The sequence below is a fragment of the Stenotrophomonas sp. K-6 genome (assembly GCF_056861555.1).
The window spans coordinates 287471-512873 of sequence record NZ_JBSPUC010000002.1 but is presented as its reverse complement, the minus strand read 5'-3'; the positions used below and the strand labels follow the sequence as shown (position 1 = coordinate 512873).

Here is a 225403-nt window from a genome sequence, read left to right as displayed (position 1 = left end):
AGCTGCGCTTCTTTTCATTGTGCTCCTGGGGGGAGCTACTACTGTCGTCTTCAGACATCTCTGGAAAAAAAGGCACCCGGCGTGCCGGGCGTTGGATTTAGTCTATCAGGATGCGGACGCCTGTCAGCGCCCAGCCGAGGATGGATTCACGCCCGGCACGGGGGCCGGAGCGGCGCCCGGCGGTGCGGGGTCTTCCTCCGGTGGCAGGTCCAGGCTGTAGGTACAGCCGGCCAGGGTCTTGCCGGGGTGGGTCTTGACCGTGGACACGCTCAGGATCACCGATTCGATCAGGGCTTCGCCGGTGCGCGGGTCGTTGACATCGCGGCTGACCAGCTCGCGCCCGGCCATGAACTTTTCGGGGGTATCCACGCCGTCCTCCAGCGCCAGGCGCTTGGCCAGCGGGCGCGGGTCGGCCAGATCCAGGATCGCCATGATGCTGGCCCCGGCCACCGCGATGTACTCGGCGCGCTCGCCGAACACCGTGATCGGGGCGGCCAGGCGGAATTCGGTCATGAATTGGTTGGTCTGCGGCAGCGGCTGCAGGCCGTTGGCGACCGCCTTGAGCGGGTCGGCCACCACCGGGGCGACCGCATCGTAATCGCCAACGCTCTGGCGGCATTCGATCAGGGCGGTCAGATCCAAGGGCCGTGCAGGGGCGTCGGCAAACGCAGGGGCGGGCAGCAGGCCCAGCAGGCCAAGGCAGGCAAGTCGCAACGGGGTCATCGAAGCAGATCCATCAACGGAGGCGTGCAGCGCACGGACGCGGCGACGATCATAGCGGGGGAGGCCCCGCGTGGCACGGCCTCACCGGCGGCGCAGCAGCCAGCGCAGCGTGGGGAGGAAGGTGACCACGGCGATCCCCGCCGCGCACAGCACCAGCGCGGCGGTGCCCAGATGGATCGCCCCCGGGCCGCTGATGGTCGCCGCCAGCAATGTGCGCCCGAAGACAAAAGCGAACGCAGCGGCAAGGACGAACAGCAGGGCGACCTGTACCGGCCGGGCGTGGAAGGTCGGTGACTGACCCGGTGCGACGCCATCGCGACGGAGGCTGCGATACAACGTCCGCCAGCCCAGTGGCGCGGCCAGTGCGGCCGCCAGCCCCGACCATCCGATCACGCTCACGCTGGTCTCGCTCAGCGCAGGACCGCCCGGGCCCGCCAGCAGGCGGGGCAGCACCAGGCCCGAGGCCAGGCAGATGAGGGTACCGCCGATGAGCACCACCGCCGACAGGATCGCCAAACGCCGGGTCCAGGCCACGGACAACGGTGCGCGTTGCTGGCGCGCTGTCCACCAACTACGCGCCGGGGTCAGCGACAGGCGTGCAATCACCACCGACAGCGCCAGCATGCCCCATCGCAGCGCGGCGGGATCGCGGCCGGCCGGGGTCAATGCGGCAAGGCCCGGCGCACCGCTAAGGGTGTACAGCAGGCCCGCCAATGACAGTGCAAGCAGTACCGGACCCAGTGCGGAACGACGATCAGGAATTGGCATGGCGGCATACGTCCTTGTATGGCAAAGGGATCAACACACATTGCGAGGGGCCGCTCAGCGCTCGCCGGCGTACGGATCGGCAATGCCGAGTTCGGCCAGGATGTCACGCTCGAGCTGTTCCATGGCATCGGCTTCCTTCTCGTCCTCATGGTCCCAGCCGAGCAGGTGCAGCACCCCGTGCACGGTGAGGTGCGCGTAGTGGGCGTTGAGCGCCTTGCCCTGCTCGTCGGCCTCGCGGGCGACCACCGGGGCGCAGATCACCAGATCCCCCAGCAGCGGGAACTTCACGCCCTTGGGCAGGCCCTCCGGCAGTTCGGCCGGGAAGCTGAGCACGTTGGTCGCGTAATCCTTGCCGCGGTAATGCCGGTTCAACGACTGGCCTTCCTTGGCATCGACCAGCCGGATCGCCAGGTCGGCCTCGCGGATGCGGCCCTTCAGGGCGGCGGCCACCCACTTGCGGAAGCTCACCGCCGAGGGCAGCCCGGCGCGGGGCAGGGCATAGTTGATCGCGACGTCCAGTCGCACGGGACCACGGGTCATGGGGTCGCTCCGGGTTGAACCTGCTGCAGATCGCGGCGGTCGTAGGCACTGACGATGCGGGCCACCAGCGGATGGCGGACCACGTCGCGTGCTTCGAAGAAGGTGAAGCTCACGCCCTCGACATCGCGCAGCACATCGATCGCATCGCGCAGGCCGGACTTCACATGCTTGGGCAGATCGGTCTGGGTGAGGTCGCCGGTGACCACGGCCGTGGAACCGAAGCCCAGGCGGGTCAGGAACATCTTCATCTGCTCGACCGTGGTGTTCTGCGCTTCGTCGAGAATCACGTAGGCATCGTTGAGCGTGCGCCCGCGCATATAGGCCAGCGGCGCGATCTCGATGACGTTCTTCTCCAGCAGCTTGAGCACCTTTTCCACGCCGAGCATTTCATACAGCGCGTCGTACAGCGGGCGCAGGTACGGGTCCACCTTCTGGCTCAGATCGCCGGGCAGGAAGCCCAGCTTCTCACCGGCTTCCACCGCCGGGCGCACCAGGATCAGGCGCTGCACGCGCGCCTCATTGAGTGCTTCCACCGCGCTGGCCACGGCCAGGAAGGTCTTGCCGGTGCCGGCCGGGCCGATGCCGAAGTTGATGTCGTGGGTGGTGATCTGGTGCAGGTAGCGGGCCTGGTTGGCCCCACGGCCGCGCACGGTGCCGCGCTTGACCTTGATCGCCACTTCCTGCGCCTCGTAGGCGCGCTCGACCACATGCTCCACGTTGGCCTGGTTCAGCCGCAGGTGGATGGCATGGCTGTCGAACACCACATCGCCGGCTTCGGCATACAGCGCTTCGATCAGGGCCTGCGCATCGGCGACCACGGCCTTGGGGCCGGTCACGCGGAACACATGCCCACGGTTGGCGATTTCCACGCCGAGTTTGAGTTCCACCTGGCGGAGATGCTCGTCGAACGGACCGGCCATGTTGGCCAGGCGCTCGTTGTCTTCCGGGGTGAGGGTGAAGTCGCGTTGTGCGAGTGCGGTCATTGCGTCCGGCGGCCGCCGGTCCAGCCGACCGGGCCGCAAGCAGGGAAAGGGAGAACAGGGTAGCGCGGGTGTGGGGCGGCCGCTACAGCACGGGCGGAAAGCGGTTTTCCACAGGGGCTGTGCAATGCCGGTGCAGCAACCTGTGGATAGGTGACGCCAGCCTTACTGCGGCAAAGGATTCGATTGCGTGGTCAAAAAAGCGTCAACGATGACCGGGCCGTGGTCCGGTCATCCCGCTCATTCCGCCGTCACCATCCGCGCGCGCAGCGAGTTGCTGTACGCCTCGGTGATCACCACATCCACGAACTGGCCGACCAGGCGCGGGTGCCCCGGGAAGTTCACCGAGCGCATGTTCTCGCTCTTGCCGGTCAGCTCGTTCGGGTTGCGCTTGGACGGGCCCTCCACCAGCACGGTCTGCACGGTGCCGACCATCTTTTCCGAGATGGCCGCGGCCTGCTCGTTGATCCGGGCCTGCAGGCGCGACAGGCGCGCGTGCTTTTCCGCATCGGTGGTGGTGTCTTCCAGATCGGCGGCGGGCGTGCCCGGGCGGCGCGAGTAGATGAAGGAGAAGCTCTGGTCGAAGCCCACGTCCTCGATCAGTTTCATGGTCTTCTCGAACTCGGCGTCGGTCTCGCCGGGGAAACCGACGATGAAATCCGAGCTGATCGAGATGTCCGGGCGCACTGCGCGCAGCTTGCGGATCTTGGATTTGAATTCCAGCGCGGTGTAGCCACGCTTCATCGCCGAGAGCACGCGGTCGCTGCCCGCCTGCACGGGCAGGTGCAGGAAGTTGGCCAGCTGCGGCACATCGCGGTAGGCATCGATCAGCGAATCGCTGAACTCCAGCGGGTGCGAGGTGGTGAAGCGGATCCGGCCGACGCCGTCGATCTCGGCGATGGTGCGGATCAGCAGGCCCAGGTCGGCAAACTCGCCGTCGCCATACGGGCCGCGGTAGGCGTTGACGTTCTGGCCGAGCAGGTTGATCTCCAGCACGCCCTGGGCCGCCAGCTGCGCCACTTCCACCACCACGTCCTCGAACGGGCGGCTGACCTCGGTGCCGCGGGTGTAGGGCACCACGCAGAACGAGCAGTACTTCGAGCAGCCTTCCATGATGGAGACGAACGCGGAGGCACCCTCGGCGCGCGGCTCGGGCAGGGCGTCGAACTTCTCGATTTCCGGGAAGCTGATGTCCACCTGTGACTTGCCTGATTCACGGCGCTGGCGGATCAGTTCGGGCAGGCGGTGTAGGGTCTGTGGGCCGAACACAAGGTCCACATGCGGCGCGCGCTTGATGATCGCCTCGCCTTCCTGCGAGGCCACGCAGCCTCCGACGCCGATGATCACGCCGCGTCCGTTGTTCTTCAGCGCCTTCCAGTAGCCGAGTTGGCTGAACACCTTCTCCTGGGCCTTCTCGCGGATCGAACAGGTGTTCATCAACAACACATCGGCCTCGGCCGGGTCGTCGGTAAGCTCAAGCCCTTCCGAGGCGGCGAGCACGTCGGCCATCTTGGTCGAGTCGTACTCGTTCATCTGGCAACCGTGGGTCTTGATGTACAGCTTGCCGCGCACCGGTCCGGTCACCTGCGGCTTGGCGCCGGGCAGGGGGAGCAGGTCGGGACGCGGGGCGGAGCTGGGCGGAGCGGAGGCAGGCAGGGTAGAACCGGCCGAAGTGGGCGCGGTCGAAGCTGGCGTCCCGGTCATGGCGCTTATTCCAGTCGGGTGGGCGGGCAAGCAGCCGGATGGCTGCGGTGAGCAGGCCATTGTAGCCAGGTCGGGCGCCCCCCTTGGCAATCTCCGGCGAATTGGGGACACTCCCGCTCATGAAGGGGATGTTGGGGATCGCTGCGCTGGCCTTGGCTGCGCTGACCGCTATGCCGGCCAGTGCGGGCACGCTGTACAAGTGTGTCGGCGCCGACGGCATTCCCAGCTATGTGAGCAAGCGCGTGGGCGGGGCCAGCTGCAGCGTGATCAGCAGCTACCGGCCCGACCGCAGCGCGCCTCGCCGGGCCTTGCCGCCGCCCGCGCCGACTCCGGCCGCCCAGATCGCCAGCGCTACACCTGCAGCAGGGGTCACCGCCGTGCCGGCCCGGGCCGATACCGCCACGGCCGCCACCGCGATCACCCCCGCCCCGGCTCCGGCCCCGGCCACCGTGTTGACCGCGCCGCCCACCCGGGCCCCCGCAGCGGGAAAGGCAGGGCAGGTCCGCAGCGGGCAGCTCTATTCGTATATGAAGGACGGCGTGCGCCATTACACCAGCGCACGGCCGGCCCAGATGGCCAGCCTCGGGCAGGTCCGCACCATCCATTACACCTTCATCGAGCGCTGCTACGCCTGTGGCGCGAACCCCTCGGTCAACTTCGGCTCGGTCCGCCTCAACACCACGGCCTACCAGAGCGAGATTGCCGCGGCCGCCCGGGAGTTCGGGGTGGAAGAAGCCGTCGTGCGCGCGATCATCCACGCCGAGTCCGCCTACAACCCGCTGGCGCTGAGCCGGGCCGGGGCGCAGGGCCTGATGCAGCTGATGCCGCCCACCGCGCGCCGCTTCGGGGTCAGCGATTCCTATGATGCCTCGCAGAACATCCGCGGCGGCGTGCAATACCTGTCCTGGCTGCTCAAGCGCTTCAATGGCGATCTGACCCTCGCCGCCGCAGGCTACAACGCGGGCGAGGGTGCGGTAGCCCGCCATGGCGGCGTGCCCCCTTACAGCGAGACCCAGTATTACGTGAAGCGGGTGGCCGTGTTGGCCGACCGCTATCGGAGTGCGGTCGCCACCCAGCAATAACCGATGGCGCCGGGAGTACCTGATGCCGTACTGTCGGGGTAATGTCGTTCCGTAGTACCGCGTTGTGTGGCCGACTTCGGTTCAGCTACACTCGCGGCTGATTCAATGTGGACTGGCCCCCACCGGTCTGCTGGCAGCCTCAAGCTACCTAAATCAATATCGGAGTGCCGGATGGCCAACGATGGGGTAAACGATCCAGTCAATACTGGACGTCGACGGTTTCTCTCAGCAACCACTGCGGTGGTCGGAGCGGTCGGCGTCGGATTTGCAGCGGTACCGTTCATCAAGTCCTGGAATCCCAGCGCCCGCGCCAAACTGGCCGGTGCCCCGGTGATTGCCGACATCAGTGCGCTCCAGGAAGGCCAGCGTCTGGTCATGGAGTGGCGTGGACAGCCGATCTGGATCGTCAAGCGCTCCAAGGCCATCCTCGAAGCGCTGCACGGGCTGGACGGCCGCCTCAAGGACCCCGGCTCGGGCGAGAAAGAACAGCAGCCCGAGTACGTGCTCAAGCAGAATCCCGAATTCCGTTCGATCAAGGCCGAGGTCTCGGTGCTGGTCGGGCTGTGCACCCATCTGGGCTGTTCGCCGGAAATGGTCGCCGAGATCCGCCCCGAGCCCTACGACCCGCAGTGGAAGGGCGGCTATTTCTGCCCCTGCCACAAGTCGCGCTTTGATATGTCCGGTCGCGTGTTCAAGGATGTTCCGGCACCGATCAACCTGCTGGTGCCGCCGCACCATTACCAGGACGACAACACCATCATCATCGGCGTTGATCCGCAGGGGGCGGCTTGATCATGGCCAATATCCTTTCCCGCACCGCCACCGGCGTCGCCGACTGGGTCAATGCACGCGCGCCCGGGCTGATGCCGGTCTACCGCAAGCACGTCAGCGAGTATTACGCGCCGAAGAACTTCAACATCTGGTACTACTTCGGCTCGCTGGCGCTGCTGATCCTGGTCAACCAGATCGTCACCGGCATCTTCCTGACGATGCACTACAAGACGAACGCGGCCGAAGCGTTCGCCTCCATCGAATACATCATGCGGGACGTGGAGTGGGGTTGGCTGATCCGCTACATGCACTCCACCGGTGCCTCGCTGTTCTTCATCGTGGTCTACCTGCACATGTTCCGCGGCCTGCTCTACGGCAGTTATCAGAAGCCGCGCGAGCTGGTCTGGATCCTCGGCATGCTGATCTACCTGGTGCTGATGGCCGAAGCCTTCATGGGCTACGTGCTGCCGTGGGGCCAGATGTCGTTCTGGGGCGCCAAGGTGATCATCTCGCTGTTCGGCGCGATCCCGGTGATCGGCACCGGCCTGACCGAATGGATCATGGGTGATTACCTGCCCAGCGACGCCACCCTCAACCGCTTCTTCGCGCTGCATGTGATCGCGCTGCCGCTGGTGCTGTTGCTGCTGGTGGTGCTGCACCTGGGCGCTCTGCATGAAGTGGGCTCCAACAACCCGGACGGCGTGGAGATCAAAAAGGGCCCGAAGGGCAACCGCTGGTCGGCCACCGCGCCTACCGACGGCATTCCCTTCCATCCGTACTACACGCTCAAGGATGCGGTAGGCGCCGGCTTCCTGCTGATCATCGCCGCCTTCATCATCTTCTTCGCCCCGGCCTTCGGCGGGTTGTTCCTGGAGCACGACAACTTCACCGAGGCCAACCGTCTGGTGACGCCCGAGCACATCAAGCCGGTCTGGTACTACACCCCGTATTACGCGATGTTGCGCGTGGTGCCCAACAAGCTCGGTGGCGTGATCGTGATGTTCTCGGCGATCGCCATCCTGTTCCTGGTGCCGTGGCTGGACCGCGCGCGGGTGAAGTCCTACCGCTACCGTGGGCTGCTCTCGCGCGGCCTGCTGGGCATGTTCGCGGTGTGCTTCGTCTGGCTGGGCGTGATCGGCTCCGGACCGGGTACGGATGCGCACGAGACCTACATCGGGCGCGTGCTGACCTTCCTGTATTTCGCCTTCTTCATCACCATGCCGCTATGGACCAAGCTGGACAGGACCAAGCCGGTACCGGACCGGGTGACCACGCATGACTGACCACTGGATTGTCCGGCTGGCCTGCGCAGCGGCCCTGATGTTTGGCGTAGCGGTGGCCGATGCCGCCGAAGGTGCCAAGACCCTGCAGGCCGGCAATGATCTGAGCGATCGTGCTTCGCTGCAGCGTGGCGCACAGCTCTACATGAACTACTGCTCGGGCTGCCACGCGCTGAAATACCTGCGCTACTCGCGCATGGCCGCCGATCTCGGGCTGAGCGAAGAAGAGGTCATGAACAACCTCAACTTCACCGGCACGCCGGTCGGCGAGCCGATCCCGGTGACGATGCCCAAGGCGCAGGCCGAGAAGTGGTTCGGCAAGATGCCGCCGGATCTGAGCCTGATTTCGCGCGTGCGGGGCAGCGACTGGGTCTACACCTACCTCAAGTCGTTCTACCTGGATCCCACGCGGCCGCTGGGCTGGAACAACACCGTGTTCCCGAATGCCTCCATGCCCAACCCCCTGTGGGAAATGCAGGGGTTGCAGCACGCGGTGCATGGCAAGCCGGAGAACCCGGGTGAAGATCCGCCGGTGGTCGGCCTGAAGATCGAGCAGCCGGGCAACATGGATCCCGGCCAGTACGATCAGGCGGTGCGCGACATCACCAATTTCCTGGAGTACGCCGGCGAGCCGGCCGCGCTCAAGCGGCAGAAGCTGGGTGTCTGGGTGATCCTGTTCCTGGCGCTGCTGACCTTCCTGGCCTATCTGCTCAAGAAGGAATACTGGAAGGACGTCCACTGAGCCGTCGGGCGCCGTCCTGTGTCGATCGTTCCTCCCGTGGGACGATCGACCTATTGGCTTTTGTGATGTGCGGTTGCACACTCGGGTACTGTGACGACCGTCGGCAATGGGCTGGCGGCGCCGATACGACCGGCGGTTACCGGACGTTGGAGAGCCTTTGATGGCGGCGAGCGTACGCATGCGGAACACCCTGACGCTGTTTTCCTCGAACGACGATGTCCTGTGCCATCGCGTGCGGCTGGTACTGGCGGCCAAGGGCGTCACTTATGACTCCGTACCGGTCGATCCGCAGAACCCGCCCGAAGATCTCATCGATCTCAATCCGTACCACTCCGTGCCTACCCTGGTGGAGCGCGAGCTGGTGCTGTACGCGGCGTCGGTGGTCAGTGAGTACCTGGACGAGCGCTATCCGCACCCGCCGCTGATGCCGGTCGATCCGCTCTCGCGGGCCCGCATCCGCTTGGCGATGCTGCGCATCGAACATGACTGGGTGCCGCAGGTGCAGGCCATCCAGTTGGGCAACAAGACCCAGGCCGAGGCCGGGCGCAAGCGGCTCAGGGAACTGCTGACCAGCGCGGTGCCGTTGTTCAAGGCCAGCAAGTTCTTCCTCAATCCGGAAATGAGCCTGGCCGACTGCGCGATGGCGCCGATCATCTGGCGCCTGCAGGCCTTGGATGTTGCCCTGCCCAAGGATGGCAAGTCGATCGAAGACTATGGCAACCGTATTTTCCGGCACCCTGGCTTCATCCGCAGCCTGACCGATCAGGAAAAGAAACTGCGCGACCTGCCGGCCTGACCCACGGGCGCGCGTGCCGGTGCGGCACCGGTGGACTGAACGAAATCGCGGTGCCGGGACGCGCCATGGCTGACCTGCGGGCAGGCGGGCGCGTACACTTGCACCAGGCAATCCGGATCAAGACCAGTCGAGCACGGCTCGGCGCTACCACATGACTGAAGACACTTTTCGCATGACCAGCCACCGTCCGTACCTGTTGCGGGCCTTGGTGGAATGGATCAATGACAACGACCTGACGCCGCATATCCTGGTCGACGCCGGCATGCCGGGCGTGCAGGTGCCGCAGAGCGCGGTCAAGGACGGCCGCGTCGTCCTGAACATCGCCGAGCGCGCCGTGGTGCGCCTGCATATCGACAATGACAGTGTGAGCTTCTCGGCCCGCTTCTCCGGCACCAGCTACCCGGTGCAGGTGCCGATCTCGGCCGTGCTGGCGGTGTATGCCCGCGAGACGGGGCAGGGCATGGCGCTGCCGGATGACATCCCGGGCCACGAGCCGGGTCCGGACGATGAGCTCCCGCCGGATGATTCACCGACGCCGCCGGATGACGCACCGCCCAAGCCCAGCGGTCGCCCGCATCTGCGGGTGGTCAAATAAGCTACACCATGGCCGCCGCAAGGCGGCCATTTCATTGGGAGTGCCGACCGCTGGTCGGCTGCTCACACGTCCTCGGCATCGCGCGTATCCATATCGCGCCGGATCTCGCTGATCCTCGCCGCCGATGGCCCGACGAACGTGATCAGCTGATCACCGCGCAGCACCATGCGGCCGCTGTGGCGGTCCACGCCGTCGTGCGAATACTCGAACTTGAAGGTGCGCTCCCAGCCCAGCCACCCGTTGTCCTTGCGGCACACGCGCAGGCCGGTGGCGTGCACGCTCTGGTCCAGCCACTGCACATCGGCAGCGCGGCAGGCATTGCGGCCAAGCACGCCGGCACGCTCGGCGGCGGCACGCGAGGAATTCCAGAAGGCGTAGGCGAACGCGCCGGCAATCATCAACAGGATCAAACTGGGCATCGGTGACTCGGCGCGGTCAGGGAGGTCGGTCCCCCCAAGATGGCGACGAATGCGGCGCGGATCAAGCCATCCGCGCGTTTGCCATTACTGCGTGCGCGATGGCGGTGGCGATGGTGTCACCGGGCCGGGCACCGGCATACCGGTCGGAGCGGGCGCGTCCATAGGCACCGCTGCCGGCGCGGTGGCCACCAGTTTCAGCAGTGCGGCCCAGTCCTGGCGATTGAAGCTGCATTCGTCTTCGCGTCCCGGTGTGCAGCCCAGGTCCACCCCGTCGCCTGCACTGGCTTTCGCGGGGGGCAGCTCGATCCGGCCGCTGCGGTCCAGCGACAGTTTGCGCAACGCCACGGTGTTCATGACATTGCCGCCGATCAGATACAGCGTGCGATCGCCGCCCATGTTGGCCGCGATCACCACTTCGCAATGCGACTTCCAATGCGTCACCGAACCACTGCCCAGCGACTGCACCAGCCCGCTGTAACTCAGGGTCTCGCGCCGGTCGCGCAGGTAGCACAGCAGGTCGCCGGGCGCGGGTTTCTCCTGCGCAGGATCGGTCATCCGGTACGGTCCGCTGTTTTGGTACGCGGCGCGGATGTAGTCGATGTGCCGGGGCGACCGGGTGAAGCCGGGCACCGAGGCCCGGGTCATCACCCAGGAAATGAAGGCGGCTGACCACGGGTTGTCGACCAGGAACGCGCGGCAGTCGGTGTCGGTATAGCGCGTGCCCGGCGGGGCCATGCAGCTCGATGCGCCGGGCTGGCTGCCCATCGGGGACAACGTGCCGCTCTGCCGCCAGTAGCCGACCACCCGCTGCCAGGCGACCAGACCGTTGTCGGCCAGGTGGACGTCCTCGGCTTCGGTGACACTCAGGCTGGCTGCGCGGCCATCACGGTCGATGAAGGGCCGATACCAGAGGCGGTGTTCGTTGCAGGCGGTCTGCACGATGGACACGGCCAACGGGCTCAACCCGAAGCGCGGGGGCACATCACAGACCTCGGCGGCGGACGCTTGGAGCGGCAGCAGCGCGAGCAGGGGAGACAGGCAGGCGAGAAGCGGCAGGCAGCGCATGCGTGCATTCCAGGTGGGGGCAGACGCAGCCTCGCAGACCGCATCTGCCCATACCGTGAAAGTGCGGCTGGCCGTCGATCAGGGATCGACGCGCGCGTCAGCCCGGGGGCGGCCCCAGTTTCAATGACAGATCGATCGCCTGCACGTGCTTGGTCAGCCCGCCAATGGAGATGCAGTCCACACCGTCCTCGGCGATTGCACGCAGCCCGTCCAGGCTGACGCTGCCGGACACTTCCAGCGGGATACGCCCGGCCGCGATGCGCACGGCCTCACGCCGCGTGGCAGCGTCGAAGTCGTCGATCAGGATACGGGTGCAGCCGACCGCCAGCGCCTCGCGCAACTGGTCCAGGTCTTCGACCTCGACTACCAGCGGCAACGCCGGCCACTGCGCACATGCCGCGAGGACCGCTGCGGTCAGCGAGCCGGCCGCGCGGATGTGGTTTTCCTTGAGCATCACCGTGTCGAACAAGCCCAGGCGATGGTTGTCGCCGCCGCCGCAGCGCACCGCGTATTTCTGCGCGACACGCAGCCCGGGCAGGGTCTTGCGGGTGTCCAGGATCCGCGCGCCGGTACCGGCCACCGCCGCGACGTACTGCGCGGTGGTGGTGGCCGTGCCGGACAGCGTCTGCAGGAAGTTCAACGAGGTCCGTTCCGCGCTCACCAGGCTGCGGTTGCGGCCCTGCAGCAGCGCCAGCACGGTGCCGGCGGCGACGCGGTCGCCCTCGGCCACGCGCCACTCGATCCTGACGTCCGGATCGAGCGCCCGGTGGGTCGCATCGAACCAGGGGCGGCCGGCGATCACGGCGTCCTGCTTGCACAGCAGGTACGCGCTGTCGGGGCGGTCCGGGAGCAGGGCGGCGGTGACATCACCGCTGCCGATGTCCTCGGCCAGTGCACGGGCCACATCGGCGGCCACCAGGGCGGCCTCGGGGGCCGGCACGGGGAGGTGGCTCATTTTTCCGGGAAATCGGCGATCTGGGCGGTGGCGATGGCCTCTTCGGCCAGCAGCACCGGGATGCCGTCGTCCACGCGGAACACCTGCTTGCGGTCGCGGGTCAGCAGGGCCTCGCGCAGCGTCTGCGCCTGCGGGCTGCCATCGGCCTTGAGCACGGCACCGCTGCCGATCGCGCGGTTGAGCGCGTCCAGGCCGGTGGCGTCGAGCAGGGACAGGGGCTGGCGCGTATCGGGCGAGCACAGGAGGTCGAGCAGCTTGCGATCCATGGATTCTTCGTCTTGCGTGGAAGACGGCTAGAATACGTCTTTAAGGCAGGTGACGGCCAATGACCCTCAACCAAACCGCGCCGCTCGTCGGCATCGTCATGGGATCCCGCTCGGATTGGGAAACCATGCAGCACGCCGCCCAGAAGCTGGATTCGCTGGGTGTTCCCTATGAAGTGAAAGTGGTCTCGGCGCACCGCACGCCGGACGTGCTGTTCACCTACGCCGAGCAGGCGGGCCAGCGTGGCCTGCGCGCGATCATCGCCGGTGCCGGCGGGGCCGCGCACCTGCCGGGCATGATCGCCGCCAAGACCGCCGTGCCGGTGCTGGGCGTGCCGGTGCAGTCCAAGGCCCTCAATGGCATGGATTCGCTGCTCTCGATCGTGCAGATGCCGGCCGGTATCCCGGTGGCCACCTTCGCCATCGGCAACGCCGGCGCCTCCAACGCCGCCCTGTTCGCGGCCGCCATGCTGGCGTCGGATCAGCCGGCGATCGGTGAAGCGCTGGACGCCTTCCGTGCCCGCCAGACCGAAGATGTCATGGCCCACGACGACCCGCGTCAATGACCAGGACCGTTGGCATTCTGGGCGGCGGTCAGCTCGCCCGCATGATGGTTCTGGCCGGTGCGCCGATGGGGCTGCGCTTCGAGCTGTTCGATCCGGCCGCCGATGCCTGTGGTGCCCAGGTGGCACCGCTGCAGGTGGCCGCGTTCGAGGATGAGGCGGCCTTGGCGGCCTTCGCCGCGCGTGTGGACGTGGTGACCTTCGACTTCGAGAACGTGCCGGCACGCAGCGCGAAGTTCCTGGCCGAGCGCGTGCCGGTGTATCCCAATCCGGATGCGCTGGCCGTGGCCCAGGATCGGCTCAGTGAGAAGACCCTGTTCCAGTCGCTGGGCATTCCGCTGCCCGCCTTCGCCGATATCCGCAGCCGCGACGAACTGGCGGCCAAGGTGGGCGAGTTCGGCATGCCCTGTATCGTCAAGACCCGTCGGCTGGGGTACGACGGCAAGGGCCAGTTCCGGATCCGCAGCGCGGCCGACATCGACGCAGCCTGGGACACCCTCGGCAGTCATGTCGAGAAGACCGGGTTGATTCTGGAGGGCTTCGTCGCCTTTGATCGCGAGGTCAGTGTGGTGGCGGTGCGTGGGCAGGAGGGCGAGTTCCGCGCGTGGCCGATCACCGGCAACTGGCACGTCAACGGTGTGCTTTCGGCCAGCCTGGCCCCCGCACAGCTGTCGGCGGCGCAGCACGAGGCGGCCATCGGCTACGCCCGTGCCTTGGCCGAGCGCCTGGACTACGTGGGCGTGTTCGCGCTGGAGTTGTTCTGCCGCGGCGAAGAGCTGCTGGCCAACGAGATGGCACCGCGCGTGCACAACTCCGGCCACTGGACCATCGAAGGCAGCGAGACCTCGCAGTTCGAAAACCATCTGCGTGCCGTGCTTGGCCTGCCGCTGGGCGACACGCGCATGCGCGGCCATGCCTGCATGCTCAACTGGATCGGGCAGATGCCCGATGCTGCGGCGGTGCTCGCCCAGGCCAGCGGCCATTGGCATGATTACGGCAAGCAGGCGCGGGACGGCCGCAAGGTCGGCCATGCCACGCTGCGCGATGATGATGCGGCGGCGTTGGCCGGTGCATTGGAAAGCGTCGGTGGGCAGCTGGATCGCGCCGACCAGGTCGCGCCGGTGATCAAGGTCCTGCGCGGTTGACGGACCGGTAGTGCCGGCCGTTGGCCGGCACCGCCTCAATCGCGCAGTTGCGCGGTCACGAAGTCCCAGTTCACCAACTTCCAGAACGCCTCCAGATATCGCGCGCGCTCATTCTGGTAGTCGATGTAATAGGCGTGTTCCCACACATCGCAGGCCAGCAACGGGGTGCTCTCCCCGGTCAGTGGCGTGCCTGCGTTGCGCGTCACCTGGATCGCGAGCGCACCATTGGGGTGCTGCACCAGCCACACCCAGCCCGACCCGAACAGGCTCAACGCCGCACGGTCGAATGTTTCGCGCAAGCGTCTGGCATCCCCGAAGTGGCGGGTGACCAGTTCACCCAACCGGCCCTGCGGATCGCCCCCGGCGCGCGGGTGCAGGCACTGGAAATAGAACTGGTGGTTCCAGGCCTGCGCGGCCGCGTCGAACAGGCTGCCCTGGCTCTGGCGGACGATTTCCTCCAGGGGCAGCTCGGCCAGCTCCGTGCCTTCGATACGTGCATTCACCGTGTCCAGATAGCCACGGAAGTGCCGCCCGTGGTGAAGGTCCAGTGTCTCCGCGGACAGGTGGGGCTGAAGGGCGGCGCGGTCGTAGGGAAGGCGAGGCAGTTCGAGGGGCATGGGCACGGCAGATTGGGAAGGGAGAGCGCCGATCCATGGCGGATCGTCATGAGTGTGGTCGATGGCAGGCTGCCCACCACGCGAAGGTAGGGCATACAATGGCGGTCAGGGAAGTCTATCCGACCGGTGAGGCCGGGTTGTCCCATTGGAGGGAGAGTCGTTGTGGCGGTGATGCAGCAGATCCAGTCCGAAGTCGAACGTTACCCCCTCGTGTTGTTCATGAAGGGCACCCCGCAATACCCCATGTGCGGCTTTTCCAGCCGTGCCATCCAGGCATTGATGGCCGCCGGCGCGATCGCGCTGCGCACGGTCAACGTGCTGGAAGAGCCCGAGATCCGCGCCAACCTGCCGCGCTTCTCCAACCTGCCGACGTTCCCGCAGCTGTTCATCCACGGTGAGCTGATCGGCGGCTGCGACATCGTGCTGGAGCTGTTCGAGTCCGGCGAGCTCAAGCGCATCGTCGAAGAGGCGTCCCAGCCGTGAGTGCGGTCCCGTCCGTGGTGGTCGGGACCGGATCGCTCGCCGATCGCGTCATTCTCATCGCCGGAGCCGGGGGAGGCTTTGGCAGCGCGGCGGCCGTCGCGTGCGCGCAGGCCGGGGCAACCGTGGTCCTGCTGGGGCGCAAGCCACGGCGGCTGGATCGGGTTTACGCCGCGGTCGAAGCCGCTGGCCCGGAGCCGCTGCTGTATCCGCTGGATCTGGAAGGGGCCAGCCCCGACGACTACGCCACCTTGGCCGAGCGGCTGCACTCCGAGCTTGGCCATCTCGATGGCGTGCTCTATTGCGCGGCCGATTTCGCCGGGCTGACCCCATTTGAACTGGCCGACCCGGCCGCCTTCGCCCGGGCGGTCCATGTGAACCTGACCGCCCCGGCCTGGCTCGCCCAGGCGTGCCTGCCACTGCTGCGCCAGAGCGACGATGCTGCCCTGGTGTTCACCGTGGATGACCCGGCGCGGGTAGGGCAGGCCTACTGGGGCGGCTACGGCGCAGCCCAGCATGGCCTTCGCGGCCTGATCGCCTCCCTGCACGACGAACTCGCCCGCAGCCCGGTCCGGGTCAGCGGCCTGCAGCCGGGCCCGATGCGCACCGCGTTGCGCGCCCGTGCCTTTTCGCTGGATGAAGACCGCAGCGCCCGTGACCCGGCCGAGTGCGCCGCGGCGGCGGTCCTGTTGCTGTCCGCCGCCGGCGCTGCCTACCGCGGCCAGATCCTCGAGGCCTGAGAGCGGCAAGGGCGTCACCGCGTCTTTCACGGTAGTGCCGGCCGCTGGCCGGCTCCCCAGTGAGCCTTGAAGACCCCCGCGGGGGTCCCTCCCGAAACCGCTGGCGGCGCCAAATGGCCCGAATTCAGCCAGTCACAATCAGATGTGAAGATAGCGTCACGATCCCGTTGTGATGGCGTGTGTTTTGTCGCCAAACCGTCACAATCCGAGGTTACCGTGTTAATCTAGTGTTAACCGTTGCGGCTGAAACCAGCTCGCGGCTAGGGAACCCAGATAAAAGTCCAGTCAGCCGCCAGCAAGGCTGCTTGGGCGCGTTTTTTTCTCCGCCATCGCCAATCTCGCATCGAGGCTACTCCCCAATGACCCACTCACGCTGTCTCCGGATGTCCAAGCTCACCCTTGGTCTCGTGGCCGCACTTGCTGCCGCTCCCGCCTTCGCCCAGAGCACCTCTGCCGGTGTCGGCGGCCAGGTCACGTCTGCCGCAGGCGCGCCTGTGGCCGGTGCCGAAGTCACGATCACGCACACCGAGTCGGGCACGATCAGCCGTGCGACCACCGATGCCGCGGGTCGTTACAACGCGCGCGGCCTGCGCGTGGGTGGTCCGTACACCATCACCATCACCAAGTCCGGTGAAGGCACCAAGACCGAAGAAGGCGTGTACCTGGGCGTGAACCAGACCGGTACCGTCAACGCCGCCCTGACCGGCGACCTGGCCGCGACCAACCTGGAGGCGGTGCAGGTTGTTGCCGTCGCTGCAGGCTCGGAAGTGTTCAGCGCGACCAAGATGGGTTCGGGCACCAACATCAGCCAGCAGCAGATCGAAGTTGCCCCGTCCATCGGCGGCAACATCCAGGATCTGATGCGTCTGGATCCGCGCGTGACTTTCATCGATCGCGCCTCCGGCTCGATCTCGGCCGGTGGCCAGAATCCGCGCTTCAACTCGATCAGCATCGACGGTGTGTCCGCCAGCGACACCTTCGGCCTGGAAGGCAACAACATGCCGACCCGCCGCCAGCCGGTGGCGATGGAAGCCATCGAAGCGCTGGACATCAACCTGTCCAACTACGACGTCAGCATCGCTGCTGCCGCCGGTGCCACCGTCAACGCGGTGACCAAGTCTGGTACCAACGAATTCCATGGTTCCGTGTACGGCACCTACCGTGACGGCGACTGGTTCGGCGACAACCCGGAAGGCAAGGCGTTCAACGGCTTCACCAAGGAAGAGACCTACGGCATGACCGTGGGCGGCCCGATCGTGAAAGACAAGCTGTTCTTCTTCGCCAACTACGAAAAGTTCAAGCAGGCCGCCCCGGGCGCCGACATCAGCGGCACCGCACTGGGCAAGGCCAATCCGCAGTTCACCCTGGCCGACGTTACCCGTGCGCAGCAGATCGCGCAGGGCTATGGCATCCCGGCCGGTGGCCTGGAAAGCAACGGCGATACGGAGATGGAAGAGTACGCGCTGAAGCTGGACTGGAACATCAGCGACAACCACCGTGCCAACATCCGTTACAGCAAGATCGACCAGAGCAAGCTGCGCATCAACGGCATGTCCACAAGCACGGCCTCGCTGAGCTCTTACTGGTACCAGCACGACAAGACCAACGAGAGTTACGTCGCCCAGCTGTTCAGCGACTGGTCGGACAACTTCTCCACCGAACTGAAGGCCTCGTACCGCGAGTATTCTGCGATCCGTAACGTGTCGACCGACGCGCCGAGCATCCGCATCTTCTTCCAGGGTACACAGGCTTCGCCGACCGGCGATTCGCTGTACCTCGGTACCGAAGTCAACTCGCAGGACAACATCCTGCAGACCAAGGCGTGGAACTACTACGCTGCCGGCACCTGGACCCTGGGTGACCATGACGTCAAGTTCGGTGCGTCGTACGACACCAACGACATCTACAACTACTTCGGCGCCAACTCGTGGGGCGCTTACACCTTCTACGGCCTGGACAATTTTGCCGCCGGCCGCTGGAGCAGCTACAACTACAACCCGGAGCGCAGCCCGGGTTCGATTCCGGCTGACTACAAGTTCAGCAACCTGGCCCTGTTCGTGCAGGACACCTGGTATGTCAACAATAACCTGACCCTGACCCTGGGTCTGCGTGCGGACCGTGCCGATACCTCCCCGGCGCCGACGTACAACGCGACGGCGTCGCAGTTCTTCGGCCTCGACAACAGCGATGTGCTGAGCAATAAGTTCCTGATCCAGCCGCGCGCCGGTTTCAACTACACCTTCGACACCGATCGCCCGACCCAGCTGCGCGGCGGCGTGGGCCTGTTCCAGGGTGATGCCCCGCAGGTGTGGCTGAGCAACAGCTACTCGACGACCGGCTTCAACAACTCGGTCTACACCTACACCGCCTACAACGCCGCACTGCCGTTCAACCCGAACAAGGATAGCCAGCCGGTTCCGAACACCGCAGGCTCCAACCGGCAGAACGTGAACTTCGTCAGCAGCGACTTCAACATGCCGTCGGTGTACAAGGCCAACCTGGCCCTGGATCACGAGACCCCGTGGTACGGCATCGTGGCCTCGGCCGAGCTGCTGGTCACCAAGGTCAAGGACGCCCTGTACTACAAGAACCTGAATCTGGGCCCGGTGCAGTATCAGGGTCCGGACGGCCGTGACATGTACTACTCCACTGGCAGCACCGGTTCGGCCTGGGCCACGGGCAATGCCCGCGCTGGGCGCAACCAGGCTTACGACGCCGTGTATGAGATTGCGAACACCGACAAGGGTCGCACCTCGCAGTTCACGGTCTCGCTGACCAAGCCGTGGGATGTCGCCAGCGACTGGTCGTGGAACATCGGCTACACCTACACGGACGCGACCGAAGTGGGCTCGCTAACCAGCTCCACCGCCAGCTCGGGCTGGGGTTACCAGTACGCCTTCAACGCAAATGACAACATCGAAAACACCTCGCGCTACCAGATCCGCGACCGCCTGTCGGGTGGTCTGAACTGGAAGCACAAGTTCTTCGGTGACTACGAAACCAAGATCGGTCTGGTGTACGAAGGCCGCAGCGGCCGTCCGTACAGCTACGTCTACGTGAACGATGCGAACGGCGACAACCGTTCCGCGAACGACCTGTTCTACGTGCCGACCGGCCCGGGCGATGTGCTGTTCGGCAACCTGGTGGGCAGCAACTTCACCCCGGATGCGGCGATGGAGAAGTCGTTCTACGAATGGCTGGCCAACAACCCGCAGCTGGCCAAGTACGCAGGCAGCTATGCTCCGGCCAACCAGTTCCGTACCGGCTGGATCAATACCTTCGACATCCGTGTCAGCCAGCAGCTGCCGGGGTTCATGAAGGGGCACAAGTCGGAGATCTGGCTGGATATCCAGAACGTCGGCAACATGATCAACAAGGACTGGGGCAACATCTACGACTACGGCTTCTTCGCCGATGCGCGTGTGGCCAGCCTGCAGGGCATCAAGGACGGCAAGTACGTGTATAACTTCCGCGGCGCGGACCTGCCGGCAGTGGCCAACAATGACGCAGACGGCTTCGACGTCGGTGTCTCGCAGTGGTCGGTGCAGCTGGGCTTCCGTTACCAGTTCTGATGAACTGAGGTAACGACCCTCGTTAGACCCGGAACGGCCAGGGCAACCTGGCCGTTCTGCTGTCCGGGCGACGGCCGCGCCAACGCGGGACCTGTGACGCGGCGCTTGCCCGACCCGGGGAATACGCCTATGATCCGCCGGTTGCGCGAAAAACATGCAACTGCGGCAGCCCCAGCGTGGCGCCGGGGGCACCACATATCCAAACGGTCGGGTTTCCCGGCCGTTTTGCTTTTTGAGGGGGCAGCGGTACAGTCGGTAACCTTGAGGAAAGCGAACAAGATGGACATGACGATCAACGAAAAACCGGCGCGGACGCTGCCGGTGCAGGACGCGCGGATCTACCCGCGCGGTGGGCTGGATGTGTTGTCGCGCGCGGAAGTAGCGCGCCTGCGCGATGCGTCCGGTGGTGGCATGCACGAGCTGCTGCGCCGTTGCGCGCTGGCCGTGCTGACCAGCGGCAGCGCCTCGGACGATCCGCGCGCCGCGCGCGATCTGTATCCGGATTTCGATATCCAGGTGGCCCAGCAGGACCGCGGTGTGCGCATCGATCTGGTCAACGCCCCGGCAATGGCCTTCGTGGATGGCGAGATCATCCGCGGCGTGGCCGAGCTGCTGTTCGCCGTGGTCCGCGACCTGGCCTACATGGCCATCGAGATGGGCCCGGCGTACGCGGCGGAGCTGGAGTCCTCCGAGGGCATCACCAACGCGGTGTTCGGGCTGCTGCGCAACGCGCGCATCCTCAACCCGGGCGACCCGAACCTGGTCGTCTGCTGGGGCGGCCACTCGATCGGTCGTGACGAGTATCTGTACACCAAGCAGGTCGGCTACGAGCTGGGCCTGCGTGGCCTGGACATCTGCACCGGCTGCGGCCCGGGCGCGATGAAGGGGCCGATGAAGGGCGCCACCATCGCCCATGCCAAGCAGCGCAAGACCACCACGCGCTACATCGGTCTGACCGAGCCGGGCATCATTGCCGCGGAGTCGCCGAACCCGATCGTGAACCACCTGGTGATCATGCCGGACATCGAGAAGCGTCTCGAAGCGTTCGTGCGCATCGGCCACGGCATCATCGTGTTCGCCGGCGGTGTCGGCACGGCCGAGGAAATCCTGTATCTGCTGGGCATCCTGCTGCGCGAGGAGAACAAGGATCTGCCGTTCCCGCTGATCCTGACCGGCCCGACCGTGGCCGCGCCGTACTTCGAGCAGATCGACCGCTTCATCCGGCTCACCTTGGGCGAAGCGGCGGCCAGCCGCTACGAGATCATCATCGGCGACCCGGTCAACGTCGCCCGCAAGATGGCCCAGGGCATCAAGCGCGTGCGTGAGCACCGCCTGGCGCAGAAGGACTCGTTCTTCTTCAACTGGTCGATCGAGATTCCGTGGGAGTACCAGCAGCCGTTCGTGCCGACCCACGAGGCGATGGCCTCGTTGGATCTGCACCACGGCCGTCCGCCGCATGCCCTGGCCGCCGACCTGCGTCGCGCGTTCTCCGGCATCGTGGCCGGCAACGTGAAGGAAGACGGCATGCGCCGCATCGAGCAGTTCGGTCCGTTCGAGATCCATGGCGATGCGGACATGATGCAGGCCCTGGACGAGCTGCTGCGCGCCTTCGTCGAACAGCGCCGCATGAAGATCTCGGGCGAGTACCAGCCCTGCTACAAGGTCATGGCCTGAGGCCCTGACCGGGCCGGCGGCGGGCAGGGGGCCGGCCGCCCGGCCTGTTCTGCGTCAACGGATTGACGCCCGTCGCCTCCGGGCGACCGTTCGTCCTGCCGCCGCTTGCTGACCGGCGGCAAGACGTTCATCGTCTGTGTCATCAACGCTGGGGAGCGTTTCATGTCTTTGCGCCGGTCCAACGGCTTCACACTGATCGAGTTGATGGTCACCATCGCCGTGCTCGCCATCCTGATCACGCTTGGCATGCCGAGCTTCCAGGGGGTGCTGCGCTCGAATCGGGCTGCGACCACCACCAACGAAATGATGGCCTCGCTGGCGCTGGCGCGCAGTGAGGCGCTGAAGAACACCCGCGGTGCCGGCGTGTGTGCCTCCACTGACGGTGCCGCCTGCAACGGCGACAGTTGGGGTGATGGCTGGATGGTCTGGTCCGATGCCGATGGCAGCGGCACTTTCGACACCGAGGAGCCGGTCCTGCGTTACTCCGCCGGGTCGCCCAAGATGCTCGGCAGCAAGGACAATCTGATCGTGGCCTTCGATGGCCGTGGTCGCAATCGCGCTGCGGCGGCGCTGGACATCACCCTCAAACCCGATGAATGCGGCGACCAGCCCCTGCAGCGAACGCTGCGGCTGTCGGCTGTTGGGCAGGTGCGTGTGGAACGGGAGAGCTGCAAGTGACGGGAAGACTTCTTCGTGCGCCGCGTGCGGGGCAGGGCGGTTTCACCATGATCGAGGTGTTGATCGCGATCGTGGTGATGAGTATCGGCCTGCTCGGGTTCGCACTGCTGCAGACCATGAACGTGCGGTTCGTGCAGAGTGCGAACTTCCGCACCCAGGCGACCAACCTCAGTTACGAGCTGCTGGATCAGATCCGCATCAACCGGATCACCGCTGACGGCTTCGTGGGTACCTACGCGGCCACAACCAAGGCCGCCGATTGCGTTTCGCCCACCGGTGCGGACATCACCAAGGACATGTACATGACCGATTGGCGTTGCCGGCTGGGGAAGGCGCTCGGCGATGCGGCCAGCGCCAGTGTGACCCGCGATGGCGACGAGATCACGGTCAACGTGAGCTGGGGTGACGAGCGTTGGCTCGATGCAGCCGATACCACCTTCTCGGCGAGGACCCAGCTGTGATGCGCCCACCTTCCATCCAGCGCACCAGCATGGGTCTGTCGCTGGTTGAGCTGATGATCGCCATGGTCATCGGCCTGGTGTTGTTGCTGGGCCTGATGCAGGTATTTGCCGCGTCACGCACGGCCTCGCGCCTGTCCGAAGGTCTGGCGCGCGTGCAGGAGAACGGGCGCTTCGCCATGGATTTCCTGCAGCGCGATCTGCGCATGGCCGGCCACTTTGGCTGCGTGAACGACCAGAGTCACAACATCCGTAATCCCGGCTCGTTGCACACGACATTCGCTGCCGCAGGGCACCCGGCGCTGGATTTCACGCAGTCCATCCAGGGATTCGAGGCCATCGACACCAAACCGGGCGACCCGCTGACGCTGACTGCAACGCCGACGACCGGCGGGGTGGATTACAGCCCCGCACTTCCGTCCGAATATGCCGAGGCCCTCACTAATCGGGTCGACGGCAGCGACATCGTTGCGTTGCGCTTCCTCGTTCCCGATGGCGTGCCGGTTACTGCGATCACCGGGACCGATGACAAGCCCGGGTTCTCGTTCGACAGCGCGAGGTGGGCCGTTCTGCAGAGCGGGGTAAAGGAGCCGGGGCTGTTCGGTGTAGCCGATTGCACGACGGCCACGTTGTTTCAAGCCAGTGCCGCGAGCGGCACCAGCGGTTCGGTCACCTTCAACACAGCACCGAACAATACCACCAGCTTCACCTCGATCTATACGGCCGGCCAGGCCGTCCTGTACCGGGCCGAGAGCGTGGTCTATTACATTGGATACGACGCGACGACGCGGCAGAGTTCGCTGTATCGGGTGCGCTTCAGTGCCAAGCCGGGTGCTGCACTGGTCGCAGAGGCGCCGGAGCCGTTGGTTGAAGGCGTGCGCAACATGCAGCTGCTCTATGGTCAGGATCACTCGCTGAGTGCCACGGCGGCGCCCAGCGGTTTCATCGACCGTCAGGGCACGGCAGCGGACGTGCAGGATTCGCTTGCGCCAGCGGATGCAGCCTGGCGCCGCGTCGGTGCGGTGCAGCTGGGGCTGTTGCTGGAAAGCCCGGACCCGTCGGCGGCTGCGCAGGCCACGGCCGATGCGGCGCTCACCGCCTTGGGCGTGACGTTCACCACGCCCAAGGACGGCAGGTTCCGCACGGTCTACCAGACCACGATCGCGGTACGCAACCGCCTCTATGGCAACTGAGGTCATCATGGCATCGAGTCGCAAGCCTTTCACCGCACCTCGTCGTCAGGATGGCGCTGTGCTGTATGTGGCCCTGATCATCCTGATCCTGCTGGCACTTCTCGGGATCGCCGGGATGCAGGTGACCGGCATGCAGGAGCGCATGGCCGCCAACTATCTGCGTACCAACCTGGCCTTCCAGAGTGCCGAAGCGGACGCCCGCTCGATGGAAAGCACGATCGAGGCGCAACTGGCGGCAGGAGGAACCTACAGTGCCGATCAGGAAGAGTGCAGCCCGATTTTTGATCCACTGACCTGGGCCGATGGCACTACCGATGCGCAGGCCACCTACACCCGGCGCATGGACAAGTGCGTAACCGCAGGCAGTGGCGGCGGTCTTGGCGGTCGCGAGAACGAAGACACTGGCAACATCTATCAGATCACGGCGCTAGCCAGTGATGATCCGGACAATCCCTCGGCCAGTGCGGTCGTCGATACGATCTATATCCCATGACTTCTGATCGCTTCCCTCTCAGCAAGCGCGCCATCAACGCATTGCGCATCGGGTTTGTTGTCCTCGCGGTGGGCTTCCTGCTCAGCCGCGTGGTGCCTCTGCGCGCTGCGCTCGGCGACTACGACATTGCCCAGGAGCCGCTGTACACCAAGCAGAGCCAGCCGCCGTTGATGATGATGGTGATGTCCCGCGACGAGCAGCTGTTCAACAAGGCCTACAGCGATTACAGCGATCTGGACGATGACAAGATCATCGATACCACCTACCAGGACAAGTTCTCCTATTCCGGTTACTTCGACTCGAACCTTTGCTACGGCTACGCAAGCAACGTGTTCAAGGCATCGGGTGAGGCGACCGGCATCAACAAGCACGAGTGCGGTGGGGCGTGGTCGGGGAACTTCCTCAACTGGGTCACGATGAGCCGGCTGGACGTCATGCGCTACGTGCTTTATGGCGGTCAGCGTTCCACCGACGACGCCAACAAGACCGTGATCGAGCGTGCGCAGATTCCCAACGACCTGCACGCGTGGGTCAAGGTCTACACCGGTTCGGACATCGGCAAGTTCACACCACTGACCGCCAGCGCCTCGTTCTGCAACGCCAGCATCAGTGCCAATGGCCGTCCGTTGATGCGCGTGGCCGGTGGCAACTGGTCCGAGTGGGCATCGACTGCGTCGTATCAGTGCGGTGTCAATCGCAGTGGCGAGGGTAGCGCGGACACGCCCAAGGCGGTGGTGGATTACACCGTGCGCGTCGAAGTCTGCGATCCCGGGCAGAACAGCCATCGTGAGAGCTTCTGCCGGAAATACAATGATGGCACCACCGATCACTACAAGCCCAGTGGATTGCTGCAGACGTATGGTGAGAGTGGTCGCCTGCGCTTTGGTCTGGTAAGCGGCACCTACTCCAGCCCGCGCGATGGTGGCGTCCTGCGCCGGAACATCGGTAAGATCGCCGGCAATGGCGCGAAGCTTTGTGATACCGGCGACGAAATCAATCTCGCCACGGGTCAGTTGTGCCTGGCGCGCGACAGCGGCACCGAGGGCATCATCAATACGATGTCCAATTTCCGCATTGATCAGTGGAACTGGAGCAATAACTGGAACGACTGCAACGACTACAGCATTCTCAATCGCCAGGGCTTCGGCGACCGCGGCAATCTGCTGGATCCCGGCGCATCGGGTGACAAGGCTAAGAAGTGCAGCGCCTGGGGTAACCCGCTGGCCGAGATGTACGCCGAGGCTCTTCGCTACGTGGGGGCCGGCACCAAGGTTTACGGCGACACCGGCGATCTGTCCGGGCTGCCGGTGGGCGTGACGTGGAAGGATCCGTACCGCAGCCCTGCCCAGGGTGGCAACTCGTACTGTGCTACCTGCAACATTCTGGTGATGTCGTCGGGTCTGCCGTCCTTCGACAGCGACAACGTAGGTGCCGTGCCCCACCTTGCTACGGCGGAGTCGGCCACCGATGCGCTTGGCGCGGCGGAGGGCATCAGTGGGAAAAGCTATCTGGCCGGTCGCGTCGGCGCCACCGCCCGCTATGCCTCCATCAATACCCACGAAGACATCTGCCAGGCGCTGACCGTCAACCAGCTCAGCCTGGTCCGCGGCATCTGCCCGGACATTCCGTCCACGGAGGGCAGCTACCTCCTCGCCGGCCTGTCCAAGGCGGCGGCAGAAACTGATCTGCGTCCGGGCCTGGCCGGCAAGCCGGCGGACTACAAAGTCACTGCGACCACGTACACCGTGGCCATGGCCGAGAATCTGCCCAAGTTCGACATCAGCGTTGCCGGTGGCACCATCTCGCTGTCGCCGCTTTGCCAGGCCAACAACACGGGGGGCGCCAAGGCGGCCGATGCCGGCTGGCGAAGCTGTTTCCTTGGCTCGGTCGGCATCGGCACCAAAGAAGCGTCGGTGGCGCCCAAACACATCTATGGACGCCCATATCGTGCCGACGGCAAGTCTGGCAGTTTCTCGCTGGTCTGGGAGGATTCGTTGTGGGGCAACGATCATGACAATGACGTCGTGACGATGATGAGCTACTGCGTCGGCGCGGCGTGTGGCGACAAGGCCGGCATCGCCGACATGTGCTGGCGTTCACCCAACAATGCGGTCTGCTCCAACCAGTTGTTGAATGCGACCATCGGTGAGGACGAGGTACTCGTCCGCCTTGAGAATCTGTCGGCGTATGCGGGCAATGCGATGCTGACCGGCTACACCATCGTCGGCTCCAACGCGGCCAGCAACGTGCAGCGCCTGCTGCTGCGTCCCGGCAACAGCAACGGCTCTGTGATCAGCTCCACCGAGAATCCCCCCAATGACTGGACCAAGCCTTCGGTGGTCCGCTACAAGCTCAGCGGCGCCCAGGCCAATCAGTTGCAGAGTCCGTTGTGGTACGCGGCCAAGTACGGCGTTCCCAGTGGCAAGTGGGACACCCGGGAAGCCGGTGTGCCTGACAATTACTTCCTGGCCCGCAACCCGGCCAAGCTGAAGGCCGCGTTGGAGGCAATCTTCGAAAGTGCCGCCGAGGGCGACGCACCGGTGGGTGGCGGTGGTACCGGTGCGCGCATCAGCACCGGTTCGTTCACGGTATCGGCCAGCTACAAGGTTCCCTCGGGAACCAATGACTGGACCGGCGATGTAGTGGCCACCAAGGTGGGGGCGCTGGGCGCCAATGGTGATGTGCTGTGGCGCGCGTCGACCAAGATGAGCTCCAGTGGCCGCAACATCGTCATGGCTACCGCGCCGACCACGGTCAATGGCAGTGGCACCCTGGTGCCGGTGGCGGCGGCTCCGTTCGAGGCCAACAATATTCCCGGCGCTGATCGTGCGGCGCAGCTGGGCAACATGGGGTTCAGCAGTTCCGTGCCGAACTGGTTCGGCTCGCACACGGTGGCCGATCTGGTGAACTACCTGAAGGGCTCGGCCATCAGTGGCTTCCGTTCGCGAAGCGCCATCTTGGGCGACATCGTCAATTCCACGACGGAGATCGTCTCCACGGCCGATAATTTCGGTTACGGATCCTGGACCACCACGCCGGCGTGGAAGGCCACGCTGGGCACTCGCTATCGCGCCTACCTGACCGCCAAGAAAGCGGCGGGCGGTCCGCCGACGATGCTGTACGTGGGCGCCAATGACGGCATGCTGCACGGCTTCGATGCGTCCACCGGTGCCAGTGCGGGCAACGAGCTGTTGGCATTCATTCCGTCATCGTCGCTGCAGCACATGGCAGAACTGGCCAACCCCGGCTACTCGCATCGGTATTACGTGGATGGTGCGCTGGCCTCGTCCGACGTCTATTACGGTGATGCCTGGCACACCGTGCTGGTCGGCTCGACCGGTGCCGGCGGTGCCAACCGCGCGCCCAATGCGGCTGCGGCGGGCAACGGGTCGATGTTCGCACTGAACGTGAGCAACCCCACCAGATTCACCAAGGACCATGTGCTGTGGGAGCTGTCAGGCAAAACTGATTCTGATATGGGCTTCGCGCTAGGCAAGCCGATCATCGTTCCAGTCAGCGGGGCGAATGCCAATGCTGCACCGCGCTTCGTGGCGATCTTCGGTAACGGCGTCAACTCGTCCAGTGGCAAGCCGGTACTGTTCGTGGTCGACATCCAGACCGGCGAGGTGCTCAACCGTCTCTCGCCAAGCGGTGGGGGCTACGCGCTGCGCAACGGCCTGATGAACGTCGTGGCGGTGGCGGCGAGCAACAACAACCGCATCGCCGATACGGTCTACGGTGGTGACATGCAGGGCAACCTGTGGAAGTTCGACCTGCGCGATCCCAACCCCGCCAACTGGGGGGTTTCCTACAGTGGCGCACCGTTGTTTACCGCCACGCGTAATGGCGTGGCCCAGCCGATCACCGGCGGATTTGAGATCTCCCGGGCAGCCGGTCGGGGCTACAACATTGTGTTCGGGACCGGGCAGTACTTCGCCAGCGACGACAACGCCGTCAGTTCGAGTTCGCCGATCCAGTCGATTTACAGTGTCTGGGACAACCTGGTTGCCCCCGTGGGAGGGCGGGATGATCTGGTCGGCCAGCAGATATCCGAGGCGGATGACGGGTTCCGCTATGTCAGCGCCAACGCGGTCAGCTATGTGAGCAGGCGCGGCTGGTATTTCGATCTGATCGTCGGTGGGGCAGTGGATGGGGAGCGCTTCGTTGGCAACCCGCGCATTCAGAGCGGCTCGGTGATCTTCAATACTTACGTGCCCGGCCAAGCAATCTGCGGCGGCGGTGGCGGCATCAACTGGCGATATTCGGTGGATCTGCTAACCGGCGCCGGCGCGTTGGGTGGGCTGAGCGATACGCCCGGTGGCGATCCTCTCTGCACGGGCAATTGCGCTGGTGCGAAGTTGACCAGTGGCGGCACCGTCACCAATGGGGCCCCAATGGATGACAACGCAGTCTTCGTGCCGAACAACAAGCTGCAGAAGTGCGACCCGGCCGATGCAGACTGTAGTCTGGATGACCTTCTCAAAAGCGACATCTGCACTTACGTGGTGCGCACGGGCAATGCCGATCCGCTGTACATGCCACGCCCCTGCGGACGCCAGTCCTGGCGGCAGGTGCGCTGATGACCTTCATGACGAGAGCCCCCATGCAGACAGCCTACCGCCGCCGTGTTGCCGGCTTCACCCTGATCGAACTGATGATCACGGTGGCCGTGGTCGCCATCCTGGCGACCGTGGCGCTACCGGCGTACCAGGAATCCGTGCGGAAATCCCGACGCGCTCAGGCGAAGGCGGACCTGGTCGAACTGGCCCAGAACCTGGAGCGCTATCACACGGTGCAGAACACCTATGCGGCCTCCACCCTGGCCTTTGCCCAGTCGCCGCGCGAAGGCACCGCGCATTACACGCTGTCATTCAACGAGGACCCAACGGGTAGCACCTTCGACATTCAGGCCATCCCGGTCGAGGGTGGCAGCCAGGCCAAGGACAAATGCGGCACGCTGACGCTGGACCAGGCCGGGCGCAAGACGCCCACCGAAAAGACCGTCTCCGGCTGCTGGTAAGGGCATGGTGTTACGGGGTGTGTCGCAATGCTTGCATCACACCGCCGTTGCTGGCTAGAATGCGCACCCCGCCCGAATAGCTCAGCCGGTTAGAGCACTTGACTGTTAATCAGGGGGTCGTTGGTTCGAGTCCAACTTCGGGCGCCAGATCTGCAAAAGCCGCGAGCAATCGCGGCTTTTGTCTTTTTCGGGATGGGGCTCCGGCTCGGCAACGTCTGTTCAACAGGCCGTGGGCCGCCGCGGACGCTCGCTCCGCACCCGCCCCGTCCGACTGACGACGACCTTGCCCTGGGAGAAGCCTTCCAGGCAGAAGATGACCGACTGGTTGCTTCCGTTCAATTGACCATCCGGTCGGAACTGGATCGTGGGTTTGTGCGCGCTGCCATGCGCGCTCAGCCGTGAACGTGCCTGCTGCTGGACCAGAAGCGGCGCGGGTAGCGGGGTCTGCCCCGTGGCGCCCTCGACATGCCGATACAGCATCCAGCCCCGGCTCCAGTCGCGTCCGCAACGGACACCGTCCTCGGTCGGGCAGGCCGCGATCCGGCGCCGCTCGGTGATCGCCGTGTTGCGTGCCGTGGCCAGTGCCGAGGCCAGTTGCATGCGCAGGCTGTCAGCCTGGAGGCGGTCCCGGGTCTGCTGCAAGGCCGGCAGCGCCATGCCGGTCAGGATGGCCAGAACGGCCATCGCGATCAGTGCCTGGATCAGTGTCACGCCGGCGCAGCTGGCCGGGCGGGGCAGGGGGCGGGGGTGGTCCACGAAGAGGATCCGTCATGCGGGCGAGCTTCACTGTGGCCGCCTGACGACCCCAAGGCTGCCGGTTCATGCCGCGTTTTGGTGTCGGCTCCTCCCTCAACCGGCCGTCACCAACCTGGCCGTTATACTGAAGGCTTCCCGGCAGTGGCGGCACCATGAGCGATCGTTTCCAACTTGAATCCCCGTATTCGCCGGCAGGCGACCAACCGGCGGCCATCGAGAAACTGACCGCCAATTTCGAGGCGGGCATCGCCAAGCAGACCCTGCTCGGCGTGACGGGCTCCGGCAAGACCTATACGGTCGCCAACGTGATCCAGCGGGTGCAGAAACCGACGCTGGTGATGGCGCCGAACAAGACCCTGGCGGCGCAGCTGTACGGTGAGTTCAAAGCGTTCTTCCCGCACAACGCGGTCGAGTATTTCGTCAGCTACTACGATTACTACCAGCCCGAGGCCTACGTGCCTTCGTCGGACACCTTCATCGAGAAGGACAGTTCGATCAACGAGCACATCGAGCAGATGCGCCTGGCGGCGACAAAGACGCTGTTGTCGCGCCCGGATGCGATCGTGGTGGCCACGGTGTCGGCGATCTACGGCCTCGGCGCGCCCGAGGACTATCTGTCGATGCGCCTGATCCTCTCCACCGGCGAGCGGATCGACCAGCGTGATCTGATCAAGCACCTGACCCAGCTGCAGTACACGCGCAATGAGTTCGAGCTGCACCGCGGCACCTTCCGCGTGCGCGGCGAAGTGATCGACGTGTTTCCCGCCGAATCGGACAGTGAAGCGGTGCGCATCGAGCTCTTCGAAGGCGAGGTCGAGCAGATCAGCATGTTCGATCCGCTCACCGGCGAAAGCCTGCGCAGGATGATGCGCTACACCATCTATCCCAAGACCCATTACGCGACCACCCGTGAGCGCGTGCTGTCGGCGGTGGATACGATCAAGGCGGAATTGAAGGTCCGCCTTGAGCAGTTGTACGAGCAGAACAAGCTGGTGGAAGCGCAGCGCCTGGCGCAGCGTACCCAGTTCGATCTGGAAATGATGGCCGAGGTCGGCTACTGCAACGGCATCGAGAACTACTCGCGGCACCTCACTGGCAAGAACGCCGGCGATCCGCCGCCAACGCTGTTCGACTACCTGCCGCCGGATGCGCTGCTGGTGATCGACGAATCGCACGTGACCATTCCGCAGATCGGCGCGATGTTCAAAGGCGACCGCTCGCGCAAGGAAACCCTGGTCGAGTTCGGTTTCCGCCTGCCGTCGGCATTGGACAACCGTCCACTGCGTTTCGAGGAGTGGGAAGAGCGTTGCCCGCGCAGCATCTATGTCTCTGCCACGCCGGGGCCGTATGAGCTGCGCGAGACTGAAGGCGAGATCACCGAACTGGTGGTGCGTCCGACCGGCCTGATTGATCCGGTGGTCGAGATCCGTCCGGTCGGCACCCAGGTCGACGATCTGATGAGCGAGGTCAACGAGCGCATCAAACTCGGCGATCGTGTGCTGGTCACGACGTTGACCAAGCGCATGGCCGAGAACCTGACCGAATACCTGACCGAACACGGCATCCGCGTGCGTTACCTGCACTCGGATATCGACACGGTGGAACGTGTGGAGATCATCCGCGATCTGCGTCTGGGCAAATTTGATGTGCTGGTCGGCATCAACCTGCTGCGCGAAGGCCTGGACATGCCGGAAGTGTCGCTGGTGGCGATCCTCGATGCCGACAAGGAAGGCTTCCTGCGTTCGACCGGCTCGCTGATCCAGACCATCGGCCGTGCCGCGCGCAACCTGCGTGGCAAAGCGATCCTCTATGCGGACAAGATCACGCGCTCGATGCAGGCTGCGATCGACGAGACCGACCGCCGCCGCGCCAAGCAGGTCGAGTACAACGAACTGCACGGCATCGTGCCCAAGTCGGTGCTGCGCCCGATCACCGATGTGCTTGAAGGGGCGCGTTCGGAAGCGGCTGAGAAAGAATCGCGTGGCAAAGGGAAGGGCAAAGGCAAGGCAGGGCGCGTGGCCGAAGAATCCACCGACTACCGCACGATGGAGCCGGCCCAGATCGCCAAGCGGCTGCAGGCGCTGGAGCAGCAGATGTACCAGCACGCCCGCGATCTGGAGTTCGAAGATGCCGCCCGCGTGCGCGACCAGATCCGTCAGTTGAAGGAGGCCAGTCTGGGCTGAACAACGCGTTGTGAAATATCTTCACAAAAGTGTTGCGCTTTCCAGGGGGCGTCCGTAATATACGCGGCCTGCACCGACGCATTCGCAGCGGGGCAGGGAAGCAAAACGGGCGGTTAGCTCAGCGGTAGAGCACTACCTTGACATGGTAGGGGTCACAGGTTCGAACCCTGTACCGCCCACCACTTCAGTCCCGGAGACTGCAGTGGCACAACAGAAAAGCCAGCCCTCGGGTTGGCTTTTTTGCTATGTGCATTTCCTGACAGCGCACTGCATGCCGCACTGATACCGCGTGCCGCCTCCGCCGTGGACACTCAGGGTTTGCCGGGTGCTGCCCATGCGACGAGTGCTACACACCGGCACCCTGGCTGCACGCGCGCCTCTCCCGATCTTCGGCAAGGCGTGTGTCGTCGCGCTGTTGGCAGGCATCTGCGTGATCGTCTTCTCGCCCCGGCTGCTGCCGCTGGGGTGGGGCCTTGCCGCGGCGGCTGTCGGCATCCTGCTCTGGATGCTGCCCTGCCGCTTCCGCCTCCTCGGCGCTGTCCTCTTCGGTATCGGCTGGGCCGCCGTGCACGGTCACGCCGGGCTGGCGCAGCAGCTGCCCCCTGGCGCCCCGCCGATGGACCACACGCTGCACGGGCGCGTGATCAGCCTGCCTCACCACGGCCCCGGCGGTACCCGTTTCCGCTTCCGGGTGGATGATGGTCCGACGATGCCAGCTGAACTTCGCGGCCGTGACCTGGCACTGGGCTGGTATGACGGGTTCCGTGGCGCAGCCGATGACCGGCGGCGCACTCTCCAGGCCGGCGAACGCTGGTCGCTCACGGTCCGTGCCCGTCCACCGCGCGGGCGGGTGAACCCGGGCGGGTTCGACGCCGAGGGCTATGCGTTGCGGCAGCGGGTGGCTGGCAACGGGTACGTACGGGAGCCTGCCCAGGCGCATCCGCTGGGGGAGCCGACCGGACTGCCCGCCTGGCGGGAGCGGATGGCCGAGGCGATCGCCAGGGCGATCCAGGGCGACGGCCGTCGCTTCGTCCAGGCATTGGCACTCGGCGATACGCGCGGTCTCAGCCAAGGGGACTGGGACGACCTGCGTGCGCTGGGGGTGACCCACCTGGTGGCGATCTCCGGCTTTCATGTCGGTGTGGTGGCAGGCGTTGCCGCGCTGCTGGCCAGCGGGCTCTGGCGCTGCGTGCCGCTGATCGGCCTGTACGTGCCGCGTCCGATGGGGGCCGCGGCTGCGGCCGTCGCAGGCGCGGCGCTGTACGCCGCCGCAGCCGGTTTCGCGCTGCCGACGGTGCGTACCGTGCTGATGATCGCGGTAGTGGCCACTGCGCGCTGCAGCCGGCGGCGCGCAACCGTGGCGCAGTCGCTCTCTCTGGCGGCGCTGGCAATGCTGCTGTTCGACCCGCTCGCCGTGCTTGCGCCCGGGTTCTGGCTGAGCTTTGCCGGCGTGCTGTGGCTGATCTGGTGCCTGCCGGGGCGTGAGCAGGGCTGGTTGCGGGGGTTCCTGAGCGCGCAGGGCGTGGCGACCGTGGCGCTGCTGCCGTTGACCGTGGCGCTGTTCGGGCAGGCCTCGCGTGCGGGGCCGCTGGTGAACCTGGTGGCGATTCCGTGGTGGACGATGGTAGTGGTGCCGCTGGCGTTGCTCGGCACTGCCCTGGAGGCCCTGATCGACGGAGCGGGGCGCTGGCCCTGGCAGTTGGCGGCGTGGTGTTTCGAGGCGAGCTGGTGGCTGTTCGGGTACGCCGCGCGCAGCGAGCTGTCGTTGTGGTGGCTGCCGCAGGCGAACCGTTGGGCACTCATCGCCGCGGTGTTCGGGGTGTTCTGGCTGCTGCTGCCGCGCGGCAGCGGTGGCCGGGTTCCCGCGCTGCTGCTGTGCCTGCCGCTGCTGTGGCCGGCGCGTCATGGGCCGGCCGAGGGCGAAGTGGAACTGTTGGTGATGGATGTGGGGCAGGGCCTGGCGGTAGCAGTGCGCACGCGCCGCCACACGCTGCTGTACGACACCGGCCCGGGGGCCGACGATGGCTTCGACGCGGGCGAGCGGATCGTGGTGCCCACCCTGCGCGCGCTGGGGCAGGGGCGGCTGGACCGGATCATGATCAGCCATGACCACCGCGACCATACCGGGGGGCTGCGCGGTGTGCGCCGCAGCTTTCCGGACGCGATGCTGCAGGCGCCACCCGATGCCCTGCGCGGCCGCGCGTCGGCCTACCATGCGGGGCAAGCCTGGCAGTGGGACGGGGTGACGTTCCGGGTGCTGCATCCGCCGCGCGACGAGCCGCAGTCCATCAATGACAGCAGTTGCGTGCTGCGGCTGGAAACCAGCCAGGGGGCGATCCTGCTGGCCGGTGACATCGAAAAGCGCAGCGAGGCCCTGCTGGTCCAGCACCATGCGGCTCTCCTGGCGGCCGAAGCGGTGGTCGTCCCACACCACGGCAGCGCGAGCTCATCCACGCCTGCGTGGGTCGCAGCGGTCGCGCCCCGGTTGGCGATCGTCTCGTCCGGCCACCGCAACCGGTTCGGGCACCCGCGTGCGGAGGTGGTCGCGCGCTGGCAGGCGGTCGGGGCTGAGGTACTCAACACCGCCGACAGCGGCGCGGTCCGTGTCTGGCTCGGGCGTGAAGGCCTGCAGGTGCGTGAACAGCGGGTTTTCGAGCGGCGTTGGTGGGATGCCGCGGAGCGGAGCCGGTCGGCTGCTATCCTATCGTCGATCAAACAGGCGGCCGCTGGGCCGGAGGATTGAAACGTGTGGGAACTGGTCAAGGCCGGTGGCTGGCCGATGCTGCCGCTGCTGCTGTTGGGCGTACTGGCTTTGGCAATCGTCCTGGAGCGTTTCTGGACCCTGCGGCGCAATGAGGTCCTGCCTCCCGGGCTGGGTCAGGAAGTGCGCAACTGGGCCGCGCGCGGCAAGCTCGACCCGAGTCACATCCAGTCGCTGCGCGGCAACTCGCCGCTGGGCGCACTGCTGGCGACCGCGCTGGAAGCGCGCAACCGTCCGCGCGATCAGATCCGTGAGCGCATCGAAGATGCCGGCCGGCATCTGGTTCACCGCATGGAGCGGTTCCTGAATGCCTTGGGCACGATCGCCTCGGCGGGCCCGCTGCTGGGCCTGCTCGGCACGGTCGTCGGCATGATCCAGATGTTCATGGGCATCCTCGACCACGGCGTAGGTGATGTGAACCAGCTCGCCGGCGGCATCGGCAAGGCGCTGGTCTGCACCGCCACCGGCATGATCGTGGCGATTCCGGCGTTGATGTTCCATCGCTACTTCAAGGGTCGCATTGCCGGTTACGTGATCGAGATGGAGCAGGAGGCCTCGGCCCTGCTGGATGCGCTTGATGGCCGCCCCGGCGTGATGAACAACGCACCACGCGGTGCGGGCGCGCAGGCGGGTGCGGCACCGGTCACGGTCAAGGGCTGACGGATGCGCATCCGCAATGACCGGATCCAGGACGAGCCGCATATCGATCTGGTTCCCCTGATCGATGTGATCCTCGTCCTGATCATCTTCTTCGTGGTCACCACCACCTTCGATGCGCGCTCCACACTGCAGCTGCAGTTGCCGACCGCCAGCCAGCAGGACACCACCGAGCCGCCGCGCTCGCTGAGCGTTTTGGTCAATGCCGAGGGGCGTTACTTCATCAACGACCAGGAAGTGCTGCGCACCGACGTCGAGTCGGTCAAGCAGACCATTGCCGCCGTCGCCGGCAGCGATCGGGAACAGACCGTGCTGTTGCGCGCCGACGCGCGCACGCCTTACCAGGCTGTCGTCACGGCCCAGGATGCTCTGGGCCAGCTGGGCTTCCGCCGCATCGCCATCGCTACCGCGCCGGAGGTGCGTCCATGAGCAAGAAACATTCCCCCGTCTGGCCGATCTACAAGCGCCTGCTCGGGTATACCGGCGCCTACTGGGTGTTCATGGTCGCGGCCGTGGTCGCGATGGTGGTCGAGGCCCTGGCCGGGTACAGCTTCACCAAGTTGATGGAGCCGCTGGTCAACCGGGGCTTCGTCAACCCGGAGCCGCGCATGGCGGTGATCCTGCCGCTGACCATCCTCGGGTTGTTCATGATGCGCAGCCTGGCCACCCTGGTCAGCGATTACGCGCTGGCCCGCACCGGCCGCAGCGTCGTACGCGATCTGCGTGAGCAGGTACTGGAGAAGTACCTGCACCTGCCGTCCTCGCATTTCGATGCCGAGGCCACGCCGGTGATGGTCAGCCGCCTGAACTTCGACACCGAGCAGGTCACCCAGGCCAGCGCCGATGCGCTCAAGACCCTGGTGGCCGATACCCTCACCATCATCGCGATGCTGGTGGTGATGCTGCAGATGAGCGTCAAGGTCACCATGGCGATGCTGGTGGTGGTGCCGCTGATCGGCGTGATCGTCTCCATCGTCGGCAAGCGCTACCGCCGTATCAGCCGTGGCATCCAGGACGGCATGGGCGGCATGGCGCAGACCGCCGAACAGTCCCTGGCCGCGCAGCAGGAAGTGAAGGTGCATGGCACCCAGGCGCACGAAATCTCGCGCTATTCCCGGCTTGCCAACCGCATGCTCGGCCTGAACATGAAGGTGGAAACCACCCGCGCGCTGGCGTCCAGTACGGTGCAGTTCCTGGCCGCGTTGGCGCTGGCGGTGATCGTGTGGGTGTCGACCCGCGAGGCGCTGGCCGGCAAGCTCAACGCGGGCCAGTTCATGGGCCTGATGACCTCGATGATGGCGATCATTCCGTCGCTGCGTCGCCTGACCAGCGTGCAGACCTCGATCTCGCGCGGTGTGGCCGCAGCCGAGCGCCTGTTCGGGATTCTGGACATGCCGGTCGAGCGCGACGAAGGCATCCAGCGGATCGGCCGCGCCCGTGGCGAGCTCGCGTTCGAGCACGTGATGCTGCGCTATCGCGAAGACACCGGCATCGCGCTGGACGACATCAGTTTCGTGGCCAAGCCCGGCACGGTCACGGCGATTGTCGGCCGCTCGGGCAGCGGCAAGACCAGCCTGATCCGGCTGGTGCCGCGCTTCTACGAACCCAGCGGCGGCCGCATCACGCTGGATGGCGTGGCGCTGGACGATTACCCGCTGGCCGACCTGCGTCGCCAGGTGGCGATGGTCGGGCAGAAGGTCATGCTGTTCGATGACACCGTGGGCGCCAACATCGCCTACGGCATGGACGCGACCGAAGCGCAGATCCGCGCCGCGGCCGAAGCGGCCAATGCGTGGGAGTTCATCGCGCGCATGCCGCAGCAGCTGCAGACCCCGGTCGGCGAGAACGGTGCGCTGCTCTCCGGCGGCCAGCGTCAGCGCCTGGCGATCGCCCGCGCGATTCTGCGCGACGCGCCGATCCTGATCCTGGATGAAGCCACCGCCGCGCTCGACAACGAATCCGAGCGCCTGGTGCAGGACGCCCTGCAGCGCCTGATGCCCGAGCGCACCACGCTTGTGATCGCGCACCGTCTGTCCACCATCGAACATGCCGATCAGGTGCTGGTGATGGACCATGGCCGCATCGTCGAGCGCGGTACGCACAACGAACTGCTGGCGCTGGGTGGCCTGTACGAGCATCTGCACAAGATGCAGTTCCGCGAAAGGCAGTCTTGATGGCCGGCAAGGGTACGCACACGCCGTCGTACTGGTATGACGGCACCGCGATTCCGTTCCTGGCACGCGTGGCGTCGCCGCTGTACGGCGCGGCGATCGCGCTGCGTCGGATGGCGTATCGCCGTCGCTGGCTCAAGCGGCATTCGCTGCCGGTGCCCGTCGTGGTGGTTGGCAATGTCACCGCCGGTGGCACCGGCAAGACCCCGCTGACGATCGCGCTGGTCAACCGCCTGCGCGAAGCCGGCTGGAAGCCGGGCGTCGCCAGCCGTGGTTATGGTCGCGCAGACGCAGGGACGCCGCGCTGGGTGCTGGCCAGCACCGATACCGCCGTCGGCGGCGACGAGCCGGTGCTGATCGCCTGGAAAACCGGCGTGCCGGTGCGGGTGGATGCGGACCGTGTGGCGGCCGGCAAGGCGCTGGTCGAGGCGGGCTGCGACATCATCGTCTGCGACGACGGCCTGCAGCACTACCGGCTGGCGCGCGACATCGAAATCGAAGTCGTCGATGCCCAGCGTCGCTACGGCAATGGACGGCTGATTCCCGCCGGGCCGCTGCGCGAGCCGGCCAGTCGTGCGCGCGACTGCGATTTCCGGGTGGTCAACATGGGCCAGGCCAGCGATGGCACCGAAGCGCAGACCGCCTGCGGCTTCGGGGAATGGCCGATGCAGCTGCGCATCGACAGCGCGCAGCCATTGCAGGGCGGCCGCGCGCGGCGCCTGTCGCATTTCCAGGGCCAGCGCGTGCATGCGGTGGCCGGTATCGCCAATCCGCAGCGCTTTTTCGACATGCTGCGTGCGCAGCGTATCGGCGTGGTGCCGCATGCCTTCGCCGATCACCATGCCTACCAGCCCGCGGATCTGCGTTTTGGCAGCGAACTGCCGGTGCTGATGACCGAGAAGGACGCGGTCAAGTGCAAGGCCTTCGCCACCGAATGGCACTTTGCCGTGCCGTTGTCGGCCGAGTTGCCTGCCGCGTTCTGGATCAGCCTGCTGGACCGCGTCGAGAAGCTCGGCAAGCGTTGACGGGCCCGGTGCCGCGTGCGGCACACTCAGGCCCTGACTGCATTCCCTTCGTACAGGTCATTCTCCATGAGCGCTTCCGCCGAGTTCGTCGTCGCCATTCCCGCCCGCTACGCCGCCTCGCGGCTGCCGGGCAAGCCGCTTCGCCTGCTCGGCGGCGAGCCGCTGGTGCTGCGCGTGGCGCAGCGCGCCCTGCTGGCCGGTGCGCGCGAGGTGTGGGTCGCCACCGACGATGAACGCATCGCCGACGCGCTGCAGGGCTTGGCCGAGGTACGGGTGGCGATGACCTCGACCGCGCATGCCTCCGGCACCGATCGTCTGGCCGAGTGCGCCGCACAGGCAGGCTGGTCCGATGACACCCTGGTGGTGAACCTGCAGGGCGATGAGCCGTTCGCCCCCGCCGAAGGCATCCGCGCGGTGGCCGAAGCCCTGGTCTACAGCGGTGCGGAGATGTCCACGCTGGCCACCCCGGTGGAAGATGCCGACACCCTGTTCGACCCGAACGTGGTCAAAGTGGTGCGCAAGCAGAACCTGGACGCGCTGTACTTCAGCCGCGCGCCGATCCCGTGGCACCGCGATGCCTTCGCGCGCTCGCGCGACACGCTGTCCGGCCCGCACTGGCTGCGCCATATCGGCATCTACGGCTACCGGGCCGGCTTCCTGCGCCAGTTCGCCGCGTTGCCGGCCGGCACGCTGGAGCAGCTGGAATCGCTGGAGCAGCTGCGTGTGCTCGAAGCGGGGCACCGCATCAGCGTTGCGCTGACCCCGGCCGAGTTCCCGCCCGGCATCGACACCCCGGAGGATCTGGCACGCGCCGAGGCCTGGTGGGCAGCGCATCCGTGACCGTGGCACGACGGTTGCATGACGCCGAGTCCGGCATAATCGGGGCATGAACGTCCAGCCCGTCCAGGATCTTCCTGAATTCGCCACCTGGCTCAACGCCAAGCCGACCACCCTGGCCGAGCTTCAGGGCCGGCCCGTCGTGCTGGCCTTCGTCAACGCCGCCTCGGTGTGGTGCGCTCAGCGGCTGGCCGAGCTCGCGCAATGGCAATCGCGCAACCCGGGCAAGCTGCAGGTGCTGGTGCTGCAGGTGCCGCGTTTCGATGGCGAGCGGGATCCCGAGCAGTCCCTCAAGCTGTTGCGTCGCCAGGGCCTGAGCGCCCCGGCGTTGCTGGATGCGGAGTGGGATGGGTGGCGACGCTTCGGCGTGACCGCATGGCCGACCCTGGTCCTGCTGGATGCCCAAGGGCGCGAGCGCGAACGTCTGGTCGGTCTTGGCGGGGAGCTGGAGCGTAACCTCGCTGCACTGTGCGAGGGCAGCTCCCGGCCGTCCGATGAGGACCTGCACGGCGCCCGCGAACTGAGCCCCGAGCCGCGCCTGGCGCTGCGCTTTCCGACCGGCCTGGCAGTCACCCCCGAGCGGCTGTACATCGCCGATACCGGTCACCACCGCGTGCTGGAGTGCAGTCACGGCGGCCGCGTGCTGCGGCAGTTCGGGATGGGCACGGCCGATTTCATGGATGGGGATCAGGCTCAGGCCGCCTTCCACCATCCGCAGGGTCTCGCGCTGGAGCGCGAATGGCTCTACGTCGCCGATACTGGCAATCATGCGCTGCGCCGGATCAATCTGCTCTCCGGCCAGGTCGACACGCTGTGCGGCACCGGCCGCCCCGGTGAGCCGATCGAAGGGCCGGTCGCCGATCCCCACCGCACCGCACTCAACCACCCGCAGGGGCTGGCCGTCGCCGACAACCAGATCCACATCGCGATGGCCGGCGACAACCGCATCTGGAGCTATCACCTGGGCCAGCGCAGCCTGCAGTGGCGCGCCGGCAGCGGCGCCATCGACGAGCGTGACGGCAGTGGTCACCTGGCCGCCTTCGCACAGCCGTGCTCGGTCGCCGCGGTCCAGCAGGTGCTGTACGTCTGCGATGCGCTCGGCTCGTCGATCCGCGCCATGCAGCTGCGGGGCGATCTCGTGCAGACGCTGGTCGGGCAGGGCCCGTGGACCTTTGGCGAGCAGGACGGCGCACGCGCCTCGGCGCTGCTGCAGTATCCGCAGGCGATCGCGCTGAGTCCGGATGCGCCGCTGCTGTGGATCGCTGATGCCGGCAACGGCCGTCTGCGCACGCTGCGCCTGGGCGGTGGTGAGCTGAGCACGCTGGAGTTGCCGCGGCGCCTGCATGGCCCGGCTGGCCTGGCGTTGGGCGGTGGCGCGGTCTGGATCGCCGAGACCGATGCGCACGCCGTGCTGCGATTCGACCCCGTCAGTGGTGTCCTGAGCGACGTGCCGATCAACGAATGACTGTTTCTTCCGCCCCCGCCTTCGATGGCAAGGCATTTGCGGCCCACCTGAGCACCGCCCCCGGCGTGTACCGCATGTACGCCGCCGACGACACGCTGTTGTACGTCGGCAAGGCGCGCGCGCTGCGCAATCGCGTGGGCAGCTACTTCAACGGCACGCCAAAGACCACGCGGATCATGTCGATGCTCTCGCAGGTCGCGCGCATGGACGTGACCGTGACCCGCTCGGAGGCCGAGGCGCTGCTGCTGGAAAACCAGCTGATCAAGTCGCTCTCGCCGCGCTACAACGTCTCCCTGCGCGACGACAAGACCTATCCGCACGTGCTGCTGACCCGCGAGCAATGGCCGCGCATCGCGCTGCACCGTGGCCCGCGTGCGGTGCCCGGGCGCTACTTTGGTCCGTACCCGGGCGTCACCGCCGTGCGCGAAACGCTCAACCTGATGCACAAGCTGTTCAAGCTGCGCAGCTGCGAAGACAGCGTGTTCCGCAACCGCTCGCGGCCCTGCCTGCAGTACCAGATCGGCCGCTGCAGCGCGCCCTGCGTTGAGCTGGTGGCTCCGGAGGATTACGCCGAATCCGTGCGCCGCGCCTCGATGTTCCTGGAAGGCAAGAGCGATCAGCTGGCGCGCGAGCTCGGCACTCAGATGCAGACCGCCAGCGAAGCACTGGAGTTCGAGCAGGCGGCGCGCCTGCGCGATCTGATCGCCTCGCTGCGCAGCATGCAGACCCGCCAGTACGTGGATGGCCGCGCGGCCGATCTGGACGTGCTCGCCTGCGCCACCCAGGGCGCCAGCGCCTGCGTGCTGCTGCTGGCCTTCCGTGATGGCCGCAACATGGGCACGCGGCCGTTCTTTCCGCGCACCAATGGCGAGGAGAGTGCCGACGAAGTGCTGGGCGCGTTCGTCTCCCAGTACTACGCCGAGCATGCGCCGCCGCGCGAGATCCTGCTCGACCGTGAGATTCCCGATGCCAGCCTGATCGAATCGGCCTTGAGTGCTTCGGCCGAGCACAAGGTGCAGCTGCGATGGAACGTGCGTGGTGAGCGCGCCGGTTATGTGGAACTGGCCGCACGCAATGCGCAGATCACCCTGGTGACCGAGCTGGGCAGCCGCACCGCCCAGCACGCGCGCAGCGAAGACCTGCGGCAGATGCTCGGCCTGACCGAGCAGGTCAAGCGCGTGGAGTGTTTCGATATCAGCCACACCATGGGCGAGGCCACCGTGGCCTCGTGCGTGGTGTTCGATGCGGCGGGCCCGGTCCGCAGCCAGTACCGCCGCTTCAACATCAGCGGCATCGAGCCTGGCGATGACTACGCGGCGATGCACCAGGCGATCGAACGGCGGTTCCGCCGCGCGGTCGAAGAAGACGGCGTGCTGCCCGACCTGCTGCTGATCGACGGCGGCGCCGGCCAGCTGGCCCAGGCGCAGTCCGCGCTGGCCGATCTGGGCGTGGAGGGGGTGATGCTGGTCGGCGTGGCCAAGGGCGTGGAGCGCAGGGCAGGGCATGAAGCCCTGGTCATGCCGGACGGCCGCGAGCTGCGCCCGGGCGCAGCCTCACCGGCACTGCAGTTCATCCAGCAGGTGCGTGACGAGGCGCACCGCTTCGCCATCACCGGGCACCGCGGGCGCCGCCAGAAGGCCCGCATGACCAGCAAACTTGAAGATATTCCCGGCATCGGCCCGCGCCGGCGCGCCAGCCTGCTCAAACATTTCGGCGGCCTGGTCGGCCTGAAAGCCGCCGGCGAAGCGGAAATCGCGAAAGTGGACGGCATCAATGACGCCCTCGCTGCGCGTATCTACGCTAACCTTCATGGACTGCCCACGCCCGACGCGGCGGGCGAGTAGAGAGACGCAATGAAGTTGACCCTCCCCACCTGGCTGACCCTGCTGCGGATCGTGATGATCCCCGTCCTGGTGCTGGTGTTCTATCTCCCCTACAAGTGGACCAATTTCGCGTCCGCGGCGATCTTCGGCCTGGCTGCGCTCACCGATTGGCTCGACGGCTGGATCGCCCGCCGCTACGACCTGCAGTCCGCGTTCGGGGCCTTCCTCGACCCGGTCGCGGACAAGCTGATGGTGGCCGTGGCGCTGTTCCTGATCGTGCAGGGCCATCCCACCGCGTGGATGGCGGTCTGGGCGGCGGTGATCGTCGGTCGTGAAATCGCCGTCTCGGCACTGCGTGAATGGATGGCTGAAATCGGTCAGCGCGCCAAGGTGCGTGTGGCGGTGATTGGCAAGGTGAAAACCACCGCGCAGATGGTCGCGCTGCTGTGCCTGCTGTACTCGGTCGCACCGCACACCCCGATGCAGGACATCTGGATGGGCACGCAGGTCTTCCACATCGGTGACTGGACCCTTGCGATCGCCTCGATCCTGACGCTGTGGTCGGGCCTGCAATACCTGCACGCCGCGTGGCCAAGCCTTCGCGAAGACGAACGCCTCGCGCGTGAGAACGCCAGAGCAAAAAAGAATGCGTAAGGGCTGTTGACAGAGAGGCATTTGGCTGTAGAATTTCGCCTCCCAAGCGGGAATAGCTCAGTTGGTAGAGCGCAACCTTGCCAAGGTTGAGGTCGCGAGTTCGAGTCTCGTTTCCCGCTCCAGATACCGTATTTCATCGTGATCCGTCCCGATGCGATGCAACGAAAAAAGCGACCTTCCGGGTCGCTTTTTTCGTTTGTGGGCTTCGACGGTCAGTGACGCTTCCCGATGCGGACGTTGCACCAGGTGTGGATGTTCCGCTGATCGAACCGGGGGCATGTGTTGCTGACCGGCACGTACACGTAGAGCGCCTGCTCCGTATGTGCGAAGTGGTAGTAGTTCGTGCGGTCTTTGCCGTACAACCAGTAGTTCGATGAGCCCTGGTTGATGACGTAGGGTTCGAACGACACGATCGACGATTCAGCAGGAAGGATGTTGCTTCTGTCGGTCAGCATCAGCCAGGCGTTGGATAAGGCAGGGGTGGTCGTGCCGACGACAGCGAAGGCTGCGATCGCGAAGAGCGCTCCGGCGATGGCAAAGCGGGCGATGCGGAAATGGTGTGGCATGGCGGCGATTTCACAGGGGGCGAGGGGCTGAGCTGGTGCCGCCGCGGGCCGTTGGGCGTGATGCGGCAGCGCACTGACAGGGTGCGAAAAGGATGTTGACGACGTGAAGGAATTCCGACAGAATAGCGCTCCTTCGACGCAGGTCGAGGGGCCGACAGCCTCCAGCGCCCCAGGGTGCGGTGCGGTCGGGGCAAGCGAAAGTCTGCGGGAATAGCTCAGTTGGTAGAGCGCAACCTTGCCAAGGTTGAGGTCGCGAGTTCGAGTCTCGTTTCCCGCTCCAGATTTCGACAGGGCCCCCTTGGGGCCTTGTTTTTCTCCGCGGTGGCACGCGGGCATCCGGTCCGGACGCATCGGCCGGGATGTGAAAAAAAGTGTGAAAAAGCTGGTGTGTTTCGAGTGGTTTCGGTAACATACACGCTTGATTTTGCGGGAATAGCTCAGTTGGTAGAGCGCAACCTTGCCAAGGTTGAGGTCGCGAGTTCGAGTCTCGTTTCCCGCTCCAAATCCTGACCAGGCCCCGTTCTCGGGGTCTTGTTTTATCGGGGCACGCAACACGCCTTCGATGATCGTAGGGTCACCGGCCTGGTGGCAGAGTGGTCATGCAGCGGACTGCAAATCCGCGTACGCCGGTTCAATTCCGACCCAGGCCTCCAATTAGAAAGTAGCCAGAGCCCGCGAAAGCGGGCTTTGTGCGTTGTGGGCCTCATTCAGGTTCGCGGACCTGAACCAACGAGGCCTACACAACCGGCTTCGTATGCTGCGGCCGTCCACTTTGGCAGCCTTATGCAGACACAAAAAGCGCGCGTAGCAACCGGGATCGACGGGCTCGACAGCATTCTCGGCGGAGGGTTTCCCCAAGGGCGGCTGTACCTGCTCGAAGGCCCGCCCGGGTCCGGCAAAACCACGCTGTCCCTGCAGTTTCTGCTGCATGGGCTGAGCAAGGGCGAACGCTGTCTCTACATCACCCTCTCCGAAACGGCCGACGAACTGCGCGAAGTCGCACATGCGCATGGTTGGTCTCTGGATGGGCTGGACCTGTTCGAGCTGGCCTCGGCCGAAGAGGCGCTGGGCGATGGCCGGATGCAGTCCGTGCTGCACTCCTGGGAGGTGGAGCTGGATGAGACGGTGAAGCTGATCCTGGGCGAGGTGGAACGGATCAAGCCGCATCGGGTGGTGTTCGATTCGCTGTCCGAACTGCGGCTGCTGTCGCAGGATCCGCTGCGCTACCGTCGCCAGATTCTGTCGCTCAAGCAGTTCTTCGCGCCCAAGAGCGCCACGGTCGTGCTGGTCGATGACATGACCGCCACCGGTGAAGAGCGCGATGGCCAGTTGCACAGCCTCTGCCACGGCGTGGTCTCGCTCGAACGCCTGACACTGGATTTCGGCCCTGCGCGGCGGCGCATGCATGTACAGAAACTGCGCGGCGTGAACTTCACCGCCGGCTATCACGACATGACCATCCGCGAAGGCGGCCTGGAGGTTTTCCCGCGGTTGATCGCCTCTGACCACCACGCAAAATTCGTCGGTACGCCCATCAGCAGCGGGGTGGCCGAGATCGACAGCCTGCTCGGCGGCGGGCCGCTGCGGGGCACCAGCACCTTGATCACCGGCCCCGCCGGCAGCGGCAAGACCAACGTGGCGCTTCAATATGTCTGGGCCGCCTGCGAGCGCGGTGAACACTGCTGCATCTTCGAATTCGATGAGCGCATCGGTACCCTGCTGGCCCGTGCGGAATCGCTGGACATCGATCTCAGCAAGCACCTGGCGTCGGGCCTGCTGGAGATCCAGCAGGTGGACCCGGCCGAGATTTCGCCGGGGGAGTTTGCCTGGAACATGCGGCGTGCGGTCGAGGAGCGCCAGTGCAGGCTGCTGGTGATCGACAGCCTCAACGGCTACGTCACCGCGATGCCGCAGGAGAAGCAGTTGATGCTCCAGCTGCACGAGATGCTGTCCTATCTCAACCAGAAGGGCGTGGCGACGATCCTGATCAATCCGCAGCATGGCCTGGTCGGCACGATGTCGACCGGCAATCTCAACGTCTCCTATATCGCCGATTCGGTCGTGCTGTTCCGCTTCTTCGAATCGCAGGGGCGCATCCGCAAGGCGATCTCGGTCATCAAGAATCGCGGCGGTGCGCACGAGAACACGATCCGTGAGCTGAAGATCGATGGCAAGGGCATTTCGCTCAGTGCGCCACTCAATGAGTTCAAGGGAATCCTGACGGGTACGCCAGAGTTCGTCGGCAATACGGCGCATCTGCTGGGCCATACCAGTGGAGAATGACGACACTTCCGGCGTGGTGCACATCGTTGCGCCGTTTGGCCGCGATGCGCACAGCATCGCCTCCGTGCTCAATGCCGCTGGGCTGAGGACCACGATCCACGACAGCCTATCGGGGCTGGTCGACGCGCTCGACGGTGACGTGGGCGCGGTGGTGGTGACCGAGGAAGCTGTCACCAAGGGTGCCGGTGTGCTGCTGGAGCCGCTGTCCCGGCAGCCGTCATGGTCGGATATTCCGTTCATCCTGTTGCGCTCGCCCCGCTCGAAAAAGCGTCCGTTGGCCGATCCCGACCTGCAGCTGGCACTCAACATCGTCGAGCTGGATCGGCCGCTTGGCAGCAGCTCGCTGCTCAGTTCAGTGCGCAGTGCGCTGCGCGCCCGTGACAAGCAGTTCCTGGTCCGTGATCAGATGCGCGCGCTGGCCGACAGCCGTGCGGCGCTGGAGCGCAGCGAGGCCGAGCTGCGCCTGGTCGCCGATGCCATGCCGGTCCTGATTGCCTTCATCGACCGCGATCTTCAGTATCGTTTTGCAAACAAGGCGTATGAATCCTGGTTCGAGCGCCCCGTCTCGGAGGTGATCGGCAAGCGCGTGCCCGAGGTGTTCGGCGAGGAGATATGGGCGACGCGTCGGCCGATGATCGAGCGCGCGATGGCGGGTGAGCACATCATGTTCGAAGTCAATTGGCCCTTCAGTGACGGCCGCCGCCGCGACAGCGAAATCCGCTACTCGCCGCGCTTCAACGCAGACGGCGAGCCGGACGGATTCCATGTATTCGTCACCGATGTCACGGCGTCCAAGCTGGCACTGGAAACCAGTCAGCAGCACGCTTCCGATCTGGAGGCGATGGTGGCAGAACGCACCGCCGAACTGGAGCGTCAGATGGCCGCGCGAGAAGCCAGCGAAGCTGCGCTGCGCCAGTCGCAGAAGATGGACGCGATCGGGCAGTTGACCGGCGGTATCGCCCACGACTTCAACAACATGTTGACCGGCATCCTGTCGTCGCTGGATATCGTGCGCATGCGTCTGGAGATGGGGCGGATGGATGGCCTGGAACGTTTTCTGGACGCGGCCACCGCCTCCAGCCAGCGGGCAGCGGCCTTGACGCAGCGGCTGCTGGCGTTCTCCCGCCGGCAGTCGCTGGATTCCAGAACGGTCGATCTCAACGAATTGGTCGGCTCGACACAGCATCTGCTGCGCAGCACGCTGGGCGAGACGATCCGCATCCGCACCGCGCTCAGCGACACGCCGTTGCGCGCCAACCTGGACAGCAACCAGTTCGAGAGCGCGCTGCTCAATCTGGCCATCAACGCCCGCGACGCGATGCCCGATGGCGGCGAGCTGACCCTGCGGACCGCGCACGTGGACGTGGAAGAAGGCCAGATGCTTGCCGTGCCGGCCGGTGAATATGCTCTCGTTGCCGTGTCTGACTCCGGCACCGGCATGCCGCCGGAAGTGGTGGAACGTATTTTCGAGCCGTTCTTCACCACCAAGCCGATCGGCAAGGGAACGGGGTTGGGCATGTCCATGATCTATGGGTTCATGCAGCAGTCCGGTGGCCACATCACCGTGGATTCCACGCCGGGGCAGGGCACCACGGTCTCGCTGTTCATGCCGGTGGTGCATGACGCCGCCACCGAAAAAGAGGCGGCCAGTGCGCAGCCGGTCTCGTTGGGCGCCGGTCAGTCGATCCTGGTGGTGGAAGACGATGCGCAGGTGCGCATGCTGGTGACGGTGGTGCTGGAAGAGCTCGGCTACACCGCCGAAGTCGTGGAGGATGCCGACGGCGCGATTCCGATCCTTGCTTCGTCGAAGAAGATCGATCTGTTGATCACCGACGTCGGGCTGCCGGGCCTCAACGGCCGCCAGTTGGCCGAGATCGCGCGTCAATCCCGCCCGGCGCTGCCGGTGTTGTTCATGACCGGCTATGCGGAGAAGGCGCAGGAACGGTCCGCGTTTCTCGACAACGGCATGGCCATGATCGCCAAACCCTTCCTGCTGGATGCATTCAGTGAGGCGGTACGTCGTTCGATGTCCGCCCCGGCGCAATGACGGTGGCAGGAGGGCAGACAGCGAAAGATCGGTTGGTAGTTCCCTGCGATTGTCCGCCATGTTCTGAACGCTTCAGACAGCCGGTTTATTTACCTACCTGAAAGTGCCAGCATATTCACTTTGAAGCCGTTGGAGTTTGTCCCATGCCCCTGTGTGCAGTCGCGTATGTCAGCGACGTTGCGGGTCCGTTGTCCGCCGAGCATCTCGACGCACTGGTCGATGATGCGGTGCGCTTCAACAGCCTGGCCGGGGTTACTGGAGTGCTGCTCTACGATGGTGACCGGTTCCTGCAGTACTTCGAAGGCCCGGATGACGGGGTATCAGCGGTGCACGAGCGGGTGCTGCAGGCGCGCAGTCACCGGGGCATCATCGAGTTGGGCCGGGCGCGTGTGCCGAAGCGGTACTTTCCGTATTGGAGCATGCGCTGGCTGGGTGTGGAGCCCGCGCTGATCAAGCAGTTGGCATCGGCAGACTGGCAGGCATTCGCCGATGCGGTCCGCGGCGGCCCCCCCCCGCAAAGCGCCATGGAGTGCCTGTTGCGCTTTGTCGCTCCGCATCTTCCCACCAGCAGTGCGCCCGATTCCGCGCCGTTGCGCTGACGCCGGGCGGGCAACGCTGAAACGCTGGCGCTGGCACGCACCGCAGTACGGGGCGGTGACATACTCCTGTCACCACCCTGGTTTCATGATGAAACCCCGGGGGACGCAGATTCTGAATTGTTCAGCATGTAGGGAATGCGGGCAGTCCCGGTAATTGACTTACTGCGAAGACCGTGCAAATTTTAAGTGAACCCGAAGTGAATCAATCTCGCCCGGGTGTCTGTCGTCCCTGAAGCAGAGCAAGTCCCACGGAGGTCGTATGGATTACGGCGTACATGACTTGGCTGACGGAGTGCGATCCGAGCTGGAAGCCAGCTATGTGAAACATGGCTGCGGCCCGGAATTCTGGTCCACCTACCAGCGTGTGCTCGAGCGGTTGGTACCGCCCGCCCAAGGCACCGCGCGAACACGTGTCACCAATGAGTTGGCCTTGGTCATCGAACAGCTCGGCATCGTGCGCCGTGCGCAACTGGTGCCGCCCAGGAGTGCACGCGCCCGCGTACGCTGAGACCGGTCGGGGGACCGGGGTTGCTTCCGGATGCCGTTGGGGAACACCGGCATTACACGAGGTGATGAACACCGATAGCCAGCAGCGCCAGCAGCGTGCCGGCGGCTGCGAGCGTGCGCGGACGCAGCCAGCGGCGAGAGCGCTGCTGCAGGGCGTTGTCGCTGGCGTAGCGCAGCAGCCCTGAAGGGAATTGCCAGGCCTGCAGGCGCGCATCGCACGCCTCCACGCAGGCACCGCAGCCGATGCAGTCCGGGAATGGGCCTGCGCGCACATCCAGGCCCATCGGGCACGCGCTGGTGCAGGCGCCGCAGTCCAGGCAATCGCCGAGACGATCAGCGCTGAAGTGCGGCATCGGCCCGGCGATTGCTTCGTGCGCGGCCCGGAAGGCGTAGTCGCTGGCACTGGTCGGATCGAGCAGGCCGCGCCCCCGCGCGTCGATCCCGCCGAGGCCGGCCACGCGGGGTCCGCGCGGCTCGCCGCGCCGTGCGTGGTACTGTATGCGCGGCGTATCGCTGTCACAGAACGCGCCGTGGATGCGCGCGTACGGGCACAGATCGCGGCATACCTGCTCGCGCAGGAAGCCGGCATTGCCCCAGGTGGCCGCGGCGTAGAACACGATCCAGAAGGTCTCCCATCCGTTCCAGGCCAGCGGCCAGAGGTTGCCGACCAGGCCGTGCATCGGGCTGAAGAAGCCGACGAACGTGATGCCGGTCCAGCCCGCCACGAGTGCCCACAGCGCGTGCCGGGCGATCCGGGCGGCACCAGGCGAGGGCAGCCAGCGCGTGGTGCCTTGGTCAATCCAGCGGAACAGCCGGCTCCACAGCGTCTGGGGGCAGGCATACCCGCACCACACCCGGCCGGCGAGGTTGGTCAACAGCACCAGCGCGGTGGCCAGCACGGCGATCAAGCCCAGCAGCACACCCACATCCTGCGGCCACAGTGTCCAGTCGAACAGATCGAAGCGGCGCGCGGACAGATCGAACAGCACTGCCTGGCGGCCGTCCCAGCGCAGCCACGGCAGCGCATAGAAGCTGGCCAGCAGCAGCGCGGACAGCCACGGACGCCAACGCAGCACGCCGCGATGCCGGGCAGGCTGCGGGGGCGGTGGTTGGATCAGGTGCAGTGACAGGTGCTCAGGCATGCTCACCCCAATGGCACATCGTCATCATCGCTGGGCATCGGGCGCAGCAGATACCAGGTGATGGTGCAGGCGGCGGCGGTGACGCCCCAGAACATGAAGAAGCCGAGCGTATAGCCCAGCTCGCGACTGATCGCATGCTGCGGGAAGCTGATGTCGCGCAGGCGCAGCGGGTCGACGAACGCGAAGAACACCACGCTGGCCAGGCCGGCCGCGACGAAGCTGGGCCACAGAATGGCGCCCCATTGCTGGATCAGCCGTCGGCGGCTGCCGTCGGGCGGGTCGTGCAGGTCGTTCATTGCGGCCACGGTCAGGAGGGAGGGGCAGGGCGCGGCTATACTTCGCGCCGACCGGGGGCCGGAATCGCGGGTGCGCACGTCCTGTCGAGCGCCCAGACTAGAAGGCTTCGCCACCGGCTTCATTGATCCTGATCAAGGCAGCGGCAGGCGCTGCCGCCGATGCTGGGCATTGCTGCCCGAGGATGTTCATGCCCGATCCCACCGACAACGCGCTGCCGACCCCTTCGCCCGAGCTGTGCAGCGAAGACGAGGTCACGCGGCTGGTGCACGACTTCTACGCGCGCGTCCGCGAGGAGCCGCGCCTGGGCCCGGTGTTCACGGCGCGGATCCACGACTGGGAGGCGCATCTGGCCCAACTGGTCGACTTCTGGTCGGCGATGCTGCGCGGCACTCGCCGCTTCAACGGCGCGCCGATGCCCAAGCACATGGCCATGGACGAACTGGACCGCGATCTCTTCGATCGTTGGCTGGCGTTGTTCCGGCAGACCACGGACGAGTGCGGCAACCTGCCGATGCAGCGGCTGGCCGATGATGTCGCCGAGCGCATTGCCGATACCTTCTGGCGCCGCTTCCAGATGCTGCGCTGGCCCGGCCTGCCGATGGCCGGCCGCCCGGGCCTGAATTGATCTGACGCAATGCGCGTGCGCCCATGCACGCGCAAGCTGGCGGCATGGATACCTTCTCGCCTGCCGCCGCCGGGCTCGCCTGGCACTTCGATCCCGAGCTGCTGCGTCGCCATGACCGGCCCGGCCCGCGCTACACCTCCTATCCCACCGCGCCGCACTTCCATGACGGCTACGGTGAGCCTGCGCTGCGCCAGGCGATTGCGGAGAGCAACTGCGTGGGCCGGCCGCTCTCGCTGTATGTGCATGTGCCCTACTGCAGCAGCCCGTGTTTCTACTGCGGTTGCAACCGGGTCATCACCCGCGACCACAGCAAGGGCATCGGTTACGTGGCGCGCGTGCTGAGCGAGGCCGACCTGATGGCCCCGCAGTTTGATCCGACGCGTGAGGTGATCCAGCTGCACCTGGGCGGCGGCACACCGAACTTTCTCGCCCCGGCGCAGATGCGTGAGCTGATCGATGGGCTGCGCCAGCGATTCAATTTCAGCACGGCCGCCTCGCGTGATTTCTCGATCGAGCTGGATCCGCGCTTTGTCACGCGCGCGGACATCGCCGTACTCGCCGAGCTTGGCTTCAACCGCGCCAGCCTCGGCGTGCAGGACTTTGATCCGGATGTCCAGAAGGCGATCAACCGCGAGCAGGGCGTGGAAGCGACGCTGGACATCCTGCGTGCGTGCCGCGAGTACGGGCTGCGTTCGGTCAATGTGGATCTGATCTATGGCCTGCCCAGGCAGACCCTTGTCGGCTTCGCGCAGACGCTGGAAACGGTGCTGCGCGAGCGGCCGGATCGCCTGGCGGTGTATGGGTACGCGCATCTGCCGCATCTGTTCCGTGCGCAGCGCCAGATCGCCGATGCGGACCTGCCCAGCCCGGAGCAGAAACTCGCGCTGCTGGGCCTGGCAGTGCGGCGTTTGTCCGATGCGGGGTATCAGTACATCGGCATGGACCATTTCGCCCTGCCCGAAGAAGACCTGTCGCGGGCGCAGCGTGCTGGGCAGCTGCACCGCAATTTCATGGGGTACACCACACATGCCGACACCGATCTGGTTGGCCTGGGGGCCAGTGCGATCAGTCACATCGGCACGACCTACAGCCAGAACCCGCGCGACCTGCCGGCGTGGGAAGCGGCGGTCGATGCTGGCCGGTTGCCGGTCTGGCGCGGCCTGCAGCTGGACGGGGACGATGTGCTGCGCGCTGAACTGATCGGCCAGTTGATGTGCCAGGGCGAAGTGGACGGCGCCGCAGTGGCCGCGCGCCACGGTGTGGACTTCGAGCACTACTTCGCCGACGCGTTGCCGGCCCTGGCGGCCCTGCAGGCCGATGGCCTGGCCGAATACGAACACGGCGTGGTGCGCGCGAGTGCGCACGGACGGCCGCTGCTGCGGCTGCTGGCAATGTGCTTTGATCGCTATCTGGCGCGTCCTGACCAGCCGGTGCGCTACTCCCGCGCGATCTGAGCGGCGCGCGCGGACCACGTGCGCATTCCAAAATCGGGCGCGATCAGGCACCCTATGCCCGCCGTTGCCCGGGTGGCGAAACTGGTAGACGCATCGGACTTAAAATCCGCCGGGGGCAACCCCATGCCGGTTCGATTCCGGCCCCGGGCACCAAGGTTTTCAGCCTGTCATCCACAACTGCACACGCGTTGTCCTGTGCAGTTTCTGTGCGAATGTGCCCCAGTACCTCGGAAGCGGTGAGTCCTGCCTGGACGAGCCAGGACGCGCACGCGCGCGCTGCGGCCACGCGTGCGCTCCGTCCGGTGATGCAACCGCAGGCGCCTACGCAGATCACGATTATCGACACCATCAGAGTGGCGTTGCCGTCACGGGGTGACGTACGCAGGCGGATGGATGCGTGGCCCCGATTTCGGTACTCGGTCACAGAAACGAGATGTCGGCGGCGATTTTGTCTCAGATAATCGCCGCGACGGGCGTCACAGCGACGGTCCATTGGCGCGTCGTGCGGATCGACAACAGGTTGTTGCTGTGCAGCAAAACGTCGCCCATCACGCGCACTGCCGGAACTTTGGCGGGGTGCTCGCGAACAGCGCAGAAAATAAGAAAACTCATCGGTATTCGATCACGGAATGGGCTGTTCGCCACGGTAAATCATTGACTCAAGCTATTAATCGTGACGCCGTCATTGGGTTCCGGTGTCACTACGTGACGATATAGCGGATGCAACGAAATGGACTACTTCAAACACATGCGTGTCGGCAGCAAGCTCGCCGTGGGCTTCGGGATTCTTCTGATTCTGCTGATTTCCTCATCCTCGCTGGCGCTTTACCAGGCCGCCCGGATCGGCCAACAAGTGAGCGAGATTGAAACGAACGGCAAAAAGATGTCGCTGCTCACCACCATGCGCGGCAGCAATTACCAGAACGAGCGCAACCTGCGCGATCTGATTCTGGACGGCGAAGCGAACGGCCCGGCGATCCTGGAGCGGATCCAGCAGACCCGCGCTGCCTACGCCAAAGCGCGTGAGGACCTGGACGCGATCCCCCACAATGCCGAAGGCATGCAGGCCAAGCAGGCGATCCGGGACGCGCAGGATGCGGCAGTGGCAGCGCACAACCAGATCATCGAGCGGGCCACCGCCAATGATGATGTGGCGGCGATCAGCCTGCTCTACGGCGAGGCCGAGCCGTTGATGGCGGCCCGCTCTGCAGCCATCCAGGCGGCGGTGGAGCTGCAGGAGCGTCGCAACGCCGAAAGCGCGGCGATCGTCAACGCATCCATCCAGACCTCACGCAGCCTGTTGATCACCTTCGCCTTGGTGGCCCTGGTAGCGGGTGGGTTGCTGGCCTGGTTGATCACGCGCAGCCTGGTGGGGCCGTTGCGGCGCGCGATGGATGTCTCCCGGTCGATTGCCGACGGTCGTTTCGATACCACGGTCGGCAACACCAGCCGGGATGAAACCGGGCAGCTGCTTGCCAGCATGGATGCGATGACCCAGCGCCTGCGCGCCTTCTCCGCCGCACAGCAGGAGATGGCGCATCGTCATGATCTGGGTGAACTGGCCTACCGTATCGATGCCTCGGCCTTCCCGGGTGATTTCGGTCGAATCGCCAGCGGCACGAACGCACTGGTAGGCAGCAGCATCGAGCTGACCCAGAAGATCATTGATGTGGTGCGCAACTATGCGGTCGGCGATCTGGCCGAGGATCTGGAAGCGCTGCCGGGTGACAAGGCGCGCTTCACCGAAGCGATGTCCATCACCAAGCAGAATCTGGCGGCGATCAACGGCCAGATCCACCGGTTGGCCTCTGCGGCTGCGGCGGGTGATTTCAGCCAGCGTGGCGATGCCGCCGCCTTCGATCACGAGTTCAAGGTGATGATCGAGCGCCTGAACACGATGATGCAGATCAGCGACGAGAATCTTCGCCAGCTTTCGGAACTGCTCAAGGCGATTGCGGCGGGTGACCTCACTGTGCGCATGGAAGGCCAGTTCCAGGGGGTGTTTGCCCGGATGCGCGACGATGCCAATACCACGGTCGGCCAGCTGACCGGCATCATCGGCAGCATCCAGGTGGCGGCGGGCAGCATCAATACCGCCGCGGTGGAAATCGCCAGCGGCAACAACGACCTGTCCCGTCGCACCGAGCAGCAGGCTGCCAACCTGGAGGAGACGGCGGCTTCGATGGAGGAGCTGACCTCGACCGTGCGCCAGAACGCCGAGCATGCCCGCCAGGCCAATCAGCTGGCGATCGGCGCCGGTGCGGTGGCCTCCGAAGGGGGCCAGGTGGTGCAGGACGTGGTGGTCACGATGCGCGGCATTGAGGCCTCGTCCAAGAAGATCGCCGACATCATCACGGTGATCGACGGCATCGCGTTCCAGACCAATATCCTGGCCTTGAATGCTGCGGTGGAAGCGGCACGCGCCGGGGAGCAGGGCAGGGGCTTTGCGGTGGTCGCCAGTGAAGTGCGCACGCTGGCGCAGCGCTCGGCCGGTGCGGCCAAGGAGATCAAGGAGCTGATCGAGGACTCGGTGGACAAGGTGGCCATCGGTGCGGGCCTGGTCGACAAGGCCGGCGTGACCATGACCGAGATCGTCACCTCGGTGCAAAAGGTCACCGACATCATGGCCGAGATTTCGGCCGCGTCGCAGGAGCAGTCGGCCGGCATCGAGCAGGTCAGCCAGACGGTGGTGCAGCTGGACGAAACCACCCAGCAGAACGCGGCGCTGGTGGAAGAGGCAACGGCTGCAGCGCGCTCGATGGAGGAGCAGGCCATTGCCCTGACCGGCGCGGTAGCGCGCTTCCGCCTGGCGACCCAGGGCGGCGTACAGACGCAGCCGATGGCCGCGCGTGGCGCTGCCTCGTCACTGAAGGCATCGGTGCCGGCGTCCGCCCAGCCGCGTCCCGGCCGCGCTACGGTGACCCCGCTGCGGCAGGTGCCGGCGGCGACGGTCGACGGCGATTGGCGCGAGTTCTGACCGGGCCGCTCGCCTGGTCAAGGTGAGCGCCGATGACGCGGGGGCAGCCATGGGGCTGCCCTCGTTCGTTCCCGCTGCGGGGAGACATGGTCCGGGCAACGCAAACTTTACGCATTTCCTTTCGCGCCGCCCTACGCTGCGCACCATCCCGGACAAGGACACGTGATATGGCGAACTCGGTACGTGCACGGACAGCACTGATGTTGAGCATGGGGCTGCTGCTGAGCGGCGCGGTACGGGCGCAGACGACGGTGCCCCCGGCGGGGGACGTGATCGATATGGCCCCGGTGGTGGTCTCCGGTGAACAGCCTGGCCCGGGCATGTGGCAGGTCCGCAACAGCGCCGGCCACACGCTGTGGATTCTTGGCACGGTGTCACCGCTGCCGGCCAAGCTGGAGTGGCGGGCCGACGAGGTGCAGGCCGTGATCGGCAGTGCGCAGGAAGTGCTCGGCTCGCCTGGCTGGGGATTGGATGCCGATGTCGGCTTCTTCGGTCGGCTGACGCTGGTGCCTTCGGCGTTGAAGGCCGCCCGCGATCCGGACGGGCGCACGTTGCGCGAGGTGCTGCCGCCGGATCTGTACGCGCGCTGGGCACAGCTCAAACAGCGCCATATCGGTCGCGATGGTGGCATCGAAAAGGATCGTCCGCTGGTGGCGGCCACCCAGCTCTACGCCGCTGCGCTGAAGGATGTCGGCCTGGGCCGTTCCTCGCCGGTGTCCAAGGTGGTGGAGAAGGCCGCCAAAGCGCACGGTCTGAAACCGGTGCAGACCCGGGTCGAAATCAAGATCGCCGATCCCCGGCAAGCGCTCAAGGAAGTGCGCGGTACGGCACTGCAGGACCTGGAGTGCTTCCGCCGCACGCTGGATGTGGTCGAACACGGGCTGCCGCTGCTGGCCGAACGCGCCAATGCCTGGTCGGTGGGGGATGTCGAGGCGTTGCAGCGGCTGGCCGTGGAAGGGCAGTACGCCGCCTGTGTGGATGCGGTCGCCAACAGCGCGTTCGGTCGCCGCCGCGGCCTGAGCGACGTGGACGCCCAGGCGCAGCGCAAGTGGCTGGGCATCGCGAGCGATGCGCTGGGGCGCAATGCAGTGACCTTTGCCACCGTCCCGGTGTCATCGCTGGTTTCCCCGGGGGGGTATCTGGAGCAGCTGCGCGCGCGGGGATTCGAGGTAAAGGCGCCGGAGTAACGGTGTCTACACTCTGCGTTGGCTTCATGGCATAGTCAGGTTGGGTTCACCAAGGAAAGCCTTCATGCCGCTGCATGCGGTCGCTTACGTCAGCGACGCTATCGAAGGAATCGAGACGTCTGACATTGATCAGATTCTGCGTGCGGCAACGGGGTTCAACAAAGTGGCGGGGGTGACCGGCGTGCTCATGTTCGACGGCCGTCGGTTCCTGCAGTACTTCGAAGGCCCGGAAGACGGCGTGGATTCGGTGTTCCAGCGCGTGCTCAACGCGCGCATCCATCAAGGACTTCGTGAGCTGGCCCGCGGCGAGGTAGGTGCGCGGCATTTCGCACGCTGGACGATGGCGTCCGCGGCGGTAGAACCGGACGCACTGGTGCGGTTGATCGACCTGCCATGGGAAGGCTTTGCGTTGCGGTCCTCGGTGGACGCGGCGGCGCCTACTGGATTCGCAGCGCTGCTTGATGCATGGACCGGCGTCTCCGGTGAACTGGAACCGGCGGCGGTAACGTTGGGTTCGTAACGCAAATCAACGTTGTCCGTAACACAACGATCACGGTTGCCGACCTATTCTGTATCTACCAGCTGTGACCAGTCTTGCGGGGTTTGCCCTTGGAGGCTGTCTGAAAGGGTAGTAACCGCAGCTGGACCATTATTTCTTTGGCCGTCGTCCGTACTCTCCGCGGGCGGCGGCTTTGTTCTTTGTGGGGCAGGGGCCGGCGCGTTAGGCTTGCATCACCTGTACCCCGGCGCCTGTATCGCATGAAGCCCTCCCTGATGACGCCCCGCCTGATCGCCGGCCCGGTTCCGCTGCATGGAGCGCGGCGATGACGCGCGCCATTTCCGCATCGGCAACGCCGCACATCGGTGTGATCGGGCTTGGGTACGTCGGGCTGCCATTGACGGTGACCTTTGGCCAGCAGCAGCCGATCCTGGGCTATGACATCGACCAGGCGCGCGTCGCCGAGCTGCAGCGTGGGCATGACCACACGCTCGAGCTGGATGCCGACGAACTCGCTGCCGCCGTGCATGCGCGCTACAGCGCCGACCCCTCGGATCTGGCCGGGTGCAACGTCTACATCGTGACCGTGCCGACGCCGATCGATGCGCATGAGCAGCCCGATCTGGGGCCCCTGCGCAGTGCCAGCACGCTGATCGCCGGGCTGCTGGCGCCGGGCGATCTGGTGATCTACGAATCCACCGTGTACCCCGGCACCACCGAGGAAGTCTGCGTGCCCTTGCTGGAGGCTGGATCGGGGCTGCGCTTCAACGAAGATTTCTACTGCGGTTACAGCCCGGAGCGGATCAACCCGGGCGACCGCGAGCGCCGGCTGCCGGACATCCGCAAGATCACCTCCGGCTCAACGCCCGAGGCGGCGGCCGTGGTGGATGCGCTGTACCAACGCATCATCACCGCCGGGACCTGGCCGGCGCCCTCGATCCGCGTGGCCGAAGCGGCCAAGGTGATCGAAAACATCCAGCGCGACGTCAACATTGCCTTGGTCAACGAACTCGCGCTGATCTTCGATCGGCTCGGCATCGATACCCAGGACGTGTTGGCTGCGGCGGGCAGCAAGTGGAACTTCCTGCCGTTCCGCCCCGGCCTCGTCGGCGGCCACTGCATCGGGGTGGATCCGTACTATCTGCTGCACAAGTCCGAGAGCATGGGGTATCACCCTGATCTCATCCACACTGCGCGCCAGGTCAACAACCGCGTCGGCGAGCACGTCGCACAACGCGTGCTGGCGCTGCTGGCATCGCGCAACATCGCCATCGCCCAGGCACGCGTCCTGGTGCTGGGCGTGACCTTCAAGGAGAACTGCCCGGACCTGCGTAACAGCCGCGCGCTGGAGCTGGCGCAGCGCCTGCAGGCCACCGGAGCGCAGGTAGACGTGCAGGATCCGTGGGTCGGACCGGCGGCGCTTGCCGATGCCGACGTACGGTGGGTCGCCGCGCCCGATGCCGGCGGCTATGACGCGGTGGTGCTGGCGGTGGCGCATGACAGTTTCCGTGCCTTCGATGCGGCGCAGGTGCGCGCGCTGCTCAAGCCGCAGGGCGTGGTGTACGACGTCAAATCCGTATGGCCCCGGGAAGTGGTGGACGACCGCCTGTAGACTCCGGGGCAGCTATTGATTGAGGAAAGCCATGCATCGCTATCTCGCGTATCTGCTCGCCATCCTGTTGTTGCCGGTCTGCGTGTGGTTGGCCACGATCTGGCCCGCCTGGTATTGGGGCGTCGGCGTGACCGCGTTGCTGGCAGTGCTGGGCACCTGGGATATGCTGCAGAAGCGCAGCACACTGCGGCGCAACTACCCGGTGATGGCCCACTTCCGTTACGGGCTGGAATCGATCGGGCCGGAAATCCGCCAGTATTTCGTGCAGAGCGATCTGGAGGACGTGCCGTTCTCGCGCCAGCAACGCGCCCTGATCTACCAGCGCTCCAAGAACGAGATGGACGTGGTGCCGTTCGGCACGCTGCGCAGCACGTATGCGGTGGACTACGAGTGGATCAACCATTCGCTGGCGCCGACCGAGATCGGCCACCACGATTTCCGCATCCAGATCGGCCCGAACTGTGCCAAGCCGTATTCGGCCAGTGTGTTCAACATCTCGGCGATGAGCTTTGGTTCGCTGTCGGCCAACGCGATCCGCGCCCTCAACGAAGGCGCGCGCCGCGGCAGCTTCTATCACGACACCGGCGAAGGCTCGATCTCGCCCTATCACCGTGAGATGGGCGGCGACCTGGTCTGGGAAATCGGCTCGGGTTACTTCGGGTGCCGCGACGACAAGGGCGGTTTCAGCGAAGCGAAGTTCGTCGCCAACGCCACCCATGATCAGGTCAAGATGATCGAGATCAAGCTCTCGCAGGGCGCCAAGCCAGGCCACGGCGGCGTGCTGCCGGCGGCGAAAGTAAGCGAAGAGATTTCGATCACCCGGGGCGTGCCGATGGGGGTGGATTGCGTATCGCCCTCCAAGCACAGTGCGTTCAACACGCCGGTGGAACTTCTGCAGTTCGTCGCGCGGCTGCGGGAGCTGTCCGGCGGCAAGCCGGTCGGGTTCAAGCTGGCCATCGGCCATCCCTGGGAGTGGTTCGGTATCGCCAAGGCGATGCAGGAAACCGGGCTGCTGCCGGATTTCATCGTGGTCGATGGCGCCGAGGGCGGCACCGGTGCGGCGCCGGCCGAGTTCATCGACCACGTGGGTGTGCCGATGCACGAAGCGCTGTTGCTGGTGCACAACACTCTGGTCGGGCTGGACCTGCGCGATCGCATCCGTGTGGGTGCGGCGGGCAAGGTCACCAGTGCCTTCGAGATCGCACGCACCATCGCACTGGGCGCGGACTGGTGCAATGCCGGACGTGGCTTCATGTTCGCGCTGGGCTGCATCCAGTCGCTGAGCTGTCACAGCGATAAATGCCCGACCGGCATCGCCACGCAGAACCCGCATCGCTGGCGTCACCTGGACGCGGCCGACAAGGCCACGCGCGTGCACAGCTACCACGAGAACACCCTGCGCGCGCTGCGCGACCTGCTGTGTGCGGCCGGCTTGAACGATCCCGCCGAGCTGGGCCCGGAGCACATCCTGCGCCGCGTCTCGCCGGTGGAGATCCGCTCACTGGCCTCGCTGTACCGCTATCTGTCGCCGGGCGAGCTGCTGCGCAAAGTGCCGGACCACGCGGTCTTCCACGATTACTGGGCGGATGCGCGAAGTGATTCGTTCCAGCCACCGGCGCGCATCCAGGCGCTGCGGACGAGCAAGTCGCGATGAGTAGAGAGCGTACCGTTCAACTGCGTGTGGGACGTGCCGATGAGGCCGACGCGCTGTGGGTGCTGCGCACGCGCTGTGTGCGTGAACTGTGCAGCGCGGCCTATCCCCCGGAGGTGATCGCGCCGTGGTCGGCCTCACCGCCGCCGCAACACTATCGCGCGCTGTTGGCGGCCGGTGGCTGTGTGATCGCCGAAGACACTGACGGCGTGCTGCTGGGCTATGGCGTGATCGATCTGGCCGGCAACGAGATCGATGCGCTGTTCGTCGATCCCGACTGCGGTGGCCGTGGCATCGGCCTGACCGTGATGCAGGCCATGGAGGCGCTGGCGGATCCGGCGCGGCCGCTGGTGCTGTCGGCCTCGCTCAATGCGGTCCCGTTCTATCGTCGCTGTGGCTTTGAGGCGTTGCGCGAGGAAAGCTACCCACACCCCAGCGGCGTGTCGCTCGCCTCGGTGCGGATGCAGCGCAGGCGTTGATGCCGGCCAGCGGCCGGCACTACCTCGATGCTGCGCGCGGCACGCGCCGAGCGCCCGTCAGGGCGCGTTACTGATAGTGCCGGCCGCTGGCCGGCATCTCGCTGTCTACGCCTGCGTCAACCACGCCACCACGCCACGCCCGGCGCGCAGCCCACTGGCGTAGCACGCGGTCAGCAGATAGCCGCCGGTCGGCGCTTCCCAGTCCAGCATCTCGCCGGCGCAGAACGTGCCTGGGCATCCGCGCAGCATCAACTGTGCATCCAGCGCTTCCAGGCGTACGCCACCTGCCGTGCTGATCACTTCATCGATGGGACGCGGTCGCTGCAGAGCCAGAGGCAGCCGCTTGAGCGCATGCGCGATCTGGTCCAGCGGCAATTGCCCGGCCTCGCGGCCCAGCACCTCGAACAGCAGGGCCGACTTCACGCCGCTCAACCCGAGCTGGCGGCGAAGGACTTCGCCGAAACTGCGGCCCTGTCGCGGCTTCTGCAGCTTCTCAAGTACCTGCGCTTCGGTCTGGCCCGGCAACAGGTCCAGCTGCAGCGTCACTTGGCCGTCGCGGGCCAGGCTGTCGCGCAGATCCGCCGACAGCGCATAGATCAGACTGCCCTCGATACCGGTCGCGGTGATCACGCACTCGCCCTGCAGCGAGCGCGGCTGACCCTGCAGATCGGTCCAGTGCGCCACCACCGGCTTGAGCGGGGCACCGGCCTGGCGCTCGCTGAAATAGGCCGTCCAGCCGATGTCGAAGCCGCAGTTGGCCGGCTTCAGCGGGGCGATGTCGATGCCGGTGGCGGTCATCGGCGCGACCCACGCACCGTCCGAGCCCAGCTCCGGCCAGCTGCCACCGCCGAGCGCGAACACCACCGCATCGGCCGTGATCGTGGTCGTGCCCTCGGGCGTCTCAAAGCGCAGCGCGCCCGCGTCATCCCAGCCGGTCCAGCGGTGCTGAACGTGGAAACGCACCCCCTGTTCCTTCAGCCGGCGCACCCAGCCGCGCAGCAGGGGCGCGGCCTTGCGGTCGACCGGGAACACACGTCCCGAACTGCCCACATAGGTTTCCACGCCGAACGCCAGCGCCCAGGAACGCAGCGCCTCACCATCGAAATCGGCCAGCCAGCCGCCCACCGCGTCCGCGCGCTCGCGGTAGCGCGAAACGAACACGTCGCGCGCATCGGAGTGGGTCAGGTTGAGGCCGCCTTTGCCGGCGATCAGGAACTTGCGGCCGGGCGAACCCTTGGCCTCGTACAGATCGACGGCGTGGCCGGCGGCGCGCACGGTTTCGGCGGCCATCAGGCCGGCGGGGCCGCCGCCGATGATCGCGACCCGGCGTGGTGGGGTGTCCAGGGCAATGCTCATGCAGGCAGGATCAACGCGGCTTGACGTCGAGCAGTTCGACATCGAACACCAGCGAGGAATTCGGTGCGATCGGCCCGGCGCCACGCGCGCCGTAGCCGTACTCGGCCGGAATCATCAGTGTGCGCTTGCCGCCCACCTTCATCCCGGCGAAGCCTTCGTCCCAGCCCTTGATGACCTGGCCCTGGCCGAGGTTGAAGGTGAAGGGCTCGCCGCGGTCGACCGAGCTGTCGAACTTGTCGCCATGCTTGTCGGCGGTGCGCTCGTCGTAGATCCACCCGGTGTAGTGCACGGTCACTTTGCTGCCGGGCGTGGCCTCGGCGCCGGTGCCCGGCTGGGTATCGATTTTCTCGAACTGCGCGATGCTGCCACCGGGCGGCGGGCCGGGCGGGGTGCAGGCGGCCAGCAGCGACAACATCAGGGGGGCGAGCAGGTAACGCGGCAGACGGCGCATGGGCGGGCTCCGGATCCAGAAAACGGGGGACGCAAGGGTAGCGCATCGCCGGGCGCTATCATGGGCGCATGTCGAAACTGCTGCTCAACCTGCGCAATGTCGCGGACGATGAAATCCAGGATGTCACCGCCCTGCTGGACAAGGCGGGCATCGCCCACTACCGCACCGAGCCCAGCCCCTGGGGGATTTCCTTTGGCGGGATCTGGGTCCGCGATGACGCTGATCACCCTCGGGCCAAGGACCTGATGGGCGAGTACCAGCAGGCACGCGGCGAACGCGTCCGCGGTGAGCGTGAGGCCGCGCTGCGCGACGGCACCGCCGAGACCTTCGGCAGCCTGATCCGGCGTCGCCCGGTGTTCGTGGTGGCGGTGCTGCTCGGCATGGCCGTCGCGACCGCACTGGTGCTGCTGCCGTTCGTGCTGCTGCGCGGCTGATTCCAGCGCCGCTCAGGCGTAGCGCCTGCCCAGCGGCTAAAATGGCGGGATGATCGCCAATACCGCCGCCTACCACTTCACCCCCGTCGCCGACCCGGACGCGCTGTGTGCGCTCCTGCTGGAGCGGGCAACCGCCGCGCAGTTGCGTGGCACGATCCTGGTGGCGGGCGAGGGCATCAACCTGTTCCTGGCCGGCGCCGAGCCGGCGATCGACGGCTTCTACGCCGCCCTGCGCGCGGATGCGCGGTTTGCCGGGCTGCGCGTGAAGACCAGCTACAGCCACATGCAGCCGTTCGCCCGGCTCAAGGCCAAGGTCAAGCCGGAGATCATCAGTTTCCGCATCGACGACGGCCAGCCGCTGGCCTACCCACGCGCGCCGTCGATCGACCCGGTCACGGTGCAGCGCTGGCTGCGCCAGGGGCACGACGACGCCGGCAAGCCGGTGGTGATGCTGGATACGCGCAATACCCAGGAGATCGAGTACGGCACCTTCCAGGACGCACTGGTGCTGCCGATCACCAAGTTTACCGATCTGCCCGAAGCCCTGGCCCCGCACCGCGAGGCGCTCAAGGACAGCACGGTGGTCAGCTTCTGCACCGGCGGCATCCGCTGCGAGAAGGCGGCGCTGTGGATGCGCAACGACGGCATGGACAACGTCCTGCAGCTGGACGGCGGCATTCTGGGCTATTTCGAGGCCGTGGGTGGTGAGGGCTATGACGGCCGCTGCTTCGTCTTCGACGAGCGCGTGGCGCTGGATCCGGCCCTGCAGCCGCTGGTCGACCAGGACGCCGGCGCCGCCTGAGCCGTCTTCACGGCGCTGATTGTCCTGAATCGTCGCGAGACAGAAATCAGCGTCTTGCCATCTGCGCCTTGTGGACGGTGGCAAACCGGCCGGACAGCCCCATCTCAGTGGGATATCTCCTGGTTGGAACGAGCATTCATGATGCAGCTGTCGATTCTTGATCTGGCGCCGGTCTGCGAAGGCAGCGACACCACGCAGGCCTTCGCCAACATGCTGGACCTGGCCCAGCACGCCGAAGGTTGGGGCTTCCACCGCTATTGGCTGGCCGAGCACCACAACACGCCCGGCATCGCCAGCGCCGCCACCGCGGTACTGATCGGCCATGTGGCCGGGGGCACGAAGCGCATCCGCGTCGGTGCCGGCGGCATCATGCTGCCCAACCACTCGCCGCTGCAGGTCGCCGAGCAGTTCGGCACGCTGGCCTCGCTGTATCCGGATCGCATCGATCTTGGCCTGGGCCGCGCGCCCGGCACCGATCAGCCCACCGCCCGCGCACTGCGTCGTTACTTCGACAGTGCTGATCAGTTCCCGCAGGACGTGCGCGAGCTGCTGCATTACTTCGAGCCGGCCCAGAAGGGCCAGGCGGTTCGCGCCGTGCCCGGCGCGGGCATTCCGGTGCCGGTGTGGTTGCTGGGTTCGAGTCTGTTCAGTGCGCGGCTGTCGGCGGCGATGGGGCTGCCGTTCGCGTTCGCCTCGCACTTTGCGCCGGACGCGATGGATGAAGCGCTGGCGGTCTACCGTCGCGAATTCCGCGCCTCGCAATATCTTGATGCGCCTTATGCGGTGCTGGGCCTGAACGTGGTCGCCAGCGATTCCGAAGCCCAGGCCAAGCGTCTGTTCACCACCCAGCAGCAGAGTTTCGTCAATCTGCGTCGTGGCCTGCCGGGTCTGATTCCGCCGCCGATCGACAACATCGAAGCCTTCTGGCAGCCGCACGAAAAGGCCGGTGTGCAGAGCGCACTGGCCTGTGCGGTGGTCGGCGACGTGCAGCAGGTGCAGGAAGGCCTTGCCGCGTTCGTGGCTCGGCACAAGCCGGATGAAGTGCTGGTCACGGCCAACATCTACGACCACGCCGCGCGCAAGCGCTCGTTCGGGCTGGCGATGCAGGCTTGGCGCGCGCTGCAGGTGTGACATCGGCGCGCCGTGCGAAGAAGGCGTGACCGCGCGGTTCACGTCGCCGTAGCCGCCGATCGGCTGTGATGGGGGCTCCCCTTACAGGAGCCACCTCATGGCCGAACATGATCGCCAGCAGCACATCAAACAACTGGCCGAACTGATCCGCGATGTGGACATCGCGATGTTCACCACGGTCGGTGCGGACGGGCGCTTGTTCAGCCGTCCGCTGGGCACCCAGGAAGTCGAATTCGATGGCGACCTGTGGTTCGCCACCGGGGCTGACAGCCCGAAGATCGCGGAAATCACCGCCAACCCGCGCGTCAACGTGGCCTACGCTTCGCCGTCGGGCAACACCTATGTGTCGGTCTCGGGCACCGCGCGCGTGGTCCATGACCGGGCCAAGATCGACGAACTCTGGTCGCCGGCGATGAAGGTCTTCTTCCCCGGCGGCAAGGACGACCCGAACCTGCGCCTGATCCACGTCAGCGCCGAATCGGCCGAGTACTGGGATGGCCCCGGCGGCCTGCTCGGCAAGGCACTGTATTTCGTGCTGTCGGCGGTGACCGATAATCCGGGCGCGATGTCCGACACTGGCACGGTGGATCTCAAGCCCGGCGTTTAAGCAGGTTCAACGCATCGGCCACGCGCCCGATGCTGTTCGCTCCGCAAGAACGACGCTTGCCCCGACATGGGGCAGCGCCGTTTTTGTTGACGTCGTCTCTTGCCTTGCTTCGCTCCGTCAGCCGTTCCCCGCGCTCGACGCGGCCCCGCTTGCTCAGCCAAACCAGCGCTGGAACAGATCCACCGTATAGCCCACCAGCTGCCCCGAACTGAAGCCGAAGAACAACACGGCAGCCACCGCGCCGATCCAGTTGAGCAGCATCAGCACGCCATCTCGCTCAAGCAGCGCCAACGCGAACAGCAGCAACTGGAAGCCGAACAGATAGTTGGTGAGCGGGATCGGCAGCGACAACAGCACGCCGATCAGGATCAGCAGCAGGCCGCTGAAGGCGTGCGCCGGCAGCGGTACCAGCAGCGCCGGCATCCGCGGCTTGAGCAGGCGGTCCAGCCGCCGCAACGGTCCGTTGATCCGTTCAAGGAACCGATGCATTGTCCCGCGCTTGGGCCCGCGGTTGCTGATGAAGCCGGGCAGCCAGGGCCGGCGCATGCCGCACAGCATCTGCGCGCCGATCAGCACCACCAGCGGTCCACTGACCGCACCGCCGAGGCCCGGGATCGGGATGAAGGCCGGCAGGATCGCCACGAACAGGAACACACCGAACGCGCTCTGCTGCAGGTTCTGCAGGATCTGACCGAGCAGCAGCCGTTCCTCCGGATCCCCGTGGTCGAACATCGCCAGCAGGGTACGGATACCCTCGTTGCGGTACTGCGGCCGCGTCGGGTCCGGCGGGGTCGGCTCAGCCGGTGATGTCATCGGTTTCGTCTTCGCTCAGGGTGCGCAGCAGCAGCTTGTCGACACGGGCGCCGTCGAGATCCACGATCTCGATGCGCCAGCCGGCCCAGTCGAAGTACTCACCCGCATGCGGGATGCGGCCGAAATAGTGGATGCACATGCCGGCCAGCGTGTAGTAGTCGCCATCGTCGGCATCGGGCAACTCGGCGTTGCCCATCAGTTCGCGCAGGTCCTCGATCGAGAGCGAGCCATCGACCAGGAACGAGCCGTCCTCGCGGGTGACGACCAGCGCGTCCTCGTCCACGTTCTCCACCGACTGCAGGCGGCCGACCACCGCGCCCATCAGGTCGCTGATGGTAACCAGGCCCTGGATCTCGCCGTATTCGTCCACCACCAAGGCCATCGACTGCTGTTCCTCGCGGAAGATCTCCAGCAGCTTCATCGCGTGGGTGGACTCTGAAACGTACAGCGGCTCGCGCAGGTTCTGGAACAGCGAATGGTCATCGCGTACCAGGCGGGTCACCAGGCTCTTGACCTCCAGTACGCCGACGATGTCCTGGTCATTGTCGCGGAACACCGGGTAACGCGAGAACTCGTTCTCGCGCATGGTGGCCAGGTTCTTTTCCGGGTCGGCCGCGGTATCCAGCCACGCAATCCGGTTGCGCGGGGTCATCAGGCTGTCGGCAGTACGGTCGCCCAGGCGCATGACGCGATTCATCATGTCGCGCTCATGGGCATCGATCACGCCGGCCTCGTGGCTCTCGGCCACCAGCATGCGGATCTCTTCTTCGGTCACCGAGGCCGCCTCGTCCTTGCCCAGGCCAAGCACGCGCAACACCAGCCGGGTGCTGTGCGAGAGCAGCCACACCGCCGGGAACGCGATCCGGGAGAGCCAGCCCATCGGCCATGCAACCAGCCCGGCGATGTCCTCCGAGCGGGTGATCGCCAACCGCTTGGGGACCAGTTCGCCGAAGATCAGCGTCAGGAAGGTGATCAGGGCGACCGCCAGCGCCTTGCCGACCTCGCTGGAGTACGCAAAGGCCGGGACGATGCCATGCAGCCACTCGGCGATGGCCAGGCCGATCGCCTCACCGCCGAACACGCCGGTCAGGATGCCGATCAGGGTGATGCCGATCTGGACCGTGGACAGGAAGCTCTCCGGCTTCTCGGACAGGGCCAGCGCACGCTCGGCGCGCTTGCTGGAGCCCGCCATCTGCTTGAGGCGGCTCTTGCGCGAGGTCATGACCGACATCTCGGACATGGCGAAGAAGCCGTTGAGCAGGATCAGGGCGAGGACAATAATCAGTTCAAACACGGGCGACTTCCCCGGTTGGTGGCAGGGAGGGCGTGTTCAAGCGATGTCGGCTACCGGAGGGCGCGTAAGCGCGGCGGTGCGGCGGGGGGTAAGGGTCGTCGTCCATAGAGTGCACCCGAAGGTGCCCGCGCATCTTAACAAAAGGCCGGGGCAGGGGGGTAAACAGAGTCGTTCAGACGGGGCGGTCCCAGCGTGAAGAAGGGGGGGAGTACCCGGAACAGACATCAAACCGTCATAATTCCGCCCGGTGCCGTCCTTCCTCGACGGCGAATAGGTTTCTCAATGTTCTCTCTGCAGACCATTTTTGGCTCCGGCAAACAGTTCTACACCCTGCTGGACGAGGCTGCCCAAGCCGCCCAGGACAGTTCCAAGGCGCTGCACTCCATGCTGCGCGAAGCGGACCGCCAGCCGGCGCTGGACGCCTTCAAGCTGGCCCGCCTGCGCGAGCGCGCGGCCTCGGACAAGATCAGCCAGGCGCTGGTCGACAGCTTCATGACCCCGATCGAGCGCGAAGACATCGAAGCGCTGGGCTCGGCGCTGTACAAGATTCCCAAGCAGATCGAGAAGTTCGCTGATCGCTATTCGCTGGCCACCCAGCACCTGGAGCACATCGATTTCGCGCCGCGCGCGGCGATGCTGGAACAGGCGGCCAGCGTGGTGGTGGAGATGGTCAACGACCTGCGCCACATGAACCTGGACCGGATGACCGCGCTCAATGAGAAGCTGCGCTCGCTGGAAAACGAAGCCGACCGGCTGATGCTCGAGCTGTACCGCGACATCTACTCCGGCCGCCTGGACAGCCTGCAGATGTTCCTGCTCAAGGAATTCTTCGAGATCCTGGAAAAGGCCATCGATCGTTGCCGCGAGGCCGGCGTGGTGGCCTACCAGATCGTCTTGAAGAACAGCTGACGGACGCCACAGCATGCTGACCCTTGTCCTGGTGGTGATCCTGGCCGCGCTCGTTTTCGAGTTCATCAACGGCTTCCACGACACCGCCAACTCCATCGCCACCGTGGTGGCGACCAAAGTGCTCTCGCCCGGCTGGGCGGTGATGCTCGCCGCGTTCATGAACTTGATCGGCGCGCTGACCGGCACCGCCGTCGCGCTGACCATCGCCTCGGGCCTGCTCAACACCAATGTGGTCGATGTGACCCCGCAGGTGATCCTGTGTGCGCTGCTGGGCGGCATCATCTGGAACCTGATCACGTGGTGGAAAGGGCTGCCGTCCTCGTCCTCGCACGCCCTGATCGGCGGCCTGTGCGGCGCCGGCCTGGCCGCCGCCCACAACAACTGGGATGCCCTGATCTGGTCCGAGCGCATCGGCACCTGGGCCCAGAACAAGGGCCTGCTGTGGAAGGTGTTCCTGCCGATGATCACCTCGCCGATCGCCGGCTTCCTGCTCGGCATCGCGGTGATGCTGCTGCTGTGGGGCCTGATCGCGGGCATGGCCAAGATCGGTGGCTTCCTGGGCCGTCTGGCCCGCCCGCGCATCGTCAATGCGTTCTTCGGCAAGGCGCAGATCGTGTCGGCGGCCTACATGGGCTTCGCCCACGGCCACAACGATGCGCAGAAGACCATGGGCATCATCGCCATGACCCTGATCGGTGCCGAGGCGACCGGTGCGCTGAACGACCTGCCGTCCTGGCTGGCCTTCATGCACCCGGATGCAAGCGCCGGTGATGGCATCGCGATGTGGATCGTGCTGACCTGCGCCGTGGTGATGGCGGCCGGTACCGCGTCGGGTGGCTGGAAGATCATCAAGACGCTGGGCCACAAGATGGTCAAGCTGCACCCGATCCATGGCTTCGCGGCGGAAACCAGCTCGGCCACGATCCTGACCGTGGCGGCGCACTTCGGCATGCCGGTCTCGACCACCCACAGCATCTCTACCGCGATCATGGGCGTGGGCTTCGCCAAGAACCCGCGTTCGCTGCGCTTCGGCGTGATCGAGCGGATCGTGTGGGCGTGGATCCTGACCATCCCGGCTGCCGGCGGGTGTGCGTACCTGATCCTGCGTCTGTTTGAAATGTTCGGCTGGGCCTGATCGGTCTGCACGGTTGAACATCGAAAAGCCCGCCGGAAGGCGGGCTTTTTCGTGGGAGCGAGTGTGCCCGACAGGGCGGGGCCAGGCCGGTACACGCAGAATTGCGTCGCCCCGGTTCTAACGCGGCGCTGGGTCGGCCCGATCCTGCCACTCGCGTACCAGCAGGCCGTAGAGGGCTGAATCGGAGACCTCGCCGGCGACCCGCCAGCGTTCCCGCAGCAGCCCCTCGCGCTGGAAGCCGAGTCGCTCCAGCACCGTCGCCGAGGGCACATTGCGTGGATCGATCTCCGCTTCCAGCCGACGCAGGCGCAGGGTGTCGAACAGGTACGTCACGAACCGTGACAACGCCTCGCGCATGTAGCCCTTGCCCTGCGCGTGTACAGCGAGGTGATACCCGATTTCCGCGCGCCTGGACGTCTCGTCGATGGCAAAGACCACCACGATGCCCAGCAGCGGCCCGTCCGCCTGCTCACGGATCGCCAGCTTGAGCTGCGTGCCCGCGTCCAGGGCGGCGAGATCGTCGAGGATCTGCACGTAAGCCTGCTTGAGGTCGGTCCAGGGCGCGTGGTTCCAGTAGCGCATGCCCGCCGGGTCGGACTGGATCGCGAACAACGCCTGGGCGTCTGCCGCGCGGATCGGGCTTAGTACCAGGCGCGCGCTGTCCAGCTGCAGGGTCGGGTCGAACGGCATGTGGGTTCCTGTGATCGAGCTGCGGCCACGGTAGCGGCTCGCGCGCCGTGTCGCACGCCTTGCGTGCCATCACGCACCACGCAACCCAAGAAAAAACCCGCCCGAAGGCGGGTTTTTCAATGGCACAACCGACCGGAATGTCACGACCGGCCGATCAGACTTCCAGCGAAGCCAGATCGCCCTTCTTTTCCAGCCAGCCCTTGCGGTCACTGGCGCGCTTCTTGGCCAGCAGCATGTCCATCAGCGAATGGGTCTGCTCGCCGTCATCGATGGTCAGCTGCACCAGGCGGCGCGTATCGGGATGGATGGTGGACTCGCGCAACTGCTGCGGGTTCATTTCACCCAGGCCCTTGAAGCGGGTCACGCTGATCTGGCCCTTGATCTTCTCCCGCTCGATCTTGTCCAGCATCGTGCGCTTCTCTTCCTCGTCCAGGGCGTAAAACACCTGCTTGCCCACGTCGACACGGAACAGCGGCGGCATTGCCACGAACACGTGGCCGGCATCGACCAGCGCCGGGAAGTGTTTGAGGAACAGCGCGGTCAGCAGGGTTGCGATGTGCAGGCCGTCCGAGTCGGCGTCGGCCAGGATGACGACCTTGCCGTAGCGCAGCCCGGCGATGTCTTCCTTGCCCGGGTCGCAGCCGATCGCGATGGCCAGGTTATGCACTTCCTCAGAGGCCAGCACGCTGCCCGAGGACACTTCCCAGGTGTTGAGGATCTTGCCGCGCAGGGGCAGGATGGCCTGGAAGTCCTTGTCACGCGCCTGCTTGGCGCTGCCGCCGGCGGAGTCGCCTTCGACCAGGAACAGCTCGGTGCGCGACAGGTCCTGGCTGATGCAGTCGGCCAGCTTGCCGGGCAGGGCAGGGCCCTGGGTGACCTTCTTGCGGGTCACCAGCTTTTCTGTCTTCAGGCGCGCACTGGCGCGTTCGATGGCCAGCTGCGCGATCTGCTCGCCCAATGCGACGTTCTGGTTGAGCAGCAGGCTGAAGGCATCGTGCGCGGCGCCTTCAACGAACCCGGCCGCCTGACGCGAGGACAGGCGTTCCTTGGTCTGGCCGCTGAACTGCGGGTCGGTCATCTTCAGCGACAGCACGAACGACACGCGGTCCCAGACATCTTCCGGGGCCAGCTTGACGCCACGCGGCAGCAGGTTGCGGAAGTCGCAGAACTCGCGCAGCGCCTCGGTCAGGCCGGTACGCAGGCCGTTGGCGTGGGTGCCGTGCTGGGCGGTCGGGATCAGGTTGACGTAGCTTTCCTGGACCAGTTCGCCCTCGGGGATCCAGGCCAGGGCCCAGTCCACGATCTCGTTTTCTTTTTTCAGGTGACCCACGAACAGGTCGGCCGGCAGCATCTCGCGCTCGCCCAGTTCTGCCTTGAGGTAATCGCTCAGGCCGTCTTCGTAGTACCAGGTGTCCTGCTCGCCGGTGGCTTCATCGAGAAGCTTCACGGTCAGGCCCGGGCACAGCACGGCCTTGGCGCGCAGCAGGTGACGCAGCCCACGCAGGTTGTACTTGGGCGTGTCGAAGTACTTCGGATCGGCCCAGAAGCGCACGCGGGTACCGGTGTTTTTCTTGCCGACGCTGCCGACCACTTCCAGCGGGGTGGCGCGGTCGCCGTTGCGGAAGGTGATGCGGTGTTCGCTGCCGTCGCGCTTGATATGCACTTCGACCAGGGTGGACAACGCGTTGACCACGCTGACACCAACGCCATGCAGGCCGCCGGAGAAGGTGTAGTTCTTGTTGTTGAACTTGCCGCCCGCGTGCAGGCGGGTCAGGATCAGTTCGACGCCGGGGATCTTCTCCTCGGGGTGGATGTCCACGGGCATGCCACGGCCGTCATCGCTGACTTCGCAGCTGCCGTCCTTGAACAGCGTGACTTCGACCGTGTGGGCGTGTCCGGCCAAGGCTTCGTCGACGGCATTGTCGATGACTTCCTGCGCCAGATGGTTCGGGCGCGCGGTGTCGGTGTACATGCCGGGGCGGCGCTTGACCGGGTCCAGGCCGGACAGGACTTCAATATCGGCGGCGTTATAGCGGGCGTTCATCTGTCTTCATAAAGCGCAATGCGACGGCGAAGTTTGCGGTCTGGACGGCTTTTTTGCACGCCACACGTTCAGGGGGCGGCCGACCGGGGCGCGATAGACTGTCTGCGATGGGAAACCGGACCCTCCGGCGCCCCATTCCATGCCATACCGCGAGGAGCACCCCATGAAGAAGTTGCTGACCATCGTTGCCATCGCCGCCGCCGTGGTGGCCGTGCCCATGGCACTGGCGCAGAACGCCGGACAGGGCCAGCCCACGCCGCAGCAGGGCGAACAGGCCGACAAGGCGCAGGCTGAGGCGGATGCCAAGGCCAAGCGCCGGGCCGCCGCCACGGCCGAAATGAAGGCCAAGGGCGAGCAGGCCCCGCAGAAGGAAGAGGAAGAAGAAGCGCGGAAGAAGCGATAAGCGCTTCGCGCTGACGCTTCCCCACGGTTTGCGCGGCAAACCGTGGGCCCCGCTCACCCTCTCCTCCACATCCCCGCGCCTGTCGGCGCGCCCCCTTGAACTCCAAGGGGGCTCTCCACCAGAGAGACCTGGGGATCTGAAAAAGTATCCAACATGAGCCCCGGTATCGCGCCGGGGCTCTTCTTTTTATGTGAAGACCGTCATCCGCCCCTTGGGCTGGAGGCCGTCAATCTGTAAACTATGGCTTTCCGGGAGTAGTGCGTGTCATCCATCAGCGAATGGACTGGCCTGATCGTGCGCGATCGCCAGCAGGGTAGGCAGGAGGTGACGGTCCAGACAGCGGCCGGCACGGCTGACCCGACGTCGCTGACCCACTCCCGCACCGTATCCCCCCTGATCCAGCCCTTGGCGCGTGAAGATGCCGCGGCCAGCCGGATCGTCCCGATTTCCCCCTTTACGTCGTCCGTCGCCCCGCGCGCCGGCGCCGTTTCCCCCTTCCTGACAGGACACCCCCAGCCATGACTCCCTTGATCTTCGTAACCGGCGGCGTAGTGTCCTCGCTCGGCAAAGGCATTGCCGCCGCGTCGCTTGCCGCCATCCTCGAGGCCCGCGGCCTGCGGGTGACGATGATGAAGCTCGATCCGTACATCAACGTCGACCCGGGCACCATGAGCCCGTTCCAGCACGGTGAGGTCTACGTCACCGATGACGGCGCCGAGACCGACCTGGACCTGGGCCATTACGAGCGCTTCGTGCGCACCCGCCTGAGCCGCAAGAACTCGGTCACCACCGGCCGCATCTACGAGAACGTGATCCGCAAGGAGCGTCGCGGCGACTACCTCGGCGCCACCGTGCAGGTCATCCCGCACATCACCGATGAAATCCGCCGCTGCATGGACGAGGCCACCGAAGGCTTCGACGTGGCGCTGGTGGAGATCGGCGGTACCGTGGGCGACATCGAGTCGCTGCCATTCCTAGAGGCGATCCGCCAGGTGCGCACCGAGCGCGGCCCGGAGAAGGCGCTGTTCATGCATCTGACCCTGGTGCCGTACATCGCCGCCGCCGGTGAGCTGAAGACCAAGCCCACCCAGCACTCGGTCAAGGAACTGCGCTCGATCGGCATCCAGCCGGACGTGCTGCTGTGCCGTTCCGAGCAGGTCGTGCCGGATTCGGAGCGCCGCAAGATCGCCCAGTTCACCAACGTCTCCGAACGTGCCGTGATCAGCGTGCCGGACGTGGACGTGCTGTACCGCATCCCGATGGGCCTGCACGCGCAGGGGCTGGATGACATCGTCATCAATCAGCTCAAGCTCGGCGACAAGGCCGGCCCGGCCGACCTGGCCGAGTGGGAAGCGGCGGTGGATGCCACCCTGCACCCGCTGGACGAGGTCACCATCGCGGTGGTCGGTAAGTACGTCGATCACCAGGACGCTTACAAGTCGGTCGGCGAGGCCCTCAAGCACGGCGGCCTGCGCCAGCGCACCAAGGTCAACCTGAAGTGGCTGGAAGCACAGGAGCTGGAAGACAGCGACCTGGCCGCGCTCAAGGATGTCGACGGCATCCTGGTGCCGGGCGGCTTCGGCGACCGTGGCTTCGAAGGGAAGGTGCTGAGCTCGCAGTTCGCCCGCGAGCAGAGCGTGCCGTACTTCGGCATCTGCTACGGCATGCAGGCCGCAGTGGTCGATTTCGCCCGCCACGTGGCCGGTCTGGACGGTGCCAACAGCACCGAGAACGACCGCCAGTCGCCGAACCCGGTGATCGGCCTGATCACCGAATGGCGCACCGCCACCGGCGATGTCGAGAAGCGCGACGACAAGAGCGATCTGGGCGGCACCATGCGCCTGGGCCTGCAGGAGCAGCGCCTGAAGCCGGGCACCCTGGCCCGCGAGCTGTACGGCAAGGACGTGGTGTCCGAGCGTCACCGCCACCGTTACGAGTTCAACAACCGTTACCGCACCCAGCTGGAAGATGCGGGTCTGGTGATCGCCGGCAAGTCGATGGATGACACCCTGGTGGAAGTCATCGAGCTGCCGCGCGACCAGCACCCGTGGTTCCTGGCCTGCCAGGCGCACCCGGAGTTCCTGTCCACGCCGCGCGAGGGCCACCCGCTGTTCATCGGCTTCATCCGCGCCGCGCGCGAACGCAAGGCCGGTGGCAAGCTTGCCCAGGACGCCGCCGCCTGATCGCGGCCACGCACTTGCAGTGGGGGCCGCATGCCCCCATTGCAGAGCGCTAATCACCCACGGCGGCTGGCCTGGCCAGCGTTTGCCGGACAACAAGGAAATGCCATGAAACTGTGTGGATTCGACGTCGGGCTGGACCAGCCCCTGTTCCTGATCGCCGGCCCGTGTGTGATCGAGTCGATGCAGCTGCAGCTGGACGTGGCGGGCAAGTTGAAGGAAATCACCGATCGCCTCGGCATCAACTTCATCTTCAAGTCGAGCTTCGACAAGGCCAACCGCACCTCGGGCACCGCCTTCCGCGGTCCGGGCATGGAAGAAGGCCTGAAGGTCCTGGCCGAAGTGAAGAAGCAGATCGGCGTGCCGGTGCTGACGGACGTGCACGAATACACCCCGATGGACGAAGTGGCCTCGGTGGTGGACGTGCTGCAGACGCCGGCCTTCCTGGTGCGCCAGACCGATTTCATCACCAAGGTGTGTGCCACCGGCAAGCCGGTCAACATCAAGAAGGGCCAGTTCCTGTCCCCGTGGGACATGAAGCCTGTCGTGGAGAAGGCCAAGGCGACCGGCAACCAGGACATCATGGTCTGCGAGCGCGGCGCCAGCTTCGGTTACAACAACCTGGTCAGTGACATGCGTTCGCTGTCGGTGATGCGCGATACCGGTTGCCCGGTCGTGTTCGATGCCACCCATTCGGTACAGCTGCCGGGCGGGCAGGGCAACAGCTCCGGTGGCCAGCGCGAGTTCGTGCCGGTGCTGGCGCGTGCGGCGGTCGCTGTGGGGGTGTCGGGCCTGTTCGCCGAGACCCACCCGGATCCGTCCAAGGCGCTGTCCGATGGCCCCAACGCGTGGCCGCTGGACCGCATGGAAGAACTGCTCGAAACCCTGATGGAACTCGACGCGGTCACCAAGAAGCATGGGTTCTCGCGCTTCGCATGATGGGTGACGTTCAGGCGTCACCCGCGGTGCGCCGCGGCTGGCGTGGGTGGGCCTGGGGCTGGATCGCGCTGGGTGCGGCGATCGCGGTCTGGTGCGGCGTGTTCCTGCAGGTGGTGCTGATGTTCGCCAGCGTCGGCTCGCCCGGCGATGGCGACAACGCCTTGCGCTCGGTGATGCCGATGCTGCTGGTGACGTTGTCGCTGACCGGCACCGCCGCGCTGGCCTGCGTGATCGCCAGCGTGCTGGCAGTCCGGCTGCGCCGGCAGCCCGCCGGTGGTGGCGTCGCGCTCGCGTTGCTGGCGCTGTTGCTGGTGGTGCTGTTGATCCCGTCGCTGGTCTCGCGCCAGGCCATCGTGGCCGACGTACTGCCGGCCGCCACGCCGATTTGGCAAGTGACGGGTGTGCAGGGATAATCACGTGGCATGTTTTTTTCGGCGCTGCATTGGCGGCGCCTCCCCTCTCTGACTGGTAACCGGCCCGCTATGACCACGATCCGCAGCATCCACGCCCGTGAAATCCTCGACAGCCGTGGCAACCCCACGCTGGAAGCCGAAGTCATCCTCGAGGACGGCTCGTTCGGTCGTGCCGCCGTGCCTTCGGGCGCCTCGACCGGCACCAAGGAAGCCGTGGAACTGCGTGACGGCGACAAGACCCGTTACCTGGGCAAGGGCGTGCGCAACGCCGTGTCCAACGTCAACACCACGATTGCCACCGCGCTGAAGGGCTTCGATGCCGCCGACCAGGAAGGCCTCGACCGCCGCCTGATCGATCTGGACGGCACCGAGAACAAGGGCCGCCTGGGCGCGAACGCGCTGCTGGGGGTTTCGCTGGCCAATGCTCACGCCGTAGCCGCCTCGAAGAAGCAGGCGCTGTGGCAGCACCTGGCCAACGGCCGCGACGTGACCCTGCCGGTGCCGATGATGAACATCATCAACGGCGGCGCGCATGCCGACAACAACGTCGATTTCCAGGAATTCATGGTGCTGCCGGTCGGCTTCACCTCGTTCTCCGAGTCGCTGCGTGCCGGTACCGAAATCTTCCATTCGCTCAAGTCGGTGCTCAAGGGCCATGGCTTGAGCACGGCGGTGGGCGACGAAGGCGGCTTCGCGCCGGACTTCCGCAGCAACGTCGAGGCACTGGACACCATCTTGGAAGCCATCGGCAAGGCCGGCTACACCGCCGGTGAAGACGTGCTGCTGGGCCTGGACGTGGCCTCCAGCGAGTTCTACGAGAACGGCAAGTACAACCTGGTGGGCGAGAACAAGCGCCTGACCTCCGAGCAGTTCGTCGACTTCCTTGCCGACTGGGCCGCGCAGTACCCGATCGTGACCATCGAAGACGGCCTGGCCGAGAACGACTGGGCCGGCTGGAAGCTGCTGACCGACCGCATCGGCAACAAGGTGCAGCTGGTGGGCGATGATCTGTTCGTCACCAACCCGAAGATCTTCAAGGAAGGCATCGAGTCCGGTACCGCCAACGCGATCCTGATCAAGGTCAACCAGATCGGCACCCTGACCGAGACCCTGGAAGCGATCGCCATGGCGCACGCGGCCAACTACGCCTCGATCGTCTCGCACCGTTCGGGCGAAACCGAAGACACCACCATCGCCGACATCGCCGTGGCCACCACCGCCACCCAGATCAAGACCGGCTCGCTGTGCCGCAGCGATCGCGTGGCCAAGTACAACCAGCTGCTGCGTATCGAGGAAGCCCTCGGTGCCGGCGCGCGTTACGCCGGTCGTGACGCGTTCGTGTCGCTGAAGCGCTGATCCCATGCGCAACTGGCGCTGGCTGCTGCTGGTGCTCGCGCTGCTGCTCGCATGGCTGCAGTACCGCTTCTGGTTTGGACCGGGCAACTCGGGCGAAGTGATGATGCTCGAGGCCCAGGTCGAGAACCAGAAGCGGGACAACGCCGGCCTGCAGCAGCGCAACGATGCACTCGCTGCCGAGGTCAAGGACCTCAAGGAAGGCGAGGCGGCCATCGAAGAACGCGCGCGCAGCGAGCTGGGCATGATCAAGCCCGGCGAGAAGTTCTACCGCGTGGTCGAAGATGCGCCGGTGCCGCCGCCGCGCGCGCCGACGGCCGTCACCGATCCGGATGCGCCGCACCAGGATGTGCCCTGATGGCGGGCATCTGGGCGGTGGTGCCTGCTGCCGGCCGTGGCACCCGCTTCGGCGGGCCCACGCCGAAACAGTATCTGCTGGCTGGTGACCGCGTGTTGCTGGCCCATACCCTCGAGGCACTGCTCTCGCACCCGGTCGTTGCCGGGGTGATGGTGGTGGTCGCCGAGAACGATGCCGATTGGCCGGGCTGGCAGTCACTGGCGGACAAACCCATTCTGACCTGCATCGGCGGTGCGACCCGCGCCGGTTCGGTGCTGGCCGGCCTGCGTGCGTTGCCCGATGACGTGCGCGCCGATGATTTCGTACTGGTGCACGACGCCGCGCGTCCGAACCTGGCTGCGGCCGATCTCGGTCGCCTGCTGGAAGTCGGCCGTGCCGACCCGGTCGGCGCGATCCTGGCCGCACCGGTTCGCGACACGCTCAAGCGTGCCGGCGATGACGGTGGTATCGATGCCACCGAGCCGCGTGAACGCCTGTGGCGTGCGCTGACCCCGCAGCTGTTCCGCCGCCACCAGTTGGCGCGCGCGCTGCAGGAAGCGGCCGACGCCGGCGTGGAGGTCACCGACGAGGCCATGGCCATGGAGCGCCAGGGGCTGCGCCCGCTGCTGGTGGAAGGCAGCGAAGACAACTTCAAGGTCACCACCCCGGCTGATCTGTCCCGTTTCGAATTCGTGTTGTCGCGTCGCGACCCCTGACGTCCGCACGCGCCGCACCCAACCGCAGGTTTTTCGCAATGACCACGCCCCAGTTTCCTCCCTTCCGCATCGGACAGGGCTACGACGTCCATGCCTTCGGCGAGGGCGACCACGTCATGCTCGGCGGTATCCGCGTCGCGCACAGCTGCGGCGTGCTCGCGCACAGCGACGGCGATGTGATCCTGCATGCGCTGTGCGATGCGATGCTCGGTGCGCTGGCACTGGGCGACATCGGCGTGCATTTCCCGCCGACCGACATGCGCTGGAAGGGCGCCGACAGCGCCCACCTGCTGGATCATTGCAACGGGCTGTTGCGTGAGCGCGGCTGGCAGGTTGGCAACACCGACATCACCGTGATCTGCGAGCGGCCCAAGGTCGGCCCGCACGCGCTGGCCATGCGTGAGCGCATCGCTGGCGTGCTCGGCATCGCGTTGGACTGTGTGAGCGTGAAGGCCACCACCTCGGAAAAGCTGGGCTTCACCGGCCGCAGCGAGGGTATCGCTGCCCAGGCCAGCGTGCTGTTGGTGGCCCTGTGATCCCGTTGCCGCTGGCGTTCGGTGCGCCGCTGCTCAGCGCGAAGATCCGCAGCACGCCCGAGGATTTCCAGGTGGACGAACTGCCGGCGTTCGAGCCGAGCGGCGAGGGCGAGCACCTGCTGTTGACGATCCGCAAGCGCGGCGCCAATACCGTGCACGTCGCCAAGGTGCTGGCCAAGTGGGCCGGGCTGCCGGACATGGGGGTCAGCTACGCCGGCATGAAGGATCGCCACGCGGTCACCACGCAGCGCTTCAGCGTGCACCTGCCCAAGCGCGTGGCGCCGGATCCGGCGCTGCTGGCCTCCGATGAGATCGACGTGATCGAGTCGACCTGGCACAACCGCAAACTGCAGCGCGGTGCTCTGGCTGGCAACCGCTTCAAGCTGGTGCTGCGCGATGTGCGCGGCGATGCCGCGGCCATCGAAGAGCGCCTGTCCCATATCGCCTCGCGCGGCCTGCCGAACTGGTTCGGTGAGCAGCGCTTCGGTCGCGATGGTGGCAACGTACCGGCCGCGCTGGCGATGTTCGGTGGCCGCCGCATGCGGCCCGATCAGCGCTCGCTGCTGCTCTCGGCCGCGCGCTCTGCACTGTTCAACCAGGTGCTGGCGGCGCGCGTGGAGCAGGGCAACTGGGACACCCCGCTGGACGGCGAGGTCTGGATGCTCGATGGCAGCCGCAGTGTGTTCGGCCCGGAGCCGTGGACGGATCTGCTGGCTGATCGCCTCGGACGCTTCGATATTCATCCCAGCGGCCCGTTGTGGGGCGAAGGTGAGCTGCGCAGCACCGGTGCCGCCGCGGAGCTGGAGCTGGGCGCTGTCGCCGATGAACAGTCGCTTGCACTGCGCGCCGGCCTGGAAAGCGCCCGCCTGAAGCAGGAACGTCGCGCGCTGCGCCTGCGTCCGGCCATGCTGCAGCATCAGTGGCTGGCGGCGGACGTGCTGGAACTCAGCTTCGCGTTGCCGCCGGGCTGCTATGCCACGGCGGTGCTGCACGAGCTGGGGCCGGTGGAAGACGCCAGCCAGGCCGACACCTGAGCTGCCTAGCGCCGACCGCTGGTCGGCGGCCTTCCCTCCCGGCACCGATAATTGCGTAGAGCCGATCGTTGGTCGGCTCTACCGCGCGCGGTGCGTGGCGTTGATCCCGGCTCCGTCGTTACCGGTTGCTCAGCAGCACCAGCACAGCGCCCGTCCCGCCTTGGCCGGCAGGCGCGGAATGGAACGCCAGCACGTCATTGCGCAGCCGCAGCAGGCGATCCACCAGGTTCTTCAGCACCGGTGCGCCGCCGTCGGACTGCAGCCCCTTGCCATGGATGATGCGCACGCAGCCATAGTCGTGCGCGTGCGCTTCCACCAGGAACTGCCGGACCAGCGCCTCGGCCTGGGCCACGGTCGCACCATGCAGGTCCAGTTCGTCCTGCACGGAATACTGGCCTCGCTTGAGCCGCTGGAACATCCGTGGCGGCAGATTCTCGCGCCGGTAGCTTGCGGTATCACCGGCTTCCAGCGGCGCGCTGTCACGCAGCAGCCGGGCAAACTCCCCCCGCGCCTCCTGTTCATCCTGCTCGGCCATCCGCGCGCGGGGCTTCGGCCGCGGCGTGGCCGGCGGGGGCGTGACCACCTTGCGCAGCGGCGTGACCTCGCCGATGGCGGCGCGGAACAGCGCCGCAGGATCTTCGTCTTCAGGATGTGACATGCGTACAGCCTAATGGGCAGGAGGGGCGATGCCTACCGTTATCGGGGTAGGACGATCTGTCTGCTTGCGGCACAATAGCGGACGCACTTGCGCGGTCGTCCCGCTCCGGAAGGGGCAGGGCCACCGCCGCCAACAGTGGGAAGTGATGGAATCGAAGTCTTGAAAAATCAAGCGGTTAAATCGCAGATGCGGATTCTGGTCAGCAACGACGACGGTGTCGATGCACCGGGCATCAAGATGCTCGCCACGGGTTTGCGTGACGCCGGGCATGAAGTGACCGTGGTCGCGCCGGATCGTGATCGTTCCGGGGCCAGCAATTCGCTGACCCTGGACCTGCCGATCCGCATGAAGCGTATCGACCACTACACCTGCTCGGTGGCCGGCACCCCCACCGACTGCGTGCACCTGGCCCTGACCGGCATGCTCGAGTACGAGCCGGACATGGTGGTGTCGGGCATCAACAACGCGGCCAATCTCGGCGACGACGTCATCTACTCCGGCACCGTCTCGGCGGCGATGGAAGGGCGTTTCCTGGGGCTGCCAGCGGTGGCGATGTCGCTGGTCACGCACAATCACGAGCCGCGCCATTTCGAGACCGCCGCGCGCGCCGCGGTCGAGATCGTGACCCGCCTCAAGGCCGATCCGCTGCCCGCTGACACCATCCTCAACGTCAACGTGCCGGACCTGCCGTGGAGCGAGGTGCGAGGGTTTGAAGTGACCCGCCTGGGCAACCGGCACCGCGCTGAAGGCTGCATCGCCCAGCGCGACCCGCGCGGCAACCAGGTGTTCTGGATCGGCCCGGCCGGGCGCGAGCAGGATTCCGGCCCCGGCACGGACTTCCATGCGGTGCGCAACGGGTATATCTCCATCACCCCGATCCAGGTCGATCTCACGCGCTACCAGGCGCTGGAGAAGGTGGCCAGCTGGGTGGGTGGGCTGACCGCCGCACTGGATCGGCCGGCATGAGCCCGCGCCTGCGCCTGCAGCCCGAAGCCGTCGGCATCGGCATGACCTCCCAGCGTGTCCGCGATCGTCTGGTCGACCGCCTGCGCGACGCCGGCATCACCGACGAAGCCACCCTCAATGCGATCCGTGTGGTGCCGCGTCATCTGTTCATCGATGAAGCGCTGGCCTCGCGCGCCTATGAAGACACCGCGCTGCCAATCGGCCATGGCCAGACCATTTCGCAACCGTGGGTGGTGGCGCGCATGACCGAAGCGGTGCTGGAGTCCGCGCCGAAGACGGTGCTGGAAGTGGGTACCGGCTCGGGCTATCAGGCTGCCGTGCTGGGCGCGATCGGGCTGGAGGTCTACACGGTCGAGCGCATCGGCGACCTGCTGCGCCAGGCACGCAAGCGCTTCCGGGCGTTGGGCATGAACATCCGCAGCAAACATGACGACGGCCGCGTCGGCTGGGCCGAGCATGGCCCGTACGATGCGATCGTGGTGACCGCGGCCGCATCGGCGCTGGTCGATGCGCTGGTCGAGCAGCTTGCCGTCGGTGGCCGCCTGGTTGCCCCGGTCGGTGGCCCCGGCGCGCAGTCGCTGATCCAGTTGACCCGTCGCGATGACGGCAGTGTTGAACAGCAGGTACTGGCACCGGTCACGTTCGTACCGCTGCTGTCTGGCATGCTGGACTGATTCCAAGGAGCGTTGCGTCATGAAGATTTTTGGTCCGCTGTACGAGCGGGCAATGAAGTGGGCCGCACACGAGCGCGCCCCGACCTATCTGACGGTATTGAGTTTCATCGAGGCCATCATCTTCCCGGTGATGCCCGAGGTGATGCTCGCGCCGATGTGCGTCGCGCAGCCCAAACGCGGCTGGTGGTTCGCCACGCTCAGTCTGATCGGCTCCATGGCCGGCGCGCTGGTCGGTTACGCCCTGGGTCACTTCGCCTTCGAAGCCCTCAAGCCGGTGTTTGCCGCGCTGGGCATGCTCAGCAGCATCGAAGGTGGCATCGCCATCGTGCAGGCCAAGATGGCCGAGTCGCCGTGGGCAGTGTTCACCTTCCTGGTGCTGGGCGGCTTCATGCCGATCCCGATGAAGGTCTTCACATGGGCATCGGGTATCGTCGGCGTGCCGTTGCCGCAGTATTTCCTGAGCATGTTGATCGGCCGTGGCAAGCGCGTGTACGTGCTGGCGGCGGTCATTCGTATTGGCGGGCCGCGCGCGGAAGCTGCGCTGCGCCGTTGGATTGAACCGCTGGGCTGGATCGCGACCGCGCTGGTGGTCGTGCTGGTGGCCTGGCTTGTATGGAGAGCGAAGTTCGCATGAGTGCTGATCGTTTGAGCAAGGGAGTGCGCACCGGCGCGCTGCTGCTGGTGGTGTCGGCGCTGAGCGCCTGTGGCACCGCCACCGTGGTGCGGCCTTCGGGTTCGGGCGGCCGTGTGGCCCACACCACCCCGCAGACCTCGGTGGCCAAGCCCGGCCAGACCGCTGTCGTCCGCCGTGGCGACACGCTGTATGCACTTGCGCGCATCCACAACATCACCCCGCGCGATCTGGCCGCCTGGAACGGGCTGGCCGAGCCGTACACGATCTATCCCGGCCAGTCGCTGCGGCTGTATCCGGGCGGCACGGGTGGCAGTCCCGCCCGCGCGCCGACCACCGTGGTCACCGCGCCGCGCCCGGGCACCGGTGCACCGGCTGCGACCCCGGCACCGACCACCGCGATCAAGAGCAACATCAGCTGGCGCTGGCCGGCCGATGGCGCGATCGTCGGTCGTTTCGTCGCCGGTGAAGCGACCAAGCAGGGCGTGGACATTGCCGGCACCAGTGGCCAGCCGGTCCGTGCGACGGCTGCCGGCGTGGTGGTGTACTCCGGTGCCGGTCTGGTCGGTTTCGGCGAGCTGATCATCATCAAGCACAGCGATCAGTGGTTGTCAGCCTATGGCCACAACCGCAAGCGACTGGTCAACGAAGGCCAGAGCGTGAAGGCGGGCGAGCAGATCGCGGAGATGGGCCGCACCGGCGCGGCGCGCGACATGCTGCACTTCGAGATCCGCTACAACGGCAAGCCGGTCGATCCGTTGATGTATCTGCCGCCGAAGTAAGAACGAAAAAGGCCGCCTCACAGGGCGGCCTTTTCTGAACGAAACGCGCGGTCTCACCCCTTCAGGATGAAGGCCGCGGCCACCTTGCGACCCTCGCTGGCGAGGATGTTGAACGTCCGCGCGGCGGCGGGGTTGTTCATCACTTCCAGGCCGATTCCGCGGGTCAGGCAGGCCGCCATGACCGCAGCGGGCGGGAACACCTGGGTGTCGCCCGTGCCCAGTACCACCAGCGCCGGATTCAATGCCAGCACCGGCTGCAGGTGCTCGGGCGTGAGCTGGGCGATGTCGGTCACCGGCCAGGCTTCGATCAGCGTATCCGGGGCCAGGATGAAACTGGCGGCCAGGGTCCGGTCATTCACCTTCGCGCTGCGGCCATCGGCGGCGCGCAGGGCGTAGGCGTAATCGGGGATTTCGTGGCTCAGCTGCATGGGCGTTCCGGGATCAGCCGCGCGGCAGGACGATCTGGCGCTGTTCCTTGCTCGGACGGTACAGCACGGCCACATGACCGATCCGCTGCACCAGCGCGCTCTCGCTGGCACCGACCAGCTCGGCGATGATGGCGTCACGGGCCTCGCGGTCTTCGGCGGCGACCTTGACCTTGATCAGCTCGTGGCGCTCCAGCACCTCTTCCAGCTCAGCCAGGAAGGCCGGTGTCACCCCTTTGCCGCCGATCTGCAGCAGGGCTTTCAGATCATGCGCGTGGCCGCGGAGGAAACGGGTTTGGGAAGACGTCAGGGCGATAGCCATTCAGGAACAAGCGGTTAACTGGGGCGATCAGGGTATCATGACCTCCCCATCCGACCCGCATCTCAATGGCAACCCGTAGCAAAAGCAGTCAACGCTGGTTGAAAGAGCACTTCGCCGACCCCTTCGTGAAGAAGGCCCAGGCCGAGGGCATGCGCTCGCGCGCGGCCTACAAGCTGGAGGAGCTGCTGCAGCGCGATCGGCTGCTGAAGCCGCACATGGTGGTGGTCGACCTGGGCGCCGCCCCGGGCGGCTGGTCCCAGCAGGTCCGCCGTCAGATCGGGGACACCGGCCGGGTGCTGGCCCTGGACATCCTTGAGATGCCGCCGCTGGCGGGTGTGGAGTTCCTTCACGGTGACTTCAGGGAGCAAGCCGTTCTATCGGAGTTCGAAGCCCTGCTGGGGGATCAGCCGGTAGACCTTGTGCTCTCGGATATGGCCCCCAATAAGAGTGGAATGGACGCGGTGGACCAACCGCGGATGATGCACCTGGCGGAGTTGGCGTTGGATTTTGCCGACAACCATCTCAAGCCCGGTGGCGCGTTCCTGATCAAGCTGTTCCAGGGCGTGGGCTTTGACGACTACGTGCGCGAGATGCGCCGCCGGTACGACAAAGTGGTGATCCGCAAGCCTGAAGCGTCCCGTAAGCGCTCGCCCGAGGTGTACGCCTTGGGGCAGGGAAAACGCGCGCAGATCAAGTAAGCTCAACCATACGAATCGCGTCAGGAATTAGAGGAACACCGGAGCCAATGAGGATGAACGACTTGACCAAGAACCTCCTGCTATGGGTGGTCGTCGCCGTCGTGCTGATGGTGGTCTTCCAGAGCTTCTCGCCAAAGAGCAGCGGAGCCGGCGCGCAGGGGGCGACGTACTCGCAGTTCCTGGACCAGGTGGACAGCGGCAACATCCAGAAAGTAGTGCTGGGCGAAATGCGCGGCGGTGCCAATGATGTGACCTACACCACCCGCAGCGGCCAGACCAGCACCATCACCGCGCCCTACGATCGCGACCTGATCAACGTGCTGCGCGGCAAGAAAGTGGAATTCGAGCAGGCGCCGCCCTCCAGCGGCATCTCGCTGGGCGCGATCCTGATGAATTTCCTCCCGGTGATCCTGATCATCGGCTTCTGGATCTTCATCATGCGCCAGATGCAGGGCGGTGGTGGCGGTGCCAAGGGCGCGATGTCCTTCGGCAAGTCGCGCGCCAAGCTGCAGGGCGAGGACCAGATCAAGGTCACCTTCGCCGACGTCGCCGGGTGCGATGAAGCCAAGGAAGAAGTGGGCGAGCTGGTCGACTTCCTGCGCGACCCGACCAAGTTCACCAAGCTGGGCGGCAAGATCCCGCGCGGCGTGCTGATGGTCGGCCCGCCGGGTACCGGCAAGACCCTGCTGGCCCGTGCGATTGCCGGCGAGGCCAAGGTCCCGTTCTTCTCGATCTCCGGTTCGGACTTCGTGGAAATGTTCGTCGGCGTCGGCGCCAGCCGCGTGCGCGACATGTTCGAGCAGGCCAAGAAGCAGGCGCCGTGCATCATCTTCATCGATGAAATCGACGCCGTCGGTCGTCACCGTGGCGCCGGTCTCGGCGGCGGTCATGACGAGCGCGAGCAGACCCTGAACCAGCTGCTGGTCGAAATGGACGGCTTCGAGGGGGGCGAGGGCGTGATCGTCATCGCCGCCACCAACCGTCCGGACGTGCTGGATCCGGCGCTGCTGCGCCCGGGCCGTTTCGACCGCCAGGTCGTGGTCGGCCTGCCGGACGTCAAGGGCCGCGAGCAGATCCTCAAGGTACACATGCGCAAGCTGCCGCTGGCCGACGATGTCGAGCCGATGGTGATCGCGCGCGGTACGCCGGGGTTCTCGGGTGCGGACCTGGCCAACCTGGCCAACGAAGCGGCGCTGTTCGCGGCGCGTGGCGGTGAGAAGGAAGTCCGCATGGATCACTTCGATCGTGCCCGCGACAAGATCCTGATGGGTGCCGAGCGCCGTTCGATGGCGATGAGCGAAGAAGAAAAGACGCTCACCGCGTATCACGAAGCCGGCCACGCCATCGTCGGCCGTCTGGTGCCCGAGCACGATCCGGTCTACAAGGTCACCATCATTCCGCGCGGTCGTGCGCTGGGCGTGACGATGTACCTGCCGGAAGGCGACAAGTACTCGATGAACCGCGTGGCGATCGAATCGCAGCTGTGCTCGTTGTACGGTGGCCGTGTCGCCGAAGAATTGATCTTCGGTACCGACAAGGTCACCACGGGTGCCTCCAACGACATCGAGCGCGCCACCAAGATGGCCCGCAACATGGTCACCAAGTGGGGCCTGTCCGACGAGCTCGGCCCGATCGCCTACGGCGAAGAGGACGATGAAGTGTTCCTCGGCCGTTCGGTGACGCAGCACAAGAGCGTGTCGGACGACACCGCGCGCCGTATCGATGAAGTGGTCCGCAGCATCCTGGACAAGGCTTACGCCCGTACCACCGAGCTGCTGACCGCCAACCTCGACAAGCTGCACACGATGTCCCAGCTGCTGCTGCAGTACGAGACCATCGATGCGCCGCAGATCAACGCCGTGATGGAAGGCCGCGATCCGCCGCCGCCGGCAGGCTGGGACAAGTCCCCCAGCAACAAGGATGGTGGCAACAACAACGACAAGGGCGGCGATGCCCGTCCCGTGTCGCCGATCGCCGGTCCCGCCGAGCAGATCTGAGTGGTGCCCACGTAAGTGAAGAAGGCCGGGGAAACCCGGCCTTCGTCGTTTCCGGCGGGTCATAATGTCGCTCTGTTTTCGTTCCCGTTCTGGAGTCGCCATGTCCGCACCCCCACCGCAGCCGATCTCGCACACCACCGAAATGGTGATCGCCACGATGATCGGCGTGGCCATCGGCCTGACCCGCGACAACTTCCTGCTCGGCGCCGGCATCGGCATCGCGGTAGGGGTGCTGATGAGCATCGCCAAGACCGTCTACGTGGAGCGCAAGCGCCGCCAGCGCTGAGTGCTTGCGCGCGCGGCCGTCAGTGGGCACGATGCGCATGCCCGCGTCGCATGCCGCGGTCGGGCATGGCCGGGGGATCGGCCGACACACTTTCCAGGGGGACTTTCATGCGTCATTCGATGCGCGCAGCCGTTGCTGCGCTGCTGTGCTGTGCCACGCCGGTCATGGCGGCCGAGATCCACGTGCAGGATCCGGTGCCGTTCAACGACGCGGCGATCATCGCCGAGAACATCAAGGCCGAGTGCCGGATGGGCGCTCAGCTGGCGACCGCGCTGGGCAAGAATGCCCCGGCGCATGGCAATACCATCGTCTTCGGCAGTGATCCGGTGAACACCGGCAGCGGACATGTATTGAAGCTGGAACTGGTGGAGGCGCAGAGCGCCGGCAATGCGTTCATCGGCCACTTCAAGTCCGCCGCCGCGCGCGGCGTGCTGTTCGAGAACGGTCAGCAGGTGGCCACGGTCACCGCACGCCGCGTGTCGCGCGGTGGCGCGTTTGCCGGCTTCAAGGGTTCGTGCGATGTGCTCGAGCGCACGGTCAATGCGATCGGCAACGATCTGGCGATCTGGCTGGCCAAGCCGGTCGATGGGGCCCGCCTCGGCGACCTCTGACGGCCGGTCCGGTGCGCCAGCGTAAACTACGCGCTGGCGTACTTCGTGGATCTGCCCATGTTCGACATTTCTCCCCAGCTTGATTGCGGCGGCCGCCTGCTGCGGCTGGATCGCCCGCGGGTCATGGGCATCGTCAATGTCACCCCGGATTCGTTTTCCGACGGCGGTGAGCACGACAGTGTCGATGCCGCGGTCGCGCACGGCCTGCAGCTGGTGGCCGAAGGCGCGGACCTGCTCGACATCGGCGGCGAGTCGACGCGGCCTGGAAGTGCGCCGGTGCCGCTGGACGAAGAGCTGCGCCGGGTCATCCCGGTAATTGAGCGTCTGGTACGCGAAACCGCCGTGCCGATCAGCATCGACACCTTCAAGCCTGAGGTGATGCGTGCCGCCGTGGCGGTGGGTGCCGGTCTGATCAATGACATTCATGCGCTGCGCCAGCCCGGTGCGCTGGAGGCCGCCGCCGAACTCGGCGTGCCGGTGGTGCTGATGCACATGCAGGGCGAGCCCGGCAGCATGCAGGACACCCCGCATTACGACGACGTGGTCGCCGAGGTGCATCGCTTCCTGACCGAGCGCATGTTCCAGGCCGAGATGGCCGGCGTCGCCAAGAAGCACCTGATCATCGATCTGGGCTTCGGCTTCGGCAAGACCACCGAACACAACATGATCCTGCTGGCGCGCTCGGACCGCTTTCTCGAGCTGGGTGTGCCGATGCTGGCCGGCCTGTCGCGCAAGCGCAGCATCGGAGAGCTGACCGGTCGTGAGCAGCCGCGTGACCGCGTGGCCGGTTCCGTCGCCGCGCACCTGATCGCGGCCCAGCGTGGCGCGATGCTGCTGCGGGTGCACGATGTCGTGGCCACGGTCGACGCCTTGAAGGTATGGGCGGCGGTCGATGCCGTGCCAATGCCGAGGGTGTCGGCGGCCCCGACGATGCCGCGCTGGCCGGACGAGGACTGATGGCCGTCGATCAGCGCCCGCTGGCCATCGCGGTGATGGGCCCGACCGCGTCGGGCAAGACCGCCACCGCGATCGCGCTGGCCCAGCAGCTGGACGGTGAGATCGTCAGCGTCGATTCGGCGCTGGTCTACCGCGGGCTGGATATCGGCTCGGCCAAGCCCGACGCGGCCGAGCGCGCGCAGGCGCCGCACCACCTGCTCGATGTGCGCGACCCGTGGCAGACCTATTCGGCGGCGGAGTTCGCCAGCGACGCCGCGCAGGCCGTCCGCGACATCATTGCGCGCGGGCGGATGCCGATTCTGGCCGGTGGCACCGGGCTGTACTTCCGCGCCCTGCTGCAGGGTCTGTCGCCGATGCCTGAAGCCGATCCGGCGGTGCGCGCGCAGATCGCCGCCGAGGCGGCCGAGCAGGGCTGGGCGGCGATGCATGCCCAGCTCGCCGGCATCGATCCGGCAGCGGCAAAGCGTATTCATGCCACCGACCCGCAGCGTATCCAGCGCGCGCTGGAAGTCCATCGCCTGACCGGCACCCCGATCAGCGAGTGGCAGAAGCTGCCCGGTGTGGACCGGCTGCCGGTGCGGGCGCTCAAACTGATCCTCGCCCCGCGCGAGCGCACGGTGCTGCACCAGCGCATCGAAACGCGTTTCGACGCGATGCTGGGCCACGGGTTCCTGGACGAAGTCCGGGCGCTGCGGGCCCTGCCGGCCATGGCGGAGGTGGCGGCGCCGCTGGATCTGCCGGCCGTGCGGGCGGTGGGCTACCGGCAGGCCTGGGAGTATCTGGACGGGCAGGGGACGGCCGAGCTGTTCCGTGAACGCGGCATCCAGGCCACCCGCCAGCTGGCCAAGCGCCAGCTGACCTGGCTGCGCGGGGAGCTTGATGCGCGCTGGTTCGATCCCCATCTAGACAGGGCTTCCCTGGCGGATGCGGTGTCGGCCTTCGTCGACCGCTGAGTCCACGCGCTCACCCACCCACCCCGTGTACCATCAAGGGTTCCGGCGGGCGGCGGGGGCCGTGGCAACTGCCGGAAAACCATAAAAACAATAATCAGGAGTGTGCAATGTCCAAGGGGCAATCGCTGCAGGATCCGTTTCTGAATGCACTTCGGCGCGAACGTGTGCCGGTGTCGGTGTATCTGGTCAATGGCATCAAGCTGCAGGGAACGATTGAATCGTTCGACCAGTTCGTGGTGCTGCTGCGCAATACGGTGAGCCAGATGGTGTACAAGCACGCCATCTCGACCGTGGTGCCGGCACGCAACGTGAAGGTTGGGCCCGGGGGTGGCTATGTGCAATCCAACGATGGCGCCGATGGCGTCCAAGGTGATGACGACGTTGAGTGATAGCGTGAAGAATTCTGGAGAACTGCGTGTTTGACCGTTCCAAGCGAGGCGAACACGCACTCCTGATCCAGCCGCATGCCGGCCGGCTCGAAGACGACGTGCTGGAAGAGTTCACCGATCTGGCCCGCTCCGCCGGGGCCAGCATCGCGGCTACGCTGACCGCGCGCATCGATCGGCCCAATCCGTCGATCCTGATCGGCAGCGGCAAGCTGGATGAGGTCAAGGCCGCGGCCGACGCCACCGGCGCCGACCTGATCCTGGTCAATCATGCGCTGTCGCCGGGGCAGGAGCGCAACCTGGAGCGGTTCCTGGAGCGGCGCGTGATCGACCGTACCGGGCTGATCCTGGACATCTTCGCCCAGCGCGCGCGCAGCCACGAAGGCAAGCTGCAGGTCGAGCTGGCGCAGCTGCGCCACATGTCCACGCGGCTGATCCGCGGCTGGACCCATCTGGAGCGCCAGCGCGGCGGTTCGATCGGCCTGCGAGGCCCGGGTGAAACCCAGCTGGAAACCGATCGCCGCCTGCTGCAGAAGCGGGTGGAGCAGCTGCAGAAGAAGCTGGAAAAGGTGGAAGTGCAGCGCACCCAGATGCGCCGTGCCCGCCTGCGCAGCGAGCTGCCGCGCGTGGCGCTGGTGGGCTATACCAATGCCGGCAAGTCGACCCTGTTCAACGCACTGACCGGCGCCGAGGCGTATGCCGCGGACCAGTTGTTTGCCACGTTGGACCCGACCGTGCGCCGCATCGCACTGCCGGGCGGCAGCGTTGTGCTGGCTGACACCGTCGGCTTCGTGCGCGACCTGCCGCATGATCTGGTGGCCGCGTTCCGGTCCACCTTGTCCGAAGCCCGCGAAGCGGACTTCCTGCTGCATCTGGTCGATGCTGCCGATCCGCACCGTGAGGAGCGCATCGCACAGGTCGATGAAGTGCTGACCGCCATCGGCGCGGGCGATCTGCCGCAGTTGCTGGTGTTCAACAAGATCGACCGCATCGACGGGGCCGACGTGCGTCACGACGGCCAGGACGGCATCCCCGACAACGCGCGCCGCGAGCGGGTCTGGATTTCCGCCCGCGACAACGTCGGCCTGCCGCTGCTGCAGTCCGTCCTGGGCAAGCGGCTGGGCCTGCAGCACGTCAGTGGCGAGCTGCGGCTGCCGCCGAGTGCCGGTCGCCTGCGTTCGCGCCTGCACCAGCTGGAAGTGGTGCGCAGTGAAGCCACCGACGAAGATGGCTGGCTGCTCCAGGTGGAAATCCCGATCGCCGAGGCCGAGAAGCTGGCAGCCGGCGAGGGCGGCGAACCGATCCGCGCGATGCTTCCGGAAAAGCTCCCGGAGTGGTGAGGAGTGAGCCGGCCGCTGGCCGGCGCCCATGATCCTGAGGGTGAGCGACCCCTTGTCGCACCCGGCAACACAGGACATCACCCACGATTTCGGCTAAAACAGGGGGGGCGTTCGTCCCCCCGTTGATCCAGGATTCCCCATGACCGTTCCTTCCGACGCCGAGCTGGGCGCCCTCGCCAGTGACGTGGGCCAGCGCCTGCAGCAGGCCTCGTTGCAGCTGGTCACCGCTGAGAGCTGCAGTGGCGGCTGGATCGCCAAAGCGATGACCGATATCGCTGGCTCCTCGGCATTCTTCGATTGCGGCATGGTGGTCTACAGCTACGAAGCCAAGCAACGCCTGCTGGGCGTGCGCGCGCAGACGCTGGAACAGTTCGGCGCAGTCAGCCGCGAGACCGTGCTGGAAATGGTCTCTGGTGCATTGATCAATTCCGGCGCCGGCATCGCCGTGGCGGTGACCGGCATTGCCGGGCCCGGCGGCGGCAGCGAGGACAAACCGGTCGGCAGCGTGTGGATCGGCTGGAAAGGCCGTGGCGGCTATGCCCGTGCGCAATTGTTCCAGTTTGATGGCGACCGCGAAGCCATACGGCGGCAGACCGTGCAGCAGGCGCTGACGGGAATCTTCCCGCTGTTGTGACATCCTGACCGGGTGTGCTGACAGGAGAGTGGGCCGATGTGGGAGACGCTGGGTACCGTGCGTGACCTGGGGCGATTGCAGGAAATCGCGTCGGTCCTGATCCGCTATGGCTTCGGCGATCTGGTACGCCGGATCGGCCTGGCCGATGTGCTCGAGCGTGCCGGTCGGCTGCTGCACTGGAACGACACCCAGCAGATGCTGCGGATGACCGCGCCGGTGCGCGTGCGCCGGGCGATGGAAGACCTGGGCCCCACCTTCGTCAAACTCGGCCAGGTGCTGGCCACCCGCGTGGATCTGTTCCCGCCGGATTGGATCGCTGAATTCTCCGAACTCCAGAATGCCGTGCCGGCGCTGCCGTACGCACAGGTGCGTGATCAGCTGGAGCGCGATCTGGGCGCACCGGCGACCGAGGTCTTCGCCTGGCTCGATGAAACGCCGATGGCGGCCGCCTCGCTGGCGCAGGCGCATCGCGCAACGCTGCATGACGGCACCGCCGTGGTGCTGAAGATCCGCCGCCCCGGCATCCGCGAGGTGATCGAAGCCGACCTGCGTCTCCTGGCGCGGCTGGCCGAAATCGTCGAAGCGCGACTGCCGGACATGCAGCGCTACCGCCCGGCCGAGGTGGTGCAGCAGTTCCAGGTCTCGCTTCGCCGCGAGCTGGATTTTGCCGCCGAATGCCGCAACGCCGAGCGTATCGCCCGCAACTTCCAGGGCCGCGCGGACATCCTGATCCCCAACGTGCACTGGCAGTGGACCTGCGAAAGCCTCAACGTGCAGGACTTCGTCGACGGCATTCCCGGCCGCGATCTGGCCGGTGTCGATGCGGCCGGTCTGGACCGCGTGCAGTTGGCCCGTACCGGCGCGCGCATCGTGCTGAAGATGGTGCTGGAGGACGGCTGTTTCCACGCTGATCCGCATCCGGGCAATATCATCTACCTGCGTGACGGCCGCATCGGCGTGATCGATTTCGGCATGGTCGGCGCGATCTCCGAGCAGCGCCGCTTCCAGGTCGCCCAGCTCCTGCACGGTCTGGTCACCCAGGAGCCGGAGCAGGTGGCCGATGTGCTGCTGGACTGGGCCGGGGGCGTGGAGGTGGACGAATCCCGGCTGCAGCAGGACATCAGCACCTTCGTGGACCAGTATCGCGGGGTGCCGCTGAAAGACCTGCACATGGGCCTGATGCTGGGCAACATCACTCAGTTGCTGCGCCAGTACGCGCTGACCCTGCCGGCCGATCTGGCGCTGATGATCAAGACCTTCCTCACCCTGGAAGGCATGGGCCGCCAGCTCGACCCGCAGTTCGACATGGCCAGTGCCGCGCGTCCGTATCTGGAGCGGGTGATGTGGCAGCGCTACTCGCCCGGCGCGATGCTCAAGCGCGGCAAGCGCAGCCTGGTCGGGGTGATGGACCTGGTCGGCGATCTGCCGCGCGATGTGCGCCGCCTGCTGCAGATGGCGCGTCGCGGGCGGCTTCAGCTCAAGATCGAAACCACCGCGCTGCAGGGCTTCGGCGACCAGGTGAACCGCGCCGCCAACCGGCTGGTGATGGGCATCGTGACCGCCGCGCTGATCATCGGCTCCTCGATCGTCATGCACAGCGTCGGTGGCATCTCCAGCCGCTGGCTGCTCGCGCTTGGCGTGGCCGGCTTCATCGGCGCCGGCTTCTGTGGCGTGTGGATCCTGTTTTCGATCTGGCGCAGCGGCAAGAACCCGTAGGGTTCTTACCGCTGGGATCCGAAGGCTCCCCGGAATCTCCCGCGTAAGCGGGGGATTCCGTGCAGGTCCGACCGTTGGTCGGACGCTCCTGCCTGACCGACCCGTCACCGCTGCCCGTATGTTGCGCCACGCCGCGCGTGGCTGCTCCTCATCCGGCCCACGAATGCCTGACCCTCACCGACCAACGGTCGGTGGCTACAGGGATCGCTTGAGGCTTCGGCCGCGGCGGGACAGCCCTTCCTTTATGGCCTCTTTCTCTTCGGGCACTTGCGTGCCCGCATCGTTAGTAGTAATACTACTAACCATGGACCTGACCGATACCCAGCAGGCGATCCTGCAGTTGATCGCCGAGCGTATAGAGACCGATGGCGCACCGCCGTCGCAGACGGAAATCGCCCGTGCGTTCGGCTTCAAGGGCGTCCGCGCTGCCCAGTACCATCTGGAAGCGCTGGAGCAGGCCGGGGCGATCCGTCGCATCCCCGGCCAGGCCCGCGGCATCCGGCTGGTCCAGGCACCGGCGCTGCAGAACGGCCTGCCCGAATCGCTGCCCGCCTCGGCGCTGCCGGACCACGTCCTGCGCCTGCCGGTGCTGGGCCGGGTCGCGGCCGGCCTGCCGATCGGCGCGGATATCGGCTCGGACGACTTCGTGGTGCTCGACCGGGTGTTCTTCTCGCCCGCGCCGGACTACCTGCTGAAAGTGCAGGGCGACTCGATGATCGACGAAGGCATCTTCGACGGCGACCTGATCGGTGTGCACCGCACCCGTGACGCCCGCTCCGGCCAGATCGTCGTGGCCCGCATCGATGACGAGATCACGGTCAAGCTGCTGAAGATGGGCAAGGACCGGATCCGCCTGCTGCCACGCAACCCCGATTACAAGCCGATCGAAGTGCTGCCCGACCAGGACTTCGCCATCGAAGGCCTCTATTGCGGGTTGCTGCGGCCCAACCGCTGACCCTGTTCTACCTTGAATCACGCGCGGTCTTTTGTGGCACATCTCTGGTTTTGCTGAGGTTGGTACGGATGTCCGATAATTTTTTTCCGAACGCCGGGCAGAATCTCAGCCCGTGCGATACGCCAGCCTTAAAGTGAACCCATGGCCAAGAAGACTTCCAAAGACAGCACCTCCACCGATACGACCTCTGCAAGGACCACTCCGATGGACGAAAACAAAAAGCGCGCCCTCACCGCCGCGCTGAGCCAGATCGAAAAGCAGTTCGGCAAGGGCGCCGTGATGCGCATGGGCGACCGCGTCGTCGAAGCGGTCGAGGTCATCCCCACCGGTTCGCTGATGCTGGATATCGCCCTCGGTATCGGTGGCCTGCCCAAGGGCCGTGTGGTGGAGATCTACGGTCCGGAATCCTCGGGCAAGACCACACTGACCCTGCAGGCGATCGCCGAATGCCAGAAGAAGGGCGGCACTGCGGCCTTCATCGATGCCGAGCACGCACTGGATCCGATCTACGCCGCCAAGCTGGGCGTCAACGTGGACGACCTGCTGCTCTCGCAGCCCGATACCGGTGAGCAGGCGCTGGAAATCGCCGACATGCTGGTGCGCTCCAGCTCGGTGGACATCGTGGTGGTCGACTCGGTCGCCGCGCTGACGCCGAAGGCAGAAATCGAAGGCGAAATGGGCGACCAGCTGCCGGGCCTGCAGGCCCGTCTGATGAGCCAGGCGCTGCGTAAGCTGACCGGCAACATCAAGCGGTCCAACACCCTGGTGGTCTTCATCAACCAGCTGCGCCACAAGATCGGCGTGATGATGCCGGGCCAGAGCCCGGAAGTGACCACCGGCGGCAACGCGCTGAAGTTCTACGCCTCCGTCCGCCTGGACATCCGCCGTATCGGCGCGATCAAGAAGGGCGACGAGATCATCGGCAACCAGACCAAGATCAAGGTCGTCAAGAACAAGCTGGCGCCCCCGTTCAAGCAGGTCATCACTGAGATCCTGTACGGCGAAGGCATCAGCCGCGAAGGCGAACTGATCGACATGGGCGTGGAAGCCAAGCTGGTCGAGAAGGCCGGCGCCTGGTACAGCTACGGTGAAGAACGCATCGGCCAGGGCAAGGACAACGCCCGCGGCTATCTGCGCGACAACCCGCAGATCGCCGAGCGCCTGGAAGCCGAGCTGCGCGAGAAGTTCCAGCCGGAAGAAGCCGTGCGTGAAGGCGGCGACGAGGCGGAAGACGACGCCGAGTGAGTTTCCTGCGGGGCAGGGCAGCGCCGTCAGTGACGCTCGCCCTGTCCTGCAGTTTCACCAATCCCCGACGGGATGGCGCCAAGGACGGCGCACTGTAATGGACCGCTGCCATGCAAGACTCCGAAGCCCCCGCACCCCGGCGCAAGCGCCGTGTCCAGGAACAGACGCCGGTCCAGCGTGCGTTGGGGCTGCTGGTGCGCCGGGAGCATTCGCGTAAAGAGCTGACCCGCAAACTGCAGGCCCGCGGCATCGAGAACGAGGCCGCCGAAGCCGCGGTCAGCAAGCTGGCCGAGGCCGGCTGGCAGGATGACACGCGCTTTGCCGAGAATCTGGTCCGGATCCGGGCCAACACCGGCTATGGGCCGATCCACATCCGCGCCGAACTGGGCACGCATGGCCTGGACAGCGACCAGATCGCGGCGGCCATGGATACCTTTGAAGGCGATTGGACCGAGAACGCCCGCGACCTGGTCTGCCGCCGTTTTGGCGAAGCCGGCCCGCAGGAACTGCCTGCGCGGCGCAAAGCCGCCGATCTTCTGGCCCGCCGGGGGTTCCCCGGCGACAGCATCCGCCAGGCCACCCGTTACGACCCTGAGGACTGAGCGGCCCGGGCCTGATACCCTTTGTGGTTTCGGCGGTCCTGCAATTGACACCCGGCCATTGGGGCTGCGTGCCAGGGACTGACCGGCCCGCACAAAGCCAGCCCCCCATGAACGCATCCGTCAAATTCACTACCTCCCAGATCCGCAGCGATTTCCTTGAGTTCTTCAAGGGCAAAGGCCACACGATCGTGCCGTCGGCGCCCCTGGTGCCGGGCAATGATCCGACCCTGCTGTTCACCAACTCCGGCATGGTGCAGTTCAAGGACGTGTTCCTTGGCGCCGAGAAGCGCAGCTACGTGCGCGCGGCCGACGTCCAGCGCTGCCTGCGCGCCGGTGGCAAGCACAACGATCTGGACCAGGTCGGTTACACCGCGCGCCACCACACCTTCTTCGAGATGCTGGGCAACTGGTCGTTCGGCGATTACTTCAAGAAGGACGCCATCGCCTGGGCCTGGGAGCTGCTGACCCAGGTCTGGAAGCTGCCGGCCGAGCGTCTGCTGGTCACCGTGTACCAGACCGATGACGAAGCCTACGCGCTGTGGCGCGACATGATCGGCATTCCGGAAGAGCGGATCGTGCGCATCGGCGACAACAAGGGTGCGCCGTTCGCGTCGGACAACTTCTGGCAGATGGCCGAGACGGGTCCGTGCGGCCCGTGTACCGAGATCTTCTATGACCATGGCGACCATATCGCCGGTGGTCCGCCGGGCTCGCCGGATGAAGACGGTGATCGCTTCATCGAAATCTGGAACCTGGTCTTCATGCAGTTCGACCGCCAGCCCGATGGCACGCTGGTGCCGCTGCCGGCGCCGTGTGTGGATACCGGCATGGGCCTGGAGCGTCTGGCCGCGATCCTGCAGCACGTCCACACCAATTACGAAATCGATCTGTTCCAGGCGCTGATCCGCAAGGCCAGCGAGCTGACCGGCATGGCCGACTTGGAAAACAAGTCGCTGCGCGTGATCGCCGATCACATCCGCGCCTGCTCGTTCCTGATCGTCGATGGTGTGCTGCCGTCCAACGAGGGCCGCGGCTACGTGCTGCGCCGGATCATCCGCCGCGCACTGCGTCATGGCTGGATGCTGGGCGTGCGCCAGCCGTTCTTCAGCAAGCTGGTGCCGACCCTGGTCGAGCAGATGGGCGTGGCCTATCCGGAACTGCCGGCGCAGGTCGACACGGTGGTGCGCGCGCTGCAGGCTGAAGAAGAGCGTTTCGCGGAAACGCTGGATTCGGGCATGAAGATCTTCGACGACGTGGCGGCCAAGGTCAGCAACGGTGTGATCCCGGGCGTGGATGCGTTCCGCCTGTACGACACCTACGGCTTCCCGGTCGATCTGACGGCCGATATCGCCCGTGAGCGCGATATGACGGTGGACATGGTCGGCTTCAACGCCGCGATGGACACCCAGCGCGAGACCGCGCGCGCGGCCGGCAAGTTCGGCGGTGGCGTGACCCTGTCGGCCGATCTGGTCGCCACGCTCAAGCCGACCGTGTTCCTCGGGTATGACCGCCTGCAGGCCGACGACCTCACCGTGGTCGCCATCCTCAAGGACGGCCGCCCGGTGGAGAGCGCGCAGGCTGGCGATGACGTCATCGTGCTGACCAACCAGACCCCGTTCTACGCCGAGTCCGGTGGCCAGGTCGGTGACAACGGCATCCTGTCCGGCGCGGGCGTGCAGGTAGACGTCGGCGACACCCAGAAGTTCGCGGGCCAGTTCCACGGCCACGTGGGCAAGATCATCGCAGGCAACCTGAAGGTCGGTGATGTGCTGTCCGGCCAGGTCGATGGCCAGCGCCGTGGCGCGACCATTCTCAACCACTCGGCCACCCACCTGCTGCATGCCGCCCTGCGCGAAGTGCTGGGCACCCACGTGCAGCAGAAGGGCTCGCTGGTCGCGCCCGATCGCTTGCGCTTCGACTTCTCGCACTTCGCGCCGATCAGCGCCGAGGACCTGGCGATCATCGAACGCAAGGTCAACGAGCAGGTGCGTGCCAACAACGCCGCTGAAGTCCACAACATGGGCATGCAGGAAGCGCTCGACTTCGGCGCGATGGCACTGTTCGGCGAGAAGTACGGCGAGCACGTGCGCGTGCTGAAGATGGGCGACTACTCCACCGAACTGTGTGGCGGTACGCATGTCACGCGGACGGGCGATATCGGCCTGTTCAAGATCACCTCCGAAGGCGGTGTGTCCTCGGGCGTGCGTCGTATCGAAGCGGTGACCGGGCAGGGTGCGTTGGATTACGTGGCCCACGAAGAAGCACAGCTGAGCGAAGCCGCTGCACTGCTGGGCGGCAATCCCGGCGATGTGGTCGACAAGATCCGCCAGCTGGGCGAGCGTCAGAAGAAGCTCGAGCGTGAGCTGGAATCGCTGAAGGCCAAGCAGGCTGCCGGTGCGACTGCCGATCTCGGCGGCGCCGCCGTCGAGGTCAACGGCATCAAGATCCTGGCCGCGCGCCTGGAAGGCTTCGATGCGAAGGCGCTGCGTGAAGCGATCGACCGCCTCAAGCAGCAGCTGGGCGATGCGGTGATCGTGCTGGCCGGTACCCAGGACGGCAAGGCGGCCCTGGTCGCGGGCGTGAACGGCAGCGCAATGGGCAAGGTCAAGGCCGGGGAACTGTTGGCCCATATCGCCAGTCAGATCGGGGGCAAGGGCGGCGGCCGCCCGGATCTCGCCCAGGGTGGTGGTGAGGACGGGCCCGCCCTTGCTTCTGCGCTGGCCGCGGTCGTCGACTGGGTCACCCCCCGTATCTGAACAGCCTGAGGCCTTCTGCTCCTTGAAGGGGCGGGAGGCCTGACGGTACTATGGCGAATCTTTTCCCGTTGTCGTGGGGCGCTCTTGCCGGGGCGCCAAGCCGGTGGGGAAATGCCACCACCGGTTCCCCTGGAGACTTGAACAAATGTTGATCCTGACTCGCCGTGTAGGCGAAACCCTGATGATCGGTGACTCGGTCAGCGTGACCGTGCTCGGCGTCAAGGGCAACCAGGTGCGTATCGGTATAACCGCTCCGAAGGACGTGGCCGTGCACCGCGAAGAGATTTACCAGCGCATCCAGCGCGGTGATGAGCCGAATGCATCCGGAAGTGAAAATTCTTCGGATTAAGGCTTTACCTGAGGGCGCGGAAAACGTTATTATTCGCGCCCCCGCTGAGATGATTCATCACAGCGGCGGACCAAGAACACTGGAGCGGTGCCCGAGTGGCTGAAGGGGCTCCCCTGCTAAGGGAGTATAGGGCTTAAAACTCTATCGAGGGTTCGAATCCCTCCCGCTCCGCCAGTTGTAGAAGAGGCCTTCGTACGCAAGTACGGAGGCCTTTTTCTTTGTGCGATCCGGTTGCGCGATCCGGTTCAAACCACTGACTTGCAGACCGCCTCGATGCGATGCCCATCCGGATCGATCAGGAAGGCGGCGTAGTAGTGATCGCCATACTCCTCGCGCAGCCCCGGCGGCCCGTTGCAGGTGCCGCCAACCGCCAGTGAATCACGGTGGAACGCATCCACGGCCTGGCGCGAGGGCGCCCCGAAGGCCAGGTGGAATCCGGCGCCCGGGGGCGAGGCATCGGCCCGCAGCTTCAGGCACAGCAGATCCTCATCCTCGGCATACCCATACCCGATGGCCTCGTCGTCTTCAAAAACACGGCGCATGCCCAGCGCGCCGAGCGCGGCATCGTGGAAGGCGGCTGCACGAGCGAGATCGCGCACGCCCAGTGAAAGGTGATGCAGCATGGTGGTGCGCTTCCGTGTGGGATATGGCGCGCAGCGTCGCATGAAACAGGCGGACGGCGCGCCGGCTGACGCATTCGGATGGCGCATGCCGTCGATCCCCAATCTTCATTGGTGCCGGCGTGGCCGCTCGGCTACGGTCGTTGTCCAGCGGCGTCCCTCCGGGCGCCACCCGTGTAAGGAGCAGGAACATGTCGATGGGACGGAGGTCGATCCGTGGTTGGGTGGTCATGAGCATGCTGATGGGCATGGTCATGCCGCTCAGTGCGGCGTCGTTGGATGAGCGCCTGCATCGTGCGGCGGAAAAGGGCGATGCCAGCGCGGTGCGCACGCTGCTGGGGCAAGGTGCACAGGTGGATGCGTGCGGCGCGGCGAAGGCGACCCCGTTGCTGGTCGCGACCCACCGCAACCACGTAGAGGCCGCGCTTACGCTGATCCAGGCCGGTGCCGACGTCAACGCCAAGGATGCGATCCAGGACAGCCCCTACCTCTACGCCGGTGCCCGCGGGCATCTCGAGATCCTGCGCGCAACGCTGGCGGCGGGTGCCGACCTGAAAAGCACCAACCGCTACGGTGGCACCGCCCTCATTCCGGCGGCCGAACGCGGGCATGTGGAGACCGTGGCGACGCTCATCGCAGCCGGTGTCGAGGTGGATCACGTCAACAACCTGCAATGGACCGCGCTGCTGGAGGCGATCATCCTCGCCGATGGCGGCCCACGGCATGTCGAGATCGTCCGTCAGCTCATCGCGGCAGGTGCGGACGTGAACCTGCCCGACGGTGAAGGCGTGAGCCCACTGCAGCATGCACGCCAGCGCGGCTACCGCGAGATCGAGACGCTGCTTCTCAACGCAGGCGCTGGGCAGGGCTGAGCATCCGCAGGGCGGGAAAGGGCACTGTTGCCGCTGCCTTGACGCGGCACAGGCATGCTCTGCACCGCCACTCTGCGAAGGTGTTTGCTTCCCCCACAGAAACAGGAGTCGCCGTGAACACACGTCGCCACTTCCTCTCCGTTGCCGCCGCCGGTACCGCCGCGTTCGCCGCCTCGCCGTTGATGGCGCAGTCGGCTGGGCCGGGCAGTGTCCTGCCCACCCGCGGCCAGGCCTCGGCGAAGCCCTTGCCGGGCAACCCCGCACAGCAGGGCAGGCGCTATCGTCCGCAGACCCGTCTGGGCCTGGGCGGTGTCGCGATCGGCAATGGTTTCGCGGCCGCGACCGATGCGCAGAGCGAAGCCACCCTCGCCGCCGCCTATGCGGCCGGGGTGCGCTGTTTCGATACGTCGCCGTGGTACGGGCTTGGCCTGAGCGAGCGCCGTTACGGCCACCATCTGCACAACCATCCCGCGCGTGAGTACACGTTGTCGACCAAGGTCGGGCGCCTGCTGACGGCCACCGCCGGTGAGCTGCAGGAGGTGATGTGGAAGGACCCGTCGCCGTTCCGTTACCGCTACGACTACTCTGCCGACGGCACGCGGCGCTCGGTGGAGGACAGCCTCAACCGGCTCGGGGTGTCGCAGCTGGACGTGGTGTTCATCCATGATCTGTCGCCGGACAACGAGAACGACCTCGGCATGCCATGGGAGCAGCGTTTCGCAGAGGCCGCGAAAGGCGCGATGCCGGCGCTGACGCGCATGCGTGAGGAGGGGCTTATCAAAGCCTGGGGGTTTGGCGTCAATCGACCCGAGCCGGCGCTGCGTGCGGTGGCCGAGTCCGACCCGGACATCTTCCTGCTGGCCTGCCAGTACTCGCTGCTGGATCACGAGCAGGCCTTGCATGACACCTTCCCGAAGATCGCCGCGCATGGCGCGTCGGTGGTGGTCGGGTCGCCGCTGTTGGCGGGCTACCTGGCCGGGCGGGACCGGTATCTCTATGACGGCAAGGTGCCGTCCTGGGCGCCGGAAAAGCGCGCCAGGGTGCAGGCCATCTGCGATCGCCATGGTGTGGACCTGCGCACGGCGGCGCTGCAGTTCGCCGATGCACCCGAGGTGGTATCGGCGGTCATTCCGGGCGCGCGCACGCCCGAACAGGTCCTGGCCAACGTCGCGTCGATGTCGGTGGCGGTGCCGGGGGCCTTCTGGGCCGAGCTCAAGCAGGAGAAGCTGATTGCCTCGGATGCGCCGGTGCCGCGTGGCTGATCCGGTCAGCGGACCGGCGGATCACCTGACCTGATCGCCACCGGCCAATGACCTGCGGCGCCCCGGCTGCAGCCGGAGCGTCGCCTGTCTGCAGGGCTCTCCACCCGGTTGCCTGCAGCGATAGCCTTTCGCTATAGCCCCGGATGCGGCATCATGCCGCCCATTCGTTCCCTCCAGCCGCCGCCAGAGGAGTCCCTTCCTGCCTGGAGGCATTGCCGTGTCCGTCGTTCCGTTCCGTGTTGCCCTGATCCACTCGGGTCGCCGTCGTGCTGTTCCCGCGTTCTCCCCGTTGATGCAGGCGATGGCCTGCGTGCTGGGCTTGGCCCTGTCCGCCTCGTCCGTGCAGGCCGAAGAGGCGCTGGCGGATGACACACCTGTTAAGGACGGCGCACAGACCCTGCAGACCGTGCAGGTCACCGCCAACCAGCTCGGCACCGTGACCGAAGGCAGTAATTCCTATACGCCCGGCACGATCGCCACGGCCACCCGCCTGGTGCTCAGCCCGCGGCAGACCCCGCAGTCGATCAGCGTGATCACCCGGCAGGAAATGAACGACTTCGGGCTCAACGGTATCGATGACGTCATGAAGGTCACGCCCGGCGTGAGCATCGTCACTTACGACAGCGAGCGCACCGAGTACTACGCGCGCGGCTTCGCGGTGCAGAACTTCCAGTACGACGGCATCCCGATGGCGCGCGATTCGGCGTACTCGGCCGGCAATACGCTCAGTGACATGGCCATCTACGATCGCGTGGAAGTGCTCAAGGGGGCCACCGGGCTGCTGACGGGCATGGGCGACCCGGGCGCGACCATCAACCTGGTGCGCAAGAAGCCTACCCGGGAGCTGGCCGGCAGCGCCACGCTGGGTGTCGGTTCGTGGGACAGCTACCGCGCCGAAGTCGATGTCGCTGGCCCGCTCACCGAGAGCGGTCGCGTGCGCGGCCGCGTGGTCGGCGCTTACCAGGACAAGCATTCCAATGTCGACCACTACCAGCGCAGCAATAAGGTGTTCTACGGCATTCTGGAAGCCGACCTCGGCGAGAGCACGCTGCTGACCGTCGGTGCCGATTACCAGGACAGCGATCCCGAAGGCTCCAGCTGGGGCGGCATTCCGCTGCTGGACAGTGCCGGCAACTTCAACGACATGACGCGCTCGTTCAACAACGGGGCGCGCTGGAGCCGCTGGGGCCAGTACGCGCGTACCGGCTTCGCCACGCTGGAGCACACCTTCGCCAATGACTGGGTCGCCAAGCTGCAGCTCAACCACCAGGTCAACGGCTATGACGCCTCGCTGGGCGCGGCGGCCGGTGGCAATCCGGATCCGGTGACCGGCGAGGGCGTGAGCATGTGGCTGGGCCAGTACATCGGCAAGACCACCAGCAACGCGGCCGATCTGTACGTCAGCGGCAAGTTCGAGTGGTTCGGCCGGCAGCATGAGCTGGTCGTCGGTGGCAGCGTGTCGCGCAAGCGCTGGGTCAACAACGGCTATTCGCCGCAGCCGGGCTACGTGAGCAGCGTCGCCGACTACTACGCGTGGACGGGTGATGTGCCCGAGCCGGACTGGCAGTGGGGCTACGGTGACAACCAGGTTACCCGCGAGAGTGGGGCCTACGTGGTGGGCCGTTTCGACCTGGCCGATCCGCTCAAGCTGATCGTCGGCAGCCGCATCGCCAACTATAAATCCCCGGACACCGACGAGAGCGGCGTGGTCGTGCCGTACGCCGGCCTGGTGTACGACCTCAACCGCAATTTTTCGGTGTTTGCCAGCTACAGCACCATCTTCAAGCCGCAGGGCAACCAGGACGAACAGGGTCGGGTGCTGGATCCGTTGGAAGGGCGCAGCTACGAAGCGGGCCTGAAGGCGGAGTTCTACGACGGTCGCCTCAACGCCAGCGCGGCGGTGTTCCAGCTGGAGCAGGACAACTACGCGCAGCCGACCGGCGGCAGGACGCCGAGCGGCGGGATCGCCTATGAAGGCCTGATGGGGGTGCGCACCAAGGGCTATGAGCTGGAGGTATCCGGTCAGCTTGCGCCGGGCTGGCAGATCCAGGGTGGCTACGCGCACAAGATCGCGCGGCAGCAGTCCACCAAGGTCTCCACGCTGGAACCGGAAGATCAGTTCAGCGTGCACACCAGCTACCGCCTCACCGGTGCGGCTGACGGCTGGAGCATCGGCGGCGGCGCGCGCTGGCAGGGCAGCACGTTCGGCACCATCACCAACCCGGCCACTGGCGGAAGCCAGATCCATCGTACCGAACCGTACTGGCTGCTCGATGCCATGGCGCGTTACCAGTTCAACGACCAGCTGTCGGCAACGCTCAACGTCAACAACCTGCTGGACAAGCATTACTACACGATCTTCAGCTGGTACAGCACCTACACCTGGGGCGAGCCGCGCAACGTGCGGCTGACCCTGAACTACCGGTTCTGAGGTGACTGCTGTTTCCCTCGGCCGAACATGGGACGGGGGAGCCCAATGGGGGCTGATGTGCCGATCAGCGCGACGCCCAACGAAGGCGGCGATACGGATGCTCGACATTGATGGAACGGAGTCGGGCTCAGCGGGGTCGGAAGCGGACTTGATGTTCACCAAGAAAACGTGCGTGGAGTCGCAGAAACATTATCCCTTGATAGGGCATTACCTACTGTTCGACAAGTAGGAGTGTTGTATTTTTATTCCGTATCTTAGTGGCGTCATTGCTGCGCATCCAGTTTCTCTGAATACTAAGTCAAGGATGTTTAAATGAAGGAATCAAGGGCATTGAGGATGTTGATCGGAAGCCTACTAGCGGCGGGCGCATTCAGTGTAAGTGAGAAGGCAGATGCTGGTGGCTACTGCAACTTGCAATCAGGTTGCCAAGTAATTGGTTACCGCCCTCCGGGCGGTGGTTTCGGTGGGGGAGGCTCGTGGGGGTCTGGCGACGGTTCGTCAGATCCCAGGCACGATCATGAGCAGATTTCGTGGTGTGCGAATTTTCCCGCAATGGTCTGGGAGGGTGCGAACTGTGATGTCTATCGTGCCCCCCCGCTGGAAGTAAACGGTTGTGGGGCGGCTGGCGGTCCTGGTGTGCCCGACTACATCATTGCACCCGGGGCGCTGCAGGCTGGCGCGGCTTCGTACGGGGCGGTGTTCCGTCAGGCATGCAATCTTCATGACATGTGCTATGGCACGGCTGGGGCGGATAAGCATCAGTGCGACGAAAAGCTGCGTGACGACATGGTCGCGCATGCCCAACAAAGCATGGGTGATTCTGCATTTGTGGTCTTTGGAGCTCTCGTAATTGGACAAGCTACTGCCTACGCCAGATTCTTGAAGTGGGAGTGGATTGAGCCGTGGACCTCCCTGCCTGCATTCATAAGGGCACAGGAAGAGGCATTCTGCCGAAAGGATAGCGAGATGTTCAGGGGACTCTGTGGATGAGAGGCGAGATAGGTAACTTGAAACGAAAGATGGTTGCAGCGATCGTTGCAATATTGATTGTAGCCTTGGCGGGCATTGGATACCTGCTCTGGCCGTCGGATAGGCGTGAGGTTGATACTGCTGAGACGAAACAGGCTCCGACCTTGAAGGACTACGCCGAAGCGGACCGGCATTTCCGCGAGGAAAACGCTGGTTCCGCAGAGGGTAAGGTGATTAGTAAGGTTACGTCGAGGCAGATTTTTGTGCGGGACCTTTTCGCAACCGATCCCCGTTTGATCGCGCTGTCTGCAGCCGAGGCGGCGTGGTTGGATCGCCACTATTATCCGACTCCGAAAGACCTCGAAGGATTGGCTTCGCTGGACACCAATGCAATCAGGGGAACTCGTGATCCGAAGCTGGCTACCCTCCAAGGATTGGCATTGGTTGAGCAGAAGCAGATTTCTGCTGCGACGGCAGTTCTGATGGGCGCCGCGGCAATGGGATCGATCTACGCAAGTGAGGAAGGTGCTGTCGCCGAGCGCCAGCTAGTGCGGGAGCGACTGGGTTCGGGAAACGCTCAGCTTGATGCGGTGTATCGCGCCCGGCTGGAGGTGGCCAGGGTACTTGGGGACCACACTGTGCAGTATCTTATCGATCGTGACATGCCTGATTTCGACATGTCGGCCCATGGCGCGGATGTGCAGCGACATACCACGGAGTTTCTCAGGCAGCTAGGAGACGATGCCAAACTTCGAGGACTTGCTGCGCCAGGCATCGATCCTCGGCCGAACGGCGCACAGTGGATGGATCTTTATACGCTGAATCAGGCAGGCGGTGGTGGAGACTCCGTCACCATCTACGAACGAAACTAGTATGGATTCAGGTTTTATTTGTTCGGATCGCTGGATAGATAGCACTTTCGAGCAGTTGCGCAATTGGCAGCCCAAAAAGACAATCAGGAGATTCGATGCGACGGCGCAGTCATGGATGACTGCATTCCTCGTTCACGACAGTTTTAACTCGCTGGATACGTACTTAAGTAATGTAGCTCGATTTCGCCGATTGGACGATAGCGGGCGATTGATTCAAAGATTCAGGGCAGCGCACGACGCTGTCAGATTTAGGGAGTTGAAGAAGGCGCTTGAGGCGCTTACCGGCTTTTCGACTGTCGCGCATCATGGCGGCATGCGGATCAATACAGTGAACGCGTTCAGCCGAGAGTTCAAACCCCCTCATCCTTGCGAGGCAGAGCGAGCGGTGAGGAGGTTGATGCTGCGGCGACGTGAATTAGTCGCTGTTGGCCAGCTTTCGCTAGGAGGGGCTTTAGCTTCTTACATCGTTTTTTTGACCATCCACCTGTTAAGTGACGGCAATGGGCGTTCGGCGCGCATGTTGTTTGCGTCAGATTGCTTGGTAACCGCGCCAGGGGATTTTGCGCACAACATTATGGCGTTAATGATGTTGCACCAGATGAGAGGAACATCGTTCCACCTTGCAGCTGCATGCGCAAGGGCCGGAGATTTGTCCATGTTGGCGGAGTGTTTTGAAGGGGCGATAATTGATTCGTGGCCGTTGCTCGATAGGCTTGAGGCGTTCCTCGCACGTGAAGATGAAACCACTCAACCGAAAGTGGACTCGCATCCCATAGGGATTCTCTACCACATGCTTGATACTAGGCTTTGTTACTCACCAAGGGCGGAGTAAGGTCGCTCTAGTGTGATTGCCCAGTCCCGGGTGGTTGTCCTATGCCCGGTGCTCACCGCCGGAGTCACGCCGCCCGACGCGCCTTTCCCATTCCGCATGTACCGCAATGGCGTTTCTGTTTACAGCGCCAGTTCGAACACGATGACTTCCGCCTCGTTGGCGTTTTCCAGCGTCAGCTGCGCCTCGTCGCTGACCTGCAGCGCATCGCCGGTTTCCAGGGTGATGCCGTTGACCTGCAGCTGCCCGCGGGCCACCTGCACATAGGCGCCGCGACGCGGGGCCAGCGGCAGGTGGACGCGGTCGTCACCGTCCAGGATCGTGGCGTAGATGTTCGCGTCCTGGTGGATCAACAGCGAGCCGTCCCGGCCATCGCGCGAGGCGATCAGGCGCAGCTGCCCACGCTTGGTTTCCGGCGCGAAATGCGTTTCCTGGTAGCTCGGGGTGATGTTCTCCTGATCGGGGAACAGCCAGATCTGCAGGAAGTGCACCGGCTCACTGGCCGAGTGGTTGAACTCGCTGTGGCTGACGCCGCTGCCGGCGCTCATGCGCTGCACATCGCCGTAGCGCAGCACCGAACCGGTGCCCATCGAGTCCTTGTGTTCCAGCGCGCCGCCGAGCACATAGGAGACGATCTCCATGTTGCTGTGGCTGTGCGTGCCAAAGCCCTGGCCGCCCTCGACGCGGTCTTCGTTGATCACCCGCAGCGGACCGAAGCTGGTGTACCGCGGGTCGTAGTAGTTGGCGAAGGAGAAGGTGTGCATGGAGTTCAGCCAGCCATGGTCGGCCTTGCCACGGGTGTTGCTCTTGCGGATCTGCAGCATGGTGAATCTCCTCGGTGTTCGATGGTTTCGATGGCGGTTCGGGGCGGCGTTCGCTGCCCCTTTCCTGTTGCGGCCAGTATCCGCTTGCTCCGGCGGGTTGAAAAACGGATAGTTTTGCAAGCCATCATCGAAAAATTCGAATGCTCAAGCTCAGCCTCGACGCCCTGCAGATCCTGGATGCCATCGACCGCCGTGGCTCGTTCGCTGCGGCCGGCAAGGCGCTGCACAAGGTTCCTTCGACCATTTCCTACACCGTCTCCAAGCTGGAAGAGGACCTGGGCGTGCAGCTGTTCGATCGGGTCGGCCCGCGCGCTCACCTCACCCCGGCCGGCGAAGAGCTGCTTGAGGAGGGCCGCCATCTGCTGCGGGCGGCGCGGGAGCTGGAGATGCGGGTGCGGCGGGTGGCCTCCGGCTGGGAAGCGGAGCTGACCGTGGCGGTCGATTCGATGTTCGTGCCGGCGCTGCTGGCCGAGGATGTGCGCGCCTTCAATGCAGTGGCCGAACAGACCCGGATGCGGCTGATCAGTGAATCGCTGTCGGGCACCTGGGAGGCGCTGCTGGACCGGCGCGCGGACCTGCTGGTCGGCGCGGCGGGCGAAGGCCCCAGCGGCGGGGGCTATGTGGTCGAGCCGATGGGCGTGGTGCGTTTCGTGTTCGCGGTGGCGCCCTCGCATCCGCTGGCGGCTGCGTCCGAACCGCTGGGTCGTGAGCAGCTGGCCACCCACTGCGCGATCGCCGTGGCCGATTCGGCCCGGCGACTGCTGCCGCGCACGGTCGGCCTTCTGATGGGGCAGGAGACCGTCACGGTGCCGGACATGGTCAGCAAGTTCCGCCTGCAGTGCGCCGGGCTGGGCTTCGGCTTCCTGCCCGAGCCGTATGTGCAGCAGGCGGTCCGGGATGGCAGGCTGGTGATCAGGCAGGTCGAGGAGCCCAAGCCGGACGAGACGTTCTGGCTGGCCTGGCGCACCGGCGAGGAGGGCGCGGCACTGCGCTGGTGGCGCGAGCGCATGCAGCGGCCGGCGGTGCTGGCGGGCTGGTGGCCGACGATGGAAGGCTGGCTGGGGTAGTCAACCTGAATCCTGGCCTCGCTGTCATCGGATGGTCATACGGATGCGATAGAGCGGTGCGGAGCGGATCGGTAACCTGCCCGACTCGATTGGTTTTTCCGACTCTGCCCATGAAGCGCTTGCTGCTGTTGCTGCTGGCCGGGGCTGGCCTGTGGCTGGCTGCCTGCTCCTCCTTGACCTCCACCGCTGCCTCGACCTCGTTGAGCGATCGGCTGATCGCGCCTGGTGGCGTGTCCACCCTGCTGGACATGCCGCGCATCGCCGAAGCAGTGGACAGCGTCCCCAACCGCCATGGTCGGGTCACCGGCCGCGCAGGTGTGCCGATCTTCTGGCGTGCGTTCGATCCCGGCCAGTACGGGGTGCGCTACGAATACCTGCCCCAGCAGCACGACAACGGCGAGCCGCTGCGCACCGGCATGGCCCTGGACCTGCCGCATCCGTTCCAGCCGCAGGCGCCGCGCGGCACGGTGGTGGTGCTGCACGGCTGGATGATGAACGGTGATGCGATGCTGCCGTGGTCGCTGCAGCTGGCGCAGTCCGGCTATCGCGTGGTCACCATCGATCTGCGAAATCACGGCCATTCCGGTGCCGGCCCATCCGGTTACGGCACCTTTGAATCGGATGACGTGGTCGATGTCATCGCCGCGCTGAAGGCACGCGGGGAGGTGGTCGGGCCGTTGTATCTGTTCGGTGTTTCCTACGGTGCGGCCACCGCGCTCTTCACCGCCGACAAGCTCGGCGACGAGGTTACCGGCGTGGTGGCGATGGAGTCCTTCGCCAATGCCGGCGATGCGATCCGCAGCATGATCCCGCACCTGATGTCGCTGCAGCCGACCGCCTGGAAGGCGCAGGCCATGGCCGCCTACGGGCGCTGGCGCTACGGCGGGCAGGATATCGACCAGGTGATCGCCGCCGCCAGCCAGCGTCTGGATCTGGATTTGGACCGCGTCGATGTCACCCGCGCGCTGGCCGACAGCCGTACCTGCGTACTGCTGCTGCATGGCCAGGATGATCAGCATGTGCCGGTCGGGCAGGGCCGTCGTCTGGCTGCCGCCAGCCCGCGTGTGCATTACATCGAGCTGCGTGGCGAAGACCACATCACCCTGCCACTGCGCGTGGATCTGCTGGGCGGCGTGGTCGATGACTGGCTGGCGCACGACGACCATGCCGGCGGTGCGTGCCCCGCGCCGGAACTGCCGGGCGAAGCCGATCTGTTGGCGATGCAGGCGGCGCAGGCGCACGTCTCTCCGCAGGGCTGACGCAAAAAAAAACAGCAACCGAGGGTTGCTGTCTTCGTCGATGCAATGGTGCGCCCGGAGAGATTCGAACTCCCGACCGCCTGGTTCGTAGCCAGGTACTCTATCCAACTGAGCTACGGGCGCATTTGCATTGTCTGGTTGTGTGTCCTGCCGCGCGTGTTGCCACGTTCGACGGGAAGGCAAGCAGGCTTGCCGTTCGATGTAATGGTGCGCCCGGAGAGATTCGAACTCCCGACCGCCTGGTTCGTAGCCAGGTACTCTATCCAACTGAGCTACGGGCGCATTTACATCGAATTTTCATTGCTGATACCGACTGCGAAATCGATACCCTGTTGATGGTGCGCCCGGAGAGATTCGAACTCCCGACCGCCTGGTTCGTAGCCAGGTACTCTATCCAACTGAGCTACGGGCGCGTCAACAGGAGCGGAATTATGCGGATCGGCGTCGCATTCGTCAACGGTTTTTGTGAAGGTCTTCATTCAAATGAATGAAAAAGCCGCTGTACCACGGCTTCCGGCGTTTTCATCCAGGCGAAGTGATCGGCACGCGCGCCCAGCATCTGCGCATTGACCACACTGAGCTGCGCACGCATGCCCGGCATCTTGGCCAGCAGGCCCTGCATCGAGCTCGTCGGTGCCAACCAGTCATGGTCCATCACCACGGCGGTCGCTTGGCCGCGTAGTTCGCGCATCCCGGCCTCCAGATCGGTCGCCATGCCAGCGGCCGCGTAGTGGTTGTTGAGGCCCACGCGCGACCAGTCGCGGATCAATCCGCGCGCCTCGGTGCCGCCGAAACCGAGTTTCCTGCCGTGCAGTACCCCTTGGTGCTGGGCCAGCCAGGGCAGGAAGCGGTACACCAGCGGCAGCGTCCAGCCGCGCGGGGCCGGGAAGGTGCGCCAGTACGGCGTGCCGCTGGCGACCAGCCACACCCGCGCGAACCGCTGTGGATGCAGCCCGGCGAAGCAGCAGGCCAGCTGACCGCCAAGACTGTGGCCGCCGATGATCAGTGGCATCAGCCCCTCGTCGGGCAACCGCGCCAGGCTGGCCGGCAGGTCCTGCTCAAGGATTTCACGATAGCCCCAGTCCTGCGTGCGCGACGGGCGCAGGCTGCTGCTACCGTTGCCGCGCCACTCGTGCAGGTACACCGCGATGCCGCGCGCAGCGAGCGCCTCGGCGAAGGGCAGGTAATGGCGCGCGGCCACGCCCAGCGCCGGCAGCCACAGCAGACGTGCGCGCGGGCGTGTCGGTACACGCGCCAGCAGCTCGACGCGATGGCCATCGGCGGTCTGCACGGGCAGGGGCGAGGCGTCGATCATGCCGGGCGTGCCGCGCCGAAGTGGTCGATCACCAGTACTTCGCTGTGGCCCGGGTAATAGCCGCTCTGCAGGCCGCGCGCGACGTAGTCGATGGCCGCTTCGCAGGCATTGGGCAATGACAGGCCCTGGCACAGCTGCGCGGCGATCGCCGAGGCCAGCGTGCAACCGGTGCCGTGCGCATCCACCGGCAGGCGGGTATGGATGAATTCTTCGCGGGTCACGCCGTCGAAGTAGCGATCGATCACGCGGTTGCCTTCGTCCATATGCCCGCCCTTGAGCAGGACCGCGCCGGCGCCCAGTTCAAGCAACGCGTCGGCGGCATCTTCGGCATCCTCGGCGGTGATGATGCGGCGGCCGAGCAGCAGTTCGGCTTCGGGTGTGTTGGGCGTCAGCAGCGTGGCCAGCGGGATCAGGCGCGTGCGCATCGCCTCCAGTGCGCTGGCTTCCAGCAGCCTGGCGCCGCTGGTGGCGACCATCACCGGATCCAGCACCACGTGCGGTGGGCGGTGCTTTTCCAGCGCGTCGGCGACCAGACCGATGACGTCGGCATTGGCCAGCATGCCCAGCTTCACCGCATGGATGTCGAAATCGGCGAAACAGGCATCGATCTGCGCCTGCAGGAAGTCCAGGGGCGGCACGTGCACGGCGGTAACGCCGCGGGTGTTCTGCGCGGTCAGCGCGGCAATTGCGGACAGGCCATGCACGCGATGGGCGGCGAAGGCCTTCAGATCGGCCTGGATGCCGGCGCCACCGCCGGAATCGGAGCCGGCGATGGTCAGGGCGGAAACGGGGCTGGAGGGCGTCATAGCCCGATTGTGCAATGTTTGTCGCGGCAGTGCTGCCGCGCTGTCAGCGCGCCCGCAACAGTGCCCACTGCCGGTACAGCACGTAGCCCAGCCCGGTGCCGCCGGTCAGCAGCGCGGGGGCGAGCAGGGCGTCGTAGCCGAAGCGCAGGAACAACAGCGCGCCGATCACGCCGCCGGCCAGGAAGCCGCTGACGATCAAGCCGCTCAGGGTCAGCCGTCGGATCGGCAGTGGCAGCCCGCGCAGCAGGTGGCCCAGCCCGATCCCCAGGTCGGTGAACATGCCGCTGAGGTGGGTGGTGCGCACCACGGCGCCACTGAAGGTAGTGGCCATTGCGTTCTGCAGGCCGCAGGCCATCGCCGCGGCCAGTGCGCCCCAGATCTGCTGCTGTTTGAACAGCGGAATCGCGACCAGCAGCAACAGCGATTCCAGTGCCAGCACCACACCATACCGTCGGCCCAGCTGCAGGCCGCTGTCCTGGATGATCATGCCGCTGAGTGTGGCGCCCACGCAGAAGGCGATCAGCAGCCCCCACAGGTGCCCGACCACGCGCCAGTCGCGCTGGGCCAGCGCCATCCCCAGCTGGCTGGTGGTGCCGGTCATGTGGCTGACCGCTTGGTGTTCGAAGCCGAGGAAGCCGACCACGTTGACCATCCCGGCCACGCAGGACAGGGCGATTGCCCCGATCCAGACCCAGGTGGGCAGCCGGATGCTCATCCGGCGTGCGTAGCGGTGGTCACGGCCCGATCAACGACCCGCGGGCGGGCCGTTGAACTGCACATCCGAGAAACTGCCGCTGCCCGGATCAAACACCGCGCCCCAGAACTGCGCGCCCCCATCGCAGACCCGGATCGCATCGCGCGCTGGATCGATGTCGGCATCGTCAGGCAGATGGAAGGCGTTGAGGTAGATCAGCTTGCGCGCGTTCATCTCGATGCCGACGTATTGGCGATCGAAATCGGCGGCCTTGGGCACCTGCGCTTCCAGCGTCGGCAATGCGGCTTCGAGCTGCTCGACATCCTTGCGGCTGGGGGCCCAGTAACCGGTGACCCGGCCGGTCTCGCGGCCGGGACTGTCGCGCGAGCAGGTATCGAGCACCTGGGCGGCGACGATCGGTCGCGTCACCACCCAGGACTGGCCAGTCTTGATCGCGGTCGGGACGCTGGCGCCCGGCCGCGTATTGGCAGGCGTGCAGGCTGCCGCCAGCGCAGCAAGCGCCAGCGGCAGGACGGCACGGGACAGGGAACGGCTCACAACACCTCCGAAGCGTAATCGGCCAGGCGCGAACGCTCGCCTCGACGCAGCGTGATGTGCGCGCTGTGCGGCCAGTTCTTGAAGCGGTCCACCGCGTAGGTCAGGCCCGAGGTGGTCTCGGTCAGGTAGGGCGTATCGATCTGTTCGACGTTGCCCAGGCAGACGATCTTGGTGCCCGGGCCGGCACGGGTGATCAGGGTCTTCATCTGCTTGGGGGTGAGGTTCTGCGCTTCATCCAGGATCAGATAACGCGACAGGAAGGTGCGGCCGCGCATGAAGTTCAGCGAGCGGATCTTGATCCGGCTGGCGATCAGGTCGTTGGTGGCCGCACGCCCCCACGCGCCGCCTTCCTGGGTATGCGTGAGCACCTCCAGGTTGTCGGTCAGCGCGCCCATCCACGGGGTCATCTTTTCTTCTTCGGTGCCGGGCAGGAAGCCGATGTCCTCGCCGACGCTGACCGTCGCACGGGTCATGATGATCTCGCGGTAGCGCTGCTGGTCCATGGTCTGGGCCAAGCCGGCGGCCAGCGCGAGCAGCGTCTTGCCGGTGCCGGCGGTGCCGAGCAGGGTGACGAAATCGATCTCCGGGTCCATCAACGCATTGAGCGCGAAGTTCTGCTCGCGGTTGCGTGCGCTGATGCCCCACACCGCGTGGCTGCCGTGGCGGAAATCGTTGACCAGTGACAGGGTGATCTTGTCGCCGTCCACCTTGGCCACGCGCAGTTCGACTTCATCGTCACCCGGCAGGTAGGCGTACTGGTTGGGGTGCCAGTTCTCGTCTTCGCTGGCGATGATTTCGTAACTGGTGCGGCCCTTGTCGCTCCAGCTGCGCAGGTTGTCGGTGTGCTTTTTCCAGAAGTCTTCCGGCAGCTCGGTGGCGCCGGTGTAGAGCAGGCTGAAATCGTCCAGCGCGCGGTCGTTTTCGTAGTCCTCGGAGACGATGCCCGCGATCGCCGCCTTGATCCGCAGGTTGATGTCCTTGGACACGAACACCACCGGAATCTCCGGTACCTGTTCCTTCAGCGCCAGGATCGCGCCGAGGATGGCGTTGTCCGGAATCACCGCGCCAAAGCTCTTGCCGGCATCGAAATGACTGGTCTGGAAACGCAGCAGGCCCACGCTCTGCTTGCCGCGCAGCTGCAGCCCGTTGGGACGCTGCAGCGGGATGCCGTCGGCCAGGTTGTCCAGGCCCGAAGCCTGCACCAGCTCATTGAGGAAGCGGCTGACCTGGCGCGCATTGCGGCTCGCCTCGGTGGTGCCCTTCTTGCCGTTGTCCAGCTCTTCGATCACCTGCATCGGCAGGTAGACATCATGCTCCTCGAACTTGAACAGCGCGGTCGGATCGTGCATCAGCACGTTGGTATCCAGTACGTAGATGCGCTTGCCTCGGGTCATCGTCAATTCCTGGTGGCAGAACAGGGACAAGCCATCACGACCTGCGGGGCAGGGTGATGGCCAGTGGGGGTGCCGGGTTGATCACTGGGTTTTCGCGGCCTTCAGGGCTTCAAGGACAGTGTCTGCGTGGCCGGCCACTTTGACCTTGCGCCACACCTGCACGATACGACTGTCCGGCGAAATGAGGAAGGTGCTGCGCTCGATACCACGCACCTGCTTGCCGTACATGTTCTTCAGCTTGATCACGTCGAACGCGGTGCACAGCGCTTCGTCGCCATCGCTGATCAGCGGGAAGGCGAAGCCCTGCTTGGCGCAGAAATTGTCGTGGGATTTGACCGAATCGCGGGAGACGCCAAAGACGCGGGCGCCGGCCTGGGTGAACTGCGGGAGCAGTGCGTTGAAATCGATGCCCTCGGTGGTGCAGCCCGGGGTGCTGTCCTTGGGGTAGAAGTACAGCACCACCCACTGACCGGCCAGGGCGCCGAGGGTGGTGGTCTCGCCGCCGGACAACGCCAGCGGCAGTGCGAGGGTGGTGCTGTCCAGGGTGTCGCCGTCGTTCATGGGTTCCTTTCCGGATCCTGGGGTGGATCTACTACACCTGCATGAAACCCCGCGCGCCCGTGACGAACGCGCGAAGCATCAGAACTTCATCGGGTCCATGATCGCATCGAGGTTGAGGTGATCGCAGAACTCGAGGAAATCATCGCGCAGCGCGGCAATGTGCATGTTGGCCGGCACGCCGATGGTCACCTGCGCGGAGAACATTTCCGCGCCGGTCTGCATCGCGCGGTAGCGCGTGCTCTGCAGGTTCTCGATGGTGATGCCCTGGCGGTCGAAGAAATCGGCCAGCTGGAACAGGATCCCCGGCTTGTCGGCCGCGATCACTTCCACGATGTAGGGCAGCAGGTTGGACTGGGCCTGCTTGGCACCGGTGCGGTACCAGACCAGCTTCAGGCCTTCCTCACGCTCCAGCCGGGTCAGCATCGCTTCCAGCTTGGCCACCGAGTCCCACGAGCCGGTGGCCAGGGCGGTGACGGACACGTCGCGCCCGACCGTGGCCAGGCGGGCATCGACCAGATTGCAGCCACTGTCGGCGATACGCCGGGTCACAGGCAGCAGGGGGGACTCCGGATGCGTCGTATAGGCGTTGATCAGGAGGTGGTTTTCGGTCGGCGCAGGCCGCGGCGTGGTGTCGGTCAAGATGGTTCCGGGTGATGCAAGGTGAGTCTGAACGGCCGGACGACGGCACGTTCGCCGGAGTCCAGCATACTTGCCCGCGCTTTCGACCCGCAAGTAACATGCAACGTACATCTGGCCGGCGTTTACGCAGGCGGGGTGCCCCCTTTCTTCCGAGCACGATGTCCTTGTCCCTTTCCGGTCTCATCACCGCGCTGGCGACGCCCTTCCAGGCGAACGGCGCATTGGATCCCGACGGTTGGCAGCGCCTGCTGCACCTGCAACTGGAGGGTGGTGTTCACGGTGTCGTGGTGGCCGGTTCGACCGGTGAAGCGGCGGCCCTTTCCGACGACGAATACGATCAGCTGCTGCGCAGTGCAGTCAAAACCGTCGCCGGGCGCATCCCGGTGCTGGCCGGGACCGGGCTGTCGGGGACGGCCAAAACCATCGAGCAGACCCGCCGGGCGGCCGCCAATGGCGCCACCCATGCGCTGGTGGTGACCCCGCCGTACGTGCGCCCCACCCAGGCTGGCCTGATCGCGCATTACCGCGCCGTGGCCGACCAGGGCGGCCTGCCGGTCATCCTGTACAACGTGCCTGGCCGCACCGGCTGCGACATGCTGCCCGAGACCGTGGCCGAACTGGCCCGGCACCCGAACATCGTGGGCATCAAGGAGGCGGTCGGCGATGTGGGCCGCGTCAACGCCCTGCTGGCGCTGCGTGCGCCGGATTTCGCCATCCTCAGCGGTGACGACGGTACCGCCGCGCGCTCGATCCTGTCCGGCGTGGATGGCTTGATCTCAGTGGGCTCCAACGCCCTGCCGGGCGCGTATCGCCGGATGTGCGACCTGGCGGCGGCCGGTGAGCGCGAGGCGACCGAGGCGTGGGATGCGCGTCTGGAACCGTTCCATGAATTCTGCGGCGTGGAGTCCAATCCGATTCCGGTGAAGGACCTGCTGCGCCGGATCGGCATTGGTGACGGCCTGCGCCTGCCGCTGCTGCCCCTGTCCGCGGCCCATCACGCCGCTGCCGAACACCTGGCCACCGATATCGGTGCGCTGGAAGCACTATCCAACCACTGATCACAGTGGTCACTCAGGAGATTCCCATGCGTCAATCCGTTTCCGCCTTCCGCGTGCTGTCCTTCGCGATCCTGGCCACCGCCACCCTGGTCGGCACCACCGGTTGCTTCAAGCGTGGCGCCAAGGGCGACTATGCCCTGGCCCCGGAAGTGCGTCCGCTGGAAGTGCCGCCGGATCTGAACGTTCCGGCTGGCCAGGCCGCTGCCACCGCCGCCGTCGCCAGTTCGACGCTGGCCTCGCAGGCCGCACGTCCGGCCCCGACCGCGAATCCGGCCGCCGCCAACAATGCTGGCTTCACCGTGCCGGGCACCAAGGAAGAGGTGTTCGCCAAGGTCGGCACCGCCCTGGAGTCCGTTGAAGGCGTGAAGATCGCCAGCAAGGCGCAGCTGCTGGGTTCCTACGACGTCGCCTTCGAAGGCAGCGACTTCCTGGTCCGCGTCGTTGCGGTCGATGCCGGTGCGTATGTCTCCGCCGTGGATCCGCGTGGCATGCCGGCCACCGCCGCCGCCCCGACCAAGCTGCTGGGCGAGCTGAAGGCGAAGCTCGCCCCGTAATTGGGACGGGTCATGGAAACGAAAAAGGGCGCCCTCGGCGCCCTTTTTCGTTGCCGCCAGAACCGGGAGGCTCAGCGTTCCAGAAGCTTCAGCTTGTCCGGCTTGCCGTCCCATTCGCCGGCATCGGCGGGCGGGTCCTTGCGCACGGTCAGCACTGGCCAGGCCTGGGCCAGCTCGGCGTTCAGGGCGACGAACGCTTCCTGCCCGGCGGGCACGTCGTCTTCGGGGAAGATCGCGTTGACCGGGCACTCCGGTTCGCACAGGGTGCAGTCGATGCACTCATCCGGGTCGATCACCAGGAAGTTGGGGCCTTCGTGGAAGCAATCCACGGGGCACACTTCCACGCAATCGGTGTGTTTGCACTTGATGCAGTTTTCGGTGACGACGAAAGGCATGGGGAAATCCGGCGTTAAGCCGCGTAATTCTAGAACAGGTTGTGCCTGAATGCTGGGGCGGTGCGCTCAGCCAAGCAGACCGCGCTGCTGCGCAAGGCGGTACAGGCCCCGTGCGGCAAGGCTTTCAGGGGCATTCGCCGCGCTCATGCCAAGCAGCTGCAGGGCATGGGCATAGCGCGCTGTCAGCGCGGCGCTGCCCACAAGGTGGACCTGCGCGCTGGCATCGGCGAGCGCACGGATTTCATGGCCGAGCAGTACACCGGAGAGATAGGAAGGCGCTGCGCTGGCAGACAACAGGTCGAACAGGCCCAGCGCACGCACGCCGAACAGGTGGTGCAGCAGGCCGCCCGCCTCGCCGCTGCGCTGCACGCCCTGCGCGAAGGCGGTGGCGTCGGAGGTGTCGCCGTCGTCCATCAGGCGGCCAAGCAGGCTGTGCTGGCGCAGGAGGGCGAACAGTTCGCCGGTCATGGCGGTCGCAAAACCGGTGATCGCTCCATCGTGCAGCATTGCCCACTTGCTGTGGGTACCGGGCAGGCAGACCTGCGCCATGCTGGCGCCGGCATCCAGACCGACCAACTGCGTCTCTTCGCCGCGCATCACATCCGGCGTTTCGCCAGCACCCTGGACGGCCACGCCCGGCACGAACCAGATATCGCGGCCGGGCAGCCGTTCGTCGTGATGCAGGTGCAGGGCCGCAGCGAGATCGGCGAGTCTGGCCGGGCAGGGCAGGTAGGCCTGCTCGATCCAGCCGCTGCGGCTGCCGATCATGCCGCTGAGCAGGATCGTACGGTCCGGCCAGCCATCCATCAGCTCGGCCAGCACGTCGGCGAAGTTGCCCTGGCAGTGCAGGATGCCGCGTCCGCTGGCGCGTTGCGCGATGATCGCGCCGGCATCATCCAGCCGATAGCCGCGCAGGCTGCTGCTGCCCCAGTCGACCGCGATCATCCGCGGATCCGGCTCTCGGGCAGGCCCGGCTGCGCTTGGCGTGCGCTGAACAGACTACCGGCGTGTGTGCTGGCGGCCAGTTCTTCCGGCGTGTGGTCCAGCCGTGAGCTGATCACATACAGCGTGCGCAGATCGCCGCCGCCAAATGCGACGCAGGTGGGGTGTTTGACCGGCACCGGCTGCACCTGCAGCAGCGTGCCATCGGGTGCGTAACAGCTCACCTGACGTGCGCGCCATTGCGCGTTCCAGACCCGTCCGGCGGCATCCACGGCCGAGCCGTCGGGTTCGGCGGCGGTATTGGCCAGCGCGGTGAATTCGCGTACGTTGGTGGTGCTGGCCTGCTCGGGGTCGTAATCGCAGGCCATGATCCGCGGCGATACCGAGTCGCACCAGTACATCGTGCGCCCATCGAGGCTGAAGCTGATCGCATTGGAAATCACGATGCCCGGCAGCGGCAGTTCGCGCAGGCCGTGACGGGTGGAGTACTGGTAGAAGCGGCCATCGGCAGCGCGTCCGGGGTGCTCGTTCATCGTGCCGAACACGAAGTTGCCGTCGCGGTCGGCGCGGCCATCGTTGCTGCGCGTGTAAGCGTTGAGTGGGTCCACGTCGGCCAGCCACTGCAGCGGCAGCGCTTCGTCGGTGGCCGTGGCCAAATCGGCGCGGTGCAGTGAACTCACCAGCGCCACCAGCAGCGTGCCGTCCTCGAACAGGCCGATGCAGCCGGGCCGGTCCGGCAGCGTCCAATGCCGGGTGGTGCCACGCTCGGGGTGGTGTTCCCACAGCCGGCGTTCGGCGATATCGACCCACAGCACGCTCTGCCGCTGTTCGCACCAGAGCACGCCTTCGCCATGGGTGCAGCGGCTGTCCACCACCAGCGTGGCCGGAGCCAGTTCAACGCTCATCGCGGCTCACCACTCGGCAACGGAGCCGTCGGCGTGGCGCCAGACAGGGTTGCGCCAGTCAGGCGGATTCTCATGGGCATGGCGCAGGCGCTCCTCATCGATTTCCACGCCCAGCCCGGGTTTGGGCAGGGCGGCGATGCTGCCATGGTCGCAGTGGAAGTCGTCCTTGTTCAACACGTAATCGAGCAGATCGGCGCCCTGGTTGTAGTGGATGCCGATGCTCTGTTCCTGCAGCACCGCGTTGTGCGAGACGAAATCCAGCTGCAGGCAGGCCGCCAGTGCCACCGGGCCGAGCGGGCAGTGCGGTGCGAGCGCGACATCGTAGGCCTCGGCCATCGCGGCGATCTTCAGGCACTCGGTGAGGCCGCCGGCATGCGACAGATCCGGCTGCAGCAGCGACAGCCCACCGTTGGCGAGTACCTGCTTGAATTCGAAGCGCGAGTACATGCGCTCACCGGCCGCCAGCGGAATCGAGGTGGCCGCGGCCAGGCGCGGGTAGTACTCGGCCTGTTCGGGCAGCACCGGTTCTTCCACGAACAACGGGCGGTACGGCTCCAGTTCCTTGAGCAGCACGCGCGCCATCGGGGCGCCGACCCGGCCGTGGAAGTCCACGCCGAAATCGATGCTGTCGCCGAATGCATCGCGCAGCGCGGCCACCTTGGCGATGGCGGCATCCACGCGGCGCGGGCTGTCCAGCAGCTGCATCTCTTCGGTGCCGTTGAACTTGAACGTATCAAAGCCGAGTTCGCGGTAGCGATGCACCTGCTCGACCAGATCGGCCGGACGGTCACCGCCGACCCAGCGGTAGGTCTTCATGCGGTCGCGCACCAGACCGCCGAGCAACTGGTACACCGGCACGCCGAGCGCTTTGCCCTTGATGTCCCACAGCGCCTGGTCGATCCCGGCGATGGCACTCATCAGGATCGCGCCTCCGCGGTAGAAGCTGCCGCGATACATCGTCTGCCACAGGTCGTTGATCCGGGTCGGGTCCTGCCCGATCAGATACTCCGACAGTTCATGCACGGCCGCATCCACGGTGCGCGCGCGGCCCTCGATCACCGGCTCGCCCCAGCCGGTGATGCCCTCGTCGGTCTCGATCTTCAGGAACAGCCAGCGCGGTGCGGCATGATAGGTAACCAGTCGGGTGATCTTCATCCGTGCGTAGTCCGGTAGGCCTGGAGGAACGCCTGGGCCTGCTCGCGGGTACGCTGCAGCGGCTGGGCGGGTTGATAGAGATCACCCCCGATACCGGCACCGACCGCACCGGCGGCGAGGTAGCTGGCGAGGGAATCCGGGGTCACGCCGCCGACCACGTACAACGGCAGCTCGCGCGGCAGCACCGAGCGCAGGGCGCGCACGTGGCCAGGACCGTAAGTGGCGGCGGGGAACAGCTTGAGCATCTGCGCGCCGGCGTCGATCGCATCGAACGCCTCGCTGGCGGTGGCGAACCCGGCCATCACCTGCAGGCCGCGATCCACCGCGTGGCGGATCAGTGCGGGCCGGGTGTTGGGGGTGACGATGAAGCGCGCACCGATCTGCACCAGCGCATCCACCTGCTGCTCGCGCAACACCGTGCCGCCGCCGATCCAGGCCTGCGCACCAAAGGCCTGCTGCGCGCGGGCGATGCTGTCTTCCCAGCGCGGCGAATTCAGCGGCACTTCGATCGCATCGAAGCCGGCCTCCACCAGCGCGCCGACATGGGCAAGGGTGTCATCCGGGGTGATGCCGCGCAGGATCGCGACGAGAGGCAGTTGGAAGATCGGGGCGCTCATGATTACTCGTGGTAAAGCTGGGAACGGCCACCGTCGATCAGGATGTCGGTGGCATTGATGAAGCGGGCTTCGTCGCTGGCGAGGAACAGCGCGGTGTACGCCACTTCGCCGGGCTCACCGATGCGCTTGCAGGGCAGCAGCTGCTCCTGTGCATGGCGCGTGGCGGCCGGATCGGCGCTGTTGGCGAACCAGGCCTCGATCCGGGGCACCAGGATCAGCCCCGGCGAAATCGAGTTGACCCGGATGCCCTGCGCTGCGTACTCGATGCCGAGTGCTTTGCTCAGCCCGATCAGGCCGTGCTTGGCGACCGGGTAGGGGAAGGCATGCGGGATGATCCGGTGGCCATGCACCGAGGCGATGTTGACGATGGAACCGGCCTGCTGCGCCAGCATCGCCGGCAGCACCGCCCGGCACACGTTCCAGGCGCCCTTGAGGTTGAGATCCAGGCAGCGTTCCCACTGCGCGTCTTCCAGCTGCAGCGGGTCGGTGAAGACATCGGCGCCGGCGTTGTTGACCAGCACATCCACGCGGCCATGCTTGGCGCGAACGTGCTCCACCAGGGCGCGCACCGCGGCCGCATCGGTGATGTCGGCCAGGCGATGGTCGATCCGTGCATCCGGGGCGAGCGGTGGGTTCAAATCCAGCCCGATCACCCGGGCGCCATGCTCGGCGAACAGCGCGGCGGTGGCCGCGCCGATGCCGCTGGCCGCGCCGGTGACCAGCGCGATCTTGTCCTGCAGTCGTTTACTCATCGAACAGTGTGTCCAGGGATGGAGCCAACGGCAGACGGTACGACAAAGCGGGTGCGGACAAAGCAGGCTCCATGACTCGGCGGGCGCGGGGGGCGCTGGCGGGCTGGCAGCCGGGGGCGGCGCAGCCATACGGTCAGGGTTGCGTGCGAAGGTATTCTTATCAAATGAAATTTTTCGGGATATCTATTCCCCCGGCGAATACCGTGATTCAATGCGGCGATCAACGCAGAACGGATGTGTGATGACGACCGCACCTGGCCCTTGGACAACTGCCTCCCGGCTCAAGACCCGGCATTTGATGTTGCTGTTGCACCTGCACGAACACGGCTCGGTGCTGCGTGCCGCCGAAGCCGCCGCCATGACCCAGCCGGCTGCGTCCAAGCTGCTGGCGGAGATGGAGGACATGCTCGGGGTGAAGCTGTTCGAGCGGCACGCCCGCGGCGTGGAGCCGACCTGGTACGGGCAGGTGCTGATCCGGCGCGCGCGCTCGGCGATGTCGGAGATCGGCCGGGCGACCGAAGAAATCGCCGCGCTGCGCAGCGGGCATATGGGGCAGGTCTCGATCGGTACCGTGGTCAACCCGGGCACCAACCTGGTGCCGCAGGCGATCGCCGAGGTGAAGCGCGAGTTTCCGGACATCCTGATCCGGGTCGAGATGGACTACAGCCGGCCGCTGGTGGCGCGACTGCTGGATGGCCAGCTGGATCTGGTGATCGGCCGCATCCTGGGACCCGAGGGCGCTGCGGACCTCACCTTCGAAGCGCTGGCGGACGAGCCGCATTCGGTGATCGCCCGCGCCGGTCATCCGCTGGCCAGCCGCGACGATCTGCACTATGCCGATCTGGCCCGGCATGGCTGGATCCTGCCGCCGGCTGACAGCGTGCTGCGCGCGCGGCTGGATGCGCTGTTCCTGGAGCAGGGCCTGCCGATTCCGCAGAACATCATCGAGACCAGCTCGCTGCCGGTGATGACCAGCCTGCTGCGCGGCAGCGATCTGCTGGCCGCGTTGCCGGTGGAATCGGTAGCGCCCTACATCCAGGCCAAGCTGCTGACCGTGCTGCCGATCGATGTGGGCGTGCGCATGGAGTCGTTCGGGATCATCTACCGGCGCGGCCACGTCTTGCCGCCGGCCGCCGAGCGCATGCTGCTGGCCCTTCGAACGACCGCGCGCTGGCTGTATCCGGGGCTGCGCGGCAGCGGCTGAAGCGGGCCGGGCCACGGCTGGTATGGGCGGCGTGAATGGTATTCTCCGAAGGAATACATCCTGCCCAATATTTTATTGGCATGGAATGGCTGCCGCTGCCTAAGCTGCCCGCCAGCCGACCGGAAACGACCGGCCGCGTTGTACCCCGCCCCGGCATCCCGGTGGTGGGCATGACCTTACAACCTGATTGTTACAGGCGGCGCCGAACGGCGTCGTCCACCGTCAGCACATGTGTCCTGGGAGGGAAACATCATGTCAGTACGTTGTTGCCGTGGGGCGACAGGCGCATCCGTGCCTGCACGTACCCCCACCGCGTTGCGCCGCCGTGCGCTGGCGGTCTGTGTTTCGATGCTGGTCGCCGGGCAGGTGATGGCCCAGCAGAGCAACATCCAGGACACCACTGCCGCGACCCAGCTGGACACCGTCCAGGTGACGGGTACCCGCAGCAGCGTGACCCGTGCCCAGCAGATCAAACAGAATGCCGAGCAGATCGTCGATTCGATCGTGGCCGAGGACATCGGCAAGCTGCCCGACAACAACGTCGCCGAAGCGCTGCAGCGCATCTCCGGCATCCAGATCACGCGCAACTATGGCGAAGGCAGCACCATCGCCATCCGTGGCCTGACCCAGGTGCGCACCGAGCTCAATGGCCGTGACATCTTCACCGCCAATGACGGCCGCGGCCTGAGCTTCGAAGACGTCTCGGCCGAGCTGCTCGGCGGCGTCAACGTCTACAAGAACCCCTCGGCGGAAATGATCGAAGGTGGCCTGGGCGGCACGGTCGACCTGCGCACGCGCCTGCCGTTCGATTATGAAGGCCGCAAGATCGCCGGCAGCCTGCAGTACAACCATTACGATCTGGCCGATGACAGCAAGCCGGCGTTCTCGGGCATGTTCAGCGACCGCTGGCAGACCGGTATCGGCGAGGTGGGCCTGCTGGTGAACTACTCGCAGCAGACCAGCCCGTTCCGCCAGGACACGATTTCGCTGGAGCCGTGGTATTCGCAGACCGATCTGCCCGGTTTTGAAGGCACTGAGGTGTTCGTGCCGCACGGCGCCGGCATCAATACCACCGTCGGTGAGCGCAAGCGCCGCACCGGGGCGGTGGCGCTGCAGTGGCGCCCACGCGACGACATTGAAGTGCAGGCGCAGGTGCTGCGCTCGGACTACGATTTCCGCTGGCAGGATTACTCGTTCTTCGCCTACAGCGGCGGCGACGCCATGCAGGGCGCGCGCGACATCGTGGTCAACGACCGCAACGAACTGGTCAGCGGCGTGTTCCAGAACACCCCGGCTGATTCCAACACCAGCCTGACCCAGCGCAAGTCGATCACCACCGACTACTCGTTGGGCGCCAAGTGGACGGTGACCCCGAACCTGACCTTGAGCACCGATTTACAGTACGTGGATGCCACCACCAAGGGCACGCGCTACATCGTGGGCACCGGCATGAACGCCACGCCGTTCTATACGATCGACCTGAGCGGCGACCTGCCGTACCTGGCCGTGACCGATGCCGCCGGCAACCAGGGGTATCTGACCGATCCGGCCAATTACGTCGGCTGGAAATTCCATCTGGACAACAAGGACGACAACAAGGGCACCGAGTTCGCCTGGCGTTCGGACATGGATCTGGCGTTCGACGATGGTTTCGCCCGCAGCTTCAAGGCCGGCGTGCGTTACACCGATCGCAAGGCCGAGAACCAGGGCAACGTGTGGCGCTTCATGTGGCTCGGCGCGCCGTTCGCCGACTTCCCGAACGTGGGCCTGGTGCCGAACCCGATCACCGATTTCTTCCGCGGCAAGAGCTATACCTTCGGTCCCACCCTGAGTGCGGCCGACGCGGCGGTGGAGAACTATGAGCAGACCCTGGCGGCGTTCGGCGCTGATCCGCTGGAATTCTCACCGAACAACATCAACAACCAGCGCGAGAAGACCTACGCAGCGTATGGCGTGCTGCGCTTCGGCACGGACGACTGGGGCGTGCCGTTCGATGGCAACGTCGGCGTGCGCGTGGTGCGCACGGAGGTCACCTCCGACGGCGTGCGCACCGGCACCGACATCGAAGGTGGCGGCCTGCTGCCGGTGAATGTTGAGCAGTCCTACACCGACGTACTGCCCAGCCTCAACCTGCGCTGGATGTTCACCGATCAGCTGCAGCTGCGCTTCGCCGCGTCCAAGGGGATTTCGCGCCCGGGCTTCGACAAGCTCAACCCGAACCTGAGCCTGAGCGCGGCCGATGCCGGTGGCGGTGTGACCCGGCGGACCGGTTCGGCGGGCAACCCCAACCTCAAGCCGATGGAAGCCACCCAGTTCGATACCTCGCTGGAGTGGTACTTCGGCCAGGGCTCGATGATGTACGGCACCGCCTTCTACAAGAAGGTCGACGGCTTCATCGCCAACGCCGTGTTCAACGAGGTCTACGCCGGCGAGAACTGGGAAATCACCCGCCCGGTCAATGGCGATGACGGCAAGATCAAGGGCGTGGAAGTGGGCTACACCCAGTTCTTCGATTTCCTGCCGGGTTGGATGAGCCATTTCGGCCTGCAGACCAACTACACCTACGTCGATTCCAAGGCGCCCAGCCCGAATGCCACCGACACCAACGGCAGCCAGCTGGTGGTGCCGCTGGAGGGGCTGTCCAAGAACAGTTACAACGTCATCCTCAGCTACGAAGTGCCGCGGTTCCAGGCGCGTGTGGCCTACAACTGGCGCAGTGACTGGTTGATCACCACGGCCGGCAACGGGACCGGCAACCTGCCGGTCTACAACAAGGGCTTCGGCCAGCTGGATGCCTCGCTGCGGTTCAACATCAACGACGTCTGGTCGGTGTCGCTGGATGGCATGAACCTGCTCGATACCCGCAACGAAAGCTACCTGGGCTACACCACGCGCTACCGCGATTTCGTGATCAACGACCGTCGCTACGGCATCACCCTGCGCGCGAGCCTGTAACGCGCGTGATCGTCTGTCGGCCTTCCTGCTTCGTGGACCGTCCTCTCCACCACGAAGCGGGCAGGGCCGCAGTTCCTGCTCCAGGTGTGCGGCTGCTGTGCCGCACGCCGCTCCACCGGGAGGCCCGTGCATGACCCCCGCCGATTGCCTGATCTGGACGTTGCGTGCATCGGCCCGTCCTGGCCGCTGCCGGGCAGGGTGGCTGGTGGTGTTGCTGGCCGTGCTTCCGGTCCTCGCCGTGGCGGCCCCTTACCAGTGGCGGAACGTGGCGATCGGTGGCGGCGGCTTCGTGACCGGGCTGGTGTTCCATCCGACCGAGCCGAACCTGCTGTACGCACGCACCGATGTTGGCGGTGCCTACCGGTGGGATCAGACCACTGGCCGGTGGATTGCGTTGACCGACTGGCTCGGTCGCGACGATGCCAACCTGACCGGCATTGAGAGCCTGGCTGTGGACGCCAGCGACCCGCAGCGCGTCTATCTGGCCGCAGGCACCTATACCAACCCCCGGGTGGGCAACGGCGCGATCCTGCGCTCGTCCGACCGCGGGGCGACCTTCACCCGCACCGATCTTCCGTTCAAGCTCGGTGGCAACGAGCTTTCGCGCGGCAATGGCGAGCGCTTGGCGGTGGATCCGCATCAAGGCCGCACTCTGTTGCTGGGCACGCGCAGCGATGGGCTGTGGCGCAGCGATGACCACGGCGCACACTGGCAGGAAGTGACCAGCTTTCCGGCGATCGCGCGCAGTGCGCAGGCCGGTGCGCCGGCCTGGAACGGCACGCAGCAGATCGGCATCGTGTTCGTACAGTTCGATGCGCGCAGCGGCCGTGCCGGACGTGCCACGCCGGTGATCCATGCCGGCGTGTCGACCACCACCGGCCCCGCGCTGTACCGCTCCGACGATGCGGGACAGACCTGGCAGGCACTGCCCGGGCAACCGCGTGGCCTGCGACCCACGCGCATGGCGCAGGGCAGCGACGGGCGCCTGTATATCGCCTATGCGGATCTGCCGGGTCCGGACAGCATGGGCAACGGCGCGCTGTGGCGGTTCGATCCCGCGCAGGGGCGCTGGCAGGACATCAGTCCGGTGGCACAGTCCAGTGACACCCAGGGCGATGGCTTCGGCTGGGGCGGCGTCAGCGTGGAGGCCGGCAATCCGCAGGTGGTGATGGCCAGCACCTTCAATCGCTTTGGCCCGCACGACGACATCTTCCGCAGTACCGATGGCGGCCGCAGCTGGACCCCGGTCATCGTGGGCGCGACGTTCGACCACGGCAACGCGCCCTGGACCGCGCACGCCTCCCCGCACTGGATCGCCGATGTGCAGATCGATCCGTCCGACCCGCGCCGGGTGCTGTTCGTCACCGGCTACGGGCTGTGGGCGAGCCGGGATATCCGCGCCGTCGACGATGGCCAGCCGGTGCAGTGGTGGTTCCAGAATGATGGGCTGGAGGAAACGGTGCCGTTGGATCTGGTCAGCCCGGTACAGGGCGCGCACCTGCTCAGCGCACTGGGCGACATTGATGGCTTCCGCCACGATGACCTGGCGGTATCGCCGTTGCAGTACGCCGGTCCGCGCCTGACCAACAGCGAGAGCATCGACGCTGCCGCGCAGTCACCTTCCCACGTGGTGCGCAGCGGCACCGTGCGCCATCGCCTGCATGACGAGGTCCGTGCGGCCTGGTCGGACGATGGTGGCCGAACGTGGCAGGCGTTCGTCAGCGAACCGCCGGACGGCGAGGGCGCGGGCCGCATCCGCATCGGCAGCGATGGCGGCCGGGTGCTGTGGCACACGCTGCGCGGCAGCCATTGGTACACCGATGACCACGGCCGGCAATGGCAGGCCGTGCGCGGCCTGCCCAACACGGCCGTGGTGGTCGCGGACGCCCGCTCGCCTGCGCGCTGGTATGCGTACGACGCCGCCAGCGGCGCGTTGCTGCGCAGCGACGATGGGGGTGCCTCGTTCGTGGCCGACCGCGTACACCTGGCGCCGGCCCCGGCACTGACGGCCGAGCTGCGCGCCGATCCACAGCAGCGTGGGCTGGTGTATGTCGGTGCCGGTCCGCAGGGGCTGCTGCGCTGGCGCGCGGGTGATCTGCAGCGCGTGGCGGGGGTGGAAGCGGTTCACAGCTTCGGCGTCGGCAAGGGTGCCCCGGGTCGTGACGTTGCCAGCGTGTTCGTTGCGGGCACCGTCGAGGGCGTCCAGGGGCTCTTCCGTTCCGATGACGGTGGTGCCCGGTGGCTGCGCATCGATGACGCCGCGCACCAGTTCGGTCAGATTCAACGCGTCACCGGGGATCCGCGCCTGCATGGGCGCGTCTACTTCGCTACCGGCGGACGCGGCATCGTCTACGGAGATCCACAATGAAACGAGCGTGTGCGCTGGCGGTATCGCTGTCGATGTTCTCCGCAGCCGTGCAGGCCGAGCCGGTCCTGCCACGAATGTTCGCCGACGGCATGGTGCTGCAGCGTGACCAGCCGCTGCCGGTGTGGGGCACGGCCACGCCCGGCGCACGCCTGCAGGTCGGCATCGACGGCCAGCGCGTCAGTACCACGGTGGGTAAGGATGGCGCCTGGAAGGTCGTATTGCCGCCGCACGCGGCCGGTGGCCCATTCCAGCTGGAGATCACGGGCGACGGGCGCGCGCTGCAGGTGCGCGATGTCCTGTTTGGCGATGTCTGGCTGGCCAGCGGCCAGTCCAATATGGAATGGCCGCTGCACGATACGCAGGACGCCGCGGCGGTCATCGCCGCGGCGAGCGACGCGCAGCTGCGTCATTTCAAGATTCCCAAATCCTGGTCCGGGCAGCCGGAGACGGCCCTGGCCGGTGGCCACTGGCTGCCGGCAACCCCCGCCAACGCGGGCAGCTTCTCTGCAGTCGCGTACTACTTCGCGCGCGCGCTGCGGCAGCACGCAGGGGTGCCGATCGGCATCATCGACAGCACCTGGGGCGGCAGCACCATCGAAGCGTGGATGCCTGCGGCGCTCCAGGGCATCGATGCGGCCACGCTGGCCACGCGCATGCAGGCGCAGCGTGAGCGCGATGCCCGTACGCTGGCACAGGTGCGGCAGCGGCTTGCCCATTGGGCCACGTTCGATGAGCAGCCGCAGTGGTCGGCGGTGCAGTTCGACGACACGGGCTGGGAGGGCGCCACGCTCCCCGGCCTGTGGGAAACCGGGGGCTATGCTGGCATGGACGGCATCGGCTGGTACCGGGCCGAGTTCACCCTGAGCGCTGCGCAGGCAGCGCAGTCCGGCAGCCTCGGGGTCGGGCGGATCGATGATTCGGACCGCACCTTCGTCAATGGTGTGCAGGTCGGCGCGACCACGATGGCCTGGAACACGCCGCGGGTGTATCCGCTGGTGGCCGGCCAGCTGCACGCCGGCCGCAATGTGGTCGCGGTGCGGGTCGAGGACCTGGGCGGTGGCGGTGGTATCCACGGTGAGGCGGCCGAGCTGTTCGTCCGCCTGGCCGATGGCAGCCAGGTGCCGCTGCAGCGCTGGCGGTTCCGCCCTGCTGCGGTCACGGTCGCGCTGGACGATGACAAGAACCAGACCCCGACGCTGCTGTACAACCGCATGATCCACCCGCTGCCGCCATTCCCGCTCAAGGGGGTGATCTGGTATCAGGGTGAGAGCAATACGACCGACACCGGGGCGTTGGCGTACCGCGATCAGTTCAAGGCCTTGATCCAACAGTGGCGTCAGGACTGGAACGCACCGGCGCTGCCGTTCGTCTGGGTGCAGTTGGCCAGCTTCGGCGCGGGCGCCGATCACGGTGATCAAAGCCCGTGGGCGTTGCTGCGCGAGTCGCAGTCGGCGGCGCTGTCGCTGCCGCACACCGCGCAGGTGGTGAGCATCGACCTCGGCAACGCGACGGATATCCATCCGCGCAACAAGCGCGATGTCGGCGCACGGCTGGCGCTGGCCGCCCGGCATACAGCGTATGGCGAAACGCTCACGTTCAGCGGCCCGGTGCAGCGCGCCGTCCGCTTCGATCGCGGCCAGGCCGTCATCACCTTCGACCCGATGGGCAGCGCGCTGGCGGTACGTGGCGGTGGCCCCCAGGTACAAGGCTTCAGCGTGTCCGGTGCCGACCGCCGCTTCCACCCGGCACAGGCGCGGATCAACGGTGATCGCGTGATCGTCCACAGCGATGCGGTCGCCACGCCGGTCGCGGTGCGTTATGCCTGGCGCGAGAACCCGGCCGACGCCAACCTGATCAATTCGCAACAGCTGCCGGCCTCGCCGTTCCGCAGCGATACCTGGTGACCACAAGGACCCCGTGCATGTCTCCGATCACATACCCGCTTCCGCTGTTCCCACGCCGCCTGCTGCTGCCGGCCGCCTTGCTTTGCCTGCTTGCCGCCTGTGAGCAGGCACCGACACCGGCCGATGGCGCCATGGCTGCACAGCCTTCCGCGGCAGGCAAGCCGGCGACGAACGATGACGCCAGGCAGGCGCCGATCCCGCAGTTCACCAGCAAGGACGGCAAGCACGCGCTGCTGGTGGATGGCGAGCCGTTCCTGGTGCTGGGCGCGCAGGTCAACAACTCCAGCAACTACGCGGCGGCGCTGGAGGCAGTGTGGCCGGCGGTGAAGATCATCGGCGCCAACACGGTGCAGGTGCCGATCGCCTGGGAGCAGATCGAGCCGGAGGAGGGAAAGTTTGATTTTTCCTTCGTCGATACGCTGCTCCAGCAGGCGCGCGAGCATGACGTGCGGCTGGTGCTGTTGTGGTTCGCGACCTGGAAGAACAATGGCCCGGCCTACGCGCCGCGCTGGGTGAAGACCGACAACACCCGCTTCCCGCGGGTGGTGACCCGCGATGGACGCAGCATCGGCTCGCTGTCGCCGCATGCCCCGGCCACGCTGGAGGCGGATCGCAAGGCCTTCGTTGCCTTCATGCAGCACCTCAAAGCGGCTGACCCCCAGCGCACGGTGATCATGGTGCAGCCGGAGAACGAACCGGGCACCTATGGCAGCGTCCGCGATTTCTCGCCGATGGCGCAGCAACTGTTCGACGGGCCGGTGCCGACCGAACTGCTGCAGAAACTCGGCAAGTCACCCGGCACCTGGGCACAGGTGTTCGGTGCCGATGCCGATGAGTTCTTCCACGCCTGGTCGATCGGGCGCTTCATCGACCAGGTCACTGAAGCAGGCAAGGCGGTGTACCCGCTGCCGATGTACGTCAACGGCGCGCTGCGCGGGCCGTTCAATCCCGGGCAACCGGGCCAGTACGCCAGTGGTGGCCCGACCGACAATGTGCTGGATGTGTGGAAGGCCGCCGGCCCGCACATCGATTTCCTGGCGCCGGACATCTACATGCCCGAGTACCGCATGTACACCACGGTGCTGGAGCGCTATGCGCGGCCGGACAACGCGCTGTTCGTCGCCGAAACCGGCAACGCACCGCCGTATGCGCGGTACCTGTTCCCGACGCTGGGGCACGACGGCATTGGCTGGTCCACATTCGGCATCGATTTCAGCCATTACAGCAACTACCCGCTGGGCGCGAAAAAGGTGGACGCGGAAACGCTGGCGCCGTTCGCCACCGGTTTCCAGCTGGTCAGCCTGGGCATGCGCCCGTTTGCCAAGGCCTCGGCCGAAGGCAAACTGCATGGCGTGGCCGAAGAAGCCGGCCAGGCCGTGCAGGACGTGCCGCTCAACGCGCGCTGGCGGGCCACGGTCACCTATGGCGTGCCGCAGTTCTGGTTTCAGGGCCAGCCGCCGGGCAACCCCGAGCCGATCGGCAGCGCGCTGATCGCCGAACTCGGCCCGGACGAATTCCTGATCACCGCCCAGCACGCACGGGTCACCCTGCACCCGGCCGGCGAGGCCACCGCGAACATGGTGCTCGATCGTGTCGAAGAGGGGTTCTACAAGGACGGCCAGTGGCAGTTCCAGCGCAACTGGAACGGCGACCAGACCGACTACGGCTTGAACTTCACCACTGCGCCGCAGCTGCTCAAGGTCACGCTGGCGACGTATTGAACCGGGGGTGTCCGCACCCGCGCAACGAATGAGAAGGGAGCACTGAATGCGTTACATGAGCGTACTGAGCGTGCCGCTGCTGGCATTGCTGGCGTCACCGGCGATGGCCCAGAGCCACCGCGTGCTGGACAACGGTGTGGTGGTGGTGCCGGCCCAGGCCGGCGCGGCCCAGGTCCGGCTGGAGCTGGTGGACGACAACATCGTGCGGGTCAGCGCCGACCCCGACGGCGACTTCACGCGCACGCCGAGCCTGATGCGCGTCCCCGTGCAGGGCAAACCGCGCTTCACGGTGGAGCAGGGCGGTGGCAGCGTGCGCCTGGTCGCGGCCGGCATCAGCGCCGATGTTTCCGAAGCCGATGGACACGTGAGCTTCCGTGACGCGCAAGGCAAGCCGCTGCTGGCCGAGCGCGCCGGTGGCCGCAGCTTCAGCCCGCTCACCGTGGAGGGCAAGGCGTACTACAGCGTGCGCCAGCGCTTCGAGTCGCCCAGCGATGAGGCGATCTACGGGTTCGGGCAGCATCAGCAGGGCTGGATGAACCAGAAGGGCCGCGACGTCGAGCTGCTCCAGGGCAACATCGACATGGCGGTGCCGTTCATCGTCTCCAGCCGCAATTACGGTCTGCTCTGGGACAACAACGCGATCACCCGCCTGGGCGACCCGCGCGGGCTGCAGCCGCTGCAGGCCTCGCTGCAGGTGTTCGACGCCAAGGGCAAGGCCGGCGCGTTGACCGCCCGCTACATCGTCGATGGCAAGACCCGCGTCGAGCGCCGCGAGCCGGAGGTGAACTACCAGTACATCAAGGATCTCACCGCATTCCCGGCCAAGGGCAAAAACGGCGCTGAGGGTGGGCGCTCGCAGGTGGTCTGGGAAGGCGCGATCGAGGCGAAGACCGCCGGTCGCCATACCTTCTCCCTGTACGGCAGCGAATACATCAAGCTGTACGTGGACGGCAAGCTGGTGATCGACCGCTGGCGCCAGAACTGGAACCCGTGGCATCACGAATTCGCGCTGGAGCTGACGCCCGGTAGCCGCCACCAGATCAAGGTCGAGTGGGACCTGATCGACCCCAGCTACATCGCGCTGCTGCACCGTGATCCGCTGCCGCAGGCCGAAGCCGCCGATCTCTCGCTGTGGTCCGAAGCCGGGCAGATGGTGGACTACTACGTGGTCGCCGGGGGCAATGCCGATCAGGTGATCGCCGGCTATCGCGAACTGACCGGCAAGGCGGTGATGCTGCCCAAGTGGGCCTACGGTTTCTGGCAGAGCCGCGAGCGTTACAAGAGCCAGGATGAACTGCTCGGCGTACTGGACGAGTACCGTCGCCGCAAGCTGCCGATCGACAACATCGTGCTGGACTGGTCCTACTGGCCCGAAGATGCGTGGGGCTCGCATGACTTCGATCCCACCCACTTCCCCGATCCGGATGGCATGGTCAAGCACATCCATGACCAGCACGCGCAGGTCATGATTTCGGTATGGCCGAAGTTCTACCCGACCACGGCCAACTACAAGGAACTGGACGCGGCCGGCTTCATGTACCAGCGCAACGTCGAGGTGGGCGAGCTGGACTGGATCGGCAAGGGCTACAAGAACTCGTTCTACGATCCCTACGCGGCAAAAGCGCAGCAGATCTACTGGCGCCAGATCAACGAGAAGTTGAACAGCAAGGGCTTCGATGCCTGGTGGATGGACGCCGACGAGCCGGACGTGCACTCCAACCTGGACATCGGCGAGCGCAAGGCACGTACCACGCCGACCGCGCTGGGCCCGTCCACCGAGTTCTTCAATTCCTATCCGCTGCCGCACACCCAGGGGGTGTACGAGGGGGATCGCGCGGCCGATGGCCAGCGTGTCTTCATCCTCTCGCGCAAAGGCTATGCCGGCACGCAGCGTAATGCGGTGGCGGTGTGGAGCGGCGACATCGTGTCGCGTTGGGATGACATGCTCGAGCAGATCTCGGCCGGTGTGAACACGGCCATGTCCGGTCTGCCGAACTGGACCTTCGACATCGGCGGCTTCTCCACCGAGAAGCGCTACTCGGAAGAAGATCCGGCGCACCTGCCGGAGTGGCGTGAACTCAACACCCGCTGGTTCCAGTTCGGTGCGTTCGTGCCGCTGTTCCGCTCGCACGGCCAGTACCCGTTCCGCGAGATCTGGAACATCGCCCCGGAAGGCACGCCGTACTACGACAGCATGGTGTACTACAGCCGCCTGCGTTACACGCTGCTGCCCTACATCTACACCCTGGCCGCCGACACCTGGCACCACGACGGCAGCATCATGCGCGGCCTGCCGATGGATTTCCCGTCCGATCCGGCGGTCCGTGACATCAACGACCAGTACCTGTTCGGGCCCTCGCTGCTGGTCGCCCCGGTCACCACCTTTGGCGCCACCACGCGCAAGGTCTACCTGCCGGCCGGGACCACCTGGCTGGATTACTACACCGGCCAGCGCCTGCAGGGCGGCCAGACCATCGATGCCGCCGCGCCACTGGAACGCATCCCGCTGTACGTGCGTGCCGGCGCGATCCTTCCGACCGGGCCGGTCCAGCAGTACGTGGACGAACAGCCGGATGCGCCGCTGACCGTGGTGGTCTACACCGGCGCGGACGGTGCGTTCTCGCTGTACGAGGACGACGGCCGCAGCTATGGCTATGAGAAGGGGCAGTTCAGCCGCATCCCGCTGCAGTGGAACCAGGCCACGCGGGAACTGCGCATTGGCAAGCGCGAAGGCCAGTGGAAAGGCATGCAGGCGCAGCGCACGATCCAGGTCCGCTTCGTGGAAGGACCGCGTGCCGATGCCGGCGCGCTGGCCCCGGCCATCGACCAGACCGTGCGCTACGACGGCAAGGCGGTAGTCGTGCCGCAGCGCAAGATGGCAGCCGCGCGCTGATCGCCTAGGATGAAGATGACTACCGGTGGACATTTCGCCTTGGAGGGCGTTGACGTGGCAGCAGGCAGCACAGGCAGGCCAATGCAGCGCAGGGGATTGCCGTGGAGCTGAGCCGTCGCGGGCTGTTCAAGGCACTTGGGGCGGGGCTGACCCTGTCCGCCACCGGGTGGTCGTCGCAGGCCGGTGCCGTGCCAGCGGCTGCAGGGCGGAGCGACGCCGCCGCGGCGCCGGGGGACGCCCTGCAGCTCTGGTACCGTGCGCCGGCCACCGAGTGGGTACAGGCCCTGCCGACCGGCAACGGCCGGTTGGGCGCGATGGTCTGGGGCGGGGTCGCGCATGAGCGGATCGGCCTCAACGAAGACACGCTTTATGCCGGTGGTCCTTACGATGCGACCAGCCCGGACGCGCTGGCGGCGCTGCCACAGGTGCGCGCGCTGATCTTCGCCGGACGCTACGCCGAGGCCGAAGCACTGGCCGACGCCAAGCTGCTGTCGCGGCCGGCCAAGCAGATGCCGTACCAGCCGCTGGCTGATCTGCTGCTGGATTTCGACCGTGCCGATCACATCGACGGGTATCGCCGGTCATTGGATCTGGACACGGCGGTGGCGACCACGCAATTCCGCAGCGGCGGCGCCTGGCACCGCCGCGAGGTGTTCGTGTCCGAACCGGACCAGTGCATCGTGGTGCGGCTCAGTGCCGACCTGCCGGGGCGGATTTCGCTGCGGCTGGGCGTGGACAGCCCGCAGGCAGGCGACGTGCAGGTGGATGAGGCAGGGCTGTTGTTCCAGGGGCGCAACGCGGGCTTTGCCGGTATCGAAGGCAAGCTCCGCTTCGCGCTGCGGGTGCAGCCGCGTCTGCGCGGCGGCACGCTGCGGGTGGCGCGTGATCGCCTGCATGTGGAAGGTGCCGATGAGCTGGTGCTGGTGTTGACGGCCGCCACCAGTTTCCGCCGCTTCGATGATGTCAGTGGTGATCCGCAGGCGCTTACCGCTGCGTACCAGCTGCAGGCCGGTGCCCACGATTATCCGGCGCTGCTGGCGCGCCATCTGGGCGCGCACCAGGCGCTCTTCCGTCGTGTGTCGATCGATCTGGGCAGCACGCCAGCCGCGCAGCTGCCCACCGATCAACGCGTGCAGGCGTTCGCCAGCGGCAACGATCCGGCGCTGGCGGCCCTGTATCACCAGTACGGGCGCTACCTGTTGATCTGCAGTTCGCGGCCCGGCTCGCAGCCGGCCAACCTGCAGGGCGTGTGGAACGACCTCATGGCCCCGCCGTGGGAGAGCAAGTACACGATCAACATCAATACCGAGATGAACTACTGGCCCAGCGAGGCCAATGCGCTGCACGAATGCGTGCAGCCGCTGGAAGACATGCTGTTCGATCTGGCCCGTACGGGCGCGGTCACCGCACGGCGGATCTACGATGCACCGGGTTGGGTGGTGCACAACAACACGGATCTGTGGCGTCAGGCCGGCCCGATCGACGGCGCGCAGTGGAGCCTGTGGCCGATGGGCGGTGTCTGGCTGCTGCAGCAGCTGTGGGACCGCTGGGACTATGGCCGCGATCCGGCGTATCTGCGCCGTATCCATCCGCTGTTCAAGGGTGCGGCCGAGTTTTTCGTGGCCACCCTGCAGCGCGACCCGAGCACCGGCGCGATGGTCACCAACCCCTCGATCTCGCCGGAGAACCAGCACCCGTTCGGTGCGGCGGTGTGCGCCGGGCCGGCGATGGACGCGCAGCTGCTGCGCGATCTGTTCGCGCAGTGCATCCAGATCAGCGCGGCGCTTGGCGTCGATACGGCCTTCGCCGCGCAGCTGAAGACGCTGCGCGGGCAACTGCCACCGGACCGGATCGGCAAGGCCGGGCAGTTGCAGGAGTGGCAGCAGGACTGGGACATGGAGGCGCCGGAAATGCACCACCGGCACGTCTCCCATCTGTATGCGCTGCACCCCTCCAGCCAGATCAACCTCCGAGATACTCCCGCACTGGCGGCAGCCGCCAAACGTTCGCTGCAGATACGCGGTGATGACGCCACCGGCTGGGGTATCGGCTGGCGCCTGAACCTGTGGGCACGGCTGGGCGATGGTGAGCACGCGCTGCAGATCCTGAAGATGCTGCTCTCGCCCGAGCGCACGTATCCGAACCTGTTCGACGCGCATCCGCCGTTCCAGATCGATGGCAACTTCGGCGGCACCGCCGGCATCACCGAGATGCTGCTGCAGAGCTGGGGCGGGTCGATCTTCCTGTTGCCGGCGTTGCCATCGGCCTGGCCTGACGGCGAGGTACGCGGCCTGCGCGTACGCAATGCCGCCGGCGTGGACCTGCAATGGCGCGATGGCCAGCTGCACTCGGCCCTGCTGCGCAGTGAGCGCGGGGGCACCTATCAACTCGTGCATGGCGAGAGCACGCTGACCGTGGCGCTGCGCGCCGGTGGTCAGCAGCGCATCGGCCTGCGCGGCAATCAACTGGTGAAGCAATGAGTCTGTACGTAGGGCTGGATGTCGGGACGCAAAGCGTCAAGCTGCTGGCCTATGACCCGTCGCTCGGCGAGGTAGTGGCCACGATCGCCCGGCCGATGCAGTTGGTCAGCCACGACGATGGCACCCGGGAGCAGGAGGCGCAGTGGTGGATCGATGGCATCGTCGCCTGCTTCGCCGAACTGGGCCCGGCGCTGCGCGGCCGCATCCGTGCGATCGGCGTCTCCGGCCAGCAGCACGGTTTCGTGCCGATCAACGCGCGCGGGGAGGTGATCGCACCGGTGAAACTGTGGTGCGATACCAGCACCGCCGCCGACTGTGCGCCGATCATGGCCGCGGTGGGGGGCGCTGCCGCCTGCATCGCACTGGCCGGCAATCCGATCCTTGCCGGCTACACCGCCTCCAAACTGCCGTGGACGCGCCGCCATCGCGCGCAGGCGTATGCAGAACTGGACGGCATCCTGCTGCCGCATGACTACATCAACTTCTGGCTGACCGGGCAGCGCTACGCCGAGTACGGCGATGCCTCCGGCACCGGCTGGCTGGACGTGCGCAACCGCTGTTGGTCGCGCGAGCTGCTGCAGGCGATCGACCCGGAGCGCGATCTGTCCGCGCTGCTGCCGCCGCTGGTGCCGCTGGAATCCACCTTCACGCTGCATCCGCGGATCGCCGCGCTGCTGGACCTGCCGGCCGACGTACAGGTCTCCACCGGCGGCGGCGACAACATGATGGCCGCGCTGGGCACCGGCAACGTGGCCGCGGGGCGGTTGACCATGAGCCTGGGTACGTCCGGCACGCTGTTCGCGTATGCCGATCACCCGGTGGTGGACGACGACGGCCGCTGGGCCGCGTTCTGTTCCTCCAGTGGCGGCTGGCTGCCGCTGATCTGCACGATGAACTGCACCGTCGCCACCGAGCGCATGGCCGCACTGTTCAACATCCCGCGCGGCGGTGGCGAGGCGCTGATGGCGCAGACCGGGCCAGGCGCGGGCGGCCTGGTGATGCTGCCGTACTTCAATGGCGAACGGACCCCGGACCTGCCCGACGCGCGTGCCTGCCTGCATGGCATGGACCTGCACAACACCACCCCGGCGCACTTCTATCGGGCCGCGATGGAAGGCGCCACGTACAGCCTGCGCAACGGCTACGACGCCTTCACCAGCGCCGGCCTGTCGTTCGACACCGTGCTGCTCACCGGCGGCGGAAGCAACAGTGCCGCGTGGCGGCAATTGATCGCCGACGTCTTCGATCTGCCGGTCAAGGTGCCCACCCAGGCCGAAGGCGCGGCATTCGGCGCGGCCCTGCAGGCGCTTTGGGCTGCGCAGCGCGGGCAGGGCGGCGAACCGAGCCTGGCGGCGACGGTCGATGCGCACGTGCGCTTCGACGACGCGCTGTCGGCCACACCCGATCCCCGCACTGTGCCGCGCTACGCAGAACAGTACCGGCGTTTCCTCCACCATCTTTCCGAGGTCGGTCCGCTGCTGCGTACCGACCCGTCACCACCGCAAGGATCCGAGCAATGAGCACCTCCGTCTACATCGGCGCACAGGAATACTTCCCCGGCATCGGCCGCATCCCGTTCGAGGGACGCGACTCGGACAATCCGCTGGCCTACAAGGTCTATGACGCGGACAAGCGCGTCGGCGGCAAGACCATGGCCGAGCACCTGCGCTTCGCCGTGGCTTACTGGCACAGTTTCTGCGCGACCGGCCACGATCCGTTCGGCCCGGGCACCCGGGTGTACCCGTGGGATGCCGGCGACACGCCGCTGGCGCGTGCCGAGGCCAAGGCCGATGCCGCGTTCGAGTTCATCACCAAGCTGGGCGTGCCGTACTACTGCTTCCATGACATCGATCTCGCGCCGGACGCCGACGACATCGCCGAGTACGAGGCCAATCTGCAGCACATGGTCGGCATCGCTGGCGAGCGCCAGAAGGCCACCGGGGTCAAGCTGCTGTGGGGTACCGCCAACCTGTTCTCGCACCCGCGCTACATGAACGGTGCTTCGACCAACCCGGACTTCGCCGTGGTCGCCCGCGCCGCGGTGCAGGTCAAGGCCGCGCTGGAGGCCACCGTGGCCCTGGGCGGCGAAAACTACGTGTTCTGGGGTGGCCGCGAGGGCTATGCCTGCCTGTACAACACCGACATGAAGCGCGAGAAGGACAACATGGCGCGCTTCCTCACACTGGCCCGCGATCATGGGCGCAGCATCGGCTTCAAGGGCAACTTCCTGATCGAGCCCAAGCCGATGGAGCCGATGAACCACCAGTACGATTTCGACAGCGCCACCGTGGTCGGCTTCCTGCGTGAGCACGGCCTGGACAAGGACTTCAAGCTCAACATCGAAGCCAACCACGCCACGCTGTCCGGGCACACCTTTGCCCATGACCTGCAGGTGGCGTCCGATGCCGGCCTGCTCGGCAGCATCGATGCCAACCGCGGCAACCCGCAGAACGGCTGGGATACCGATCAGTTCCCGACCGATCTGTACGACACGGTCGGGGCGATGCTGGTCGTGCTGCGCCAGGGCGGCCTGGCCCCGGGCGGCTTCAACTTCGATGCCAAGGTGCGCCGCGAGTCGTCCGCGCCGGAAGACCTGTTCGAGGCCCATATCGGTGGCATGGATGCGTTCGCGCGCGGCCTGGAAGTGGCCCACGCCCTGATCGAGTCCTCGCCGCTGGAAGGCTGGCGCCAGGAGCGCTATGCCAGCTTCAGCAGTGGCGCCGGTGCCGAGTTCGCCGCCGGCCGCAGCAGCCTGGATGCCCTGCGCAGCCTGGCCCTTGCCCAGGGCGAGCCGCAGCAGCGCAGCGGCCGCCAGGAAAGGTATGAGAACCTGATCAACCAGTACCTGCTGCGCTGATCCGCAGCTTCCCTTCAACCCAGGGGTTCCCATGTCCAGTGCTTCGCTCAGCAGTACCCGCGCCGGCAGCGGCGAGAACACCGGCTTCATCGTCCTGATCAGCTGTGTGGCCACCATCGGTGGCTTCCTGTTCGGCTTCGACAGCGGCGTGATCAACGGCACCGTCGACGGCTTGAAGGACACCTTCCAGTCCAGTTCGGCCGGGATCGGCTTCGAGGTCGCCTCGATGCTGCTTGGCTGCGCGATCGGTGCGTTCTTCGCCGGCCGCCTCGGCGACCGGCTCGGCCGTCGCGGCGTGCTGATCATCGCCGCGGTGATGTTCCTGTTCTCCGCGTTGGGGGCAGGGGCGGCACACAGCTCCACGGTGTTCATCATCGCCCGGGTGATCGGTGGCTTCGCGGTCGGTGCGGCCAGCGTGATGTCGCCGGCCTACATCGCCGAGGTGGCCTCGGCCCGCTACCGCGGCCGGCTGGCGACGGTGCAGCAGATCGCGATCATCAGCGGCCTGTTCTGCGCCTTCCTCAGCAACTATCTGCTGGCCAAGGCGGCCGGTGCCTCCACCCAGGAGCTGTGGCTGGGGCAGGCGGCATGGCGCTGGATGTTCTGGATGCAGGCCATTCCCTCGCTGCTGTTCCTGTGCCTGCTGCTGGTGATTCCGGAGAGCCCGCGCTTCCTGGTGGTCAAAGGGCGCCGTGACCAGGCCCTGGCGGTACTGACCCGTCTGTACGGACCGGCCGAGGCGCAGGCCAAGATCACCGAGATCGAAGGCTCGCTGTCCCAGGACCAGCACCGCCCGACCTTCTCGGACCTGATCAGCAAGACCACCGGCAAGCTGCGCCCGATCGTCTGGATCGGCATCGGCCTGGCGGTGTTCCAGCAGCTGGTCGGCATCAACGTCGTCTTCTACTACGGCGCGGTGCTGTGGCAGGCGGTCGGCTTCTCGGAGAACGATGCGCTGCTGATCAATGTGCTGTCCGGTGCGCTGAGCATCGGTGCGTGCCTGATCACGGTGGTGCTGATCGACCGCATCGGCCGCAAGCCACTGCTGTGGGTCGGCTCGGTCGGCATGGCGGTCTCGCTGGCCCTGGTCACCATCGCCTTTGCCAGCGGCTCGCTGGATACCGCAGGCAAGCTTCAGCTCACCGACAACATGGGCGTGCTGGCGCTGGTGGCGGCCAACGTATACGTGATCTTCTTCAACATGTCCTGGGGCCCGGTGATGTGGGTGATGCTGGGCGAGATGTTCCCCAACCAGATCCGCGGCTCGGGGCTGGCGGTGGCCGGCGCGGCGCAGTGGACCTCCAACTTCGCCATCACCGTGTCCTTCCCGATCCTGCTGGGCAGCATCGGCCTGGCCGGGGCGTATGGCATCTATACGGTCGCGGCAGTGATCTCGGTGTTCTTCGTGCTGCGCTTCGTCAAGGAGACCAAGGGCAAGGAACTGGAGCAGATGGAGGGCTGAGCCGCTTCCGACGGCCCTCCACGCAGGGCAGGGGCCGGGTCGGGGAGCTGTGCTCTCCGGTCCGGGCCTGGCAGGGCAGGCGCCGCACGCCTGGGCCCTGAACGCAAAAACCCCGCCGTGGCGGGGTTTTTGGCTTTCTGCGCCGCGACTGGTGCTCCCTAGGGGACTCGAACCCCTGTTTTAGCCTTGAGAGGGCCACGTCCTAACCTCTAGACGAAGGGAGCAGACTTTGTCGCGAACTGCGCAGCGCGCTAGTATATGGACCTAGATGCCATTGGGCAATCCCGAAAACTCAACCGGAAGCGCCAACATCAATTCCTCTGCTACATCACCGTTCAGCCTGCGCGTGATCCCGCGCGATCAGCACAACATCTCCCGCAAGGACATCAGCCCCAACGCCCTGCGCGTTCTGTACCGGCTGCGTGATTCCGGGTTTGCCGGTTACCTGGTCGGCGGCGCCGTCCGCGATCTGCTGGTGAACGGGCACCCCAAGGATTTCGACGTCGCCACCGACGCGACGCCCGAGCAGGTCAAGCAGTTGTTCCGCAACTGCCGGCTGATCGGCCGCCGCTTCCGCCTGGCGCACGTGGTGTTCGGCCGCGAGATCATCGAGGTCGCCACCTTCCGCGCCAACATCGACGATGGCAGCGGCGACCGTGAGATGGAAAACGGCATGCTCGTGCGCGACAACGTGTACGGCAGCATCGAAGACGACGCGATCCGCCGCGACTTCACCTGCAACGCCCTGTACTACGCGATCGAGGATTTCTCGGTCCGCGATTACACCGGTGGCTTTGAGGATGTGCAGGCGCGCCTGATGAAGCTGATCGGTGAACCCGAGCAGCGCTACCGCGAAGACCCGGTGCGCATGCTGCGCGCGGTCCGCCTGGCGGCCAAGCTGGGCTTCCAGATCGAAGAGGCCACCGCCGAACCGCTGCCGCGCCTGGCCAATCTGCTGGCCGAGGCTGCCCCGGCGCGCCTGTTCGAGGAAGTGCTCAAGCTGTTCCTGTCCGGGCACGGCGTGGCCAGCTTCGAGGGCCTGGAGCGCTATGGCCTGCTCGACGTCATGTTCCCGGAAAGCGCCGCCGCCCTGCGCAGCAACCGCAGTGGCGCGTTGCGCCGCATGGTCATCGAAGGCCTGCACAACACCGATCTGCGCGTGGCCAATGACGAGCCGGTGTCGCCGTCGTTCCTGTTCGCGCTGCTGCTGTGGCCGGCCTTCTGCCGCGCCCTGGCCAGCCTGCAGAAGCAGGGCGTGGCACTGGAAGAGGCGCAGCGCCGCGCCGCGGACCGCGTGACCCTGCACCAGTTGAGCACGATCGCCCTGCCGCGCCGCTTCTCGCTGCCGATGCAGGAAATCTGGCTGTTGCAGGGCCGCTTCAGCTCGCGCCAGCGCAAGCGCGTGATCCGGACCCTGACCCATCCGCGCTTCCGCGCTGCCTACGACTTCCTGGTCCTGCGCCAGGTCGCCTCCAGCGAGCATGAAGCCGACGTGGCGTTCTGGCGCGAGGCCCAGCTGCAGTCCGGCACGGAGCTGGATTCGGCGCTGGATGCCGCCCAGGCCGACGGTGAGGGCGAAGACGGTGCACCGCGCAAGCGTCGCCGCCGCCGCCGTCGTCCCGGTGGAGTGGCAGGCGAGTAAGCCGTGACCCTGGCCTGTATCGGATTGGGCGCCAATCTCGGGGACGCCGCGCAGACCCTGCGTGAGGCGTTCCAGGCACTGGGGTCCCTGCCGCAGACCACGCTGCGGGCGCGCTCGCAGCTGTACAGCACGCCGGCCTGGGGCAACGAAGACCAGCCGGCGTTCGTCAACGCCGCCGCCGTGCTGGATACCGCGCTGCCGGGGCCGGTGCTGTTGGACGCCTTGCTGGAGATCGAGCGCCGCTTCGGCCGCGTACGCGATCCGGCCGTGCATTGGGGCCCGCGTGCACTGGATCTGGACGTGCTGCTGTATGGCGAAGACGTCATTGACCTGCCGCAGCTGCAGGTGCCGCACCCGTATCTGCACGCGCGCGCGTTCGCCTTGCTGCCGCTGGCCGAGGTCGCGCCGGACGCCGTCATTCCCGGGCATGGCCGCGTGCGGGATGCTGTGATGCGGGTCGAGGCCTGCGGGATTTCCTCAATAGGAGGATAATGCCGGGCTTATCGCTACCGGTTATCAGTTCATGAGCACCCACGCAGACAGCAAGCCCTGGACCGTCCCCGCACTGGCGGAGGCCAAGCGCAACGGGCAGAAGCTGGTGATGTTGACCGCCTACGATGCCGGCTTTGCCCGCAGCTTCGATGCCAACGGCGTGGACCTGATCCTGATCGGCGACTCGCTGGGCATGGTGGTGCAGGGGCACGATTCGACCCTGCCGGTGACCACCGACGACATGGTCTATCACACCCGCGCCGTGGCCCGCGTGCTGGAGCGCGCGCTGCTGGTGGCCGACCTGCCGTTCGGCGCCGATGCCACCCCCGAGCGCGCGCTGGATGCCTCGCTGCGCCTGCTGCAGGCCGGCGCGGAGATGGTCAAGATCGAAGGTGCCGGCTTCAAGCTGGACATCATCCGTTATCTGGTCGAGCGCGAGATTCCGGTCTGCTCGCACCTGGGCCTGACCCCGCAGTCGGTGCTTCGCCTGGGCGGTTATCGCGTGCAGGGCCGTGGCGATGCAGCCCAGCAGCTGCGCGATGACGCCAAGGCCGTGGTGGCCGCTGGTGCCAGCCTGATCGTCCTGGAATGCGTGCCGACGCCCGTTGCCGGGCAGGTCACCGCAGAAGTGAGCGTGCCCACCATCGGTATCGGCGCCGGCCCGCAGTGCGATGGCCAGGTGCTGGTGCTGCATGATTTCCTCGGTCTGGACAGCGGCCATCGCCGTCCCAAGTTCGTCAAGGATTTCCTTGCCGAAGGCGGGTCGGTTGCCGGTGCGGTCCGTGCCTACGCCGACGCCGTGCGCGACGGCTCCTTCCCCGACGCAGAACACGCCTACGCCTCATGATCGATACCGTCACCGAACTGTCCCGCCTGCGCACTGTGGTCAACGGCTGGAAGCGGGAGGGGCTGCGCGTTGCGCTGGTCCCCACCATGGGCAACCTGCACGCCGGGCACTACTCGCTGGTCACGCTGGCGCGGCAGTACGCCGACCGCGTGGTCTCCAGCGTCTTCGTCAACCCGACCCAGTTCGGTCCGAACGAAGATTTCACCCGTTACCCGCGCACGCCCGAAGCCGACACCACCGGGCTGGAGCAGGCCGGCTGTGATGTGCTGTGGCTGCCCACCGTTGAATCGATGTACCCGTTCGGCGTGGAACTGGCGGCCAGCGTCAACGTGCCTGGCATCAGCGGGCTGCTCGAAGGCGCGCACCGCCCCGGCCATTTCGATGGCGTCTGCACCGTGGTCTCTCGCCTGTTCAACCAGGTCCAGCCGGACGTGGCGGCCTTCGGCAAGAAGGACTTCCAGCAGCTGGCGGTGATCCGCCAGATGGTGGAAGACCTGGCCTTCCCGATCCAGATCGTCGGCGGCGACATCGTGCGCGAAGACGACGGCCTGGCGATGAGCTCGCGCAACCAGTACCTCAACGCCGAGCAGCGCAGCGTCTCGACCACCATCCACCAGGTGCTGCTGGGCATGCGCGAAGGCTTCATCGCCGGCAAGACCCGCAGCCTGATCGAGGCCGAAGCGGCCGCCGCGCTGCAGGCCGCCGGCTTCCAGGTGGACTACGCCGTGGTTCGCCTGCCGGACCTGTCCGAGCCGGCCGATGCCAATGACGGCACCCGCGTGGCGCTGATCGCCGCGCGGATCGGCAACACCCGGTTGATCGACAACCTGGAGTTCTGAGGGCTGCGCCCCGCCGGGTAGCCACCCCATGGGTGGCTGCTGGGCGATGCCGGACATGCAGCCACCCATGGAGTGGCTCTATGCCGGGCCGGGCCGGACCAGGCCGTGACGATGCTGAACCGCTGGCAGTCCCCGGCGTGGGCGCGGGCGCCAGCCGCTGTCGTCCGCCCCCCGGGTGCTAGAATTTCCCTTTCCTTTACCGTTGTCCCGCTGCCATGCATCTGTCCCTGCTGAAGACCAAGATCCACCGCGCCACCGTCACGCATTCCGAGCTGAACTACGAAGGGTCCATCGCCATCGATGACAACCTGCTGGCCGCGACCGGCATCCGTGAGTTCGAACAGGTGCACATCTGGGACGTCACCAACGGTGCGCGCTTCTCGACCTATGCCATCCGCGCCGAAGCCGGCAGCGGCGTGGTCTCGCTCAACGGTGGCGCCGCCCGTCACGTGCAGGTCGGCGACATCATCATCATCGCCGCCTTCGCCAGCATGAGCGAAGAAGAAGCTGACAGCTTCAAGCCGAAGTTGGTATATGTGGACGGCAACAACCAGATTTCCCACACCAACGACACGATCCCGACCCAGGCCGCATGACACAGCACAACGGATTCGACCCGCTTCATTCCCATGCCCAGCGCCTGCGTGGCGCGAGCATCCCTTCGTTGATCGCCGCCGAACCAGGCCGCGCACAATCGCTGGGGCTGCGGGTCGGTCCGTTGTACGTCAATTTCGCGCGGCAGAAGTACGACCGCGCGGCCTTGGACGCACTGCTGGAACTGGCTGCCGAGCGCGATGTCGCCGGTGGTTTCCAGCGTCTGTTCCGTGGCGAAACGGTCAACGTGACCGAAGGCCGTGCGGCGCTGCACACCGCGCTGCGCGGTGACGCCAGCGGCGCGCCGGTGGCCGGTGAGGCCTTCGCCACCGCCGCGCAGGTGCGCCAGCAGATGGGCGAGCTGATCGCCGCGCTGGAAGCCACCCACATCACCGATATCGTCAGCGTCGGCATCGGCGGCTCGGACCTGGGGCCGCGTCTGGTGGCCGATGCGCTGCGTCCGGTCACCGGGGCGCGCTTCCGCGTGCATTTCGTGTCGAACGTGGACGGCGCCGCGATGCAGCGCACGCTCGCCACGCTGGACCCGGCCACCACGGCCGGCATCCTGATCTCCAAGACCTTCGGCACCCAGGAGACCCTGCTCAACGGGCAGATCCTGCACGACTGGCTGGGTGGCAGCGAGCGCCTGTATGCAGTCAGCGCCAACCCGGAGCGTGCGGCAAAAGCCTTCTCGATCGCCGCCGGCCGCGTGCTGCCGATGTGGGACTGGGTGGGCGGGCGCTACTCGCTGTGGTCGGCGGTCGGTTTCCCGATCGCGCTGGCGATCGGCTTCACGCGTTTCGAGCAGCTGCTCGAGGGCGCGGCGCAGATGGACGAACACGCCCTGACCGCACCCCTGGCGCAGAACCTGCCGGTCCTGCATGCACTGACCGATATCTGGAACCGCAACCTGCTCGGCCATGCCACGCATGCGGTGATGACCTATGACCAGCGGCTGGCGCTGCTGCCGGCCTACCTGCAGCAGCTGGTGATGGAAAGCCTGGGCAAGCGCGTGCAGCTCGATGGCAGCCCGGTCGCCAGCGACACCGTGCCGGTGTGGTGGGGCGGGGCGGGCACCGATGTGCAGCACAGTTTCTTCCAGGCGCTGCACCAGGGCACCAGCGTGATTCCGGCCGACTTCATCGGCTGCGTGCATAACGATGATCCCTACGTGGTCAACCACCAGGCGCTGATGGCCAACCTGCTGGCGCAGACCGAGGCGCTGGCCAATGGCCAGGGCAGCGAGGATCCCCATCGCGAGTATCCCGGTGGCCGCCCGAGCACCCTGATCCTGCTCGACGCGCTGACCCCGCAGTCGCTCGGTGCGCTGATCGCCATGTACGAACACGCCGTGTACGTGCAGTCGCTGATCTGGAACATCAACGCCTTCGACCAGTTTGGCGTGGAGCTGGGCAAGCAGCTGGCCAGCCAGTTGCTGCCCGCGCTGCAGGGCCAGGCGCATGCCATCACCGATCCGGTGACGCTGGAGCTGCTGGGCCGGCTCAAGGGCTGAGCATCGGCGCATGCTGTGCCATCACGAACCGCCGGCCTGTCCGGCGGTTCTGCGTTGTGGGGTCCGGGCCGCATCGCGTTCTGCGCAGTGCGCGCGGCCCGGGATACTGCGATGCAACACGGATCGCCGCGCCACTCGGCCCAGGTATGCCGTAAACCGCCGTGATTGCAGGGTGGGCCAGCAGTTTGGCTATAGCCCAATCCCATACCAGCCTGCGGCGACGGCATAGCCGCGCGGTGGATTGACAGCGTGACGCGCAACGCCAAAGGTAGGCCGTCATGGCGCGGGGAGTCGCGTCATCCGTCTGCTGCCTGTGCAATACCTGGGAGGGTACATGCCGTCGCTTTCGCTTCGTTCCAACCGGCGGTCGATCCGCCACGTCCTTGCGCTGGCCACCACGGCCACGGTGTTGCTGCTGGCCGGCTGCGGCGGTACGACACCTGCCACGACCGCGCAGGCACCGGCGCCGGCCGACAAGGCCGATGCCAACGCCATCCACCCGCAGGATTGGCCGGAAGTGACCTGGCCGCTGGCCGACGACCCGGCGCTGGAGAAGCGCATCGATGCGCTGATGGCGGGCATGAGCGTGGAGCAGAAAGTCGGGCAGACCGTGCAGGGCGATATCGCCAGCATGACCCCCGATGACGTGCGTCGGTATCACATCGGCTCGGTGCTGGCCGGTGGCAATTCCGATCCGGGCGGCAAGTACGATGCGCCGCCTTCGGCGTGGCTCGCGCTGGCCGATGCCTACTACGCGGCCTCGATGGATCCGGCCAGCGGCGGCCCCGGCATCCCGATCATCTTCGGCATCGATGCGGTGCACGGCCAGAGCAACATCGTCGGTGCCACGCTGTTCCCGCACAACATCGGCCTGGGCGCGACCCGCAATCCCGATCTGATGCGCCAGATCGGCCAGGTCACCGCCGTGGAAACGCGCACCACTGGCATGGAGTGGACCTTCGCGCCCACCGTGGCCGTGCCGCAGGACGATCGCTGGGGCCGCACGTATGAGGGCTATTCCGAATCACCCGAGGTGGTGGCCAGCTTCTCCGGCAAGGTGGTGGAAGGCCTGCAGGGTGTGCCTGGCCAGCCGGGCTTTCTCGACGGCCACCACGTGATCGCCTCGGTCAAGCATTACGCCGGCGACGGTGGCACCACGCACGGCAAGGACCAGGGCGACACCCAGGTCAGCGAAGCGGTCATGCGTGATGTGCACGCGGCTGGTTACCCGCCTGCGATCCAGGCCGGTGCGCAGACCGTGATGGCCTCGTTCAACAGCTTCAACGGTGTGTCCATGCACGGCCACAAGCCGATGCTGACCGATGTCCTGAAGGGGCGCATGCACTTCGGGGGCTTCGTGGTCGGCGACTGGAACGGCCACGGCAAGGTCGCTGGCTGCACCAACGACAACTGCCCGGCCTCGTTCAACGCCGGTGTGGACATGCTGATGGCGCCCGACAGCTGGAAGGGTATCTATGAAAGCAATGTCGCAGCGGTGAAGTCCGGTGTGATCAGCATGGAACGCCTGGATGAAGCGGTGCGCCGCATCCTGCGGGTCAAGCTGCGGCTGGGTCTGTTCGAGGCCGGCAAGCCGTCCACGCGCCCGCTCGGTGGCAAATTCGAGCTGCTCGGCGCGCCCGAACATCGCGCGATCGCGCGCCAGGCCGTACGCGAATCGCTGGTGCTGCTGAAGAACCAGGACGGCGTCCTGCCGCTGGCGCCGAAGCAGCGCGTGCTGGTCGCCGGTGACGGTGCCGATGATCTGGGCAAGCAGTCCGGTGGCTGGACCCTCAATTGGCAGGGCACCGGCACCAAGCGTGCGGACTACCCGAATGCGGACAGCATCTGGGACGGGGTCAAGCAGCAGGTCACCGCCGCCGGTGGTAGCGCCGAGCTGGCGATCGACGGCAAATACCGCACCAAGCCGGATGTGGCGGTGGTGGTGGTCGGCGAGAACCCGTATGCCGAGTTCCAGGGCGACATCGCCACACTGGCCTACAAGCCGGGCGATGACAGCGATCTGCAGCTGATCAAACGGCTCAAGAGTGAGGGCATCAAGGTCGTCACCGTGTTCCTCAGCGGCCGCCCCCTGTGGGTGAACCGCGAGATCAATGCGTCCGACGCGTTCGTGGCCGCCTGGCTGCCGGGCTCGGAAGGGGCCGGCATCGCCGATGTGCTGCTGCGCAAGCCAGACGGCAGTGTGCAGCACGACTTCAAGGGCACGCTCAGCTTCTCCTGGCCGCGCACCGCCGTGCAGTACCAGAACAATGTCGGCCAGAAAGACTACGACCCGCAGTTCGCCTTCGGCTTCGGCCTGCACTATGCCGACAACGGCAACCTCGCCGCGTTGCCGGAGGTCTCGGGCATCACCGGTGAGCAGGGCGATGCCGGTGTGTACTTCAACAAGGGCAAGCCGACCGCCGGGCTGGCGATGCGCCTGAGCGGGGTCAAGCAGTCGGAACTGCCGGCGGTGACGTTCCCGGCCGTGCTCAGCGATGCCAGCCTGAAAGTGTCCGCGGTCGATCACAAGGCGCAGGAAGATGCGCGTCGCCTGCAGTGGTCTGGCAGTGGCAAGGCGAACATGGCGCTGCTGTCCACGCGTCCGCTGGACCTCACCCGCGAGAGCAATGGCGATGTGCAGCTGCTGCTGACCGTGCGCCGCGCTGGCGCGATTGCCGGACCGGTGGGGCTGGCGATCGGCTGCGGCCAGGGCTGCGAGGGCAGGGTCGATCTGGCCCCCACGCTGGGCGGCATCGCCGAGGGCGAATGGCAGACGATCGGCGTGCCGTTGAAGTGCTTCGCGGCGGCCGGTGCGGACCTGTCGAAGATCGAGCGCCTGCCGGTGCTGGAGTCTTCCAATGCGCTGGACCTGTCGGTGTCGCGGATCGCGCTGGGCACCGGCAATGACGCCAAGACCGTGGTTGCCTGCGCGACCCGATGAAGCCACACGGGCCCTGCCGACGCGGCAGGGGCTGATCACCACCGCGCGCCGCGTTTGCCGGCGCGCGGGACGGTGCACTGTTGCATAAGGAGCATGACGTGGGATTGGCAACACTCGATGTGGCAATCGTGCTGGTGTACCTGGCCGGCATCTTCGTGCTGGCGCAATGGGTTTCGCGCGAGAAGGCCGGGCACAGCAAGAGTGCCGAAGACTATTTCCTGGCCGGGCGTTCGCTGCCGTGGTGGGCCATCGGTGCCTCACTGATCGCGGCCAACATCTCGGCCGAGCAGATCATCGGCATGTCCGGCTCCGGCTATGCGATCGGCCTGGCCATTGCCTCCTACGAATGGATGGCCGCGCTTACCCTCCTGATCGTCGGCAAGTACTTCCTGCCGATCTTCCTGCGCAACGGCATCTACACGATGCCGCAGTTCCTGCAGCAGCGGTACGGCAACCGGATCCGCACGCTGATGGCGGTGTTCTGGCTGGGGCTGTACGTCTTCGTCAACCTGACCTCGATCCTGTGGCTGGGCTCGATCGCGGTGACCGAGGTCACCGGCATGGACCAGATGCTGGCGCTGGTGCTGATCGGCGTGTTCGCGCTGCTCTACCAGCTTTACGGCGGGCTGAAGGCCGTGGCGCTGACCGACATCGTGCAGGTCTCGCTGCTGATCCTGGGCGGCCTGCTGGTGACCGCGCTCACCCTCAACGCGGTGGGAGGCGACGCTGGCATTCCCGGGGGCTTCCAGAAACTGTGGGATCAGCATCCGGAGCACTTCCAGATGATCCTGCACCCGGACAACCCGTTCTACAAAGACCTGCCGGGCCTGAGCGTGCTGATCGGCGGGCTGTGGATCATGAATCTGAGCTACTGGGGCTTCAACCAGTACATCATCCAGCGCGCGCTGGCGGCCAAGGACATCGGCGAAGCGCAGAAGGGCGTGCTGTTCGCGGCCTTCCTGAAACTGCTGGTGCCGCTGGTGGTCGTGGTGCCGGGCATCGCGGCGGTGGTGCTGGCGCCGGATCTGGGCAAGCCGGACCGTGCCTACCCGGCCATGATGAGCCTGCTGCCCAGCGGCATCCTCGGCCTCGTCTTCGCCGCGCTGGTGGCCGCGATCGTGGCGTCGCTGGCGTCGAAGATCAATTCGGTGGCGACCATTTTCACCCTGGATTTCTACGCCAAGGCGCGTCCGCAGAGCAGTCAGACCACGCTGGTGCGCGTGGGCCGCATCGCGGCGACGGTGGCGGTGCTGGTGGCGATCGCCACGGCGCGTCCCTTGCTGGGCAGCTTCGACCAGGGCTTCCAGTACATCCAGGAATTCACCGGCTTCTTCACCCCGGGCATCACCGTGATCTTCCTGCTCGGCCTGTTCTGGAAGAAGGCCAGCGAAGCCGGTGCACTGGCGGCGGCGATTGGCTCGTTCGCCTTGTCGATCGTGCTGAAACTGGCATGGCCGTCGCTGCCCTTCATCGACCGTGTCGGCCTGGTGTTCCTGCTGGCGCTGGTGCTGGCCGTGCTGATCTCGCTGTGGAAGCCGGCGCGTACCGGGCAGGATCTGATCCGTACCGATGACGTGCGCTACGCCACGCCGATGAGTTTCAACATCGGCGGTGCGGCGGTGATCGCGATTCTGATCGCGTTGTACACGGTGTTCTGGTAACCGCGGTCACCCACCTGTGGCAAACGAAAACGGCGACCTTCGGGTCGCCGTTCCTGTCTCATGCCGCGTGGTGCGAATGATGCTTCACCGGCTTGGATCACGCTCCGGGCTGGGCCGCTTGGCCAGCTTGCGCTGCAGCGAGCGGCGGTGCATGCCGAGCAGCCGCGCCGCGGCGGACACGTTGCCGCCGGTCTCATGCATCGCCTGCTGGATGTGTTCCCACTGCAGCCTGCTGATCGGAGTCATCGCATCCGGTGGCTCCATGTCACCATCATCGGCCGGGCCATCGTCTTCCTCGCCGAGCGCGCGCAGGATCATCGGCACCGTGGCCGGCTTGGGCAGGTAGTCATCGGCGCCAAGCTTGATCGCTTCCACCGCGGTGGCGATGCTGGCATAGCCGGTCACCAGCAGGATTCGCATGTCTTCGCGCAGGGCGCGCAGCGGCTGGATCAGTGCAAGGCCGGATTCCGTACCGAGCTTGAGGTCGATCAGCGCGTAGGCCGGCGGCTGCTGCCGGGCCAGCAACAGGGCCGAGGCGGTGTCGCTGGCGGTGACCGTTTCCAACCCTTTGCGGGCCAGGCTGCGCTGCAGCGTGCGCAGGTACAGTTCGTCGTCATCGACCAGCAGGCCATGGCTGGCCTGGCCGGGCGCGGGGATGAAAGCGGTCATGCGGAAGTCTCCCGTGGGGACAAGGGCAGGCGGAAGCCGACGCGCGTGCCGGCGCCATTGGCCGGGCGCATCCACAGCTCGCCGTCCAGGCGTTCGATGGTGGCGTGGGACAGTGCCAGGCCGACGCCCATGCCGTCGGTCTTGCCGCTGTTGAACAAGGTGCCGGGCAGGACCGCCTGGCGCGCGTCGAAGCCATGACCGTAATCGCGGACTTCCCCGATCAGGTCATCGCCTTCGATGCGCAGCGACAGATCCACCTGCGGGCGATCGGCTTTCTCGCCGGCGTCGGCGGCATTGTTGAGCAGCACCATCAGCAGGTGCCCGATACCCGGGTCCAGCGGCAGGGTGAGCGGGGCGTCCTCATTGCGCTTCAGCGCGATGGTCGGACGCACCAGTCGCCACTGTTCCAGCACCTGCGGCAGGGTCACCGCGTCGCGGCCCGGGGCATCGCCGGCGGCCGGGCGGGCGAGGGCAAGCACGCGCTCCCGGCACTGCACCAGCAGCTCGCGCAGGGTTTCCACATCATCGCGGACCTCGCTGCTTTCGGTCTGGTCGGCGATATCGTCGGCAAGCAGGGTCATGGTCGCCAGCGGGGTATTGAGTTCATGCGCCACCGAGGCGGCGTGGGTCGCCAGCGCCACGATGCCCTCGTTGCGGACGAAGCGCTCGCGCAGCATCGCCAGCTCGTGTTCGCGGTGGCGCAGGGCGATGGCAAGCCGGGTCGCGAACACCAGCACCACCGTGGCCGACAGCAGGAAGTTGCAGACCACGCCCCACTGCTGCATCTGCGCACCGGTGAAATAGCCGCTCGGCAGCGGCAGGCCGAACACCCCGCTCACCGCATAGCCGATCAGGCAGGCTGCGGCGACGGCCAGGGTCCAGCGCAGGGGCAGGGCAAGCGCGGCCAGTGCGATCAGGATCAGGAACAGCGAGCCGAAGGGATTGGCGATGCCGCCGCTCCAGCCCACCATCCAGGTCAGCACGGTGACATCCACCAGGATGTGGCCGAAGGCAGTGACCGGTGCGGTATCCGGATCCTGCACGCGCAGCTGCGCGTACAGGTTGAACAGGGTCAGCGCGGCGACGCCGGCCCAGAGCGGCAGCTGCGGCAACTCCAGGCCCAGCACCCAGGTGGCGACCAGGATCGTGGCGGCCTGGCCAGCCACGGCCAGCCAGCGCAGGCTGCACAGGGTGCGGAGAAAGGGGGCGTCGGTACCGGTCATGTCCGCACATCGTATGCGCTCCGGACCGGACCTGCCTGCGACAATCGGCCGCATCGGGCGCGCGCGGGGCGCAGGTGGTACGGAACATGAGTACCAAGCAACAGCGGGCACCTACCCGCGCGCTGGGCGCGCTAAAATAGGCCGATGCATGACGCCGTGACCCGACCGACCCAACCCGCCGACTCCGCCGTGTGGGCCCGCCGCCAGACCCAGCCCGTCCGTATCGGCGGCGTGGTCGTGGGTGGGGGCCATCCCGTGGTGGTGCAGTCCATGACCAACACCGACACCGCCGATGTCGCCTCCAGCGTGAAGCAGGTGGCCGAACTGTGGCGTGCGGGCTCGGAGATGGTGCGGTTGACCGTCAACAATCCCGAGTCGGCCGCGGCCATTCCGCGGATCGTGGAGAAGCTGCAGATGATGGGGATCGATGTCCCCCTGATCGGCGACTTCCATTACAACGGCCATCAGCTGCTGACCCAGGAGCCGGCCTGCGCCGAGGCGCTGGCCAAGTACCGGATCAATCCGGGCAACGTGGGCTTCGGCAAGAAGAAGGACACCCAGTTCGCGCAGCTGATCGAGTTTGCGATCCGCTACAACAAGCCGGTCCGCATCGGCGCCAACTGGGGCTCGCTGGATCAATCCCTGGCCGCGCGCCTGATGGACGAGAACAGCCAGCGCGCGCAGCCCTGGGATGCTGGCCGGGTGCTGCGTGAAGCGCTGATCCGCTCGGCCCTGGATTCGGCTCAGACCGCCGTGGAGCTGGGCCTGCCGCGCGATCGCATCGTGCTGTCGGCCAAGGTCAGCGGCGTGCAGGAGCTGATCGCGGTGTACCGCGATCTGGCCCAGCGCTCGGATTTCGCGCTGCATCTGGGCCTGACCGAAGCGGGTATCGGCAGCAAGGGCATTGTCGCCTCTTCGGCGGCGCTGGCCGTACTGCTGCAGGAAGGCATCGGCGACACCATCCGCATCTCGCTGACGCCCGAACCGGGTCAGTCGCGCACGGCCGAAGTGATCGTTGCCCAGGAGCTGTTGCAGACCACCGGGCAGCGGGCCTTCACGCCGCTGGTCACGGCCTGCCCCGGCTGCGGCCGGACCACCTCGGAGTTCTTCCAGGAGCTGGCCAAGGTCGTGCAGAACCACGTGCGCGAGAAAATGCCGGTCTGGAAGGTGAGCCACCCGGGTGCGGAGAACATGACCCTGGCGGTCATGGGCTGCATCGTCAACGGGCCGGGCGAATCGCGCCACGCCAACATCGGCATCTCGCTGCCGGGCACCGGTGAAACGCCGGCCGCGCCGGTGTTCGTGGATGGCGAAAAGACGGTCACCCTGCGTGGCGAGAACATCGCCCAGGACTTCGTCACGCTGATCGATGAGTACGTCGAACGCACCTATGTCCGACGCGTTGGATAAGCCGGCGGTGCTGGCCGCAGCGGAGCCGGCCGCCGGCGTCCGCCACTGGATGGGCCGTAACGCCTGGCGCTTCGTGCTGCTGTTCGTCGGCGTGCTGCTGCCATTGGCGGGCTTCGTGGCCTTGGCCGATGAAGTGCACGAGCTGGAGGCGATCTACTTCGACGACCTGCTGCTGTGGAAGCTGCACGCCTTGCATTCGCCGGGCCTGGACCGGTTCTTCGTGCTGCTCTCCAAGCTGGGCTACGAGTGGTTCCTGATTCCGGCCGACGTACTGATCGTGGGACTGCTGGCCTGGCGCAAACGCTGGCGCGAGGCCAGTTTCGTGGCGATCTGCTTTGCCGGCTCGGCCCTGCTGAACCTGGGCAGCAAACGCTTCTTCCAGCGCGATCGCCCCAGCCTGTGGGAGTCCATCGCCCCGGAGAGCACCTTCAGCTTCCCCAGCGGCCATGCCATGGGCTCGATGACCTTGGCCGTCACCCTGGTGCTGCTGTCCTGGAACACCCGCTGGCGCTGGCCGGTGGCGCTGTCCGCACTCACTTTTGCGGTCCTGGTGAGCGTCTCGCGCATGTACCTGGGGGTGCATTACCCGTCCGACATCCTGGCTGGCTGGTGTGCCGCCCTGGTGTGGGTGGTAGGGTGCTTCCTGGTCATGTTCCGCCGCCGTCACCCGTGGCGGCACCGCCACTGAGGGCATTACGGCGGTAAACTGGCCGAAAACGGCATGAAGGCGGGCCGCATCGATAGGCTGTACCTTTGGAACAGGCTAGGATGAGAGGCGCAGGGGGAGGGGCAGGACAGCACGTCTGTGATGCGCGGACCAGAACGCGATGATGGGGAACCCGGTTCCTTGTGATCGACACATCCCGCGGCTAGGCTTGCCCCCGTTCACAGTGTTTGACGAGGTTGGCGGATGACGATTCGAGTGTATCTGGTGGACGATCATGCTCTGGTGCGTACGGGCATGAAGATGATCCTCTCCAACGAGACCGACATCGAGGTCGTCGGTGAGGCGGAGAGCGGTGAAGATGCGCTGCCGGATATCCGCCGCCTGCGGCCCGACGTCGTGCTGTGCGATCTGCACCTGCCGGGCGTGAGTGGCATGGAAGTCACCGAGCGCGTGGTCCGTGGCGATCACGGTACCCGCGTAGTGATCGTCTCCGTGCTCGAAGACGGCCCGATGCCCAAGCGCCTGCTCGAAGCCGGCGCGTCCGGTTACATCGGCAAGGCCTGCGATGCACAGGAACTGCTGCGCGCGGTGCGTGATGCCGCACTCGGCCGCCGCTACCTGGGCAACAGCATCGCGCAGAACCTGGCGCTGTCGAACGTGGAAGGCAACCACTCGCCGTTCGACACCCTGTCCCCGCGCGAACTGGAAGTCGCCCTGCTGCTCACCCAGGGCCTGCGCCAGGAAGACATCGCCAAGCGCCTGAGCCTGAGCGCGAAGACCGTCAACACGCACAAGGCACGTCTGTTCGAGAAGATGGGCATCAACGACAACATCGCGCTGGCACGCATGGCCAGCCAGTACGGCCTGGTGGATCCGGCACGCCCGATGTAACCGCGCGCTGGCGGCAGATAAAAAAACGCCCGGGCATGCCCGGGCGTTTTGGTTCAGTGCGCGCGGACCCGCGCGACGATCTTCGCGGCCTGGGCCGCACTCTCGCGCACCTTGTCCCACTCGCCGCGCTCGATCCAACCGCCCGGCACCATCCACGAACCGCCGATGCAGACCACGTTCTTCTGCTCCAGGTACTCGGCTGCCGTGTCTTCGGTGATGCCACCGGTCGGGCACAGCTTCAGATCCGGGATCGGACCGGCCAGCCCCTTGATCATCGCCAGCCCACCCACGGCCGAGGCCGGGAACAACTTGCACACCCGGAAGCCGCGCGCATACAGCGCCAGCATTTCCGTCGGCGAGGCCGCGCCCGGAACCACCGGCAACGGCGCCTGCGCCAACGCGTCGGCCATGTGCGCCGGCGTACCCGGCGTGACCAGGAAATCCGCACCCGCATCGATCGACTGCTGCATCTGCTCCACGGTCAACACGGTGCCCGCACCCACCACCACATCCGGCAGCTCGCGCTTGAGCATGGCAAGCGCTTCCATCGCCACCGGCGTACGCAGCGTCAGCTCGATCGCCGGCAGCCCGCCCTCCAACAACGCCGCACTGACCGCACGGGCCTGATCCAGCGTATGCACGGTCACCACCGGCAGAATGCCGGCAGCCTTCAACAGGGTTTCAGCGCGTTTCTGATGTTCGGCGATGCTCATGCGTTTCCAATCCTTCTTTTCATCAATGTCTGCAGCGCGAACGACGCGCCGGAGTGTGTCGGGAGGCAGCGGGATGGCCCCAACCAGGACCGTTACAGCGCCATGGATGGCGCTGACGAGCCCCCATGGATGGGTTCACGGCGCGTCCTGGTTGGGGCCATCCCGCTGCCTCAACCAGGAAACTCACCGCCGCGTCAGCTCAGGCGTCCTTCGCCTCATGCGGCGCTTCCGCAGCGGCCGCATCATGCCCAAGCTCATATTCCGCATCGTAATTCCAGATGCTGCCGTCATCGGCCGCCGGCCCACACGAAATCGACATCGCGCCCTGATCGGCCGGACCCACCAGACGGCGGCTCATCGCGAACAGATTGCGACCCAGATCGTGCCCGGCCGGCGCAGTGTTCGGCGCCGGCTCGCGTGCCGCGAACTCGGCCGCATCCACCAGCAATTCCAGCGTGCCGGCCTCACCATCCAGACGGATGATGTCGCCCTCGCGCACGCGCGCCAGCGGACCACCACGCGAGGCTTCCGGCGTCATATGGATTGCCGCCGGGAACTTGCCCGAGGCACCGGACAGACGACCATCGGTGACCAGCGCCACCCGGCGCCCCTGGTTCTGCAACAGACCCAGCAACGGCGCCAGCGAATGCAGCTCCGGCATGCCGTTGGAGCGCGGGCCCTGGTAACGCACCACCGCCACGAAATCGTGTGGCAGCACACCCGCCGCGTGCAGCTTGTTCAGCACCTGCGGTGCATCGACGACCACCGCCGGCGCCTCGATCGTGCGGAACTCCGGCTTCACTGCCGACAGTTTGATCAGCGAACGGCCGAGGTTGCCGCGCAGCAGGCGCAGGCCACCCTGTGACTCGAACGGATTGGCCACGCCGCGCACCACATCCGGATCGGCACTCTCGCGCACGCCATCGATGTAGGTCAGCTTGCCGTCGCGCAGTGCCGGCTCCTGGCCGTACTGGTGCATGCCGCCTTCGGCCACGGTCTGCAGGTCGGCATGCATCAGGCCGGCCTCCATCAGCTCGCGGAACACGAACGCGGTGCCGCCGGCGGCAGCGAAGCGGTTCACGTCGGCTTCGCCGTTCGGATAGACGCGGGCCAGCAACGGGATCAGCTGCGACAGCTGGTCCATGTCGTCCCAGGTCAGCACGATGCCGGCCGCACGCGCCACGGCGATCCAGTGGATGGTGTGGTTGGTCGAACCGCCGGTGGCCATCAGCGTGACCACGGCGTTGACGATCGCGCGTTCGTCGATCAGCCGGCCGAGCGGACGGAAGTCGTCGCCCAGTGCACTGATCTCCAGCGCACGCACGGCGGCGTGGCGGGTCAGTGCGTCGCGCAGCGGCGTATCCGGATTGACGAACGAAGCGCCCGGCATCTGCACGCCCATCGCCTCGAGCAGGGTCTGGTTGGAGTTGGCGGTGCCGTAGAAGGTGCAGGTACCGGCGCCGTGGTAGGAGGCCGCTTCGGCTTCCAGCAGTTCCTCGCGGGTGGCCTGACCGGCCGCATAGCGCTCGCGCACTTCGGCCTTCTGCTTGTTCGGGATGCCCGGGGTCATCGGGCCGGCCGGCAGGAAGATCGCCGGCAGATGCCCGAAGGCCAGTGCACCGATCAGCAGGCCGGGCACGATCTTGTCGCAGACGCCGAGGTAGACGCTGGCGTCGAACATGTCATGGCTCAGGCCGATCGCGGTGGACTGGGCGATCACATCGCGCGAGAACAGCGACAGTTCCATGCCGCCGCGGCCCTGGGTGACGCCGTCGCACATCGCCGGCACACCACCGGCGACCTGTGCGGTCGCACCGAGTTCGCGCGCGGTTTCGCGCAGGATCTCCGGGTAGTGCTCGAACGGCTGATGTGCCGACAGCATGTCGTTGTACGCGGTGATGATGCCCAGGTTGGGCGTCACGCCGCCGCGCAGGCGCGACTTGTCGGTCGGGCCGCACGCGGCGAACCCGTGGGCGAGGTTGCCGCAGCTCAGGCGCGAACGGAACGGACCGTCGCGCAGGGCCGCGTCGACACCGGCCAGGTAGGCGGCGCGCGAGGCGACGCTGCGCTGGACGATGCGCTCGGTGATGGCATGGAGTTTGGGATGCAGGCTCATTGGCTACCGGCTATGAGAGGGCGAACGGAACAACACCGGGGCGACTCAGTCACACCAGTGGACGCGCAGTTTCGCGCCGTCGAGATCGATCGCATTGAGGATGGGATACAGCTGCGGATTGTTGCTTTCCAGCGCGTGCTTGAGCACCTCCAGCTTCTGCTTGCCACGCAGCAGCAACAGGCGCTGGCGGCTCTGCTTCAAGCCATGCGGGGTGAGGGTGATGCGCAGCGGCCACTGATTGGCACCGGGGCAGCCGGTGGCATCCAGCGCCGCGTAGGGCAGGGTGCTTTCCAGTGCCCGAGTCAGATCCTTCGACCCCGGGAACAGCGAGGCGGTGTGGCCATCGTTGCCCATGCCCAGCACGCTCAGGCACGGCCGCTGGCTGTGCTGGGCCTGCAGGTTGGCGCTGTAGACGCATTCGGGCAGCGGCTTGCCGATCCGCACCAGCGGGTCGAAATGCGCGCCATCGGCACGGTTGAGGAAGCTCTCGCGGACCAGCCAGGCATTGCTGTCGCGATCCTGTGGCGACAGCCAGCGCTCATCGACCAGGCTCACTTCCACCCGGTCCCATTGAACCTCCAGCTCGGCCAGCGCCTGGTAGATCGGCGCCGGCGTGGTGCCGCCGGAGAGCAGCATGCGCGCCCGGCCGAATTCGGCGATGTCGCGGTTGAGTTCGGCGGCCATTTCAGCAGCCACGGCCTCGATCCAGCCATCGGCATCGCCGTGACGGATCAGGGTGAAACGGTTGGACGTATCCAGGGTATTCATGCGGTGCCTCCCGGCAGATCGCGTTCCACATCCGCCGCATATGCGGCTGCGCCAAGCAGGCCCGGGCTGGGGTGCATCACCGCCAGTGACGGCACCTTGGACATGATCGAAGAGAAGCGGCCCTTGTGTTCAAAGCGCTGGCGGAAGCCGGAGTGCTGCAGTGAATCCAGCATCTTGGGCACCAGGCCGCCGGTCAGGAACACGCCGTCCCAGGCGCCCTGCATCAGCACCAGGTCACCGGCGATCGCGCCGAACACCGCGCAGAACACATCCACGGTCCGCATCGCCTGCGGGTCGCCATGCAGTGCACGCGCGGTGACGTCCACCGGCTGCAGCTGGCCCGGGTCGATGCCGGCCATCTCGCACACGGCGCGGTGGATGTTGACCAGGCCAGGACCGCAGATCAGGCGCTCATTGGAGACCCGGCCGAACTGCTCGGACAGGATCTCCAGAATGCGGATCTCCTCCGGCGTGCCCGGCGGGAAGCTGACGTGGCCACCCTCGGTTTCCAGCGGATAGCAGCGGCCGTGGCGCAGGATCAACCCGCCCACGCCCAGCCCGGTGCCCGGGCCGATCACCGCATAATTGCGCGGCTGGCCGGGCTTGCCCGGCACCCACGCTGCGCCGCCGACCTGGATCACGTCGTGCGGCTGCAGCAGCGAGATCGCCATTGCCTGCGCGGCGAAGTCGTTGATCAGGTGCAGTTCGTCGAAGTCGAGCATGTGCGCGGTGCGCATGCGCGAGATCACCCACGGGTGATTGGTGATGCGTGCTTCGTCGCCGTCCACGCGGCCAGCCACGGCGAACACGCCGCGTTTGGCCTCCGCGCCGATCTCGTCCAGGTAATGGCGCGCCGCTTCACCCAGCGAGGGGAATTCGGCGACGCGGAACTCGCGGATGCTGTCCTGCTGCAGCGGGGCATCGAGTGAGGTATCGGCAAGCGCGAAGCGTGCGTTGGTACCCCCGATATCCGCCACGAGGACCGGTTGGGACACCACCGTCATGCCTGGCCACCACGGCCGGCCTCGGCATCCACATCGGCCGGCAGGAAGCCGGCCGCTTCCTGCGGCCCCCACTCGCCAGCCGGGTAGGGCTGCAGCGGCAGGCTGGCCGCTTTCCAGGCATCGCTGACGCTGTCGATCCAGGCCCAGGCCGCGCGCACTTCGTCATCGCGCACGAACAGGGCATGGTTGCCGTTGAAGGCATCCAGGAACAAGCGTTCATAGGCGATGCGGCGGTGCAGGCCGGTCGGTACCGACAGTTCCAGTTCCAGCGGGTGCAGTTCCAGCGCGCCCCATTCCGGGCCGGCCAGCGAGCTCATCAGGCCCAGCTCGATGTTTTCCTGCGGCTGCAGCTGGAAGGTGATGCGGTTCGGCGTGGCGTTGCCGCGGTGCGGGCGTTCGAACAGCCAATGGGTGACGGGCTTGAGGTTGACCACGACGCGCGTGGTGCGCTCGGCCAGGCGCTTGCCGGTGACCAGGTGGAACGGCACGCCGCTCCAGCGCCAGTTGTCGATATGCGCGGTGACGCCGGCGAAGGTTTCCACGTCGCTGCCTTCCGGCGGCTGGTACGCCTGCGCAGGCTGGCCGTTGATGGTGCCGGCGGTGTAGCGGCCGCGCACGCTGTCACGCGCGGCGTGCTTGGCGTCCAGCGGGCGCAGGGCGCGCAGCACTTTGACCTTTTCATCGCGGATGCGGTCGGCTTCCAGCGAGGCCGGTGGTTCCATCGCGACCAGACACAGCAGCTGCAGGATGTGGCTCTGGACCATGTCACGCAGCGCGCCGGAGCGGGCGTAGTACGCGTCGCGACCGTCCACGCCTTCGCTCTCGGCGACCAGGATGTGCACCGATTCGATGTAGTTGCGGTTCCAGACCGCCTCGAGCAGCGTGTTGCCGAAGCGCAGCGCGATCAGGTTCTGCACCGCGGCCTTGCCCAGGTAGTGATCCAGTCGGAACACGCGGTCTTCGTCGATCCACTGCCCGATGGTGGAGATGATCTCCTCGGCACTGGCGCTGTCGCTGCCGATCGGCTTTTCCAGCATCAGACGGTGCGGGGCGGCCAGTGCGCCGCCCTTGGCCAGACCCTCGCAGGTGGAGATGTACAGGCCCGGTGGAATCGCCAGGTAGCTCACGCAATGGCGGTCGACCAGGTCATGCACCGATTCGGCCACCGACTCGGGATTGCGCAGGTCCACCGAACGGTAGTCGATGCGCTGCAGCAGCGAGTGGATGTCGTCCTGACTGGCCATGGGCATGGCCTGCTGCAGGCGCGGGCGCAGGATTTCGCGGAAGGCCTCGGTGTCGTGCGGCGACAGCGCAAGCGCGCGGATTTTGAAGTCTTCCGGGAGCAGGCCGTCGCCGAGGAGTCGCAGCAGCGAGGGGAACAGATAGCGCTGGGCCAGGTCACCTGTGGCGCCAAACAGGAAAAGGGTGTCGTGCATCGCTCGAGTTTCAGATCCGGGTGACATCGTTGTCAATCGCTTCTCGTCTATGTTCTCGGGGGTCGGGCGGGGCAGCTTGTCTGCCCGACATGATGGCCTGCCGACCCGGTGTCGGGAGAGATTTCGCATCTTCCCCGGCAGTCAGGTCACGGCCGACCATCGGATAGTGCCACGTGAAAACGTTTACATGGCAGAATGCGCAGACTGTATTCGATTGCAGTGGTCGCCGTCATGCGGCACCACGCCATCGACCTGCCATCGGGAGGGCCGAAGGCAGTTCCGCATAACAGCCCGGAGACCGGGCGGACTGGAATGGTGATATGGCAAAAGTGCAGCTGCAGGGCGTTCGCAAGGTCTATGACAACGGTCAGGTGGCCGTGCAGGGCGCAACCTTCGAAGTGGCCGATGGTGAATTGATGGTGCTGGTGGGGCCGTCCGGGTGTGGCAAGTCCACACTGCTGCGCATGGTCGCCGGGCTGGAAGAGATCAGCGGCGGCACGCTGACGATCGGCGACCGCGTGGTCAACGACGTGGCGCCCAAGGATCGTGACATCGCGATGGTGTTCCAGAGCTACGCGCTCTACCCGCATATGACCGTTGCCGAGAATCTGGCCTTCGGCCTGAAGCTGCGCGGCCACGACAAGGCGACGATCAGCAAGCGGGTCAGCGAGGCGGCCGAAACCCTCGGCCTGACCGAGATGCTCGACAAGCTGCCCAAGGCGATGTCCGGCGGCCAGCGCCAGCGTGTTGCGCTGGGCCGGGCGCTGGTGCGCGAGCCGGCGGTGTTCCTGCTGGATGAGCCGCTGTCCAACCTGGATGCCAAGCTGCGCCACAGCGTGCGCACGGAAATCGCGCAGCTGCACCGCAAGCTCGGCACCACCATGATCTACGTGACGCACGACCAGGTCGAAGCCATGACCCTGGGCCAGCGCATCGTGGTGCTCAAGGATGGCGTGATCCAGCAGATCGATACGCCGATGGCGCTGTACGACCGTCCGGCCAATCTGTTCGTGGCCGGCTTCCTCGGCAGCCCGGCGATGAACGTGCTGCGCGGCACCCTGCAGCGCACCGACAGCGGCTTCGCCGTGCAGGACGCCGCACTGACCGCCCCGCTGGGCCAGGCGCGTATCGATCAGAACTGGGTCGGCAAGGCGGTCGCTGTGGGCGTGCGCCCGGAGCATCTGCAGCCGGCCGCCGCCGGGGATGCGACTGCGTTCGAGGCGATGATCGACGGCATCGAACCGGTCGGCAACGAGATCTTCGTCAACATGACCAGTGGCGGCCAGCCGTTGGTGATGCGCGTGGCGCCGCAGGCGTTGCCGGCGGTGGGCGAGCCGATCCGCGTGGCGATCCACCCACAGGGTCTGCATTTCTTTGATGCGCAAACCGGCGAGCGTCTGAAGGACGCGTAAGGCGCGGAGGGGTTACGGGATTGCCGGCCAGCGGCCGGCACTACCGGGCTGTAGGTCACGGCCGTTGGTGGTGACCGCGATGCTTGCCCTTACCGCGCCAGACCGTCCAGCAAGGGCAGGTGGGCGGCTTCAACCCCGCCAACCGTCAACGGTTCGGGCGCGATCTCCAGCGGGAGCACTGCCAGGGCCAGGTCACCGGCCACCGAGGCCACAGTGCCGATCGCGGCGTCATTTTGATGCACCTGCGTGCCGCTGGTCGTGCCCTCCACGACCCGCAGCAGCTGCAAGGCGCGCTTGGCCTTGCCGAGGAAATGGGTGCGGGCCACGATTTCCTGGCCCGGGTAGCAGCCCTTCTTGACGCTGTACCCGTTCAGGCGGTCCAGCCCGAGCTGCTGCGGCGTCCACTGTTCGCGCTGATCGGCATCCAGGCGTGGCAGGCCGTAGCGCAGGTCGGACTGGCGCCAGGCCAGCGCGATATCCGCACTGTCGGCCGCAGCGGCCATGGCATCGGCCGCACCGATCCGCAGACTGCGCGGAAGCGCATCGCTGCCCAGGTCCAGTTCCAGGTTTTCACCGGCAAGTTGCGCAATCGCGGCACCGGAGGCCGCTTCCGGCGCGGTGAAGCTGGCCACGACGGCGAGGTCGTCGCGCACCTCGATCCGCACCTTGCGGCGGAACACGAAACGCTGCAACTGCGACGCAATCGCATCGGCGTCGCCATCGGCGAGCACCAGCACGATGCGCTCATCCTCCAGCCGCAACAGCTGGAACACAGCAATGGTGCGGCCCTTGGCCGTCAGCCAAGCACTCCACTGCCAATGCCGCAGGGGCAGGGCGGTGACGTCGCTGGAGAATTGGGCATGGGCGAACGCGGCCGCATCGGCACCGCTGAGGCTGAGCAGCTGGTGACCGGGGAGGCGCGAAAAGCCGGCGAAATCGGAGGGCAGGTTGTCAGGCACGTGAACGGGGTCTAAAATTTGTGCGTTGCGAGAACACCCATGATAGGCCAAACAACCCCCACTCCAGATTCTGAAGCTGAAGGCACGCTGGTACCGGAGGAGCAACCGCTCTCCGACACGCCGGCAGTGCCTTTGGAAATCGGCGGCCGCGGCGGACTTGATCCGGTGCGGTACGGAGATTGGGAAAAAAACGGACGCTGCATCGATTTTTGATCAGCATTGAGCCAACGCGGCATTGCGCCGCCCAGCCGAGATAACGAGCCCAGCGAATGGCCGCCAGAGAACGTCCCCTTTCCCCGCACCTTCAGGTGTATCGCTGGCAGATTCAGATGGCCACCTCGATTCTGCATCGAGCGACCGGCATCTTTCTGTCTGTTGGAGCCCTGATCATTGCCGGCGGCCTGCTCGCCCTGATGATGGGTCCTGAATCCTGGAACTGCTTCACCGGCCACGCCGGTAGCTGGTACGGCAAGCTCTTCCTGTTCGCCTGGACCTGGGCCTTCGCCTACCACCTGTGCAATGGCATCCGCCATATCGTGCAGGACTTCGCGATCGGCTTCTCCATTCCCGCCTTCGTGCGCAGCAGCTGGGTCTCGGTCTTCGCCAGCCTGGTGATCACTGCCCTGATCTGGGCCTATGTCTTCCTGGGAGCGGCCGCATGAACAAGTACCGTACCCCGCTGAAGAACGTGCGTGGCCTGGGCGCCGCCAAGACCGGCACCGAGCACTTCGTGATGCAGCGCCTGACCGCCACCGCGCTGGTCGGCCTGACCATCTGGTTCCTGGTGTTCGTGCTGAGCCTGATCGGCGCCGATTACGTGACCGCCACCGACGCGGTGTCCAAGCCGTGGAACGCGGTGCTGCTGGTCGGCTTCCTGGTCGCGATGTTCTGGCATGCCCAGCTCGGCCTGCAGGTCGTGCTGGAAGACTACATCCACAATTCGCTGCTGGCCCTGGCGCTGCAGACCACGGTGAAGTTCATCGCCGTGCTCGGCGGGATCGTCAGTGTTTTTGCGGTCGCCCGCATCGCGCTCGGCGTCGCCTGAGTCCAGGCACCAAGACAGGAATCCAGATTAGATGTCCGCTTACAAGATTACGGAACACAAGTACGACATGGTCGTGGTCGGCGCCGGCGGTGCTGGCCTGCGCGCCACGTTCGGTCTTGCCGCCAAGGGCCTGCAGACGGTCTGCCTGACCAAGGTCTTCCCGACCCGTTCGCACACCGTGGCCGCGCAGGGCGGTATTTCCGCCGCGCTGGGCAACATGGGTGAAGACGACTGGCGCTACCACTTCTTCGACACCATCAAGGGCTCGGATTGGCTGGGTGACCAGGACGCCATCGAGTACATGTGCCGCGAAGCGATTCCGGCCATCATCGAACTGGAACACTACGGTGTGCCGTTCAGCCGTACCGAAGACGGCAAGATCTACCAGCGCCCGTTCGGCGGCATGACCACCAAGTACGGCGAAGGCCCGTCCGCGCAGCGCACCTGCGCCGCGGCCGACCGTACCGGCCACGCCATGCTGCATACGCTGTACCAGCAGTCGCTGGCGCACAACGCGCGCTTCATGATCGAGTACTTCGCCCTCGACCTGATCTTCGATGAGGAAGGCGTCTGCCGCGGCGTGCTCGCGCTGGACATGGCCGACGGCTCGCTGCACCTGTTCCGTGCCCATGGCGTGGTGCTGGCCACCGGCGGCTACGGCCGCGCCTACTTCAGCGCGACCTCGGCCCACACCTGCACCGGCGACGGCGGCGGTCTGGTCATGCGTGCCGGCCTGCCGATGCAGGACATGGAGTTCGTGCAGTTCCACCCCACCGGTATCTACGGCGCGGGCTGCCTGATCACCGAAGGCGTGCGCGGCGAAGGCGGCATCCTGCGCAACAGCAACGGCGAGCGCTTCATGGAGCGCTATGCACCGCACTACAAGGATCTGGCCTCGCGCGACGTGGTGTCGCGTTCGATGACCATCGAGATCCGCGAAGGCCGTGGCGTCGGCGAGCACAAGGATCACATCCTGCTCGACCTGACCCACCTCGGCCCGGGCGTCATCGACGACAAGCTGCCGGGCATCGCTGAAAGCGCCCGCATCTTCGCCGGCGTGGACGTGCACAGGCAGCCGATTCCGGTCATCCCGACCGTGCACTACAACATGGGTGGCATCCCGACCAACTACCACGGCGAAGTCGTGCGCAAGGTCGGCGACAACCCCGATGCGGTCGTGCCGGGCCTGTACGCCATCGGCGAAGCGGCCTGCGTGTCCGTGCACGGCGCCAACCGCCTGGGCTCGAACTCGCTGCTGGATCTGGTCGTGTTCGGCCGTGCGGTGGCCAATCGCTGCGCCGACACCATCAAGCCGGGCCAGCCGCACAAGTCCCTGCCGTCCGATGCCTGCGACAAGGCCCTGGGCCTGCTCGACAAGCTGCGCTACGCCAACGGCGACACCCCGACCTCGGTCATCCGCGATCGCATGCAGCGCACCATGCAGAACGATGCGGCGGTGTTCCGTACCAGCAAGACGCTGGAAGAGGGCTGCGCCAAGATGGCCGAGATCTTCGACTCCTTCCAGGACGTCAAGGTCTCCGACCGTTCGCTGGTGTGGAACTCGGACCTGATCGAAACCTACGAGCTGAACAACCTGCTGCTCAACGCGGTGGCGACGATCAACTCGGCCGAACAGCGCAAGGAAAGCCGTGGCGCGCATGCGCATGAGGACTTCCCGGACCGCGATGACGTCAACTGGCAGAAGCACACGCTGGTCAACGTCGACGAGAACGGCAAGTGCGAGTTCGATTACCGCCCGGTCCACATGTACACGCTGAGCAAGGACGTGGACGTCGTCCCGCCCAAGCCGCGCGTTTACTAAGAGACCTGCGGCATGACCTCCGTCCACGCAGCGCTCGCGACCGCCACCATCCGCACGGGTGGGGTGGCGCGTGCGCCGCTGGCCGGCGGTGTCGACTTCCTCATCTTCCGTGCTACCCGCGCCTGCCCCGCAGCGCGAGCCGCCTGAGCCAACGAGAACAGCCATGGCCGAGTTTTCCCTCCCCAAGAATTCCAAGATCGGAAAGGGCAAGCACTTCCCCGCCCAGTCCGGTGCGAAGAACACCCGCACCTTCAAGATCTACCGCTGGAGTCCCGACGACGACAGCAATCCGCGCACCGATACGTATGAGATCGATCTGGACGCCTGCGGCCCGATGGTCCTGGACGCGCTGATCAAGATCAAGAACGAGATCGATCCGACCCTGACCTTCCGTCGGTCGTGCCGCGAGGGCATCTGCGGTTCGTGCGCGATGAACATCGACGGCACCAACACGCTGGCCTGCACCCGCGCCATCGCCGATTGCGGCAAGGCCGAAGTGCCGATCTACCCGCTGCCGCACATGAGCGTGGTCAAGGATCTGGTGCCGGACCTGACCCACTTCTACGCGCAGTACGCCTCGATCAAGCCGTGGATCCGCACCCAGACCCCGCCGCCGCCGGATCGCGAGCGTCTGCAGTCGCCGGAAGACCGCAAGAAGCTGGATGGCCTGTACGAGTGCATCCTGTGCGCGTGCTGCTCGACCAGCTGCCCGAGCTACTGGTGGAACGGCGAGCGTTACCTGGGCCCGGCCATCCTGCTGCAGGCCTACCGCTGGATCATCGACTCGCGCGATGAGGACACCGGTGCGCGCCTGGACGAGCTGGAAGACCCGTTCAAGCTGTACCGCTGCCACACCATCATGAACTGCTCGCGGACGTGCCCGAAGGGCCTGAACCCGGCGCTGGCCATTGCCGAGATCAAGAAGCTGATGATGGCGCGTCGCGCCTGATCCAGACGTGCCCTGTAGCGCCACGCCATGCGTGGCCCTGCAACAAAGGATCGAAACGGTAGAGCCACGCCATGCGTGGCTTTGCCTTATCTGGAAACGCAGAAAAATGGACGAAGCAACCGAACTGAAGAAGCTGCGCTGGCGTTGCCGCCGCGGCATGCGCGAGCTGGACCAGCTGTTCGGCCGTTACCTGGACCGCTGCTGGCTGCAGGCACCGACAGACGAGCGCGAGGTTTTCCTGTTCCTGCTCGAGAGCGAGGACGATAAGTTGTGGCGCTGGTTCATGGGTTACGAGGAGTGCCCGCATGCCGCGCCCGCCGCCCTCATCGCCAGGATCCGCGCCCTTCCAGCGTGAGTGGTCTCCCTCGCGCTGGCAGTGCCGCGCGCTGATCGCCATGGGCGCGTTGATGCCCTGGGCGTTGTGGGCGACCGATCTGCCCGCGCCGTGGGGCCTGGCGCTGGGCGTGCTGGCGCTGGCCGGCACGTGGTGGGAGGCGTGGCGGTATGCGCGCCGCCCGGGGTGTGTCTTTGTGATTCCGGCGGGCGAAGACCCGGCACAGGTCGATGGCGAGCCGGTGGAGGAGGTGCAGATGCGGCGCCGTGGCCCGCTGGTGCAGCTGGGCTGGCGGCAGGACGGGCGCCGCCACTGGCGCTTGTTCTGGCCCGATACCCTTCCGCAGGCGGAGGGACGTGAACTGCGACTAGCCGTCCGGGCACACTGCATTTCCCGTTCACCCCCTGCAGTGGCACCATAGCCTGAATTGTCCGGCGTACCTGCATGTTCAAACCCATACCTGTCTCGATTGGCCTGCGTTACCTGCGCGCCAAACGCCGCAACGGCTTCATCTCCTTCATCTCCATGGCCTCGATCCTCGGCATTGCCCTGGGCGTGACCGTGCTGATCACCACGCTGGCGGTCATGAGCGGTTTCCAGAAGGAAATCCGCGATCGCCTGCTGCAGATGACCGCGCATACCACCATCACCACCGACGGCGCACCGATGGCCGACTGGGCGCATGCGGTGGAGGTGGCCAAGAAGGATCCGCGCGTCGCCGGTGCTGCGCCGTACATCGAAATCCAGGCCATGCTCAGCGGTCCCCGCGTGCAGGGCGCCATCGTGCAGGGCATCGACCCGGCGCTGGAGCCGAACGTCTCGGTGATCAACCAGAAGGTCAAGAAAGGCAGCTTCGACAGCCTGACCGCAGGCAGCTACAACCTGCTGGTCGGCCAGGAACTGGCGATCTACCTTGGGGTCGGCGTCGGCGATACCGTGCTGGTGACGCTGGCTGAAGTGCAGGGCACGCCGATCGGCGCGATTCCGCGCATGAAGCGCTTCACCGTCAGCGGCATTTTCGAAGCCGGCTACAACGAGGTCGACCGTGGCGTGGCCTACGCCAACATGGCCGATCTGGAAAAGGTGCTGCGCATCGATGGCGTCACCGGCGTGCGCCTGAAGCTGCACGACATGGACAAGGCGCTGGACGTCGGTGTCGATCTGGCCCACAACCTGACCGGTGCCTACCGGGTCAGCGACTGGACCCAGCAGAACGCCAACCTGTATCACTCGCTGCGCATGGAGAAGGTAGTGATGGGCATCCTGCTCTCGCTGATCATCGCCATGGGCGCCTTCAACCTGGTCTCCTCGCAGGTGATGCTGGTCACCGACAAGCAGGCCGACATCGCGATCCTGCGCACCCTTGGCCTCACCCCGGGCGGCGTCATGCAGGTGTTCATGGTGCAGGGCTCGCTGATCGGCATCTTCGGCACCGTGCTCGGCGTGATCGGCGGCATCACCCTGACCTTGAACCTGGAGCGCATCCTCGGCGCGATCGAGACGCTGTTCAACGTCAAGCTGCTGCCGGAGGACGTTTACTACATCACCGGCCTGCCGACCGACATGCAGACCCCGGACATCATCGTGATCACCGCCGTGGCGCTGATCATGAGCTTCCTTGCCACCCTGTATCCCGCCTGGCGCGCGGCACGCACCCAGCCGGCGGAGGCCCTGCGTTATGAATGAAGCACTCACCCTGGGCCAGGAAGTCATCCGCGCCGAAGCGCTGGCCAAGACCTATGCCGAAGGCCGCATGCAGACCCCCGTGTTCAACGGGCTGGACCTGCGCGTGGCGGCCGGCGAGACCGTGGCCATCATCGGTGCCTCCGGCGCCGGCAAGAGCACCCTGCTGCATCTGCTCGGTGGCCTGGATACGCCGACGGCGGGCGAGGTCTACGTGGCCGGCCAGCCCATGTCCGGCCTGTCCGACAGCCAGCGCGGCCAGCTGCGCAACCGCGCGCTCGGCTTCGTGTACCAGTTCCATCACCTGCTGCCCGAATTCACCGCGCTGGAAAACGTGATGATGCCGGTGTTGCTGGGTGGCGAAGAAGTGGTCGACGCGCGCACCCGTGCGCAGGCGCTGCTGGAATCGGTCGGCCTGGGTCATCGCCTGGACCACAAGCCGGGCGAGCTGTCCGGCGGTGAGCGCCAGCGTGCGGCCGTAGCCCGCGCGCTGGTCAACCGCCCGGCCTGCGTGCTCGGCGACGAGCCGACCGGCAACCTGGACGACAAGACCGCCGCGACCGTGTTCGAGCTGATGCTTGAGCTCAACCGCGCGCACCACACCAGCCTGGTGCTGGTGACCCATGACCGCTCGCTGGCACGCAAGTTGGACCGCGTGCTGGAACTGCGCGAAGGGCGGCTGCACAGCCTCGCGCACAGCGAGGTCTGAGCGGGCGCCGCTGCCCGCATGATCGCTGAACACCCGGCGGGGTCCTCTCGCCGGGACCACGCCGGGCGGCGCATGATCGCCGCACAGTCCCCAGCAGGAGGCGTCATGAAGCAGACCCTTGCCATCGCGGCCCTGTGCCTCGGCCTGGCCGCGTGTGCCAGTACCGGCCGGTTGTCCACCGCGCAGAAGCTCGATCTTTACCGCGCCCACGCCGGGCCGCCGCAGCAGGACATGCCGCTGTACGGCACCCTGTCCGGATGGACTGAGCTGGGCGACAGCGCGCTGGCGGTGTGGACGCGCCCAAGCGAAGGCTATCTGCTGGAACTGGCCGGCCCGTGCCAGGGGCTGGACTACGCCCCGGCAATCGGCCTGACCAGCCGCATCGGCCGTGTCTCGGCCCGCTTCGACAAAGTGCTGGTGCGCGACCCCACGCCCGGGCCGATGAACATGCCGTGCTTCATCAGCAGCATCCGCAAGCTGGACACCAAGGCCCTGCGCAGCTCGGAACAAGCGCTGCGCCAGGCACAGGTGCAGGAGCGTGAAGAGGGCCAGCAGTCGCCAACCCCGTAGTGCCGGCCGCTGGCCGGCAACCGGATCGCGATCACACCGACTGGCGGTCGGTATCCATGCCGATCATGCTTCCGGTACGAATCCAGCCGGCTTCTCCGCGCCACCGCTGAACAGGTACTTCACCAGCTCCTCTTCCAGGAACGCGCGGTGCTTGGGATCGCGCGGCGACAGCCGGTTTTCGTTGATCAGCATGGTCTGGTGCGCCAGCCACGCGGCCCACGCCGGCTTGCCGATGTGGTTGAAGATGCGCTGGCCCAGTTCGCCGGGGTAGGGCACGAAGTCCAGGCCTTCAGCGTCGCGTTGTTCGTACTGGCAGAAAACGGTGCGGGGCATAGCGTTACTCGATGTCTTGGGATGATGCTGCGCGCCGCATTGTACGGCGCTTGGGCTGAGCGGGCGGTGCACCGGTCTCCAGCAACTTGCGGATGGGTGCGGGCAGGCCCAGCGTGGCCAGCGCCTCGGCAGCGACCCAGCGCAGGTCAGCCTTCTCGTCGCGCAGCCCCTCTACCGTGGCCTTGAGCACCTGCAGATGCAGCCGATAGTGGCTGAAGGTGTGCTCCAGCACCGGCAGCGGCTCGGCATCGTCCAGCGAGCCGTCGATGTGCGCGTCGAACCAGTCCTGCAACGCGATCCCGCTGTCTGCCTGGGGCAGGGTCCACAGCTGCGCCCAGATGCCGGTGTCCGGCCGCTTCTGCAGCAGCACACGGCCGCGCGTATCGCGCAGCAGCAGCGCGACCGCCTCGCGCTCGGGCAGGGTCTTGCCGGGCTTCGGCGTCGGCAGCTGATCGGTACGCCCCTCGCGACGGGCGACGCAGGTGGCCTGCAGCGGACAGATCACGCAGGCCGGCTTGCTGCGGCTGCAGACACTGGCGCCTAGGTCCATCTGCGCCTGGGTGTAATCGACCATGCGCGTGTCAGGCACATGTTGGGCGTGCGCCTCGGCCACCGCCCATAGCTGCTTTTCGACGACCGGCAGGCCGGGGAACCCTTCGATGCCGTGATAGCGGGTCAGTACCCGTTTGACGTTGCCATCCAGGATTGCGAACCGATCATTCCAGGCCTGGCTGAGGATCGCGCCCGCGGTGCTGCGGCCGATGCCCGGCAGCGCATGCAAGGCATCGAAATCGCGCGGCAGCTCGCCGCCATGCAGTTCCACACAGCGCTGTGCGGCGGCATGCAGGTTGCGTGCACGGGCGTAGTAACCCAGCCCGGCCCACTGCGCCATGACCGCATCATTGCTGGCGGCGGCCAGGTCGGGCAGGGTCGGGAACACTGCGAGGAACTTCAGGAAGTACGGGATGACCGTGCTGACCTGGGTCTGCTGCAGCATGATCTCCGACAGCCACACCCGGTACGGCGAGCGCGGGTGCTGCCACGGCAGGTCATGCCGGCCGTGGTCGTCGAACCAGTGCAGCAGCCGCGTGACAAAAACATTGTCGGTCGGCAACGGGACGCTGGCGGGAGGCTGGCGGGTCATGCAGGTTCCGAAGGAAGGCGTAGAGCCACGCTGTGCGTGGCTACATCGGCTCAGGCGCCGAGTGCTTCCGGCAGCAGTGCGTCGACAAAGGCTTCCGGATCGAACACGCGCAGGTCCTCGGGGCGCTCGCCGATGCCGCAGAAGCGGATCGGAATGCCGAACTCACGCGCCAGCGCGAACACCACGCCGCCCTTGGCGGTGCCGTCCAGCTTGGTCACCACCAGGCCGGTCACGTTGACCGCGGCATGGAACTGACGCAGCTGCGAGAGCGCGTTCTGGCCGGTGGTGCCATCGATGACCATCAGCACTTCATGCGGCGCATTGGCGTCGATCTTGCCAAGCACGCGGCGGATCTTGCCGAGCTCGTTCATCAGGCCGGCCTGGGTATGCAGGCGACCGGCCGTATCGGCGATCAGCACCTCGGTACCGCGCGCCTTGCCGGCCTGCAGTGCATCGAAGGCGACCGAGGCCGCATCGGCGTTCTGGCCCTGCGCGACCACGGCCACGCCGTTGCGCTCGCCCCAGGCCTGCAGCTGCGCGACGGCAGCGGCGCGGAAGGTATCGCCCGCGGCCAGCATCAGGCTGTGGCCGTCGTCCTTGAAGCGCTTGGCGAGCTTGCCGATGGTGGTGGTCTTGCCGACGCCGTTGACGCCGACGGTGAGCACCACGAAGGGCTTGGCGGTGCGGTCGATCACCAGTGGCTTGGCCACCGGCTGCAGGATCGCAATCAGCTCGGCGCGCAGCGCGGTGAGCAGCGCGTTGGCATCGGTGAACTCGCGCGCCTTCATGCGCTTGCGCAGGCCTTCGACCAGCGCCGTGGTCGCGCCGACGCCGACATCGGCAGTGATCAGCGCAGTTTCCAGTTCATCGAGCAGGTCGTCATCGAGCTTGGGATTGCGCGAGAACAGGCCGCCGAAGCTGCGTGCGATCACGCTGTTGCGCAGCCGCTCGCGCCAGCCGCTCTTGCCGGCGGCGGCGGGGGCCATGTCCTGGGAGGACGGGCGCTCGGTCACGATGGTCGGGGCGACCGGGGCTGGAGCAACCGGAGCCGTCGGGGTGACGGCCAGCGGCGCGACGACAGCGGGCGCGGGTGCGCTTACCGGCGCGATCGGTGCTTGAACCGGTGCGGTCACCGCAGGCGCGGGGACGATCGGTTCCGGCGCAACCGGGGCAGTCACCACGGGTGCGGGCGCAACCGGGGCCCGTGCCAGCGGCGCAGCCACTACGGGGGCGGGCACCACAGGGGCAGGCACAACCGGCGCGGGAACCACAGGCGCAGGCACCACCGGCGTCGGCGCGATCACGCGCTCTACCGGAGCGGCCGGCTCGGCAGCGGGAACAGGGGTTTCCGCCACGGGCGGCAGCGGCGCAGGCGCCGGCGGTGTCGCAGGCTCGGGAGTGGCCTGCGGGAACGCGGCAGCCAGCTCCTCGGTGGAGTAGTGCTGGGTCTTGGCCGCCTCTTGCGGGGCGTCCTGGGGCTTTTTGCGACGGAAGAAGCTGAGCATTGGCAAAAGACGCTGAAATCAGAGGGGTATGCTACCACTGCGCCCCGAAGGCCCATGGGCGTGCAGGTGCGGTGGGGCGGGACTCAAGTAATGGCCGAAGCGGCCGTTACCGGTTGTGAAGGGCTGCGCCATGTGGGCGCGGCCAGTACAGCGAAACGGTGAACGATGAGCGTGATGTCCATTGCCAGTGCCGGCATGCGTGCCGCCTCGCTGGGCGTGCAGGCGGCCGCCTCCAACGTGGCACGGCTGCCGGTGGCCGATTCCACCCGCCTGGGTGTCGCGCTGGCCGCAACAGCAGGAGGCGGTGTTACCGCCTCCGTGGTCGCCGCACCGGACGATCCCAACGCGCCGATCGCGGACCTGCTCACTGCCAGGCAGGCGGCGCTGGCGTTTGCTGCCAACGCGACCGTGGTCCGGCGCCAGGACGAGATGCTGGGCACCTTGCTCGACCGCTGGGCCTGAGCCCGCCGGTGGTGCCGGGCACTGCCCAGCGCCACGCATCATCGTCGGCAGCAGGCGCCGGCACGTGGCCGGCACCCACCTGCAGCACGACTTACGCCGACAGCTCCAGCAGCAGCTTGTTGAGCCGGCGCACATACGCGGCCGGGTCCTTCAGCGTGTCGCCCGCGGCCAGCGCGGCCTGATCGAACAGCACGCGGCTCAGATCGTCGAAGCGCGCGGCATCGCCTTCCTGATCCAGCTTGCCGATCAGCGGATGGCCCGGGTTGAACTCGAACACCGGCTTACTGTCGGGCACCTTCTGGCCGCTGGCTTCCAGGATCTGGCGCATCTGCAGGCCCAGGTCCTGTTCGCCGATGGCCAGGATCGCCGGGGAATCGGTCAGGCGGTGCGAGACGCGCACGTCGGCCACGTCGTCACCCAGTGCGCTCTTGATGCGGTCCACCAGTGCCTGCTTGTCCTTGGCGACGGCTTCCTGCGCCTGCTTGTCTTCGGCGCTTTCCAGCGCGCCCAGGTCCAGATCGCCACGCGCGACATCCACGAACGACTTGCCGTCGAATTCGGTCAGGTACCCCATCAGCCACTCGTCGATGCGGTCGGTGAGCAGCAGCACTTCCACGCCCTTCTTGCGGAAGACTTCCAGGTGCGGGCTGTCCTTGACCTGGGTGTGGCTGTCGCCGGTCAGGAAGTAGATCTTGTCCTGGCCTTCGATCATGCGGCTCACGTAGTCGGCCAGCGACACGCTGGGCTCGCCGCTGTCGTCCTGGGTGGAGGCGAAGCGCAGCAGGCCGGCGATCTTCTCGCGATTGCCATAGTCTTCGGCCGGACCTTCCTTGAGCACCTGGCCGAACTGCTTCCAGAAGCCGGCATAGACCTCCGGCTTGTCCTTGGCCAGCTTGTCCAGCATGTCCAGCGAGCGCTTGGTCAGCGCCGACTTCATCGAATCGATGACCGGGCCGGACTGCAGGATCTCGCGCGAGACGTTCAACGACAGATCGTTGGAATCCACCACACCCTTGATGAAACGCAGATACAGCGGCAGGAACTGCTCGGCCTGGTCCATCACGAACACGCGCTGCACGTAAAGCTTCAGGCCCTTGGGCGCGTCGCGGTGGTACAGGTCGAACGGGGCATGGCCGGGGACGTACAGCAGCGAGGTGTACTCGAGCTTGCCTTCGACCTTGTTGTGGCTCCACGCCAGCGGATCCTGATGGTCGTGCGCGGCGTGCTTGTAGAACTCCTGGTACTCGGCGTCGGTGATCTCGGTGCGCGGGCGGGTCCACAGGGCGCTGGCACGGTTCACGGTCTCCCATTCGATCTCGGCCGGGGCGTCTTCGCCGTGGTGTTCCTTGACCATCTGGATCGGCAGGCCGATGTGGTCGGAGTACTTCTTGATGATGCCGCGCAGGCGCCAGCCATCGGCAAAGTCGCGCTGGTCGTCCTTCAGGTGCAGCACGATGCGGGTGCCGCGCTCGGGCTTGTCGATGCTTTCCACGTCGAACTCGCCTTCGCCGCGCGAAGACCAGTGCACGCCCTCGTTGGCGGGCAGGCCGGCGCGACGGGAGTAGACGTCCACCTGGTCGGCGACGATGAAGGCGCTGTAGAAGCCGACGCCGAACTGGCCGATCAGCTGGGAATCCTTCTTCTGGTCACCGGAGAGCTGGCGCAGGAAGTCGCCGGTGCCGGACTTGGCGATGGTGCCCAGGTGGGCGATCGCTTCGTCACGGCTCATGCCGATGCCGTTGTCGTCGATGGTCAGGGTGTTGGCGGTGGCGTCGAAGCTGACGCGGATGCGCAGTTCGCCGTCGTTCTCGAGCAGGGCCGGCTGGGTCAGCGCTTCGAAGCGCAGTTTGTCCGAGGCGTCGGCGGCGTTGGAGATGAGCTCGCGAAGGAAGATTTCCTTGTTGGAGTACAGCGAGTGAATCATCAGCTGCAGCAGCTGTTTGACTTCGGTCTGGAAGCCCAGGGTTTCTTTTTGGGTCTGCACGGTCATGGGTCGTGTTGCTCCTTGGGACATTGCCGCGCCCGGCGCGGCGGCTGGCTCAAGGGGTAGGGGTGGATTGTCCCGAATTCAAGAGGTGCTGCAGGGCAAGGCGCCTTCCCTCGTACGTGGGGAGGACGGCGGGTACGGGATGCCGGGACCCGCCGTAAACCCGTCCGTGGGGGCTCGTGGGCAGCATCCATGCTGCCCAACGGTCCCGGCACCCCGTACCCGCCATCCTCCTGTCAGGACTCGCGTGTGGTGCGGTTGGATCTGGATACCGTTGTCCCGGCACATGATTTGGTCAGCGAACGAGGCGGCTCTTACCGCTACAACCTAGAATGTCGTTCTGAATGACCTGTCCTTTGTGCTTATGACTCTTTCCCGCCCGTTCGCCCATCCCATCGCCATCCATCGCCGGAGCCGCGCATGAAGCCGCGTCAGCCGCCGGCCGCCGTGGGCCAGGTGCGGATCATCGGGGGCAGGTGGCGCAATACGAAGCTGCCGGTGCCGCTGTCGCCGGGGCTGCGGCCTAGCAGTGACCGGGTGCGGGAGACGCTGTTCAATTGGCTGATGCCGCGGCTGGGCGGGGCGCGGGTGCTGGATCTGTTCGCCGGGAGTGGGGCGCTGGGGCTGGAGGCGGTGTCGCGGGGGGCGGCGCAGGCGACGCTGGTGGAGCGGGATGTCGCCTTGTGCCGCCAATTGCGCGAGTCGGTCGCGAAGCTGGGGGCGCAGGACCAGATCGCGGTGGTCCAGGCCGATGCGCTGCAGTGGCTGCGGCAGCCCGCCGGGGCGCTGGCGGACATCGTGTTCATCGATCCGCCGTTCGCCGATGGGCTGTGGGAGGCGGTGATCGCCGGGCTGCCGTCGCATCTGGCCGCCGATGCCTGGCTGTACGTGGAATCGCCGGCCGATCAGGCGCCGAAGATGCCTGCGCCGTGGCTGCTGCACCGCGAGGGGGGCACCCGGGAGGTCCGTTTTGCCCTGTATCGCCGCGCCACTGCTACACTTTCACCAGACCAACACGCGTAGCTGACGTATGACCGTGGCCAACCGCCGCATTGCTGTCTACCCGGGCACCTTCGATCCGATCACCAACGGTCACATCGATCTGGTGAACCGCGCTGCACCCCTGTTCGAGAAGGTGGTGGTGGGCGTGGCGCAGAGTCCGTCCAAGGGGCCGACCCTGCCGCTGGAGCAGCGCGTGCAGCTGGCCCGCGATGCGCTGGGCCACAACCGCAACGTCGAAGTGCGTGGTTTCGACACCCTGCTGGCGCATTTCGTGCGCTCGGTGCAGGGCGGCATCCTGCTGCGCGGCCTGCGCGCGGTGTCCGATTTCGAATACGAATTCCAGATGGCGAGCATGAACCGCCATCTGATCCCGGAGGTCGAGACCCTGTTTCTGACCCCGGCCGAGCAACACAGCTTCATTTCGTCTTCGCTGGTCCGCGAGATCGCCCGCCTGGGCGGCGACGTGTCCGGCTTTGTGCCGTCCGCAGTGCTTGAGGCGCTGCGCAAGGTCCGTGAAGCGAAGTCGGGCCAAGCGTAGTACCTGTCAGACCCATACATACCAAGAATCACCAAGGGAGGAATTCCATGAACAACACCATGCGTGCCATGTTGATCGCGTCGTTCGCGCTGGCCTTCACCGCCTGCAAGAAGGAAGAGGCCGCGCCGGTCGTCGAAGCCCAGCAGGCGCTGGTCGCCCCGGCTGCCGATGACGATGCCGGCTGGAAGAAGTACCTGCAGGCCGTGGCCGTGCAGAACATGGGCAACATCAGCAACAGCCCGTACCTGTACTACCTCGCCCCGGAATCGGATCCGGAATTCGCTGCCAAGTATGAGCGTCAGGTCGAGAGCGCCACCCAGGCCGTGGGCCGTGGCGTGCAGCCGGGCAACATGCTGGCCTTCGGTTCCTCGGCCTCGGCCAAGATGGCCGACATGATCCAGGCCGTGTTCAAGGACGTCTCGCCGGACTCGATGAAGGGTGTGCGCGTGGTGTTCATCGGCAAGGCTGCCGACAACGCCCGCGTCCAGTCGATCATCCAGCCGACCGGCGCCGAGTACATCTTCGTCGAAGCCAAGTAACCCGTGCAGTGGCGGCTGCGCCTCGTGCGCGGCCCGGGTGGCGCCCGCAGGGGTGTCACCGATGACCGGCCCGCGCGCCCGCGTGGGCTGGTTCTCATCCGCCGGCGCGGGCGTGGAGTAACGCCATGTCGCTGAAAATCAATGAGCTCTGCGTCAATTGCGACGTCTGTGAGCCGGCCTGTCCCAATCAGGCCATCTCGATGGGTGAAACCATCTACGTGATCGATCCGGCCCGCTGCACCGAGTGCGTGGGGCATTTCGACGAGCCCCAGTGCGTGGTCGTCTGCCCGGTCGAATGCATCGATCCCGATCCGGACATTCCGGAAACCCAGGACGCTCTGCTGGCCAAATTGCATGGGCTGCAGCGCGATCATCCCGAATTGTATGTCACGGAGTTTGTGCCCAAATGAGAACGCTGTCGCGTCGCTGGTTGCTGCTTGTCCTGCTGGTGGCCCCGAGTGCCTGGGCCGCGGAACCCGCGCAGGCGGTGTTGGCGAAACATCCTGACGGTGCCGCCGTCGCCAGTGGCCATCACCTGGCCACCGAAGCCGGCATGGAAATCCTGGCCAAGGGCGGTAACGCGTTCGATGCGGCCGTCGCGGTTTCGGCCACGCTGGCCGTGGTCGAGCCGATCAGCTCCGGTCTCGGCGGCGGTGGGTTCTTCCTGCTGCATGACGCGGCCACCGGCAAGGATGTGATGCTGGACGCGCGCGAAACCGCGCCGCAGTCCGCCACCCCCGAGGCGTTCCTCGACAAGAAGGGCGAGCTGGACCGCGACCGTTCGGTCAACGGTGCCTGGTCGGCCGGTATCCCGGGCCTGCCAGCGGCGCTGGTGGAGCTCTCTTCCAAGCACGGCAAGCTGCCGCTGAAGACCTCGCTGGAACCGGCCATGCGCATCGCGCGCGAGGGCTTCCCGGTGTATGCACGCATGGCCAAGGGCTATCAGTCCCGGCGTGAGGTGATGCAGCGCTACCCTGGCACGCGCGAGGTGTATGAGCGCAACGGCAAGCCCATCGCCGAAGGTGACGTGTTCCGACAGCCGGAACTGGCCAGGACCATGGAGCGCCTGGCCGACCAGGGCTTCGATGGCTTCTACCGTGGCGAGACCGGCACGCTGCTGCTCAAGGGCGTGAAGCAGGCCGGTGGTCATTGGACCGCCGAGGAACTGGCCGGTTACCGGGTCAAGCTGCGCGAGCCGATCGCCTTCAAGTACCGCGACTGGACCATCACCACCGCCTCGCCGCCGTCCTCTGGCGGCATCGCGCTGGCGGCGATGCTGCAGATCCTGGAAGGCTGGGACCTGAAGTCGATGGACCAGGCGCACCGCACCCATCTGGTGGTCGAAGCGATGCGCCGCGCTTACCGCGACCGCACCTTCTTCCTGGGCGATCCGGATTTCGTGGACATCCCGCAGAAGGTGCTGACCAGCAAGGACTACGCCCAGGGCCTGCGCGCTACCATCCACCCGGAGAAGGCCACCCCAAGCGACCTGTTGTCGGGCAATCCGACCCCGCTGGAAGACGACGAGACCACGCATTTCTCGATCATCGACCGCGAAGGCAACCGCGTCGGTGCGACCCAGACCGTGAACCTGCTCTACGGCTCGGGCCTGATTCCGTCGGGTACCGGCGTGCTGCTGAACAACGAAATGGACGATTTCGCGCTGAAGCCAGGCACGCCCAATGCCTTCGGCGTGATGGGCTACGCGGCCAATGCGCCCAAGCCGGGCAAGCGCATGCTCAGCTCGATGACCCCGACGTTCATGGAGTCCGCCGACAAGGTCGTGGTGCTCGGCACGCCCGGTGGCAGCCGCATCATCACCATGGTGCTGCTGGGGATCTTGGGTTACGACGACGGCCTGACCGCCCAGCAGGTCGCCGCGCTGCCGCGCTACCACCACCAGTGGCTGCCCGACCGGATCGAGGCCGAGGACGGCACCTTCGATACGGACACCATCAAGCAGCTGCAGGCGATGGGTCACAAGATCGATCTGCCCGGCGATACCGCTGCGGGTGGCCGCGGCTCCAGCCACGTCTGGGGCAACCTGCAGACCGTGGAATGGGACCGCCGCAGCAATGTGCTCAGCGGCGGCAGCGACCCGCGCAATCCGGTGGGCAGCGCCGCGGTCAGCCACACGCACTGATTGATCGCAGCAACGAGAAACCCCGTCCCAGTGGCGGGGTTTTTTCATGCCCGATGGCTAGCGAATATTTAACGCGCGCGGCCGGATAATTTGCGGATGAAACTATGGTCCATCCGCGGTAACTCGCAGAAACTCGACGGCGGCGCGATGTTCGGCAATGCGCCGCGCGCGGTGTGGGAAAAATGGGCGGCGCCGGACGATCTCAACCGGATCGAACTGGCGTGCCGCGCGCTGCTGGCCAGCCCGCTGGCCGGCAAGACCGTGTTGTTCGAAACCGGTATCGGGGCGTTCTTCGAACCGAAACTGCGCGACCGTTATGGCGTGCAGGAGCCCAGCCATGTGCTGATCGAATCCCTGCGCGAGGCCGGTTTCGAGCACGAGGATATCGACGTGGTGGTGCTGAGCCATCTGCACTTCGACCACGCCGGTGGGCTGCTCGCACCGTGGAGCGAAGGTCGCTCACCGGAGCTGCTGTTTCCCAATGCGACCTTCCTGGTCGGTGCCGAGCATTGGACACGCGCGCTGCACCCGCACCCGCGCGATCGCGCCAGTTTCATCCCGGAACTGCCCGGTCTGCTGGAAGCAAGCGGGCGGCTGGAAATCGTCGACGGCCCGTACTCGAAGACGCTGGGCGACAGCGTGCGTTTCAGCTTCAGCGACGGGCATACCCCGGGCCTGATGCTGGCCGAGATCGTCGGTCCTGAAAGCGTGGATGGCCAGGCACGGGGCGGGGTGGTCTTCTGCGCGGATTTGATCCCAGGCCGTTCATGGGTGCATGTGCCGATCACCATGGGCTACGACCGCAATGCCGAATTGCTGATCGACGAGAAGCGCAGCTTTCTGGAAGACAAGCTGGCCCGCAACGTCCATCTGTTCTTCACCCACGATCCGCAGTGCGCGCTGGCGCAGGTGGCGCGCGATGAGAAGGGCCGCTTCGGTACCGTGCACGAACAGGGTGAACTGAAGGCGCGCGCACTGGCGTAACGCTACGGTTGGCCCGGCCGCGCGCCGCCCGGCACTACCGCCTGCGCAACCACACCGGTAGGTGCCGACCATTGGTCGGCACGGCTCCCCACGGTGTCCCACGCTACCGGACATGCAGCCGGTGCGACGCCCGGGCATGACCAGGCCATGTGAAGCAACGGCGGCCGGTGAGGGCCGCCGGTCAGAACGAGGGAATCAACCGACCACGCGGGTCCCGAAAATCCGGTCACCGGCATCGCCCAGGCCCGGCAGGATGTAGCCCTTTTCGTTGAGCTGGGCGTCGATGGCGGCGGTGAAGATCTCCACGTCCGGGTGCACGGCCTGTACCGCGGCGATGCCTTCGGGTGCGGCGACCAGGAAGATGCCCTTGATGCGGCGGGCGCCGGCGCGCTTGAGCATGTCGATGGTGGCGATCAGAGTGCCACCGGTGGCCAGCATCGGGTCCAGGATCAGCGCATCGCGCTCTTCCAGGCGCCCGGTCAGGCGCTCGAAATAGGGCACCGGCTGCAGGGTTTCCTCATCGCGCTGCAGGCCGACCACGCTGACGCGCGCGGCGGGGATCAGCGACAGCACGCCACTGAGCATGCCCAGGCCGGCGCGCAGGATCGGCACCACGGTGATCTTGGCACCGGCGATGCGCTGCACCGTGACCGGGCCGGCCCAGCCGGCCATGGTGTGGGCCTCGGTATCCAGATCGGCGGTGGCCTCATAGGCCAGCAGCCCACCGAGCTCATTGGCCAACTCGCGGAAGTCCTTGGTGCTCAAGGACGCATCGCGCATCAGGCCAATCTTGTGCTGCACCAGGGGATGGCGCACTTCGACGATTTTCATGGGGGAATGACGGGCAAAGGAGAGGCCGATAGTGTGCCGCAACACCCCACCGAAGCCAAAAGCCGACGCTGCCACCGGCCGTTCGATGTCCCCGGTGTCATCCCCATGCAACCTCCCGGACATACCGTGCTGACCCATTCTTTACACAGATTGGGGAAGGCAGTGCAGAAGAAGCGTCCGTTGGGCCTGGCGATCAGCCTTTCGTTGCTGGCGGTGATCACTCCGTCGGCCCATGCCGCTGATACGCCCGATGGCGGCACCGTGGCCGGCAGTGCAGCCGCCAGTGCCGCCGCGATCGATCTGGACCGGGTTGAAGTGCGCCCGCAGCTGGAGTCGCAGACCCGCGCGGTCGACCTCAAGCGCAGCAGCGATGCGATCGAAGATGCGGTGTCCTCCGATGCCATGGGCGTCTACCCGGACCAGAACGTGGCCGAATCGCTGCAGCGCCTGCCGGGCGTCAGCGTCACCCGTGACCAGGGCGAGGGGCGCTTCGTGGTCATCCGTGGCCTGGATGCCAACCTCAACAGCGTCAGCGTGGACGGCATCGCGATTGGTACCCCGGAAGATTCCAGCCGCGCGGCCCCGCTGGACGTGATTCCCTCCGACTCGACCGAGCGCCTGCGCGTGGTCAAGTCGCCCACCCCGGACATGCCCGGCGACGCCATCGGCGGCGCGATCCTGGTCGAGTCCGCCTCGGCGTTCGACCGCGAAGGCCGCAACCTGCGCGGCAAGATCGAAGCCAGCCATCAGCAGCTCTCCGGCAACACCAGCCCGAAGGCCGCGATCAACTACAGCGAAGTCTTCGCCGATACCTTAGGTGTGGCGCTGGGGGTGAACTACCAGAACCGCAAGTTCGAATCGGACAACACCGAAGTGGAGTACGACACGTTCGACGGCGGTGCCGAGGACGACCTGTTCGCCACCAGCCTGCAGCAGCGCAAGTACGAGATCGAGCGCAAGCGCATCGGTGCGAACCTCAATCTGGATTGGCACCCGGATGAAGACAATCGTTATTACCTGCGCACGCTGTACAGCCAGTTCGACGATGCCGAAACCCGCCAGCGCACCATCTTCAACTTCGGCGATGGCGACGTCACCGCGCTGGGCAGCAATCAGTACCGCGTCGATGACCTGCCGGCCGATGCCATCCAGAAGCGCATGCGCTACCGGACCAAGAAGGAAAACACCTTCACCACCAGCGCCGGCGGCGAGAACCGCCTGACCAATGCGGTGGTCGATTACAAGGTGGGTTACACGCGTACCGAAGAGCGCGTCAACGATGAGATGGAGGCGCGCTTCGAGTACAACGGCGATGACCTCGGCGCCAGCGTCGATCAGAACAGTGGCATCCCGCGCTACAGCCTGACCAGCGCGCAGTGGATGGATAACGGCAACTACGATTTCGATCGTTTCGTGGTGTCGCCCAAGCAGGTCAACGACAGCGAACGCAGTGCGCAGATCAACGTGCGCTTCGATGGCGATGCCTCCAGCATCAAGCTTGGCCTGCTCGGTCGCTGGCGCGACCGCGACGTCAATGTCGATGAGCGCGAACTGCGCGTCGGTCCGGACGTGGCGTTGTCCGACTGGACCACCTCCACCCCCGATCACCGTGGCGGCAGCCTCGGCCAGGGCATGAGTTCGGATGCCATGCGCCGCTACTGGGCACAGTCCGGCAGCCGCTACAGCGCCCGCCCGCAGGATGCCGGCGGCAACGCGCTGACCTCGCTGGAAGAGGATTACACCGCCAGCGAAGATATCTTCGCCAGCTACGTGATGGGCACCTGGGATGTCGGCGCGCTGCGGATCATCGGCGGTGTCCGGGTGGAGAACACCCAGTTCAGCGCCACCGGCAACAGCGTCGAGGTCGCCGGCAACGGCCGCAGCTTCACGGTTACCCCGTTGAGCGTGAGCCGCAGCTACACCAACGTGCTGCCCGGCCTGCACCTGCGCTACGACGCCGGTGATGACTGGGTGCTGCGTGCGGCCGCCAACAAGACCGTCTCGCGTCCGTCGTTCGGCGATGTGGCGCCGCGCGTCGGCCTGAGCCGGGGTGACGAGGAAGTCCGGATCGGCAATCCTCAGCTGGACCCGTATGAATCGAAGAACATCGACCTCTCGCTCGAGAAATACATCGGCAGCACTGGCATCGTCTCGCTGGGCGTGTTCCACAAGTCGATCGACGGCTATATCGTCAACACGGTGAGCAACAACGATCCGGCGTATCCGGACTTCGAGGTCACCCGGGTGATCAACGGCAACAAGGCCACGGTCAAGGGCGCTGAGTTCAACTGGCAGCAGCAGCTCGCCTTCCTGCCGGCCGGCTGGGATGGCCTGCTGGTGGGTGCCAGCGGTACTTGGCTGGATACCGATTTCGACCCCGGCGTGGCTGGCCGCGAGCGCGACGACTTCATGCTGCCGCGCGCCTCCAAGCACGTGTACAGCGCGCATCTGGGCTATGAAAAGGCCGGCTTCAGCACCCGCGTGGCCGCGGTCTACCGCAGCGAGTACCTGGATTCACTCGGCGACAGCCGCGCCTATGACATCTATGTGGCGCCCAACACCCAGCTCGATTTCAGCATGGACTACAAGATCACCTCCAACGTGAGCGTCTACTTCGAAGCGCAGAACCTGCTCGACAAGCCGCTGGAGCTGTACCAGGGCGTGCGCTCGCGCACCCTGCAGAACGAGGAATATGGTCGCACCTACGCCCTCGGCCTGAAGGTGGCCCTGTGATGCGCGCGTCCCATGGTCTGAGCCTGCTCGCACTGGCGCTGTTGACCGCCTGCAGGCCGGCAGCGGCGCCCGACGCAGCGGCGCCGGCCTCGGTGGTCGCACCGAACGGCACCGGCGCCTCCGCCGCACGCGATGTCGCCACGGTCGCCGAGGCGTTCCTCACCCCGATGACTCCGGACGACAACATCGACTCCCCGGCCAGCTGGACCACGCCCGACGGCCAGGTCTGGCTGATCGCGACCGCCAAGGCCACCGACAAGCTGGTGGTCTACGACGGGCAGACCGGCGCGAAGCTGCGTGACGTCGGCAGCCTCGGCACCGCCCCGGGTCAGTTCGATCGCCCCAACGGCATCGCCGTGGTCGATGACCTGGTGCTGATCGTGGAGCGCGACAACCAGCGCGTGCAGGTGCTGCAACTGCCGGACTTTACCCCGCTGGGGGTGTTCGGCGCCGACGATCTGCACAAGCCGTACGGGCTGTGGGTAAACAAGCAGGGCAATGGCTACGACGTGTACGTCACTGATTCCTACGATGCGGGCGAAGACGCGCAGGGCAACGATGTGCTGCCGCCGCTGGCCGAACTGGACAAGCGCGTGCGTCGTTACGCAGTCACCGTGCAGGGCGGCAAGGCGCTGGCTACATTGACGGCCAGTTTCGGTGACACTACCGAGGCCGGCGCGCTGCGCGTGGTCGAATCGATCTGGGGCGACCCGGCCAACGACCGCCTGCTGATCGCTGAAGAAGACGAAACCTACGCCAGCGAGTTCAAGGTCTACACGCTGGAAGGCCGCTTCAGCGGCACCACGTTCGGCCGCGATGCCTTCCAGGCACAGGCCGAAGGCGTGATGCTGCGCACCTGTGGCAAGGACGGCTGGTGGATCACCACCGAGCAGGGCAAACAGCGCAGCGTGTTCCATCTGTTCGACCGGCACAGCCTGACGCATGTCGGCGCGTTCCAGGGCAACACGGTGGCAAACACCGACGGCATCTGGTCGATGCAGGCACCGTCCGCGCGCTTCCCGCATGGCGCGCTCTATGCCGTGCATGATGACCAGGGCGTGGTGGCCTTCGACTGGGCAAGCATCGCCAAGCAGTTGTCGCTGCCGCTGGAGTGTGGCGCGTGAGCCGCGTTCCCGCCGCGCTGACCGCGCTTGCGATGGCGCTGCTGCTATGCAGCGGCAGTGCCGTAGCGAAGAAAGATGCCGAGAACGGGGCCGAGCCCAATACCCAGGTGCCGGCCGGTAGCCGCCACTACGCGGCCACCGGGTTCCCGGATCGACTGGTCGCCTCGCCGGCGCAGGACGCGGCGCGTGGCTTCTCGGTTGCGTGGCGGACCGATACCTCGGTCAAGGCACCGGTGCTGGAATGGGTGCTGGCCGGAGATTCGCCGGATGTGGGGACGCCCACCCGGATCACCGCCACCACGCAGGCGCTGACCACCGAACTGGGCGCGTCCCATCATCACCGTGCCGATGTGACCGGCCTGCAGCCGGACACGCTGTACCTGTGGCGCGTGCAGGGTCAGAACACCTGGAGTGCCTGGAACCAGCTGCGCACCGCCGGCCGTGCCGAGCAGCCGCTCACGTTGTTGCATTTCGGTGATACCCAGAACAAGAACCTCAGCCACGTCTCGCGGGTGGTGCGGGCCGGCATCAAGGCCGCCCCCGACGCGCGCCTGAGCCTGTTCGCCGGTGATCTGGTCAGCGGCGGCGACGGGCAGGACGACAGCGAGTGGGGCGAGTGGTTCGCCGCCGCCGGCTGGCTGCCGCAGGAAACCGCCGTGGCCCCGGCGATCGGCAACCACGAGTACTTCGAGGAATTCGAAGACACCCCGCAGGAGCGTCGCGTGCTCGGCCGCCATTGGCCGGTGACGTTCGCGCTGCCGCGTAATGGTGTGGACGCCGCGGATACCAGCACCTACTGGTTCGACTACCAGGGCGTGCGCATCGCCGTGCTCGACGGCACCTCCGCGCTCGATCTGGGCACCGCCAAGGCGCAGGCCGCCTGGCTGGACAAGGTGCTGGCCGACAACCCGCACCCGTGGAGCATCGTGCTGCTGCACCAGCCGTTCTACTCCCCGCGCGAAGGCCGCGAGAACACCGAACTTCGCGATGTGCTGCTGCCCGTGGTGCGCCGCCACCAGGTCGATCTGGTCCTGCAGGGCCACGACCACACCTACGGCCGCCGTGGCGAAGGGAAGGGTGCGACGCCGCAGTTCGTGGTCACCGTGGCCGGGCCGAAGCAGTACCGGCTTTCGGATGAAGCCCGTGCCACCATGGCTCCGGTCGGCGAGGACACCCAACTGTTCCAGGTGTTGAAGATCGATCCGACCCACCTGCGTTACGAGGCGCGCACCGTCACCGGCCGCCTGTACGACGGCTTCGAGTTGACACGCGGCACCGATGGCCGCAAACAGAAAGCCGAACTGACGCAGGGCCGCATTGCCCCCCGTGACTGCACGCGCGCCCAGACCCTCAAGGGCCGCGCCGACCGTTGCTGGGAATGACCGACCGACCGGCCGGGCCGCTGCGGCGCGCCCGGCCATTCGTGGAGACTGAGATGATCCATCGCCGTTCCCTCGGGCTGGCCGTGGTGGCCGCGTCCCTGCTGCTTTCCGGTGCCAGCGTGGCCGGCAATGCCGTCCTGCACCCCTTCCTCGCCGCGCAGCCGAAGAACGCCCCGGAAGAGGTGAATCTGGCCGTGGAGATCCCGGCCGGCAGCGCCACCAAATACGAGATCAAGGAAGATGGCCTGGTCCATGTGGACCGCTTCCAGTCGATGCCGGTGGCGTACCCGGCCAACTACGGCTCGATGCCGCGCACGTTGGCGGGCGACAACGACCCGTTGGATGCGCTGGTGCTGACCCGTGAGCCGCTGCATCCCGGCGTGATCGTGCGGTTCCGCCCGATCGGCTTCCTGAAGATGGTCGATGACGGCGAGCAGGATGAAAAGGTGATCGGCGTGCCGACCGACAAGATCGACCCCACCTACGCCACCATCCGCGATCTGGACGACCTGCCGCTGATTGAACGGCAGCGCATCGAAGCCTTTTTCCGGGTCTACAAAGACCTGCCTGCCGGCCGTAATCCGGTCCAGCTCAACGGCTGGGGCAATGCCGCCGAGGCCAAGGCGCTGATCCGTGCCTCCATGCAACGCTTCGATGCACAGCAGCGGCGCGCGAAAGGCGATTGATCAAAACGCTGCGCGGTGCCGGGCGATCACGCCCGGCCCGCGTCTGCCTTCTGCAGCCGCCGCAGGAACACGGCCATCTCCTTGACCGCCTGTTTGTCGCCGTTGGTCTCGGCGACGCTACTGCCTTCGCGCCACGCCTGCGCTGCCGCGTCCGTATCGCCGGCCGCCAGATGTGCTTTACCCAGCCATTTCCAGCCTGCCGAGTAGCGCGGGTCCTGTGTGACACAGCCCTGCAGATGGATGACCGCCTCGGCGGTGTCGCCCGCGTCGAGCAGGGCCTTGCCCAGGCCGAAGCGGAGCAGGGCGCTGTCGCGACCACGCTCGAGCAGACGTTGCAGTGCGGGGATATCCATCGATGTCTCTACCGTGCAGTACCAGCGCCCATCAACGCCCGCCGGCGGCCTGGTAGCGGCGCGCCACTTCGGTCCAGTCGATCAGCTCGAAGAAGGCGGCGATGTAATCCGGGCGCCGGTTCTGGTAGTTGAGGTAGTAGGCGTGTTCCCACACATCCAGCCCGAGGATCGGGGTACCGCCGGAGAGGCCCGCGAAGTCGCCCATCAACGGGTTGTCCTGGTTCGGGCTGCTCTCCACCAGCAACTTGCCATCACGGCTCAACGTCAACCATGCCCAGCCACTGCCGAAACGGGTCTGCGCAGCCTTGGTGAAGGCGTCCTTGAACGCGGCATAGCCGCCGAGGTCGCGCTCGATCGCCTGGGCCACCTTGCCTTCCGGCGTGCTCCTGTTGGCGGTCAGCACCGTCCAGAACAGGCTGTGATTGGCATGCCCGCCGCCGTTGTTGCGAACGCCGTTGCGCACCCCCTCGGGCAGAGCCCCGATATCGGCGATCAGTGCATCGATATCCGTGCTCTGGATCCCGGCATCGGCGAGCGCGGCATTGAGGTTGGTGATGTAGGCCTGGTGGTGTTTGGCATGATGGATTTCCATCGTGCGTGCATCGAAGTGCGGTTCGAGTGCGTCGTAGGCGTAGGGCAGGGCGGGCAGTGTGTAGGCCATGGATGTCTCCGGAAGAGCAGATGAGGGCGGTGCCGGCAAGCAGCACGGTGATGCCACGATAGAACCTCAAGCACGATTGAGGTCAAGCGCGGCGATGTGGAACAGTGCGGGCCATTCACGCGCGATCGCTGCCTCCCCTTCACCTGGACTGGCTATCATTCCCTCAAGAATCTTCCGGGGTAGTCTCGTGTCGGTAGCGCTGGTGTGGTTTCGTCGTGATCTGCGGTTGCAGGACAACCCGGCCCTGCAGGCCGCCTTGGACGCAGGCCACGTGCCGGTGCCGGTCTACATCCATGCGCCGCAGGAGGAGGGCGACTGGGCCCCGGGCGCTGCATCGGATACGTGGCTGCATCGCTCACTCACCGCGCTGGACGCCGACCTCCGCGCGCGCGGCTCCTCGCTGGTGCTCCGCCAGGGCGACAGCCAGGCGCAGCTGCAGCAGCTGATCGAGCAGACCGGTGCGGTCGCGGTGTACTGGAACCGCAAGTACGAGCCGGCCACGCAGCCACGCGATGCGACGATCAAGCGGGAACTGCGCGAGCAGGGTATCGACGCCGAAAGCCACAACGGCAGCCTGATGTTCGAGCCGTGGGATGTGGCGACCCAGCAGGGCGGCCCGTACAAGGTGTTCACCCCGTTCTGGCGCAATGCGCTGACCCGTCTGCAGTTGCCGGCCCCGACCCGATTGCCGGATCGGCTGCCCGCGCACAGCGCCCGCGGCGAGAACCTCGACACGCTCGGCCTGGCGCCCTCGATTCCGTGGGATCGGCAGTTCTGGGAGCATTGGCAACCGGGCGAGGCGGGCGCACACGAGGCGCTGGGCGTCTTCATCGACGGTGCCCTCAACGGGTATCGCGAGCAGCGTGATCTGCCGGACCGGGTCGGCACCTCGCTGCTGTCACCGCACCTGCATTTCGGCGAGATCGCGCCGTGGCAGATCGCGCGTCGTCTGCAGGGCGAACGCAGCGCCAGTCGCGATGCCGATATCGACGGCTACATCCGCGAGCTGGGCTGGCGCGAGTTCTCCTACCACCTGCTGCATCACTTCCCGCAGACCCCGGATCACAACCTCAACCCGCGCTTCGATCAGTTCGACTGGGCCAAGCCCGATGCCGACGCGCTACGTGCGTGGCAGCAGGGCCGTACCGGCATCCCGATCGTCGATGCGGGGATGCGTGAGCTGTGGGCCACCGGCTACATGCACAACCGCGTGCGCATGATTGTCGCCAGCTACCTGTGCAAGCACATGCGCCAGCATTGGCGCGAGGGTGCGCGCTGGTTCTGGGACACCCTGGTCGACGCGGATCTGGCCAATAACACCATGGGCTGGCAGTGGGTTGCCGGCACGGGGGCCGACGCGGCGCCTTACTTCCGGATTTTCAATCCGGTGACGCAGTCGCAGAAGTTCGATCCGCAGGCGCGCTACATCACGCGCTGGGTGCCGGAACTGGCAGCACTACCGGTGAAGGCACGCTTCGCACCGTGGCAATCGCCGCAGCTGCTGGCCGGGCTCGCGCCGGGCTACCCGGCATTGCCACTGGTGGATCTGAGCGAGGGTCGCGATGCCGCATTGGCAGCGTATCGGCATACCGGCACGGCGTGACGGCCATCCCGGATCAGCGCCTTCTGACGTAACCGGTTACCTGAACAGGGGGCTGCCGGGCGTGACATTCATCATGCCGGCATCGCGTTGGGCTGTTTATGCTCTTCACGCCCCGCACGCCGGCGGCGTCCGGTAACCAAGGAGAAACCTCATGATTCGACCCGCAACCCGCAACGTGGCCCTGGCCCTGATGACCGCTGCCGCCCTGACGGCCTGCGCCACCGGCGGCTCATACGTCCAGAGTGACCAGTACGGCAACCCCGTCGAACAGCAGAACCGCACCGGCCGCAATGCCCTGATCGGTACCGCCGTCGGCGTCGCTGCAGGCCTGCTCAGCGGCAACAGCGCCACCGAGCGCCGCCAGCACGCCATGATCGGTGCCGGTATCGGTGCACTCAGCGGCGCGGCCGTCGGCCAGTACCAGGACCGTCAGGAACGCGCCCTGCGCGAGCGTACCGCCAACACCGGTATCGACGTCTCCCGCAATGGCGACAACCTGGTGCTGAACCTGCCGGACGGCATCACCTTCGATTTCGGCAAGTCCACGCTGAAGCCGCAGTTCTACGGTTCGCTCAACGGCGTGGCGAGCACGCTGGCCGAGTACAACCAGACCATGATCGAAGTGGTCGGTCATACCGACAGCATCGGCAGCGACGCGGTCAACAACCGCCTGTCCAAGGAACGCGCCGACTCCGTCGCCGCCTACCTGGCCGGCCAGGGTGTGCAGCGCGCCCGCATTGAAACCCTGGGTGCCGGTAAGGCCTACCCGATTGCCGACAACAACACCGATGCCGGCCGCGCGCAGAACCGCCGCGTTGAGATCCGTGTGATTCCTCTGCAGCAATAACGGCGCGCCAGCGCGCTGTTATTGCGTGTTGCGAGCCCAGGTTCGCAACACGAAAATGCCGCCCTTACAGGCGGCATTTTTTGTAGGTACCGGCCGGTGGCCGCCCGAGGGCGGCGTTGTCGTTCATACGGCACTGCGCTGATGAAGCAGCATTACCCCGCCGTCACCGTCTCCAGAATCCGCTTCCCGGCCGCCTGCAGCTCCGTTTCAACCTGGGTCTGCTGCTGCTTGGCCAGCTTCGCGGCCGGGCACTGGGCCAGCATGTAGTTGGCGTCGAAGTTCATCTTTTCGACCAGGAAATCAACGAAGGCGCGCACCTTCGGCGAGACCAGCCGGCCGCCGGCGAACACCGCGTTGAAGTCCACTTCCGGCCCGGTCCAGCCAGCCAGCACACGGCGCACCATGCCCGATTCGACGAACGGCTTTGCCATCACGTCACCGGTCAACAACAACCCTTCGCCGCACACCAATGCACCGTTCAATGCGGACGGATCATTGGCCACCAGCAGCGGATTCACCGGGAAATCGAGCAGCTCGCCACCGTTCTCGCCCAGCTGCCAGAAGAAGCGGTTGTTGTTGAGGTTGCGTGCCTTGCGCATGGCCAGGATGCGGTGGAACTGCAGCTCATCCGGATGCAGCGGCTCGCCGTAGCGTTCGATGTAGGCCGGGCTGGCGAACACCTGGGTGCGCAGGCTGCCGAGCTTGCGCGCGACCAGGTTGGAGTCGGGCAGGGTGCCCACGCGCAACGCCAGATCCGCTTCACCGGCGATCAGGTCGAGCTTCTCGTTGCCCAGGTGCATGTCCAGCTGGATTTCCGGGTACTGCGCATGGAACTGGCCGAGCAGCGGCGCGATCCAGGTGATGCCGATCGAGTAGGGCACGGTGAAGCGCAGCCAGCCGCGCGGGCCCGACTGCAGCTGGTTGACTGCGCCTTCGGCTTCTTCCAGTTCGCGTGCGATGCGCTGGCAGTGCTCGTGATAGACCGAACCGGCTTCGGTAAGGCCGAGGCGGCGGGTGGTCCGGTGCAGCAGGCGCGCGCCGAGGCGCGTTTCCAGTTCCTGCACTTTGCGGCTGACCGTCGTCTTGGGCAGCCCCAGAGCAGTGGCGGCGGCGATGAAACTGCCTTGCTCGACCACTTTGACGAAGATCAGCGTGTCGTTGAGATCGTGGGCCATGACGGGATCCAAGGTCGGGGGAGGAGAGAGTGCCGCAAATGATTGTGCCGGGCACGGGATGATTATTCCCCTAAATCCGGACTAATCAAGGGGGAGTTTGAGGACTAATCTGGCGCCATTCCAGATATGAAGGACGACAACCATGTGGTTGCGGAACATTCTTGGCCGCCTGCGTAGCGGCCCAAACGCCCCGCTGGACCTCGCGCTGACCGTGGAACCCCGCTTGGGTTCCCCGTCCCGCAAGGCTTTCCGGGAATTCACCCCGCCTGCCAACATGCAGCGTGGTGGCAGCATTCGCCTTGGCGCCCGTGGCGGTGACCGACTGGGCCGAATTGGGATTATCCCGGCGACGGGAGTGAAAGTCCCATGAATGGGACATTGGCCCCCGAGGTGCTGGTGCTCGGTGGCACCGGCAGCGTGGGCCAGGGCATCGTGGCTGCGCTGCTGGAGGCCGGCAGCCCGGTCCTGGTGGTTGGCCGCGATCCCGCCCGGCTGGCGGCGCTGCAGGAGCAGTTCGCCGACGAGCCGGGCCTGGAGGTGCTGCTCGGCTCGTTGGGCGACGACGGCTCTGCGCGCACCGTGGCCGAGCGTCTGGGCGGACGCCGCCGCACGTTGGCGGCGGTGGTCGATGCCATGGGCGGCCCCTATCACCGCGGGCGGGTGACCGACCGCAGCGGCGACGCGTTGCTGCAGGCGCTGCAGGCCGACGTGATGCCGCATGTGCACGCCGGTCGGCATCTGCTGCCGCTGCTGCGTGGTGGCGCGCAGACGCGACGCTATGTGCTCGTCGGCGGCCCGGCCGGCTTCAAGCCGTGGGCCGGGCACGGTGAGTCGTCCATCACCATGTCCACCACGCGCATGTACGCGCAGGTACTGCACCAGGAGGCACAGGCCTTGGGCGTGCGCGCGCAGATGCTGGAAGTGTGCAACCCGGTCTGTACCCCGGCCAACGCGGCCAATGCCTGCATCGAGTGGCCGAGCGCACTGCTGGTTGGTCGCCGCGTGGTCTCCCTGCTCGACAGCTGCACGGACAACCGCGCCATCGTCCGCTGCGACACGCGCGATGCCGAACTGCCGCGCGGTCTGCTGCATCTGGATTGGCCTCCTCCGATCTCGCGCAACACCGCCGGCACCGCTTGACCTTCACCTAGGTTCAGGTCCCAGGCTACGCCCCCACGTCGCCCCGTCTCTTCGATTTCCCTGTATCACCACCCCTACGTACGGATGCATGTCATGACTTCTTCCTCTTCCACCCCGCACCGTTTCACCCGACGGCTGGCCCTGGCCGGCGTGTCGATGCTTGCCGCCGCGGTGCTGACCGCCTGCAGCGGCAGCCATGCTGAAGAAGCCGGCATGCCCCCGCCGCCCTCGGTCAGTGCCGCCCCGGTCCTGGTCAAGCAGGTCAGCCAGTGGGACGACTTCAGCGGCCGCGTCGAAGCGGTCGAAAGTGTTGAACTGCGCCCGCGTGTCTCCGGCTACATCGACAAGGTCAACTATGTCGAAGGCCAGGAGGTCAGGAAGGGTGATGTGCTGTTCACCATCGACGCCCGCAGCTACCGCGCCGAACTCGACCGCGCTACCGCCGAGCTCAACCGCGCGCGCACCCAGGCCCAGGTGAGCCGCAGCGAAGCCGACCGTGCCCGCCGCCTGTCCGACCAGCAGGCGATCTCCACCGAAACCTGGGAACAGCGCCGTGCCGTCTCCGAGCAGGCCCAGGCGCAGGTACAGGCCGCGCAGGCGGCGGTCGATGCGGCGCGCTTGAACATGGAGTTCACCCAGGTGCGCGCACCGATCAACGGCCGCGCCGGTCGCGCGATGGTGACCGCCGGCAACTTGGTCACCGCCGGCGACAGTGCCAGCGTGCTGACCACGCTGGTCTCGCTGGACAAGGTGCATGTGTACTTCGATGCCGATGAAGGCACCTTCCTGCGCTACGCCCAGATGGCGCGCAAGGGTGAACGCCCGAGTGAGCGCGACAGCGAGCTGCCGGTGAAGGTCGGCCTGTCCGGTGAGGAAGGCTACCCGCACGAAGGCAAGGTCGACTTCCTGGACAACCAGGTCACCCGCAGCACCGGCACCATCCGGGTCCGCGCGCTGCTGGACAATGCCGACCGCGCCTTCACCCCGGGCCTGTTCGCCCGCGTGCAGCTGCTCGGCAGCGGCCAGTTCCAGGCCATGCTGATCGATGACAAGGCCGTGCTGACCGACCAGGACCGCAAGTTCGTCTACGTGGTCGACAAGGACAACAAGGCACAGCGCCGCGATATCGAACTCGGCCGTACGGCCGACGGCCTGCGCATCGTCGAGCAGGGCCTGAAGGCCGGTGACCGCGTGATCATCGACGGCGTGCAGAAAGTCTTCATGCCCGGCATGCCGGTCCAGGCCAAGGCGGTGGCGATGCAGCCGGCCGGTGGCACCGTCGCCCCGAAAGCCACCGCCGCTCTGAACTGATCTTCCCTCGCTGATGCCCCGTGCGGGGCTGCCCGTCTCCGCTGTCGCCCGCGACAGCGGCAGGGGGCCTGCACGCCGGTGTCGGCGAACACCCAGGAATCCACCCATGGACTTTTCCCGTTTTTTCATTGACAGGCCAATCTTCGCGGCGGTGCTGTCGATCGTGATCTTCGCCGCCGGCCTGATCGCGATTCCCATGCTGCCGATCAGCGAGTACCCCGAAGTAGTGCCGCCCTCGGTGGTGGTGCGCACGGTGTACCCGGGCGCCAACCCCAAGGTGATTGCTGAAACCGTGGCTACGCCACTGGAAGAAGCGATCAACGGCGTGGAGGACATGATGTACATCAAGTCCGTCGCCGGCTCCGACGGCGTGCTGCAGATGACCGTGACCTTCCGCCCGGGCACGGACCCGGACGAAGCCGCCGTCAAGGTGCAGAACCGTGTGGCCCAGGCGCAGGCGCGCCTGCCTGAAGACGTGCGCCGCCAGGGTGTCTCCACCCAGAAGCAGTCGCCGACCTTCCTGATGGTGGTCCACCTGACCTCGCCGGACGGCAAGTACGACTCGCTGTACCTGCGCAACTACGCCCGCCTGCACGTCAAGGATGCCCTGGCACGCCTGCAGGGCGTCGGTGATGCGCAGATGTTCGGTGGCGGTGACTACGCCATGCGTGCGTGGCTGGACCCGGACAAGGTTGCTGCGCGCGGCCTGACCGCCAGCGACGTGGTGCGTGCGATGCGCGAGCAGAACGTGCAGGTCTCGGCCGGCCAGCTCGGCGCAGAACCGATGCCGAGCAGCGACTTCCTGACCCTGATCAACGCCCAGGGTCGCCTGCGCAGCGAGCAGGAATTCCGCGACATCGTGCTCAAGGCCGGTGACGACGGTGAAGTAGTGCGCCTGTCCGATGTCGCCCGCCTGGAACTGGGCGCCGGCGACTACACGCTGCGCTCGCAGCTGGACGGCAAGAACGCGGTCGGTATCGGTATCTTCCAGGCGCCGGGCGCGAACGCGCTGGAAATCCGCGACTCGGTCATCCACACCATGGATGAGCTGACCAAGCAGTTTCCGGCCGGCGTGAAGTACGAAGCGGTGTATGACACCACCATCTTCGTGCGCGACTCGGTCAAGGCCGTGGTCTCCACGTTGCTGGAGGCGATCGCGCTGGTGGTGCTGGTGGTGATCCTGTTCCTGCAGACCTGGCGTGCCTCGATCATTCCGTTGATCGCCGTGCCGGTGTCCATCGTGGGTACGTTCGCGGCGCTGTATGTGCTGGGCTTCTCGATCAACACGCTGACCCTGTTCGGGCTGGTGCTGGCGATCGGCATCGTGGTCGATGATGCGATCGTGGTGGTGGAGAACGTCGAGCGAAACATCGAACAAGGCCTGACCCCGCTGGCCGCGGCCCACCAGGCGATGCGTGAAGTGTCTGGCCCGATCGTGGCGATCGCGCTGGTGCTGTGTGCCGTGTTCGTGCCGATGGCGTTCCTGTCGGGCGTGACCGGTGCGTTCTACAAGCAGTTCGCCGTCACCATCGCCATCTCGACCGTGATCTCGGCGATCAACTCGCTGACGCTGTCTCCGGCGCTGGCCGCGCGTCTGCTCAAGCCGCACGGCGCGCCGAAAGATGGCCTGACCCGCCTGATCGATCGTCTGTTCGGCTGGATCTTCCGTCCGTTCAACCGCTTCTTCAAGACCAGCTCGGACAAGTACCACGGTACGGTCGGCCGCCTGCTGGGCCGTCGTGGCCTGGTGTTCGTGGTCTACGCCGGCCTGCTGCTGGCCACTGGCCTGATGTTCAAGGCGGTGCCGGCCGGCTTCATCCCGACCCAGGACAAGCTGTACCTGATCGCGGGTGTGAAGCTGCCGGAAGGCTCCTCGATCGCACGGACCGACGCCATGCTGGCCAAGGTCGCCGAGATCGCGCGCAATACCGATGGCGTGGCGCACACGATCCAGTTCCCGGGTCTGAACGCGCTGCAGTTCACCAACACGCCCAACACCGGTGTGGCGTTCGTTCCGCTCAAGCCGTTCAGTGAGCGCAAGGGGCGGACCGCCGCGCAGATCAATGCCGAGATCAACGCCAAGATCGCCGGGCTGCAGGAGGGCTTCGCGTTCTCCATGATGCCGCCGCCGATCCTCGGCCTGGGCAACGGCAACGGCTATCAGATGTTCATCCAAGACCGTGGCAACCTCGGTTACGGGGCACTGCAGACCGCGGTGAGCACGATGCAGGGTGCCGTCGCGCAGACGCCGGGCATGGCGTTCCCGATCACCAGTTACCAGGCCAACGTGCCGCAGCTGGATGCCGAAGTGGACCGCGTCAAGGCCAAGGCCCAGGGCGTGGAACTGACCGAGTTGTTCGACACCCTGCAGACCTACCTGGGCTCGTCGTACGTAAATGACTTCAACCAGTTCGGTCGTACCTGGCAGGTGATTGCCCAGGCCGACGGCCAGTTCCGTGACAGCGTGGAAGACATCGGTCGCCTGCGCACCCGCAACAACCGTGGCGAGATGGTGCCGATCGGCTCGATGGTGACCGTGAAGGAAACCTACGGTCCTGACCCGGTTCTGCGCTTCAATGGTTACCCGGCAGCGGATCTGGCCGGCGAAGCCGACCCGCGCATGCTGTCCTCGGCCGAGGCCATGGCCAAGCTGACCGAGATTGCCGGGCAGGTGCTGCCGGTGGGCATGCAGACCGAGTGGACCGACCTGAGCTACCAGCAGGCCACCCAGGGCAAGGCCGCCTTCATCGTCTTCCCGGTGGCGATCCTGCTGGCGTTTCTGGTACTGGCCGCACTGTACGAGAGCTGGTCGCTGCCGCTGGCGGTGATCCTGATTGTCCCCATGACCCTGCTGTCGGCGTTGTTCGGCGTATGGATGACCGGTGGCGACAACAACGTGTTCGTGCAGGTCGGCCTGGTGGTGCTGATGGGCCTGGCATGCAAGAACGCCATCCTGATCGTGGAGTTCGCCCGCGAACTTGAAATGGGCGGCAAGGGCATCGTGGAGGCTGCACTGGAAGCGTGCCGCCTGCGTCTGCGCCCGATCGTGATGACCTCCATCGCGTTCATCGCCGGCACCATCCCGCTGGTGATCTCGCATGGCGCCGGTGCGGAAGTCCGCTCGGTGACCGGTATCACGGTGTTCGCCGGCATGCTGGGCGTCACCCTGTTCGGCCTGTTCCTGACCCCGGTGTTCTACGTGGCCCTGCGCAAGTTCGTCAGCCGTAATGGCGGCGGGCAGCTGGTGACCCACGGCGACCCGACCATCCACCACTGATTCCTTCTTCCGCGAGGTTCTTCCAATGAATACCGCTACCCAAAAGATCGCCCTGGTCACCGGTGCCACCCGCGGCATCGGCCTGGAAACCGTCCGTCAGCTGGCCCAGGCCGGCGTGCACACGCTGCTGGCCGGGCGCAAGCGCGACGTCGCCGTGGCCGAGGCGCTGAAGCTGCAGGCCGAGGGCCTGCCGGTGGAAGCGATCCAGCTCGACGTCGGTGATGCCGCCAGCATCGCCGCCGCCGTGCAGACCGTGACCGAGCGTCATGGCCGTCTGGACATCCTGGTCAACAACGCCGGCATCCTGCTCGACGACATCAAGCTGGCCCCCTCGGCGCAGACCCTGCAGACCTGGCGCGATACCTTCGACACCAACGTGTTCGCGGTGATCGCTGTCACCCAGGCGTTCCTGCCGTTGCTCAACGCCTCGCCGGCTGGCCGCATCGTCAACGTGTCCAGCATCCTGGGCTCGCTGACCCTGCACAGCCAGCCGGGCTCGCCGATCTATGGCTTTGCGGTGCCGGCCTACAACGCCTCCAAGAGCGCGGTGAACGCTTGGACCGTGCAACTGGCCTATGAGCTGCGCGAGGGCACCACCAAGGTCAATACCGTGCACCCGGGCTACGTCAAAACCGACATGAACGGTGGCGAGGGTGAGATCGAGATCAGCGAAGGCGCGCGTTCGAGCGTCGGCATGGCACTGATCGATGCCGATGGTCCGAACGGCAGCTTCACCTACCTCGGCGAGGTGCTGCCATGGTGATCCGCCTGTTGACCGCGGCCGTGACCAGCGCCCTGCTGGCCGGCTGCGTCAGCGTCGGCCCCAACTACCAGGCGCCGCCGGCCGAGCCGGTGACCCTGCAGGGCGCCGCCGCGCCGGTGTTCACCACCACCTCGCCGGTGGCGAGCTGGTGGGCCCAGTTCGACGATCCGGTGCTGGAGCAGCTGGTGCATGAAGCACTGGGCACCAACCTGGACCTGCGCATCGCGATGTCGCGTGTGCGTGAGGCCCGCGCGGTGTTTGTCGAGCAGCGCCTGGACCAGTTGCCGCACGTCACCAGCGGCGGCAGTTACGACCGTCGCAAGCAGCCCGATGCCACTGTCGGCGGCGAGCGTGTCTTCAGCGAGAGTTACCAGCTGGGCTTCGATGCCGGCTGGGAGCTGGATCTGTTCGGTCGCCAGCGCCGTGCCGCCGAAGCGGCGCGCGCGGACCTGGGGGCCGAGCAGGACAATCTTGCCGATGCCCAGGTCACCGTCGCCGCCGAAGTGGCCCGCAACTACTTCGAGCTGCGCGGTACCCAGAAGCGCATCGCGGTGGCCAAACGCACCCTGGTCAACCTGCGCGACACCCAGAAGCTCACCGAAACCCGGTGGGAACTGGGTGCCGGCAGCGAACTGGATGTGCAGAGCAGCCGTGCGCGGCTGAAGGCGATCGAGGCCGACATCCCGCTGCTGGAAGTGGCCGAAGTGCAGTCGCGCCATCGCCTGGCGGTGCTGCTGGGCCAGCGCCCGGACGCATTGGACAGCCTGCTGCAGCCACGCGAGATGCGGCCGTACGCCAAGGCCTTGCCACTGGGTGACACCACCGATCTGCTGCGTCAGCGCGCCGATGTGCGCGTGGCCGAGCGTCGGTTGGCAGCGGCAACCGCGCGCGTCGGCGTGGCCACGGCCGATCTGTTCCCGCGGATCAGCCTGAGCGGTTTCGTCGGCTTCCTGTCCGGTGATGCCAGTGGCCTGGTCAACGGCAGCAACAAGGCATGGTCGGTAACCCCGTCGATCAGCTGGGCCGCGTTCGATTTCGGCACCGTGAAAGCCCGACTGCGCGCGAGCAAGGCGCAGGCTGACGGCGCTGCGGCCGAGTACGAAAAGGCCGTGCTGCTGGCGCTGGAGGACACCGAGAACGCACTGACGCGTTACGCCAAGCAGCAGGCCCGCCTGGCGATCGTCGCCGAGCAGGCCCAGGCCGCAGGGCGCGCCGAGGAGCTGGCGCAGATCCGCTTCCGCGAGGGTTCGGAGGATTTCCTGACGCTGTTGGATGCCCAGCGGACGCAGCTCGCGGCGGATGATGCACTGGCCGAGGCCGAATCCACGGTCAACGTCAGTGTGGTGGGGGTGTACAAGGCCTTGGGTGGTTGGGGCCAGCAGCAGGATGCGGCCAACACCCCGGTGGCGGTCACGCAACGCTGACCGGCGCGTGGGTCAGGGGCGGCGAGGGCGCCGTCCCGACAGCAAGAAAGGCAACAGCCGTCACATCCGCTGCACAGTGCCCCGCGGTTGACGGCTTTGCCTCTGCACGGTGTCTGCGCACGGTGCTAAAAGCGTGGGTCGTTTTCTGGAGTGGCCCGCATGCAACCCAATCCGTGGCGTCCTGTCCGCCTGCATCTGCACGACCCGGGACCTGCATCCGGCGCGGGGCTTTCCCGTGGCGTGATCGCGCTGCTCGTGGTGGCGATCCTTGCGGTGGTCACGGGATTCTGTTGCCTGACCGAAGGTCTGTTCGAGATCGGCCTGATCGCCACCGGTGTGTTCATCGCCATCGGCGCGCGGATCTGCCAGGCACGTGAGCAGCATCAGGCACTGTATCGGTTGCTGCAGCAGATCGATGAGCGGCAGCCGTGATGCGGTGATGGACGCGCATGGCCGCCGGGCAGCCATGCTGAAGCCGATGGACGGTGCTGTGACCGCCCATCGCGCGTTTCCTTACTTGTCCGTCGTCGTGCCCGCGGGGAACCGGAGTTCCGCCTGCACCGGGTAATGATCCGACGGCAATACGCCACCGGGCTTTTGGTCCAGCGTGCTGAAGCTGTCCACGCTGAAGCCGCGTACCAGGATCCAGTCCAGCTCCACCGTGGGCTTGCCGGTGAAATCATGGAAGGTCAGGCGCGGGCCGTCGACCTTGCCGGCGAGTTTGCGAGCATCGCCCAACGCAGGGGTGAATGCCTTGTAGGTGTCACTGCCGGGCTCACTGTTGAAATCGCCGGTGACCACCACCGGGATGTCCTTGGGCAGTGCGGCCAACCGCGAGACGATCAGCTTCGCGCCGAGCACGCGGCGGGGCTCATCCTCATCGCGGTAGGGCAGGTGGGTATTGAACAGATAGAAACGCTGGCCGTCGGCCTGACGCTGGAACAGCGCCCAGGTCACCATGCGCGGGAACAGGTTGCCCCAGGTGATGCTGCCCGGCACGTCCGGCGTATCGGACAGCCAGAAGTCGCCTGACTCGATCACCTTCAGGCGCGTGTTGTCGTACAGCACGCCCATGTGTTCATCGCCACTGCCGCCGCGCCGGTCCCTGCCGAACAGGGTATAGCCGGGCAGGTGCGAGACCAGATAGTCGCCCTGTTTCTTGACCAGTTCCTGGGTGCCGATGACCTCGGGCTTCTGCTCGCGGATCAGCGTGACCATCGCATCGCGGCGGTCTTCCCAGCGCTTGCCCGGATCGGTGTCGGCCGGTGTGCGTACGTTGAACGACATCACCTTCAACGCATCCGGTGCCTGCGCCCAGGCGCTGCCCAGCGGGGCGGCGAGCATCATCAGGGCCAGCAGCGCGGGCCGGTGGAAACGAGACAGCATGTGGAATCCCTCCATTCCATGAAAACGTTCCCAAAGGGTCGCACGGAAGGGCAGGGAAAGGATATGCGGGACATGGCGGTTGATCGGCAGTGGCGCCCTCAGCTCGACAGCAGGATCACGCCGATCGTCATGTTGAGCGCAGCGCCGAGTACCAGTACCCACAGGGTCGAGAGGATCGTGTTGAGCCACGAGCGCTGCAGGGCGACCTTCAGCCACCCGGCCTGGACCACCGCATACCACAGCGCGGCGAGTACACCGACCGCGATGCCCAGCGTGGTCGACAGCTGGCCCGGCAGCCGCACGAACACCATGCTGGTGGACAGGGCTACCGCGAACGGAGCGGTCAGGTAGCACTGCATGAAAAACGGACGGCGCAGCGACTCGCGGGTCATCGGCACGTGCTTGCGTCGCAGCAGGTGGGTGGTGGTCACCAGCGGCCAGATCGCGAAGGTGATCGAGCGATACAGCAGCAGGCTCTCTTCATTGCCGAAGACCGAGCGCGACAGCGCCCCGGTTCCAACCACCTGCTGGTGCAGCATCAGCTCCACCCCGTGCGCGACCAGCACCGCCAGCATCAGGAACATCGGCGGGCTGATCGCATCGTCGAACTGGCGGTCCAGCTTCTGCGTCAGTTCAGTGTTGACGTACTGGGCCATCCGCCGCGGATGGACGATCACGCGGTACAGCGTCCGCGGGAAGAACAGAAACCAGGTACACAGTTCGTAGAGGAACTCTTCCAGCGACCGCAGCAGTTTGAGGAAGTCCATCCCGGGTCCTTGCGAAGGAGGCAGCCGACGATGCCGAGGATACCCGGTGCAGGACTCAGCGGATGGCCACCGTCACGCTGTGCGGTGCGGTCTCGTTACGGCGTGCCTGTGCCCGCATCTGGTAGACCTGCACCACGTAGGTGCCGGTGTTCGGCAGGGTCCCGCTCCAGCGGCGCTTTTCATCATTGCTGCCCAGCGCCTGGCCCTCACCGGGCACCACGCCGGGCGCGAAGACATTGAAGTTGGCATTCGGGCTGCCGTCGATCGTCACCGCCATGGTCTGGCCCGCACGCGCGGCAACCGTGTATCGAACCGTCTCATAGCCGGATAGCGTGCCCCGCAACGTGGCGCTGCTGGCGCCCTTGGTGAAGTGCACAGGGGTCGTGGTGGCCTTGTCCGCCGCGCTGGCCAGCATCGGTGTGAGCGCAAGGAGGGAGGTCAGCAACATCGAGCGGAGCGGCAGCATGGCGTTTCCTCGTGAGCCCGGACGTGGGCCTGTCAGCGCGAGCATGATCCGGCCAGCATCAAGACGCTGTCGAGATTCACGCGCCACCGCGAGGTGCAGAAGCAGCACCAGCGGCAGGACCAGGACCAGGATCAGCAGGGCCAGCGCTCGGGTCAGGAGAGCGACAAAGAAGCGTAGGACGGATCTGTACGCACCGTGGCCCGGCCGCGCTGGTCTGACCTTTCGCGTTGCACGGGCCCACACCACCAAAGGCGCAGCCTGAACATCAAAACGCACCGCCCCCGGTTACCGGCTACCATGCGCCCATGAGCATTCCCGTACCGGACAGCAGTGTGCCCCGATTGCTGGGATTCGATGTCCCCACACTGCAGACCAGTGTTGATCACGGTGCCGATGAAGCAATCGTGGCGATGCTCGATGTCGCCCCCGATGCCCGCTGGTTGAAACTGTTCGACGAGCGCGTCGCCGCGCTGAAGGGTGAACTCGGCCTCGCCGGTGTGGAACTGGAGGGCGCTTCCATTCTGTTCTTCGGCTCCATCGCAGACAGCCGCCGCCTGGCGACCGCGATCTCCGCACTGATCAACGCGATCAACATGGAAGTGGCCGGCCATACCGATCCGTTCCAGCCCACCGCCTCGTAGCGGCTCAGGAATCGATACGACACGCGCGCAGCAGCGTGGTGTCACTCAGGCCCGGGTCCGCCACGCGGTACGGGGCAGGGCATGTACCGCGGATCTCGGTCACCCACATCACCATCATGCCGACAATGCGATTCGCATCACCGGGCCATTGCGCGACGAGCCGATCATGGATGCCGTCGTACACCGCCCAGCGCTCCGCTGCTGACATACCGTCTGCCCAGCACCGCGCCAGCTCGGCATGCGCCAACCGAAAAGCCTCTTTCTGTCCGTCCATAGCATTCCCCCGACACAGTCCCTATCGGGAAGGCGCCTGCCTACCCGGGTGAGCCCCTGCAATGATGTAAACGTCGTTGGGCGGGCGCACCGGCCACGGCGCGGTGTGTCGTGCGCATCAGACACCCCGCTACAGGCTGAACACGGCCAGCTTTCCGTCGTTAAAACTAAACAGGATAGTCTGTATAGTTACGATCCCATCGCCCCCTCCGATCCGACATGACCCCCACCAAGACCCAGCGTTGGAGCCTGCTGCTCACCGTTGCCGCCGGCCTGTTGTTGATCACCCTTGACAACTCGGTGCTCTATACCGCTTTGCCCACCCTGACCAAAGAGCTGGGCGCAACCCCGCTGCAGGGCCTGTGGATCATCAACGCCTATCCGCTGGTGATGGCCGGCCTGCTGCTCGGTGCGGGCACCTTGGGCGACCGGCTGGGGCACCGCCGCATGTTCCTGATCGGCCTGGCGATCTTCGGCATCGCCTCGCTGCTGGCCGCGTTCGCGCCGGATGCCAATCCGCTGATCGCCGCCCGCGCGCTGTTGGCCGTTGGCGCGGCGGCGATGATGCCCGCCACCCTGGCGCTGATCAGCCTGACCTTCGAAGACGAGCGCGAGCGCAATCTGGCGATCGCGGTGTGGGGCTGTATCTCCATCATCGGCAGCGCCATCGGCCCGATCGTCGGCGGCGTGCTGCTGGCGCACTTCTGGTGGGGCGCGGTGTTTCTGATCAATGTGCCGATCGTGCTGCTGGCCATGGTCGGCGCGGTGCTGTTCGCGCCGCACGGCACGCCCGATGCGAGCAAACCGTGGGATCTGATCTCCTCGCTGCTCAGCTTGATCGCCTTGTCCGGGCTGGTCGTCGCGATCAAGGAGGTCGCGCATGCACCGCCGAACTGGCCGCTGGCCGGCGGGGCCGCGCTGATCTTCGTTGTCGGTCTGGTGCTGTTCCTGCGTCGCCAGCGCCGCCTGCCGTATCCGATGCTCGACGTGGCCATCTTCCGCAATGCGCCGTTCCTGGCCGGCGTGCTGTCCGCGGCGTTTGCGATGTTCGCCATCGCCGGCCTGCAATTGCTGACCACCCAGCGCTTCCAGCTGGTCGCCGACTACACCCCGTTGCAGGCTGGCCTGCTGGTGTCCTTGGTGGCGATCGGGTGCCTGCCCAGCGCCATTTTTGGCGGCATGTTCCTGCACCGCGTCGGGCTGTTGCCGCTGATCACCGGCGGGCTGGGCGTGGGCACCGCCGGTGTGGTGCTGGTCGCGGCGACCTTCGGCGGCCACCTTGGCTGGACCCTTGGCGGGCTGCTGCTGACCGGGCTGGGCATGGGCGCCACCATCTCCGTGGCCTCCACCGCGATCATCGGCAACGTGCCTCCGCACCGCGCTGGCATGGCCTCCTCGGTGGAGGAGGTGTCCTATGAGTTCGGCAGCCTGTTCGCGGTCTCCCTGCTGGGCAGCCTGATCGCCGCGCTTTACTCGGCCACCGTGACGCTGCCGGACGGCGTGGACGCCGGTGCGGGCCAGAGCATCCAGCAGGCGCTTGCACTGGCCGCACAACCGGGCGGCGACGCCGGGTGGCTGGCGGCGGCCAGCACCGCGTACGACGCCAGCTACGTTTGGGTACTGTATGTGATTGCCGGCGTGCTGCTGGTCGGCACCGTCACCACCGGCGTGCTGCTGCGCCGCCATGGCCCCGGCACGGCCACCACTGTCTCCCACGCCCACTGACCCATGCGCCCGAGCAACCGAACCAACATCCTGGATGCCGCCGTCCGCGTGATCGAACGCGACGGCATCACCGCACTGACTTTTGAAGCGGTCGCCACCGAATCCGGCATCGCCCGGGGCGGGCTGCTGTATCACTTTCCCTCGCGCGATGCGCTGCTGCAGGGCATCCACCAGCACCTGGCCGGCGTGTGGGAGGCGAGCATGATCGATGCGGCGGGCAAACCTGCCGGCGCGGCAGAGCCCCCCGAGCGCTACCAGGCCTACGCGCTCACCTGCGCACAGACGGCCACCCGAGCCGAACTGCAGCTGATGTTCGACGCGGCCGCCACCGACGAGAACGTGCAGCCGTGGACCGCGGTGGTGGAGCGTTGGTCGCCGCCTACGCCGCAGGACCTGAGCGACCCGGCCTCGCTGGACCTGTTCATCGCCAAGCTCGCCGCCGACGGCATGTGGGTGTTTGAAGCGCTGTCGCGCTCGCGGCTGGCGCCGGAGGTGCGGCAGGCCATCGCCGACCGGCTGGCGCAGATGATTGCCGCCGCCTCAAAGACAGCGTGATGCCTGCCATGCGGGTACCCTTGGCGGTTCACTTCTTGAACGACGGGAACGCCTGATGGATTACCAGCTTGTGATCAAGTTCTGGCGAAAGTCGCTGGACGACGAGGCCTTTCTGGCCACCCTGGAGGCCGAGCTGACCACCGCGCTCGGCAAGGCTGCCACGCTGGACGGCTACGACGTCAGCGCGAAAGAGATCAACCTTTTCATGTTCACCGCAGATCCGCGCCCGACGTTCCGCAAGACCAAGGATGTGCTGGAAGCGATGGGCGTGCTGCACAGCGTGTCTGCGGCGTACCGGCTGGCGGGCGGTGCGCAGTTCACTTCGGTGTGGCCGTTGCGGATGGCGCGGAAGTTTACGTTGCCGTGAGGGGCTGCCGTTCCATCTGCCAATCCGGCATTTCCGATTGCGGTACTCCGGCGGCTATGCTCGCTGATACACAGTGATGGATCGTGTCATGCGCATGTTCGTGCTGCCCCTGTTGTTGCTTGCTACGTCTGTCGCACCCTCGCTGGCTTCCGAGCTGGCGCCGTCCATGCCGTCCGCACCCAGTTCACCGCTGGTCATTGGCGAAACATTCACCGTGCAGTCGACGGTGCTGGGGGAGACCCGCCGGATCAACGTGTACCGCCCACGGCCATGGGGGCTGGACCCGGCCGCGCCGCTACCGGTGCTGTACATGCCCGACGGCGGCATCGACGAGGATTTCCTGCACGTGGCGGGGCTGTTGCAGGTGTTGTCCGGCAACGGCAGCATACGTCCCTTCCTGCTGGTCGGCATCGAAAACACCGAGCGTCGCCGCGATATGACCGGCCCCAGCAATGATCCAGAGGATCGGAAGATCGCACCACGCATCGGTGGGTCGGCGGCGTACCGGGCGTTCCTGCGCGATGAGCTGATGCCGGAGGTGCGCAAGCGCTATGCGACCACCAACGAGCGTGCGTTGATCGGAGAATCGTTGGCGGGCCTGTTCGTTGTCGAAACGCTGCTGCAGGACCCCGGGCTGTTCACCAGTTACATCGCGCTCGACCCCAGTCTGTGGTGGAACCGGGGGCAATTGCTGGCCGACGCACCGAAACAGCTGGTGGTCGCCCGCCACATGCAACCACGGGTTTTCCTGGCCAGCAGCGGTCAACTGCAGTTGGCGGCCACCACGCTGCAGTTCTCAACGCTGCTGCAGCAGGCATCGCCCTCGCTGCTGGTGAGGTACCAGCCGATGCCGGAGGAGACCCATGCCACGATCTATCACCCGGCGGCCCTGCAGGCGTTGCGCGCGATGTTTCCGGTGCCGGCGCCTGCTTCGCCATGAGCAGGGCCTGACGACAGACAACAAAAAAGCCGGAACCCCTTGTTTGACGGGAGGTTCCGGCTTTCTGTGGTCCTTGTGGGACCGTCTAATGGTGGAGGTGGGCGGAATTGAACCGCCGTCCGAAGGCACTCCATCCCCGGTACTACATGCTTAGCTCACCGTTGAATCTCATCCTGTGGCAGCACGGTGTGCAAAGCGCACCCCAGGACCAGCCTGCTTTAGTTAAGTCGTGACTGACAGGCAGCCATCACAACCGGTTCCGTGATAATGACCCTACATCTACGAGCACGGGCACAAGTAGGTTCGGGGGTTCGCCTAAGGCGGCTGTAGAACTAAACGCTAAAGCTGTTTTTAGGCAGCGATTGCGAAGTCGTTCGAACCGTAGTTGTCGTCGTTGGCAACTAAAAGTTTGCTGCTGGATTAACGAGGAAAGCTGCCCCCTCGGCATGCACCAAGTAACTTCACAACCCCCGTCGAAACCAATGCACCCCCGGTTTCTTCAAGAACCGCACTTCATCCGGAAAACAGCACCGGACTCCTACTTGACGGGTTGGATGCTACTCCAAATTAGCTGAACAGTCACCTTGCCGGTCCGCGCTTACTTCTGCAGCTGGCGGCGGCTGTCGGCCTTGTGGCGGGCCTTTTCCTTTTTCAGACGATTGTGCTCGTTGCGCACGGTCATCGCCTGCTTCTTGGCCTGCGGCTCAACCCGGGCCATCAGCGATTCCACCTGGGCCACCAGGCGGCGATGTTCCAGGGTGTCGTAGCTCTGGGCCTCCGAGGCCGCGCGCTTGGCGTTGCGGATCAGGTAGGTCAGCACCTTGAGCAGCGCGGCCGGGTCCATGGCGCGGGCGAGTTCGTCAAAGATGAACTCCAGCGCCGCCACGTCGGCGCGCAGGGTGGTCAGTTCGTCCGCCGCCTGTGCGGGTGCCGGGGTAGTTTCAAGAGTCACGCGCGGATCCTTTCCGTATCAATGCGGGGATTCTGACAGCTGTGCGGGGTTGGCGGGGAAAGATCGTTGTCTGGCCCCTGTCAGCTGGTCGATGCCCCCTCAGCCCGGCGCTCCCACCCTCGGTGCACTGCGATGCCGACCAGCATCGACGGCACGAACCACAGCGCTTCGTTGGCGGCGTAGCCGGCACCGACCAGCGCGGGCCCGGGGCAGTAGCCGGCCAGACCCCAGCCGATGCCGAACAACGCTGCGCCGCCGAGCAGACGCGTGTCGATCCGTTGGCTGTTGCTGAGATGGAAGCGATCTGCCAGGCGCGGCCGCGGTGTTCGCAGCACGAAACGGAACAGCAGCCCCGTGGTCGCGACGGCGCCGCCGAGCACGAACAGCAGGGACGGGTCGAAAGCCCCGGTGACATCCAGGAAGCCGAGGATGCGCAGCGGATCGGTCATGCCCGAGACCGCAAGCCCGAGACCGAACAGGGCGCCCGCACCGAGCGCGGCGAGGATCTGTCGGCTCATGCGGTACCCGCGAGATGGCGGACGATGAAGGTGGTCAGTATCGCGGTGCTCATGAACACCCCCACGGCGACCAGCGAGCGCAATGAGAGCCGGCCCAGCCCGCAGACGCCATGGCCGCTGGTGCAGCCGCCACCCAGCCGGGTGCCGACGCCCACCAGCAGCCCGCCCACGACCAGCAGGATGGGCGGAAAGCCGATACGCGAGGGCGCGGATGCGGGCAGCCAGTGCAGTGCGAGTGCACCGGCGGTGATCAGACCGAGCAGAAACGCATAGCGCCACGCGGGCTCGCCACGCTGCGGAAACAGGGCGCCGGCGGTGATGCCACTGATGCCGGCGACGCGGCCGTTGAGCCAGAGCAGTGCGGTGGCCGCGAGGCCGATCAACACCCCGCCAGCCAAAGAGGTCGCCCAGTAAGGCGTCATGGCTGATAGCCCGCGGTGGAGGGACGGTGCTTATAAGGCATGGGCGTGCCCTGTAATTTAGATAAATCTAAATTAGGGTTGTCTCAGGTAAAGTGCAAGCCATGCGTGATGCGAACCCCACCCCACATCCCACAGCGGCCACCCGTGCTGCAGAAATGGCCGCCCAGGCGGACCAGGCCGCCGCGCTGCTCAAGGCGCTGGCGCACCCCGCGCGGTTGCGTGTGCTGTGTCGCCTGGTGGAAGGCGAGGCGTCGGTAGGGGAGCTGCAGCCGTTCAGTGGACTGGGCCTGTCGGCGCTTTCCCAGCACCTGGCGGTTCTGCGTGGGATAGCGTTGGTGACCACGCGGCGCGAGGCGCAGACGATTTTCTATGCGTTGGCCGACTCCCCGGCACTGGGTGTGCTGGCGACGCTGCATGACGCCTATTGCCCGGACGGGCACGCAGAGGCGGTCTGACCCGGTGAGTCAGAGCGACTTGCGCAGATACATGCGCTGATGACCAGGCGGAAAATCCTGCAGCCGACCGAACATTTCATAGCCCTGCTTGAGATAGAAACCCTCGGCCTGCCAGGAGAAGGTATCCAGCGTCACGGCGTGCGCGCCGAGCGCGCGGGCCTGCTGCTCGGCCTCGGCCAGCAGGGCCTGGCCCAATCCTTCGCCGCGGCGGGCGTCATCCACCCAGAGCGCATGCACCATCAGCCAGCCGCCACAGACATCAGCGGCGATCCCGGCCACGACCTGGCCGGCATCATCATGTATGACCCGGTTGACCGGCTGGTCATCCAGCGCATCGCCACTGGCGGCTTGGTTGAAGGCCAGCAGGCCGGCGAACACCGCGCGGGTGTCCTCCGCGCTGGCGGGCTGGATAACCGGGGCGGGCGACGCCGGCGCCATCAGGCGTCGCGGTTGTGCCGGCGCATGGTGCGCGACTTCTCGCGCGCCCAGTCGCGGTCCTTCTCGGCATCGCGCTTGTCGTGGGTCTGCTTGCCCTTGGCCAGCGCGATCTCAAGCTTGATGTTGTTCTTGCTCCAGTACATCGCGGTGGGCACGATCGTGTAGCCATCGCGTTGCACCTTGCCGATCAGCTTGTCGATCTCGCTGCGATGCAGAAGCAGCTTCCGTTCGCGACGGTCGTTGGCCACCATGTGGGAGGAGGCCTGGATCAATGGGGTGATCTGCGCGCCGATCAGGAAGATCTCCCCATCGCGCACGTAGGCGTAGGCATCGATGATGTTGCCGCGCCCGGCGCGGATCGACTTGACCTCCCAGCCCTGCAGGGCCAGGCCGGCTTCGAAGCGATCCTCGATGTGGTACTCGTGACGGGCACGCTTGTTGAGCGCGATGGTTTTGTTGGCCGTCGCGCCCTTTGCTTTATCCTTGCCGCTGTTCTTGCTCATTTCCCTATTGTCTCCGATTCGGGCACGCCCGGTCGATTCATCCGACATCTGTATCGCATGCCAACTATCCGACGTAGTGCCCTGGTCGAACATTCGGCTGCCCGTATGTTCGACCTGGTCAATGATATTGACGCCTATCCGCGCCGTTTCCGGTGGTGTTCGGCCTCGCAGATCCTGGAGTCCGGCCCGGACCGACTGGTCGCGCGCCTGGACCTGGGCTTTGGGTCGTTCTCGACCTGGTTCATGACCGAGAACACGCTGCAGCGCCCGCACAGCATTGATATGCAGCTCAAGGACGGGCCGTTCAAGCGCCTGCACGGGCGCTGGGAGTTCCACGCGCTGGCCGAGGACGCCTGCAAGGTCAGCCTGACGCTGGAGTTCGAGCCTACCTCGCGCCTGCTGGGACCGGCCCTGGCGCTGGGCTTCCAGGGGCTGGCCGACCGCATGGTGAGTGATTTCGTCCGCGTCGCCGACGCCCAGGACTGAGCGGTGATCACGGTCGAGGTGGTGCTGGCCTGGCCTGATCGCGTCGACGCGAGGAGGTTGACCCTGCCTGAGGGGGCCACGGTCGCCGATGCCATGGACGCCGCGGACATAGAAGGCAGCGCGCAATGTCCGGCCGTGGCCGTGCATGGCCTGGTGGCCAAGCCGGATCAGATGTTGCGCGAGGGCGACCGGGTCGAGCTGCTACGTCCGCTGCTGGCCGACCCGAAAGACAACCGCCGCCGGCGCGCACGCGCCGGCAGCTGAGTGAAGAGGGCGGGCCTCAGCGGCCGCGCTTCTTCTTGTCCTTGGGCAGGTTGCGGCCGAACTGGCGCAGCGTGCTGCGGGCCAGCTCGGCGTCGTCGCTGGCGAAGTACTCGCCGTCCCAACGGGTGACCGCGTCGTTTTCGAAGTAGACGGTGAAGTTCTTCACTTCCGTCTTGCCCACGCGGTTCACGCGCTGGCTGGCGGTGTAGTCCCAGCGCTGGGCGTGGAACGGGTCCGCGATGGAGGGCGTACCAAGCAGGGCGCCAACCTGCTGCTTGCTCTGGCCCACCTGCAGCTGACCGACGGCCTGCTCCCGGATCAGGTTGCCCTGATAGATGGGTTGCTTGTAAATGATGCCGCAGCCCGTGGTGGACAGGGCAACGGCGGCGACCAGCAGGAGATTGCGCATCGGGGAATGGCGTTTGGGGAAATCGAGTCGATGATACACTCCTGACGTGTCGCCGCGACCCAATCCGAGGCAGCTGGCGCTAAATCGCCAATGAACGGAGAAGTATGGAAACCCACGACCTGCGCAAAGTCGGCCTCAAGGTGACCCATCCGCGTATGCGGATCCTGGCGCTGCTCGAGCAGCGCAACGCCAGCCACCACATGACGGCCGAAGACATCTACCGCCAGCTCCTGGAGCACGGCGACGAGATCGGCCTGGCCACGGTGTACCGGGTGCTGACCCAGTTCGAGGCCGCCGGCCTGGTGCTGAAGCACAACTTCGAAGGCGGCCAGGCCGTCTACGAACTGGACCGCGGCGGTCACCACGACCATATGGTCGATGTGGACAGCGGCAAGATCATCGAGTTCGAAAGCCACGAGATCGAGGAGCTGCAGCGCAAGATCGCGGCTGACCACGGCTACGAGCTGGAAGAGCACTCGCTGGTGCTCTACGTCCGCAAGAAGCGTCGGTAACGGCTCGCTGGCCATCCCGATGCGATCAAAAAACCCCGGGCGTGCCCGGGGTTTTCGTTTTCAGGGTGAGGCGCCGGTGCCGGCGGGGCGCCGGCCAGCGGCCGGCACTACCCGACCAGGGGGCCTCAGACCTGCAGCAGCTTGCGCGCCGCGGCCCGGGCTTCCTTGCTGACTTCCACGCCGCCGAGCATCCGGGCCAGCTCTTCCTCGCGGGCCTTGGTATCGAGCTTCTCAACCGCGCTCTGGGTCATGCCGTCCACCGGCGCCTTGCTGACCCGGTAGTGGGCGTGGCCCTTGGAGGCGACCTGCGGCAGATGGGTGACACACAGCACCTGACGCTTCTCGCCCAACGCGCGCAGCTTCTGCCCGACAATGTCGGCCACGGCGCCACCAATGCCCGAATCGACTTCGTCGAAGACCATGGTCGGCACCGCATCCAGGCCCAGCGCGGCGACTTCGATCGCCAGTGAGATACGGGACAGCTCACCACCCGAGGCGACCTTGCGCAGGGCGCGCGGCGGCTGGCCGGCGTTGGCGGCGACCAGGAACTCGACCCGTTCGGCGCCGTTCGGGTCCGGCTTGACCACGGTCTGCGGCTCGATATCGATCAGGAACTGACCGCCGCCCATGCCCAGCTCGCCGATCAGGGTGGTGGTGGTGTCCGACAGGGCCTTGGCGGCCTTCCGGCGGCTGGCGCTGAGTACATCGGCCACGCTCTTCCACTGGCCGGCGGCACGGTCGATCTCGCCGGCCAGGGCCTGCAGGCGCTCGTCGGCACCGCGCAGCTGCTCCACTTCGGCTTCCATGGCGTCGCGGTGCTCGCCCAGCGCTTCCATCGGCACGCGGTGCTTGCGCGCGAGGTCGTGCAGGCGGCCGAGACGGCGCTCGATATCCTCGAACTGCTCCGGGTCGGCATCCAGGTCGTCATGGACGCGGTCGAGCAACGACAGCGCTTCGTCCAGCTGGATGGCGGCGCTGTCGAGCAGGGCATCGACCTCGCCGAGCCGGCTGTCGTGTTCGGCCACGCGGGCCAGGTCATGGCGGGTCTGCTGAAGCAGCTGCAGCACCGAGACCTCGTCATCGCCGTTGAGGCGGCTGACCGCCACGTCGCAGGCGCCGATCAGCGCGCTGGCATGGGCCTGGCGGCGGTGGCTGCTGCCCAGGGTGGCGATCGAGGCCGGGTCCAGGTCTTCGCGCTTGAGCTCGCTGAGCTGGTGTTCCAGATAGCCGATCCGGTCGCTCACGTCGCCCTGCCGCGAGAGCGCCTCGGCTTCATCGACCAGCGCTTGCCAGCGTGCCGCGGTCTGGCGGACCTGGGCGCGCTCGGCGTCGTTGCGGGCGAAGGCGTCCAGCAGCGAGAGCTGGGAGGGGCGCGAGAGCAGGGCCTGCTGTTCGTGCTGCCCGTGGATTTCGACCAGCATGCTGGCCAACTCGGTCAGCTGGGTCAGCGTCACCGGGCGGCCGTTGATGAAGGCGCGCGAGCCACCGTCGGCGCGGATCACCCGTCGCAACTGGCACTGTTCTTCGTCGTCCAGCTCGTTGTCGCGCAGCCACTGGCGGGCCGGGGCGTCGGCCAGCGGCGCGAATTCGGCCGAAAGCTCGGCGCGCGCGGCGCCGTGGCGGACCACGCCGCTGTCGGCGCGCAGCCCGGACAAAAAGCCCAGCGCGTCCACCATCAGCGACTTGCCCGCGCCGGTTTCACCTGAGACCACGGTCATGCCGGCGCCGAATTCCAGCTCGGTGGCGCGGACGACCGCGAAATCCTTGATCGATAGATGTCTAAGCATGGTCTACGTTGTACACGAGGGGCGTCTCCAAGCCGCGCACGCTAGCATGGGCCGGGGGCGTCTCCAATGACTTGCCAACGCCCCGTGCAGCCATTATCTAAGTGGGCGTCTCACAGGCTGATTCCATGCATCCTTCCGCGTCACATCTCGCGCCACGCGCCCGCCATCTGCTGCGGACGCTGATCGCCCGCCACATCCAGGATGGCGAGCCGGTCGGCTCGCAGACGCTTGCCCGGCATGCCGGCCTGGACGTCAGCCCGGCCACGATCCGCAACATCCTGGGCGACCTGGAAGACCTGGGGCTGCTCAGCTCCCCGCATACCTCCGCCGGCCGGGTGCCGACCGCGCACGGCTACCGGGTGTTCGTGGACAGCCTGGTCAAGATGCAGCCGCCGGGCGAGGGCGAGCTCAGCCGCCTGCGCACCGAGCTGGCCACCGGCACCGGCACCCAGGCCCTGCTCGGCAGTGCCTCGGAGCTGCTCTCGGCGATGAGCCATTTCGTGGGGGTGGTCAGTGCCCCGCGCCGGGAGCAGTTCGCGTTCCGGCATATCGATTTCGTGGCGCTGGACGCGCGCCGGGTGCTGGCGATCCTGGTGTTCGCCGACAACGAGGTGCAGAACCGGGTGATCGAGCCGCGCCGGGCGTTCAATCCCGGGGAGCTGGAGCAGGTCGCCAACTACCTCAATGCCAACTGCGCCGGGCGACCGCTGGCCGAGATCCGGGCCCGGCTGCTGCTGGAGCTGCGCGATGCGCAGTCGGAAATGGAGCAGCTGCTGGCGCACAGCATCGAACTGGCCGAGCAGGCGATGGTGCCGCCGGCCGATGACATGGTGCTGGCCGGGCAGACCCGGCTGATGGGCGTGCAGGACCTCTCAGACCTGGAGCGCCTGCGCGAGCTCTTTGACGTGTTCGCCAGCAAGCGCGAGATCCTGCAGCTGCTCGAGCGCACCATCCAGGCCCCGGGGGTACGCATCTTCATCGGCGAGGAGACCGGGGTGATGCCGCTGGAAAGCGTCTCGCTGGTCACCGCCCCGTACTCGGCCGACGGTCAGGTGCTGGGCGTGCTGGGGGTCATCGGCCCGAAGCGGATGGCCTACGACCGCATGATTCCGCTGGTGGAAGCCACCGCCCAGGTGCTGGGGGCCGCGCTGGGGTCCCCCGCTGGCGGCGGATTGTCCCGCGATCGCGCATAAAGCGGCCCTGGACTCTTGAATCCCGTAGCCGCGCCCACATAGGGGTGGGTGGAGGCGGAGAGTCACCGCCAAGGATCCGGAAATGAACCAAGATCAGTCAGATATCGCATCCCAGAATCCCGCCGGCGAGCCGGCCGCTGAGCCGTCCCTGCAGCAGCAGCTGGACAGCCTGCACAACGAGCTGGCCTTGCTGCGCTCGGAGTCGCTGCGCGAGCGCGCCGACCTGGACAACCAGCGCAAGCGCGTTGCCCGCGACGTGGAACAGGCGCGCCGCTTCGCCAATGAAAAGCTGCTCGGCGAGCTGCTGCCGGTGTTCGACAGCCTCGACGCTGGCCTGAACGCCGCCGGCAGTGAGCCGAGCCCGCTGCGCGAAGGTCTCGAACTGACCTACAAGCAGCTGCTCAAGGTCGCCGCCGACAATGGCCTGACCCTGCTCGACCCGACCGGTCAGACCTTCAACCCGGACCACCACCAGGCCATCAGCCAGGTCGACGCGCCCGGCGCGGCGCCCGGCAGCGTGGTCCAGGTGTTCCAGAAGGGCTACCTGCTCAACGACCGCCTGCTGCGGCCGGCGCTGGTCGTGGTGGCCCGCGACTGATCCTCGGGTCGCTCAGCCGGGCATGGCCCGGCGCGTCGACCGGACGCTGAACGCGTTGGGTCGCCATCGGACACTGTGTTTGATGGACGGCTTGAAAGTGTTCGCAGCGTCCCACACATCCCATTCATAACCCGGCAGCTGCCGGATGTACCCAGAACTTTCAGGAGTCTCCCTCATGGGCAAGATCATTGGTATCGACCTCGGCACCACCAACTCGTGTGTGGCGATCATGGACGGCGGCAAGGCCCGCGTCATCGAAAACGCGGAAGGCGATCGCACCACGCCGTCCATCGTCGCCTACACCAAGGACGGCGAAGTCCTGGTCGGCGCCTCGGCCAAGCGCCAGGCCGTGACCAACCCCAAGAACACCTTCTACGCCGTCAAGCGCCTGATTGGCCGCAAGTTCACCGACGCTGAAGTCCAGAAGGACATCGCGCACGTGCCCTACGGCATCCTGGCCCATGACAATGGCGATGCCTGGGTGCAGACCAGCGACGGCAAGAAGATGGCCCCGCAGGAAATCTCCGCCCGCGTGCTGGAGAAGATGAAGAAGACCGCCGAAGCGTTCCTGGGTGAGACCGTCACCGAGGCCGTGATCACCGTGCCGGCCTACTTCAACGACAGCCAGCGCCAGGCCACCAAGGATGCAGGCCGCATCGCCGGTCTGGAAGTCAAGCGCATCATCAACGAGCCGACCGCTGCCGCCCTGGCCTATGGCCTGGACAAGGGTGACGGCCGTGACCGCAAGATCGTTGTGTACGATCTGGGCGGCGGCACCTTCGACGTGTCGATCATCGAGATCGCCAACGTGGACGGTGAGAAGCAGTTCGAAGTGCTGGCCACCAACGGTGACACCTTCCTGGGCGGCGAAGATTTCGACAACCGCGTCATCGAGTACCTCGTCGATGAGTTCAACAAGGACCAGGGCATCGACCTGCGCAAGGATCCGCTCGCCCTGCAGCGCCTGAAGGACGCCGCCGAGCGCGCCAAGATCGAGCTGTCCACCAGCCAGCAGACCGAAGTGAACCTGCCGTACGTCACCGCTGACGCGTCGGGCCCGAAGCACCTGAACATCAAGCTGACCCGCGCCAAGCTGGAAGCGCTGGTGGAAGACCTGATCAAGAAGTCGATCGAGCCGTGCCGCATCGCGCTGAACGATGCCGGCCTGCGTTCGAGCGACATCGGTGAAGTGATCCTGGTTGGCGGTCAGACCCGTATGCCGAAGGTGCAGCAGGCCGTGACCGAGTTCTTCGGCAAGGAACCGCGCAAGGACGTCAACCCGGACGAAGCCGTGGCACTGGGTGCTGCGATCCAGGGCGGCGTGCTGGGCGGCGACGTCAAGGACGTGCTGCTGCTGGACGTGACCCCGCTGTCGCTGGGCATCGAGACCCTGGGTGGCGTGTTCACCAAGATCATCGAGAAGAACACCACCATCCCGACCAAGGCCTCGCAGGTGTTCTCCACCGCCGAGGACAACCAGTCGGCCGTGACCGTGCACGTGCTGCAGGGTGAGCGCGAGCAGGCCCGCTTCAACAAGTCGCTGGCCAAGTTCGATCTCTCCGGCATCGAGCCGTCGCCGCGCGGCCTGCCGCAGGTGGAAGTGTCCTTCGACATCGACGCCAACGGCATCCTGCACGTGTCGGCCAAGGACAAGAAGACCAACAAGGAACAGAAGGTCGAGATCAAGGCCGGTTCGGGTCTGTCCGAGGACGAGATCGCACGCATGGTCGCCGACGCGGAAGCCAACCGCGAAGAAGACAAGAAGTTCCATGAGCTGGTCCAGGCCCGCAACCAGGCTGACGCGCTGATCCACGGTACCCGTACCGCGATCACCGAGCACGGCAGCAAGGTCGGCGGCGATGTGATCGGCAAGGTGGAGTCGGCCCTGGCCGATCTGGAAACCGCGATGAAGAGCGACGACAAGGCCCAGATTGAAGCCAAGTCGAAGGTGCTGGAAGAAGCCGGCCAGGCCCTGTTCGCGGCCTCCGCGGCAGCCGAGCAGGGTGGCGCGGCACCGGGCCCGGATGCTGGTGGTAACAGCGGCGCGCACGACGATGTGGTCGACGCCGAGTTCACCGAAGTCAAGGACGACAAGAAGTCCTGATCCGGCCATGACACGGGACGTTGCGCAGGCAGCGTCCCGTTGTCGTCTCCCCTTCTGGTCCTGACAGCCGTATCCCGGCCTGTCGGGGCGCCCGGCGAAAGAGCGGACCTGGTGCCGCTCTTCCGCTTTGACGAATCCCGACTTCCGGAACCCGATTCAAGCTATGAGCAAGCGCGATTACTACGAAGTGCTGAGCGTGTCCCGCACCGCCAGCGACGAAGAACTGAAGAAGGCCTATCGCCGTTGCGCGATGAAATACCATCCGGACCGCAATCCGGGTGACAGCCAGGCCGAAGCATCCTTCAAGGAATGCAAGGAAGCCTACGAAACCCTGTCCGACGGCAACAAGCGCCGCATGTACGATGCCCACGGCCATGCGGCATTCGAGCACGGCATGGGCGGCGGTGGTGGTGGTCCGGGTGGCCCGGACATGGGCGATATCTTCGGCGACATCTTCGGCAACATCTTCGGCGGTGGCGCCGGCGGTGGTGGTCCGCGCCAGGCCCGTCGCGGTGCCGATATCGGTTACGTGATGGAGCTGGACCTGGAAGAAGCGGTGATGGGCGTGGAGCGCCGCATCGAGATTCCGAGTCTGGTCGAGTGTGATGACTGCAATGCCAGCGGTTCGGAAGATGGCAAGGTCGAGACCTGTTCGGTCTGCCGTGGCCAGGGCCAGGTGCGCATCCAGCGCGGCATCTTCGCGATGCAGCAGGCCTGCCACCACTGCAACGGCCGTGGCCAGATCATCCAGAACCCCTGCAAGACCTGTCACGGCAATGGCCGTGTCGAGGAAGACAAAGTGTTGTCGGTCAAGGTGCCTGCGGGCGTCGACACCGGTGACCGCATCCGTCTGTCCGGTGAAGGCGAGGCCGGTCCGGCCGGCACCCCGGCGGGCGATCTGTACGTGGAAGTGCGCGTGCGCGAACACGCGATCTTCCAGCGCGACGGCGACGACCTGCACTGCGAAGTGCCGATCCGCATCTCGCAGGCGGCATTGGGCGATACCGTCCGTGTGGCCACGCTGGGTGGTTATGCCGAGATCCGCATCCCGGCCGAGACCCAGACCGGCAAACTGTTCCGCATGCGGGGCAAGGGCGTGCGTTCGGTGCGCAGCCGCAGCGAAGGCGACCTGTACTGCCGCGTGGTGGTGGAGACCCCGGTCAACCTCACCCCGGAGCAGCGCAAGCTGCTGGAACAGTTCGAAACCACCTTCACCGGTGAGGAAGCGCGCAAGCATTCGCCGAAGTCGGCGACCTTCATCGATGGCGTGAAGGGCTTCTGGGACCGGATGACGTCGTAAGCGTCACGGGTTCCTATGAACTACCGAAGGCCCCCTGGCGACAGGGGGCTTTTTTGTGCGCGGTCCACCGCTCGACCCACCTTCCGCCGCGCCTGGAGAGACTCGCAGGCGTAAAATGTCGGCATGAACGAATCCCTCGAAAGCCACCTGGTCCACGGCCGCCGCCAGCGCCCGGACGGTCCGTCGCCGGTCGACGTCATCTCGGTCCAGTCGCAGCTGGTGTACGGCTATGCCGGCAACAGCGCGGCCGTGCCGCCGCTGCGCGCGCTCGGCGTGCGCGTGGCCGAAATCCCGACCACGCTGCTCAGCAACGCGCCGTTCTACGAGACCACGCGCGGCCGCGTGCTGCCCTCGGACTGGTTCGCCGATCTGCTGCTCGGCGCCGGTGAACGGGGCCTGCCACAGCGGGCGCGGATGCTGGTGTCCGGCTACTTCGGCAGCGTCGGCAACGGTGCGGCCTTCGCCGATTGGCTCGATGCGGTGCTGCCGTCCTCGCCGCAGCTGCGTTACTGTCTGGACCCGGTCATTGGCGACACCCACACCGGCCCTTACGTCGAGCCGGGCCTGGAAAACGTCTTCGCCGAACGTCTGCTGCCGCATGCCTGGCTGGTCACGCCCAATGCCTTTGAACTCGGCCGCCTGACCGGGATGCCGAGCCTGGCCCAGGATGATGCGATCGCCGCCTCGCAGGCGCTGCTGGCGCGCGGGCCGGAGTGGGTGCTGGCGCACAGCGTCGGCGGCGATCCAGGCCAGCTGGTCACGCTCGCGGTCAGCCGTGATGCCATCTGGCGCTGGTCCTCGCCGCATCTGCCGGTGGACGTGGCTGGCACGGGCGATGTGCTGATGTCGTTGCTGGTCGCCTTCCTGCTGCGTGGGGAACCCTTCGAACAGGCGATCTCGCGCGCCATCGCCGGCGTGCATGTCGCACTGGAGACCACGCTGGCCAACGGGCACGAAGAGTTCGATGTGCTGGCGGCGGCGCCGGCGGCACTGGCACTGCCGGATCGCTTCGTCGCCGAGCGCCTGGCGTGAGTCTGAAACCGGTGGTCGGCATCGTCGGCAGCGACGGTGCCTACGGGCGCTGGCTGCGCCGCTTCCTGGAGCAACGGCTTGGGCTGGACGTGATCGGCCATGACCCGGCCGATGCAGCGTCGGACAGCCCGGAGACACTGCTCGAGCGCGCCGAGGTGTTGATCTTC

Annotated in this window: 216 protein-coding genes, 12 tRNA genes and 1 other RNA gene (2 of these 229 cut by a window edge); 157 read left to right on the top strand and 72 right to left on the bottom strand. The window is 66.2% G+C overall.

The genetic code is table 11. The features are described 5' to 3' along the window. From AC13F7_RS07765 to miaB, 6 genes are all read right to left on the bottom strand, one after another. Positions 1-58: the 5' end (the start) of an HlyC/CorC family transporter gene (locus AC13F7_RS07765; RefSeq protein ID WP_482999764.1), read on the bottom strand. The gene continues 824 nt to the left of window position 1, outside the view; the window shows 58 of its 882 coding nt (coding positions 1-58); its start codon is at positions 56-58; the stop codon falls past the left edge of the window. Between the two features lie 65 nt (positions 59-123). Beyond that, positions 124-723 (bottom strand): hypothetical protein, encoded by a 600-nt coding sequence (locus tag AC13F7_RS07760; protein ID WP_481470642.1) that lies wholly within the window; start codon positions 721-723, stop codon positions 124-126. Between the two features lie 81 nt (positions 724-804). After that, a complete protein-coding gene (locus AC13F7_RS07755; RefSeq protein WP_482999763.1) occupies positions 805-1491 on the bottom strand; it encodes a hypothetical protein in 687 nt (228 codons plus the stop codon). A 54-nt stretch (positions 1492-1545) separates the two neighbouring features. Continuing rightward, positions 1546-2031 carry an rRNA maturation RNase YbeY gene (ybeY, locus tag AC13F7_RS07750; protein WP_019185849.1) on the bottom strand — a complete coding sequence of 162 codons (486 nt, stop codon included), beginning with the start codon at positions 2029-2031 and terminating at the stop codon, positions 1546-1548. After that, the gene (locus tag AC13F7_RS07745; RefSeq protein ID WP_088433024.1) at positions 2028-3014 is read right to left on the bottom strand and encodes a PhoH family protein; all 987 of its coding nucleotides are present in this window, start codon (positions 3012-3014) and stop codon (positions 2028-2030) included. The genes ybeY and AC13F7_RS07745 overlap by 4 nt, the downstream gene beginning before the upstream one ends. 237 nt (positions 3015-3251) lie before the next feature. Continuing rightward, a complete protein-coding gene (gene miaB, locus AC13F7_RS07740) occupies positions 3252-4715 on the bottom strand; it encodes a tRNA (N6-isopentenyl adenosine(37)-C2)-methylthiotransferase MiaB (RefSeq protein WP_482999762.1) in 1464 nt (487 codons plus the stop codon). A 119-nt stretch (positions 4716-4834) separates the two neighbouring features. On the opposite strand from miaB, the gene AC13F7_RS07735 reads away from it, so the two are divergent. From AC13F7_RS07735 to AC13F7_RS07710, 6 genes are all read left to right on the top strand, one after another. Continuing rightward, on the top strand, positions 4835-5797 hold the full coding sequence (locus AC13F7_RS07735; RefSeq protein WP_482999761.1) for a lytic transglycosylase domain-containing protein: 963 nt from the start codon (positions 4835-4837) through the stop codon (positions 5795-5797). Positions 5798-5968: 171 nt separating this feature from the next. Then, entirely contained in the window at positions 5969-6589 is a 621-nt protein-coding gene (petA, locus tag AC13F7_RS07730) for a ubiquinol-cytochrome c reductase iron-sulfur subunit (protein WP_176989573.1), read from the top strand. Between the two features lie 2 nt (positions 6590-6591). Beyond that, on the top strand, positions 6592-7851 hold the full coding sequence (locus AC13F7_RS07725; RefSeq protein WP_482999760.1) for a cytochrome b: 1260 nt from the start codon (positions 6592-6594) through the stop codon (positions 7849-7851). Positions 7852-7888: 37 nt separating this feature from the next. Then, complete coding sequence (locus AC13F7_RS07720; RefSeq protein WP_346470678.1) at positions 7889-8590, top strand: cytochrome c1; 702 nt, start codon at positions 7889-7891, stop codon at positions 8588-8590. A 160-nt stretch (positions 8591-8750) separates the two neighbouring features. Continuing rightward, on the top strand, positions 8751-9386 hold the full coding sequence (locus AC13F7_RS07715) for a glutathione S-transferase N-terminal domain-containing protein (protein WP_482999759.1): 636 nt from the start codon (positions 8751-8753) through the stop codon (positions 9384-9386). Positions 9387-9537: 151 nt separating this feature from the next. Then, positions 9538-9981, top strand: coding sequence for a ClpXP protease specificity-enhancing factor (locus AC13F7_RS07710; RefSeq protein WP_088433018.1), 444 nt, complete (start codon positions 9538-9540; stop codon positions 9979-9981). 62 nt (positions 9982-10043) lie between these two features. Here AC13F7_RS07710 and AC13F7_RS07705 read toward each other — a convergent pair whose 3' ends face one another. The 4 genes from AC13F7_RS07705 to AC13F7_RS07690 all read right to left on the bottom strand — a co-directional run bounded on the left by AC13F7_RS07705 (position 10044) and on the right by AC13F7_RS07690 (position 12686). Continuing rightward, positions 10044-10400 carry a DUF3301 domain-containing protein gene (locus AC13F7_RS07705; protein ID WP_481470636.1) on the bottom strand — a complete coding sequence of 119 codons (357 nt, stop codon included), beginning with the start codon at positions 10398-10400 and terminating at the stop codon, positions 10044-10046. Between the two features lie 84 nt (positions 10401-10484). Further along, a complete protein-coding gene (locus AC13F7_RS07700; protein WP_482999758.1) occupies positions 10485-11465 on the bottom strand; it encodes a DUF2272 domain-containing protein in 981 nt (326 codons plus the stop codon). 97 nt (positions 11466-11562) lie between these two features. Continuing rightward, complete coding sequence (gene nadC, locus AC13F7_RS07695) at positions 11563-12420, bottom strand: carboxylating nicotinate-nucleotide diphosphorylase (protein ID WP_482999757.1); 858 nt, start codon at positions 12418-12420, stop codon at positions 11563-11565. Next, on the bottom strand, positions 12417-12686 hold the full coding sequence (locus tag AC13F7_RS07690) for a Trm112 family protein (RefSeq protein ID WP_019186189.1): 270 nt from the start codon (positions 12684-12686) through the stop codon (positions 12417-12419). The genes nadC and AC13F7_RS07690 overlap by 4 nt, the downstream gene beginning before the upstream one ends. 59 nt (positions 12687-12745) lie before the next feature. Here AC13F7_RS07690 and purE point away from each other — a divergent pair, with 59 nt between their 5' ends. Continuing rightward, complete coding sequence (gene purE, locus AC13F7_RS07685; RefSeq protein ID WP_346465464.1) at positions 12746-13249, top strand: 5-(carboxyamino)imidazole ribonucleotide mutase; 504 nt, start codon at positions 12746-12748, stop codon at positions 13247-13249. Continuing rightward, positions 13246-14391 (top strand): 5-(carboxyamino)imidazole ribonucleotide synthase, encoded by a 1146-nt coding sequence (locus AC13F7_RS07680; RefSeq protein WP_482999756.1) that lies wholly within the window; start codon positions 13246-13248, stop codon positions 14389-14391. Before purE ends, AC13F7_RS07680 begins: the two co-directional genes overlap by 4 nt. A 35-nt stretch (positions 14392-14426) precedes the next feature. Here the strand turns inward: AC13F7_RS07680 and AC13F7_RS07675 are convergent, their stop codons facing one another. Continuing rightward, positions 14427-15008, bottom strand: a complete 582-nt coding sequence (locus AC13F7_RS07675) for a superoxide dismutase (RefSeq protein ID WP_482999755.1) — start codon at positions 15006-15008, stop codon at positions 14427-14429. A gap of 162 nt (positions 15009-15170) precedes the next feature. Here AC13F7_RS07675 and grxD point away from each other — a divergent pair, with 162 nt between their 5' ends. The 11 genes from grxD (at position 15171) to AC13F7_RS07620 (ending at position 29463) form a co-directional block, all read left to right on the top strand. Then, positions 15171-15491: a Grx4 family monothiol glutaredoxin gene (gene grxD, locus AC13F7_RS07670; RefSeq protein ID WP_019186185.1), complete on the top strand. Its 321-nt coding sequence runs from the start codon at positions 15171-15173 to the stop codon at positions 15489-15491. Next, complete coding sequence (locus AC13F7_RS07665) at positions 15488-16228, top strand: SDR family NAD(P)-dependent oxidoreductase (protein ID WP_482999754.1); 741 nt, start codon at positions 15488-15490, stop codon at positions 16226-16228. The genes grxD and AC13F7_RS07665 overlap by 4 nt, the downstream gene beginning before the upstream one ends. Before the next feature lie 383 nt (positions 16229-16611). Beyond that, on the top strand, positions 16612-19800 hold the full coding sequence (locus AC13F7_RS07660) for a TonB-dependent receptor (RefSeq protein WP_482999753.1): 3189 nt from the start codon (positions 16612-16614) through the stop codon (positions 19798-19800). 285 nt (positions 19801-20085) lie between these two features. Next, positions 20086-21474, top strand: a complete 1389-nt coding sequence (ppnN, locus tag AC13F7_RS07655) for a nucleotide 5'-monophosphate nucleosidase PpnN (protein WP_482999752.1) — start codon at positions 20086-20088, stop codon at positions 21472-21474. A gap of 162 nt (positions 21475-21636) precedes the next feature. Then, positions 21637-22152 (top strand): GspH/FimT family pseudopilin, encoded by a 516-nt coding sequence (locus AC13F7_RS07650; RefSeq protein WP_346470278.1) that lies wholly within the window; start codon positions 21637-21639, stop codon positions 22150-22152. After that, positions 22149-22613: a type IV pilus modification protein PilV gene (gene pilV / locus AC13F7_RS07645; protein WP_346470279.1), complete on the top strand. Its 465-nt coding sequence runs from the start codon at positions 22149-22151 to the stop codon at positions 22611-22613. The genes AC13F7_RS07650 and pilV overlap by 4 nt, the downstream gene beginning before the upstream one ends. Continuing rightward, positions 22613-23803 carry a PilW family protein gene (locus AC13F7_RS07640; RefSeq protein WP_482999751.1) on the top strand — a complete coding sequence of 397 codons (1191 nt, stop codon included), beginning with the start codon at positions 22613-22615 and terminating at the stop codon, positions 23801-23803. Before pilV ends, AC13F7_RS07640 begins: the two co-directional genes overlap by 1 nt. Next, positions 23793-24296 carry a pilus assembly PilX family protein gene (locus tag AC13F7_RS07635; RefSeq protein ID WP_482999750.1) on the top strand — a complete coding sequence of 168 codons (504 nt, stop codon included), beginning with the start codon at positions 23793-23795 and terminating at the stop codon, positions 24294-24296. Before AC13F7_RS07640 ends, AC13F7_RS07635 begins: the two co-directional genes overlap by 11 nt. Continuing rightward, positions 24293-28876 (top strand): pilus assembly protein, encoded by a 4584-nt coding sequence (locus tag AC13F7_RS07630; protein ID WP_482999749.1) that lies wholly within the window; start codon positions 24293-24295, stop codon positions 28874-28876. The genes AC13F7_RS07635 and AC13F7_RS07630 overlap by 4 nt, the downstream gene beginning before the upstream one ends. A gap of 23 nt (positions 28877-28899) precedes the next feature. Beyond that, positions 28900-29316: a type IV pilin protein gene (locus AC13F7_RS07625; protein WP_346470283.1), complete on the top strand. Its 417-nt coding sequence runs from the start codon at positions 28900-28902 to the stop codon at positions 29314-29316. Between the two features lie 70 nt (positions 29317-29386). Further along, positions 29387-29463, top strand: a tRNA-Asn gene (locus AC13F7_RS07620). Positions 29464-29535: 72 nt separating this feature from the next. Here AC13F7_RS07620 and AC13F7_RS07615 read toward each other — a convergent pair. Continuing rightward, a complete protein-coding gene (locus AC13F7_RS07615) occupies positions 29536-30027 on the bottom strand; it encodes a GspH/FimT family pseudopilin (RefSeq protein WP_482999748.1) in 492 nt (163 codons plus the stop codon). 197 nt (positions 30028-30224) lie between these two features. On the opposite strand from AC13F7_RS07615, the gene uvrB reads away from it, so the two are divergent. The 12 genes from uvrB to AC13F7_RS07555 all read left to right on the top strand — a co-directional run bounded on the left by uvrB (position 30225) and on the right by AC13F7_RS07555 (position 43770). After that, positions 30225-32255 (top strand): excinuclease ABC subunit UvrB, encoded by a 2031-nt coding sequence (gene uvrB / locus AC13F7_RS07610; RefSeq protein ID WP_482999747.1) that lies wholly within the window; start codon positions 30225-30227, stop codon positions 32253-32255. Positions 32256-32362: 107 nt separating this feature from the next. Further along, positions 32363-32437: transfer RNA gene (locus AC13F7_RS07605), tRNA-Val, on the top strand. A gap of 152 nt (positions 32438-32589) precedes the next feature. Then, positions 32590-34998 carry a DNA internalization-related competence protein ComEC/Rec2 gene (locus AC13F7_RS07600; protein ID WP_482999746.1) on the top strand — a complete coding sequence of 803 codons (2409 nt, stop codon included), beginning with the start codon at positions 32590-32592 and terminating at the stop codon, positions 34996-34998. A 3-nt stretch (positions 34999-35001) separates the two neighbouring features. Next, positions 35002-35676 carry a MotA/TolQ/ExbB proton channel family protein gene (locus AC13F7_RS07595; protein WP_259260249.1) on the top strand — a complete coding sequence of 225 codons (675 nt, stop codon included), beginning with the start codon at positions 35002-35004 and terminating at the stop codon, positions 35674-35676. A gap of 3 nt (positions 35677-35679) precedes the next feature. Then, the gene (locus AC13F7_RS07590) at positions 35680-36102 is read left to right on the top strand and encodes an ExbD/TolR family protein (protein WP_019183376.1); all 423 of its coding nucleotides are present in this window, start codon (positions 35680-35682) and stop codon (positions 36100-36102) included. Continuing rightward, the gene (gene msbA, locus AC13F7_RS07585) at positions 36099-37847 is read left to right on the top strand and encodes a lipid A export permease/ATP-binding protein MsbA (protein ID WP_481470124.1); all 1749 of its coding nucleotides are present in this window, start codon (positions 36099-36101) and stop codon (positions 37845-37847) included. Before AC13F7_RS07590 ends, msbA begins: the two co-directional genes overlap by 4 nt. Then, positions 37847-38869, top strand: a complete 1023-nt coding sequence (lpxK, locus tag AC13F7_RS07580) for a tetraacyldisaccharide 4'-kinase (protein WP_482999745.1) — start codon at positions 37847-37849, stop codon at positions 38867-38869. The genes msbA and lpxK overlap by 1 nt, the downstream gene beginning before the upstream one ends. 66 nt (positions 38870-38935) lie before the next feature. Then, entirely contained in the window at positions 38936-39709 is a 774-nt protein-coding gene (gene kdsB, locus AC13F7_RS07575) for a 3-deoxy-manno-octulosonate cytidylyltransferase (protein ID WP_482999744.1), read from the top strand. A gap of 46 nt (positions 39710-39755) precedes the next feature. Then, positions 39756-41171 (top strand): hypothetical protein, encoded by a 1416-nt coding sequence (locus AC13F7_RS07570; protein ID WP_482999743.1) that lies wholly within the window; start codon positions 39756-39758, stop codon positions 41169-41171. Beyond that, the gene (uvrC, locus tag AC13F7_RS07565; RefSeq protein ID WP_121041696.1) at positions 41168-43015 is read left to right on the top strand and encodes an excinuclease ABC subunit UvrC; all 1848 of its coding nucleotides are present in this window, start codon (positions 41168-41170) and stop codon (positions 43013-43015) included. The genes AC13F7_RS07570 and uvrC overlap by 4 nt, the downstream gene beginning before the upstream one ends. 9 nt (positions 43016-43024) lie before the next feature. Further along, a complete protein-coding gene (pgsA, locus tag AC13F7_RS07560; protein WP_346470291.1) occupies positions 43025-43648 on the top strand; it encodes a CDP-diacylglycerol--glycerol-3-phosphate 3-phosphatidyltransferase in 624 nt (207 codons plus the stop codon). 46 nt (positions 43649-43694) lie between these two features. Continuing rightward, positions 43695-43770, top strand: a tRNA-Gly gene (locus AC13F7_RS07555). Between the two features lie 90 nt (positions 43771-43860). Here the strand turns inward: AC13F7_RS07555 and AC13F7_RS07550 are convergent. After that, entirely contained in the window at positions 43861-44214 is a 354-nt protein-coding gene (locus AC13F7_RS07550; protein ID WP_481470119.1) for a hypothetical protein, read from the bottom strand. Between the two features lie 204 nt (positions 44215-44418). Here AC13F7_RS07550 and AC13F7_RS07545 point away from each other — a divergent pair. From AC13F7_RS07545 to AC13F7_RS07515, 7 genes are all read left to right on the top strand, one after another. Further along, positions 44419-44494 (top strand) — tRNA-Gly (locus tag AC13F7_RS07545). Positions 44495-44640: 146 nt separating this feature from the next. Then, positions 44641-44716 (top strand) — tRNA-Gly (locus tag AC13F7_RS07540). A gap of 77 nt (positions 44717-44793) precedes the next feature. Beyond that, a tRNA-Cys gene (locus AC13F7_RS07535) sits at positions 44794-44867 on the top strand. 43 nt (positions 44868-44910) lie between these two features. Continuing rightward, positions 44911-46497 (top strand): DUF7125 family protein, encoded by a 1587-nt coding sequence (locus AC13F7_RS07530; protein WP_482999742.1) that lies wholly within the window; start codon positions 44911-44913, stop codon positions 46495-46497. Beyond that, positions 46487-48544 carry a hybrid sensor histidine kinase/response regulator gene (locus AC13F7_RS07525; protein ID WP_482999741.1) on the top strand — a complete coding sequence of 686 codons (2058 nt, stop codon included), beginning with the start codon at positions 46487-46489 and terminating at the stop codon, positions 48542-48544. Before AC13F7_RS07530 ends, AC13F7_RS07525 begins: the two co-directional genes overlap by 11 nt. A 143-nt stretch (positions 48545-48687) precedes the next feature. Then, positions 48688-49143 carry a BLUF domain-containing protein gene (locus AC13F7_RS07520; RefSeq protein ID WP_481470116.1) on the top strand — a complete coding sequence of 152 codons (456 nt, stop codon included), beginning with the start codon at positions 48688-48690 and terminating at the stop codon, positions 49141-49143. Positions 49144-49402: 259 nt separating this feature from the next. Continuing rightward, entirely contained in the window at positions 49403-49651 is a 249-nt protein-coding gene (locus AC13F7_RS07515; protein WP_481470115.1) for a hypothetical protein, read from the top strand. Positions 49652-49703: 52 nt separating this feature from the next. On the opposite strand, the gene AC13F7_RS07510 is transcribed toward AC13F7_RS07515, so the two are convergent. Next, on the bottom strand, positions 49704-50792 hold the full coding sequence (locus AC13F7_RS07510) for a 4Fe-4S dicluster domain-containing protein (protein ID WP_482999740.1): 1089 nt from the start codon (positions 50790-50792) through the stop codon (positions 49704-49706). A 2-nt stretch (positions 50793-50794) separates the two neighbouring features. After that, positions 50795-51088, bottom strand: a complete 294-nt coding sequence (locus tag AC13F7_RS07505) for a hypothetical protein (protein WP_482999739.1) — start codon at positions 51086-51088, stop codon at positions 50795-50797. Between the two features lie 182 nt (positions 51089-51270). On the opposite strand from AC13F7_RS07505, the gene AC13F7_RS07500 reads away from it, so the two are divergent. The 3 genes from AC13F7_RS07500 (at position 51271) to AC13F7_RS07490 (ending at position 53321) form a co-directional block, all read left to right on the top strand. After that, positions 51271-51714 carry a group III truncated hemoglobin gene (locus AC13F7_RS07500; RefSeq protein ID WP_482999738.1) on the top strand — a complete coding sequence of 148 codons (444 nt, stop codon included), beginning with the start codon at positions 51271-51273 and terminating at the stop codon, positions 51712-51714. Between the two features lie 44 nt (positions 51715-51758). Then, positions 51759-53168: an oxygen-independent coproporphyrinogen III oxidase gene (gene hemN / locus AC13F7_RS07495; protein WP_483000116.1), complete on the top strand. Its 1410-nt coding sequence runs from the start codon at positions 51759-51761 to the stop codon at positions 53166-53168. A gap of 66 nt (positions 53169-53234) precedes the next feature. Next, positions 53235-53321 (top strand) — tRNA-Leu (locus tag AC13F7_RS07490). Positions 53322-53621: 300 nt separating this feature from the next. Here the strand turns inward: AC13F7_RS07490 and AC13F7_RS07485 are convergent. Continuing rightward, positions 53622-53780, bottom strand: coding sequence for a hypothetical protein (locus AC13F7_RS07485; RefSeq protein ID WP_481470112.1), 159 nt, complete (start codon positions 53778-53780; stop codon positions 53622-53624). Positions 53781-53898: 118 nt separating this feature from the next. On the opposite strand from AC13F7_RS07485, the gene AC13F7_RS07480 reads away from it, so the two are divergent. The 6 genes from AC13F7_RS07480 (at position 53899) to AC13F7_RS07455 (ending at position 61573) form a co-directional block, all read left to right on the top strand. Beyond that, positions 53899-56145, top strand: coding sequence for a methyl-accepting chemotaxis protein (locus AC13F7_RS07480; RefSeq protein ID WP_482999737.1), 2247 nt, complete (start codon positions 53899-53901; stop codon positions 56143-56145). A 209-nt stretch (positions 56146-56354) separates the two neighbouring features. Then, on the top strand, positions 56355-57332 hold the full coding sequence (locus tag AC13F7_RS07475) for a TraB/GumN family protein (protein ID WP_482999736.1): 978 nt from the start codon (positions 56355-56357) through the stop codon (positions 57330-57332). Positions 57333-57396: 64 nt separating this feature from the next. Further along, positions 57397-57852, top strand: a complete 456-nt coding sequence (locus AC13F7_RS07470) for a BLUF domain-containing protein (RefSeq protein ID WP_482999735.1) — start codon at positions 57397-57399, stop codon at positions 57850-57852. A 304-nt stretch (positions 57853-58156) separates the two neighbouring features. Further along, positions 58157-59443 (top strand): nucleotide sugar dehydrogenase, encoded by a 1287-nt coding sequence (locus AC13F7_RS07465; protein WP_482999734.1) that lies wholly within the window; start codon positions 58157-58159, stop codon positions 59441-59443. A gap of 31 nt (positions 59444-59474) precedes the next feature. Continuing rightward, entirely contained in the window at positions 59475-61097 is a 1623-nt protein-coding gene (locus AC13F7_RS07460) for an FMN-binding glutamate synthase family protein (protein WP_482999733.1), read from the top strand. Continuing rightward, positions 61094-61573 (top strand): GNAT family N-acetyltransferase, encoded by a 480-nt coding sequence (locus AC13F7_RS07455; protein ID WP_482999732.1) that lies wholly within the window; start codon positions 61094-61096, stop codon positions 61571-61573. The genes AC13F7_RS07460 and AC13F7_RS07455 overlap by 4 nt, the downstream gene beginning before the upstream one ends. Positions 61574-61678: 105 nt before the next feature. Here the strand turns inward: AC13F7_RS07455 and AC13F7_RS07450 are convergent, their stop codons facing one another. Both AC13F7_RS07450 and AC13F7_RS07445 read right to left on the bottom strand, forming a co-directional pair. Then, a complete protein-coding gene (locus tag AC13F7_RS07450) occupies positions 61679-62929 on the bottom strand; it encodes a TIGR03862 family flavoprotein (RefSeq protein WP_482999731.1) in 1251 nt (416 codons plus the stop codon). Between the two features lie 10 nt (positions 62930-62939). After that, positions 62940-63380 carry an FKBP-type peptidyl-prolyl cis-trans isomerase gene (locus tag AC13F7_RS07445; protein WP_265310094.1) on the bottom strand — a complete coding sequence of 147 codons (441 nt, stop codon included), beginning with the start codon at positions 63378-63380 and terminating at the stop codon, positions 62940-62942. Between the two features lie 68 nt (positions 63381-63448). On the opposite strand from AC13F7_RS07445, the gene AC13F7_RS07440 reads away from it, so the two are divergent. The 4 genes from AC13F7_RS07440 (at position 63449) to AC13F7_RS07425 (ending at position 66354) form a co-directional block, all read left to right on the top strand. Next, positions 63449-63814: a DUF6164 family protein gene (locus AC13F7_RS07440; RefSeq protein ID WP_481470103.1), complete on the top strand. Its 366-nt coding sequence runs from the start codon at positions 63449-63451 to the stop codon at positions 63812-63814. Between the two features lie 49 nt (positions 63815-63863). After that, positions 63864-64616, top strand: a complete 753-nt coding sequence (locus AC13F7_RS07435; protein WP_481470102.1) for a sulfurtransferase — start codon at positions 63864-63866, stop codon at positions 64614-64616. 138 nt (positions 64617-64754) lie between these two features. After that, complete coding sequence (locus tag AC13F7_RS07430; RefSeq protein WP_482999730.1) at positions 64755-65747, top strand: LLM class flavin-dependent oxidoreductase; 993 nt, start codon at positions 64755-64757, stop codon at positions 65745-65747. A gap of 97 nt (positions 65748-65844) precedes the next feature. Continuing rightward, positions 65845-66354 (top strand): pyridoxamine 5'-phosphate oxidase family protein, encoded by a 510-nt coding sequence (locus AC13F7_RS07425; RefSeq protein ID WP_482999729.1) that lies wholly within the window; start codon positions 65845-65847, stop codon positions 66352-66354. Positions 66355-66507: 153 nt separating this feature from the next. On the opposite strand, the gene AC13F7_RS07420 is transcribed toward AC13F7_RS07425, so the two are convergent. Next, positions 66508-67167: an exopolysaccharide biosynthesis protein gene (locus tag AC13F7_RS07420; protein WP_482999728.1), complete on the bottom strand. Its 660-nt coding sequence runs from the start codon at positions 67165-67167 to the stop codon at positions 66508-66510. Continuing rightward, positions 67151-68461, bottom strand: coding sequence for a hemolysin family protein (locus AC13F7_RS07415; protein WP_319208135.1), 1311 nt, complete (start codon positions 68459-68461; stop codon positions 67151-67153). The genes AC13F7_RS07420 and AC13F7_RS07415 overlap by 17 nt, the downstream gene beginning before the upstream one ends. Positions 68462-68743: 282 nt before the next feature. Here AC13F7_RS07415 and AC13F7_RS07410 point away from each other — a divergent pair, with 282 nt between their 5' ends. Then, entirely contained in the window at positions 68744-69370 is a 627-nt protein-coding gene (locus AC13F7_RS07410) for a DUF47 domain-containing protein (protein WP_121041743.1), read from the top strand. 13 nt (positions 69371-69383) lie between these two features. Then, on the top strand, positions 69384-70505 hold the full coding sequence (locus AC13F7_RS07405) for an inorganic phosphate transporter (protein WP_482999727.1): 1122 nt from the start codon (positions 69384-69386) through the stop codon (positions 70503-70505). 117 nt (positions 70506-70622) lie between these two features. On the opposite strand, the gene AC13F7_RS07400 is transcribed toward AC13F7_RS07405, so the two are convergent. Together AC13F7_RS07400 and parE are read right to left on the bottom strand one after the other, a co-directional pair. Beyond that, on the bottom strand, positions 70623-71195 hold the full coding sequence (locus tag AC13F7_RS07400) for a GNAT family N-acetyltransferase (RefSeq protein WP_482999726.1): 573 nt from the start codon (positions 71193-71195) through the stop codon (positions 70623-70625). A gap of 154 nt (positions 71196-71349) precedes the next feature. Next, entirely contained in the window at positions 71350-73239 is a 1890-nt protein-coding gene (gene parE / locus AC13F7_RS07395; protein WP_102788297.1) for a DNA topoisomerase IV subunit B, read from the bottom strand. 163 nt (positions 73240-73402) lie between these two features. On the opposite strand from parE, the gene AC13F7_RS07390 reads away from it, so the two are divergent. The 9 genes from AC13F7_RS07390 (at position 73403) to truD (ending at position 81150) form a co-directional block, all read left to right on the top strand. Continuing rightward, a complete protein-coding gene (locus tag AC13F7_RS07390) occupies positions 73403-73642 on the top strand; it encodes a hypothetical protein (protein WP_088433184.1) in 240 nt (79 codons plus the stop codon). Between the two features lie 518 nt (positions 73643-74160). After that, positions 74161-75825 (top strand): CTP synthase, encoded by a 1665-nt coding sequence (locus tag AC13F7_RS07385; protein WP_482999725.1) that lies wholly within the window; start codon positions 74161-74163, stop codon positions 75823-75825. Between the two features lie 105 nt (positions 75826-75930). Next, entirely contained in the window at positions 75931-76761 is an 831-nt protein-coding gene (gene kdsA, locus AC13F7_RS07380) for a 3-deoxy-8-phosphooctulonate synthase (RefSeq protein WP_088433181.1), read from the top strand. Then, entirely contained in the window at positions 76758-77174 is a 417-nt protein-coding gene (locus AC13F7_RS07375; RefSeq protein ID WP_482999724.1) for a hypothetical protein, read from the top strand. Before kdsA ends, AC13F7_RS07375 begins: the two co-directional genes overlap by 4 nt. A gap of 69 nt (positions 77175-77243) precedes the next feature. Beyond that, on the top strand, positions 77244-78530 hold the full coding sequence (eno, locus tag AC13F7_RS07370) for a phosphopyruvate hydratase (protein WP_121041757.1): 1287 nt from the start codon (positions 77244-77246) through the stop codon (positions 78528-78530). A gap of 4 nt (positions 78531-78534) precedes the next feature. Further along, positions 78535-78885 (top strand): cell division protein FtsB, encoded by a 351-nt coding sequence (gene ftsB, locus AC13F7_RS07365; protein WP_265310090.1) that lies wholly within the window; start codon positions 78535-78537, stop codon positions 78883-78885. After that, the gene (gene ispD, locus AC13F7_RS07360; protein WP_483000113.1) at positions 78882-79580 is read left to right on the top strand and encodes a 2-C-methyl-D-erythritol 4-phosphate cytidylyltransferase; all 699 of its coding nucleotides are present in this window, start codon (positions 78882-78884) and stop codon (positions 79578-79580) included. Before ftsB ends, ispD begins: the two co-directional genes overlap by 4 nt. A 38-nt stretch (positions 79581-79618) precedes the next feature. Next, positions 79619-80116 (top strand): 2-C-methyl-D-erythritol 2,4-cyclodiphosphate synthase, encoded by a 498-nt coding sequence (ispF, locus tag AC13F7_RS07355; RefSeq protein WP_481470094.1) that lies wholly within the window; start codon positions 79619-79621, stop codon positions 80114-80116. Continuing rightward, positions 80113-81150 carry a tRNA pseudouridine(13) synthase TruD gene (gene truD, locus AC13F7_RS07350; protein ID WP_482999723.1) on the top strand — a complete coding sequence of 346 codons (1038 nt, stop codon included), beginning with the start codon at positions 80113-80115 and terminating at the stop codon, positions 81148-81150. The genes ispF and truD overlap by 4 nt, the downstream gene beginning before the upstream one ends. Before the next feature lie 118 nt (positions 81151-81268). Here truD and AC13F7_RS07345 read toward each other — a convergent pair whose 3' ends face one another. Further along, the gene (locus AC13F7_RS07345; protein ID WP_482999722.1) at positions 81269-81808 is read right to left on the bottom strand and encodes a Smr/MutS family protein; all 540 of its coding nucleotides are present in this window, start codon (positions 81806-81808) and stop codon (positions 81269-81271) included. Positions 81809-81994: 186 nt separating this feature from the next. Here AC13F7_RS07345 and surE point away from each other — a divergent pair, with 186 nt between their 5' ends. From surE to AC13F7_RS07325, 4 genes are read left to right on the top strand one after another with little or no spacing between them, the layout of a single operon-like run. Beyond that, positions 81995-82774 (top strand): 5'/3'-nucleotidase SurE, encoded by a 780-nt coding sequence (gene surE / locus AC13F7_RS07340; protein ID WP_346470320.1) that lies wholly within the window; start codon positions 81995-81997, stop codon positions 82772-82774. Continuing rightward, entirely contained in the window at positions 82771-83448 is a 678-nt protein-coding gene (locus tag AC13F7_RS07335; protein ID WP_482999721.1) for a protein-L-isoaspartate(D-aspartate) O-methyltransferase, read from the top strand. The genes surE and AC13F7_RS07335 overlap by 4 nt, the downstream gene beginning before the upstream one ends. A gap of 19 nt (positions 83449-83467) precedes the next feature. Beyond that, a complete protein-coding gene (locus AC13F7_RS07330; protein ID WP_353084376.1) occupies positions 83468-84082 on the top strand; it encodes a YqaA family protein in 615 nt (204 codons plus the stop codon). After that, the gene (locus tag AC13F7_RS07325) at positions 84079-84861 is read left to right on the top strand and encodes a peptidoglycan DD-metalloendopeptidase family protein (RefSeq protein WP_481470091.1); all 783 of its coding nucleotides are present in this window, start codon (positions 84079-84081) and stop codon (positions 84859-84861) included. The genes AC13F7_RS07330 and AC13F7_RS07325 overlap by 4 nt, the downstream gene beginning before the upstream one ends. A 53-nt stretch (positions 84862-84914) precedes the next feature. Here the strand turns inward: AC13F7_RS07325 and AC13F7_RS07320 are convergent, their stop codons facing one another. Together AC13F7_RS07320 and yhbY are read right to left on the bottom strand one after the other, a co-directional pair. Further along, positions 84915-85289, bottom strand: coding sequence for an Mth938-like domain-containing protein (locus tag AC13F7_RS07320; protein WP_176989637.1), 375 nt, complete (start codon positions 85287-85289; stop codon positions 84915-84917). A gap of 13 nt (positions 85290-85302) precedes the next feature. Next, positions 85303-85608 (bottom strand): ribosome assembly RNA-binding protein YhbY, encoded by a 306-nt coding sequence (gene yhbY / locus AC13F7_RS07315; protein ID WP_346470325.1) that lies wholly within the window; start codon positions 85606-85608, stop codon positions 85303-85305. Between the two features lie 65 nt (positions 85609-85673). Between yhbY and rlmE the strand changes: the two genes are divergently transcribed. The 16 genes from rlmE to AC13F7_RS07235 all read left to right on the top strand — a co-directional run bounded on the left by rlmE (position 85674) and on the right by AC13F7_RS07235 (position 101267). Next, the gene (gene rlmE, locus AC13F7_RS07310) at positions 85674-86306 is read left to right on the top strand and encodes a 23S rRNA (uridine(2552)-2'-O)-methyltransferase RlmE (RefSeq protein WP_481470089.1); all 633 of its coding nucleotides are present in this window, start codon (positions 85674-85676) and stop codon (positions 86304-86306) included. 53 nt (positions 86307-86359) lie between these two features. Beyond that, complete coding sequence (ftsH, locus tag AC13F7_RS07305) at positions 86360-88303, top strand: ATP-dependent zinc metalloprotease FtsH (protein WP_259260289.1); 1944 nt, start codon at positions 86360-86362, stop codon at positions 88301-88303. 100 nt (positions 88304-88403) lie between these two features. After that, on the top strand, positions 88404-88589 hold the full coding sequence (locus AC13F7_RS07300) for a hypothetical protein (RefSeq protein ID WP_346470326.1): 186 nt from the start codon (positions 88404-88406) through the stop codon (positions 88587-88589). A gap of 107 nt (positions 88590-88696) precedes the next feature. Further along, the gene (locus AC13F7_RS07295; protein WP_482999720.1) at positions 88697-89200 is read left to right on the top strand and encodes a hypothetical protein; all 504 of its coding nucleotides are present in this window, start codon (positions 88697-88699) and stop codon (positions 89198-89200) included. Positions 89201-89257: 57 nt separating this feature from the next. Continuing rightward, positions 89258-90157, top strand: a complete 900-nt coding sequence (gene folP, locus AC13F7_RS07290; protein ID WP_482999719.1) for a dihydropteroate synthase — start codon at positions 89258-89260, stop codon at positions 90155-90157. Next, a complete protein-coding gene (gene miaA, locus AC13F7_RS07285; RefSeq protein WP_482999718.1) occupies positions 90157-91110 on the top strand; it encodes a tRNA (adenosine(37)-N6)-dimethylallyltransferase MiaA in 954 nt (317 codons plus the stop codon). The genes folP and miaA overlap by 1 nt, the downstream gene beginning before the upstream one ends. 107 nt (positions 91111-91217) lie before the next feature. Continuing rightward, complete coding sequence (gene hfq, locus AC13F7_RS07280; RefSeq protein ID WP_123728913.1) at positions 91218-91499, top strand: RNA chaperone Hfq; 282 nt, start codon at positions 91218-91220, stop codon at positions 91497-91499. A 26-nt stretch (positions 91500-91525) separates the two neighbouring features. Then, positions 91526-92836 (top strand): ribosome rescue GTPase HflX, encoded by a 1311-nt coding sequence (hflX, locus tag AC13F7_RS07275; RefSeq protein ID WP_482999717.1) that lies wholly within the window; start codon positions 91526-91528, stop codon positions 92834-92836. 139 nt (positions 92837-92975) lie between these two features. Then, the gene (locus AC13F7_RS07270; protein ID WP_019183317.1) at positions 92976-93470 is read left to right on the top strand and encodes a CinA family protein; all 495 of its coding nucleotides are present in this window, start codon (positions 92976-92978) and stop codon (positions 93468-93470) included. Between the two features lie 36 nt (positions 93471-93506). After that, positions 93507-95186, top strand: a complete 1680-nt coding sequence (gene ubiB / locus AC13F7_RS07265; RefSeq protein ID WP_482999716.1) for a 2-polyprenylphenol 6-hydroxylase — start codon at positions 93507-93509, stop codon at positions 95184-95186. A gap of 304 nt (positions 95187-95490) precedes the next feature. After that, a complete protein-coding gene (lexA, locus tag AC13F7_RS07260) occupies positions 95491-96141 on the top strand; it encodes a transcriptional repressor LexA (RefSeq protein WP_121041795.1) in 651 nt (216 codons plus the stop codon). 204 nt (positions 96142-96345) lie between these two features. Beyond that, a complete protein-coding gene (gene recA, locus AC13F7_RS07255; RefSeq protein ID WP_481468122.1) occupies positions 96346-97386 on the top strand; it encodes a recombinase RecA in 1041 nt (346 codons plus the stop codon). Between the two features lie 110 nt (positions 97387-97496). Beyond that, complete coding sequence (recX, locus tag AC13F7_RS07250) at positions 97497-97988, top strand: recombination regulator RecX (RefSeq protein ID WP_123728918.1); 492 nt, start codon at positions 97497-97499, stop codon at positions 97986-97988. A 107-nt stretch (positions 97989-98095) separates the two neighbouring features. Then, positions 98096-100744, top strand: a complete 2649-nt coding sequence (alaS, locus tag AC13F7_RS07245; protein WP_482999715.1) for an alanine--tRNA ligase — start codon at positions 98096-98098, stop codon at positions 100742-100744. 145 nt (positions 100745-100889) lie between these two features. Continuing rightward, entirely contained in the window at positions 100890-101093 is a 204-nt protein-coding gene (gene csrA / locus AC13F7_RS07240; RefSeq protein WP_019183311.1) for a carbon storage regulator CsrA, read from the top strand. Positions 101094-101174: 81 nt separating this feature from the next. Continuing rightward, positions 101175-101267, top strand: a tRNA-Ser gene (locus AC13F7_RS07235). 71 nt (positions 101268-101338) lie between these two features. On the opposite strand, the gene AC13F7_RS07230 is transcribed toward AC13F7_RS07235, so the two are convergent. Further along, positions 101339-101716 carry a VOC family protein gene (locus tag AC13F7_RS07230; protein ID WP_482999714.1) on the bottom strand — a complete coding sequence of 126 codons (378 nt, stop codon included), beginning with the start codon at positions 101714-101716 and terminating at the stop codon, positions 101339-101341. Positions 101717-101904: 188 nt separating this feature from the next. Here AC13F7_RS07230 and AC13F7_RS07225 point away from each other — a divergent pair, with 188 nt between their 5' ends. From AC13F7_RS07225 to AC13F7_RS07205, 5 genes are all read left to right on the top strand, one after another. Beyond that, entirely contained in the window at positions 101905-102585 is a 681-nt protein-coding gene (locus AC13F7_RS07225) for an ankyrin repeat domain-containing protein (protein ID WP_482999713.1), read from the top strand. Between the two features lie 113 nt (positions 102586-102698). Further along, positions 102699-103847 (top strand): aldo/keto reductase, encoded by a 1149-nt coding sequence (locus tag AC13F7_RS07220; protein WP_482999712.1) that lies wholly within the window; start codon positions 102699-102701, stop codon positions 103845-103847. A 292-nt stretch (positions 103848-104139) separates the two neighbouring features. Continuing rightward, positions 104140-106278, top strand: a complete 2139-nt coding sequence (locus tag AC13F7_RS07215) for a TonB-dependent siderophore receptor (protein ID WP_483000111.1) — start codon at positions 104140-104142, stop codon at positions 106276-106278. A gap of 1019 nt (positions 106279-107297) precedes the next feature. After that, complete coding sequence (locus tag AC13F7_RS07210; RefSeq protein ID WP_482999711.1) at positions 107298-108119, top strand: hypothetical protein; 822 nt, start codon at positions 107298-107300, stop codon at positions 108117-108119. Position 108120: 1 nt separating this feature from the next. Beyond that, positions 108121-108951 carry a hypothetical protein gene (locus AC13F7_RS07205; protein ID WP_482999710.1) on the top strand — a complete coding sequence of 277 codons (831 nt, stop codon included), beginning with the start codon at positions 108121-108123 and terminating at the stop codon, positions 108949-108951. Positions 108952-109070: 119 nt separating this feature from the next. Here AC13F7_RS07205 and AC13F7_RS07200 read toward each other — a convergent pair whose 3' ends face one another. Next, positions 109071-109772 carry a pirin family protein gene (locus tag AC13F7_RS07200; RefSeq protein ID WP_482999709.1) on the bottom strand — a complete coding sequence of 234 codons (702 nt, stop codon included), beginning with the start codon at positions 109770-109772 and terminating at the stop codon, positions 109071-109073. A gap of 140 nt (positions 109773-109912) precedes the next feature. On the opposite strand from AC13F7_RS07200, the gene AC13F7_RS07195 reads away from it, so the two are divergent. After that, a complete protein-coding gene (locus AC13F7_RS07195; protein ID WP_482999708.1) occupies positions 109913-110839 on the top strand; it encodes a LysR family transcriptional regulator in 927 nt (308 codons plus the stop codon). A 110-nt stretch (positions 110840-110949) separates the two neighbouring features. Continuing rightward, a complete protein-coding gene (locus tag AC13F7_RS07190; RefSeq protein ID WP_482999707.1) occupies positions 110950-112098 on the top strand; it encodes an alpha/beta hydrolase family protein in 1149 nt (382 codons plus the stop codon). 46 nt (positions 112099-112144) lie between these two features. Here the strand turns inward: AC13F7_RS07190 and AC13F7_RS07185 are convergent. The 10 genes from AC13F7_RS07185 to AC13F7_RS07140 form a co-directional block, all read right to left on the bottom strand. Beyond that, positions 112145-112221 (bottom strand) — tRNA-Arg (locus AC13F7_RS07185). An 82-nt stretch (positions 112222-112303) separates the two neighbouring features. Next, positions 112304-112380: transfer RNA gene (locus tag AC13F7_RS07180), tRNA-Arg, on the bottom strand. Positions 112381-112434: 54 nt separating this feature from the next. Further along, positions 112435-112511: transfer RNA gene (locus AC13F7_RS07175), tRNA-Arg, on the bottom strand. Between the two features lie 62 nt (positions 112512-112573). Continuing rightward, entirely contained in the window at positions 112574-113413 is an 840-nt protein-coding gene (locus AC13F7_RS07170; RefSeq protein ID WP_482999706.1) for an alpha/beta hydrolase family protein, read from the bottom strand. Then, complete coding sequence (gene thiD, locus AC13F7_RS07165) at positions 113410-114219, bottom strand: bifunctional hydroxymethylpyrimidine kinase/phosphomethylpyrimidine kinase (protein ID WP_481468102.1); 810 nt, start codon at positions 114217-114219, stop codon at positions 113410-113412. Before thiD ends, AC13F7_RS07170 begins: the two co-directional genes overlap by 4 nt. 43 nt (positions 114220-114262) lie before the next feature. Next, positions 114263-114934: a YoaK family protein gene (locus AC13F7_RS07160; RefSeq protein ID WP_482999705.1), complete on the bottom strand. Its 672-nt coding sequence runs from the start codon at positions 114932-114934 to the stop codon at positions 114263-114265. Positions 114935-114964: 30 nt separating this feature from the next. Beyond that, positions 114965-115471 carry a hypothetical protein gene (locus tag AC13F7_RS07155; RefSeq protein WP_482999704.1) on the bottom strand — a complete coding sequence of 169 codons (507 nt, stop codon included), beginning with the start codon at positions 115469-115471 and terminating at the stop codon, positions 114965-114967. Then, on the bottom strand, positions 115468-116865 hold the full coding sequence (locus tag AC13F7_RS07150) for a PhoH family protein (RefSeq protein ID WP_481468096.1): 1398 nt from the start codon (positions 116863-116865) through the stop codon (positions 115468-115470). The genes AC13F7_RS07155 and AC13F7_RS07150 overlap by 4 nt, the downstream gene beginning before the upstream one ends. Before the next feature lie 81 nt (positions 116866-116946). Then, on the bottom strand, positions 116947-117426 hold the full coding sequence (locus AC13F7_RS07145; RefSeq protein ID WP_481468094.1) for a peroxiredoxin: 480 nt from the start codon (positions 117424-117426) through the stop codon (positions 116947-116949). 78 nt (positions 117427-117504) lie between these two features. Continuing rightward, positions 117505-118065 (bottom strand): glycine cleavage system transcriptional repressor, encoded by a 561-nt coding sequence (locus tag AC13F7_RS07140; protein WP_019183297.1) that lies wholly within the window; start codon positions 118063-118065, stop codon positions 117505-117507. A 164-nt stretch (positions 118066-118229) separates the two neighbouring features. On the opposite strand from AC13F7_RS07140, the gene dapA reads away from it, so the two are divergent. Continuing rightward, positions 118230-119123 carry a 4-hydroxy-tetrahydrodipicolinate synthase gene (gene dapA / locus AC13F7_RS07135; protein ID WP_346470683.1) on the top strand — a complete coding sequence of 298 codons (894 nt, stop codon included), beginning with the start codon at positions 118230-118232 and terminating at the stop codon, positions 119121-119123. Between the two features lie 26 nt (positions 119124-119149). Next, complete coding sequence (locus AC13F7_RS07130; RefSeq protein WP_481468092.1) at positions 119150-119677, top strand: hypothetical protein; 528 nt, start codon at positions 119150-119152, stop codon at positions 119675-119677. Positions 119678-119748: 71 nt separating this feature from the next. On the opposite strand, the gene fdxA is transcribed toward AC13F7_RS07130, so the two are convergent. The 6 genes from fdxA to AC13F7_RS07100 form a co-directional block, all read right to left on the bottom strand. Further along, entirely contained in the window at positions 119749-120072 is a 324-nt protein-coding gene (gene fdxA / locus AC13F7_RS07125; protein ID WP_123728932.1) for a ferredoxin FdxA, read from the bottom strand. A 66-nt stretch (positions 120073-120138) separates the two neighbouring features. Continuing rightward, positions 120139-121017 carry a 2-dehydro-3-deoxygalactonokinase gene (locus AC13F7_RS07120; RefSeq protein ID WP_482999703.1) on the bottom strand — a complete coding sequence of 293 codons (879 nt, stop codon included), beginning with the start codon at positions 121015-121017 and terminating at the stop codon, positions 120139-120141. Further along, positions 121014-121919 carry an SMP-30/gluconolactonase/LRE family protein gene (locus tag AC13F7_RS07115; protein ID WP_482999702.1) on the bottom strand — a complete coding sequence of 302 codons (906 nt, stop codon included), beginning with the start codon at positions 121917-121919 and terminating at the stop codon, positions 121014-121016. Before AC13F7_RS07115 ends, AC13F7_RS07120 begins: the two co-directional genes overlap by 4 nt. Before the next feature lie 6 nt (positions 121920-121925). Then, the gene (gene dgoD / locus AC13F7_RS07110) at positions 121926-123074 is read right to left on the bottom strand and encodes a galactonate dehydratase (RefSeq protein WP_123728935.1); all 1149 of its coding nucleotides are present in this window, start codon (positions 123072-123074) and stop codon (positions 121926-121928) included. Beyond that, positions 123071-123691: a 2-dehydro-3-deoxy-6-phosphogalactonate aldolase gene (locus tag AC13F7_RS07105; RefSeq protein WP_481468086.1), complete on the bottom strand. Its 621-nt coding sequence runs from the start codon at positions 123689-123691 to the stop codon at positions 123071-123073. Before AC13F7_RS07105 ends, dgoD begins: the two co-directional genes overlap by 4 nt. 2 nt (positions 123692-123693) lie before the next feature. Further along, positions 123694-124443, bottom strand: coding sequence for an SDR family oxidoreductase (locus AC13F7_RS07100; RefSeq protein ID WP_482999701.1), 750 nt, complete (start codon positions 124441-124443; stop codon positions 123694-123696). A 241-nt stretch (positions 124444-124684) separates the two neighbouring features. Between AC13F7_RS07100 and AC13F7_RS07095 the strand changes: the two genes are divergently transcribed. The 10 genes from AC13F7_RS07095 (at position 124685) to AC13F7_RS07050 (ending at position 144287) form a co-directional block, all read left to right on the top strand. Next, positions 124685-125647 (top strand): LysR substrate-binding domain-containing protein, encoded by a 963-nt coding sequence (locus AC13F7_RS07095; RefSeq protein ID WP_481468082.1) that lies wholly within the window; start codon positions 124685-124687, stop codon positions 125645-125647. Positions 125648-125899: 252 nt separating this feature from the next. Then, positions 125900-128602 carry a TonB-dependent receptor gene (locus tag AC13F7_RS07090; RefSeq protein WP_482999700.1) on the top strand — a complete coding sequence of 901 codons (2703 nt, stop codon included), beginning with the start codon at positions 125900-125902 and terminating at the stop codon, positions 128600-128602. 130 nt (positions 128603-128732) lie between these two features. Then, positions 128733-130970, top strand: coding sequence for a cellulase (locus AC13F7_RS07085; protein ID WP_482999699.1), 2238 nt, complete (start codon positions 128733-128735; stop codon positions 130968-130970). Continuing rightward, complete coding sequence (locus tag AC13F7_RS07080) at positions 130967-132874, top strand: sialate O-acetylesterase (protein ID WP_482999698.1); 1908 nt, start codon at positions 130967-130969, stop codon at positions 132872-132874. The genes AC13F7_RS07085 and AC13F7_RS07080 overlap by 4 nt, the downstream gene beginning before the upstream one ends. Before the next feature lie 17 nt (positions 132875-132891). Then, on the top strand, positions 132892-134595 hold the full coding sequence (locus AC13F7_RS07075; protein ID WP_482999697.1) for a DUF5597 domain-containing protein: 1704 nt from the start codon (positions 132892-132894) through the stop codon (positions 134593-134595). Positions 134596-134641: 46 nt separating this feature from the next. After that, on the top strand, positions 134642-137488 hold the full coding sequence (locus AC13F7_RS07070) for a TIM-barrel domain-containing protein (RefSeq protein WP_482999696.1): 2847 nt from the start codon (positions 134642-134644) through the stop codon (positions 137486-137488). Between the two features lie 101 nt (positions 137489-137589). Further along, positions 137590-139968, top strand: a complete 2379-nt coding sequence (locus AC13F7_RS07065; protein ID WP_482999695.1) for a glycoside hydrolase family 95 protein — start codon at positions 137590-137592, stop codon at positions 139966-139968. Beyond that, a complete protein-coding gene (gene xylB, locus AC13F7_RS07060; protein ID WP_482999694.1) occupies positions 139965-141488 on the top strand; it encodes a xylulokinase in 1524 nt (507 codons plus the stop codon). The genes AC13F7_RS07065 and xylB overlap by 4 nt, the downstream gene beginning before the upstream one ends. Next, positions 141485-142825 (top strand): xylose isomerase, encoded by a 1341-nt coding sequence (gene xylA / locus AC13F7_RS07055; RefSeq protein ID WP_482999693.1) that lies wholly within the window; start codon positions 141485-141487, stop codon positions 142823-142825. Before xylB ends, xylA begins: the two co-directional genes overlap by 4 nt. 31 nt (positions 142826-142856) lie before the next feature. Beyond that, entirely contained in the window at positions 142857-144287 is a 1431-nt protein-coding gene (locus tag AC13F7_RS07050; RefSeq protein WP_482999692.1) for a sugar porter family MFS transporter, read from the top strand. 149 nt (positions 144288-144436) lie between these two features. Here the strand turns inward: AC13F7_RS07050 and AC13F7_RS07045 are convergent. Then, a tRNA-Glu gene (locus tag AC13F7_RS07045) sits at positions 144437-144511 on the bottom strand. 50 nt (positions 144512-144561) lie between these two features. On the opposite strand from AC13F7_RS07045, the gene pcnB reads away from it, so the two are divergent. The 8 genes from pcnB to AC13F7_RS07005 all read left to right on the top strand — a co-directional run bounded on the left by pcnB (position 144562) and on the right by AC13F7_RS07005 (position 154816). Beyond that, positions 144562-145929, top strand: coding sequence for a polynucleotide adenylyltransferase PcnB (pcnB, locus tag AC13F7_RS07040; protein ID WP_346470685.1), 1368 nt, complete (start codon positions 144562-144564; stop codon positions 145927-145929). Between the two features lie 3 nt (positions 145930-145932). Continuing rightward, the gene (gene folK, locus AC13F7_RS07035; protein WP_482999691.1) at positions 145933-146421 is read left to right on the top strand and encodes a 2-amino-4-hydroxy-6-hydroxymethyldihydropteridine diphosphokinase; all 489 of its coding nucleotides are present in this window, start codon (positions 145933-145935) and stop codon (positions 146419-146421) included. Positions 146422-146452: 31 nt separating this feature from the next. Further along, entirely contained in the window at positions 146453-147268 is an 816-nt protein-coding gene (panB, locus tag AC13F7_RS07030; protein WP_482999690.1) for a 3-methyl-2-oxobutanoate hydroxymethyltransferase, read from the top strand. Next, the gene (gene panC / locus AC13F7_RS07025) at positions 147265-148107 is read left to right on the top strand and encodes a pantoate--beta-alanine ligase (protein WP_482999689.1); all 843 of its coding nucleotides are present in this window, start codon (positions 147265-147267) and stop codon (positions 148105-148107) included. The genes panB and panC overlap by 4 nt, the downstream gene beginning before the upstream one ends. Positions 148108-148322: 215 nt before the next feature. Next, positions 148323-148703, top strand: coding sequence for an aspartate 1-decarboxylase (gene panD / locus AC13F7_RS07020; protein WP_482999688.1), 381 nt, complete (start codon positions 148323-148325; stop codon positions 148701-148703). After that, positions 148700-150214 (top strand): glucose-6-phosphate isomerase, encoded by a 1515-nt coding sequence (gene pgi, locus AC13F7_RS07015; RefSeq protein ID WP_353084317.1) that lies wholly within the window; start codon positions 148700-148702, stop codon positions 150212-150214. Before panD ends, pgi begins: the two co-directional genes overlap by 4 nt. Before the next feature lie 334 nt (positions 150215-150548). Further along, positions 150549-153155 carry a glycoside hydrolase family 3 protein gene (locus tag AC13F7_RS07010; protein ID WP_482999687.1) on the top strand — a complete coding sequence of 869 codons (2607 nt, stop codon included), beginning with the start codon at positions 150549-150551 and terminating at the stop codon, positions 153153-153155. A 98-nt stretch (positions 153156-153253) separates the two neighbouring features. Next, the gene (locus tag AC13F7_RS07005; RefSeq protein ID WP_482999686.1) at positions 153254-154816 is read left to right on the top strand and encodes a sodium/sugar symporter; all 1563 of its coding nucleotides are present in this window, start codon (positions 153254-153256) and stop codon (positions 154814-154816) included. Positions 154817-154900: 84 nt separating this feature from the next. Here AC13F7_RS07005 and AC13F7_RS07000 read toward each other — a convergent pair whose 3' ends face one another. Together AC13F7_RS07000 and AC13F7_RS06995 are read right to left on the bottom strand one after the other, a co-directional pair. Then, complete coding sequence (locus AC13F7_RS07000; RefSeq protein ID WP_482999685.1) at positions 154901-155485, bottom strand: response regulator transcription factor; 585 nt, start codon at positions 155483-155485, stop codon at positions 154901-154903. Next, positions 155482-156708, bottom strand: coding sequence for an ATP-binding protein (locus AC13F7_RS06995; RefSeq protein ID WP_481468060.1), 1227 nt, complete (start codon positions 156706-156708; stop codon positions 155482-155484). Before AC13F7_RS06995 ends, AC13F7_RS07000 begins: the two co-directional genes overlap by 4 nt. Before the next feature lie 144 nt (positions 156709-156852). Between AC13F7_RS06995 and ispG the strand changes: the two genes are divergently transcribed. The 3 genes from ispG (at position 156853) to AC13F7_RS06980 (ending at position 159676) form a co-directional block, all read left to right on the top strand. After that, positions 156853-158118, top strand: a complete 1266-nt coding sequence (gene ispG / locus AC13F7_RS06990) for a flavodoxin-dependent (E)-4-hydroxy-3-methylbut-2-enyl-diphosphate synthase (protein WP_481468058.1) — start codon at positions 156853-156855, stop codon at positions 158116-158118. Further along, positions 158099-158806, top strand: coding sequence for a phosphatase PAP2 family protein (locus tag AC13F7_RS06985; protein WP_346470366.1), 708 nt, complete (start codon positions 158099-158101; stop codon positions 158804-158806). The genes ispG and AC13F7_RS06985 overlap by 20 nt, the downstream gene beginning before the upstream one ends. A gap of 222 nt (positions 158807-159028) precedes the next feature. Next, positions 159029-159676 carry a response regulator gene (locus AC13F7_RS06980; RefSeq protein ID WP_019183265.1) on the top strand — a complete coding sequence of 216 codons (648 nt, stop codon included), beginning with the start codon at positions 159029-159031 and terminating at the stop codon, positions 159674-159676. 53 nt (positions 159677-159729) lie between these two features. Here AC13F7_RS06980 and AC13F7_RS06975 read toward each other — a convergent pair whose 3' ends face one another. The 5 genes from AC13F7_RS06975 to zwf form a co-directional block, all read right to left on the bottom strand. After that, positions 159730-160389, bottom strand: a complete 660-nt coding sequence (locus tag AC13F7_RS06975; protein WP_019183264.1) for a bifunctional 4-hydroxy-2-oxoglutarate aldolase/2-dehydro-3-deoxy-phosphogluconate aldolase — start codon at positions 160387-160389, stop codon at positions 159730-159732. 199 nt (positions 160390-160588) lie between these two features. Continuing rightward, a complete protein-coding gene (gene edd, locus AC13F7_RS06970; RefSeq protein ID WP_482999684.1) occupies positions 160589-162505 on the bottom strand; it encodes a phosphogluconate dehydratase in 1917 nt (638 codons plus the stop codon). Between the two features lie 45 nt (positions 162506-162550). Continuing rightward, positions 162551-163273 carry a 6-phosphogluconolactonase gene (gene pgl, locus AC13F7_RS06965; RefSeq protein WP_482999683.1) on the bottom strand — a complete coding sequence of 241 codons (723 nt, stop codon included), beginning with the start codon at positions 163271-163273 and terminating at the stop codon, positions 162551-162553. Next, positions 163270-164277: a glucokinase gene (gene glk / locus AC13F7_RS06960; protein WP_482999682.1), complete on the bottom strand. Its 1008-nt coding sequence runs from the start codon at positions 164275-164277 to the stop codon at positions 163270-163272. Before glk ends, pgl begins: the two co-directional genes overlap by 4 nt. Next, the gene (gene zwf / locus AC13F7_RS06955) at positions 164274-165713 is read right to left on the bottom strand and encodes a glucose-6-phosphate dehydrogenase (protein ID WP_482999681.1); all 1440 of its coding nucleotides are present in this window, start codon (positions 165711-165713) and stop codon (positions 164274-164276) included. The genes glk and zwf overlap by 4 nt, the downstream gene beginning before the upstream one ends. A 320-nt stretch (positions 165714-166033) precedes the next feature. Between zwf and AC13F7_RS06950 the strand changes: the two genes are divergently transcribed. Further along, entirely contained in the window at positions 166034-167125 is a 1092-nt protein-coding gene (locus AC13F7_RS06950) for an ABC transporter ATP-binding protein (RefSeq protein WP_481468050.1), read from the top strand. Positions 167126-167214: 89 nt separating this feature from the next. Here the strand turns inward: AC13F7_RS06950 and ygfZ are convergent, their stop codons facing one another. Next, positions 167215-168084, bottom strand: a complete 870-nt coding sequence (gene ygfZ / locus AC13F7_RS06945) for a CAF17-like 4Fe-4S cluster assembly/insertion protein YgfZ (protein ID WP_482999680.1) — start codon at positions 168082-168084, stop codon at positions 167215-167217. A gap of 39 nt (positions 168085-168123) precedes the next feature. Here ygfZ and AC13F7_RS06940 point away from each other — a divergent pair, with 39 nt between their 5' ends. From AC13F7_RS06940 to AC13F7_RS06895, 10 genes are all read left to right on the top strand, one after another. Further along, positions 168124-168297 (top strand): DUF1674 domain-containing protein, encoded by a 174-nt coding sequence (locus AC13F7_RS06940; protein ID WP_481468047.1) that lies wholly within the window; start codon positions 168124-168126, stop codon positions 168295-168297. A gap of 56 nt (positions 168298-168353) precedes the next feature. Then, positions 168354-168746: a succinate dehydrogenase, cytochrome b556 subunit gene (gene sdhC, locus AC13F7_RS06935; RefSeq protein ID WP_481468045.1), complete on the top strand. Its 393-nt coding sequence runs from the start codon at positions 168354-168356 to the stop codon at positions 168744-168746. Next, on the top strand, positions 168743-169129 hold the full coding sequence (gene sdhD / locus AC13F7_RS06930; RefSeq protein ID WP_019183255.1) for a succinate dehydrogenase, hydrophobic membrane anchor protein: 387 nt from the start codon (positions 168743-168745) through the stop codon (positions 169127-169129). The genes sdhC and sdhD overlap by 4 nt, the downstream gene beginning before the upstream one ends. Before the next feature lie 31 nt (positions 169130-169160). Then, positions 169161-170951 carry a succinate dehydrogenase flavoprotein subunit gene (gene sdhA, locus AC13F7_RS06925; protein WP_482999679.1) on the top strand — a complete coding sequence of 597 codons (1791 nt, stop codon included), beginning with the start codon at positions 169161-169163 and terminating at the stop codon, positions 170949-170951. A gap of 163 nt (positions 170952-171114) precedes the next feature. Then, the gene (locus AC13F7_RS06920) at positions 171115-171900 is read left to right on the top strand and encodes a succinate dehydrogenase iron-sulfur subunit (protein ID WP_346470378.1); all 786 of its coding nucleotides are present in this window, start codon (positions 171115-171117) and stop codon (positions 171898-171900) included. Positions 171901-172006: 106 nt separating this feature from the next. After that, a complete protein-coding gene (locus tag AC13F7_RS06915) occupies positions 172007-172255 on the top strand; it encodes an FAD assembly factor SdhE (protein ID WP_019183252.1) in 249 nt (82 codons plus the stop codon). Beyond that, the gene (locus tag AC13F7_RS06910) at positions 172206-172655 is read left to right on the top strand and encodes a hypothetical protein (protein WP_482999678.1); all 450 of its coding nucleotides are present in this window, start codon (positions 172206-172208) and stop codon (positions 172653-172655) included. Before AC13F7_RS06915 ends, AC13F7_RS06910 begins: the two co-directional genes overlap by 50 nt. Before the next feature lie 23 nt (positions 172656-172678). Next, complete coding sequence (locus tag AC13F7_RS06905) at positions 172679-173920, top strand: lipoprotein-releasing ABC transporter permease subunit (RefSeq protein ID WP_481468039.1); 1242 nt, start codon at positions 172679-172681, stop codon at positions 173918-173920. After that, a complete protein-coding gene (lolD, locus tag AC13F7_RS06900; protein ID WP_482999677.1) occupies positions 173913-174626 on the top strand; it encodes a lipoprotein-releasing ABC transporter ATP-binding protein LolD in 714 nt (237 codons plus the stop codon). The genes AC13F7_RS06905 and lolD overlap by 8 nt, the downstream gene beginning before the upstream one ends. Before the next feature lie 105 nt (positions 174627-174731). Beyond that, positions 174732-175196 (top strand): DUF6491 family protein, encoded by a 465-nt coding sequence (locus tag AC13F7_RS06895; RefSeq protein ID WP_482999676.1) that lies wholly within the window; start codon positions 174732-174734, stop codon positions 175194-175196. 63 nt (positions 175197-175259) lie between these two features. On the opposite strand, the gene AC13F7_RS06890 is transcribed toward AC13F7_RS06895, so the two are convergent. Genes AC13F7_RS06890 through ftsY form a run of 3 tightly spaced genes read right to left on the bottom strand, consistent with a single transcriptional unit; the run spans position 175260 to position 178178 of the window. Then, complete coding sequence (locus AC13F7_RS06890; RefSeq protein WP_019183247.1) at positions 175260-175529, bottom strand: oxidative damage protection protein; 270 nt, start codon at positions 175527-175529, stop codon at positions 175260-175262. A gap of 4 nt (positions 175530-175533) precedes the next feature. Continuing rightward, positions 175534-176673 (bottom strand): A/G-specific adenine glycosylase, encoded by a 1140-nt coding sequence (mutY, locus tag AC13F7_RS06885; RefSeq protein ID WP_482999675.1) that lies wholly within the window; start codon positions 176671-176673, stop codon positions 175534-175536. A gap of 50 nt (positions 176674-176723) precedes the next feature. Further along, positions 176724-178178, bottom strand: coding sequence for a signal recognition particle-docking protein FtsY (ftsY, locus tag AC13F7_RS06880; RefSeq protein ID WP_483000108.1), 1455 nt, complete (start codon positions 178176-178178; stop codon positions 176724-176726). A gap of 165 nt (positions 178179-178343) precedes the next feature. Here ftsY and AC13F7_RS06875 point away from each other — a divergent pair, with 165 nt between their 5' ends. Continuing rightward, on the top strand, positions 178344-178640 hold the full coding sequence (locus AC13F7_RS06875) for a hypothetical protein (protein ID WP_482999674.1): 297 nt from the start codon (positions 178344-178346) through the stop codon (positions 178638-178640). A gap of 91 nt (positions 178641-178731) precedes the next feature. Here AC13F7_RS06875 and htpG read toward each other — a convergent pair whose 3' ends face one another. Beyond that, complete coding sequence (gene htpG, locus AC13F7_RS06870; RefSeq protein WP_482999673.1) at positions 178732-180630, bottom strand: molecular chaperone HtpG; 1899 nt, start codon at positions 180628-180630, stop codon at positions 178732-178734. 417 nt (positions 180631-181047) lie between these two features. Between htpG and rsmD the strand changes: the two genes are divergently transcribed. The 6 genes from rsmD to AC13F7_RS06840 all read left to right on the top strand — a co-directional run bounded on the left by rsmD (position 181048) and on the right by AC13F7_RS06840 (position 185833). Next, complete coding sequence (rsmD, locus tag AC13F7_RS06865; protein WP_482999672.1) at positions 181048-181650, top strand: 16S rRNA (guanine(966)-N(2))-methyltransferase RsmD; 603 nt, start codon at positions 181048-181050, stop codon at positions 181648-181650. 7 nt (positions 181651-181657) lie between these two features. Next, positions 181658-182167 (top strand): pantetheine-phosphate adenylyltransferase, encoded by a 510-nt coding sequence (gene coaD, locus AC13F7_RS06860; RefSeq protein WP_313211488.1) that lies wholly within the window; start codon positions 181658-181660, stop codon positions 182165-182167. A gap of 47 nt (positions 182168-182214) precedes the next feature. Next, on the top strand, positions 182215-182706 hold the full coding sequence (locus AC13F7_RS06855) for a hypothetical protein (RefSeq protein WP_019183240.1): 492 nt from the start codon (positions 182215-182217) through the stop codon (positions 182704-182706). A gap of 125 nt (positions 182707-182831) precedes the next feature. Then, positions 182832-183116 (top strand): YfhL family 4Fe-4S dicluster ferredoxin, encoded by a 285-nt coding sequence (locus tag AC13F7_RS06850; RefSeq protein WP_123728977.1) that lies wholly within the window; start codon positions 182832-182834, stop codon positions 183114-183116. Beyond that, positions 183113-184849, top strand: a complete 1737-nt coding sequence (gene ggt / locus AC13F7_RS06845) for a gamma-glutamyltransferase (RefSeq protein WP_482999671.1) — start codon at positions 183113-183115, stop codon at positions 184847-184849. Before AC13F7_RS06850 ends, ggt begins: the two co-directional genes overlap by 4 nt. Positions 184850-184945: 96 nt before the next feature. Beyond that, the gene (locus tag AC13F7_RS06840; protein ID WP_482999670.1) at positions 184946-185833 is read left to right on the top strand and encodes an MBL fold metallo-hydrolase; all 888 of its coding nucleotides are present in this window, start codon (positions 184946-184948) and stop codon (positions 185831-185833) included. A 195-nt stretch (positions 185834-186028) separates the two neighbouring features. Here AC13F7_RS06840 and upp read toward each other — a convergent pair whose 3' ends face one another. Next, positions 186029-186664 carry a uracil phosphoribosyltransferase gene (gene upp / locus AC13F7_RS06835; protein WP_019183235.1) on the bottom strand — a complete coding sequence of 212 codons (636 nt, stop codon included), beginning with the start codon at positions 186662-186664 and terminating at the stop codon, positions 186029-186031. A 162-nt stretch (positions 186665-186826) separates the two neighbouring features. Here upp and AC13F7_RS06830 point away from each other — a divergent pair, with 162 nt between their 5' ends. From AC13F7_RS06830 to AC13F7_RS06815, 4 genes are read left to right on the top strand one after another with little or no spacing between them, the layout of a single operon-like run. Beyond that, positions 186827-189397 (top strand): TonB-dependent receptor, encoded by a 2571-nt coding sequence (locus AC13F7_RS06830; protein WP_482999669.1) that lies wholly within the window; start codon positions 186827-186829, stop codon positions 189395-189397. Continuing rightward, positions 189397-190521 carry a YncE family protein gene (locus tag AC13F7_RS06825; RefSeq protein WP_482999668.1) on the top strand — a complete coding sequence of 375 codons (1125 nt, stop codon included), beginning with the start codon at positions 189397-189399 and terminating at the stop codon, positions 190519-190521. Before AC13F7_RS06830 ends, AC13F7_RS06825 begins: the two co-directional genes overlap by 1 nt. Before the next feature lie 32 nt (positions 190522-190553). Then, positions 190554-191903, top strand: coding sequence for a purple acid phosphatase family protein (locus tag AC13F7_RS06820; RefSeq protein ID WP_483000106.1), 1350 nt, complete (start codon positions 190554-190556; stop codon positions 191901-191903). Between the two features lie 53 nt (positions 191904-191956). Beyond that, complete coding sequence (locus AC13F7_RS06815; RefSeq protein WP_482999667.1) at positions 191957-192589, top strand: inorganic diphosphatase; 633 nt, start codon at positions 191957-191959, stop codon at positions 192587-192589. Positions 192590-192615: 26 nt separating this feature from the next. On the opposite strand, the gene AC13F7_RS06810 is transcribed toward AC13F7_RS06815, so the two are convergent. Beyond that, positions 192616-192942 carry a tetratricopeptide repeat protein gene (locus AC13F7_RS06810; RefSeq protein ID WP_482999666.1) on the bottom strand — a complete coding sequence of 109 codons (327 nt, stop codon included), beginning with the start codon at positions 192940-192942 and terminating at the stop codon, positions 192616-192618. A gap of 31 nt (positions 192943-192973) precedes the next feature. Then, positions 192974-193603 carry a superoxide dismutase gene (locus tag AC13F7_RS06805; RefSeq protein ID WP_482999665.1) on the bottom strand — a complete coding sequence of 210 codons (630 nt, stop codon included), beginning with the start codon at positions 193601-193603 and terminating at the stop codon, positions 192974-192976. Positions 193604-193790: 187 nt separating this feature from the next. On the opposite strand from AC13F7_RS06805, the gene AC13F7_RS06800 reads away from it, so the two are divergent. Continuing rightward, positions 193791-195206: a cryptochrome/photolyase family protein gene (locus AC13F7_RS06800; RefSeq protein ID WP_482999664.1), complete on the top strand. Its 1416-nt coding sequence runs from the start codon at positions 193791-193793 to the stop codon at positions 195204-195206. Positions 195207-195357: 151 nt separating this feature from the next. After that, positions 195358-196053 (top strand): YiaD family glycine zipper/OmpA-like lipoprotein, encoded by a 696-nt coding sequence (locus tag AC13F7_RS06795; protein ID WP_176989714.1) that lies wholly within the window; start codon positions 195358-195360, stop codon positions 196051-196053. A 152-nt stretch (positions 196054-196205) separates the two neighbouring features. Here AC13F7_RS06795 and AC13F7_RS06790 read toward each other — a convergent pair whose 3' ends face one another. Further along, a complete protein-coding gene (locus tag AC13F7_RS06790) occupies positions 196206-197228 on the bottom strand; it encodes a LysR family transcriptional regulator (protein WP_121041912.1) in 1023 nt (340 codons plus the stop codon). Positions 197229-197594: 366 nt separating this feature from the next. Between AC13F7_RS06790 and AC13F7_RS06785 the strand changes: the two genes are divergently transcribed. The 6 genes from AC13F7_RS06785 (at position 197595) to AC13F7_RS06760 (ending at position 205575) form a co-directional block, all read left to right on the top strand. Next, the gene (locus tag AC13F7_RS06785) at positions 197595-198368 is read left to right on the top strand and encodes an SDR family NAD(P)-dependent oxidoreductase (protein ID WP_481468014.1); all 774 of its coding nucleotides are present in this window, start codon (positions 197595-197597) and stop codon (positions 198366-198368) included. Positions 198369-198524: 156 nt separating this feature from the next. Continuing rightward, on the top strand, positions 198525-199679 hold the full coding sequence (locus AC13F7_RS06780) for an efflux RND transporter periplasmic adaptor subunit (RefSeq protein ID WP_483000104.1): 1155 nt from the start codon (positions 198525-198527) through the stop codon (positions 199677-199679). 106 nt (positions 199680-199785) lie between these two features. Then, positions 199786-202956 carry an efflux RND transporter permease subunit gene (locus AC13F7_RS06775; RefSeq protein ID WP_482999663.1) on the top strand — a complete coding sequence of 1057 codons (3171 nt, stop codon included), beginning with the start codon at positions 199786-199788 and terminating at the stop codon, positions 202954-202956. Between the two features lie 25 nt (positions 202957-202981). Further along, the gene (locus AC13F7_RS06770; RefSeq protein ID WP_482999662.1) at positions 202982-203719 is read left to right on the top strand and encodes an SDR family oxidoreductase; all 738 of its coding nucleotides are present in this window, start codon (positions 202982-202984) and stop codon (positions 203717-203719) included. Further along, positions 203713-205143 (top strand): efflux transporter outer membrane subunit, encoded by a 1431-nt coding sequence (locus AC13F7_RS06765; RefSeq protein WP_481468010.1) that lies wholly within the window; start codon positions 203713-203715, stop codon positions 205141-205143. Before AC13F7_RS06770 ends, AC13F7_RS06765 begins: the two co-directional genes overlap by 7 nt. Before the next feature lie 159 nt (positions 205144-205302). After that, entirely contained in the window at positions 205303-205575 is a 273-nt protein-coding gene (locus AC13F7_RS06760; protein WP_481468009.1) for a hypothetical protein, read from the top strand. A gap of 81 nt (positions 205576-205656) precedes the next feature. On the opposite strand, the gene AC13F7_RS06755 is transcribed toward AC13F7_RS06760, so the two are convergent. The 3 genes from AC13F7_RS06755 to AC13F7_RS06745 all read right to left on the bottom strand — a co-directional run bounded on the left by AC13F7_RS06755 (position 205657) and on the right by AC13F7_RS06745 (position 207762). Then, positions 205657-206529 (bottom strand): endonuclease/exonuclease/phosphatase family protein, encoded by an 873-nt coding sequence (locus AC13F7_RS06755; protein ID WP_482999661.1) that lies wholly within the window; start codon positions 206527-206529, stop codon positions 205657-205659. A 98-nt stretch (positions 206530-206627) separates the two neighbouring features. After that, on the bottom strand, positions 206628-207296 hold the full coding sequence (locus AC13F7_RS06750; protein ID WP_482999660.1) for a hypothetical protein: 669 nt from the start codon (positions 207294-207296) through the stop codon (positions 206628-206630). Positions 207297-207351: 55 nt separating this feature from the next. Continuing rightward, complete coding sequence (locus AC13F7_RS06745) at positions 207352-207762, bottom strand: g-type lysozyme inhibitor (protein WP_482999659.1); 411 nt, start codon at positions 207760-207762, stop codon at positions 207352-207354. Positions 207763-208067: 305 nt separating this feature from the next. Here AC13F7_RS06745 and AC13F7_RS06740 point away from each other — a divergent pair, with 305 nt between their 5' ends. Further along, positions 208068-208403, top strand: coding sequence for a hypothetical protein (locus AC13F7_RS06740; protein WP_482999658.1), 336 nt, complete (start codon positions 208068-208070; stop codon positions 208401-208403). Positions 208404-208407: 4 nt separating this feature from the next. On the opposite strand, the gene AC13F7_RS06735 is transcribed toward AC13F7_RS06740, so the two are convergent. Beyond that, the gene (locus AC13F7_RS06735; protein WP_482999657.1) at positions 208408-208611 is read right to left on the bottom strand and encodes a hypothetical protein; all 204 of its coding nucleotides are present in this window, start codon (positions 208609-208611) and stop codon (positions 208408-208410) included. 284 nt (positions 208612-208895) lie between these two features. Here AC13F7_RS06735 and AC13F7_RS06730 point away from each other — a divergent pair, with 284 nt between their 5' ends. The 4 genes from AC13F7_RS06730 to AC13F7_RS06715 all read left to right on the top strand — a co-directional run bounded on the left by AC13F7_RS06730 (position 208896) and on the right by AC13F7_RS06715 (position 212263). After that, positions 208896-210401, top strand: a complete 1506-nt coding sequence (locus AC13F7_RS06730; protein ID WP_482999656.1) for an MFS transporter — start codon at positions 208896-208898, stop codon at positions 210399-210401. Positions 210402-210404: 3 nt separating this feature from the next. Continuing rightward, on the top strand, positions 210405-210956 hold the full coding sequence (locus tag AC13F7_RS06725) for a TetR/AcrR family transcriptional regulator (RefSeq protein ID WP_482999655.1): 552 nt from the start codon (positions 210405-210407) through the stop codon (positions 210954-210956). A gap of 55 nt (positions 210957-211011) precedes the next feature. Continuing rightward, positions 211012-211323: a hypothetical protein gene (locus AC13F7_RS06720; protein WP_482999654.1), complete on the top strand. Its 312-nt coding sequence runs from the start codon at positions 211012-211014 to the stop codon at positions 211321-211323. A gap of 88 nt (positions 211324-211411) precedes the next feature. After that, complete coding sequence (locus AC13F7_RS06715; protein ID WP_482999653.1) at positions 211412-212263, top strand: alpha/beta hydrolase; 852 nt, start codon at positions 211412-211414, stop codon at positions 212261-212263. 89 nt (positions 212264-212352) lie between these two features. Here AC13F7_RS06715 and ssrA read toward each other — a convergent pair. The 4 genes from ssrA to AC13F7_RS06695 form a co-directional block, all read right to left on the bottom strand. Next, positions 212353-212755, bottom strand: a transfer-messenger RNA (tmRNA) gene (gene ssrA, locus AC13F7_RS06710). 106 nt (positions 212756-212861) lie between these two features. Next, positions 212862-213215, bottom strand: a complete 354-nt coding sequence (locus tag AC13F7_RS06705; protein ID WP_482999652.1) for a hypothetical protein — start codon at positions 213213-213215, stop codon at positions 212862-212864. 80 nt (positions 213216-213295) lie between these two features. Beyond that, entirely contained in the window at positions 213296-213733 is a 438-nt protein-coding gene (locus tag AC13F7_RS06700) for a DUF6691 family protein (protein ID WP_482999651.1), read from the bottom strand. Continuing rightward, the gene (locus tag AC13F7_RS06695; protein WP_482999650.1) at positions 213730-214155 is read right to left on the bottom strand and encodes a YeeE/YedE family protein; all 426 of its coding nucleotides are present in this window, start codon (positions 214153-214155) and stop codon (positions 213730-213732) included. Before AC13F7_RS06695 ends, AC13F7_RS06700 begins: the two co-directional genes overlap by 4 nt. A gap of 101 nt (positions 214156-214256) precedes the next feature. Between AC13F7_RS06695 and AC13F7_RS06690 the strand changes: the two genes are divergently transcribed. Beyond that, positions 214257-214610: an ArsR/SmtB family transcription factor gene (locus tag AC13F7_RS06690; RefSeq protein ID WP_482999649.1), complete on the top strand. Its 354-nt coding sequence runs from the start codon at positions 214257-214259 to the stop codon at positions 214608-214610. Positions 214611-214619: 9 nt separating this feature from the next. On the opposite strand, the gene AC13F7_RS06685 is transcribed toward AC13F7_RS06690, so the two are convergent. Together AC13F7_RS06685 and smpB are read right to left on the bottom strand one after the other, a co-directional pair. Next, positions 214620-215048 carry a GNAT family N-acetyltransferase gene (locus tag AC13F7_RS06685; protein ID WP_482999648.1) on the bottom strand — a complete coding sequence of 143 codons (429 nt, stop codon included), beginning with the start codon at positions 215046-215048 and terminating at the stop codon, positions 214620-214622. Next, the gene (gene smpB, locus AC13F7_RS06680; protein ID WP_123729005.1) at positions 215048-215551 is read right to left on the bottom strand and encodes an SsrA-binding protein SmpB; all 504 of its coding nucleotides are present in this window, start codon (positions 215549-215551) and stop codon (positions 215048-215050) included. Before smpB ends, AC13F7_RS06685 begins: the two co-directional genes overlap by 1 nt. A gap of 57 nt (positions 215552-215608) precedes the next feature. Here smpB and AC13F7_RS06675 point away from each other — a divergent pair, with 57 nt between their 5' ends. Together AC13F7_RS06675 and AC13F7_RS06670 are read left to right on the top strand one after the other, a co-directional pair. Beyond that, positions 215609-216037, top strand: coding sequence for a type II toxin-antitoxin system RatA family toxin (locus tag AC13F7_RS06675; RefSeq protein WP_482999647.1), 429 nt, complete (start codon positions 215609-215611; stop codon positions 216035-216037). Between the two features lie 3 nt (positions 216038-216040). Next, positions 216041-216301, top strand: a complete 261-nt coding sequence (locus AC13F7_RS06670) for an RnfH family protein (RefSeq protein WP_482999646.1) — start codon at positions 216041-216043, stop codon at positions 216299-216301. Between the two features lie 16 nt (positions 216302-216317). Here the strand turns inward: AC13F7_RS06670 and AC13F7_RS06665 are convergent, their stop codons facing one another. Then, the gene (locus AC13F7_RS06665) at positions 216318-216710 is read right to left on the bottom strand and encodes an outer membrane protein assembly factor BamE (protein ID WP_123729007.1); all 393 of its coding nucleotides are present in this window, start codon (positions 216708-216710) and stop codon (positions 216318-216320) included. 104 nt (positions 216711-216814) lie between these two features. Here AC13F7_RS06665 and fur point away from each other — a divergent pair, with 104 nt between their 5' ends. Continuing rightward, positions 216815-217222: a ferric iron uptake transcriptional regulator gene (gene fur, locus AC13F7_RS06660; RefSeq protein ID WP_070470227.1), complete on the top strand. Its 408-nt coding sequence runs from the start codon at positions 216815-216817 to the stop codon at positions 217220-217222. Between the two features lie 125 nt (positions 217223-217347). On the opposite strand, the gene recN is transcribed toward fur, so the two are convergent. Next, positions 217348-219009, bottom strand: a complete 1662-nt coding sequence (gene recN, locus AC13F7_RS06655; protein ID WP_482999645.1) for a DNA repair protein RecN — start codon at positions 219007-219009, stop codon at positions 217348-217350. Between the two features lie 125 nt (positions 219010-219134). Between recN and hrcA the strand changes: the two genes are divergently transcribed. The 6 genes from hrcA to AC13F7_RS06625 form a co-directional block, all read left to right on the top strand. Then, positions 219135-220202, top strand: a complete 1068-nt coding sequence (hrcA, locus tag AC13F7_RS06650) for a heat-inducible transcriptional repressor HrcA (RefSeq protein ID WP_353084252.1) — start codon at positions 219135-219137, stop codon at positions 220200-220202. An 82-nt stretch (positions 220203-220284) separates the two neighbouring features. Next, positions 220285-220800 carry a nucleotide exchange factor GrpE gene (gene grpE / locus AC13F7_RS06645; protein ID WP_176989744.1) on the top strand — a complete coding sequence of 172 codons (516 nt, stop codon included), beginning with the start codon at positions 220285-220287 and terminating at the stop codon, positions 220798-220800. Between the two features lie 175 nt (positions 220801-220975). Further along, the gene (dnaK, locus tag AC13F7_RS06640) at positions 220976-222904 is read left to right on the top strand and encodes a molecular chaperone DnaK (protein ID WP_123729010.1); all 1929 of its coding nucleotides are present in this window, start codon (positions 220976-220978) and stop codon (positions 222902-222904) included. Between the two features lie 163 nt (positions 222905-223067). Next, positions 223068-224204, top strand: a complete 1137-nt coding sequence (gene dnaJ / locus AC13F7_RS06635; protein WP_481467955.1) for a molecular chaperone DnaJ — start codon at positions 223068-223070, stop codon at positions 224202-224204. Positions 224205-224327: 123 nt separating this feature from the next. Then, entirely contained in the window at positions 224328-225236 is a 909-nt protein-coding gene (pdxY, locus tag AC13F7_RS06630) for a pyridoxal kinase (protein ID WP_481467953.1), read from the top strand. Beyond that, on the top strand, positions 225233-225403 hold the 5' end (the start) of the coding sequence (locus tag AC13F7_RS06625) for a prephenate dehydrogenase (RefSeq protein WP_481467951.1). The gene runs 942 nt beyond the window's last position; 171 of the gene's 1113 nt are visible here — the first part of the coding sequence; it begins with the start codon at positions 225233-225235; the stop codon falls past the right edge of the window. The genes pdxY and AC13F7_RS06625 overlap by 4 nt, the downstream gene beginning before the upstream one ends.

Coding starts and splice junctions, on each gene's coding strand:
- AC13F7_RS07760 (WP_481470642.1), bottom strand. CDS start 723: ATGACCCCGTTGCGACTTGCCTGCCTTGGCCTGCTGGGCCTGCTGCCC.
- AC13F7_RS07755 (WP_482999763.1), bottom strand. CDS start 1,491: ATGCCAATTCCTGATCGTCGTTCCGCACTGGGTCCGGTACTGCTTGCA.
- ybeY (WP_019185849.1), bottom strand. CDS start 2,031: ATGACCCGTGGTCCCGTGCGACTGGACGTCGCGATCAACTATGCCCTG.
- AC13F7_RS07745 (WP_088433024.1), bottom strand. CDS start 3,014: ATGACCGCACTCGCACAACGCGACTTCACCCTCACCCCGGAAGACAAC.
- miaB (WP_482999762.1), bottom strand. CDS start 4,715: ATGACCGGGACGCCAGCTTCGACCGCGCCCACTTCGGCCGGTTCTACC.
- AC13F7_RS07735 (WP_482999761.1), top strand. CDS start 4,835: ATGAAGGGGATGTTGGGGATCGCTGCGCTGGCCTTGGCTGCGCTGACC.
- petA (WP_176989573.1), top strand. CDS start 5,969: ATGGCCAACGATGGGGTAAACGATCCAGTCAATACTGGACGTCGACGG.
- AC13F7_RS07725 (WP_482999760.1), top strand. CDS start 6,592: ATGGCCAATATCCTTTCCCGCACCGCCACCGGCGTCGCCGACTGGGTC.
- AC13F7_RS07720 (WP_346470678.1), top strand. CDS start 7,889: ATGTTTGGCGTAGCGGTGGCCGATGCCGCCGAAGGTGCCAAGACCCTG.
- AC13F7_RS07715 (WP_482999759.1), top strand. CDS start 8,751: ATGGCGGCGAGCGTACGCATGCGGAACACCCTGACGCTGTTTTCCTCG.
- AC13F7_RS07710 (WP_088433018.1), top strand. CDS start 9,538: ATGACTGAAGACACTTTTCGCATGACCAGCCACCGTCCGTACCTGTTG.
- AC13F7_RS07705 (WP_481470636.1), bottom strand. CDS start 10,400: ATGCCCAGTTTGATCCTGTTGATGATTGCCGGCGCGTTCGCCTACGCC.
- AC13F7_RS07700 (WP_482999758.1), bottom strand. CDS start 11,465: ATGCGCTGCCTGCCGCTTCTCGCCTGCCTGTCTCCCCTGCTCGCGCTG.
- nadC (WP_482999757.1), bottom strand. CDS start 12,420: ATGAGCCACCTCCCCGTGCCGGCCCCCGAGGCCGCCCTGGTGGCCGCC.
- AC13F7_RS07690 (WP_019186189.1), bottom strand. CDS start 12,686: ATGGATCGCAAGCTGCTCGACCTCCTGTGCTCGCCCGATACGCGCCAG.
- purE (WP_346465464.1), top strand. CDS start 12,746: ATGACCCTCAACCAAACCGCGCCGCTCGTCGGCATCGTCATGGGATCC.
- AC13F7_RS07680 (WP_482999756.1), top strand. CDS start 13,246: ATGACCAGGACCGTTGGCATTCTGGGCGGCGGTCAGCTCGCCCGCATG.
- AC13F7_RS07675 (WP_482999755.1), bottom strand. CDS start 15,008: ATGCCCCTCGAACTGCCTCGCCTTCCCTACGACCGCGCCGCCCTTCAG.
- AC13F7_RS07660 (WP_482999753.1), top strand. CDS start 16,612: ATGTCCAAGCTCACCCTTGGTCTCGTGGCCGCACTTGCTGCCGCTCCC.
- ppnN (WP_482999752.1), top strand. CDS start 20,086: ATGACGATCAACGAAAAACCGGCGCGGACGCTGCCGGTGCAGGACGCG.
- AC13F7_RS07650 (WP_346470278.1), top strand. CDS start 21,637: ATGTCTTTGCGCCGGTCCAACGGCTTCACACTGATCGAGTTGATGGTC.
- AC13F7_RS07640 (WP_482999751.1), top strand. CDS start 22,613: ATGCGCCCACCTTCCATCCAGCGCACCAGCATGGGTCTGTCGCTGGTT.
- AC13F7_RS07635 (WP_482999750.1), top strand. CDS start 23,793: ATGGCAACTGAGGTCATCATGGCATCGAGTCGCAAGCCTTTCACCGCA.
- AC13F7_RS07630 (WP_482999749.1), top strand. CDS start 24,293: ATGACTTCTGATCGCTTCCCTCTCAGCAAGCGCGCCATCAACGCATTG.
- AC13F7_RS07625 (WP_346470283.1), top strand. CDS start 28,900: ATGCAGACAGCCTACCGCCGCCGTGTTGCCGGCTTCACCCTGATCGAA.
- uvrB (WP_482999747.1), top strand. CDS start 30,225: ATGAGCGATCGTTTCCAACTTGAATCCCCGTATTCGCCGGCAGGCGAC.
- AC13F7_RS07600 (WP_482999746.1), top strand. CDS start 32,590: ATGCGACGAGTGCTACACACCGGCACCCTGGCTGCACGCGCGCCTCTC.
- AC13F7_RS07590 (WP_019183376.1), top strand. CDS start 35,680: ATGCGCATCCGCAATGACCGGATCCAGGACGAGCCGCATATCGATCTG.
- msbA (WP_481470124.1), top strand. CDS start 36,099: ATGAGCAAGAAACATTCCCCCGTCTGGCCGATCTACAAGCGCCTGCTC.
- lpxK (WP_482999745.1), top strand. CDS start 37,847: ATGGCCGGCAAGGGTACGCACACGCCGTCGTACTGGTATGACGGCACC.
- kdsB (WP_482999744.1), top strand. CDS start 38,936: ATGAGCGCTTCCGCCGAGTTCGTCGTCGCCATTCCCGCCCGCTACGCC.
- AC13F7_RS07570 (WP_482999743.1), top strand. CDS start 39,756: ATGAACGTCCAGCCCGTCCAGGATCTTCCTGAATTCGCCACCTGGCTC.
- uvrC (WP_121041696.1), top strand. CDS start 41,168: ATGACTGTTTCTTCCGCCCCCGCCTTCGATGGCAAGGCATTTGCGGCC.
- pgsA (WP_346470291.1), top strand. CDS start 43,025: ATGAAGTTGACCCTCCCCACCTGGCTGACCCTGCTGCGGATCGTGATG.
- AC13F7_RS07550 (WP_481470119.1), bottom strand. CDS start 44,214: ATGCCACACCATTTCCGCATCGCCCGCTTTGCCATCGCCGGAGCGCTC.
- AC13F7_RS07520 (WP_481470116.1), top strand. CDS start 48,688: ATGCCCCTGTGTGCAGTCGCGTATGTCAGCGACGTTGCGGGTCCGTTG.
- AC13F7_RS07515 (WP_481470115.1), top strand. CDS start 49,403: ATGGATTACGGCGTACATGACTTGGCTGACGGAGTGCGATCCGAGCTG.
- AC13F7_RS07510 (WP_482999740.1), bottom strand. CDS start 50,792: ATGCCTGAGCACCTGTCACTGCACCTGATCCAACCACCGCCCCCGCAG.
- AC13F7_RS07505 (WP_482999739.1), bottom strand. CDS start 51,088: ATGAACGACCTGCACGACCCGCCCGACGGCAGCCGCCGACGGCTGATC.
- AC13F7_RS07500 (WP_482999738.1), top strand. CDS start 51,271: ATGTTCATGCCCGATCCCACCGACAACGCGCTGCCGACCCCTTCGCCC.
- hemN (WP_483000116.1), top strand. CDS start 51,759: ATGGATACCTTCTCGCCTGCCGCCGCCGGGCTCGCCTGGCACTTCGAT.
- AC13F7_RS07485 (WP_481470112.1), bottom strand. CDS start 53,780: ATGAGTTTTCTTATTTTCTGCGCTGTTCGCGAGCACCCCGCCAAAGTT.
- AC13F7_RS07480 (WP_482999737.1), top strand. CDS start 53,899: ATGGACTACTTCAAACACATGCGTGTCGGCAGCAAGCTCGCCGTGGGC.
- AC13F7_RS07475 (WP_482999736.1), top strand. CDS start 56,355: ATGGGGCTGCTGCTGAGCGGCGCGGTACGGGCGCAGACGACGGTGCCC.
- AC13F7_RS07470 (WP_482999735.1), top strand. CDS start 57,397: ATGCCGCTGCATGCGGTCGCTTACGTCAGCGACGCTATCGAAGGAATC.
- AC13F7_RS07465 (WP_482999734.1), top strand. CDS start 58,157: ATGACGCGCGCCATTTCCGCATCGGCAACGCCGCACATCGGTGTGATC.
- AC13F7_RS07460 (WP_482999733.1), top strand. CDS start 59,475: ATGCATCGCTATCTCGCGTATCTGCTCGCCATCCTGTTGTTGCCGGTC.
- AC13F7_RS07455 (WP_482999732.1), top strand. CDS start 61,094: ATGAGTAGAGAGCGTACCGTTCAACTGCGTGTGGGACGTGCCGATGAG.
- AC13F7_RS07450 (WP_482999731.1), bottom strand. CDS start 62,929: ATGAGCATTGCCCTGGACACCCCACCACGCCGGGTCGCGATCATCGGC.
- AC13F7_RS07445 (WP_265310094.1), bottom strand. CDS start 63,380: ATGCGCCGTCTGCCGCGTTACCTGCTCGCCCCCCTGATGTTGTCGCTG.
- AC13F7_RS07440 (WP_481470103.1), top strand. CDS start 63,449: ATGTCGAAACTGCTGCTCAACCTGCGCAATGTCGCGGACGATGAAATC.
- AC13F7_RS07435 (WP_481470102.1), top strand. CDS start 63,864: ATGATCGCCAATACCGCCGCCTACCACTTCACCCCCGTCGCCGACCCG.
- AC13F7_RS07430 (WP_482999730.1), top strand. CDS start 64,755: ATGATGCAGCTGTCGATTCTTGATCTGGCGCCGGTCTGCGAAGGCAGC.
- AC13F7_RS07425 (WP_482999729.1), top strand. CDS start 65,845: ATGGCCGAACATGATCGCCAGCAGCACATCAAACAACTGGCCGAACTG.
- AC13F7_RS07420 (WP_482999728.1), bottom strand. CDS start 67,167: ATGACATCACCGGCTGAGCCGACCCCGCCGGACCCGACGCGGCCGCAG.
- AC13F7_RS07410 (WP_121041743.1), top strand. CDS start 68,744: ATGTTCTCTCTGCAGACCATTTTTGGCTCCGGCAAACAGTTCTACACC.
- AC13F7_RS07405 (WP_482999727.1), top strand. CDS start 69,384: ATGCTGACCCTTGTCCTGGTGGTGATCCTGGCCGCGCTCGTTTTCGAG.
- AC13F7_RS07400 (WP_482999726.1), bottom strand. CDS start 71,195: ATGCCGTTCGACCCGACCCTGCAGCTGGACAGCGCGCGCCTGGTACTA.
- parE (WP_102788297.1), bottom strand. CDS start 73,239: ATGAACGCCCGCTATAACGCCGCCGATATTGAAGTCCTGTCCGGCCTG.
- AC13F7_RS07390 (WP_088433184.1), top strand. CDS start 73,403: ATGAAGAAGTTGCTGACCATCGTTGCCATCGCCGCCGCCGTGGTGGCC.
- AC13F7_RS07385 (WP_482999725.1), top strand. CDS start 74,161: ATGACTCCCTTGATCTTCGTAACCGGCGGCGTAGTGTCCTCGCTCGGC.
- kdsA (WP_088433181.1), top strand. CDS start 75,931: ATGAAACTGTGTGGATTCGACGTCGGGCTGGACCAGCCCCTGTTCCTG.
- AC13F7_RS07375 (WP_482999724.1), top strand. CDS start 76,758: ATGATGGGTGACGTTCAGGCGTCACCCGCGGTGCGCCGCGGCTGGCGT.
- eno (WP_121041757.1), top strand. CDS start 77,244: ATGACCACGATCCGCAGCATCCACGCCCGTGAAATCCTCGACAGCCGT.
- ftsB (WP_265310090.1), top strand. CDS start 78,535: ATGCGCAACTGGCGCTGGCTGCTGCTGGTGCTCGCGCTGCTGCTCGCA.
- ispF (WP_481470094.1), top strand. CDS start 79,619: ATGACCACGCCCCAGTTTCCTCCCTTCCGCATCGGACAGGGCTACGAC.
- AC13F7_RS07345 (WP_482999722.1), bottom strand. CDS start 81,808: ATGTCACATCCTGAAGACGAAGATCCTGCGGCGCTGTTCCGCGCCGCC.
- surE (WP_346470320.1), top strand. CDS start 81,995: ATGCGGATTCTGGTCAGCAACGACGACGGTGTCGATGCACCGGGCATC.
- AC13F7_RS07335 (WP_482999721.1), top strand. CDS start 82,771: ATGAGCCCGCGCCTGCGCCTGCAGCCCGAAGCCGTCGGCATCGGCATG.
- AC13F7_RS07330 (WP_353084376.1), top strand. CDS start 83,468: ATGAAGATTTTTGGTCCGCTGTACGAGCGGGCAATGAAGTGGGCCGCA.
- AC13F7_RS07325 (WP_481470091.1), top strand. CDS start 84,079: ATGAGTGCTGATCGTTTGAGCAAGGGAGTGCGCACCGGCGCGCTGCTG.
- AC13F7_RS07320 (WP_176989637.1), bottom strand. CDS start 85,289: ATGCAGCTGAGCCACGAAATCCCCGATTACGCCTACGCCCTGCGCGCC.
- yhbY (WP_346470325.1), bottom strand. CDS start 85,608: ATGGCTATCGCCCTGACGTCTTCCCAAACCCGTTTCCTCCGCGGCCAC.
- rlmE (WP_481470089.1), top strand. CDS start 85,674: ATGGCAACCCGTAGCAAAAGCAGTCAACGCTGGTTGAAAGAGCACTTC.
- ftsH (WP_259260289.1), top strand. CDS start 86,360: ATGAACGACTTGACCAAGAACCTCCTGCTATGGGTGGTCGTCGCCGTC.
- AC13F7_RS07300 (WP_346470326.1), top strand. CDS start 88,404: ATGTCCGCACCCCCACCGCAGCCGATCTCGCACACCACCGAAATGGTG.
- AC13F7_RS07295 (WP_482999720.1), top strand. CDS start 88,697: ATGCGTCATTCGATGCGCGCAGCCGTTGCTGCGCTGCTGTGCTGTGCC.
- folP (WP_482999719.1), top strand. CDS start 89,258: ATGTTCGACATTTCTCCCCAGCTTGATTGCGGCGGCCGCCTGCTGCGG.
- miaA (WP_482999718.1), top strand. CDS start 90,157: ATGGCCGTCGATCAGCGCCCGCTGGCCATCGCGGTGATGGGCCCGACC.
- hfq (WP_123728913.1), top strand. CDS start 91,218: ATGTCCAAGGGGCAATCGCTGCAGGATCCGTTTCTGAATGCACTTCGG.
- AC13F7_RS07270 (WP_019183317.1), top strand. CDS start 92,976: ATGACCGTTCCTTCCGACGCCGAGCTGGGCGCCCTCGCCAGTGACGTG.
- ubiB (WP_482999716.1), top strand. CDS start 93,507: ATGTGGGAGACGCTGGGTACCGTGCGTGACCTGGGGCGATTGCAGGAA.
- lexA (WP_121041795.1), top strand. CDS start 95,491: ATGGACCTGACCGATACCCAGCAGGCGATCCTGCAGTTGATCGCCGAG.
- recA (WP_481468122.1), top strand. CDS start 96,346: ATGGACGAAAACAAAAAGCGCGCCCTCACCGCCGCGCTGAGCCAGATC.
- recX (WP_123728918.1), top strand. CDS start 97,497: ATGCAAGACTCCGAAGCCCCCGCACCCCGGCGCAAGCGCCGTGTCCAG.
- alaS (WP_482999715.1), top strand. CDS start 98,096: ATGAACGCATCCGTCAAATTCACTACCTCCCAGATCCGCAGCGATTTC.
- csrA (WP_019183311.1), top strand. CDS start 100,890: ATGTTGATCCTGACTCGCCGTGTAGGCGAAACCCTGATGATCGGTGAC.
- AC13F7_RS07230 (WP_482999714.1), bottom strand. CDS start 101,716: ATGCTGCATCACCTTTCACTGGGCGTGCGCGATCTCGCTCGTGCAGCC.
- AC13F7_RS07225 (WP_482999713.1), top strand. CDS start 101,905: ATGTCGATGGGACGGAGGTCGATCCGTGGTTGGGTGGTCATGAGCATG.
- AC13F7_RS07215 (WP_483000111.1), top strand. CDS start 104,140: ATGCAGGCGATGGCCTGCGTGCTGGGCTTGGCCCTGTCCGCCTCGTCC.
- AC13F7_RS07210 (WP_482999711.1), top strand. CDS start 107,298: ATGGTTGCAGCGATCGTTGCAATATTGATTGTAGCCTTGGCGGGCATT.
- AC13F7_RS07205 (WP_482999710.1), top strand. CDS start 108,121: ATGGATTCAGGTTTTATTTGTTCGGATCGCTGGATAGATAGCACTTTC.
- AC13F7_RS07200 (WP_482999709.1), bottom strand. CDS start 109,772: ATGCTGCAGATCCGCAAGAGCAACACCCGTGGCAAGGCCGACCATGGC.
- AC13F7_RS07195 (WP_482999708.1), top strand. CDS start 109,913: ATGCTCAAGCTCAGCCTCGACGCCCTGCAGATCCTGGATGCCATCGAC.
- AC13F7_RS07190 (WP_482999707.1), top strand. CDS start 110,950: ATGAAGCGCTTGCTGCTGTTGCTGCTGGCCGGGGCTGGCCTGTGGCTG.
- AC13F7_RS07170 (WP_482999706.1), bottom strand. CDS start 113,413: ATGATCGACGCCTCGCCCCTGCCCGTGCAGACCGCCGATGGCCATCGC.
- thiD (WP_481468102.1), bottom strand. CDS start 114,219: ATGACGCCCTCCAGCCCCGTTTCCGCCCTGACCATCGCCGGCTCCGAT.
- AC13F7_RS07160 (WP_482999705.1), bottom strand. CDS start 114,934: ATGAGCATCCGGCTGCCCACCTGGGTCTGGATCGGGGCAATCGCCCTG.
- AC13F7_RS07150 (WP_481468096.1), bottom strand. CDS start 116,865: ATGACCCGAGGCAAGCGCATCTACGTACTGGATACCAACGTGCTGATG.
- AC13F7_RS07145 (WP_481468094.1), bottom strand. CDS start 117,426: ATGAACGACGGCGACACCCTGGACAGCACCACCCTCGCACTGCCGCTG.
- AC13F7_RS07130 (WP_481468092.1), top strand. CDS start 119,150: ATGCGTCAATCCGTTTCCGCCTTCCGCGTGCTGTCCTTCGCGATCCTG.
- fdxA (WP_123728932.1), bottom strand. CDS start 120,072: ATGCCTTTCGTCGTCACCGAAAACTGCATCAAGTGCAAACACACCGAT.
- AC13F7_RS07120 (WP_482999703.1), bottom strand. CDS start 121,017: ATGATCGCGGTCGACTGGGGCAGCAGCAGCCTGCGCGGCTATCGGCTG.
- AC13F7_RS07115 (WP_482999702.1), bottom strand. CDS start 121,919: ATGAGCGTTGAACTGGCTCCGGCCACGCTGGTGGTGGACAGCCGCTGC.
- dgoD (WP_123728935.1), bottom strand. CDS start 123,074: ATGAAGATCACCCGACTGGTTACCTATCATGCCGCACCGCGCTGGCTG.
- AC13F7_RS07105 (WP_481468086.1), bottom strand. CDS start 123,691: ATGAGCGCCCCGATCTTCCAACTGCCTCTCGTCGCGATCCTGCGCGGC.
- AC13F7_RS07100 (WP_482999701.1), bottom strand. CDS start 124,443: ATGAGTAAACGACTGCAGGACAAGATCGCGCTGGTCACCGGCGCGGCC.
- AC13F7_RS07095 (WP_481468082.1), top strand. CDS start 124,685: ATGACGACCGCACCTGGCCCTTGGACAACTGCCTCCCGGCTCAAGACC.
- AC13F7_RS07090 (WP_482999700.1), top strand. CDS start 125,900: ATGTCAGTACGTTGTTGCCGTGGGGCGACAGGCGCATCCGTGCCTGCA.
- AC13F7_RS07085 (WP_482999699.1), top strand. CDS start 128,733: ATGACCCCCGCCGATTGCCTGATCTGGACGTTGCGTGCATCGGCCCGT.
- AC13F7_RS07080 (WP_482999698.1), top strand. CDS start 130,967: ATGAAACGAGCGTGTGCGCTGGCGGTATCGCTGTCGATGTTCTCCGCA.
- AC13F7_RS07075 (WP_482999697.1), top strand. CDS start 132,892: ATGTCTCCGATCACATACCCGCTTCCGCTGTTCCCACGCCGCCTGCTG.
- AC13F7_RS07070 (WP_482999696.1), top strand. CDS start 134,642: ATGCGTTACATGAGCGTACTGAGCGTGCCGCTGCTGGCATTGCTGGCG.
- xylB (WP_482999694.1), top strand. CDS start 139,965: ATGAGTCTGTACGTAGGGCTGGATGTCGGGACGCAAAGCGTCAAGCTG.
- xylA (WP_482999693.1), top strand. CDS start 141,485: ATGAGCACCTCCGTCTACATCGGCGCACAGGAATACTTCCCCGGCATC.
- AC13F7_RS07050 (WP_482999692.1), top strand. CDS start 142,857: ATGTCCAGTGCTTCGCTCAGCAGTACCCGCGCCGGCAGCGGCGAGAAC.
- panB (WP_482999690.1), top strand. CDS start 146,453: ATGAGCACCCACGCAGACAGCAAGCCCTGGACCGTCCCCGCACTGGCG.
- panC (WP_482999689.1), top strand. CDS start 147,265: ATGATCGATACCGTCACCGAACTGTCCCGCCTGCGCACTGTGGTCAAC.
- panD (WP_482999688.1), top strand. CDS start 148,323: ATGCATCTGTCCCTGCTGAAGACCAAGATCCACCGCGCCACCGTCACG.
- pgi (WP_353084317.1), top strand. CDS start 148,700: ATGACACAGCACAACGGATTCGACCCGCTTCATTCCCATGCCCAGCGC.
- AC13F7_RS07010 (WP_482999687.1), top strand. CDS start 150,549: ATGCCGTCGCTTTCGCTTCGTTCCAACCGGCGGTCGATCCGCCACGTC.
- AC13F7_RS07000 (WP_482999685.1), bottom strand. CDS start 155,485: ATGACCGCTTTCATCCCCGCGCCCGGCCAGGCCAGCCATGGCCTGCTG.
- AC13F7_RS06995 (WP_481468060.1), bottom strand. CDS start 156,708: ATGACCGGTACCGACGCCCCCTTTCTCCGCACCCTGTGCAGCCTGCGC.
- ispG (WP_481468058.1), top strand. CDS start 156,853: ATGCATGACGCCGTGACCCGACCGACCCAACCCGCCGACTCCGCCGTG.
- AC13F7_RS06985 (WP_346470366.1), top strand. CDS start 158,099: ATGTCCGACGCGTTGGATAAGCCGGCGGTGCTGGCCGCAGCGGAGCCG.
- AC13F7_RS06980 (WP_019183265.1), top strand. CDS start 159,029: ATGACGATTCGAGTGTATCTGGTGGACGATCATGCTCTGGTGCGTACG.
- AC13F7_RS06975 (WP_019183264.1), bottom strand. CDS start 160,389: ATGAGCATCGCCGAACATCAGAAACGCGCTGAAACCCTGTTGAAGGCT.
- edd (WP_482999684.1), bottom strand. CDS start 162,505: ATGAGCCTGCATCCCAAACTCCATGCCATCACCGAGCGCATCGTCCAG.
- pgl (WP_482999683.1), bottom strand. CDS start 163,273: ATGAATACCCTGGATACGTCCAACCGTTTCACCCTGATCCGTCACGGC.
- glk (WP_482999682.1), bottom strand. CDS start 164,277: ATGACGGTGGTGTCCCAACCGGTCCTCGTGGCGGATATCGGGGGTACC.
- zwf (WP_482999681.1), bottom strand. CDS start 165,713: ATGCACGACACCCTTTTCCTGTTTGGCGCCACAGGTGACCTGGCCCAG.
- AC13F7_RS06950 (WP_481468050.1), top strand. CDS start 166,034: ATGGCAAAAGTGCAGCTGCAGGGCGTTCGCAAGGTCTATGACAACGGT.
- AC13F7_RS06940 (WP_481468047.1), top strand. CDS start 168,124: ATGATAGGCCAAACAACCCCCACTCCAGATTCTGAAGCTGAAGGCACG.
- sdhC (WP_481468045.1), top strand. CDS start 168,354: ATGGCCGCCAGAGAACGTCCCCTTTCCCCGCACCTTCAGGTGTATCGC.
- sdhD (WP_019183255.1), top strand. CDS start 168,743: ATGAACAAGTACCGTACCCCGCTGAAGAACGTGCGTGGCCTGGGCGCC.
- sdhA (WP_482999679.1), top strand. CDS start 169,161: ATGTCCGCTTACAAGATTACGGAACACAAGTACGACATGGTCGTGGTC.
- AC13F7_RS06920 (WP_346470378.1), top strand. CDS start 171,115: ATGGCCGAGTTTTCCCTCCCCAAGAATTCCAAGATCGGAAAGGGCAAG.
- AC13F7_RS06915 (WP_019183252.1), top strand. CDS start 172,007: ATGGACGAAGCAACCGAACTGAAGAAGCTGCGCTGGCGTTGCCGCCGC.
- AC13F7_RS06910 (WP_482999678.1), top strand. CDS start 172,206: ATGCCGCGCCCGCCGCCCTCATCGCCAGGATCCGCGCCCTTCCAGCGT.
- AC13F7_RS06905 (WP_481468039.1), top strand. CDS start 172,679: ATGTTCAAACCCATACCTGTCTCGATTGGCCTGCGTTACCTGCGCGCC.
- lolD (WP_482999677.1), top strand. CDS start 173,913: ATGAATGAAGCACTCACCCTGGGCCAGGAAGTCATCCGCGCCGAAGCG.
- AC13F7_RS06895 (WP_482999676.1), top strand. CDS start 174,732: ATGAAGCAGACCCTTGCCATCGCGGCCCTGTGCCTCGGCCTGGCCGCG.
- AC13F7_RS06890 (WP_019183247.1), bottom strand. CDS start 175,529: ATGCCCCGCACCGTTTTCTGCCAGTACGAACAACGCGACGCTGAAGGC.
- mutY (WP_482999675.1), bottom strand. CDS start 176,673: ATGACCCGCCAGCCTCCCGCCAGCGTCCCGTTGCCGACCGACAATGTT.
- ftsY (WP_483000108.1), bottom strand. CDS start 178,178: ATGCTCAGCTTCTTCCGTCGCAAAAAGCCCCAGGACGCCCCGCAAGAG.
- AC13F7_RS06875 (WP_482999674.1), top strand. CDS start 178,344: ATGAGCGTGATGTCCATTGCCAGTGCCGGCATGCGTGCCGCCTCGCTG.
- htpG (WP_482999673.1), bottom strand. CDS start 180,630: ATGACCGTGCAGACCCAAAAAGAAACCCTGGGCTTCCAGACCGAAGTC.
- rsmD (WP_482999672.1), top strand. CDS start 181,048: ATGAAGCCGCGTCAGCCGCCGGCCGCCGTGGGCCAGGTGCGGATCATC.
- coaD (WP_313211488.1), top strand. CDS start 181,658: ATGACCGTGGCCAACCGCCGCATTGCTGTCTACCCGGGCACCTTCGAT.
- AC13F7_RS06855 (WP_019183240.1), top strand. CDS start 182,215: ATGAACAACACCATGCGTGCCATGTTGATCGCGTCGTTCGCGCTGGCC.
- AC13F7_RS06850 (WP_123728977.1), top strand. CDS start 182,832: ATGTCGCTGAAAATCAATGAGCTCTGCGTCAATTGCGACGTCTGTGAG.
- ggt (WP_482999671.1), top strand. CDS start 183,113: ATGAGAACGCTGTCGCGTCGCTGGTTGCTGCTTGTCCTGCTGGTGGCC.
- AC13F7_RS06840 (WP_482999670.1), top strand. CDS start 184,946: ATGAAACTATGGTCCATCCGCGGTAACTCGCAGAAACTCGACGGCGGC.
- upp (WP_019183235.1), bottom strand. CDS start 186,664: ATGAAAATCGTCGAAGTGCGCCATCCCCTGGTGCAGCACAAGATTGGC.
- AC13F7_RS06825 (WP_482999668.1), top strand. CDS start 189,397: ATGCGCGCGTCCCATGGTCTGAGCCTGCTCGCACTGGCGCTGTTGACC.
- AC13F7_RS06820 (WP_483000106.1), top strand. CDS start 190,554: ATGGCGCTGCTGCTATGCAGCGGCAGTGCCGTAGCGAAGAAAGATGCC.
- AC13F7_RS06815 (WP_482999667.1), top strand. CDS start 191,957: ATGATCCATCGCCGTTCCCTCGGGCTGGCCGTGGTGGCCGCGTCCCTG.
- AC13F7_RS06810 (WP_482999666.1), bottom strand. CDS start 192,942: ATGGATATCCCCGCACTGCAACGTCTGCTCGAGCGTGGTCGCGACAGC.
- AC13F7_RS06805 (WP_482999665.1), bottom strand. CDS start 193,603: ATGGCCTACACACTGCCCGCCCTGCCCTACGCCTACGACGCACTCGAA.
- AC13F7_RS06795 (WP_176989714.1), top strand. CDS start 195,358: ATGATTCGACCCGCAACCCGCAACGTGGCCCTGGCCCTGATGACCGCT.
- AC13F7_RS06790 (WP_121041912.1), bottom strand. CDS start 197,228: ATGGCCCACGATCTCAACGACACGCTGATCTTCGTCAAAGTGGTCGAG.
- AC13F7_RS06785 (WP_481468014.1), top strand. CDS start 197,595: ATGAATGGGACATTGGCCCCCGAGGTGCTGGTGCTCGGTGGCACCGGC.
- AC13F7_RS06780 (WP_483000104.1), top strand. CDS start 198,525: ATGCTTGCCGCCGCGGTGCTGACCGCCTGCAGCGGCAGCCATGCTGAA.
- AC13F7_RS06775 (WP_482999663.1), top strand. CDS start 199,786: ATGGACTTTTCCCGTTTTTTCATTGACAGGCCAATCTTCGCGGCGGTG.
- AC13F7_RS06770 (WP_482999662.1), top strand. CDS start 202,982: ATGAATACCGCTACCCAAAAGATCGCCCTGGTCACCGGTGCCACCCGC.
- AC13F7_RS06765 (WP_481468010.1), top strand. CDS start 203,713: ATGGTGATCCGCCTGTTGACCGCGGCCGTGACCAGCGCCCTGCTGGCC.
- AC13F7_RS06760 (WP_481468009.1), top strand. CDS start 205,303: ATGCAACCCAATCCGTGGCGTCCTGTCCGCCTGCATCTGCACGACCCG.
- AC13F7_RS06755 (WP_482999661.1), bottom strand. CDS start 206,529: ATGCTGTCTCGTTTCCACCGGCCCGCGCTGCTGGCCCTGATGATGCTC.
- AC13F7_RS06750 (WP_482999660.1), bottom strand. CDS start 207,296: ATGGACTTCCTCAAACTGCTGCGGTCGCTGGAAGAGTTCCTCTACGAA.
- AC13F7_RS06745 (WP_482999659.1), bottom strand. CDS start 207,762: ATGCTGCCGCTCCGCTCGATGTTGCTGACCTCCCTCCTTGCGCTCACA.
- AC13F7_RS06740 (WP_482999658.1), top strand. CDS start 208,068: ATGAGCATTCCCGTACCGGACAGCAGTGTGCCCCGATTGCTGGGATTC.
- AC13F7_RS06735 (WP_482999657.1), bottom strand. CDS start 208,611: ATGTCAGCAGCGGAGCGCTGGGCGGTGTACGACGGCATCCATGATCGG.
- AC13F7_RS06730 (WP_482999656.1), top strand. CDS start 208,896: ATGACCCCCACCAAGACCCAGCGTTGGAGCCTGCTGCTCACCGTTGCC.
- AC13F7_RS06725 (WP_482999655.1), top strand. CDS start 210,405: ATGCGCCCGAGCAACCGAACCAACATCCTGGATGCCGCCGTCCGCGTG.
- AC13F7_RS06720 (WP_482999654.1), top strand. CDS start 211,012: ATGGATTACCAGCTTGTGATCAAGTTCTGGCGAAAGTCGCTGGACGAC.
- AC13F7_RS06715 (WP_482999653.1), top strand. CDS start 211,412: ATGCGCATGTTCGTGCTGCCCCTGTTGTTGCTTGCTACGTCTGTCGCA.
- AC13F7_RS06700 (WP_482999651.1), bottom strand. CDS start 213,733: ATGAGCCGACAGATCCTCGCCGCGCTCGGTGCGGGCGCCCTGTTCGGT.
- AC13F7_RS06695 (WP_482999650.1), bottom strand. CDS start 214,155: ATGACGCCTTACTGGGCGACCTCTTTGGCTGGCGGGGTGTTGATCGGC.
- AC13F7_RS06690 (WP_482999649.1), top strand. CDS start 214,257: ATGCGTGATGCGAACCCCACCCCACATCCCACAGCGGCCACCCGTGCT.
- AC13F7_RS06685 (WP_482999648.1), bottom strand. CDS start 215,048: ATGGCGCCGGCGTCGCCCGCCCCGGTTATCCAGCCCGCCAGCGCGGAG.
- smpB (WP_123729005.1), bottom strand. CDS start 215,551: ATGAGCAAGAACAGCGGCAAGGATAAAGCAAAGGGCGCGACGGCCAAC.
- AC13F7_RS06675 (WP_482999647.1), top strand. CDS start 215,609: ATGCCAACTATCCGACGTAGTGCCCTGGTCGAACATTCGGCTGCCCGT.
- AC13F7_RS06665 (WP_123729007.1), bottom strand. CDS start 216,710: ATGCGCAATCTCCTGCTGGTCGCCGCCGTTGCCCTGTCCACCACGGGC.
- fur (WP_070470227.1), top strand. CDS start 216,815: ATGGAAACCCACGACCTGCGCAAAGTCGGCCTCAAGGTGACCCATCCG.
- recN (WP_482999645.1), bottom strand. CDS start 219,009: ATGCTTAGACATCTATCGATCAAGGATTTCGCGGTCGTCCGCGCCACC.
- hrcA (WP_353084252.1), top strand. CDS start 219,135: ATGCATCCTTCCGCGTCACATCTCGCGCCACGCGCCCGCCATCTGCTG.
- grpE (WP_176989744.1), top strand. CDS start 220,285: ATGAACCAAGATCAGTCAGATATCGCATCCCAGAATCCCGCCGGCGAG.
- dnaK (WP_123729010.1), top strand. CDS start 220,976: ATGGGCAAGATCATTGGTATCGACCTCGGCACCACCAACTCGTGTGTG.
- dnaJ (WP_481467955.1), top strand. CDS start 223,068: ATGAGCAAGCGCGATTACTACGAAGTGCTGAGCGTGTCCCGCACCGCC.
- pdxY (WP_481467953.1), top strand. CDS start 224,328: ATGAACGAATCCCTCGAAAGCCACCTGGTCCACGGCCGCCGCCAGCGC.